Below are 230,686 nucleotides of genomic sequence, written 5' to 3'. Positions count from 1 at the left end.
TTGGCCCGGCCCACCGCCGGGAGCCGAGTCGGCCTCTGCTGCCGGGTCCGGCCCTTCCATCGCACTCGGAACGGGGGACGGGGGATTCGACGGCGCAGCCGGCGCGTCGGGGCGGGCGGGGGTCGGGGCGTATCCCGAGTTGCCGGCGGGGGAGGCGCGGCTAACGCTGCCGACGGCGGTGAGCCCGGCGGGCGTCGGGGTGCCTGCGCAGCGCGCGGCGGCCGTCGACCCGGTGGTGGAGCTGGAGTTGGCCCGGCGGATGGCCGACGAGGCCGACCGGCACGGGCAGCAGGCGGAGTTGCTGGCCCAACGGCCGGCGCTCCTGCCGACGTGGTCACCGCTGGCTCGGGCGGTCGCCGTCTACGCCGGGTGCGGGGCTGCCGCCGGGGTGCTCGTGCTGGCCCTGGTGCTCGCCTCCGGGGTCGGCCTGGTGGACGGGTTCACCCTCGGAGCATGGATCTGTGCGGGGCTGCCGGCGGTGGCGTTCTTCGGTGGGTACCTGGTGCTGGGCCGATGGGGGAGACCCGCCATGGTCGCCGGCACCCCGCCGCGGTATCTGCCGCTCGGGTTCCTGATCTGCTTCCTGCTGGTGCCGATGGCCTACTGCGCCTACCTGCTGCTGGTCCGCGGCCTGCGCTGAGCCACGGTCACGGGCATGATCCACTCGATATCGCTGCAACCGTTCACCGGACGGGTCGGCGGCGGCGATCGTCGCCAGCCAGGCCGTCACGCAGGTCGTCCACGGTGTCGGTGCTCATTCGCCCGCCTCCTGGGAGACACCAATGCCCGCCAAAGCAAAGTGGGCGCTGATCGCCGACGGCATCCGCGCTCAGATCAAGTCCGGCGAACTCGCGCCGGGCGACAAGCTGCCCTCGACCTCGGAGCTGTGTCGTCAGCATGACGTCTCGGCCATCGTCGTTCGCCAGGCCATCAACGCGCTCAAGATCGAGGGCCTGGTCGAGGGGGTCGGTGGCGTCGGCGTGTTTGTCGCCGAGCGCTGAACGCCCAACGAGCCCGATCCCCCCGGGTGCCTCTCTAGTGCCAATGCCGTTCAGTGAGCGGCACGGGGTGGTTGTCAACACAGGTTGGCTCGCCTCCTCGATCAAGGAATTGCGCCAGGTGACAAACCGCCCTCAATAACGCAAAACAGGCACCACCACTCCAGATCAACGAGCCCCCGCCTGCGCGATCTTGCACTTTCTGCCCCGACCTAAGGGGCATGTCACGCAAAACGGCGACCGAATCTGCAAGATCGCTGGACCGACCAGGACTCGAGGGCCCGGGCGAGGGGGCTGGGTCAGGCTTTCGGGGACGGTGGACTGTTCCGACGGCGAGGCTTCGGTCGCGAGGGTCCTCGGAGGGACAGGACTTTGCGCCGAGACCCGCTGTCCTCGTTGACACACCCCGTCATTGTCGCTCTCGTCAGGCATCCACTGCCCGCAAGGTGTCGATTGGGCAAGCCCGGTGGTGGAGCGCAGACCAGACCTGGAAGGTCGAGTGGCGCGCCGGCCCTGACCCACACGAGGTCGCCGCCATGCTGTGGCAGGCCGCAGCGGACCCCGAGCACCCTGCCTCCCGCGCGCTGCGGGCGATGACCTCGCTCGACCGATCGAACGGCAGCCCGCACTACGCGTACCTGGGGTGTTGGTAAGAACCGCGACACCAGGGGCCAATTAGGAGACGTGCAGCCCGGCGGCGAGCCACGCCGCGGCGGCTTCGGCCGCGCCGGGGTGGTGCGGTGCGAGTCTGCCGGGGGCGAGCCGAACGGCCCGCCCCCGCTAACCTGCTGCCTACTTCGCCGCCGGCGAGGCGTAGCCGACAATGCTAGTGTTCGACGGGTACCACTTCACGTGGGTGACGCCATCGGATTGGTTCCCGCCGACAACGTAGTAATAGCCCTTTGCCACTGTGTCTGCATAGTACGAGGTAACGATGGCAACGTGATCCGTCTCGCCGCCGTCATAGTTGAAAACCACAGCGTCGCCCTTGCGGGGGGTGTAGCCGCTGCTCCTGGAGTGCCAGGTGCCATTGTTGTTGCCATAGGTGATGAAACTTGATGAATGCGGCGTGAGCCCCGAGTATTCGGCCGTGCCCCAGTAGAAGGCGTACTTCGCGAAGTCCGCGCACCAGGCCCGGGAACGCCAGCTCACCGGCATTGATTGCTTAACACCACCGCTGTACATGGTGCCTGAGGTGGTTTTGGCGGGGCTGCAGGCGGCCGAACCGTGGCTGGTCCTGCGGTCGTTGTCCGGGTCGGTCCAGAACCCGGTGTAGTAGTTGCAGTCTTCGTTGCCGGCCTCCGATCGGCGGACCGAAACCGTTGTGCTGGTGGAGGTGTACTGCTCCCAGGCGATGTTGCCCACGTCGATGCCGAGCTGGGTGTCACCGGCGGCGTGAGCCGTGCCCGTGCCGATGAACGTGACGGACGTCGCCGCGACTGCGGCAACCAGCGCCGCACGAATTGCTTTTCTCATCGTCGCTCTCATCAGTGCCCTTTCCGGAAGGTTGTTTGTGCGGTCGAGGCTTACCTAGTCGATCACGTCCGGCAATGGGTCGCTCCAGTCCCGGACAGGCGTAGCACTGTCCGGGCTGGCCAGGAGCTTGTCCGGCCTGCCGGTCCGGGCGATGCCGCTAACGCAGTTTGACTTCGGTGGTCACCGAAGGCAGCATAGAGGCCGATGGATGCGGAAAGTGTTCGGCCGGACGCAGCTCGTGATAAGGCCGAGTTCGTGCAGCTCATGCGGCTGATGAAAGACCAGTCCGGGTACACGTTCCGGCAGCTCGAGCACCGGGCGGCGAGCCACGGCGAGGTTCTGGCCCGCAGCACCGTAGCGGACATGCTGGGTCGGCCGGGCCTGCCTCGCGCGGAATTGCTGGCGGCCTTCGTTCGTGCGTGCACGGAGGACGACGCCCAGGTCGCCGCCTGGTTGGCTACCCTCAATAGGTTGGCCCACGAGACCGACGCGGCAAACGGGAAGGAGTCGCCGCCCAGGCGGTCGGCTCATGCCACCGGTCAGGGCGCCCCCGAGAAGCCGCGCGAGGTCATCTGGCGCACTTTGGTTAGGGCCGCCGCAGGTGTGACCGCGGCGGCGCTGCTCGCGGTGGGTGGTTGGCTGCTGGTCCGCGACACCGGAAGGTCGCCGGGCACCCGGGAGGCTGGCCCGGCGCCCAAGAGCCCGCTGGAACTGCCCGCGGGTGGCAGTGTCGTGCGCATCCACCCCGCCCGGACACCGGCGCTCTGCGTGACTGAAGGGCGGGAGCGCACCGGACGATTCGACTCGGCCGTCGCGGTGCAACGATCGTGCGAGGACGCCGAGCTGCCCAGGACGCTGCTCGTGCCGGTCGATGGGGATCGCTTTCAGATCAAGTGGAGCCACCCGCAGCATGGAGTGGGTTGCCTGACTGTGCTGGCCAACGGCCCGGCCAGCGGCTTGCTCGAACCCTGGGACGACTGCGCAGCCGGTGGGCCAGCCCAAGTGTTCCGGGTCGAGCCGGTCGCCGCTCCACTGGAGGGCTACCGGCTCCGCCCCGTGCATAGCGAACTCTGTCTCGGCATTCGTGGCGACGAGACGGTCAGCGGTGTCGAACTCGTGCAGGAGCCGTGCACAGGCGAGGGCGATCAGACGTTCCGCGTTGACGTCGAGGCATCCGCTTCCTGAACCGGCGGGTCTTGATCAGCGCCAAACACTCGGATCAGCATCGTCCACGTCGGTGTCCGCGACCGCGACCAGCGACAGCAGCCGTGCTCGCACATCCGACGACAGCCGGCCGGCGATCTGCTCGGTGAGGATCTTTCCGCCTGATGTAGACCCGACCGGACGATCTTGTCCACCCGGTCCGGCGTCGGCGGCTCGATCGACCGAGCTCGCAGCTCCGCCAGCACCGCGTCCTTGGCCAACTCAAACCGGCGTTCCTTCTGCGCGTAATCGCCCGCAAGCCAATCGGTCAGCTTCTCCGCATCGGCGACCATGCACTCCCGGAACCCCAGATGAGCACGGACCTCCGCGCGGTGCCGCTTGATCGTGCGCCCGGCCCACTCATAGAAGCCCAGCGAGTCCACGTCCACACCCAGCTGCCGCGCGACGAGCTCCACCACGTCGTCGTGCAGCTCCGCCCGGCCGCGCGGGAACCGGCCGAACCGGCCGTAGAACTTCAGCAACAGCGCAAAGCCGAGCTGCGTATCGCGGTGCTTCGCCGCGACCAGGTCCTGCTCAGCACCGACCAACGTCCAGTGCTCAACCAGGTCCCCGAGATTCATCGAAGGACGTTTCACAGCCGGAGATCATTCCGACGCCCAACTCACCCCGACAGCCCTCACACCTAGATCATCTTTTTGGCCCCGGGTGTCGCGGTTCTTACCAACACCCCTACCTGCATGTGCTGGATGTGCCGGTGATGCTGCGCGCACTGGAACCAGCCGCCCCGGGCACAGGGCTGGTCGCCGCGTCCGCGTAGGCCTGGCGGTCCGGGCCTGGACAAGTCAAAACCCCGGCTGCATACCCGCAAGGGGCAGAGGCTGGCCGGGGTCTTCCTGGCAAGGATAGCGCGTTTGCCCAGCTTGTAGGCGGAAGGGGGAATTCGTTGGGCGTGGCTGAGCTGGCAACGTTGGAGCGGCGGTGGTCGCCGGAGCGCCTTGCGCCATACAGGGCGGCGTGTGGCGGGGACCTGGCCGCCGCCATGGCGCTGTACGAGTGGAACGCCGAGATCTCCGCCGCGCTCGGCACGACGCTGGGGCATCTGGAGATCCTGCTGCGCAACGCCCTGCATGAGGAGCTGACGGCATGGTCACGGCGGCGGTACGTCGAGCCCCGCTGGTACCTCGATCCGGGTGCGGCGCTGACCGACGAGGCCCGCCGGGACGTCGCCAAAGCGCGGGGCCGCGCGACCCGGGACGGCCGTTCCGAGGCACCCGGGCGGGTGATTGCCGAGCTGAACCTCGGCTTCTGGCGGTTTCTCCTGGCCACCCGCTACGACGCCACGCTGTGGCGTGGGTGCTTGCACCGGGCGTTCCGGGGACAGCGCCGCCGCACGGTGCACAGCGCGGTGGGTCGGCTCCATGAGGCCCGCAATCGGATGGCTCACCACGAGCCAATGTTCAACCGGCCGGTCACCGACCTACGCGCTACCGCGATCGAGCGCGGCCAGCGCGGTGCTCGCCGCCATCGACCTGGGCTGTCACGTCCTGACCGGTCAGCCCGGGTTGTACGGCGGCATTGCCGGCGGCGGCCCAGTCATCGCGATCTGACTGTCGCAGCCACGCGCCGCTGACCAACGCGTCAGCTCTCGATGCTGGCGAAGGCGAACAGGTCGAGTTGCTCCCCGGGATCGGTCGGCCGGCACGCTGTCCACACGGCCTCTCCGGCTCGGGAGCAGGCGTTGACGACCTCGGTGGTCGCGCTGGGTGCGCGGATCTCGTACGCTCCCATGTGGTCTCCGCCGGTGCGGTGGGTGGAGGCGATGGTCGACCACGGGGAGGTGCGCGTGAGCGCAGCACAGATCATCGCGAGGTTGGCGGCGGCGTCGCAGAAGCTGGACGAGGCGAAGGCCAAGACCGCGGCGGCAGCCCAGGATGCGGCCGAGGCGCGGGCGCTCGTCGCTGGTGCGTTGGAGGGTGTGGCCGCCGGCCCGCTGGTCGGCATGATCGACGCTTACCGTCAGGCGCTCGCGCAGGCGTCCCAGGGCGGCGACCCGGCCAAGCAGCACGTGCAGGAGACGATTGCCAAGGTTCGAGCGCTGGGCGGGTAGCCCCGGCGCAGCAACGCGCCGGGGCCCCCTCAGAACCCAGGTGCCGGCGGCCTGCCTGTCTACTTCCTCGGCCGACTTGTGGAACCGGCCGGCGGGGTTGTGCGCCAATAGTGTGTGATCGTGGTGCGGGAATCGACGCGTGCGCCGGTCGGTACCGGACGGGCCGACCCAGCGGCCACCTTCGAGCGGGTCTACGCGGCGCAGTTCGCTCCGCTGGTGCGTTTGGCGTACGTGACGACCGGGAGCCTGCCCGAGGCCGAGGATGTCGTGCAGGACGTCTTCGCCTCGGTGCATCACCGGTTCGGCGAGATCGACACGCCGGTGGCGTACCTGCGCCGGGCGGTGCTGTCTCGCTGCACATCCTGGGTACGTCGCCGCCGGTTGGAGCGCCGGCACGCGGCCACCACCGCCGGCTACCCTGACGGGGCGGCGATGCCGTTGGGTCCCGAGGCGACGGTGGTCCGCGCCGCGCTGGTCCGGCTGAACCCCCGGCAGCGCGCCGCGGTCTTTCTGCGGTACTACCTTGACCTGCCGGAGATTGAGATCGCGGCGGCGCTGGCGTGCCGTCCGGGCACGGTCAAGTCGCTGTTGAGTCGCGCGCTCGCCGTACTGAGGGAGCACCTGGATGAAGACTGACCTGGAGCGCACGATCCGCACCGGGATACGCGAGTATGCCGACACGGTCCGGGTGGTGCCGCCACCCTTCGTCGCCCCGGCTCCGCGCCAGCGCAGGCTCGGCTGGCTCGCGCCAGCGCTGGTCGCCACGGCCGTGCTGACGATCGTCGCCGCGGTGGCGATGGTCCCGGTACACGGGCCGGTCCCGGCCACCACGGTCCCCGGCTCGGCGGATGGCCCACCGAGCCTGCCGATCCGGTTCGCCGGCTACTCGCGGCTGACCGCGCCGCTGTCGACCGCGCCGCTGGGGCGGGCGATCGCCGCCTACGAATACTCCGTCGTGGATACGCCGATCGACGCCAAGCAGTCGTTGCTGGTGAGCGCCGACCGAGCTGGGTACCGGCAGGCGGACCCGGACTGGACGGGCAGCGGCTCGCCCTGGGGTCCGAGCGGGACGGACCCCGCCCCGGTCCTGCTCGCGCCGGACGGCACCGCACTCGCGTTCGCCGCGGTCAACGGAAAACCCGGGGTGATCGGCATCGTGAACCTGGCGACCGGCGAGGTCGTCCGGCACCCGGTGACGCCCGGCGCGGACGTGACCGCGCTGGCGTGGTCGGCGGATGGACACCGGCTGGCGTACCTGATGCACGGAGCGGTCCCGCCGCCGAGCCACTCGACCGTGCTGGATCTCGATCCGGCCCGCACCGCGGCTCAGCGCTCGACGTCGGGCCGGCTGGCGGTGCTGGACCTCGACTCGGGCCGCTCGACAATTGCCGATCCGGCGATTACTGCTGCGGTGGCCTCGTTCGCACCGGACGGCACGTCGCTGGCCGTCCAGGATGGCCCGGGGCAGCCGATCCGCATCCTCGACCCGGCCACGCTCGCCGTACGCCACGAGGCCCCGGTGTCGAGCGTGCGCTACCTCGCCGGCCCGGCCGCGTGGTCCCCGGACGGCCGACTCCTCGCCCTGGCCCAGGGTGACCCCACCGACCAGGGCCTGCCCGTACGTATCTCCGTCGTCGACCCGGCCACCATGAACCCGTGGCCGAACGCCGTGGACGTGACCGAGTCGGTGATCGGGTTCCTGGGCTGGCGCTCGCCGACGACCCTGCTCTACCAACGCGGCGGACAGCCGAACCTCGTCATCGCGCAGGTCCCAGTCACCGGCGGCAGGTCCGAGGCGATGGCCACGTTTGTCGACGAGGCACGGCACGACCGGCACCTGAGCGACCTCCAGCTCGCCTACGGGCTGTTGCCGGACCTGGTCATCCGGCCCGCTGACAGCGACGCCGACCACGGTCCCTGGCCGACCTGGCTCCGCCTCACGGTGGTCGTCGCCGGTGCAGTCCTCGCCGGTCTGGCCTGGTTGGTGTGGCGATCGATACGCCGGCGGCGGGGCAGCTGTCCGACCACCTCCCGATCCTGATCGACCTCGCTGTGAGAGTGGGGCCGGGGGCAATGTGGCTGTCCTGGCGAGTCGCTGCGTCCGTGCATACAGTTCAACGCGGATGTGTGCCGGTGGGTGTCCGCACCGACCGCCAAGGCGGCTACCCGCCGCACTCGCACCGTTACGCGGAAAGGCTCACTGTCGGTTGCTGTACTCTTTGGAGCGTGACAATCCATGATCGAATAGGTTTTCGATCATGCGAAAACTTCTTGCGGCCGCCGGAGCCGTTGGTCTCTCGGTCGGCCTGATGGGGGCAGGGGCGGGCGCCGCCGCTGCGAAAGAGTCTGATCGCCTGATAGCGGTCTGTGAACACCGGCTCTGCCTGCTTGTCCTGAACGAATCGGCGGACCGGGACGGAGACGGCGTCGCGGACGTCGACGAGGAGAAGCTGGGCACCGACCCGGGGGATCCGATGAGCCTCCCGGAGGCTCACAAGATCTTCGACCTGGCGCTCGCCCGCGAGTTGCCCTCGTTCGAGGAGCACCTCACCGAGTTGGTCTCGCTGCCGCAGTTGACTCCCGACGGCCGCGGCCTGGCCACCGCCTTCGGCAAGATTCCCTTCGTCGGCGACAAGACGCTGGTGCCGTCCGTCGAGGACCTGATGTCCACCCTGAGGACGAACGGGTTCGATCACATCGGCACGAACCTGACCGCGACTCTGAGCGGAAAACCGTCGGTGACCGACATTCAGGGGCTGATGTTCGCCGGGGCCGGCAACAGGGCCATGTACGGGGGTAAGACCGACGGCGGCTTCCACATCGAGGGCCTCCTCGGGGTGACGAGTTTCGGCGTCAACGGCGGCAAGACCCCGACCGGGATCACCGACGGCGGATTCAGCTACGGCGACGGGGGCGGGTTCGTCGGGCACGGGTACTCGGTCGGGTACGGCGACGGCAGCCGGGACGAGGTGTCCAGCTCGAGCAGGCACTCGGTGGGTGGTGTCACCATCACGAAGAACACTGTCACCAGCTACTCCGGGGGACGCGAGACCGGCCGCACGGAGGTCTCCGACGAGTCCAGGTTCACGGCGGAAAGCGGCGGGTTCAAGACCTGGCATACGACGGGCGGCCTGGCGACGGCCGGGTTCGACGACGACGGCAACGTCACGGAGTCCTCGACCACCACCTGGTCCCACACCAAGACGACGTACGGCGACGGGTGGGAAAAGTCGCACAGCAAGGTCACCACCACCACCCGTGACAAGGATGGCAACGTAACCGAGACGACGGTCATCGTCGAAAAGAGCGAGACGTCGGAGGACGGGAAGACGAAGACCGAGACGTCGACAACCACGCGCGACGGCGAGGGCAACGTCACCGACCACAAGGAGACGTGTGAAGGTAACGGTTGCCCGGATTCCGGCGACGAGCCTGGTAAGGACCCCGGCCAGGAATCTCCAGAAGGCTTTTTGCCCTATCCGGACTACGCCAGCCTCGGGGTGCCCACCGGCATCGACCTGGCCCAGGTCCTGGTCCGGCTGAACGGCGACCGCACCCCCAACCGAGACGACAACGGAGAGATCGACCTCAAGGATTTCCGGCCGCCGCGGGGTGACTACGACCCGATTGTCGCCCTGGTCAACTCGGACGGCGTGGGGTCGTTCGCGGTGGGCGTCGAGCCCGACTTCAACACGGCGAAGCCGGAATACGGCCCTTGGTTCGAAGGGGTGAGCCAGGCTGCGGGCGGCACTCCACCCTACGGCCCGTGGAACTGATCGCAGCGCGATTGGTGTAGAGCCCTCGTGGTGAGTGGCGGGGCGGGCCATGCCCGCACCGCCACCATCGCTTCTGGGCCCCCACCGCCACCAAACCAGCACTTCACGCTCAAGCAGAACCCGCTGCGCCGCGAACACCTCCAGGATTTTGTCGACCGTTATCTGCCGGGCAAGGACCGGGCCGAGCGGTCGAGACCGAGCGGTTTCGGCCCTTTTCCTATGAGGAGTTGATCGCCCGCGACAAGGTCAACCTCGACATCACCTGGCTGAGCAGGCCGGAGCGCTCGCAGGACGTCCCCGCGAGCGCTCCGGCGCGCCTGCGTGGGAGGGCGTGGCAGGGGAGATGGTCAGCCAGTGATGCGGATCGTGTCGTTGAATTGCGGGTATTCACATTCGCCCTGGTCGCACAGTTCGACATGACCGTTGGCGATCGCCACGCCCTTGTGGAAGACGAGCCCGCCCGCTTCCACGAACATCCGCCCCGTTGCCGCCTGCGGCTCGCCTGAGCAGGAGATGGGCGCCCAGCCCGACGCGTACGCGACTCTGTTGCCCACTCGCTGTCTGAGGATCAGTTCCGCGTCGCCGGTGGCGCCGGCTGGGCACGTCACGGTGATGGTGAGGTCCACGGCGACCCCTCGCGCGACCAGTGTCGCGGACGTGATCTCGACGGTGCTCGCCGCGCTTGCTGGCGTTGGCGTCAGGAACGCGACCAGGGACAGCGCGAGCAGTGTGAGGGTGGTGATGATGCGGCGCACGGAGGTCTCCTTGCCGGAGTGGGTGCTTACCTGTGGTCACCATAACCGTCGATGTCTGGGCAGGCTCGCAGACGTTTGGTCGTGTCGGCTGGCGGACAGCTCCGAAGCCGCATTTCGCACCCACCGAAATGGCCTCTGACCAGGGGTTTCTTTTCGTCGCCTGCGACGTACGGTTCATCCATCGCTTTTCGTCACTAAGACCGGAAGGCGGGATATTTCGCCGCGCTGCTGCGGCGTCTCCCCTCGATGTTCGGCGCCGGAGGTGCGGCCCGTGACGCTCTACGGATGGGATACCAGTGACTACGACGTCGGCAGGGGGCTGACCCGAGCTCGGGTGGCCGCCGCGTCCGGCCTGGGTATCGACTTTCTCACCAGCAAGGGGACGGAACAATCGCCGTCCAGCATCTTCAAGAGCAAGAGCTGCGGCTGGGTCCTGGCCGCCGGCCGTGACGCTGGCATCCCGTACCTGGGGGCTTACGTCGTGGTCCGCTCCGGCGTGCCGGCGGCGACCCAGGCACAAACCCTCATCGCGTACGCCGACGCCGAGCTGCCCTGGTGGCGTACCTGGCCCGGTTTCTTCTGGCAGATCGACCTGGAGCGGTGGCCCTACGACAGCGTCGCGCCGGCGCTCGGCGTCCAGGTCGGCAACGAGCTGGAGGCGCGCACCACCAAGGCGGTGCTGATGTATGCCTCCAAGGGCCAGTACGGAGCCAGCCAGCTCGGCCACTTTCCACGGTGGAACGCCAACTACCCGCACAACCGCGACGAGGACTTCAAACCCGCCTACACCAGGGCCGGCGGGGACACCGGTCCCGGGTGGCAGGCGTACGGCACTCCGTCCGCCGTGCCGCGGATCTGGCAGTACACGAGCACCGCCCGGATCGGTGCGCAGCACACCTGTGACGCGAACGCGTTCCGGGGCACGGACACCGACTTCGCGGTGATGATCGGCGCTACCTCAGTTGGAGGCACGGACGTGCAGACAGTCTCTATCGTCACCATCTTCCCCGGCTTCACGATCCCGGCGGACGGGGCCTTTCACGCCATCCGCTGGAGCGACGGCAACGCCGCCTACCGGATCACCGCCGCCGGCCTCATCGGTCACCAGTCGAAGATCGACCTGGTGGGTCTGCACGAACACGACCTGGTCCGGCTCAGGGCGGTCTACACCTCCCCGGGCAACCCGACGCCGACGGTCCAGATGTTGAACCAGCAGGTCGTGGCGGTCGACCCGCTTCTCATCGGTGGCGGCTACGTGACGATCAGCGCCAACGAGAACCACCGGGTGTCCGCCGGCACGACGGTCACCTTCGAAGTGGCGGTCACCCCGGTGCTCAACACCGGCGGACGCAGCCTGAGCTTCGGCACCGCCACCCGCAAATCGGTGTTGCTGTTCTCCTAGGAACGACGGTGCGGGCTTTCAGTCGCGCGAGAGCGGCAGGCAGCACTTCTTGTACTTGGCGCCCGATCCGCACCAGCAGGTGTCGTTGCGGCCGGGCGGCCAGGGCCTGAGGTCGGCCCCGGTGAGCGAGTCAGCGTACTCGTCCTGGGTTTCCTCGTCGGTGGGGTCGCGGTCCTCCCGTTCGGCGAAGGCCGCCAGCCCGGCGACGGAGCCGACGACCACGCCCAGGTCGGCGCCGCCCAGCCCGGATGCCTCGACGAGGGCGCGTTCGATCTGGGCGCGGTGCTCGCCCCAGGTGGCGGGGTAGCTGTCGACGAGAGTGGGCCAGCGCATCATCAGCGCGTTGAACTCCGCCTGCGGCCAGAACAGCAGCGTCGCCGGGCCGTCGTCGAGCGCGTCGAGCGCGTGGTCGCTCGCGGCGCGTAGCCGGTCGGCGAGGTTGTCGTACCCGTCGTGCGCCAGGCCCATCTCCTCGCGGAGGTCGTGCCGTCCCTGTGCCAGGCCGTAGATCATGGCCGCAGCCTCGTCCTGCGCGTCCTCGGACTCGTGCTGCTGGGTCCGGGTCCGTTCCAGGATGGCGTCCAGCGCGGCGGTCAGCCACTCCAGCGCAGTCTCGGTGTGGCCGGCCTCCACCAGGTCGTCGATGAGGTATGTGGCCTCGGGGTCGGTCTCCAGCAGCGGGCGCAGGGCGGTCAGTTCGGCCATGCCCTCGTCCTCGCGGCCGAGGCGCAGCAGCAGGCCACCGCGCACCGATCGGGCGTACGCGTCGTCGTCCGGCTGCTCGGCGATGGCACGGGTGGCCAGGGCGAGCGCGTCGGCCAGGTCGCCCGCCTGCGTCAGGATTTCCGCGGCGACCAGCAGGGCGTATCCGGTGTCGTCCGGGTCCGCGACCCGCCCCTCGTCGACGGCGCCCACCAGCTCGGCGACCAACGCCGCAGGGTCCGGGCTCTCGGATCCCAGGGCACCGATCTCTTCGATGCGGTCGGTGGTCAGCAACTCGGACGTGGGCATGTGCTCATCCTGGCGACGAAGAGGAGACGGAAAGCGGCCAGCCTACTCCCGGAGGAGCCGAATACAGCGGAGCCCGAACCGCCCTGGGCGCCGGCCGGGTGTCAGCTGTCGACGAGCAGCAGCCACTCGTCGTCGAGCCGTTCGACCGTGGTGTCCGCCGGCCAGACATGCCCGCCGCCGGCCGCTGCCCGCGCCTGGTCGACCAGCGGTCTTCGGCTGAACTGGGCACCCTCGAAGCTGGCCGCGCTGTGGAAGCGAGCCCGGCCGAAGTTCGCGGAGTCCGTGAAGCGAGCCTGCTCAAAGAGGGCCTCCGCGCCGAACACCGTCCAGCGGAACAGGGCCATCGACGCGAACCGGGCCGAACGAAACTCGGCGAGCCCGCCGAACTCCGTGTGTTCGACGGACAGGCTGCCCTGGAAGATGGCCTCGCGGAACGAGGCGTCGTCCACGAATCGGGTGCCGTCGAAGCTGGTCGGCTGGTCGAAGGTCGTCCGGCCAAACGATGTCGGGCCGGCAAAGCTGGACCGCCGGCAGGACAGGCCACCGAGAAATCCGGCCCGGTCGAAGCTGGCCTGACCGCCGAAGCGAACGTCATCCAACACGACCTCCGCGTCCGCCGTGAGGTCGTCGAAGCGTACGTCGCCAAAGACCGCCGCCCCGAGACCAAGCCGTCCCCGCGCGGTCGCGCCGACGAAGCTGGTGGCCCCGGTGAACACCGCACCGGTGAAGTCCGCGTCGACCAGCGTGCAGCCGGCGGCGTCGAAGTCGACCAGCCGGGCGCCGGTCAGGTCCAGCGTGACCACCAGCCAGTAGGCCGCGTCGTCCGCGTGCAGGTGCCGGGTGAGCACGCGCTGCGCGGTCCGCCGGACCTCCGTCTCGCGCGGCTCGTCGTCCGGCGTCGGCATCCGCAGGTACGCGCAGAGCACCGCCACGATCGTCGGCCGCTGCTCCGGATTGTCCTGACCGAGGCGCTCCAGCGCGTGCAGTCCGCCGAGCCGTACCGCCGCGCTGTCGTTGCCGAGCAACTCGACCGCCCGGGTGTAGAGCTCGGTCAACCGGCGCTCGGCCGCGTCGTGCTCGGCCGCCTCGGACTGCCGGTCCTGCTGGCGCTGCGTGGCGTCGGCCACCGATTCGGCATGCGCCTGCACCCGGTCGCGGTGCGCCTGGTCGCGGGCGGCGACCGTCTCCTGGTGCCGTTGGGACCGCTCGGCGATCCACTGCCGTCGGGCGGCCAGCAGCAGGGCCAGCCCACCGCCGGTGCCGGCGATCACGGTCAGGCCGGTGCGGATCGCGTCGATGCGCAACGTGGCGCGGGTGTCCGGCTGGCTGGCCCGGTCGGCCTCGGTGAGCAGCAGGTCCAGCACCAGCCAACCCAGGGCGGCGGCGAGCAGCAGGCCGACCAGGACCAGCCACCACGGCAGCACCCGTAGCTGGCGCTCGGGGGGTTCGTCGGCGGCCACGGCCACAGCATGCCATTCGCCGTCGCGGCCCCGGGTGCACGCATCCGGTCGAGTGTCCGATGTGGAGTGCGATGGATTTGCCGGTTTGCACCCTCAATGAACAACGGGTTACCGGCGCGTAACAAATCATTGACGTTTCCGAATTGTTACGGGCATGATCGTCGCACGGTCGACCGGACACCCCCACCCACCTGCCCGGTTCGCCGGGTGCCTCCCCCGGAGGTGCAGCCATGCTGCTCCGAAAGACCGTCCTCGTCGTGTCCCTCGCCGCCGCCGCCCTGCTCGCGTCCACCGGCACGGCGACCGCCGCCGCCCCCGCCGCCCCCGCCGATCCCGCCCCGGCCGTCGGCGCCCCCGCCCCCGCAGCCCTCGCCACCGCTGCCGCGGCCAACCCGGTGATCGTGGTCGGTGGGCTCAGCGGTGTCGCCGTCGCCTACGAGCCGATCGCCGCCCGGCTGCGCGTCGACGGCTACCGCACCTTCATCTACCAGCTGCCCGGGCTGGGCCTCGGCGACATCCCCGCGTCGGCCCGCGCGTTCGCCGGCTACGTCGAGCAGGTGCGCGCCAGCACCGGCGCGGCGACCGTGGACGTCGTGGCCCACTCCGAAGGTGGCCTGGTCAGCCGCTACTACCTGAAGCGTCTCGGCGGCACCGCCACCATCGGCCGGTACGTCAGCCTGGGCACCCCGCAGTACGGCACCTACGTCGCCAACATCGTGGCGTTCCTCGGCCTCGGCAGCTGCGCCGGCATCGTGGCCTGCCAACAGATGACCATCGGCTCGGCGTTCCTCGCCGACCTCAACGACGGCGACGACACCCCCGGCGCGGTGCGCTACACCACCATCCGAACCCTCCAGGACGAACTGGTCCGGCCGACCGGGAACGCCGCCGTCAACGACGGTGCGACAAACGTGCTGATCCAGGCGTACTGCCCGCTGCGGGTGGTGGGGCACCTCGGTCTGGTGCTCGACGGCACGGCGTACACCATCGTGCGCGGCGCCCTGGTCGACGGCCCGGTGCGACCCAACTGCCTCGCGCTCTGAGTCGGTCCGTGGGGGTGGTTCCGTCCGGAACCACCCCCACGGGCGCGCGACGGTGAGTGTCGGTTGGGTGACGTTCCAGTGAAACGGTGTGGCAGACATCAGAAGGGCTCGATAGCCTGCTCCGGCTGTCCATTCCCGACAGACGACGCGACCTTCAGAAGGAGCAGCGCGCATGACCGAGCCGCACACCGTGCCGCCGGAGGGCACCCCGCCGACCGTGCCGCAGCTCGACATCCGGGCCGCCGAACCGCCGGCGGGCGATTCACCACCGCCCACGGGAGGGTTCGCGGACCGGCCACCCGGCTACCCCAACGCGCTGGTCTGGCTGCGCGCCGGGATCCTGCGGGACTGGCGGGGCGTGCTCGGCGCGTTCGTCGCCACCTGGTTCTACCTGCCGGTCGCGCTGCTCCTGGCGTTCTGGGGCGGTCTCTCCTTCGCCGCCGCCGGGCTCTTCGCCGGCGGGTTCGGCACCGACGACCAGGTGCCCCAGGTGCTGCGCGACGCCCCGCTGATCGGCTCGCTGCTGGAGGCGTTCCTGACCCGCTCCGGCGGGGTGCTCGGCGGTGTGTTCGGCTTCGTCGTCGGGTTCCTGATCGGCTTCCTCGCCGTGCTGGTGCTGCCCTGGCTGGGCACCACCGGCGAGCCTTTCGCACTCCTCACCGGCCTGGTCGGCACGGTCGTCGCGGCGGCGCTGATCGGTGTTCTCTACACGCTCTACCGGGTGCTGCTGGAACCGCGCCTGCTGGTGGTCTCCGGTGCCCGCCAGCCCAGCCGCCGTGAAAACGCGCGACTGCGCCCCGTGCTGGACGACTGCGCCCGACGACTCGGCCTGCCCGCCGTGCCACGGCTCCTCATGGAGGACGACCCCGTCCTGAGCAACGCCCGGACGTACGCCCGGCACGTGGTGGTCACCACCGCCGTGCTGACCGAACCGGAGGACGAAATCGCCGCGCTACTCAGTCACGAGTTGGTGCACTGGCGTACCGGGGACGAGATCACCAGCGCCTTCGTCCGTGGTGTCGGCCTGCCGCTGACCCTCGCGCACGCTCTGCCGACCTGGCTGATGCGGACGTTCCCGCACCCGGCCACCAACTTCGTGGTCTTCCTGTTCTTCTGGCCGGTGCTGCTCACCATGCGGTACGTGGTGTTGCCGCTGCACGCCCGCGACGTCCGGGCGGCGGAATACCGGGCCGACCTCGGTGCGGTGCTCACCGGGCACGTCGACGGGATGCGGCGCGTCCTGGAGCGGCGGCTGTCGTTCGAGACCGGCCGCAGCGGTTGGGACGAGGCGGTCTGCGCCACCCACCCGCCGCACGAGCTCCGGCTGGACGCGCTGGACCGGGCGTCGGTGGCCGGTGTGCCCGTCGGGGCGGGCGAGCAGGACCCGATCACCGCCGAACGGTTGTTCGGCCACTCCGGCCCGGTCGGCACCCGCCGCACCTGGCTGTTGGTCGGCGCCCTCATGCTGGCAGCCTGCGTCGGCACCGGCGGGCTCAGCGTGGTGCAGTGGGCGTTCTTCCGCCCCCAGGCAGCGGTCGACGGGTATTTTTCCGCGCTCGCCGACCGGGACAGCGACGCCGCGCTCGGCTTCCTGACCGATCAGAGCAGCGTCACTGATCGCAAGCTGCTCGCCCAACTGTTGCGCGGCAAGGGCTACCAACCACCGACCGACGTCGAGATCAGCTCGCTGGAGCGCGACGGCGACAGCGCCACCGCCACGGTGGCGTACCGGCTGGCCGGGGAGCGGCACACCGCCGGTGTCACCCTGCGCCGCGACGAGCGCGCCACCGCCGGACTGTTTCACGGCTGGCAGTTGGGCGGTGGGCTGATCCCGCTCAACGCCCCCGTCGCCGGCCCCGGGGTACGGCTCAACGGGGTGGCGCTGCCGGTCGCCACCGAGGGTCCTCCGCTGGTGCTGCTGCCCGGCAGCTACACCGCGACCGGCCCGTCCAGCGCGCTCAGCGAGACGCCGACCGAGACCGTGGCGGTCGGTCCGGGGCAGAGTGCGGCCACCCTGCAGTTGGTTCCGGTGCTCAAGCCGGCCGCGATCGAGGCCGTCGAGGCCCGGGTGCGCGCCTGGTTGGACGAGTGCGCCAAGCAGACGGTCGCCGCTCCGCCGGGCTGCCCGTTCCGCTACTACGGCAGCACCGCGCAGAAGGTCACCTGGAAGATCCTGGAGTACCCGCGGCTCGCCGTCGAGCTGACCGACCCGGCCACCGCCCAGGTTGCCACGCCGTACGAGACCCAGGGAAAGGTGCAGGTCAGCGGCACCACCACGTACTTCGGCACCAGCTCACCGTTCACAGAGGAGGACGCGCTCACCGTCGCGGGCGTCGCCACCGCCGACGGGGACAGCGTCACCTTCCGACCTGCCGCCAAGTGACCAGGAGAGACCGTGACCGACAGCGACGCCGCAGCCCGGCTGCCCGTCCGGCTGACCATCAACCCCCGGCAGCGGCAGCCGCCGGCGGTCGACCTGCTGGCCTGGATCCACCGCCGCCCGGAGTACCGGCCGGTGGTCCGCCAGGCCGGTGGCGGCGGGGGACGGCCGGGTTTCAGCGACGCGGTGATCATCGCGGTGCTGGCCCAGGGGCTGCTTCCAGGGCTGTTCAACCTGTTGCAGTCCTGGGTCGACCAGCAGCGCACCGAGGCCAGCATCCGGATCCAGGCCGGGGACACCGAGGTGGAAATCCAGGTGAGTGGGCGCACCGACTCCGCTCGCCTGCTGGCCCAGGCGACCGAGGCGCTGCGGGCCGCCCGGGAGCCCAGGTCGGACGCCGCTGACTGAACCGGCGGCGTCCGAACCGGCGGCGTCCGAACCGGCGGCTCAGCTCGCCTTGGCGAGCGCCTCGAACTCGTCGTCGGTGAGCCGCACGTCGGCCGCGCTCACGTTCTCCTCCAGGTGCGCCACCGACGACGTACCGGGGATCGGCAGCAGCACCGGCGAGCGGCGCAGCAGCCAGGCCAGCGCGAGCTGCGCGGGCGACGCGCCGTGCGCGGTGGAGATCGCGTCGAGTGGGCCGCCCGGGCGGGCCAGCTCACCGGTGGCGATCGGGAACCACGGGATGAACGCGAGGTCGTTGCGCTCGCAGTACTCCAGCACGTCCTCGGCGCTGCGGTTGGCGAGGTTGTACAGGTTCTGCACGGACGCGATCGTGGTGATCGCGCGGGACTCCTCGATCTGCGCGACGCTCACCTCGGACAGCCCGATGTGCTGGATCTTGCCCTCCTGCTGCAACAGCGCCAGCTCGCCCAGCTGGTCGGCGAGCGGCACCTGCGGGTCGATCCGGTGCAGCTGGTACAGCGGGATGCTGTCCAGGCCGAGGTGGCGCAGGCTCAGCTCACACTGCTGGCGCAGGTACTCCGGACGGCCCACCACACGCCAGTCGCCCGGCCCGGACCGGGTGAACCCGCCCTTGGTCGCGATGACCAGGTCGTCGGCGTACGGGTGCAGGGCCTCGCGGATCAGCAACTCCGAGACGAACGGCCCGTACGAGTCGGCGGTGTCGATGAACGTGACGCCCAGCTCGACCGCCCGACGCAGCACCCGGACCGCCTCGGCCGGGTCCTTCGGGTCACCCCAGACACCCGGGCCGGTGATCTGCATCGCCCCGTAGCCGAGCCGGTTGACGGTGACGTCGCCACCGATGCGGTACGTGCCGGACGCCTTCGCGGGCTGCTCACTGATGTTGGTCACCATTGATAGATCATCCCCCGGAACTCCCCAGTCGTATCGTTCGTCGGCCGACTGTGTGTCGGACACGCTCGTCGACCTGCTCACCGCGGTGCCCACCCTGCCGCCGTCGGGGCACTGAAGGTGGGCCGCCGCCGGGAGCACCCCGACAGCGCACGCCACAAGAGGCGGTACGATTCCCGGCGCGCGGTCGCTGATGCCCGTCGCCACAACGTTCCCGGTGCGGTTCCGCCCGGCCCGACGCGCACCGCGTGTCGTTGGACACATGTTCCGCTGCCTGCAATGGGTCGGCCCCGAGTCCGACCTGAAGGAGAGACTAGCCTGATGGGCGTGACACGCCGCGTAAAGATCGTTTGCACTCTGGGTCCCGCCACCTCGTCCCCTGAGCGCATCCGGGGTCTGGTCGAGGCCGGCATGAACGTGGCGAGGCTCAACTTCAGCCACGGCAGCCACGCCGACCACGAGGCGGTCTACCGACTGGTCCGGGAGGCGTCCGAGGCGGCAGGCAAGCCGGTGGCTGTCCTCGCCGACCTGCAGGGCCCCAAGATTCGGCTCGGCAGGTTCGCCGACGGCCCCCACGAGTGGCGTACCGGCGACTCGGTCGTGATCACCGGCGACGACATCATCGGCAGCAAGGATCGGGTCTCCTGCACGTACCGCAAGCTGCCGCAGGAGGTGAAGCCCGGCGACCGGCTGCTGATCGACGACGGCCGGGTCGCCGTCGAGGTCACCGACGTCACCGGCAACGACATCCGCTGCCTGGTCACCGAGGGCGGCCCGGTCTCCAACAACAAGGGCGTCTCGCTGCCCAACGTGGCGGTCAGCGTGCCCGCCATGTCAGACAAGGACGCCGAGGATCTGCGCTTCTCCCTGGGCCTCGGTGTCGACCTGGTGGCACTCTCCTTCGTCCGCTCGGCCGAGGACATCAAGCTCGTCCACGGCATCATGGCCGAGGAGGGCGTGTTCCGGCCGGTGCTGGCCAAGGTCGAGAAGCCGGAGGCCGTGGAGAACCTCGAGGCCATCGTGCTGGCCTTCGACGGCGTCATGGTCGCCCGTGGTGACCTCGGTGTCGAGATGCCGCTGGACGAGGTCCCCCTGGTGCAGAAGCGCGCCGTGCAGCTGTGCCGGGAGAACGCCAAGCCGGTCATCGTGGCCACCCAGATGCTCGACTCCATGATCGAGAATTCCCGCCCCACCCGGGCGGAGGCCTCGGACGTCGCCAACGCGGTGCTCGACGGCGCGGACGCGGTGATGCTCTCCGGCGAGACCAGCGTCGGCAAGTACCCGGTGCTGACCGTCAGCACCATGGCCAAGATCGTGACGACCACCGAGGCCGGCTCGATCGGGGTGCCCCGACTGCAGCACGACCCGCGTACCCATGGTGGCGCGCTCACCGTCGCCGCCTCGTCGATCGCCCGGGCCATCAACGCCAAGGCGCTGGTCGCCTTCTCGCAGACCGGCGACACCGTCCGACGGCTCTCCCGACTGCACTGCGACCTGCCGCTGCTGGCCTTCACCCCGGTCCCCGAGGTGCGCGACCAGCTCGCCCTCTCCTGGGGCGTGGAGACCTTCCTGATGCCGTTCGTGCAGCACACCGACGACATGTTCCGCCAGGTCGACCAGGCGCTGCTCGGCCTCAACCGGGCCAACCCCGGCGACTACGTGGTGATCGTGGCCGGTAGCCCGCCCGGCACCCCCGGCTCGACCAACACCCTGCGCGTCCACCAGCTCGGCTCGCTGGTCGACGCCGCGTCGGCGCGGGCGCTGCAGTGAGCGACGGTCGGGCAGCGGTCGGCCAGGCCGCGGTGGACCAGCTGCTGGAAGTGCTGGACCTCGACCCGACCGGGAAGATGACCTTCCGGGGGATGAGCCCCCCGGTCGGTCCACAACGGGTGTACGGCGGCCAGGTCGCAGGCCAGGCCCTGGTCGCCGCCGGCCGGACGGTCGACCCGGAGCGGTTCGTGCACTCGTTGCACGGTTACTTCGTCCGCCCCGGCGACCCGGTCGAGCCGATCGAGTACCAGGTGGAGAACATCCGCGACGGCCGGTCCTTCTCGGTCCGCCGCGCGGTCGCCCTTCAGCACGACAAGCCGATCTTCTTCATGTCGGCGTCGTTCCAGCGCGCCGAGGAGGGTCTGGACCACCAGGCCACGGCCCCGCTGGACGTTCCCCTGCCGCAGGACGTGCCGACGATGACCGACCGGCTCTCCCGCTACCCGGAGCGGCTGGGCATCTGGGGCCAGATTCCGCGTCCGATCGACGTGCGCTACGTCGGCGAGCCCGGCTGGGTCCGTCCCGGCGACCGGCCCGCCGACCCGCACCAGCGCGTCTGGATGCGCATCGACGGCAAACTGCCGGACGATCCGCTGCTGCACGCCTGCGCGCTCACCTACGCCTCGGATCTCACCCTGCTGGACTCGGTGCTCTCCGCACACGGTGAGGTGTGGGGGCCGGGCGGGTTGGTCGGCGCGAGCCTGGACCACGCGCTCTGGTTCCACCGGCCGTTCCGTGCCGACGAGTGGTTCCTCTACGACTGCTTGAGCCCGTCGGCGTCCGGCGCGCGAGGGCTGGCCACCGGCCGGATGTTCACCACGGACGGCCAGCAGATCGCCAGCGCCGTCCAGGAGGGTCTGCTGCGCCGCGTCGGCGCCTGACGTTGTCGGTCATCCCCGCCGCCCGCGCGCCCACGCCGGACGCGTCGTGGCGGGGATGAGCGGTCAGGCCTGGTAGATGGCCTCGCCGGCGATCTCGATCTGCACCGTCTTGCCGACCAGCACCCCGCCGCTTTCGAGGACGACATTCCAGAGCAGACCATAGTCCTCGCGGTCGATACCGGCTGTCGCGCTGAATCCAAAGATGTTCTGCCCGTACGGATCGCGACGAGCGCCACCGAAATTGACTTCCAGGTCGACAGCCCGGGTGATTCCTTTCACTGTCAACTCACCGGTGAGCACGAATCGTCCGGGTGGGCCCTCGGACTGCGGTGGGGGAATGTGACCCCGGCCTCGTCCACCGAATCGATGGTTGCGCAGACGGGCCCACTGGAAGATCGGGTCCTCGTTTCTCTGCCATTTGATTCCGGTGCTTCGATATTCGAGGGTGGGGTAGCGCTCCACGTCGAGGAAGTCGGCACTCTTCAGATGCGTGTCCCGGTCGACGCTCCCGGTGGCGATGCTCGCCGACCTGATGGTCGCCGTCACCGAGGAGAGCAGCGGGTCCTCCGCCACGGAGATCTGTGCCGTGGCCTCGGCGAACTCGCCGCGCACCGGGCTCACCATCATGTGCCGGGACAGGAAGCCGATCCGCTTGTGCGCCTGATCGAGAAGATAGGTGCCGGCGACCGGGATGGTCATGCCATCCCAGGTGCGTGTGGCGATATCGGTCATCGTGTTGCCTTCCCCCCAAGCACACCCGGGTGTTTATCAATACGTTGCTGCAGGCCGCCTAAACGGCCAGACATTCGTACTCCCTCCCAGCATAAGGACGCTCCAGATCGGCTTTTCCGGCCCCCACCGTAGGGCGGATCATGACGCACTTCGCCGGTACTCGACGGCGGCCGGAACGGGCGCGAATAGCGCGGGTTCCCATCGATGCGTGTCCGATCGGCCGAGGGCTGCCCGCCCGGCCGGCTGACCGGGGGCTAGCCTTGCCGATATGCGCCTCTCCGCCCGGGTCGACTACGCCCTCCGCGCGGCCGCCGAGCTTGCCGCGACGGCCAGCGGTCCTGAGCGCGGCCGGCCGGTCACGGCCGACCAGATCGCCCGTGCCCAGGAGATCCCGCCGAAGTTCCTGGAGAGCATCCTGCTTCAGCTGCGCCGGGGCGGCATCGTGCACGCCCAGCGCGGCCCGGAAGGTGGCTACTGGCTGGCCCGCCCCGCCAAGGAGATCTCCCTCGCGGAGGTGATCCGGGTGATCGACGGGCCGCTCGCCCACGTACGCGGGCAGCGCCCGGAGCAGCTCGGCTACCACGGCCCGGCCCACGCGCTCCAGGAGGTCTGGATCGCGTTGCGGGCGAGCGAGCGGGAGATCCTGGAGCTGGTCAGCGTCGCCGACGTGGCCGCGGGCACGCTTCCCGCGCGTGTCACCGAGTTGGCCGCCGACCCCCGCGCCTGGATCTGAGCGCTGATTCAGCCGCGCCGCCCGGCGCTGTCCCATCCACCGATCGGGGGCTTGACCCCGGCAGCCCCGTGCCGCATTGTCGACCAAGTCGATAGGAGATGCCGAAAAGTCAGGGGGCGCTTGTGCGCAAGCTGCTGGTCCTCGCTCTGGTCGGGCTCGTCGCGCAGTTGATCGACGGCTCGCTCGGCATGGCGTACGGGCTGACCTCGTCCACGCTGCTGCTGGTCGCCGGGGTCGCCCCGGCCGCCGCCTCGGCCTCGGTGCACCTGGCCGAGATCGGCACCACGCTCGCCGCCGGGGTCGCGCACTGGCGGTTCGGCAACGTCGACTGGCGAGTGGTGACCCGCATCGCCCTGCCCGGTGCCATCGGCGCCTTCGCCGGCGCCACCCTGCTCAGCTCGATCTCCACCGAGGCGGCCGCGCCGTGGATGGCCGGCATCCTGTTCACGCTCGGCGCGTACCTGCTGGTCCGCTTCGCCCGACCGCTGCGCACCGATCGGGTCGGCGGGCGGCTCCGCGGTCGCTTCCTTGGCCCCCTGGGTCTGGTCGCCGGCTTCGTCGACGCGACCGGCGGCGGCGGGTGGGGCCCGGTGGCCACCCCGGCGCTGCTGGTATCCGGCCGCATGGAGCCACGCAAGGTGATCGGCTCGGTGGACACCGCCGAGTTCGTGGTGGCCGGCTCGGCCAGTGTCGGCTTCCTGATCGGGCTGGGCACCGAGGGGTTCCTGCTCCCCACGGTCGCCGCGCTGCTGATCGGCGGGCTCATCGCCGCCCCGCTGGCCGCCTGGCTGGTGCGTATCGTGCCCGCCCAACTGCTCGGCGCGGCGGTCGGCGGCACGATCGTGCTGACCAACGCCCGCACCCTGATCCGCTCCGCCGAGTTGGACGGCCCGGTCCGCCCCGCCGTGTACGCCCTGCTGGCCGCCGGCTGGGTGGTCGCCCTGGTGCTGGCCGTGCGAGCTCTGCGCCGCACCCGCCGGGCCCGTGTCACCGCCGCCGAGGCCGCAGCGGCTGGCGCTCCCGTCGACGCGATCCCGGCCGAATTGGCCGCAACGGGTACGCCCAACCCCCACTAGCCCTCAGGGCCTCACCTTTATCGTCCCCGGCCCCCATCACCCCGCTCCCCATCACCCTGCTCCTTGTGCCCCCGAGAGCCTCATCGCACCGCAAGATCGCGCACGAACATGGATGTAGTGGCTTGCGGACGCGCGGATGCCACTACTTCATGGATCGAGCACGATCTTGCCGCGGGGGGCGCGGGGCGTGGGGGGCCGCGGGGCCGCGGGGCTTCAGGGGCTTGGCAGGGTGTTGGCCTTGTCGGTTAGCAGCCGCCACGCCTCGTCGACGTGCGCTTCGGTGGTCTGCGGAGAGCCGACGGCCAGCCGCAGCGTGTACCGGCCGGCGACCCGGGTGTGCGTCAGGTGCACCCGCCCGGTGCCGTTCACCCGGGCCAACAGTTCCGCGTTCGCGTCGTCGTCGGCGCGCAGTCGGAAGCAGACCAGGGAGAACGGGTGCGCCGCCGCCACCTCGAACCGGTCGTCGGCGCGGACCCGCTCGGCGAACCGGTCGGCCAGCGCCACCCCGGAGCGGATGTGCGCCCGCAGCCCCTCGGCGCCGTACCAGCGCAGCACGAACCACAGCTTCAGTGCCCGGAACCGCCGGCCCAGCGGCACCTGCCAGTCCCGGTAGTCGATCACCGCGCCGGACTCGGAGGCCGCGTTGCGCAGGAACTCCGGCAGCACGGTCAGCGCTTCGATCAGCTCGGTGCGGTCGGCCACCCAGAACGCGTCGCAGTCAAAGCCGGTGAGCAGCCACTTGTGCGGGTCGAAGCAGTACGAATCGGCGTACTCCAGGCCGACGTGCGACCACCGCAGCTCGGGGCAGACGGCGGCAGCGCCCGCGTACGCGGCGTCCACGTGCAGCCAGATCCCGTACTCGGCGCAGATGGCCCCGATCTCCGGCAGCGGGTCGATGGCGGTGGTGGAGGTGGTGCCGATGGTCGCCACCACGATGGCGGGAACGTCCCCGGCGGCCAGGTCGGCCTCGATCGCCGCGCGGAGGGCGCTCGGCAGCAGTGCCTGGGTGTCCGGGTCCACCTCGATCGGCCGGACCCCGTCGGTGCCCAGCCCGGCGATCCGCACCGCCTTCTCGATGGAGGAGTGCCCGTGGACGGAGGTGTACGCGCGGTAGCGCCGGTCGATGCCGGTGTCGCGCCAACGGCCTCCACTGGCCCGGTGCAGTGCGGCCAGGGTGGCCACCAGCGTCGCCGAGGAGGCCGAGTCCTGGATGACCCCACCGCCGGTGCCGGTCGAGCGGAACCGCTGCGGCAGGTCCAGCAGTTGGGCCAGCCAGTCCATCATCACCGTTTCCACCTCGGTGCAGGCTGGGCTGGCGGCCCAGAGCATGCCCTGGACGCCGAGGCCGGAGCTGACCAGGTCGCCGAGCACGCTCGGGCCGGAGGTGTTGGCCGGGAAGTAGCCGAAGAAGCTCGGGTGCTGCCATTGGGTCAGCCCCGGTACGACGATCGAGTCCAGGTCGGCGAGGACCGCCTCGACCGGTTCGCCGCCGACGGTGGGCGGTGCGGCCGGGAGAGCGGCGGCCACTGTGCCCGGCGGATCGGCCGGGGCGACCGGTCGTTGCTCCATCGTCGCCCAGTAGTCAGCGATCCAGTCGACGACAGCGTGGCCGGCGCGACGAAACTCGGCGTGGTCCATGTGGGGAGCGTTCACCCAAACGAGTTGATCAGGCATCTGTCGTCGAGGCAAGACCGGGCGTGTTCGCCGGCTCGCCGACATCAAAGCTACGGTCTTCGATGTTGCGCCAGGGAAAACGCTTGCCTTACGATGCGCGGTGAGTCGGATCCGTGAGTTCCAGGGCGTTCACCCCCCGATCAGATCGCCGGCCGCCGCCGTCGCGGCGGGGCGGGTCCACTGTGCTTCCCGGGCCGGGCCGGTGGGCCGCGGCGATCACCACCGGATCCCCGGAGGCAGTCCATGCACCCGTCCAGACATCGACTGATCCTGCTCGCAGGTACGACGGTGGCCGCCGTCGTGGCCGGCACCCTCGGCACGGTGGTCGCCTCGGCCGCCGCCGTCGGCTGCCGGGTCGACTATCAGATCACGAACCAGTGGCAGGGCGGCTTCGGCGCCAACGTCACCGTCACCAACCTCGGGGACCCGGTCACCGGATGGGCCCTGACCTGGTCGTACGCCGCGGGCCAACAGGTCACCCAGGCGTGGAACGCCGCCGTGACCCAGTCCGGTGCCGGGGTCACCGCCCGCAACGTCGACCACAACGCCACCATCGCCACCAACGGCACCGCCGCGTTCGGCTTCAACGGTTCGTGGACCGGCAGCAACCCGGTGCCGACCGGCTTCGCGCTCAACGGCACCACCTGCACGGGTGCCCCCACGACCGGCGAGCCGACCACCCCGCCGCCCACCACCCCGCCGCCTACGACCCCGCCGCCCACCACGCCTCCGCCCACCACGCCTCCGCCGTCGGCTGGTGCCGTGCAGATGGAGAACCTGGACCGAGGGCTGATCAGCGTCCGCTCCGGCAGCGGCAACCTGGTCTCCTGGCGGTTGCTGGGCACCGAGACCTCCGGGGTGGCGTTCAACCTCTACCGGGGGTCGACCAGGGTGAACGCCAGCCCGATCACCGGTGCCACCAGCTACCTCGACAGCGGCGCGGTGGCCGGCTCGGCGTACACCGTGCGGGCTGTGGTGGGCGGCGCCGAGCAGGCGGCGTCCGCGCCGGCCCTGCAGTTCGCCAACGGCTACCTGGACGTGCCGTTGCAGGTGCCGGCCGGCGGCACCACCCCCAGCGGCGAGAGCTACACCTACAGCGCCAACGACGCCTCCGTCGGGGACCTCAACGGCGACGGCACCTACGAGATCGTGCTCAAGTGGGATCCGTCGAACGCCAAGGACAACTCCCAGTCCGGCTACACCGGCAACGTCTACGTCGACGCGTACACGCTCACCGGCACCCGGTTGTGGCGGGTCGACCTGGGCCGCAACATCCGGGCCGGCGCTCACTACACCCAGTTCCAGGTGTACGACTACGACGGCGACGGCAAGGCCGAGGTGGCCATGAAGACCGCCGACGGCACCCGCTCCGGCACCGGTCAGCTCATCGGCTCGTCGTCGGCGGACTACCGTAACTCCAGCGGCTACGTGCTGTCCGGCCCGGAATACCTGACCATGTTCAACGGTCAGACCGGCGCCATCGCCTCCACCGTCAACTACGACCCCCCGCGCGGCACCGTCTCCTCCTGGGGCGACTCGTACGGCAACCGGGTGGACCGGTTCCTCGCCGGCACCGCGTACCTGGACGGGCAGCGCCCCTCGCTGATCATGGCCCGGGGTTACTACACCCGGGCGGTCATCGCGGCCTGGGACTTCCGCAACGGCACGCTGACCAAGCGCTGGACGTTCGACTCGAACTCCTCCGGCAACGGCGCTGCCGCCGGTCAGGGCAACCACCAGCTCTCCGTCGCCGACGTCGACGGTGACGGCCGACAGGAGATCGTCTACGGCGCCGCCACCATCGACGACAACGGTCGGCTGCTCTACTCGACGGGCAACGGGCACGGCGACGCCCTGCACGTCGGGGACCTCGACCCGGGCCGCGCCGGCCTGGAGGTGTTCAAGGTCGACGAGGATGCCAGCAAGCCCAGCTCCTGGTTCGCCGACGCCCGTACCGGTCAGATCCTGTGGTCCACGCCGGCCTCCGGCGACAACGGCCGGGGCGTCTCCGCGGACATCTGGGCGGGCAGCCCCGGTGCGGAGTCGTGGTCGTCAGCGGTCGCCGGGCTGGCCAACACCAGAGGGCAGAACATCGGCCGTAAGCCGTCGTCGGCCAACTTCCTCGCCTGGTGGGACGGCGACCCGGTGCGGGAACTGCTCGACGGCACGGCGATCGACAAGTACGGCACCGGTGGCGAGACCCGGCTGCTCACCGGCAGCTCGGTGGCGTCCAACAACGGCACCAAGTCCACACCGGCGCTCTCCGGCGACATCCTGGGCGACTGGCGCGAGGAGGTGATCTGGCGAACCACCGACAGTCGGGCGCTGCGCATCTACAGCACGCCCACACCCACCAGCACCCGGATCCATACCCTGATGCACGACCCGCAGTATCGGGTGGCGATCGCGTGGCAGAACACGGCCTACAACCAGCCGCCACACCCGGGGTTCTTCATCGGCGATCAGATGGCCAACCCACCCACCCCGAACATCTACCTACGTTGATCTGACCCCTGGTGGTCCCGAGTGGGGTCGCCCAGGGTGGCAGGCACCGGGCCGCAGCCGCGGAATCCGCTCAGCTCCGGCCCGGTGCGCCACACCGCGGCATTCCCAACCCGTCCCGACCGGGAATGCCGTACCACCACCGGCACCAACACTAGGCACCGTCAGGGTCGGCAGCATGACGCTGACGTGAAGATCGTGTTTCACGCCCCCCGGCGCAGACCGCCCGCCACCTGCTCGGCGATCAGCTCGTAGGACCGCACCCGGTCCTGCACGTCGTACACCAGCGTGGTCAGCATCAGCTCGTCGGCACCGGTGCGCTCCACCAGATCGGTCAGCTGCCGGCGCACCGTCTCCGGCGAGCCCATCGCCTGACCGTCGCGGCGCTGCACCACGAACTCCCGCTCGAACTCGGAGTACGGGTACGCCGCCGCCTCGTCGGGCGTCGACAGCGGCTCCGGCCGACCGGAGCGCAGCTTCAGGAACGACAACGCGCTCGGCCCCGCCAACCACTCGGCCCGCTCATCGGTGTCCGCGCACACCGCGTTGACCGCCACCATCGCGTACGGCTTGTCCAACCACTGCGACGGCCGGAAATTCTGCCGGTAGAGGGCCAACGCCGGCAGGGTGTTCGCCGAGCTGAAGTGGTGCGCGAAGGAGAACGGCAGGCCGAGCAGACCGGCGAGCTGGGCGCTGAAACCGCTGGAGCCCAGCAGCCACACGGCCGGCTGCTCACCGCGACCCGGCGTGGCGATGATCTGCCCCGGCCGCTCCCCGCTGAAGTAGTTCATCAGGTCTTCCAGCTCGCGCGGGAAGCCCTCCGCCGACAGGCCCTCCATGGTGCGCCGCAACGCCAGCGCGGTCACCTGGTCGGTGCCCGGCGCCCTCCCGATGCCCAGGTCGATCCGACCGGGGTGCAGCGCCTCCAGGGTGCCGAACTGCTCAGCCACCACCAGCGGCGCGTGGTTGGGCAGCATCACCCCGCCCGACCCGAGGCGGATCGTCGACGTGTTCGCGGCCAGGTGCGCCAGCAGCACCGCGGGGGCGGAGCTGGCGATCGCCGGCATGTTGTGGTGCTCGGCCACCCAGAACCGGTGGTAGCCCAGCTCCTCGGTGCGGCGGGCCAGCTCAGTGGTGGCCTCCAGCGCCGCGCCAGCGGTGGTGCCCTTGGCGACCGGGGCAAGATCAAGAACAGACAGCGGTACGGTGATCACACGGTCAGCCAACCCGCCGCAGACCGGTTTTGTTCCGCTTGGCCGGGATCTGTCGGCTGCTTCACCCGCCCCTGCCGCCGCTCAACCCATCCCGCGAGCCTGCTCGAAGATCAGACTGGTCTGGGTGTGTTGCACCACCGGATCAACCGCCAGATGATCCAGCACGAAGTCACGCAACGCGTCACCGGATGCCGCCCGCACGTGCAGCACGTAATCCTCCGCACCGGCCACGTGGAACACCGACACCACCCCCGGCAGCCGCACCGACCGGGCCCGGAACGCGTCCACCGCCGCCCGCTCGTGCGCGGTCAACCGCACCGACACCAACGCCTGCAACGGCAGACCGAGCGCGGCCGGATCCACCTCCGCGTGAAAACCACGGATCGCACCACGCTCGCGTAGCGTCCGCGTCCGGGTCAGGCACGTCGACGGCGCCACCCCCACCCGCTCGGCGAGGGCATTGTTCGGCAGACGACCATCCGCGGCCAGCTCGGTCAGGATCGCGCGGTCCACCTCGTCCAGCGTCGGATACGGCCGTACATCATGCGGCTCAGGAGGCATCCCGCCATCCTCACCCGAATCCACCACCAAAACCAAGCCACTTAACAGAATAATCTGCCGAGCCATTGCTCATCTGCCGGTAGATGTTCGACGCTACCGGCATGACAACGATGGACACCCGGGCCGTACACGCCGGCCGCGACGACCTACGCACCCTCGGCGTGCACGTCCCACCCATCGACCTGTCCACCACCAACCCACTGCCCTCAGTCGACGACGGCGGGGCCGCGTACGAGCAACTCGCCACCGGCGGCACACCCCCCACCGTGGGCAGCGCCGTCTACCAACGGCTCTGGAACCCGACCGTCGCCCGCTTCGAAACCGCCCTCGCCGAGCTCGAAGGCACCGCGCAGGCCGTCGCCTTCGCCAGCGGAATGGCCGCACTCACCGCCACCCTCCTCGCCGCCGCCCGCGACGACCGTCGGCACGTCGTCGCCGTCCGACCCCTGTACGGCGGAACCGACCACGTCCTCGCCACCGGCCTGCTCGGCACCACCGTCACCTGGGCGCGCCCCGACGAGGTCGCCGCCGCCATCCGCCCCGACACCGCCCTGATCATCGTCGAGACACCCGCCAACCCCACCCTCGACCTGGTCGACATCGCCGCTCTCGCTGCCGCAGCCGGCGACATCCCGCTGCTGGTCGACAACACCGTCGCCACCCCCGTGCTGCAACAACCCGCCCGACACGGCGCCACCCTCGTCCTGCACAGCGCCACCAAGAGCATCGGCGGGCACGGCGATGTCCTCGCCGGCGTCGTCGCCTGCGACACCGACTGGGCCGTGCGACTGCGTCAGGTCCGGGCGGTCACCGGCGCGATCCTGCACCCACTCGGCGGCTACCTGCTGCACCGCGGCCTGCAAACCCTGCCGCTGCGGGTCCGCGCCCAGCAGGCCACCGCCGAGAAACTCGCCGGCTGGCTCGCCGACCACCCCGCCGTACACCGGGTGCACCACCCCTCGGTGCACGACCCGGCGGCGCTGGTCGGCCGCCAGATGGCCGGACCCGGCAGCCTGCTCGCCTTCGAGGTACGCGGCGGCGCACCCGCCGCGGCCGCCGTCGCCGACGCCTGCCAACTCATCACCCACGCGGTCTCCCTCGGCGGCGTCGACACCCTGATCCAGCACCCCGCCTCGCTCACCCACCGACCCGTCGAGGGCGAGGCGAAACCCGCCGCCGCGCTCCTGCGCCTCTCAGTCGGCCTGGAGGACCCCGAAGACCTGCGCGTCGACCTCGCCCACGCGCTCGACACACTCGCCTGACCGGACGCCCGGTCAGCGCAGGTCGCGATTGCCCAGCACCCGGCTGGGCGAGCCCTGCCGGGCTACCCGCAACATCGCCCGGCCGACCCCGTCGGTCGCGGTGACCTGATCCGGCAGCAACCGGCGCAACACCGGAAAGAGCGGACGAGTGATCGCGTACCCGATCCGATATCCACGGGTCCGTGACACCGCCCGTGCGTCGGCTGAATGAACCCGGGCCGCGCCGCATAGCCGTTGGGCAGCAGGTCGATGATCGCGTTCTCGGTGCGACCCTTGACCCGCGCCCACATCACCCGTCGACCTCGTCACCGGGCCGCCCTGCCGCGTGTCAGCCAGGCTGCCACGGCCGGCGTGACCACCAATGGCCGGGGAATGCGGCGGTCAGGACTTCGGGCCGACGTGCCGGTCCAGCGCGGCGACAGCTTGTCGCCGCGCCACCGACAACGACCAGGGCAGGTTCATCCGCCAAGGGATGTCGAGCAGATCCAGCGCCCACTGGCATAGCGCCATGATGTCGGTCGACCTGTTCGAGAACATGTAGCGCGGATAGACGTACGCCTTGCCGCGCACGGTCACCCGGTTGGCGCACCGGCAACCGTCCGAGTGGAACAGGCCGCGCAGAAAGTGGCCCGGATGAGCCGTCAGAATCTCCCGTTGCCAGTCGGCCAGGACGATCGGCCGTTCGTGTTTCTTGCCGGGTCCGTGCTGGGGCAGCAGACACGGCCAGTGGGTGCCGTAGCTCTGCACGCCGACGCACCCCTGTTTCTGGACCCGCTGCACCTTCGTCGCGAGCACGGCCCGCATGGCCACGTCACACGCCTCGATCAGCCCTGGCCAGGCGTTGGAGCAGTAGATGCGCAAGACCGGAATGCGCGCCGTCGTCACCAGGTGGCCATCACCGAGGTACAGACCGAGCAGATAGGCGTAGGCGCCGGGATCTGTCGGACTGTCGACAGCGTCGCGGCAGCGGAAGCACCGGAACTGCGTGCCCCGGAGCTTCGCTTCCGGCCGGTCGTTGCACCAGTGCCAGACCGTCCGATAGGGCAGACCGACAGCACGAGCAGTGTCGGCGACGGTGCTGCCCGCGAGAAAGACCTGTCGTGCGCGGGCTCGGATTTCAGGTGGATGCACGAGACCATCCTCGAACACCCGTACGACATGTTGTTGTGCCCTCGGTGGGATTCGAACCCACACTGTATGGAGTTTGAGACCATTGCCTGCTGCCAGTTGGGCTACGAGGGCGCTTCCCTGATTCAGCCCTGACAGGATACCCACTACGCTGAGGGCGGCGACACCCGGCTGGGCGGGTGTCGAGTTCGAACTGGTGGGGGTAGGGCTGGTGGCTGAGATGCCGACGGATACCGAGCGCAGGCGCGTACTGATCGCCGAGGACGAGGCGCTGATCCGGCTGGACCTCGCCGAGATGCTGGTCGAAGAGGGCTACGAGGTGGTGGGGGAGGCCGGTGACGGTGAGACCGCCGTCCGCCTCGCCGAGGAGTTGAAGCCCGACCTGGTCATCCTCGACATCAAGATGCCGATCATGGATGGGCTGGCCGCCGCCGAGCGCATCGCCGGTGCCCGGATCGCCCCGGTGATCATCCTGACCGCGTTCAGCCAGCGTGACCTGGTGGAGCGGGCCCGGGCGGCGGGCGCAATGGCGTACCTGGTGAAGCCTTTCCAGAAGAGCGACCTGGTCCCGGCGGTGGAGATCGCGCTGTCGCGCTACTCCGAGGTCGCGGCACTGGAGGCCGAGGTCGCGAGCCTGACCGACCGTCTGGAGATCCGCAAGGCGGTGGAGCGGGCCAAGGGCGCGCTGATGACCACGTACGGGATGACCGAGCCGCAGGCGTTCAAATGGATCCAGCGCACGGCGATGGACCACCGGATGACCATGAAAGAGGTCGCGGAGCGGATCCTCGCGGAGACCGTTGGCGGGGAGGAGACCCTGCCGGCCCCCTGACCGGCATCGAAACGTGTCGCGACGGATGGGGGCGGTGCTCGGCGTTCTCGCCGTGCTGGTGGCCGCCTGCGGGTCCTCCTCGGCCTGTCCCGACTGTGCGAAGCCGCGACCGGTCCGGCCGGCCTGGCAGTCGGTGGTCCTGCCGGCCACGCCGGGTGCGCCGGGTCGACCGGTGCTGCGCGACGCCACCGCCTGTGCCGGCCGGTGGTACGTGGTCGGCGGCGTGGTCGATCAGGCCGGGGAGACCCGCCCGGCCGCCTGGAGCAGCCCGGACGCCATTTCCTGGGTGCCGCTGCCGACGGCGCCGGTGACGTTCTACGGCCGGCAGCACATGCTCTCCGCGGCGGCCTGCCGGGACGGGCGGCTGGCGGCGGTCGGGGCGAAGAGCGGGGGCGCGCACGGCAATCCCCGCATCGGCACCTGGCGGCAGGCGCCGGACGGCACGCTGCACGAGGTGGACGCGCCCTTCGAGCGGTACGCCGGGCCGCGCGCGGTCAACGTGGCCCGGCTGGCGGCGGGGCCGCAGGGCTGGTTGATCGCCGGTAGTCGGATCGACGGGGCGGCGGTCTGGATCTCCCCGGACGCGGCCGGGTTCGTGCTGGTGGAGGGCGCACCGGAGTTGGCCGGTGACGAGCGGGGGCGAACGGCGGCGTACGACGCGGTCGCCGTGCCGTCGGGCTGGTTGGTGGTGGGTGCGCTGCTGCCGCCCGGGGGTACCGCGCTGGCGCCGCTGGCCTGGTCCTCGGCGGACGGGCGGAGTTGGCGGCGGGCCGCCCTGCCGGTGGTGGACGGGCGGGGGCAGGCGCAACGGGTGGCGGTGCTTGGCGATGTGCCGGTGGCGGTGGGGCCGGTGCGGGCCGGATTCGGCAGTTGGCGGCTGACCACGCAGGGCTGGCGGCCGGCGGGCGGTTTCGGGGCGGCCGGACCGGGTGTGGCGTCGGCGGCCGGGCTGCTGGCCGTCGGGCCGGGGTTGGTGGCGGTGACGAGGGACGGGGACCGTCACGGATTGTGGCTCTCGGTCGATGTGGGCGAGTCGTGGCGGGCGATGGCCATGCCGCAGCCGGTACCCGATAGCGGGGACACCGCGGTCGCGGTGACCTCGACGGGAGATCGACTGCTGCTGGTGGCGGACGACGGGAAAACGTCGCGTGCCTGGTGGGCGGGGGTATCAGACGTCGATCGGTAGTTGGCGGAAGGCCGTTGACCATTGTCGACGAGGCAAAGGTGAAGATTCTTCATAGCTGAAGGTTCTTACAGCGATCGTTTCCAATCAGCCACGGCGTGTAACGGTTCGGTCAACCCGCTTGATTGGGGCTTACGTCACAGCTTCACGGTGGGATAACGTCCGGCCCCAGACCGGCGACGACGGTCTGGTTCGTCCGCCCCCGCAAGGGCCAATAACCAGCGGGTGGTTCGGACCATGGGACGAGGAGGGTTCGGGCCTTGAGGCAGAAGCTCGCGCGTGTGATCGGTGGGGTCGCCATGGTGGCGCTCGTCGCCGGCGGAACCGCATGCTCCAGTGGCGAAGAGAACGCGGCTGGCGGTGACGCCTGCGGCAGCAAGATCGCATTCTTCGGCGCGCTGACCGGCAGCTCCGCCGCGCTCGGCATCAACGAAAACAACGGTGTCAAGCTGGCCGTCGACAAGTACAACAAGGAGAACGCCGACTGCAAGGTCGAGCTGGTTCCCCTGGACTCGCAGGGCAGCCCGGACCAGGCGCCGGGTCTGGCGCAGAAGGCCATCGACGACGCCAAGATCCTGGGCATCGTGGGCCCGGCCTACTCGGGTGAGACGGAGGCTGCCGGTCCGCTGTTCAACGAGGCCGGTCTGGTCGCCGTCACCGCCTCCGCCACCCGCCCGAGCCTGTCGCAGCAGGGTTGGAAGACCTTCTTCCGCGTGGTCGGCAACGACTTCAGCCAGGGTCCGGCGGCCGGTAACTACATCAAGAACGTGATGAAGGCCGACCGGGTCTACGTCATCGACGACCAGTCCGCCTACGGCGCCGGCCTGGCCGACGAGGTCAAGAAGGTGCTCGGCTCGGCGGTCGTCGGCTCGGACAAGGTCCAGGGTGAGGGCAAGCAGACCGACTTCTCCGGGGCGGTCACCAAGGCCAAGGCCGCGAACGTCAAGGCGATCTTCTACGGCGGCTACTACCAGGAGGCTGGCCTGATCCGTAAGCAGCTCACCGCTGCCGGGGTCACCGCTCCGATGATCGCGGGCGACGGCGTCAACGACGGCGCCTACATCACCTCCGCCGGTGCGGCGGCGGCCGAGGGCACCATCCTCACCTGCCCGTGCCAGCCCGCCACCGAGGCGCGTGGCACCTTCGGCCAGGACTACAAGGCGCTCAACGGCACCGACCCGGGCACCTACAGCGACACCGCCTACGATGCCGCGAACATCCTGCTCGCCGGCATCAAGGCGGGCAAGACCACCCGTGAGGGCCTGCTGGAGTTCGTGAAGGGCTACAGCGGCGAGGGCGTCGCGGCGAACTACAAGTTCGTCGAGGGTGGCGAGCTCGACCCGGCGCAGGTGAAGGTCTGGGCCTTCAAGGTCGTCGGCGGTAAGGTCGTCCCGGACCAGGAGATCCCGAAGTCCTGACGCCGGTCGCTGCTACAGCGATTGCGTGGTGATCGCGGGTGCGGCCGGGAGCTCGCTCCCGGCCGCACCCCATTTTTCTCTCCAGACCCTGATGGAGCGTCCCTTCATTGAACTTCGACGACCTCTTCTCCAACTTTGGGACATACACGACGACCGGCCTGACGCAGGGTGCGATCTACGCCCTGGTCGCGCTCGGCTACACGCTGGTCTACGGCGTACTGAGACTCATCAACTTCGCCCACTCCGAGGTCTTCATCGCCGGCGCATTCGCGGCGATCTGGACCTGGAACGGGTTCGGGCTGGACCAGAACTCGCAGGTCAGCGGGATCGGGTCGATCATGTTCTACCTTCTGGTGGCGATGATCGTCGCGGCGATCGCCTCGGCGGGCACCGCGACGGTGATCGAGCGGGTGGCGTACCGGCCGCTGCGTAAGCGCAACGCGCCGCCGCTGGCCTTCCTGATCACCGCGATCGGCGCGTCCATCGCCATCTCGGAGGCGTTCGGCATCTGGACCCGCCGTCGTCCCGAGGGCGCTCCGATCCTGGTCAGCCCGGATCCGCTGTTCCACGTCTTCGGCGTGCCGATCGACGCGGTGCAGTTGCTCACCCTCGGCGCCGCGCTGGCGATGATGATCGCGCTGGACCTGTTCATCAACCGCAGCCGGGTCGGTCGCGGCATCCGGGCGGTGGCCCAGGACGCCAACACCGCCGCGCTGATGGGCGTGAACAAGGACCGGATCATCATGATCGTCTTCGTCGCCGGCGGCAGCATGGCCGGCGTCGCCGGCCTGCTCTACGACGTACGGATCCAGACCCTCACCTACAGCGTCGGCTTCCTGCTCGGTCTCAAGGCGTTCACCGCTGCGGTGCTCGGCGGCATCGGCAACCTGCGTGGGGCGCTCATCGGCGGCCTGCTGCTGGGCCTGATCGAGAACTACGCCTCCGGCCTGTTCGGTAGCCAGTGGAAGGACTTCGCCGCCTTCGCGGTGCTGGTGGTGCTGCTGATGTTCCGGCCGACCGGTCTGCTGGGTGAGTCGCTGGGGAGGGCACGGGCATGACGACTGTCTTGGAGAAGGTGCGCTCCGGCCGCGAGGCGGCCGGACAACGGTGGCGCGGAGCGCCGCGCTGGGTGCGCTGGGCGCTGCTGGCCGCGGTGATCGCGTTCTTCTACGCGCTGCCGAACAGAGAGTTCTACCAGTACCTCGGGCCGATCCCGACCCCCGGTGCGAACTTCACCCAGGTGATGTTCACCGTCTCGATCTACGTGCTGTTGGCCGTCGGTCTGAACATCGTGGTCGGTTTCGCCGGCCTGCTCGACCTGGGCTACTTCGGCTTCTTCGCCGTCGGCGCGTACACCGTGGCGGTGCTGACCTCGCCGAGCAGCGACATCAAGACGCTGTGGCCGTGGCTGCTGGCGGTGCCGGTGGCGATCGCCCTGACGATGGTTTCCGGCGTGATGCTCGGTACGCCGACCCTGCGGCTGCGGGGCGACTACCTGGCGCTGGTGACGCTCGGCTTCGCCGAGATGATCCGGATCAGTGCGGTCAGCTCGGAGTTCCTCAAGGGCCAGCGGGGCTTCAACCAGATCCCGCACCCGCCGGGCCAGTACGCCGACGGCAAGCCGGTCTTCGGCGTGCTCGACGCCCGGCCGTACTACTGGCTGGTGCTGACGGTGATCATCCTGGTGGTGATCGGAGTGCGGAACCTGACCCACAGCCGGGTCGGGCGGGCCTGGATCTCCATCCGCGAGGACGAGGACGCCGCGCAGCTGATGGGCGTGCCGACGTTCAAGTTCAAGCTCTGGGCGTTCGCCTCGGGTGCCGCGATCGCCGGCCTGGCTGGCGCGCTCTTCGCCGGCAAGCAGAACTTCGTCAACTCGCAGAACTTCGAGCTGCTGAACTCGATCATCATCCTGGCGGCGGTCATCTTCGGTGGCTCCGGCAACATCGTCGGCGCTATCGTCGGCGGCGGTCTGGTGGCGTACATGATCGAGCGGTTCCGCGGCATCGAGCTGCTCGGCGTCGAGCTGTACGAGTACCGGTTCCTGTTCTTCGGCCTGGTGCTGGTGGTCATGATGATCTTCCGGCCGGAGGGTCTGATCCCCAACCGACGACGTGCGGCGGAGTTCAAGGATCGTCGCAAGGAGGTGATCGTCGGTGAGTGACACCGAGCAGACGCCGACCGTTCCGGCGCAGGCCGGCGCGCCGGCAGTGGAGACGGTGCCCACCCGGGAGCCGCTGCTGGAGGTCGACAAGGTCACGCTGCGCTTCGGCGGCGTGGTCGCCCTGAACGAGGTGGACTTCACCCTCTACAAGGGGGAGATCCTCGGTCTTATCGGCCCGAACGGCGCCGGCAAGACCACGTGCTTCAACGCCATGACCGGCATCTACCTGCCCACCAATGGGGAGATCCGGTTCCGCGGCCAGAAGATCAGCGGCAAGAAGCGGCACCACATCACCAAGATGGGCATGGCGCGGACGTTCCAGAACATCCGCCTCTTCCCGGAGATGACCGCACTGGAGAACGTCCTGGTCGGCGCCGACGCGCACCACAAGACCAGCGTCGTCTCCGCGCTGTTCCGCCTGCCGCGGTACTGGAAGGAGGAGCGCGAGGGCCGGGAGAAGGCCGAGCGCCTGCTGGAGTTCGTCGGCATCCGCAAGCGGATGCACGAGTTCGCCCGCAACCTCTCCTACGGCGAGCAGCGGCGCCTCGAGATCGCCCGCGCGCTGGCCACCGACCCGGCGCTGCTCTGCCTGGACGAGCCGGCTGCCGGCTTCAACCCTGCGGAGAAGGAGGAACTGCTCCAGCTCATCCGGCAGATCCGGGACACCGGCGTGACCGTGCTGCTCATCGAGCACGACATGCGCCTGGTCATGGGAGTCACCGACCGGATCGTGGTGCTGGAGTTCGGAAAGAAGATCGCCGAAGGGCTGCCCGCCGAGGTGCGGGACAACCCGAGGGTGATCGCGGCGTACCTGGGGGTGCCGGACGATGTTGCTTGAGATCGACGATGTGAGCCTGCTCTACGGGCGGATCCAGGCGTTGCACGGCATCAGCCTGACCGTGGCCGAGGGGGAGATCGTCGCGCTGATCGGCGCCAACGGCGCCGGAAAGTCGACCACCATGCGGGCGGTCTCCGGGATCCGGCCGATCGCCACCGGCAGCATCCGCTTTGAGGGCGAGGACATCTCCAAGCTCCGGGCGGACCTGCGGGTTCGGCGGGGGTTGTGCCAGGCCCCGGAGGGTCGCGGCATCTTCCCCGGCATGAGCGTGCTGGAGAACCTCGACATGGGCGCCTACACCCGGCGCGACAAGGCCGGCATCGCCCAGGACCTCAACCGGGTGCTGGAACTCTTCCCCCGGCTGGCCGAGCGGCGCAAGCAGCACGGCGGCACCCTCTCCGGCGGTGAGCAGCAGATGCTCGCCGTCGGCCGGGCGCTGATGAGCAGACCCAAGCTCTTGCTGCTCGACGAGCCGTCGATGGGTCTGGCTCCGATGCTGATCCAGCAGATCTTCACTATCATCACGGAAATCAACGAGCAGGGCACCACCATCCTGCTGGTGGAGCAGAACGCGCAGCAGGCGCTGGCTCGGGCGCACCGCGCGTACGTGCTGGAGACCGGCCGGATCGTGAAGTCCGGCACCGGCGCCGAACTGCTGCACGACCCGTCGGTCAAAGAGGCGTACCTCGGCGTAGCCTGACCGACCGTCACCCCTATCGCAAGGAGCAGGACATGTTCAACATCAGTGGTGGCCGGCGGGCGGTCGTCGGGGTCACCGGCGCCGCGCTGCTGGCCGTGTCGGTCGCCGGGTGCGGCGCGAAGGAAGCCACCGAGCAGCCCGGCGCAGGCCCGTCCGTGACCGCTGCTGCGGACTCGGCGCTGGCCGCGAAGGTGCCCGACGCGATCAAGGCGGACGGCAAGATCGTGGTCGGCAGCGACACGTCCTACGCCCCGGCCGAGTTCCTCGACACCGACGGCAAGACGGCCATCGGGTTCGACATCGAGCTGTTCACCGCGGTCGCCACGAAGCTGGGGCTGAAGGCGGAGTTCGTCTCCGCGGACTTCGGCGCCATCATCACCGGCGTGTCCTCGGGCAAGTACGAGGTCGGCGTCTCGTCGTTCACCGTCAACGGTGACCGCAAGGCCCAGGCCAACATGGTCAGCTACTACCAGGTCGGCACCCAGTGGGTGACCAAGAAGGGCAACCCGGCCGGCGTCTCGATCGACAACGCCTGCGGCAAGAAGATCGCCGTGCAGAAGGACACCGTCCAGGTCGAGGACATCGAGAAGCGGTCGAAGACCTGCACCGACGCCGGCAAGCCGGCAATCACCGTCGAGCAGTTCCCGGGCCAGGACGCGGCGACCGCCGCCGTGGCCTCCGGCAAGGACGACGCGATGCTCGCCGACTACCCGGTCGGGGTGTACGCGGTGACCAAGTCCGAGGGCGCGCTGGACCTGCTCGACAAGATGTACGAGGCGGCACCGTACGGCTACGTGGTCGCCAAGGACCAGACCGCGTTCGCCGAGGCCGTCCGGGACGCCACGAAGGCGCTGATCGCGGACGGCACGTACCAGACCATCCTGGACAAGTGGAAGGTCGGGGACGGCGCGATCACGGACCCCGCGATCAACCCGTAACGCGCCATGACAACCGAGGAAACGACGACCGTACGGGCACGGCCTGAACCGATCAAGGCCGTGCCCGTGCGGCACCCCGGCCGCTGGGCCGCCATCGCAGTGCTGGCGGTCCTGGCGGCGATGTTCGTGCATCTGCTGGTCACGAACGACAATTTCAATTGGTCGTTCATGGTCGACAACATGTTCCGGCCGCCGATCATCGAGGGAGTGCTGCGCGGCGCCGTGCTGATGACCATCTGCGCGATGCTGCTGGGGGTGTCCCTGGGCATCGTGGTGGCGATCATGCGGCTCTCGACCAACCCGATCCTGCGGGTGGTCGCCTGGCTCTACACCTGGGTCTTCCGGGCGGTGCCCCGGCTGGTGCTGCTGGCCGTCTTCGGCAACCTCGGCATCCTGTGGAGCCGGATCGAGTTCGGCGTGCCCTTCGACACCCAGATCGGCCAACTCTTCGGGATCGACAACCTGCAGCTGCGGGCCTTCGGGTTCACCTCCCGCGACGTGCTGACCGGCTTCGTGGCCGGCCTGCTCGGGCTGGCGCTCTCCGAAGCGGGCTACATGGCGGAGATCGTGCGGGCGGGCATCCAGTCGGTGGACGAGGGGCAGAGTGAGGCGGCCTCGGCGCTCGGCATGAGCCGGGGCCAGATCCTGCGCCGGATCGTGCTTCCCCAGGCGATGCGCGTGATCATCCCGCCGACCGGCAACGAAACCATCGCGATGCTGAAGGACACCTCGCTGCTGATGGCCGTGCCGTACAGCATGGAGCTGTTCTTCCAGCTCGACGCGGTGGGAAAGCGGACATTCCAGATCTTTCCGATGTACGTCGCGGCCGTGCTCTGGTACCTCTTCCTGGCCAGCATCCTGCTGCTCGGGCAGTACTTCCTGGAGCGGCACTTCGCCAAGGGATACGGGCGGACCGAGCGGGCGCGGATCCGGCTCCGTACGCTCGGCGCGGAATACGGCGGCGGCGGAGGAGGTACACATTGACCGGGCAGCTCATTCCCGCCCAGACAGGCACGCCCGCGGTGGAGTCCGGCCTGATGGTCCGGGCCGAGCAGGTACACAAGTCGTTCGGGCCTCTCGAGGTGCTCAAGGGCATCGACCTGGAGGTGCGCGCCGGCGAGGTGTGCTGCCTGCTCGGGCCCTCCGGCTCCGGCAAGTCGACGTTCCTGCGCTGCGTCAACCACCTGGAAAAGATCGACGCCGGACGGATCTGGGTGGACGGCGACCTGATCGGCTACCGGGAGCGCGGCGGCAAGCTGCACGAGCTGCGGGAGAAGGAGGTGGCCGCGCAGCGCCGGGCGATTGGCATGGTGTTCCAGCGGTTCAACCTCTTCCCGCACATGACGGTGATGCAGAACATCGTCGAGGCGCCGGTGTTGCTGCGCCGGGCGAAGAAGGCCGAAGCCCGGGACCGGGCCGCGCAGTTGCTGGAGCGGGTGGGGCTGGGCGACAAGCTCGGGGCGTACCCGGGTCAGCTCTCCGGCGGGCAGCAGCAGCGGGTGGCGATCGCCCGGGCCCTCGCGATGCGGCCGAAGCTGATGCTCTTCGACGAGCCGACCAGCGCCCTGGACCCGGAGTTGGTGGGCGAGGTCCTGGACGTGATGAAGGGCCTGGCCCGCGACGGGATGACCATGATCGTGGTGACCCACGAGATCGGCTTCGCCCGGGAGGTCGGCGACTCGTTGGTCTTCATGGACGACGGCGTGGTGGTGGAGTCCGGCGACCCGCGCGAGGTGATCGCCAACCCCCGGCACGACCGGACGAAGGCGTTCCTGGCCAAGGTGCTCTGAGCCGTACCCGGCGCGGTCGTCCGACGGCCGCGCCGGGTGCCGTGCCGGTGTCCCGGTCTGTCGTAGCGGCGGACTAGAGTCGCTGCCGTGACAGCTACGACGCCGCGCCTGCTCCTCGTCGACGGACATTCCCTGGCATACCGGGCTTTCTTCGCCCTGCCGGTGGAAAACTTCTCCACCACGACAGGTCAGCCGACCAACGCGGTGTACGGCTTCACCTCGATGCTGATCAACGTGCTGCGCGACGAGCAGCCCACCCACATCGTGGTGGCCTTCGACGTCTCCCGCCGTTCCTTCCGCACCGACAGGTACGCGGAGTACAAGGCCGGCCGCAGCGAGACCCCGACCGACTTCAAGGGTCAGGTCAGCCTGGTCAAGGAGGTCCTGGCCGCGCTGCAGATCCCGGTGGTGGAGAAGGAGGGCTTCGAGGCCGACGACGTCATCGCCACGCTCGCCTGCCAGGCCCGCGACCAGGGCATGTCGGTGCTGATCAGCAGCGGTGACCGGGACGCGTTCCAGCTGGTCGGCGACCAGGTCACCGTCCTCTACCCGCGCAAGGGTGTCTCCGACCTGGCCCGGATGGACCCGGCGGCGATCGAGGCGAAGTACGGCGTCGGGCCGCAGCAGTACCGGGACCTGGCCGCGCTGGTCGGCGAGACCAGCGACAACCTGCCCGGCATCCCGGGCGTCGGCCCGAAGACCGCCGCCAAGTGGATCACCACCTACGGCGGCGTGGAGGGCGTGATCGCCCGCGCCGACGAGATCAAGGGCAAGGCCGGCGACAGCCTGCGCGAGCGGCTCGCCGACGTGATCCGCAACTACGAGATCAACCGCCTCATCACCGACCTCGACCTGCCGCTTCGCCCGGAGGACACCCGCTGGACCGGTTGGGACCGGGAAGCGGTGCACCAGGTCTTTGACACCCTCGAGTTCCGCATCCTGCGCGACCGTCTCTACCAGTACCTGGAAGCGGTCGAGCCGGAGGCCGAGTCCGGGTTCGACCTCACCGGCGAAGTGCTGACCGAGCCCGGCGCGCTGGCCGGCTGGCTGACCACGCATGCACCGACCGGCACTCCGGTCGGGTTGGCGGTCAAGCTCGACACCGGCCCCAACCGCCGGCACAGCGCCTCGATCACCGGTCTGGCGCTGGCCACCGCCGGGGGTGCGGCGGCCTGGGTTGACCCGGCCGGGCTCGACCCGACCGACGAGGGCGCCCTGGCCGGCTGGCTGGCCGACGTGCAGCGACCCAAGGTGCTGCACGACAGCAAACCGGCCGTGCTGGCCTGCGCCGCGCACGGCTGGCAACTCGCCGGCATCGTCCGGGACACCCAGATCGCCGCGTACCTGGCCCGCCCCGATCAGCGGTCCTACGACCTGACCGACCTGGCGCTGCGCTATCTGCACCGGGAGCTGCGGGTGGACGTTCCGGAGTCCGGCCAGCTCACCCTCGACGGGCTGGGCGACGAAGGGGTGGTCGAGCAGAACCTGATGCTCCAGGCCCGGGCCACTCTCGACCTGGCTGACGCGATCGACGCTGAGCTGTCCCGTGACGGCGAGCAGTCCGCCCGGCTGATGGCCGGGGTGGAGCTGCCGCTGATGCGGGTGCTCGCCGGCATGGAGAGCACCGGCATCGCCGCCGACACGGATTATCTGTCCGAGTTGGAGGCGCACTTCGCCGCCGAGGTGAAGGCCGCCGCGCAAGGTGCGTACGAGGCGGTGGGCCGGGAGTTCAACCTCGGCTCGCCCAAGCAGTTGCAGGAGATCCTCTTCACCGAGTTGAGCCTGCCGAAGACCAAGAAGATCAAGACGGGTTACACCACCGACGCCGACGCGCTGCAGTGGCTCTACGCGCAGCAGCCGCACCCGGTGTTGGCCCACCTGCTGCGCCACCGGGACGTGGCCAAGCTCAAGTCAACCGTCGATGGTCTGCTCAAGTCGGTCTCCGACGACGGTCGGATCCACACCACCTTCAACCAGACGGTGGCGGCCACCGGTCGGCTCTCCTCCACCGAGCCCAACCTGCAGAACATCCCGATCCGCACCGAGGAGGGCCGGCGGATCCGTCGGGCCTTCGTGGTGGGGGAGGGTTACGAGTGCCTCCTCACCGCCGACTACAGCCAGATCGAGATGCGCATCATGGCGCACCTCTCGTCGGACGACGCGCTGATCGAGGCGTTCAACTCCGGCGCCGACTTCCACGCCGCCACCGCCTCGTCGGTCTTCGGGGTGCCGCTCGACGCGGTCACCCCCGACCAGCGTCGCAAGATCAAGGCCATGAACTACGGCCTGGCGTACGGGCTGAGCGCGTTCGGCCTGTCCCAGCAGCTCAACATCGGCACCGACGAGGCGCGCGGGCTGATGGAAAACTACTTCGCCGGCTTCGGCGGCGTGCGCGACTACCTGCAGCAGGTGGTCGCCCGGGCACGCCAGGACGGCTACACCTCGACCATCCTGGGTCGCCGCCGCTACCTGCCCGACCTGGTCAGTGACAACCGGCAGCGCCGTGACATCGCCGAGCGGATGGCGCTCAACGCGCCGATCCAGGGCTCCGCGGCCGACATCATCAAGGTGGCGATGCTGCACGTCGACACCGCGCTGAGCAAGGCCGGGCTGCGCTCGCGGATGCTGTTGCAGGTGCACGACGAGCTGGTCTTCGAGGTCGCCCCTGGTGAGCGGAAGGCGTTGGAGGCACTGGTCCGGCAGGAGATGGGCGGGGCGTATCCGCTGTCGGTGCCGTTGGAGGTGTCGGTCGGCTTCGGCCGAGACTGGAACAGCGCTGATCACTGATTTTGTCTTGCCCCGGAACCCGACTGGGTCACCCTGGTCGCGGCCGTTGGTGTGGTGAATCAGAGTGGTTGGGCCTGGCCCGGTGGGTTACTTCAGGGGGTCGTGACCCCAGTTCATCAGCGACCAGCGCCATTTGGTGTCGCGGACGTTGCCGGAGGGGCGCTGGGCCATGTGCCGGCGGACATAGCCGACCACCTTGCGCATGTGCTTGTAGTCGCCCTCGGACAGGTCGCCGCGCTTGCGGCGCAACAGGTTGATGATCTTTCGGCCGGATTCGTGCCCAACGGACTCGCCACCGCCAGAGCGACCGCCCTTGTGCCAGCCGACCTGTTTGGACTCGTCGGTTTCCAGCCAGCCGGACAACTCGCCGGGCTTCATGTTCACTGCCTCGGTGAACTCCCGACAGGTGTCCCGCCCGTCGTCACGACCGCTCATGACGCAGCACCTCGGGTCGGTGGGCCACGTCGCGGCCCGAGTCGTCGTTGCGGATGCGGTACTGCGGCTCGTTCTCCGTCGCGTTCACGGCGTGCCCGCGCACGTGCGTCCGATCGGTCAGCTTCTCCTTGACCACGCCGTACGCCCGGCCGCTGTGACTGGCCCAGGAGACGTGGTCGCCATCGCGGAATTCCCTCTGCTCGGCCATAGGCTCCGGCTACCCGGCACCGCAGGGGCGAAACGGCAGCCGGCCGACTACGGCGTGATCTCGGCGATCGGCAGTTTGATCTCGAACGGTTCGGTCAGCTCGATCACGTCGGCACCGGCGGTGACCAGCTCGTACTGCCGCTCACCGCCGGGACCGACCCGGTCGCCGATCCGGTACGCGTAGACGTGCACCGGATCCTGCTCGATCCGCCAGTAGAACGGGATGCCGGCGGCAGCATATTCGCCGGGTTTGGCGAACCGGTCGATCCGTCGGGTGCCCGGCGAAACGATCTCCACAGCGAGGACGACGTCTGCCGATCGCAGGATCGAATGGACGGACGCCACGCCAACGCGGTGCAACAGCACATCCGGCTGTCGGCTGGTGTTGTGGCTGAGCTTGACTCCGATGGCCTGTGCGGCGCCGAGGTGAAGCGGCGCGTGGTTGCGCAGCCAGAGCCAAAGCAGGCTGGAGATGTTCTGATGGCCCAGGGTGGGGGATGGTGTCACCTGGATAACTCCGTCGACGAGTTCGACGCGGGGGGCGTCGTCCGGCAGGGCGAGCAGGTCTTCCAGCGTGTAGTCGGCACGCTGCTGCCGCATCGGGTCCGGACACCAGGGGCCAGGTGGTGTGGGGATGGACTCCGCGCTCATGGGGTCGAGCCTACCGGCGATCGATGGGACAAAGGTCGCACCCAGGGTGCGACGCGCTCAGTCGGCTGGCTTCTCGGTGACGAAGATGGCGGTGCCGGGGAAGAGTCGCCCCCGCAGCGGGCTCCACTGCCCCCAGATCCCCTCGTGTCCCTGCGGCCACTCCGGCTCCACCAGGTCCAGCAGTCGGAACCCGGCGTCGACCAGCTCCCGAACCCGGTCGCCGAGCGTGCGGTGCTGCTCGACGTAGGTGGCCACGCCGGATTCGTCCTGCTCCACGTAGGGGGAGCGGTCGAAGTACGAGTGCGTGGCGGTCAGCCCACCCTCGCCGGGGTCGTCGAGGAAGATCCAGCGCATCGGGTGGGTCACCGAGAACACCCACCGCCCCCCGGGGCGCAGCACCCGATGCACCTCGGCGAGCAGTGCCGCGGAGTCGTCCACGAACGGGATCGCGCCGAAGGCGGTGCAGGCGACGTCGAACGACCGGTCGGCGAACGGCAGGGCGAGCGCGTCGGCCTGCACCAGCGGCACGCGTACCCCGGTGCGGTCGGCTGCCTCGACAGCGTGCCGCAGCATGCCGGCGGACAGGTCGAAGGCGACCGGCCAGGCGCCCTGGGTGGCCAGCCAGCGGGCCGCGGCAGCCGCGCCGGAGCCCACCTCCAGCACCCGCCGCCCGGACAGGTCACCGAGCAGGCGGGCATCGGCCTCGCGCAGCCCCTCCGGGCACCAGACGAAGTCCACCTCGCCGAGGAACGCGCCGTGCTCAGCCTGATAGTCGTCGGCGTCGGTGTCCCACCAGCCGCGGTTGGCCCGCCGAGCCTCGGCGTCACCCACCCGGCGCCGGGTGACCCGGCTGTCGTCATCCACGCGCCCACGCTAGGCCCCGCCGTGGCCGATCCCCCCGCTGGGCCGGCCCGACCCGCCGAGCCCCGAACCAACCCCCGCCCCCGCCCGTCCTCCGGCGCGGCGGGGCGAGGAGAAATCCGTGCAAGGGGTTTGTGGCGGCTGGGGCTGTTGTGACGCAGGCGACAGCAGGGGTCGTTTCTGGGCGATTGTTCGGCTTTCGCAGGTCACCACATGGAGAGAAGCCGGGAGGGCTTGCACGCTGTGGTAATGCGCACGGTAGGCTAGACGATGCGCTCGCGGATCGCGTTGCCTCGGCAGGGAGCAGGTACGCGGTCGTCGGAGCCACATCATGATCTCACTAGGCGATCGTTCGGTGTGCCCGGCGACGGATCCGCTGGCGCGAACAGGTCACTGCGACACCAGCCTGCTGTGACAACCCACCGACCGGAGCAACCGCCCACATGACGAGCAGCATCGAGGCCCCCTCGAGCGCCACCCGGGTCACCCACGACGATCTCGGTTCCGAGGAGGCATTCCTCGCCGCGATCGACGAGACCATCAAGTACTTCAACGACGGCGACATTGTCGAAGGCACCGTCGTCAAGGTCGATCGGGACGAGGTCCTGCTCGACATCGGCTACAAGACCGAGGGTGTCATTCCCTCTCGTGAGTTGTCGATCAAGCACGACGTGGACCCCGCCGAGGTTGTGACGGTTGGTGACCACATCGAGGCCCTTGTCCTCCAGAAGGAGGACAAGGAGGGTCGTCTGATCCTCTCCAAGAAGCGGGCACAGTACGAGCGGGCCTGGGGCACGATCGAGAAGATCAAGGACGAGGACGGCGTCGTCCGCGGTTCGGTCATCGAGGTGGTCAAGGGCGGCCTCATCCTCGACATCGGGCTGCGCGGCTTCCTGCCCGCGTCCCTGGTCGAGATGCGTCGTGTGCGCGACCTGCAGCCGTACGTCGGGCGGGAGCTCGAGGCCAAGATCATCGAGCTGGACAAGAACCGCAACAACGTGGTCCTGTCCCGCCGGGCCTGGCTGGAGCAGACGCAGTCCGAGGTGCGCACCGAGTTCCTCAACAAGCTGCAGAAGGGCCAGGTCCGCAAGGGCGTCGTGTCCTCGATCGTCAACTTCGGCGCATTCGTCGACCTTGGCGGCGTCGACGGTCTGGTGCACGTCTCCGAGCTGTCCTGGAAGCACATCGACCACCCGTCCGAGGTCGTCGAGGTGGGCCAGGAGGTCGAGGTCGAGGTCCTGGACGTCGACCTGGACCGCGAGCGGGTCTCGCTGTCGCTGAAGGCGACCCAGGAGGACCCGTGGCGGCAGTTCGCCCGCACCCACGCGATCCAGCAGATCGTGCCGGGTAAGGTCACCAAGCTGGTCCCGTTCGGCGCGTTCGTCCGCGTGGACGACGGCATCGAGGGCCTGGTCCACATCTCCGAGCTGGCCGAGCGTCACGTGGAGATCCCGGAGCAGGTCGTCCAGGTCGGCTCCGAGGTCATGGTCAAGGTCATCGACATCGACCTGGAGCGTCGCCGGATCTCGCTGTCGCTCAAGCAGGCCAACGAGGGCTTCGTCGAGGGCGAGGAGCACTTCGACCCGACCCTCTACGGCATGGCTGCGACGTACGACACCGAGGGCAACTACATCTACCCGGAGGGCTTCGACCCGGAGACGGGCGAGTGGCTCGAGGGGTACGACAAGCAGCGCGAGACCTGGGAGAACCAGTACGCCGAGGCTCGTGTGCGCTGGGAGGCCCACACCAAGCAGGTGCAGACCTCTCGGGCTGCCGACGCCGAGGCTGCTGCCAACCCGACTCCGGTCGTCCCGGCCGCTGGCGGCGGTGGCGGTGGCACCACCTCTTCGTCCAGCCCGGCCCCGAGCCGGCAGGCCGAGGAGCCGGCCGGCACCCTGGCCACCGACGAGGCGCTCGCCGCACTGCGGGAGAAGCTCGCCGGCGGTAAGTGACCCGCTGAACGACGACGGGCCCCGTCCCCGCGATCTCCGGATCGCTGGGGGCGGGGCCCTCGCCATTCCCCGGGGAGGTGCGCCCAGCGCACCGCGCGGAGGCCGACGCTGACCTACAAGATCGTGCTCGATCCACGATGTAGGGGCCTTCAAGCCCCCCGCACCCCACTACATCCTGGGTCGAGCACGATCTCGCCGGACGGACCGGAGCCCCGACCCGGGGTCGGGGCCCGAGCCGCGTGATCGAGCACGACCTTGCCGGGCGGTCGGTGGGTTTGGCGGTCGGGCTCGTGATCCGGTTGACTGGTCGGGTGCTGAGAGTGGGGTTGACCGGCGGAATCGGGTCCGGCAAGAGCGCGGTGGCCGCGCGGCTCGTCGAGCGGGGCGCGGTGCTCATCGACGCCGACCGGGTGGCCCGGGAGGTCGTCGCACCCGGCACGGAGGGGCTGGCCGAGATCGTTGCCGCCTTCTCCGACGCGGTGCTGGATGCCGATGGCGCACTGGACCGTGCCGCACTGGGCGCGGTGGTGTTCGCCGACGAGACCGCCCGCCGTCGGCTGGAGGCGATCACCCACCCCCGGGTCCGGGCCCGCACCGCTGAGCTGGCCGCCGCGGCGGCACCCGACTCGATTGTCGTCAACGACGTACCGCTGCTGGTCGAGGTGGGTCTCGCGCCCACGTACCACCTCGTGATCGTGGTGCAGACTGCCGTGACGACCCGACTGGAACGGCTGGCGCGCGACCGGGGGATGGATCGCGCGGAGGCCGAGCGGCGGATCGCCGCCCAGGCCGACGACGCCCGCCGCCGGGCGGCTGCGGACGTGGTGCTGACCAACGACGGGAGCCTGGCGGCGCTGCATGACGCCGTCGACGCGCTGTGGCGACAGCGGCTGCTGCCCTACGAGGACAACCTGCGCGAGCGACGGGTGGTCCCGCCGGGCCGGGGCGACGTGGCCGGGGCCGATGCCAGCTGGTCCGGGCAGTACGCGCGGCTGGCCGCCCGGATCCGACACGCGCTCGCCTCGGACGCCCTGCGGATCGACCACGTCGGCGCGACCGCGGTGCCCGGCCAGGCCGCCCAGGACGTCATCGATGTGCAGGTGGTCGTGCCCAACCTCGCCGACGCCGACGGGGCGCTGGCCGACCGGCTGGCGAACGCCGGGTTCCCACGGGTGCCGGGGCAGTGGTGGGACGATCCGCGCCCGGCCGGCAGTGGTCGGTGGGAGAAGCGGCTGCACGGCAGCGCGGACCCGGCGCGCCCGGTTCGCCTGCACGTGCGGGTGGCGGACTCGCCGGGCTGGCGGTACGCGCTGCTGATGCGCGACCACCTGCGTGCCGACCCGGATCAGCGGGCCGCGTACCTGCTGGTCGAGCGGAACCTGGCCGACGCGGCACCGGGAGCCGGCGGCTCCGGCACGGCCCGCGATCCGTGGTTCGACGAGGAGTACCTGCGGGCCGAGCAGTGGGCCGCGCAGACCGACTGGCGGCCCTGAGAGGCACGGGTTCAGTGGGTGCGGGGCGCCCGGGTGGCGGCCGGGCGGGGCACCGGAGGCAGTCGGGGCACCACGGCGGGGTGGAGATCCAGTTGGGCCCACACGCCGGCGCCGGTGTGCAGCTCCAGCCGGCGTAGTGACCCGGTTCGGTCGATCCAGTAACGCAGCCGCGCGTCGGCCGAACCCAACTCGACGACGTCCACGGTCCGCCCGACGACGACGTCCTCGCGTACCCGCACGGCCGCACCGCTCTGCCCGACCGACCCGGCGGCCAGCGCGGTGTCGACCAGCAGACTCAGGTCGTCCCCGCCGGTTCGAAAGACCCGCCACGCCCCGGCCGGGGGCGGCAGCGGTGGCCGACCCGGCGCCTCCGCGGTGCCGCCGCCAGCGGCGACCGCCGGCAGGTCCGCCCGGGCCAGACCGGCGGTGTCGCGCCGCAGCAGGGTCCGGCGATCCGGTAGGCCCAGATCGGCAACCGCGAGGTACGCGGTACGCGCCGTCCAGCTCAACCAGCCGGCGCCCCGCAGGTTCGTGTCCGTGCCCATCGGCGCGGTCAGCGTCACCGTGGCACCACCCTGGGCGCGTAGCCGGGCCGGCAGCCGGTCCAGCCGACCCTGCTCGGCGTCGGTCAGCGCGCGGGGCAGGCCGGGGCGGCCGCCGAGTGCGTCCACCGGCCGCAATGTCGGCCGGTCCGCCCGGTTGAGGATCATCGTGACCGGGCCGACACCGGGCAGTTGGGTCACCAGCTTGTGCAGGCGGGCGTCCTGGTCGAGCCAGTACCGGGCCTGCGTGTCCGGGTCGGTACCCGTCGACCCGGCGATCGGCGCGGGTGCCGCGGTGCCGCCCGATGCGGTGCTGGCCGGTGCGGTGCTGGCGGCGAATGGTGTCCCAGCGGGCAGTGGCGCCTGAAGGACGTCCACCGGGCCGCCCGCCACGGTGTCCCGGGCGAGCCAGCGCGCACCGCCGCCCGGCACCGTCCGGGTCGGGTCCGGGCGGTCGGCGGCGAGGCCCAGGAGCAGATCGAGCACCGGCGCCAGCTTCGCCTCGGGTGCCAGGCGGTGCAGCCGCCAGCGGTCCGTCGGAGGCACCAGCGGGGGTGCGGCGGGGGTGGGCACCGCTGCCGGGTCGGGCCGGATCACCAGCATCGGGCCGGCCCTCTGCAGCAGCCCGCGTTCGGCACCCGCGCCCGGGCCGCCCACGTCGAGGTAGAGCAGTGACCGCGACCAGTCCACCCAGCCCACCAGCTCGATCCGGGCGGCGTCGGTGCCAGCGGTGACGCGGACTCCGGCCCGCAGGTCCCGCAGGTTGGTGACCCGCACGGCGGCCAGTCGCTCGCCCTCGGCGAGGGTCAGCGGCCGGGCCGGCTCGGGCGGGTCGGGGGCCCAGCTCAACAGCCCGAGCACCAACGCCGTCGCGGACGTCACCGCGGTCAGACCGAGCAACAGCAGCACCGTACGCCGGCGGCGGCTGGTCGAGGCCGGGCCGACGGTGTCTGCCGTCTGATCGGCGGGGTCAGCGATGTCGGCGGCGGTGCCGTCGCGGCGGGTGGTCGTCTCCATGTCCTCGGGGCTCCGCCCGGTGGTGGTCCGGCGTGCTGAGGCGTTGCGGCCGGTGGCGGCGCGGCGCGCGCCGGTGGGCCGGCCGGTCGTGGACCTGCTCCCGGTGCTGGTGGTCCGGGTGGCCTCCGATGCGTCGCCGGTCGAGCCGGTGCGGTGCCGCCCGGTGCCGCTGCCGGTGCCCGTGCCGCTACCCCTGCCGTCTGGGCGGGGCGCGTCCCTGGGGGCGGTGTCGGGTGTCGGGGTCGGAGTGGTGTCCACAGAGATGAAACGGGCGGGGAGGCACCGGGGTGACGAGCAGGGGCGCTCGCGGCGGCCGGTCTGCGCCTCGAGCGCGACCACACGGGTGCGCACGCCGGACTAGCCGGGTGCTGCGACCGCAGTGCCGGGGGCGGCCGGCCGTGGTGACGGCCTGGCCACCGGCCCGGTGGGCCGCCGCGAGCGGCCTACACGAAGAGGGTAGTCCGGTGACATGCGCCACACAATGGGAATATTGAAGCTGATCACGTACCTGTCGTGACGGCCGTTCCTGTCGGACCTGCGGCGTACCGTTGCTGGCATGGCGCTCGACATTCCCCGGCTCGACAGCCGCTTCCAGGTCGTCAGTGAGTTTCAGCCAGCCGGCGACCAGCCGGCCGCCATCGACGATCTTGAGCGTAGGGTTCGGCGCGGCGACCGCAACACCGTGCTGCTCGGTGCGACCGGCACCGGCAAGAGCGCCACCACGGCGTGGCTGATCGAGCGACTGCAGCGCCCGACCCTGGTGCTCGCCCCGAACAAGACGCTCTGTGCGCAGCTGGCCAAGGAGTTCAGCGAGCTGCTGCCGCACAACGCGGTCGAATACTTCGTCTCGTACTACGACTACTACCAGCCCGAGGCGTATATCCCGCAGACCGACACCTACATCGAAAAGGACTCCTCGATCAACGAGGAGGTCGAGCGGCTGCGGCACTCGGCGACGATGTCGCTGCTCACCCGCCGCGACGTGATCGTGGTGGCGACCGTCTCGGCGATCTACGGCCTGGGCACCCCGGAGGAATACCTCGACCGGGCGGTCCGGGTGCAGGTCGGTCAGGAGCTCGACCGCGACCAGCTGCTGCGCCGGCTGGTCGACATCCAGTACACCCGCAACGACATGGCCTTCCAGCGAGGCACCTTCCGGGTCCGCGGCGACACGCTGGAGATCATCCCGGCGTACGAGGAGCTGGCGGTCCGCGTCGAGCTGTTCGGTGACGAGGTGGAGAAGCTCTACTACCTCAACCCGTTGACCGGTGACGTGGTCCGCGAGGTCGACCAGCTGGTGATCTTCCCGGCGACCCACTACGCGGCCGGTCCGGAGCGGATGGAACGGGCGATCCGTGACATCGAGGTGGAGCTGGCCGAACGGCTCGCCGAGCTGGAGCGGCAGGGCAAGCTGCTGGAGGCGCAGCGGCTGCGGATGCGCACCACCTACGACATTGAGATGATGCGGCAGGTGGGGTTCTGCTCCGGCATCGAGAACTACTCGATGCACATGGACGGGCGGCTGACCGGCAGCCCGCCGCACTGCCTGCTCGACTATTTCCCGGACGACTTCCTCACCGTGGTCGACGAGTCGCACGTGACGATCCCGCAGATCGGCGGCATGTACGAGGGCGACGCGTCCCGCAAGCGGATGCTCATCGACCACGGTTTCCGGCTGCCCAGCGCGGCCGACAACCGGCCGCTGCGTTTCGACGAGTTCCTGGAGCGGGTCGGCCAGATGGTCTTCCTCTCCGCGACTCCTGGCACGTGGGAGATGGAGCAGGCCCAGGGCGAGTTCGTCGAGCAGGTCATCCGGCCCACCGGTCTGGTCGACCCACAGGTCGTGATCAAGCCGACCAAGGGCCAGATCGACGACCTGATGCACGAGATCAAGCTGCGCACCGATCGGGACGAGCGGGTGCTGGTCACCACGCTGACCAAGAAGATGGCCGAGGATCTGTCCGACTACCTCCTGGAAAACGGCATCCGGGTGCGCTACCTGCACTCGGAGGTCGACACGCTGCGCCGGGTGGAGCTGCTGCGCGAGCTGCGCAAGGGCGACTACGACGTGCTGGTCGGCATCAACCTGCTCCGCGAAGGTCTGGACCTGCCCGAGGTGTCGCTCGTGGCGATCCTCGACGCCGACAAGGAGGGCTTCCTGCGCAGCGGTCGGTCGCTGATCCAGACCATCGGGCGGGCCGCCCGTAACGTCTCCGGTCAGGTGCACATGTACGCCGACAAGATCACCCCGTCGATGGCGGCGGCGATCGACGAGACCGATCGGCGCCGGGCCAAGCAGATCGCGCACAACGAGGCGCACGGGATCAGCCCGGAGCCGCTGCGTAAGAAGATCCACGACATCCTGGACGACATCTACCGCGAGGCGGAGGACACCGAAAACTCCCGGGTCGGCGGCGCGGTGCGTCAGCTTTCCCGGGGCAAGGCGCCGGTCAAGGAGACCCGCAGCCGGAGCCGGGCCTCCGCCACCACCACCTCGCGGGAGGGGATGGCCCGCGCCGACCTCGCCCAGCTCATCCAGGAGCTCAACGACCAGATGCTGGCCGCCGCCCGCGAGTTGCAGTTCGAGCTGGCGGCCCGGATCCGCGACGAGGTCTCCGACCTGAAGAAGGAGCTGCGCGGCATGGACGCCGCCGGCGTGAAGTGACGGCCACCCGGGCGGCCACGACCAGCATTCGCTGGGACGTGGCCGGCCAGGGCGCGCGAAGGGTGGGCGGGGTTGACGGCGGTGGCACCGGTCGACGAGATGGTCCTCGGGCTGCCCGACGTCAGCCTGCGTCCGTTCGTCGACCGGTACGTCGGCTACCGGGAACGGGCCGACGTGCCGCTGGTCCGTCGGGAGTCGGCGGGCGTCTTCGTGGTGCTGATCCTGGGGTGGGGCGCCCCGCTGGACGTGACCGACCCGCGCAGCGCGGAGCGTGGTGCCACGAGAGTCGACTCATTCGTGGCCGGCACCTTTGACGGCTGGTGCGCCACGCGCACGGTGGGTGTGGGGGAGGGCGTCGAGCTGTTGCTCGCCCCGCTGACCGCCCGTCGGCTCCTCGGCCTGCCGCTGAGCGAGCTGACCAACCGGGCCGTGGGCGTCGGACAGCTCCCGGGCCGTTGGCTGGATCGGCTGCGCTGCCGGCTCGCCGAGTCGGCGGGCTGGCCGGAGCGTTTTGCCCTGCTCGACAGGGTGCTCACCGCTCGACTGGCGGCGTCCCCACCGGTGGACGCCCGGCTCGACTGGGCGTGGCGGTGGCTCGTCGCCAGCGGTGGGCAGGGGAGTGTCGGTGTGCTGGCCGACGAGCTGGGCTGGAGCCGGCGGCACCTCGCGTCCCGGTTCCGGCAGGAGGTCGGGCTGCCGCCCAAGATGGCCGCCCGGTTGTTGCGCTTCCAGCAGGCGTACGCGGCGCTGACCGACATCGGGTCGAGCACGCTGGGTGGGCCAGGTGCCGGGCTGGCGGCCGGCGCTGGGCCGTCCGAGGTCGATGGAAGGCCGCCGAGCGCGGGACGGGCCGTCGACTGGGCCGTGGTGGCGGCTGACTGCGGTTACTACGACCAGTCCCACCTGATCCGCGACTTCCACCAGTTCGCGGGAGCAACTCCGGCCGCGCTGCTCGCCGCCCGGTCGACGACGGCCAGCTGACACCGCTCCGGCGACGGGCGACCCGCCGAGGTCACATTCGTCCAATCCGGGACCGGGCCACCGGCAGCAGAATCGGGTCATGCGAACCGTCTATCCGATCCTCCGTTACCCCGATCCCCGCTCCGCGATCGACTGGCTCTGCTCCGCCTTCGGTTTCCAGGTGCACGCCGTGCACGAGGCGCCGGACGGCACGGTCGCGCACGCCGAACTCGTCCTCGACACCGGCATGATCATGCTGGGCGGTCGGGCCGACGCGTCGCCTCGGCCGGCCGACGACGACTGGTCGGTCTACGTGGCGGTGCCGGACGTCGACGCCCACTGCGCTCAGGCCCGCGCGGCCGGCGCCGAGATCACACGTGAGCCGTTCGACACCGACTACGGCTCCCGCGACTACGCCGCCCGCGACCTGGCCGGCATCGTCTGGGCCTTCGGCACCTACCGCCCCTGAATCGGCCCCGGCCGGCACGGGAACTCGGCCAGGGCGGTGCCCGGCCGGCGGCCTGCGGGAGTCGGAGGTGTGTGATTGCCGCCTATGGAGCTGAATCGTTTGTGCTCTCACTGGCCGTGGACGTTGACGCCGCTGTGGCCACTCGTTGCCAGCGCGGCCGACGGCCGAATCGTTTGCGACATCAGCTCCACAGCGGCGCCGGTGGTAGCGCCTCCCTGAGCCGCCATCCCGATTCGGTACGGGAATTCGGCCGGGCCGACACGGGCTCCACGGGACGCCACGGGCCGGCACCCGCCGCCGACGTGCGGAAACGGTAGGCGCGGGCCGGTCCGACCGGTCAACGGCGTCGGATGATCTGGTTGCGGTGCGCGAGCGAGCTATTGCACTGGGTGATCGCCCTGCGTAGTCTCCCTCGATGGGGAGGCCGGGATGCTGCTGCCAACAAGTCCTGTCATTCGACGTGCACGTCTCGGCGCAGAGTTGCGCCAGCTACGTCGGCGCGAGGCGCTGACCCTGGAACAGGTCTGCGACCGGTTGGGCTGGGCCTCGACGTCGAAGCTGTCCCGCATCGAGCTCGGCCAGAGCCGCCCGGACCTCGCCGATGTCCTCGATCTGCTGGACATCTACAAGGTGCCGACGCCGGCCCGGGACGCGCTGATCGTGATCGCCCGGGACGCGGCGACCAGCCGAGGCTGGTGGAAGACGCTGGGCGAGATGAGCGAACGGCAGCGCACCTACGCCGAGTTGGAGGCGGGTGCCGCCGACATCGTCGAGTACCAGCCGGCGGTCGTGCCGGGGCTGCTCCAGACGCCCGCGTACGCCCGGGTGCTGATGGCGGCCAGTGCCCAGCTCACGCCGGAGGTCGATGTGGAGGCCGAGGTGCGCGCCCGGGCGCTGCGGCAGGAGGTGCTGAGGCGGGCCTGTCCGCCGCGCTACACGGCGGTGCTCGCCGAGGCTGTCTGTGACCCGGGCGACCTGCCGGTGGCGGTCTGGCGTGAACAGTTGCGGCACCTGGTCGCCGTGACCGGGCTGTCCCATGTCACGGTGCGGCTGCTGCCACGCGGGGCGGCCGGTGGCGGGCTGCACCCGCTCACGCCGTACTCCTGTTATGCCTTTCCCGACCCCGCGGACCCGCGGACGGTGATGCTCGAGGCGTTGACCACCGACGTCCGGTTGGCCACCGTGCTCGACGTCGACCGCTACGAGCGGATGACCGAGGCGCTGATGGCGGCCGCGCTGTCTCCAGAGGAGACGGTCACCGTGCTGGCCCGCCGCGCCGGCGAGTAGCGCCATGCCGGGCAGTTGACGCCCAGGGTTGCGCGCCGCGCGGCCACCGGGCCCGGCGCCCCCGAGCCCGTCGGGACCGGCGGCCGGCGCGTGCGGAGCGCACGATAACCGCGGGGTACGACAGACTCAGCGGGGTACGACAGCGTCACTCAGGCTGGCACGTCGAGGAAGTGCTCGACCACGGGCGGCCCGGCGAAGTGTGGCCCGATCAACGCCCGCCACTGCTCGAACCGTTCGGTGGCTCGGAAGTTCTGCTCGTGCGCCTCGACCGAGTCCCATTCGACCAGCAGCACAAAGCGGGTCGGGGACTCGATCCCCCGGGTCATCCGCACGGACCGGCAGCCGGTCGCCCCGACGAGCACCGGGTGACCCTCGGCGTACGCGGCGGCGAACGCGTCCTCGTGTCCGGGTAGTACGTCGATCAGCGCGACCTCAAGCACCATGTCGGAAAGCCTCCCATGGTGGGCAGGGTCGGCGGCGGGGCGGGGTCTGTTCCGGTGTCGACGGTGGCCCGACCTGCACTAGCCTCCTAGGACGGCGGAGCGGGTGTGGCGCGTACGCTTGGACGAGGTGGCCGGCGACACCGACGGCCCCAGGTGTGATCACGGGGCGTGGTGGGCAACAATGGTCACCGAGGAGGGGAGTATTCCCCCGCAACGGAGTCGTCAGCACGGTCGATCGCCGGAACCACGGCGGCCCGACCCGGCCCCGTAGGTCGCCGCCCCGTTCACGGGCGGAGGCGGAAGAGACCTCCGACAGTCACCAGAGTGAGCGACAGCGGCACGCCGGCCCTTCCGGGGACGTACGGTGTGCCCGACGCCGCGTGTCTGCCGGAGGAATGAACGTTGGACGTGTCCGGATTGGTGTGGGCGGGGACGCTGGTCGCACTGACTGCGGTCCTGCTCGTCGACCTGTTGATCATCGGTCGGCGCCCGCACGAGCCGAGTGTGCGCGAGTCGAGCCTCTGGGTCACCTTCTATGTCGGTCTTGCCCTGCTCTTCGGAGCCGGTGTCTGGTTGACCTCGGGTGCCAGCGCGGCCGGGCAGTTCTACACCGGTTGGCTCACCGAGTACAGCCTCTCGGTGGACAATCTCTTCGTCTTTGTGATCATCATGGCTCGCTTCGGGGTGCCCCGGCAGTACCAGCAGAAGGTGCTGCTCGTCGGCATCGTGCTGGCACTGGTGATGCGCGGCGGGTTCATCGCCGCCGGTGCGGCGTTGATCACGCAGTTCTCCTGGGTCTTCTACATCTTCGGCGCGTTCCTGATCTACACCGCGGTCAACCTGGTCCGGCAGGGTGAGCCGGACGAGGGCGAGTTCTCCGAGAACGTGCTGATCCGGTGGAGCCGTAAGGCGCTGCCGATCTCCAAGGAGTACGACGGCGCGAAGCTCACCACCCACGTGAGCGGCAAGCGGCTGTTCACCCCGCTGCTGATCGTGATGATCGCGATCGGTACCACCGATTTGATCTTCGCTCTGGACTCGATCCCGGCGATCTTCGGCATCACCCAGGAGCCGTACCTGGTCTTCACCGCGAACGTCTTCGCGCTGATGGGCCTTCGTCAGCTCTACTTCCTGCTGGGTGGCCTGCTCGACCGGCTGATCTACCTGAGCTACGGCCTGGCCGTCGTGCTCGCCTTCATCGGGGTAAAGCTGGTGCTGGAGGCGTTGGCCGACAACAACCTGCCGTTCATCAACGGTGGCGAGCACGTTGGCTGGGCGCCGCACATCCCGATCTGGCTGTCGCTGCTGGTCATCATCGGCACGCTGGGCATCGCCACCGCCGCCAGCCTGATCAAGTCCTCCTGGGACCGGCGCCGCGAGTTGGCCGCCGCCCGACGCTGACCTGTCACCGGCCGGGTGCGGGAACGCGCCCGGCCGGTCAGACCCGGTGCGCGCCCACCAGCGTGGCGGTCCGCTCGGCCGGCAGTGGCTCCTCGATGACCCGCCGTCGCCGGTAACAGGCGTGCAGCATTCGCCGCTGGCCCCCGTCGTCGGGCGTCGCGGTGACGATGCCGATGTGGTGGATCTTGCGGCCGGGTCGGGCGAAGAAGTAGAGATCGCCGGGGCGTTCCGCGCCCAACGCCAGCGGGGTGGTGGCCCCGGCCTGGTCGTCGGCGTCGCGGGGTAGCAGCACCCCGAACCGCCGCCAGGCCAGGTGCACCAGCCCCGAGCAGTCGATGCCGTGCGCGGAGAGACCGCCCCAGATGTAGACCACGTCCAGCAGTCGCTGCGCCACCGCGAGCGCCTGCTCGGCGATCGGCGACGCGGCCGACGCCGGGACCAGGTGGCTGTCGGGCAGCCAGAGCGGCGCGGCCTGGCCCGGGGCGTGCACCGGCCGCCAGCCGTCGCGCGCCGGGCCGGCCGGGGCCAGGCGCGTGCCGACGACCACGCCGGACAGCACCACCGGCCCGTTCGGGGCGGCGTGCAGCCCGGTGACCGTGGCGTCGACCACCATCGGGTCGGTGTCGGTGGCGTCGGCCGGGTCGACGGAGGCCAACTGGTCGGCGGGGAGCCAGCCCGGGTAGCCGCGCGGGTCCAGCTTGGCGGCTGGCTGCTCGACGGCGACGACCCGGGCCCAGCCGTCCGGGCGCAGCTCGCTGACGAGGACCCGCTCGCCGAGCAGGAGCTGGCTCAGCACGCAGTCGCCGACCTGCTGGTCGGTGTCCAGGCCGGAGACCCAGGCCGGGATGTCGGCGCCGACGGTCAGCGCCGGGCGGTCGACCGGGCGCACCGCCTCGGGAGAGGTCCACAGCGTCGCCACCGCGACCCGGACGACGGCCTCACGGCCCGGTTGCAACTCCACGTCAACCCCCAGATCGTGTCGGCTGTCCAGGGGAAACCCTATGAAAGAAACCAACGGTCATCAACCATGGGCCTGCACCTTTGCTTCAGCAAGGCCGGTAATGCCCAGGCCAGGAGCATTCGGCAACACCACGGTCGCCCCGTCGTAGCGTATCCCGCCCTGCACCGGCGACCAGGCCAGCCACCAGGCGGCGTCCAGGTCGGCGACCGCGGTGGTGCCGTACGCGGCGACCAGGCTCGCCGCCGCCCCGATGCCGACCTGGCTCTCCATCATGGAGCCGACCACCGTGCCGAGCCCGTGGGCGGTGGCCAGGTCGAGGAGGGTACGCGCCGGGTGCAGCCCGCCGCACTTCGCCAGCTTGACGTTGACCAGGTCGGCAGCCCGACGGCGGATCACCTCCACCAGGTCACGAACCCCGAAGACCGCCTCGTCGGCCAGGATCGGCACGGACACCCGGTCGCTGACCCAGGCCAGCCCGTCCAGGTCCCAGCGGGCCACCGGCTGCTCGACCAGCTCCACGTCGAGCCCGGCGTCCTCGATGCCACGAATCACCCGGACCGCCTCCCGGGGCGTCCAGCCCTGGTTGGCGTCGAGCCGGATCCGCACCCCGGGGCCGACGGCCGCGCGGACGGCACGCACCCGGTCCAGGTCACTCGTCGCGTCGGTGCCGACCTTCACCTTGAGAACGCCGAAGCCGTCGGCCTGCCGCTGCCGCGCGGCCGCCGCCAGGTCCACCGCGTCGCCCGCCGCCAGCGTGACGTCCGTCGGCACCCGCAGCGTGGTGCCCCCGAGCAACCGCACCAGGGGTACGCCCAGCCTCCGCGCGGCGAGGTCGTGCAGGGCGACGTCCACCGCGGCCTTCGCGGCCTCGTTGCCAACCACGGCGCGCTGCACCTCGGCGCAACGGGTCACCAGGTCGTCCGGGTCACGACCGATCAGCTGTGGACCGAGCAGTTCGCGTACGCACGCCTGTGCGCCGGCGACCGACGCGCCGGTGACCTGCCAGACCTCGGGCGCCTCGCCGAAGCCGGACCGGCCGTCGGCGTCGACGAGTTCGACGACCAGAGTGTCTACTGTGGTGGTACGACGCAGCGCGGTGACGAACGGGGTGTGTAAGGGGGCGGAAACCCGGTGGGTGCGTACCTCCGAGATCGTCATGTGGGGCACCCTATACGCAGGTACACGGTGGGAGGGGAGACCGGATGACCGGGCAGGGCTGGGAGCTGGTGGGCGCACCGAACGCGCGTGATCTGGGCGGGCTCGTCGGTGCCGGCGGGCGGCGGGTGCGTGTCGGGCAGCTGATCCGTACTCCGGCGCTGGGTCGGCTGACCGACGAGGACCTGCCGGTGCTCGCGAAGCTGGGGCCGGCGTGCGTGCTGGATCTGCGCGACTCCTCGGAGGTCGCGGTCGCCCCGGCGGATCGGCTCGCCGGTGAACCACGGGTGGTGTTCCTCCCGGTGTACGACCCGGAGCACCCGGTCTTCACGTACGTCTCGGCGGTGCTGCTCGGTCACGACCTGGACGCGTACGAGGAGCTGGCCCGGCAGGGCACGGCGGAGGCGATGGCGGCGATCTACCGGTGGTTCATCACCGGTGAGTCGGCGCGGGTCGGCTTCGCCGAGGCGGTGCGGCTGGCCGCCCAGCCGGAGAACCTGCCGCTGGTCTACCACTGTTCCGCCGGCAAGGACCGCACCGGTTGGCTCACCGTCATCCTGTTGACGGCGCTCGGGGTGGACGAGGTGGCGATCCGCGCCGACTACCTGCGCAACAACGCGCTGACCGACAGCCTGCGCGCGGTGATCGTCGAGGCGATGCGACGGCGGAATCCCGAGCTGAACGTCGACGCGGTGCTGCCGGTGCTGGAGGTCCGCGCCGAGTACCTCGACGCCGGTTACGACGAGGTACGCCGGGTGCACGGCTCGTTCGACGCGTACCTGCGCGACGGGCTCGGGCTCACCGACGAGAACCTCACGGCACTGCGGGCGCGGCTGTTGGAGTGACCGGGGCGCCGGCCGGTGTCCCGGCGCGGGCGGCCCGGCCGATGACGATCAGCGCCTGACCGGCGGCGTGCGGGTTTAGAGCTGGTGGCGTGCGGCCCAGACCTGCGCCGAGACGTTGGCGATCAGCCGGCAGGCGTCGTCCTCGACCTCGTCGCCGCTCGGGCCGCCGTCGGCCAGGTCGGTGGTGGTGCAGACGGCGATCACGTACGGCGGGGCGTCGTCGGGCAGCACCACCCCGGCGCCGTGCCGGACGCCGCGCACCCAACCGTTCTTGTGCGCGATCCGGGTGCCGTCGGGCAGGCCGGCGGCCAGGTCCTCGCGGTGCTCCTGCGCGAGCAGGACGTCCAGCATGGCCGTGCAGCCGGCCGGCGAGGCGAGCCGGCCAGGGGTGGTGGCCCCGGTGGCCAGCGCGCCGAGCAGGGCGGCCAGGTCCGCGGCCGAGACGGCGTTGGTGATGCCGGCCTCGCGGGCGGCGAAGTCCTCGATGCCCCGACCTGTGACGCTGGTGCGGGCTCCGGCCAGCGCCCACACCTCGGCGATCGCGGGCAGCCCGACGTGCCCGATGACCAGGTTGGTGGCCAGGTTGCTGGAGCGCACGATCATCCGGTCGGCGAGCCAGCGCAGCGACGCCGTGCCGCCCAGCCGGTCCCAGACCGCGTCGTCGTTGTCGTAGTGCTGGGCGCAGGAGAACCGCGGCGCGCCGGACTGGGCGGAGTCGAACTCGTTGACGATCGGGACCGGGGCGTCCAGCTCCAGCGAGCCGGCCTCGGCGGCGCGGTGCAGCGCGGCGAGCACCGCCACCTTCATGGTGCTGGCGGCGTAGTGGGCGGCGTTGGGGTGGCGGGTCCAGGTCGGTGGTGCGTCGAGGCGGCCCACGTACGCCGAGACGGTGCCAGGCACCCGGTCCAGGTGGGCGTCGAGATCATCCCAGGTCATGCCGGTGACCGTAGCCGATCAGCGGCGGCCGGTCGGGCCGGCCCGCGTACCCCTGCCGGAAACGGACGGGCGCGTCGGCCGCAAGCGGCCGACGCGCCCGGTGTCGCGGGTGCTGGTGAGATCAGCCGGCGTGCTTGCGGCGGGCCGCGGCCCGGCCCCGCAGCTGCTGGTCGAGCACCAGCTTGCGGATCCGGACGTTGGTCGGGGTGACCTCGACGCACTCGTCCTCGCGGCAGAACTCCAGTGCCTGCTCCAGCGACAGCTTGCGCGGCGGGATCAGCTTCTCGGTCTCGTCGGAGCTCGACGCCCGCATGTTGGTGAGCTTCTTTTCCTTGGTGATGTTGACGTCCATGTCGTCGGAGCGGGAGTTCTCCCCGACGATCATGCCCTCGTACACCTCGGTGGTCGGCTCGACGAAGAGCTGACCGCGCTCCTGCAGGTTGATCATCGCGAAGGCGGTGACCGCGCCGGCCCGGTCGGCGACCAGCGAGCCGTTGTTGCGGGTACGCAGCTCACCGAACCACGGCTCGTAGGACTCGAAGACGTGGTGCAGGATGCCGGTGCCCCGGGTGTCGGTGAGGAACTCGGTGCGGAAGCCGATCAGGCCACGCGCCGGAACGAGCCACTCCATCCGGATCCAGCCGGTGCCGTGGTTGACCAGCTGCTCCATCCGGCCCTTGCGGGTCGCGAGGAGCTGGGTGATCGCGCCCAGGTATTCCTCGGGGGAGTCGATGGTCAGCCGCTCGACCGGCTCGCAGATCTTGCCGTCGATCTCCCGGGTGACCACCTGCGGCTTGCCGACGGTCAGCTCGTAGCTCTCCCGGCGCATCTGCTCGACCAGGATGGCCAGCGCCAGCTCACCGCGGCCCTGCACCTCCCAGGCGTCCGGCCGCTCGGTGGGCAGCACCCGCAGCGACACGTTACCGATCAGTTCCTTGTCGAGCCGGTCCTTGACCATTCGAGCGGTGACCTTGGAGCCCTTGACCCGGCCGACCAGCGGCGAGGTGTTGGTGCCGATGGTCATCGAGATGGCTGGCTCGTCGACCGTGATCAGCGGCAGCGCGACCGGGTTCTCCGCGTCGGCGAGCGTTTCACCGATCATGATCTCGGGGATGCCGGCGACGGCGATGATGTCGCCCGGGCCGGCGGTCTCGGCCGGCTTGCGCTCCAGGCCCTCGGTCATCAGCATCTCGGAGATGCGGACCCGCTGGGTGCTGCCGTCGGTGCGGCACCAGGCCACGGTCTGGCCCTTGCTGATGGTGCCCTGGCGGACCCGGCACAGCGCCAGCCGGCCGAGGAACGGCGAGGCGTCGAGGTTGGTCACGTGCGCCTGCAGCGGCGCGCCGTCCTCGTACGCGGGCGGCGGGATGGTGTCCAGCAGGGTGCGGAACAGCGGCTCCAGGGAGGTGCTGTCGTCGGGCACCGAGCCGTCGGCGGGCTGGGTCAGCGAGGCGATGCCGTCGCGGGCGCAGGCGTAGACGATCGGGAAGTCGATTTGCTCCTCGTCGGCGTCCAGGTCGAGGAAGAGCTCGTACGCCTCGTCCACGACCTCCTTGATCCGGGCGTCGGGGCGGTCCACTTTGTTGATCACCAGGATGATCGGCATCCGGGCCTTGAGGGCCTTGCGCAGCACGAAGCGGGTCTGCGGCAGGGGGCCCTCGCTCGCGTCGACCAGCAGCACCACGCCGTCAACCATGGTCAGGCCGCGCTCCACCTCGCCACCGAAGTCGGCGTGGCCGGGGGTGTCGATGATGTTGATGGTGACCGGGTCGGAACCGTCCGCCGGTAGGTAGCGCACGCCGGTGTTCTTGGCCAGGATGGTGATGCCCTTTTCCCGTTCCAAGTCACCCGAGTCCATGACCCGCTCGGTGTTCTCGCCCCGGGCGCCGTACGCGCCGGCCTGCCGCAACATGGCGTCGACCAGGGTGGTCTTACCGTGATCGACGTGAGCGATGATGGCGACGTTGCGGAGGTCCGTGCGAAGCTGCATACCCTCTATCCTCCCGCCTGCGCTCGCGCAGGCTGCGTCGGGGTCACCCCCAGGTGCCCCTGATCTATGGTGAAACTGCTGTCCCGGTGGTTCGCCCGGCTGGCATGCTGGCTCCCGTGTCCCGGGGGCCTGAGTGCACGACCTGCTGACCCTGGTGCAGGGTCTGCCCACCCTGTGGATCTACCTGGTCGCCGCGCTGATCGTGGCGGGCGAGACCGCGGTGATCTTCGGCCTGCTCGTGCCGGGTGAGGCTACCCTGCTGCTCGTCGGTTTCCTCACCTACAACGGTACCGTGCGGCTCGGGCCGGCGTTGCTCGCGATGATCGTCGCGGCGGTCCTCGGTGATGGGCTGGCGTTTCGCGCCGGACGACGGTACGGCCCCCGGCTGCGTGCCGGGCTGGGTCACCGGGTCGGGCCCCAGCGGTGGGGCCGGGCCGACGCCATGCTCGCCCGGCTCGGTGGGCGGGGGGTGTTCGCCGCCCGGTGGGTGGCCTTCGCCCGCACCCTGGTGCCCCGCCTGGCCGGTGCGGCCGGCATGCCGTACCGACGTTTCGCGCTGTGGAACCTCGCCGGGGTGGTGACCTGGGTGGGCAGCTCGGTGCTGCTCGGTCACCTCGCCGGTGAGTCGTACGACACCGTGTCCCGGCTGCTCGGCCGGGCCACCGGCGCGGCGGCGGTGCTGCTGGCCGGCCTGTTGGGTGTGGCGCTCGCCGGCCGGTGGCTGGGTCGTAACCCCGACCCGGTACGCGCGCTGCTGTCCCGGGTGGGCGCGCTGCCCCCGATGCGCTGGCTCACCGCCCGCTACGGCGTGCTGTTCTTCCTGGTGGCCATGCGGATCGGGCCGGCCTGGACGCTGCTGCTCAATCTGGCTGCCGGGCTCCTGTTGCTCTTCGCCGCCGGCCTCGCCATCGCCGGTCTGCTCGCTCTGGCGGTCCGCAACAGTGGGCTGGCCGCGCTGGACGGCGCCATCGCGGGCTGGTTCACCGCGCGGCGCACCCCGGACGCCGCCGACGCCACGCTGGTCGTGGTGTCGGTGGCACGAGGGTCGCTGTTGATCGTGTTGGTGGCGCTGGTGGCCGCGGTGCTGGCGTGGCGCAACCGACCCTGGCGGGCGGACCTGCTCAGCGTGGTCGGCACGGTGGGCGCGTTCGTGCCGCTGGTGGTGCTGGCCGTGGTGGCCGAGCTGACCGGGCCGCAAGGCACCACCCCGGGCGGCGGCGACGCGTCGCCGCTCTCGACCCAGAACGCCGTCGTCGCGGCGAGCTTCTGCACCCTGGCCTGGCTGGTGTCGCGCAGTGCCCACTGGCCGGTGGCGGTGGCCGCCTGGACGGCCGCCGCCGCGGGGGTGCTCGGGATCGGCGGCGCGCGGCTCTACCTCGGGTTGGACACCGCGAGCGGGACCGCTGCCGCGGTGCTGCTCGGGGTGCTCTGGACGGTGGTGTTCATCGTGGCCTGGGCCACCCGGGACCGGGCGGTGGGGGATCGCGCGCAGCCGGTGGACCAGGTCCGGCCGCCGTCGCAGGGGCACCCCCGCCCGGTGGAACCTCACTAGGGTGTGACCGGCTCCGGCGACAACGGCGTGTCCGCCAGGCGCTCAGGTGTGATCCGACCGGGCCACCAGAAACGGTCGCCCAGCAGGAACGCCAGCGCCGGCACCAGGACCGTGCGGACCAGCAGGGTGTCCAGCAGGACGCCGATGCAGACGATGATGCCGATCTGGGTCAACGTGATCAGCGGCAGCACGCCGAGCACGGCGAAGACCGCGGCCAGCAGCACTCCGGCGCTCGTGATCACCCCGCCGGTGACCCGCAGGGCGGAGCGCATCCCGTCGCGGGTGCCCGCGCTGCGGGCGTCCTCCCGGGCCCGGGTGACCAGGAAGATGTTGTAGTCCACCCCGAGTGCCACCAGGAAGACGAAGGCGAGCAGCAACACGCCGCTGTCCAGTGCGGGGAAGCCCAGCACATGGTCGAAGAGCAGCCATGCCGCGCCCAGGCTGGCAAAGAACGACGCGATCACGGTGAGCACCAGCAGCACCGGTGCGAGCAGGCCGCGCAGCAGCAGCACGAGCACGGCGCCGACCAGCAGCAGGATGATCGGCAGGATCAGTCGCAGGTCGCGGTCGTTGGCATCGTCGGAGTCGTACGTGGCGGCCACGGAGCCACCGACGATCGCCCCGGACGGCGCGTCCGCGCCCGCGACCGCCGGCGGTGCGGAGCCGGGGACGGCGGCCACCGCGTCGCGCAGCGCCTCGATCGTGCGGTCGGACGCGGTGGTGCCGGGTTCGGCGTCCAGGACCACGTCGACCTGGGCGACGGCCTCGCCGGCGTCGCCGGGGCGCGCCGAGGCGACGCCCGGCACCGCGGTGGCGGCGTCGGTGACCGCCCGCACCGCCGCCGGGGTGGTGATCACGGCCACCGGCTGGGTGCTGCCGGCGGGGAACGCCCGGGCAAGTGTCTGCGCACCGGTCACCGCCTCCGGCTCGGCCCGGAACTGCTCGGTCTCGGACAGGCCGGTGCGGATCCCGAGCCCACCCAGCGCCAGACCACCGAGCAGCAGCGCGGCCAGCGTCGCGACCACCACCGGGCGGCGTTCCACGGCGGTGCCGAGCCGACCCCAGAGCTGGCCCTCGCGGACCGGGCCACCGACTCGGGGTACGAACGGCCAGAACAGGCCGCGACCGAAGAGCACCAGCACGGCAGGAAGCACGAACAGGGCCGAGAGCATGGCGAAGACCACACCGGTGGCGCAGGCCACCGCCAGTGCCCGGTTGGTCTCCTGCTCACTGAGCAGCAGAGTGAGGACGCCGAGCACCACGGTGCCGCCGCTGGCGAGGATGGGCTCGGCGGTACGGCGTAGCGCGGCGCGCATCGCCGCGAACCGGCTCTCCTCGCGGCGCAACTCCTCCCGATAGCGGGCGATGAGCAGCAGCGCGTAGTCGGTGGCGGCGCCGAAGACCAGCACGCTGGCGATGCCGGTGACCTGGCCCTGCTGAAGGTGGATGCCGACGGCGGGCACGATCGTGTCCACCGCGCGCAGGGTGATCTGCTCGGTCGCCGCGACCACCACGAGCGGCACGATCCACAGGAACGGGCTGCGGTAGGTGATCAGCAGCAGCAGCGCGACCACGGCGGCGGTCACCGCGAGCAGGGTGATGTCGGCGCCCTCGAACACCGAGGAGAGGTCGGCGGTGAAGGCCGGGGCACCGGTCACCTCGACGGTCAGTCCGTCGGGCAGGTCCGTCAGGGCGCCGCGCAGCTGGGTCACCGTCTCGGTGACGGCCTCCTGTCCGTCGGCGGTGCTGAGCGGTACGGCGACGAGGGCCACCGTGCCGTCCGGGGCCACCTGGGCGGGGCTGACCTGACCGCCCACCGCGAAGCGGCCCAGGTCACCGGCACGGGCGCCGACGGTGGCGCGGTCGGCCTCGCTCAGCGCGCCACCGTCGCCGCGGCTGACCACCACGATGGCCGGCTGCACGTCGTTGGACGGCAGTTGCTCCTGCAAACGCTGCACCTGCGTCGACTGCCACTGCACCGACAGGCCGGTGGCGGAGACCGGCGCCGGGTTGTCGGGTTGGGGCATTCCGAAGACGGCCGCGCCGACGACGATCGCGGCGGCCACGGTGAGCCAGGCGGCCAACCGGCCGCGAGCGACTCTGGTGAACACAGACATCAGGTGACCTCTAGGTCCTTCGGAAGCCGAGTATCTCGATGATCGAGATTATCGAGGTCTGTTCTATGCTGCAACCCGGGGGAACGACAACGGGAAGAAGCGGCGCAAGGTGGCGACTCACGGCATGTACCGGCGGCGCGACACGCGCCGCGAGCAGCTGGCCGCGGAGATCACCAACAACCTCCGGCGGTACGCGGTGGACGCCCAGCAGGTCGGTCACGCCTTCGCCAACCTGCACGGCCTCAATGCGACCGACCTGCAGGCGTTGATCGCGGTGATGGACGCCGAGCTGCTCGGTGACCCGATCACCCCCGGCCGTCTCGGTGAGCAGCTGAGCCTCTCCTCCGGCTCGGTCACCGCCCTGATCGACCGGCTCGAGCGGGCCGGCCACATCCGGCGGGACCGGGACACCGTCGACCGCCGCAAGGTGCTGCTGCACTACGCCGACCAGGGGGCCGCCCTGGCCATGGAGTTCTTCCGGCCGCTGGGCGCCCGTACCGACACGGTGATGGCCCGCTTCGGCGAGGACGAGCTGGAGGTGGTCCACCGGTTCATGGCAGAGATGAGCGAGTCTCTGCGGGGGCACCGTGACGCGGTACGCGCCGCCCGGCCCGAGCCGCCCCGCCGCCCGACGGGCTGACCGGTGCCGGACCGGCTCGTGACCCGCCCCTCGGTACAGGGACGCGCCTGGTGTCGGAGCAGGGGTGGGCACCCCTGTGAGAGGTCCCTTCTCAGCGCACCAGGGTTGCCAGGCCGACCCCCGCCCTAACGCAACGGCGTTGCCCGGAGTGTCCGTGCGCAGTGGTGCTACCCGTGTCCACTAGGGCTGATCGTCATTTCTGATCCGCAACAACTATTGGGCAACAATCATTGTGCAACAGTTGTTGCGGATGTCATTCTGGTGGCATGGAAAGCCCCGACGTACGCCAGGTCACCGACTCGCGGGTCCTCGCCGCGATGGCCCACCCGCTGCGCCGCCGGCTGATGGACGTGCTCAAGGTGCACGGGCCGTCGACCGTCGGCCTGCTCGCCGAGCGCACCGACCAGGCACCCGCGAACGTCAGCCACCACCTCAAGGTCCTCGCCGCCGCGGACCTGGTCACCGAGGCACCCGAGTTGGCCCGCGACCGACGCGAGCGGTGGTGGCGCCTGGTCACCCGAGGGCTGCGCTGGTCCAACACCGACTTCGACGCCGACCCGGCCTCCCGGGCGGTCGCCGACGCCGCCACCTCGCTCAACCTGGACCGGCACGTCGCCCTGGCCCGGGCATGGCACGCCGCCGACGAGACCGCACAGGCATCCTGGGACAACGCGCCGTTCTCCACCGACCACTGGCTGCGCCTCACGCCCGAGGAACTGGCCGAGCTGAGCCGCGAAATGATCGGCGTCCTCACGCGCTGGGCCAACCGGGACCTGCCCGACGACGACGCTGACCGTCGGCCGGTCTTCGTGTTCGTCCACGGCGTACCGGCCCGACCGTGACCTTCGCCACCCGCAGCGCCCCAACCCCCGTCCGACCGGTCGGCGGGCTGCTGCGACACCGCGACTTCCGGCTCCTCTGGGCCGGCCAGGCGGTCAGCAGCGTCGGCAGCAACGTCACCACGGTCGCGCTGCCCCTGGTCGCGGTCGCCGTTCTCGACGCTGGCACCTTCCAGGTGGCGGTGCTCACCGCCGCGGCCTGGCTGCCCTGGCTGCTGATCGGCCTGCCGGCCGGCGCATGGGTGGACCGTCTGCCCCGTCGACCGGTGATGGTGGTCTGCGACCTGCTCTGCGCGTTGGCGTTCCTCACCGTGCCGCTGGCCGCCGTGCTGGACCGGCTCACCGTCCCGCACCTGCTGGTGGTCGCCCTCAGCGCCGGCGCCGCGCGGGTCTTCTTCGAAACCGCCGACCAGGTGTACCTGCCGGTGCTGCTGCGACCCGAGCAACTGCCGGAGGGCAACGCCAAGCTGCAGGCGACCCAGACCGTGAGTTACGTCGTCGGGCCCGGACTCGCCGGCCTGATCGCCCAGCTCACCGGCGCTGTCGCCGCGCTGCTGCTGGACGCGCTCACGTTCCTGCTCTCCGCGGTCCTGCTGCTGCGGATCCGCACCGTCGAACCGCGCGTGCGCCGAGTGGATCGGTCCCGATCACTGCGCCGGGACATCGCCGAGGGGCTGCGCTTCGTCATCCGGGACCCGTACCTGCGGGTGCTGGCGTTCTTCGGCGCCGCCAGCAACATCGGGCTGACCGGCTACCAGGCCGTCCTGGTGGTCTTCCTGGTCCGTGAGTTGCGCCTCGAGCCGGGCCTGGTGGGCGCGATGGTCGGGGTGATGAGCGCCGGCGGGATCATCGGGGCGCTACTCGCCACCGCGCTGGCCCGGCGCTGTGGCACCGCACGGGCACTGTTGATCGGGGCGGTGCTCACCGGCCCGCCCGCACTGCTCATCCCGCTGGCCGCACCCGGCAACGGGTTGGCCTGGCCGGCCCTCGGCGGTCTGCTGATCGGCCTCGGCGTGGCCATCGGCAACGTCGTCAAGGGAGCCTTCCGGCAGACGTACACGCCGCACCACCTGCTGGGCCGGGTGACGGTGAGCATGCATCTGCTCAACTACGGCACGATCCCGCTGGCAGCCGTGCTGGCCGGTGCTGTCGGCGCGCGCTACGGCGTCAGGACGGCAATCGTCGTGATGACCGCCTGGCTGGCGATCACCCCGTTGATTCTGTTGATCGGGCCAATCCGGAGGCGGCGGGACCTGCCCGCCGCCCCGGCGGCGTCTTGAGTGCGCTGCGACGGCGGCCGGGTCCCCGGCCGCCGTCACCGGCACGAGCTAAATCGGGCGGACGTTGTCCGCCTGCGGACCCTTCTGCCCCTGGGTCACCTCGAACTCGACCTTCTGGCCCTCGTTGAGCTCCCGGTAGCCGCTCGAAGCGATGGCGGAGTAGTGGACGAACACGTCCGGCCCTCCACCGTCCTGCTCGATGAAGCCGAAGCCCTTTTCCGAGTTGAACCACTTAACCGTGCCGGTTGCCATGCATCTCTCCCTGTTCAAAGCGGCTGACCCTCGACCTGTGGCCGATGATCGCCCGTACCTGGTCGACAGTAACGGGCAAAACCCGGATCCGCTGGCCGAAGTGCCGTAGGTCTTCGTGTGAAGTCGGGTGAACTCTGCGCGCCGGCACGTAAAAGCCGCCCCGACCACCCTTCGCTGCGGCATGCTTGCGCCGATGAAAGGTGCCGCAGCCGACGCGCTGACCGAGCTGGAGCGCGAAATCGACGCGCCCGGCGCCGGGCTGGACCGGCTCCGGTTGATGCCCACTCCGTTCGTCCCCGAGGTGCGTCTGTACCTGGCCGAGGACGCGATCGTCTGGTGGGCTCGGATGGAAGCCGCCGCCGGACACCCCCTGCCGGCGCCGTACTGGGCGTCCGCCTGGGCGGGAGGCCAGGCCCTGGCCCGCCACATCCTGGACCACCCGGAGCTCGCCGCCGGTCGCCGGGTGCTCGACCTCGCCGCCGGGTCGGGACTGGTGGCCATCGCCGCCGCGCTGGCCGGCGCCGCGGAGGTGATCGCGAACGACATCGACCCGTACGCCGTTGCCGCCGTCACGCTCAACGCGCGGGCCAACCGGGTCGCCGTCGACGCCTTCGGGGACGACCTGCTCGACCGCACCGACGGGGAGGCCGACCTGGTGGTCGCCGGGGACGTCTTCTACGACCGGGCGATGGCCGACCGGATGCTGCCGTTCCTGCAGAGGGCCGCCGCCGGAGGTGCCGAGGTGCTGGTCGGCGACCCCGGCCGGGGGCACCTACCGGCGGACCGCCTGACCGTGCTGGCCGACTACCCGGTGCCCACCACCGAACCGTCGGTCGACTCTTCGCTACGTTGGGTGCAGGTGCTGCGACCCGCCTGAGGTGGAGCCGCCGCCTCAGGGGCGACCCCGAGGCGGATACCAGGGTTCGCTGGGGGCTACGACCGGATGTCCAGGGTGGTGCGACGGTCATAGCGTACGAGGCATGACGCAATGGCTTGCCCAGATCGGAGAACTGCCCGTCCTGCTGTTGATGGGTGCGCTCGGGCTCGTCATGCTCTTCGACGCCGTACCCCTGCTGGGTGTTTTGATCCCCGGCGACGTGGCGATCCTGGCCGCCGTCGGGGTGGGCCGCCCGGCCACCGGGCTGGCCACCTTCACCGCGGTGCTGGTCGGCTGCCTGGCCGGCTGGTCCCTGAGCTTCCTGATCGGCCGGCGCTACTCCGAGTCGTTGCGACACAGTCGGATCGGTGGCTGGATCGGCGAGACGCGCTGGACGGCGGCGGAGGGAATCCTGCGACGCGGTGGCGGCCGGATGATGGTCGTCGCGCCGTTCCTGCCCGTGTTCAACGCGCTGCTTCCGCTGGCCGCCGGTGGGCTGCGGATGTCGTACCGTCGATTCCTCGGCTGCGCGACGATCGGCGCGGCCGCCTGGGCCGGTCTCTACCTCGCGCTGGGCACCGCGTCCCGGTCGCTGGCCGGGCTGCTGCCGGGGGAGCCCAGCCCGCTGCTGATCACCATGGGGGTCGGGCTGGTGTTGGCCTTCGTCGTGCTGCTGGGAGCTCGGCGGCGGTTGTTCGCGGTGACGGGCTGAGCTGTCGTTGGTTGCGGTGGTGGGGCGGGGGCCTGCCGTGCCCGGCTCCGGGCGGTCAGGCTTGATCCCTGCGCCGGGCACGGCAGGCCCCCGCCCCCGTCGTGGGGGCGGCTCGTCCGTTGGGTGCCGCGTCCGCCGACGGGGGTTGGGATCTTGGTGGTGTTGGTCCGCGTTTGGTGATCCTGGTTCGGTGGGGGTTACCAGCCTCGGGTTCGCCACTGGGGGAGGGCTGGGCGTTCTGCTCCCAGGGTGCTGTCCTTGCCGTGGCCAGGGTAGAACCAGGTGTCGTCGGGTAGCTGGTCGAACAGTTTGTGCTCGACGTCGTCGATCAGCGCGGCGAAGCGCTCCGGGTCCTTGTCGGTGTTACCGACACCACCCGGGAAAAGGCTGTCGCCGGTGAAGAGATGCGGGGTGCCGGCCGGGTCGCGGTAGAGCAGCGCGATCGAGCCCGGGGTGTGCCCCTTGATGTGGATGACCTCCAGCGCGCAGTCGCCGACCGGCACGATGTCGCCGTCGGCCAGGCGCTCCGCCTCGATCGGCAGCCCGGCCGCGTCGTCGGCGTGCACCAGCACCCGGGCCCCGGTCTTGGCGACCACTTCCTCCAGCGCGACCCAGTGATCCATGTGCTGGTGGGTCGTCACCACGGCCGTGAGCCCGCCGTCGCCGATCAGCTCCAGCAGCCGGGGTGCCTCGTTGGCGGCGTCGATCAGCACCTGATCACCGGTGCCCGTGCAGCGCAGCAGGTAGGCGTTGTTGTCCATCGGGCCCACCGACAGCTTGCTGATGGTCAGCCCGTCCAGCACCCGTACCGCCGGCGCGCCGCCCTGGGTGACGTCTCCGCTGTATGTCATGAGGTTTCTATATCCATTCCGGTGGAGTAGGCAGGGGACCGTCGGGGGTGACGGAGAGTGGGTCGCCGTCGGCGCGGCCGATCAGCCAGGCGGCGAGGTCGGAGACAGGACCGGCGACGATCGGGGCGCCGGCGCGGTCCCCGATGACCACCTCGTGCTCGCTGCCGTCGAGGCGGAGCACCATCGACGGCGGTGTCGGTCCGTTCGCGTGATGGGTGGCGGCCTCGCGCAGCAGTCGGTGGGCGAACGCCTCCGACCAGTCGGCGGGTCGGTAGCCGGCCGCCAGGTCGAGGTGGTGCACCTCGATCTCGCGCAGGCGGCCCCAGACGAGCAGGGCGGCCGGCCACGGACCCCGACGTGCCTGCACCGTCGCCGCCCAAGCCTCGGCCGGCATCGCCGCGACCGCCTCGGTGAACAGGTCCGCGGTACGCCGCAGGTCGTCCAGGTGCTCGCCGGGTGGCCGGCCCGAGCCGGCGTCGATGTCCGCCGTGCGGGCCGCCAGCGACGCGTACATCGGCAGCGCCTCCCCGGTGCGGGCAGCGGTGAGCAGGTTGACGAAGCCGTCGGCGTTGCGCGCCAGATGCGCCAGCACGTGGCCGCGCGTCCAACCCGGCAGCAGCGACGCGGCGGCCAGGTCCGCGGCGTCGAAAGAAGCGGCGGTACGCAGGAGCCGGCTGGTGGCCGCGTCCACCTCGCCCATCAGCAACAGCGGATCCGTGGTCACCCGTCGACCCTAGCGGTCCGCCAGCGCGCCGTCGCCGGGGAAATCACTTTCGGCGCGTCGGCCCGCCACCTACCGTCAGCGACAGACGCGGCACCGGGACATCGGACGGAGGTGGTGATCATGCCGGACGTGGCACGCGTGTTCCGCCATCACCAGCTTCGACACCGATGAGGATGCCATGACGATCGATCTGACCGCCCTCGGCTGGGACGCCGAGCGGGCGGCGTACGCCGTGCGACACGGCGAGCACCACCCCGGTCGGGTGGCCCGGGTGGACCGAGGGGTCTGCACGGTGCTCACGGCGGCCGGCCCGGTCCGGGCCAGCCTGGGCGGGGCGGTGCTGGCCGCCGCCGCCCGGGACCCGTCCGCGCTGCCCTGCTCCGGGGACTGGGTGCTGCTCACGCACTGGCCGGACCGCCGCGTCACCGTGGAGGCGGTGCTGCCGCGACGGGCCGCGCTGATCCGGCGTACCGCCGGCAAGGACGCCAGCGGCCAGGTGCTGGCCGCCAACCTCGACGCGGCCGCCGTGGTGGAGCCGGTGCACCCCGAGCCGGATGTGGCCCGGATCGAGCGACTGCTCGCCCTGGCCCACGAGTCCGGCGCCCGGCCGCTGGTCGTGCTCACGAAGGCCGACCTCGCCGCCGACCCGGCCGCGCTGGCCCGCCAGTTGGCCGCGGTCGCCCCCGGGGTGCCGGTGCTGCCGGTCAGCGCCGAGCGTGGCATCGGGCTGGGCCCGCTGCGCGCCGAGGTGGCGCCCGGCCGCACGCTCGGCCTGCTCGGGCCGTCCGGTGCCGGCAAATCGAGCCTGATCAACGCCCTGGTCGGGGCGGTGATGATGCCCACCCAGGCGATCCGACGGGTCGACGGCAAGGGCCGGCACACCACCACCTGGCGGGCCCTCGTACCGATTCCCGGCGGCGGCGCGGTGATCGACACTCCCGGTGTGCGGGCGGTCGGCCTGCTGGACGGCGCGGCCGGGCTCGACCGGGCGTTCGCCGACATCGCCGGGCTGGCCGAGGGCTGCCGGTACGCCGACTGCGGGCACGACGGCGAGCCCGCCTGCGCGGTCCGCGAGGCGCTGCACACCGGCGAGCTCTCCACCCGACGGTGGGAGAACTGGCGGCGGTTGCAGGGGGAGTTGGCCCACGAGAGCCGACGGCGCGAGGCGCGGGTGGCGGCGGAGCGGCGCGGCGGGTGGCGTTCGGCCCGGCGCCGGGCGGCCCGGCCACCGGCGCCCGGGGGCTACTGATCAGACGCGGCCGACCGGGCTGAGCTGGGGGAATGTGCGGGCGGGGAAAACTGTCATACCTCGGGGCTAGAGTTGCCGAGGCGTGTTTCCGCGCCCGCACGACCGCTCCGAATCACCCCAGAGCGGGACAGATCCTTCGCTTCGTCTTCACCCGGGAGTACACGCACCGTGGCCGACCGACTGATTATCCGTGGCGCGCGCGAGCACAACCTGCGTGACGTCAGTCTCGACCTGCCCCGGGATGCGCTCATCGTGTTCACCGGGCTGTCCGGGTCGGGCAAGTCGAGCCTGGCCTTCGACACGATCTTCGCCGAGGGGCAGCGCCGCTACGTCGAGTCGCTCTCGTCGTATGCCCGGCAGTTCCTCGGTCAGATGGACAAGCCAGACGTCGACTTCATCGAGGGCCTCAGCCCCGCCGTCTCGATCGACCAGAAGTCCACCTCGCGCAACCCGCGCTCGACCGTCGGCACCATCACCGAGGTCTACGACTATCTGCGCCTGCTCTACGCCCGCATCGGGGAGCCGCACTGCCCGGTCTGCGGCGAGCGGATCTCCCGGCAGAGCCCCCAGCAGATCGTCGACCGGGTCCTCGCCATGGCCGAGGGCACCAAGTTCATGGTGCTCGCTCCGGTCATCCGTGGCCGCAAGGGCGAGTACGTCGACCTCTTCGCCGAGTTGCAGGCCAAGGGCTACGCCCGGGCCCGGGTCGACGGCGTGGTGCACCCGCTGACCGAGCCGCCGAAGCTCAAGAAGCAGGAGAAGCACACCATCGAGGTGGTGATCGACCGGCTCACCGTCAAGCCGAGCGCCAAGCAGCGGTTGACCGACTCGGTCGAGGCCGCCCTGGGCTTGTCCACTGGTCTGGTGCTGCTCGACTTCGTCGACCTCCCGGAGGACGACCCGGACCGGGAGCGCCGCTACTCCGAGCACCTGGCCTGCCCCAACGACCACCCGCTGGCCATCGAGGATCTCGAGCCCCGGGTCTTCTCCTTCAACGCGCCGTACGGCGCCTGCCCGGAGTGCACCGGCCTGGGCACCAAGAAGGAGGTCGACCCGGAGCTGCTGGTCCCCGACCCGGAGCGCAGCCTGCGCGAGGGCGCCATCCAGCCCTGGGCCACCGGGCACAACCTGGAATACTTCCTGCGCCTGTTGGAGGCCCTCGGCGAGGCCCAGCACTTCGACGTCGACACCCCGTGGCGGGCGTTGCCGGCGCGGGCGCAGAAGACGATCCTGCACGGCTCCGACGATCAGGTGCACGTGCGCTACCGCAACAAGTACGGCCGCGAGCGGTCCTACTACACCGGCTTCGAGGGTGTGGTGCAGTGGATCGAGCGCCGGCACTCCGACACCGAGTCCGAGTCGTCCCGCGACAAGTACGAGGGCTACATGCGCGACGTGCCGTGCGCGGCGTGCGGTGGCGCCCGGCTCAAGCCCGAGGTGCTCGCGGTCACACTGGCCGGCAAGAGCATCGCCGAGGTCTGCAACCTGTCCGTGGGGGACTGCGCCGACCTGCTCGCCGGCATCGAGCTGACCGACCGGCAGAAGATGATCGCCGAGCGGGTCCTCAAGGAAATCAACGCCCGGCTGCGGTTCCTGCTCGACGTGGGCCTGGACTACCTCTCCCTGGACCGCCCGGCTGGCACGCTGTCCGGCGGTGAGGCGCAGCGCATCCGGCTGGCCACCCAGATCGGCTCCGGCCTGGTGGGCGTGCTCTACGTGCTCGACGAGCCGTCGATCGGGCTGCACCAGCGCGACAACCACCGGCTGATCGAGACCCTCATCCGGCTGCGCGGGCTGGGCAACACGCTGATCGTGGTGGAGCACGACGAGGACACCATCCGTACCGCCGACTGGATCGTGGACATCGGGCCCGGCGCGGGTGAGCACGGCGGCAAGATCGTGCACAGCGGGTCCGTGCCGGCGCTGCTGAAGAACAAGGAGTCGATCACCGGGGCATACCTGTCCGGGCGTCGGTCGATCCCGACGCCGACAAAGCGCCGCCCGCAGGATCCGGCTCGGGAACTGGTGGTGCACGGCGCGCGCGAGCACAACCTGCGCAACCTGAGCGTCTCGTTCCCGCTGGGCCAGCTGATCGCGGTCACCGGGGTCAGCGGCTCGGGCAAGTCGACGCTGGTCAACGACATCCTGTACGCGGTGCTGGCCAACCAGATCAACGGCGCCCGGCTGGTGCCCGGACGGCACACCCGGGTCTCCGGTTTGGAGCACGTGGACAAGGTCGTCGGCGTGGACCAGTCGCCGATCGGCCGGACGCCGCGCTCCAACCCAGCCACCTACACCGGGGTCTGGGACCACGTCCGCAAGCTCTTCGCCGAGACCACCGAGGCGAAGGTGCGCGGCTATGGCCCCGGCCGGTTCTCGTTCAACGTCAAGGGTGGGCGCTGCGAGGCGTGCTCCGGTGACGGCACCATCAAGATTGAGATGAACTTCCTGCCCGACGTGTACGTCCCGTGCGAGGTCTGCAAGGGCGCCCGGTACAACCGGGAGACCCTCGAGGTGCACTACAAGGGCAAGACCGTCTCGAACGTGCTGGAGATGCCGATCGAGGAGGCCGCCGAGTTCTTGTCCGCCATCCCGGCCATCCACCGGCACCTCAAGACCCTCGTCGATGTCGGCCTGGGCTACGTCCGCCTCGGCCAGCCCGCGCCGACCCTCTCCGGCGGTGAGGCGCAGCGGGTCAAGCTCGCCTCCGAGTTGCAGAAGCGCTCCACCGGGCGGACGGTCTACGTGCTCGACGAGCCGACCACCGGTCTGCACTTCGAGGACATCCGCAAGCTGCTGATGGTGCTGGAAGGGCTGGTCGACAAGGGCAACACGGTGATCACCATCGAGCACAACCTCGACGTGATCAAGACGGCCGACTGGCTTATCGACATGGGTCCGGAGGGGGGCCACCGGGGCGGCACCGTGCTCGCCACCGGCACCCCCGAGGAAGTCGCCGAGGTGGCTGAGAGCCACACCGGCGAGTTCCTGCGCCAGGTGCTCAAGCTCGACGGCGAGGCCAAGGGCGCGGCCGCCGCCACCACCCGGGCGGCCAAGGCCAACGGTGTGACCAAGGCACGGGCCAGTCGCAAGGTGCCGGCCGGCGCGCGCTGACCGTGGTTCGTCGTTTCGGCCCTCGACGGCGTGGCGATGGTGGGGCGGGTTCGATCGGGTTGGCGCGCGCCCATGGCGGCGTGGCGAGCCGGTCTGGGGCCGCCCCGTCCCATTTCCTGGGTCGGACAGATGCCGCGATGAACCATCCGGCACAGTTGCCCGTGTGGAGAAGTATGGGCCGGCTTTCTGACCGGCACAGCGGGCTACAGAGAGGCGAGGCATGAGTGACGATCAGGCGCTGACCGGTCCGGGTACGCAGACACGTCGCACCCTGCTCACCGGGGTCGGGGCGGTCGGTGCGGCCGTCGTCCTGGCTGCCTGCGGCAGTGACGACGGCAGCGGCAGCGGCGCCCCCACCAGCGGCGGCCCGGCGGTGCCCAGCACCGGCGACGCTGGCGGCGGCGACCGGCAGGGCGCCCAGTCGTTGGCCACCACCGCCGACATCCCGGTCGGTGGCGGCAAGGTCCTCGCCACCGAGGGCGTGGTCATCACGCAGCCCACTGCCGGCCAGTTCAAGGGCTTCAGCCCGATCTGCACCCACCAGAACTGCCCGGTGACGAACGTCGACGGCGGCACCATCAACTGCACCTGCCACGGCAGCAAGTTCTCGATCGAGGACGGCTCGGTGAAGGCTGGCCCGGCCACCAAGCCGCTGCCGCCCAAGAACATCAAGGTCACCGGCGACCAGATCTCGCTGGCCTGACCCGGCCGGGGGAGGCAGCCGGCCCCGGGGCTGACTGATCGACTCGCGTTCCGGCAAGTCGGGGTGTCCGCCGCCCGTCGACACCCCGACTTCCCGAAAACCGAGTGGATCTAGCGCTGGCCGGGGGATGTCGGTGCTGCGGACTAGGCTTGCTGGCGTGGCTGACCCCTCGACCTACCGCCCCGCACCCGGCACCATTCCGGAGTCACCGGGGGTCTACCGCTTCCGCGACGGCACCGGCCGGGTGATCTACGTCGGTAAGGCGAGGAACCTGCGCAGCCGGCTCAACTCCTACTTCGGCGACATCTGGAACCTGCACGAGCGCACCCGACAAATGGTCACCACCGCCGAGTCGGTCGACTGGATCACCGTCGGCACCGAGGTCGAGGCGCTCCAGCAGGAGTTCACCGAGATCAAGCAGTACGATCCCCGGTTCAACGTCCGCTACCGCGACGACAAGTCGTACCCCTACCTGGCCGTCACCCTCGACGAGGACTACCCACGGCTACAGGTGATGCGCGGCGCCAAGCGCAAGGGCGTGCGCTACTTCGGTCCGTATTCGCATGCCTGGGCGATCCGGGAGACCCTCGACCTGTTGCTGCGGGTGTTCCCCGCCCGCACGTGCTCCGCCGGGGTGTTCAAACGGGCCGGCCAGGTTGGCCGCCCCTGCCTGCTCGGCTACATCGGCAAGTGCTCGGCGCCGTGCGTCGGCACCGTCTCCGCCGACGAACACCGCGCCATCGTCGACGGGTTCTGCGACTTCATGGCCGGGCGCACCGACACCATGGTTCGCAAGATCGAGCGCGAGATGACCGAGGCGAGCGAGCAGCTGGAGTTCGAGCGGGCCGCCCGGCTGCGCGACGACGTGGCCGCGCTGCGCCGGGCCATGGAAAAGCAGACCGTGGTGCTGGGCGACGGCACCGACGCCGACGTGGTCGCGTTCGCCGACGACCCGCTGGAGGCGGCCGTCCAGGTCTTCCACGTCCGCGACGGCCGGGTCCGCGGCCAGCGAGGCTGGGTGGTCGAAAAGACCGAGGACCTGACCACCGGCGACCTGGTGCACCACTTCTGCACCCAGGTGTACGGAGGCGAGCACGGCGAAACCGACGTGCCCCGGGAGCTACTGGTGCCCGAGCTGCCGGGGGACGCCGACGCGTTGGCCGAATGGCTCTCCAACCACCGCGGCAGCCGGGTGTCACTGCGGGTGCCGCAGCGCGGCGACAAACGCGCACTGATGGAGACGGTGGAGCGCAACGCCAAGGACGCACTCACGCGGCACAAGCTCAAGCGGTCCGGTGACCTGACCACCCGGGGCAAGGCCCTGGACGAGATCAGCGAGGCCCTGGGCATGCGCACCTCGCCGCTGCGCATCGAGTGTTTCGACATCTCCCAGATCCAGGGCACCGACGTGGTCGCCAGCATGGTGGTCTTCGAGGACGGGTTGCCCCGCAAGAGCGAGTACCGGCGGTTCATCATCCGAGGCGCCACCGACGACCTCTCCGCGATGTCCGAGGTGCTCCGCCGCCGCTTCGCCCGCTACCTGGACGCCAGGGCCGAGACGGGCGAGGTGGGGGTGGAGTCGGCCGACGACCCGGCCGCCCCGGAAGACGCGGTCGAGCCGCAGGTCGGTGTCCTGATCGATCCGACCACCGGCCGGCCGCGGAAGTTCGCGTACCCGCCGCAGCTGGTGGTCGTCGACGGCGGTGCCCCACAGGTCGCCGCGGCCGCGCAGGCCCTCGCCGACCTGGGCATCGACGACGTGGCCCTGTGCGGGTTGGCCAAGCGGCTGGAGGAGGTCTGGCTCCCCGACGACGAGTTCCCGGTCATCCTGCCGCGCACCTCGGAGGGGCTCTATCTGCTGCAACGGGTCCGTGACGAGGCCCACCGGTTCGCCATCACCTTCCACCGGCAGCGCCGCTCCAAGCGCATGACCGAGTCGGCGCTGGACCACGTACCCGGCCTGGGGGAGGTGCGGCGCAAGGCGCTGCTGCGTCATTTCGGCTCGCTCAAGCGGATCTCCGCCGCCACAGTCGAGGAGATCACCGAAGTGCCCGGAGTGGGCCGGCGGACCGCCGAGGCGATCCTGGCAGCCCTCGACAAGGACACGACAGCCGACGACAGCGCAACAGCGGCGCCAAGTCCCTGAGCCTGCCCCCAGCCCGCGTGCTCGCGTGTGCGTGGTCGCCCCCCTTTCTCGCGATCTTGCACTTTCTGCCTCGACTTAGGGGGCATTCCACGCATCTCGGCGACCGGAACTGCAAGATCGGCGCGGCGGGGCGCTGCGGCGGGGCGCTCTGGAGTGGCGAACCTGGGTTCGGGAGTTCACCGTGCCCCGTTGGCCCAGCAACCGAACGCTGAACGCAAACGGTGTTGTCCTGGTTGTAGTTGCTTCGTTCATGGGCTGAGGGCCCTGTTTCCTGGTTCGAGCACGATCTTGGGCCGGTCGAGCAGCGAGGGTCCCGTCGGAGTGAGCGTTTTGGGCGCTTTGTCTGCATTGTGGGTGTCGGGGGTCTTCGGCGGACCATCCAAGCGGTGCTGGGGGAGGTCTCCGGCGGTCCGGTCCACTGTTTCTCGAAGGCCAGTCTGGCGAGCTTTGAAGCGGGCCATGATCGGCGCAGTTTCAGGGTGGTGTTGCCTGCCTGGACCGCGTCGGGAGGCAGCGTTGCCGGTGCCGCAGCTGACCGGGCCGCGGTACGCCTCGTTGACCGCCGTGATCTCGGGTGATGGTGCGGATGTGCCTCGGGGTTGGGTCTGGCCGGGTGGGGTTGGTGTCCGGTTCGGGGGTGTCGCCGGTTGGGGGTGCGGCTGGTTGGGGTGGCTGTCCCGGTTTTGGGGTTGGTGTGCTGTGGTCGGGTCCACTCCGGTGGTGGAATCGGTGGCGGGTCGGGGTCGTTATACCTGGCATGCCGCCGTAGCCCGACGGGCTGTGGTGTGCGGCAGTCGCCGGGAACATCCGGCCGGCGGCCTCGGTTACATCCCCCCGTAACCCGGGACGGACAAGGTCCGCCAGCCGCCGGCAGTCGCCGGGAACATCCGGCCGGCCGCCCCGGTTACATCCCCGGAACCCCGAGCAGGTCCCCCGATCGCCGGGCCGTTCCCGTGAACTTTTCTTCGCACGGTCGCACCCCCGTCGAGTGCCGTGCGGACACCCCCCGATGCAGAGGAGCACGCCATCATGCGTACCGATCTGATCCGTAAGACCGCTCTGACCGCTGCTGGGCTCGCCTTCACCGGCGGCGCCATCATCGGCCCCGTCACCGCCGCCTACGCCGCGTCCGACGCCAAGCCCGCCACGCAGACCCAGTCGGACCGCAAGCCCGCCGGTGAGCGTCAGCTGGGTGTGCGCTACGAGGCGCAGCCGAACTTCTACTACTGCGGCCCCGCCGCCGCCCGTAACGCCCTGAGCGTGCAGGGCAAGGACATCAGCGTCGACGCCATGGCCAAGGAAATGGGCACCACCGAGGCCGGCACCGACTCCATCAACGACATCACCCCGGTCCTGAACAAGGAAACCGGTAAGAACGACGCCTACCGCAGCGTCGAGATCAGCACCCCCGCCGCTGACGCCAAGCAGACCGACACCCTGCGCGCCGACATCGTCAAGACCGTCGACGACGGCCGGGCCATGGTCGCCAACATCGCCGGCACCAGCGTCGACACCAACGGCGGCGTGCACTCCTTCGAAGGCGGGCACTACATCAGCGTCGTCGGCTACCGCGACAACGGCAACGTGGTGAAGATCGCCGACTCCGCCGACCCGAACACCGCCTCCTACGAGATCACCACCGAGCGCCTCGCCGACTGGATCGCCACCCGCGGCTACGCCACCAGCTGACCCACCGCGCACCACAAAACACCACAAGCACCAACCACGAAGGGCCGGACCCCACCAGGGGCCCGGCCCTTCGTCATGCCATCAGTCGGTGGCGAGGACGGCCAGGATCTGCTCGCCGTACTTGGCGAGCTTGTTCTCGCCGACCCCGCTGACGCGGGACAGGTCGGCCAGCGTGCCCGGCGCGTCACTGGCGATCTGCCGCAGCGTGGCGTCGTGGAAGATCACGTACGCCGGGACGCCCTGTTCTTTGGCGGTGGCCGCCCGCCAGGCGCGCAGCCGCTCGAAGAGCGACGTGGCGGCCGGGGTCAGCTCGGTCACGACGGTGGACGAGCCGCGCGGCTTCGATGAGCGGCTCGATGCGGGCTTCTCCGGTTCGCGGCGCATCGTCACTGTGCGGCGGCGACCCAGGACGTCGGTGCTCGCCTCGGTCAGCGCGAGCGTGCCGTAGTCGCCCTCCACGGCGAGCAGCCCTTCGGCGAGCAGTTGTCGGACCACGCCCCGCCACTCTGCCTCACTGAGTTCGGAGCCGATGCCGAAGACGGTCAGCGAGTCGTGACCGTACTGGCTGATCTTGTCGGTCTGCTTGCCGAGCAGGATGTCGATGCAGTGCCCGGCGCCGAAGTGCTGGTTGCGTTCGCGGTCGAGCCGAAAGACGGCGGAGAGTAACTTCTGGGCGGCGACCGTGCCGTCCCAGGACTCCGGCGGGGTGAGGCAGGTGTCGCAGTTGCCGCAGGCGGATGTCGTCGTGTCGCCGAAGTATTCGAGCAGCTGGACCCGGCGGCAGCGCACCGTCTCGCAGAGGGCGAGCATGGCGTCCAGGTGCGCGGCGAGGTTGCGCCGGTGGGCGAGGTCGCCGTCGGACGTCTCGATCATCTTGCGTTGCTGGACCACGTCCTGCAGTCCGTACGCCAGCCAGGCGGTGGACGGCAGGCCGTCCCGCCCGGCGCGGCCGGTCTCCTGGTAGTAACCCTCGACGGACTTGGGCAGGTCGAGGTGGGCGACGAACCTGACGTCGGGCTTGTCGATGCCCATGCCGAAGGCGATGGTGGCCACCATGACCAGGCCGTCCTCACGCAGGAAGCGCTGCTGGTTGGCGGCGCGGGTGGCCGCGTCCAGCCCGGCGTGGTAGGGCAGAGCGGCGACCCCGTTGGCGGTGAGGAACTCCGCCGTCTTGTCGACCGAGGCCCGGGACAGGCAGTAGACGATGCCGGCGTCGCCGGGGTGCTCGTCGCGCAGCAGGGCCAGCAACTGCTTGCGGGGCTCCCGCTTGGGCACGATCCGGTACTGGATGTTGGGCCGGTCGAAGCTGGCCACGAAGTGCCGGGCGTCGTCGAGCTTGAGGCGGGTGGCGATCTCGGTGCGGGTGGCGCTGGTCGCGGTGGCGGTCAGCGCGATCCGGGGGACCTGCGGCCAACGCTCGTGCAGCATCGACAGCGCCAGATAGTCGGGGCGGAAATCGTGCCCCCACTGGGACACGCAGTGCGCCTCGTCGATCGCGAACAGGGAGATGCGCCCCCGGTCCAGCAGGCCGAGGGTGGAGCGGACGCCGAGCGCCTCTGGAGCCAGGTAGAGCAGGTCCAGCTCGCCGGCGAGGAAGGCCGCCTCGACCCGACGCCGGGCGTCGAGGGTCTGGGTCGAGTTGAGGAACCCGGCGCGTACGCCGACCGCGGTGAGCGCGTCCACCTGGTCCTGCATGAGCGCGATCAGCGGGGACACGACGACCGCGACCCCGTCGCGGACCAGGGCCGGGATCTGGTAGCACAGGGACTTGCCGCCACCGGTGGGCATCAACACCAGCGCGTCGCCGCCGGCGACCACATGGTCGATCACGTCCTGCTGGAAACCGCGGAAGGCGTCGTAGCCGAACACCCGGCGCAGCACCGGCAGCGCGTCCTCGGTACGCAGGTCGGTGGGAGAAGCCATCCGCGGAGTCTACGAGCCGACCCCGACAGCACCAGCCCGGCGTACCGAGGTGGGTGCGCCGGGTTGGCTGGCTGGTTCGCTGGGCCGCGGGGCTGGGCCTTTTCCCGACCACAATATTGATCGTTATCCAGGACGGCGGCTGTCCGGTCATCGTCGACCGCCCGGCGACCCGTGGCGGGTGCCCGGCCTCGGCCCGGCGGCGGGATAGAGTCGCTGATTGACAAATCGCGGCCGACGGCGGCCGCGGCGCCACGGCTTGGGGGTACGGGTGAGCGAGGCGCGCACAGCCGGTGACCGGATCGACGACCCGGCTGCCGTTGACGGGCAACTGGCGGCCGAGTCGGAGACCACACTCGTGGTGGTCACCGGTGTCTCCGGGGGTGGCCGCAGCACGGTTGCCCGGGCGTTGGAGAACGTCGGCTACTACGTCGTGGACAACCTGCCGCAGGCACTGATGCTGGACATGGCCGAGCTGGCGTTCAAGGCGGGCGGCGCGGCTCGGCGTACGGCGATGGTGTTGGACGTGCGGTCGCGGGCCTTCTCCACGGACCTGGCCGGGGCGATCCGGGAGCTCAAGGAGCGTGGTTTCTCGCCCCGGGTGGTCTTCGTCGACGCCGACGACGAGGTGTTGATCCGGCGGTTCGAGAGCGTTCGCCGTTCGCACCCGTTGCAGGGCGACGGGCGGCTGGCCGACGGCATCGCCGTGGAGCGCGGGTTGCTGGAGGAGGCGCGCGACCAGGCCGACGTGATCATCGACACCAGCCACCTGAACGTCAACCAGCTCCGTCGGCGCATCGAGGAGCTGTTCGGCGGCGAGGATGCCCGCCGGCTGCGGGTCACCGTGCTGTCGTTCGGCTTCAAGTACGGCCTGCCGCCGGACGCCGACTTCGTGCTGGACGCCCGTTTCCTGCCCAATCCGTACTGGGTTCCGGAGCTGCGCGAGCACACCGGGCGGGAGGAGGCGGTCAGCGCGTACGTGCTGGGCCAGGAGGGCGCGGACGCCTTCGTCTCCGCGTACGCCGACCTGGTCAACGCCACCACGGCCGGCTTCGAGCGGGAGGGCAAGCGGTACCTCACGGTCGCCGTCGGCTGCACCGGCGGCAAGCACCGCAGCGTGGCCATCGCCGAGGAGTTGTCCGGCCGGCTGCGCCACTCCGGGCTGGCGGCCAACGCCCAGCACCGCGACCTGGGGCGGGAATGACGGCCCGTCGGGTGGTGGCGTTCGGAGGCGGGCACGGGCTGTCCGCCTCGTTGCGCGCGCTGCGCCACTGCGCCCCCGAACTCGACCTCGACATCACCGCGGTGGTCACCGTTGGTGACGACGGCGGCTCCAGTGGCCGGCTGCGCGCCGAGCGGGGTGGTCTGCCCCCGGGTGATCTGCGCCAGGCGCTGGTGGCGTTGGCCGGGGACCACCCGGCGACCCGGCGCAGCGCCGGGCTGTTCCAGCACCGCTTCGTCACCGCACTGGCCGGCGTACCCCAGGTCGTCGCGGGTGACCCGGCGGTGCCCGGCGACGCCGACCGGACGGCGACCCGCACCGACGGGCTGGCCGGGCACGCGGTGGGCAACCTGGTGCTCTGCGGCCTCACGGAGCTGCTCGGCGACCCGGTGGCCGCGCTGGAGCACGCCGGCGCGATGCTCGGCGCGGTCGGCCGGGTGTTGCCGATGTCCCGCCAGCCGGTCGACATCGAGGCGCAGGTACGCGGCGCCGACCCGGCCGCCCCCGACGAGGTGCGCACCGTGCGTGGCCAGCACCAGGTGGCCGTCACGACCGGGCGGGTCGAGGCGCTGCGGCTCACGCCCGCCCGCCCGCCGGCCTGCGCCGAGGCCATCGAGGCGATCAGGGCGGCGGACTGGTTGATCTTCGGGCCGGGCAGCTGGTACACCAGCGTGCTTCCGCACCTGCTGGTGCCGCAGCTGGCCGACGCGATCGTGTCCTGCTCGGCCCGGCGGCTGGTCACGCTGAACCTCGCCGCGGAGAAGGAGACCCTTGGGCTCTCCGTCGCCGACCATCTCGCGGCTCTGCACTGGTACCTGCCCGAACTCAAGGTGGATCTTGTGCTCGCTGATGCCAAGGCGGTGGGTGACCCCGAACCGGTCGAACGTGCGGCAGAATCGCTGGGTGCCCGCCTGGTCCTCGCCCCCGTCGCCGTCACCGGCGGCACTCCCCGCCATGATCCGGTTGCCCTGGGCGCCGCGCTGGTGCCTGTCCTGGGCTCCGATCGTTAGACACGTACGTAATCTCCGGCGACACGCCGGAACCGGTCCGTGAGGGGACGCACAATGGCGATGACGGCCGCGGTCAAGGACGAGCTGAGTCGGGTCGACGTGCCCAAGCCCTGCTGTCGGCGGGCGGAGATGGCCGCGCTGCTGCGCTTCGCCGGCGGGCTGCACATCGTCTCCGGCCGCGTGGTGGTGGAGGCTGAGCTGGACACCGGGGCGGTGGCCCGGCGGCTGCGGCGGGAGATCGCCGAGGTCTACGGGTATCCCAGCGAGATCCACGTGCTGGCCTCCGGTGGGCTGCGCAAGGGCAGCCACTTCATCGTGCGCGTGGTCAAGGACGGCGAGGCCCTCGCGCGGCAGACCGGCCTGCTCGACGTGCGGGGCCGCCCGGTGCGCGGGCTGCCCCCACACGTGGTGGCGGCGAACGTGTGCTGCGCGGTCTCCGCGTGGCGGGGCGCGTTCATGGCACACGGTTCGCTCACCGAGCCTGGCCGCTCCAGCGCTCTGGAGATCACCTGCCCCGGGCCGGAGTCGGCCCTCGCGCTGGTCGGCGCGGCCCGCCGCATCGGCATCACCGCCAAGAACCGTGAGGTGCGCGGGGTGGACCGGGTGGTGGTCAAGGACGGCGACGCGATCGCCGCGCTGCTCACCCGGATCGGCGCGCACTCCAGCGTGCTGGCCTGGGAGGAGCGCCGGGTACGCCGCGAGGTGCGGGCCACCGCCAACCGCCTCGCCAACTTCGACGACGCCAACCTGCGCCGCTCGGCGCGTGCCGCGGTCGCCGCCGCCGCCCGGGTCACCCGCGCACTGGAGATACTCGCCGACGAGGCGCCCAACCACCTGACCGACGCCGGGCGGTTGCGCCTGGAGCACCGGCAGGCGTCGCTGGAGGAGTTGGGCGCGCTGGCCGAACCGCCGTTGACCAAGGACGCGATCGCCGGGCGGATCCGCCGGCTGCTGGCGCTGGCCGACAAGCGGGCCCGGGACCTCGGCATCCCGGATACGGAAGCAGCCGTCACGCCCGACATGCTCGTGGTCTGATAGGACGGTAAGGCCGCACGGTGCGTCCGGGACCACGACCCGGCGCAGCGTGGTCTCGCACGCTCGGATAAGGTCGCTGCGTACGGCAAGGGGGCCGACACAGGCACTCCTCGTCGTGCCCACCGCCTCGGGCGGTCAGGTCCTCAGACCGCGGCGGGGTGGCCGAGATGAACCGTCAACGGCCGGCTCCAACGGTCGGCGCACACCACTCCGCCGGCCCGTTGTCTGAAGCCGGCAGACCAAAACGCGAGGAGATGGGACCTGTGACCATCCGGGTTGGCATCAACGGCTTTGGCCGAATCGGCCGTAACTTCTTCCGGGCAGTGCTGGCGTCTGACGCCGACATCGAGATCGTGGCGGTGAACGACCTGACCGACAACGCCACGCTCGCCCACCTGCTCAAGTACGACACCATCCTGGGTCGCCTGCCGTACGAGGTCAAGGCCACCGCCGACGAGATCACCGTCGGTGGCAAGACCATCAAGGCGTACGCCGAGAAGGACCCGTCGAAGCTGCCGTGGGGCGACGTCGGCGCCGACGTCGTCATCGAGTCGACCGGTTTCTTCACCGACGCCACCAAGGCCAAGGCGCACGTCGACGGTGGGGCCAAGAAGGTCATCATCTCCGCCCCGGCGAAGAACGAGGACGTCACCGTCGTCATGGGTGTCAACCACGACACCTACGACCCGGCGAAGCACACCATCATCTCCAACGCTTCGTGCACCACCAACTGCCTCGCCCCGATGGCGAAGGTCCTGCACGACACGTTCGGCATCCAGCACGGTCTGATGACGACGATCCACGCGTACACCCAGGACCAGAACCTCCAGGACGCGCCGCACTCGGATCTGCGTCGGGCCCGGGCTGCCGCGCTGAACATCGTGCCGACCTCCACCGGTGCCGCCAAGGCGATCGGGTTGGTCCTGCCGGACCTCAAGGGCAAGCTCGACGGGTACGCCCTGCGGGTGCCGATCCCGACCGGCTCGGTCACCGACCTCACCGTCAACGTGGCTCGCGAGACCACCGTGGACGAGGTCAACGCCGCGCTGAAGGCCGCCGCGGACGGCCCGCTCAAGGGCATCCTGGTCTACAACGAGGACCCGATCGTCTCCTCCGACATCGTCACCGACCCGGCGTCGTGCATCTTCGACGCGCCGCTGACCAAGGTCGTCGGCAACCAGGTCAAGATCGTCGGCTGGTACGACAACGAGTGGGGCTACTCCAACCGCCTGGTGGACCTGGTCAAGCTGGTCGGTTCCTCGCTGTGAGCGCGAGGAGTGAGCTTGCGAGCCCCGCAGTCGCGAAGGGAAGGCTAGCTCTGTGAGTGCCCTCCGGACCCTCGACGACCTGCTCGCCGAGGGGGTGTCAGGCCGGCGCGTGCTGGTGCGCGCCGACCTGAACGTCCCGCTCGACAAGCAGACCGGTGCGATCACCGATCATAACTCCGCCTCCGCGCCGCAAGGCGGCACTCCGGACGGAGTGAGGATCGCCGACGACGGCCGGATCCGGGCCGTCCTGCCCACCCTGAGCGCGCTCGTGCAGGCCGGCGCGAAGGTTGTCGTCTGCTCGCACCTGGGCCGTCCGAAGGGCGCGCCGGACTCGCAGTTCAGCCTCCGTCCGGTCGCCGGGCGGCTCGGTGAGCTGCTCGGCGCGCCGGTGCACTTCGCCACGGACACCGTCGGCGATTCCGCCCGCTCCACCGTCGCGGACCTGGCCGACGGCCAGGTCGCCCTGTTGGAGAACCTGCGCTTCAACGCGGGTGAGACCAGCAAGGACGAGGCCGAGCGGGGTGCCTTCGCCGACCAGCTCGCCGCGTTCGGCGACGCGTATGTGGACGACGCGTTCGGTGCCGTGCACCGCAAGCACGCCAGCGTCTTCGACGTGCCGGCCCGGCTGCCGCACGTCGCGGGCCGACTGGTGCTGCGTGAGGTCGAGGTGCTCTCCAAGCTCACCGCCAACCCCGAGCGGCCGTATGTGGTGGTGCTCGGTGGGTCGAAGGTGTCCGACAAGCTCGCCGTGATCGAGGCACTGCTGCCCACGGTCGATCGGCTGCTCATCGGCGGCGGGATGTGCTTCACCTTCCTCCGGGCCCAGGGCCTGGAGGTGGGCACCTCGCTGCTCGAGAAGGACATGGTCGAGACCTGCCGCAACCTGCTGGAGCGGTCCGGCGGCAAGATCATGCTCCCGGTCGACGTGGTGGTCGCGGACGCGTTCGCCCCGGACGCCGCGCACGACACGGTACGCGTCGACGGCATCCCGAGCCACCGGCTCGGTCTGGACGTCGGCCCGGAGACGGTGGCCGGCTTCAGCGCCGCACTGTCCCAGGCGAAGACGATCTTCTGGAACGGCCCGATGGGCGTGTTCGAGATGCCGGCCTTCGCGGCGGGCACCCGGGGGATCGCCGAGGCGATCACCAAGGCCGACGCGTTCAGCGTCGTCGGTGGCGGCGACTCGGCGGCGGCGGTCCGTGCCCTGGGGCTGGACGAGTCGTCCTTCGGGCACATCTCCACCGGCGGCGGCGCCTCCCTGGAATACCTGGAGGGCAAGACCCTCCCCGGCATCGCGGCCCTGGAGAACTGAATGTCGAGCACGACCCGTCGGCCGTTGATGGCCGGCAACTGGAAGATGAACCTCAACCACCTCGAGGCCAACCTGCTGGTGCAGAAGCTGGCGGCGAGCCTCACCGAGAAGCAGCTCACCGACGTCGAGATGGTCGTGCTGCCGCCCTTCACCGACCTGCGTACGGTGCAGACCGCGGTGGACGGGGACAAGCTGCTCATCGGCTACGGCGGGCAGGATCTCTCCCCGCACGCGTCCGGCGCGTACACCGGGGAGATCTCCGGCCCACTGCTGGCCAAGCTCGGCTGCACGTACGTGGTGGTCGGGCACTCCGAGCGGCGGGCCTACCACCACGAGGACGACGCGCTGGTCAACGCCAAGGTGAAGGCGGCGCTGACGCACGGCCTGACCCCGATCCTCTGCGTGGGGGAGGGGCTGGACGTGCGCGAGGAGGGCAGGCACGTGGCGCACTGCGCCGACCAGCTCGACGGCGGCCTGGCCGGGCTCACCCCCGAGCAGGTGCGGCAGGTCGTGATCGCGTACGAGCCGATCTGGGCGATCGGCACGGGCAAGACCGCGACGCCGGAGGACGCCCAGGAGGTCTGCGGGGCGGTCCGTCAGCGACTGGCGGAACGCTTCGACCAGGACACCGCCGACCAGGTCCGGGTCCTCTACGGCGGCTCGGTCAAGGCGTCCAACGCCGCCTTGATCATGGCCCAGCCGGACGTGGACGGGGGCCTGGTGGGGGGCGCCAGCCTGGACGCGGAGGAATTCGCTCAGATCTGCAGGTTCCCGGAGCACATCGCCCGCTGATCGCTCGGTATCCTGGACACCGCCCGTCCGCCGGTCGGTGCCGCTGTGCCCGATCACCCCGGGCGAGGATCGCTACGAGAGGACTGACCCCAGCCATGCCGATCTGGTTCGCATACACGTTGATCGTGTTGCTGATCATCACGAGCGTTCTGCTCACCCTGCTTATCCTGCTGCACCGCGGCAAGGGTGGCGGTATGTCGAGCATGTTCGGCGGTGGCGTCAGTTCCAGCCTCGCCGGCTCCTCGGTCGCGGAGAAAAACCTGGACCGATACACCGTTCTGGTGAGCATCGTCTGGTTCGCCGCCATCGTCGGGCTCGGGCTCTGGCTGCGCCTCCAGATGAGCAGCGGCACCTGAGCAGGCTCGTAAAGTCGTACAATCTGCGCGCGGTCCGTCACTCGACGGGCCGCGCGCAGGCTTTTCTCCGCTGCACCGCGTCGCCCGCCGCCCACCCCTTGACGACGGCGGGTCCCCTCCGACGACAGGAGCGAGCAGCCGTGCCGAGTGGCAACGTCATCCGCGGCGCCCGAGTCGGGTCCGCGCCCATGCGCCCCGACGAGCGGCACCAACCCGCCCCCCGACAGGACGTCACCTACTGGTGCCGCAACGACCACCGGATCGACATTCGGATCGCCGCGGACGCTGAGGCGCCGCCGCTGTGGGACTGCCCCCGCTGCGGCCTGCCCGGGGGCCGGGACGCGCAGAACCCGCCAGGCCGCGTCCGCGCCGAGCCATACAAGAGCCACCTGGCGTACGTGAAGGAGCGGCGCACCGCCGAGGAGGGGGAGGCGCTGCTGGCCGAGGCGCTCGCCGCGCTACGTCGCCGCCGAGGCGAGTAGAGGAGCCCCGCGGACGGGGCCCCTCCTCGCCGTCAGCGGAGGCTGCGTAGCCGGGCGGGCACGTCGGCTGCCGCTGCCCGGTCCAGCAGCCAGCGGGTGCGGTCCACGCCGTGCACCCCGGCGGCCGGCAACTGCACCGGCCCGGCACCGGCCAACGCCATGCCCACCGCGCGAGCCTTGTCGGCGCCGCCGGCCACCAGCCAGACCTCCTCGGCGGTGTTGATCGCCGGGAGGGTGAGCGTGGTCCGCATCGGCGGCGGCTTGGGGCTGCCCCGCACCGCGCTGACCGGCCGGGTCTCGTAGTGCACCGGGTGCTCGGGGAAGACCGAGGCCACATGCCCGTCCTCGCCCACGCCCAACATGAGCACGTCGAAGTGCGGCAGCGCGGCGTGCCCGGGCCGGGCGGCGCGCGCCAATTCCTCCGCGTACGCCGCTGCCGCCGCCTCGGGGTCGTTGCCGGTCGGGCCGTCGGAGGCCGGCATCGGGTGCACCCGGGCCGGGTTCAGCGGCACCACATCCAGCAGGGCGGCCCGGGCCTGGGTCTCGTTGCGGTCCGGATCACCGGCGGGCAGGAACCGCTCATCGCCCCACCACACGTCGACCCGGGACCAGTCCACCGCGTCGCGGGCCGGCAGCGTCGCCACCGCCCGGTACACGGCTGCGGCGATCCGCCCACCGGTGAGCACCACCGAGGCCTCGCCCCGGTCGGCCTGGGCGTCGAGCAGCTTCACCAGCAACCGGGCGGCCACGGCCTGCGCCAGCAGGTCGGCGTCCGCGTGGACGGCGACACTCGCCTCACTCATGGGATGCGCCTTCGTCGCCGCTCGTGCCGGCGTGCGCGGCGACCCCGGCCTCGGCGCGCTGCGCAGTGGCCGGATCCTTCCAGACGTGCACCCGCTGCGGGGGACGCTGCTCCAGCCCACGCAGCCCGACCGTTGCGCCCAGCGCCTCCGCGTACACCTGGTCGGCGTCCAGACGGCGCAGTTCCTCGGCCAGTTCGTCACCGAGCGGTCGGCGGACCAGGGGCAGGGGCCGGTCGTCCTGGCCCGTCCGCCGGAACACCGCCATGCTGTCCTCGCGGGTCAGCGTCAGCTGGTCACCGTTGGCGCAGCTCAGCTGCACCTCCCGCATCCGGGGAAACTCGTCGGAGTCCACTCGGTGCGGGGTGATGCCGAGCCGGCTGGCCAGCCAACCGACCATCAACGTCGCCGTCGGGTCGGTGGGCGGCGCGACCACGGTCGCCTCGACAACCTGCGCGCTGGTGGTGTCGAACGCCCCGGCGACGAGGGTCCGCCACGGGGTGATCCGGGTCCACGCCAGGTCCGTGTCGCCCGGGGCGTAGTCCCGGGCTCGCTGCCGCAGCGCCTCCACCGGGTCGGCGGCCTGCGCCGAGTCGGTGATCCTGCGGTCGGCGACAACCCCGAGGAAGTCGGTGGCGATCTCCGCCGGAGGCTCGCCGTGCCACCAGGTGACCACCGGTACGTCCGGAACCAGGAGCGGCATCACGACCGACTCGGCGTGCAGGGCCAGCCGGCCGTACATCCGGGTGACCACCGCCTCGCACGGGCCGAGCCGGCCACCGACCACGATCTCCGCGTCCAGTCGGTTGCGGTCCCGCTCGATATCGGAGCGGACCACCACCAGCAGCCGGCACGGGTGGGCGGCGGCGGCGATCGTCGCTGCCGCCTCCGCCTCACGGACCCGCTTCTCATCCACGACCACGATGAGGGTGAGCGCCATGCCGCTGGCCACCCCGCCGGCGCTGCGCCGCTCGGCGGCGAGCGCCTTGACCACCTCGTTGCCGGTGGTGTCCCACAGCCCGATCACTGGAGCCTCCTGGTCTGCGTCATGCCGCGCCCACTCACGCGCGCCGCCATGCGCGGCCCTCGCGTGCCAGCATCTCGTCGGAGGCCCGCGGCCCCCACTCGCCGGCGCGATACGGCTCCGGTTTGGTGCCCACCCAGGCGTGCTCCAGCGGGTCGATCACCTGCCAGCTCTGCTCGACCTCGGCCGCGTCCGGGAACAGGGTGCGGTCGCCGATCAACACGTCGAGCACCAGCCGCTCGTACGCCTCCGGGCTGGACTCGGTGAACGCCTCGCCGTACTGGAAGTCCATCGCGATGTCGCGGACCTCCATCGTGGTGCCCGGCACCTTCGAGCCGAACTTGAGCACCACGCCCTCGTCCGGCTGCACCCGGATGACCAGTTGGTTGTTGCCCAGCGACTCCATGTCGGCGTCGTTGAACGGCAGGTGCGGCGCCTTCTTGAACATGATGGCGACCTCGGTGACCCGGCGGGGCAGTCGCTTGCCGGCCCGGATGTAGAACGGCACCTCGGCCCACCGGCGGTTCTGGATGCCCAGCCGCACCGCCACGTACGTCTCCGTGGTGGAGTCGGTGGGAACGTCCCGCTCCTCCAGGTAACCGACCGCGCGTTCGCCGCCCACCCAGCCGGGCAGGTACTGGCCGCGTACGGTGCCCCGGCTGACGTCCTTGGGCAGGGTGATGGCCTTGAGCACCTTCAGCTTCTCGGCCCGGATCTCGTCGGCGTCGAAGCTGGTCGGCTCCTCCATCGCCACCAGGGCGAGGAGTTGCAGGAGGTGGTTCTGCAGTACGTCACGGGCGGTGCCGACGGTGTCGTAGAAGCCGGCGCGGGTGCCGATGCCGACATCCTCGGCCATGGTGATCTGCACCGAGTCGACGTACTTGGAGTTCCACAGGGGCTCGAACAGGTTGTTGGCGAACCGCAGGGCGAGGATGTTCTGCACAGTCTCCTTGCCCAGGTAGTGGTCGATCCGGAAGACGTCCTCCCGGGTGAACACGTCGTCGACGAGGTCGTTGAGCGACTTCGCCGAGGGCAGGTCGTTACCGAACGGCTTCTCCACCACGACCCGGCGCCAACCGCCGGACTTCTCGTTGTCGGCCATCCCGGTGCGGGCCAGCTGCTTGAGCACGACGGGGAACGCGGCCGGGGGGATGGAGAAGTAGAACGCCGCGTTGCCGGTGATGCCGTGGGTCTGCCGCAGGTCGTCGAGCGTCGCCGCGAGGTGGTCGAAGGCGGCGTCGTCGTCGAACGACCCACCGACGAACTTGATGTTGCCGGCCAGCCGTGCCCACACCTCCTCCCGCCAGGGCGTACGGGCGTGCTTGCGCGCAGCTTCGCAGGCCAACGTCTCGAAGTCGCCGTCACCCCAGTCGCGACGCGCGAAGCCGAGCACCACGAAGCCGGGCGGCAGCAGCCCCCGGTTGGCCAGGTCGTAGACCGCAGGGAGCAGCTTTTTCCGGGCCAGGTCGCCGGTCACCCCGAAGATCACCAGAGCGCACGGCTCCGGGATCCGGGGCAACCGGCGGTCCTGCGGGTCGCGCAGCGGGTTCACGCCGCCTCCTCGCTCCGCTTCATTCACGTCGTCCATCCTCACGCGGGCAGCTCACCGACCGCGTCGAGCAGTTGGGCGACACCGGCGGCCCGGTCGGTCAGGTGCAGCCGCAGCACGGGCCGCTCCCGGCCGGCGAGGGCCTGCCGGTCGCCGGCGGCCTGCGCCGCCTGCAACTCACCGAAGGTGAACGGCTTGCCCGGCACCTCCAGGTCCTCGGCGACCGCACCGGTCACCTGGAGGTAGCTGCCCACCTGGGGGCCGCCCTTGTGGTACTGGCCCGTCGAGTGCAGGAACCGGGGCCCCCAGCCGAAGGTGACCGGCCGGCCACCCGCCTGGGCCAGCAGCGGCCGCAGCCGGGCCGCGTCGGCGTCGGCGAACCGGTCGAGGTACGCCATCACCGCGAGGTAACCGTCGTCGCCCAGCCCGTCGAGCAGCCAGCGCAGCACCCCGGCCAGGTCGCCGGGAGCGCCCTGCGGGGCGTACACCTCGATCGCGCCCTCGGTGAACGACGGCGTCTCCGCCGGCAGGCCCGAGGCCAGGATCTTGTTGGTGTTCTCCTTGGATTCGGTGACGTTCGGCTGGTTGAACGGGTCGATGCCGAGCACCACGCCGGCCACTGCGGTGGCGTACTCCCAGGCCAGGAAGTGCGCGCCCAGCGGGCCGTTGACGGCCACGTCCGGGTCGACGCCGCCACCCGGTACGTCACCGGGGGCCAGCGCGCCGCCGTAGCTGACGGTCAGCACGTCCGACCCGGTGGCGCCGGGGCTCTGTGGGGACTCCACGACCACCGGGAGGATGCCCACCCCGGCCTTGCCGGTCGACTCGGCGATCAGCTGCTCGGCCCAGTCGCCGAGCCCGTCGATGCCGGTGCCGTCGGAGACCAGGGCGACCTTGTCCCGGGCCAGCGTGGCCGCTGCGCCCAGGGCGACACCCAGCGCCAATGCCGGATTGTCCCGGTCCGCGGCGAGCGACGCGGCCAGCGCGTCGGCCTGGTCGAGCAGTTCGGCCACGTTGACCCCGGCCAGCGCCGAGGGCACCAGGCCGAACGCGGTCAGCGCCGAGTACCGGCCGCCGACGTTGGGGTCGGCGAGCACGGTGAACGCGCCCATCTCGGTCGCGGTGCTCTCCAGCGGCGAGCCCGGGTCGGTGACGATGACGAAGTGCCGTCCGGCCTCCGCCTCGGTCATCCCGGCGTCCAGGAAAGCCTGCCAGTAGGCGCGGCGGTGGCTGTCGGTCTCCACCGTCGAGCCGGACTTGCTGGCCACGACCACCACGGTGCGTTCCAGCCGGTCACCGAGCGCCGCCCGGACCTGGCCCGGGTCGGTGGTGTCCAGCACGGTCAGCGGGCGACCCAACGTCCGGGTGATCACCTCGGGGGCCAGTGACGAGCCGCCCATGCCGGCGAGCACCACGTGGTCCAGATCGGCCAGCTCCGCGGTCAGCTCGGCCAGCTGCACCAGCAGCTCCCGGCTGCGCTGGTGGGTGTCCACCCAGCCCAGCCGGACCTTCGCCTCAGCCTCGGCATCCGGACCCCACAGACTCGCGTCCTTGCCCGCCAACTTGCCCGGGACGCCGGCCTTGACCAGCGCGTCCCGGGTCGAGGCGGGCGCGGACTTGTCGACCGCGTCCGCGCCGTACACAGCAAGTCCCGCGGCTGCCTCCACCGGCCCGGCGAGAAGGTCACTCATGCCGCCACTCCGCTTCGCTGCGTGCCGTCATGAGGCACCATCGCACTGAGCATGCTGATTCGCTCGCTGCGCTCGCTCATGCGTTACCACCGGCCTTCTCGGCGCCCTTGGCGTTGCCCTTGGCGGCCTTGTTCGGCGAACCCTTGCCGGCACCCGCTGCCTCCAGCGACTTGCGGACGCCATCGAGCAGCTCCTGCCAGCTGGTCGCGAACTTCTCCACGCCCTCGCGCTCCAGGGTGACGATCACGTCGTCCATGTCCACCCCGACCGACTCCAGGTCGGCGAAGACCTTGCGCGCCGCGTCGTACGAGCCGGTGATGGTGTCGCCGCCGCGGGTCTCCCCGTGATCGGCGTACGCGTGGATGACCGACTCGGGCATGGTGTTGACCGTGCCGGGAGCGATCAGCTCCTCGACGTAGATGACGTCGCGGTAGTCCGGGTTCTTCGTCGAGGTGGACGCCCACAGCGGCCGCTGCGGGTGCGCGCCGGCGTCGGCCAGCGCCTTCCAGCGGTCCGAGGAGAACACCTTGGTGTAACGCTCGTACGCCAGCTGGGCGTTGGCGACGGCAGCGCGCCCCTTGAGTCCCACCGCGCGCTCTTTGCCTGCGGTGTCGGAAGCCTTGTCTGCCATCCGATCCAATCTCTTGTCGACCTCGGAGTCGACCCGGGAGACAAAGAACGACGCCACCGAGCCGATGGTGGACAGGTCGTGACCGTTGGCCTTGGCCTGCTCCAGACCGGCGAGGAACGCCTCCATCACCGCCGAGTAGCGGTCCAGACCGAAGATCAGCGTCACGTTCACGCTGATCCCCTCGGCCAGGGTGGCGGTGATCGCCGGCAGGCCCGCCTCGGTGGCCGGGATCTTGATGAAGAGGTTGGGCCGGTCGACCAGCCACCACAGCGCCTTGGCCTCAGCCACGGTCTTGTCGCTGTCGTGCGCCAGTCGGGGATCCACCTCGATGGAGACCCGGCCGTCGACGCCCGCCGTTGCGTTGTGCGACGGGCGCATCACGTCACAGGCCCACCGCACGTCGTACGTGGTGAGCATGCGCACCGCCTCCTCGACCTCCACCCCACGGGTGGCGAGATCGCGCAGCTGCCAGTTGTACTCGTCGGCGTCGCTCAGCGCCTTCGCGAAGATCGTCGGGTTGGTGGTCACCCCGACCACGTGCTTCTCCCGGCGGAGCTGGTCCAGCCCACCGGAGCTCAGCCGTACCCGGGAAAGATCGTCGAGCCAGATCGCCACGCCCGCGGCGGTGAGCTCACTCAGCCTGTCCGTCATGTCGTCCACGCTCCCCTCAGTTGCCGGTCGTGAAACCGGTGATGTCGCCCACCCGGGCCAGCGAGGCGTGTGCCGCCGCGACGATCCGGTCGGGGGTGAACCCGAACTGCTCGAAGAGCACGGTGTGCGGGGCGCTCGCCCCGTAGTGCTCCAGGCTGACGCTCTCGCCGAGGTCACCGACGACGCCGCGCCAGGACATGGCGATTCCCGCTTCCACGCTCACCCGTGCCTTTACCCCGCGTGGCAGCACCGACTCCCGGTACGCCTCATCCTGCTCGTAGAACCACTCCTGGCAGGGCATCGAGACCACCCGGGTCGGGGTGCCGTCGGCCTCCAGCCGCTCCCGGGCGGTCAGGCAGAGCTGCACCTCGGAACCGGTGCCGACGATGATCACCTGAGGCTTTCCGTTGGACGCCTCGGCCAGCACGTAGCCGCCCTTGGCCACACCGTCCGCGGCGCCCAGGACCTCCCGGTCCAGGGTCGGCAGCGGCTGGCGGCTCAGCGCCATCGCGGTCGGCCGGTCGGTGTGCTCCAGCGCCAGACGCCAGGCCCAGGCGGTCTCGTTGGCGTCGGCCGGGCGGACCACGTCCAGGCCCGGAATGGCGCGCAGCGCGGTCAGGTGCTCCACCGGCTGGTGGGTCGGGCCGTCCTCGCCGAGGCCGATCGAGTCGTGCGTCCACACGTAGGTCACCGGCAGCTTCATCAGCGCGGCCAGCCGGACCGACGGGCGCATGTAGTCGCTGAACACCAGGAACGTGCCGCCGTACGGGCGGGTGCCGCCGTGCAGCGCGATGCCGTTGAGGATCGCGCCCATGGCGTGCTCACGGATGCCGAAGTGCAGCGTGCGGCCGTACTCGTGACCGGGGAAGTCCTTGGTGGCGTGCACGGCCGGGATGAACGACGGCTCGCCCTTCATGGTGGTGTTGTTGCTCTCGGCCAGGTCGGCCGAACCACCCCACAGCTCCGGCAGCACCGGCGCGAGGGCTTCCAGCACCTTGCCGGAGGCGGCCCGGGTGGCCACGCCCTTGGCGTCGGCGGGGAAGACCGGCAGCGCCTCAATCCAGCCGTCCGGTAGCACGCGACCGGCCATCCGCTCGTAGAGCGCGGTGCGCTCCGGGTTGGCCTTCTTCCAGGCGTCGAACGCGGTGGTCCACTCCTGCTCGGCAGCGGATCCGCGATCCATCACACGCCGGGCGTGGGCAAGCACCTCCTCGTCGACCTCGAAGGTCTGCTCCGGGTCGAAGCCGAGGATCTGCTTGGTGGCCTTCACCTCGTCGGCGCCCAGCGCCGAGCCGTGGATCTTGCCGGTGTTCTGCTTGTTGGGGGCGGGCCAGCCGATGATGGTGCGCAGCGCGATGAAGGAGGGACGGTCGGTCTCCGCCTTGGCGGCCAGCAGCGCCCCGTGCAGGGCCTCGGCGTCCTCGTGGTAGTCGCCCTGGTCGGCGTCGCCGGTGCGCCAGTCGACGGTCTGCACGTGCCAGCCGTACGCCTCGTAGCGGGCGGCCACGTCCTCGCTCTTGGCGATCCGGGTGTCGTCCTCGATGGAGATCTCGTTGTCGTCGTAGATCACGGTGAGGTTGCCCAGCTGCTGGTGCCCGGCGAGGGCGCTGGCCTCGTGGCTGATGCCCTCCTCGATGTCGCCGTCGGAGACGATGCACCAGATGTTGTGATCGAAGACCGACGCGTTCGGCTCGGCCTCGGGGTCGAACAGGCCGCGCTCGCGGCGGGCCGCCATGGCCATGCCGACCGCGTTGCCCAGGCCCTGCCCGAGCGGGCCGGTGGTGGTCTCCACGCCCGGGGTATGCCCGTGCTCGGGGTGACCTGGCGTGAGCGAGCCCCACTGCCGCAACGACTTCAGGTCGGACAGGCTCATCGGGTAACCGGACAGGAACAGCTGGATGTAGAGCGTCAGGCTGGAGTGCCCGGCGGAGAGGACGAACCGGTCCCGGCCGGGCCAGTTCGGGTCGGCCGGGTTGTGCCGCATGACCCGGTTGAAGAGGAGGTACGCCGCGGGCGCGAGGCTCATCGCGGTGCCCGGGTGGCCGTTGCCGGATTTCTCCACGGCATCCATGGCCAGCACGCGGACGGTGTCGACGGCCCGTCGATCGAGGTCGGACCAGTTCAGTGCGGAGTGCTCGGGTCGTTTGGCAGCCACGATGGTTTGTGCTCCTCGGCAGTTGTGCGGAACCCTCAATGATGACCATATCGAGCGTCCCTAAACGCGCGCCCAGAGATCTCTGCATGGTGTGCGTCACGTGACCAACCGAATGCCCGTTTCAACCCGGTGGTGTGACGGCCCGCACCGTTGTCGGGTCGGCCGGGCAGCCAAAACGACGACGCGTAGTGTGTGGGTCGGTGTGCGGCCCCGAGCGGGCCCGGCCGATCCGATCTCCCCGTGCCGATGCCGGAAGGTGGCAATCCGTGAGCATGATCACCGAGCGCCCCGCGAGCAACCCGGGCGGGCAGCACCCGGCTCAGGCCGCCGAGGGCACGGTGGCCCGGCGGGACGTACGCGCGGTTCTCTCGGCGTACGTGACGCTCACCAAGCCGCGGATCGTTGAACTGCTGCTGGTCACCACCATCCCGGTGATGATGCTCGCCGATGGCGGGCTCCCGTCGCTGTGGCTGATGGCCGTCGTGCTGATCGGCGGCTCGCTCGCCGCTGGCGCGGCGAGCGTGCTCAACTGCTATATCGACCGGGACATCGACCAGGTGATGCGGCGTACCAAGCGTCGACCGCTGCCGGCGCACACCGTGTCGCCGCGTAGCGCGCTGATCTTCGGTCTGGTGCTGGCGGCCGTTTCGGTCGCCCTGATGGCGGCGTTCACCAACCTGCTGGCCGCCGGGCTGACTCTCGCGGCGATCGCCTACTACGACCTCGTCTACACCCTGTGGCTCAAGCGGTCCACCTCGGCGAACACCTTCTGGGGTGGCGCCTGCGGGGCGGCCCCGGTGCTGATCGGGTGGGCGGCGGTGACCGGCTCGCTGGCGCCTGCCGCCTGGGGGCTCTTCGCGGTGGTCTTCTTCTGGCAGATGCCGCACTTCTACCCCCTCGCGATGAAGTACAAGGACGACTACGCCCGGGCCGGCATCCCGATGCTGCCGGTGGTCGCCTCCACCCGCCGGGTCAACGCGGAGATCCTGATCTTCGCGTGGCTGACCGTGCTCACCTCCCTGGCTGTCTGGCCGCTGGGGCTCAGCGCGATCTACGGCGTGCCGACCCTGGTGGTGGGTGCCATCTTCGTTGTCGAGGCGCACCGACTCTGCCGGCGCGCGACGCGCGGCGAGGCGATCAAGCCGATGCGGTTGTTCCACTGGTCGACGACGTACCTGACGATCGTGTTCGTGGCCGTCGCGCTCGACGCGCTGATCTGACCATCTCCTGACTAATCATGACCATGGATGAGTTGTCCGGGTTTAAGGTCACATCAGAGTAACTTTCGGCATGAGTTGGATGGGCTCAACCTGCGGCGGTTTGCCGGTGTGCTCTGAGTGCAAAAGTCCGGATATAAACGGACAGCTAACCTGTGGTCATCCTTAAACCTGTAGGTAATTGGCATCACAAAAGGTTCATGGTTCTCGCACGAGGGGGTGGAAGTCTGCTTAGGCTTCGCGTCATGGCAGATGGTTCCGATACGACGCTGACGGCCGAGCAGACCGCCGGCGAGCAGACGCCCCACGGCCTGGTCGTGGGCCTCAAGGCGTTCGCCGCCGGACACGGCGGTGCGAAGGCGGTCATCGAGTACGTCGGCAAGCGTGGCGCGCGAATCGTCCTGGTGGGTTCCGACGGCGAGTGGGGCGACCAGTTCGCCGACGACACCGTCACCGCACGGGAGGCGTGCGCCAAGGCGGGAGTCACCGTCGAGAACGCCTGGGAGCGTGAACTGATGGACCAGATGCGCCCGAGCAACGACCTCTGGCGGTCGATGGCACGGCGCACGATGGCCCGCTGAATAGACAGCTGAATTGACCACCCACAACCAGTCGACCCGGGGGGAACCCCGGGTCGCTCTCGTCACCTGTGCCGACCTGGTCGATCTCGACCCGGACGACCGGCTGGTCCTCGCCCCGCTCGCCGCCCGTGGCGTCGCCGTCGACACCGCGGTCTGGGACGACCCCGACGTCGACTGGTCCTCCTACGACCTGGTCGTGCTCCGCTCACCATGGGACTACGCGCTGCGCCGCGACGAGTTCGTCACCTGGGCGACCACCGTTCCGGCGCTGGTCAACCCGGCCGACGTGGTTCGCTGGAACACCGACAAGCGCTACCTCGCCGAGCTGAGCGCCGCCGGGGTGCCGACCGTGCCGACGTCGTGGGTCGAGCCAGGGGAGACCTGGCAGCCGCCCGCCGAGACCGGCGAGTACGTGCTCAAGCCCGCCGTCAGCGCCGGCAGTCAGGACACCGGCCGGTACGACCTGGCGGATCCGGAGCACCGGGACCTGGCCGCCGCACACGTCCGCCGGCTCTCCGACGCCGGCCGGGTGACCATGGTCCAGCCGTACCTGTCCGCCGTCGACACCGAGGGTGAGACGGCACTGCTCTTCCTGGCCAGCCCGGAAGGGCTCGCATTCAGCCACGCGATCCGCAAGGGTCCGATGCTGTCCGGGCCGGACCTTGGCCCCGACGGGCTCTACAAGGCCGAGGAGATCACCGCCCGCACCGCCCGACCCGAACAGCTGTCGGTGGCCGAGAAGACCCTCGCCGCGGTCCCCGGCGGCGCGCGGCAGCTGCTCTACGCCCGGGTCGATCTGATCCCCGGCCCGGACGGCGAGTCGGTCCTGGTCGAGCTGGAGCTGACCGAGCCGTCGCTGTTCATCGGGTACGCCGACGGCGCCCCCGAGCGCCTCGCCACCGCGATCGCCACCCACCTGGCCCTGCGCACCTGAACCTCCGCGCGTCCCTACCCGCCCGCCCGCCCGCCACCCTGCGGCCGGTGCCTGCCCCGCACGCCCGCCCCGCACGCCTGCCCCTCCGCTGAGGCAGGCAGCGAACCCACGACGGCGGCCCCCGGTGGTGTGTGAGCGCCTCCTTTGCTCTGCTTCAACGACCGCAACACCCGCTGTCCGGATACCGGACGGCGGGCGTTGCGTGGGGTGAAGCAGAGCAAAGGAGGCGAAGGAAGTCCTGGCCGCCCGCCAAGATCGTGCTCAAACCAGGATCGAGTGGCATCGGCGCGTCGGTGAGCCACTATTTCCTGGATCGAGCACGATCTTCGGCGCGGGGCGCGGGGCGCGGGGCGCGGGGCGCGGGGCGCGGGGCGCGGGGCGCGGGGCGCGGGGCGCGGGGCGCGGGGCGCGGGGCGCGGGGCGCGGGGCGCGGGGCGCGGGGCGCGGGGCGCGGGGCGCGGGGCGCGGGGCGCGGGGCGCGGGGCGCGGGGCGCGGGGCGCGGGGCGCGGGGCGCGAGGCGCGAGGCGCGGGTCAGGCGGGAACGGGGACGGCTTCGGTGGGGACGGTCTCGGGTGCCGGGGCGACCGGGCGGCGCTCGCGGGTCGACCATTGCACCGACAGGGTGGCCAGCAGCACCAGGCAGGAGCCGAGCATGTGTGCGCCGACCAGGAGCGCCGGCACATGGGTGAAGTACTGCACGAAGCCGATCACACCCTGACCCAGCTCCACGGCGACCAGGACGATCGCGGCACGGGTGGCCCGCTGCGCGCCGACGGCCCGGAACGCGAAGATCAGCGCCACCGAGAGACCGATCAGCAGGAAGACGCCGTCCGCGTGCACCCGGGAGATTGACTCCGGGTTCAGCCCGTTACGGGCCGCGCCGTGGTCGCCGGCGTGCGGGCCGCTGCCGGTGACCCAGGTGCCGAAGACCAGCACCGCGACGCTGACGCCGGTGGTGACCCGGGCCAGTGCGCGCAGCGGCGTGGGCACCACCGCCACGGTCGGGCCGTCCGGGTCGCCGATGCGCCGCCAGAGGGCGTACGCGGCGGCGATCACCGCCATCGAGGCGAGGAAGTGCAGGCCGACCACCCACGGGTTGAGGTTGGTGAGCACGGTGATGCCACCGATCACCGCCTGCGCGGGAATGCCCAGGAAGACCGCGACGGCCAGCGTCAGGAGGCCGGGCCGGCGCGGCTGGTGTGCCAGCACGGCCAGCAGGGTGGCCAGCGCGATCAGGCCCACCGCGAAGGTCAGCATCCGATTGCTGAACTCGATCACCCCGTACAGGCCCATCTCGGGCGTGGTGACGTACGACTCGTCGGTGCACCGGGGCCAGGTGGGGCAACCGAGGCCCGAGGCGGTCAACCGGACGGCCCCGCCGGTGACGACGATGCCCACGTTCGCGATGATCGAGGCGAGCGCGAGACGGCGTAGCAGGGTGCCGGAGACCGGACGGACGATTCGGTTCACGGCGCAAATCCTACGCACCGTAGTGATCGAGGTTCGTCCGACTCCGCGGGGTCGGTGGTTCGGATCACCGGGACCCGGGTTTGCGACCCTCCGGGTAATTACGTAACGTTGGCGTTGTGAAAAACGCGGCGGCGCTCTCCGGGCACCAGCCGACGGCTGTTCCGGCCGTCGGTGCGTCCGCGTCTGCGCCTGTCGTGACCATGTCGGCCGCCCTCGGCGGGGCCGCTGCGGCCGAGGTCTCCACCCGGGACCGGGTCACCCAGTTGCTGCTGGAGCGGGGGGCCACCACCGCCGCGCAGCTTGGCGTGGCCCTCGGGCTCAGCCCGGCGGCGATCCGCCGACACCTGGACGCGATGCTCGCCGACGGTGACGTGCACGCCCGCGAGCAGACCGTGCAGGGCAGCCGTGGCCGGGGGCGTCCGGCCAAGGTGTTCATGCTGACCGAGGCCGCCCGGGTGCGCTGTGGCACCCACCACTACGACAACATGGCCACCGCCGCGCTGCGCTGGATCGCCCGTAGCGGCGGCTCGGACGCGGTCGAGGCGTTCGCCACCGAGCAGGTGTCCGCCCTCGAGTCCCGCTGTCAGGCGGCCATGGAGGACGCCGGCGACGACCTCCTGGCGCGAGCCGAGGCACTCGCCGCGGCGCTCACCGCCGAGGGTTACGCTGCCAACGCGACCACGATCGCCTCCGGCGGTCAGCTCTGCCAGCACCACTGCCCGGTGGCGCACGTGGCCGCCGAGTTTCCCCAGCTGTGCGAGGCCGAGACCGCGGTGATTTCCCGTCTGGTTGGCACCCACGTGCAGCGCCTGGCCACCATCGCGCACGGCGACGGGGTGTGCACCACGCACATCCCGACCCAGCCGGGCCGTGCTCAATCCGGTAATCCCGTCACCACTGTGAGGACAGATAGATGACCGAGCAGATCGTCCAGCCCCTGACCCAGGAAGAGCAGCTTGCCGCCCTGGGCCGGTACGAGTACGGCTGGTCCGACCCGGACGTCGCCGGGGCGACCGCCCAGCGCGGTATCAACGAGGCGGTGGTGCGGGACATCTCGGCCAAGAAGAGCGAGCCGGCCTGGATGCTCGACCTGCGACTGAAGGGCCTGCGGCTGTTCGGCCGCAAGCCGATGCCGGCCTGGGGCGCGGACCTCAGCGGGATCGACTTCGACAACATCAAGTACTTCGTCCGGTCCACCGAGAAGCAGGCCACCAGCTGGGAGGACCTGCCCGAGGACATCAAGAACACCTACGACCGGCTGGGCATCCCCGAGGCGGAGAAGCAGCGCCTGGTCGCCGGTGTCGCCGCGCAGTACGAGTCCGAGGTCGTCTACCACAAGATTCGTGAGGACCTCGAGGAGCAGGGTGTCCTGTTCCTGGACACCGACACCGCGCTGCGCGAGCACGAGGACGTCTTCAAGGAGTACTTCGGCACGGTGATCCCGGTCGGCGACAACAAGTTCGCCGCGCTGAACACCTCCGTCTGGTCCGGTGGCTCGTTCATCTACGTGCCGAAGGGCGTGCAGGTGGAGATCCCGCTGCAGGCCTACTTCCGGATCAACACGGAGAACATGGGTCAGTTCGAGCGGACGCTGATCATCGTCGACGAGGGTGCGTACGTGCACTACGTCGAGGGCTGCACCGCGCCGATGTACTCCTCCGACTCGCTGCACAGCGCGGTCGTGGAGATCATCGTCAAGAAGAACGCCCGGTGCCGCTACACGACCATCCAGAACTGGTCGAACAACGTCTACAACCTGGTCACCAAGCGCGCCGTCTGCCACGAGGGCGCGACCATGGAGTGGGTCGACGGCAACATCGGCTCCAAGGTCACCATGAAGTACCCGGCGGTCTACATGACCGGCGAGCACGCCAAGGGCGAGGTGCTCTCGGTGGCGATGGCCGGCGAGGGTCAGCACCAGGACGCCGGCGCCAAGATGGTGCACGCCGCGCCGCACACCTCCTCGACCATCGTGTCGAAGTCGATCGCCCGGGGCGGCGGCCGCACCTCGTACCGGGGTCTGGTGCAGGTGCTGGAGGGTTCGCACCACAGCCGGAGCACGGTCAAGTGCGACGCGCTGCTGGTCGACACCATCTCCCGCTCGGACACCTACCCGTACGTCGACATCCGCGAGGACGACGTGTCGATGGGGCACGAGGCGACCGTCTCCAAGATCAGTGACGACCAGCTCTTCTACCTGATGAGCCGGGGCCTGAGCGAGGACGAGGCGATGGCCATGATCGTGCGCGGCTTCATCGAGCCGATCGCCAAGGAACTCCCGATGGAGTACGCCCTGGAGCTCAACCGTCTGATCGAGCTCCAGATGGAGGGCGCGGTCGGCTGACGCCGCCGCTCCCCGCGTGGCGGGCCGGAGACGTCGGCCCGCCCGCACCAAGCCCAACCTCGCCGTCACGGAACAGACAGACCAAGGAAGACATGACTACCCAGGCTTCCGCGCCGCCGCCCAGCACCAAGTCGCAGGCGCTGCGCTCGTACGACGTCGCCGACTTCCCGGCCCTCACCGGCCTGGAGGAGGAGTGGCGTTTCACCCCGCTCAAGCGCCTGCGCGGCCTGCTCGACGGCGCCGTCTCGAACGAGTCGGCGCACTGGCCGGCGCTGGAGTACGGGACGTTGCCCGCTGGCGTCACGGTCGGCACGCTGGCAAAGGACGACCCGCGGCGGGGCAGCGTGCTGACCCCGGTGGACCGGGTCAGCGCGCGTGCCTACGGCGAGTCGGATCTCGGCACGCTGATCGAGGTGGCCCGGGAGGCGGTCGTCGCCGAGCCGGTGATCGTCACCGTGCACGGCGGGCCGTCGGACGTGGTGGCCTTCGCGCACACCTTCGTCGACGTGGGCGTGCTCTCCGAGTCGGTCCTCGTGCTCCAGTACGTGGACAGTGGCACCCTGGCCGACAACGTCGAGGTCTCGGTGGCCGACGGGGCGAAGCTGACCCTGGTCACCGTCGCCGACTGGGCCGACGACGCGGTGCAGGCCCAGCACCTCAAGGTCAAGCTGGGTCGGGACGCCAAGGTCATCCACATCCAGGTCACCCTCGGCGGCGACCTGGTCCGGCAGTTCACCAGCGTGGAGTACACCGGCCGCGGTGGTGAGGCCGAGCTGTACGGCGTCTACTTCGCCGACTCCGGTCAGCACCTGGAGCACCGGCAACTGGTCGACCACACCGTCCCGGACTGCCGCAGCTACGTCGGCTACCGGGGCGCTCTGCAGGGCGCGGACGCCCACACCGTCTGGGTGGGCGACGTGCTCATCCAGGCCGAGGCGACCGGCACCGACACGTACGAGATCAACCGGAACCTGCTGCTCACCGACGGCGCGCGGGCGGACTCCGTACCCAATCTGGAGATCGAGACCGGCGAGATCGCCGGCGCCGGCCACGCCAGCGCGACCGGCCGCTTCGACGACGAGCAGTTGTTCTACCTGATGGCCCGCGGCATCCCGGAGAGCGATGCCCGCCGCCTGGTGGTCCGCGGCTTCTTCGCCGAGCTGATCAACAAGATCCCGGTGGAGTCGCTGCGCGAGCGCCTCGGCGACGCGATCGAGGCTCGGCTCACCAAGGCGGGCGCCTGATGATCCGGATCTGCTCCGCCGAGGACGTGCCGAAGGGCACCGCGATCAGCGCGGACGTCGACGGCACGCCGATCGCGCTGGTGCACGGCGGGGACGGCGAGTTCTACGCCGCCTACGACGAGTGCTCGCACGCCTCGGTCGCCCTCTCCGAGGGTGAGGTCGACGGCTGCACACTCGAGTGCTGGCTGCACGGCTCGCGCTTCGACCTGCGCACCGGGCAGCCCTCCGGGCTCCCGGCCACCGAACCCGTACCCGTCTATCCCGTCGAAGTCCGCGACGGCGACATCTACCTCAGCCTGACGCCGAGTAATGGAGTGACCCGATAATGAGCACCCTGGAGATCCGCGACCTGAAGGTGTCGGTCAAGCTGCCCGAGGGTGAGCTCAAGCCGATCCTGCATGGGGTAGACCTGGAGGTGAAATCCGGTCAAACCCACGCGATCATGGGCCCGAACGGCTCCGGCAAGTCCACCCTGGCATACTCGGTCGCCGGTCACCCCAAGTACGAGATCACCGGCGGCTCGGTGACCCTCGACGGCGAGGACGTGCTCGCCATGACCGTCGACGAGCGGGCCCGCGCCGGCCTCTTCCTGGCCATGCAGTACCCGGTCGAGGTGCCCGGCGTCTCGGTGGCGAACTTCCTGCGGACCGCGAAGACCGCCATCGACGGCGAGGCGCCGAAGCTGCGCACCTGGGGCGGCGAGCTGCGCGGGGCGATGCAGCGGCTCCAGATGGACCCGGCGTTCGCCCAGCGCAACGTCAACGAGGGCTTCTCCGGCGGTGAGAAGAAGCGGCACGAGATCGTCCAGCTGGAGCTGCTCAAGCCGAAGATCGCGATCCTCGACGAGACCGACTCCGGCCTCGACGTCGACGCGCTGCGGGTGGTCAGCGAGGGCGTCAACCGGGTCCGCGACAACGGCGACACCGGCGTGCTGCTGATCACCCACTACACGCGGATCCTGCGCTACATCAAGCCGGACTTCGTGCACGTCTTCGTGGCCGGCCGGATCGTCGAGCAGGGCGGCCCGGAGCTGGCCGACAAGCTCGAAGCCGAGGGCTACGAGCGGTATGCCGCCGGAGCCGGCTCGGCCCGGGCCTGAGCGAGAGGCGCTGCCGAGATGACCAGCATCGCGATCCCGCCGGGGATGCCTCAGTACGACGATGTGCCGCGTTTCGACGTGGCCCGCGTGCGCGCCGACTTCCCGATCCTGGACCGGGAGATCAACGGGCATCCGCTGGTCTACCTCGACAGCGCCAACACCTCGCACAAACCGCGCCAGGTGCTCGACGTGCTGAACGAGCACTACGCGCGCCACAACGCCAACGTGTCGCGCTCGGTGCACACCCTGGGCACCGAGGCCACGGAGGCATACGAGGGGGCACGGGCGAAGATCGCCGCGTTCATCAACGCGCCGAGCCCGGACGAGGTGGTGTTCACCAAGAACTCCACCGAGGCGATCAACATCGTGGCGTACGCGTTCTCCAACGCCTCGCTGCGTCCGGACGCTGACCCCCGGTTCCGGCTGGGCCCGGGCGACGAGGTGGTGATCTCCGAGATGGAGCACCACTCGAACATCGTCCCGTGGCAGCTGCTCTGCGAGCGGACCGGCGCGACCCTGCGCTGGTTCCCGGTCACCGATCAGGGCCGGCTGAACGAGTCGGGCCTGGACGACCTGGTCACCGAACGGACGAAGATCGTCTCGCTGGTGCACACGTCGAACATCCTCGGCACGATCAACGCCACGTCCCGGATCACCGCGCGGGTCCGCGAGGTGGGGGCGCTGCTGCTGCTGGACTGCTCGCAGTCCGTGCCGCATCTACCGATGGACGTGGTCGACCTGGACGCCGACTACATCGTCTTCACCGGGCACAAGATGCTCGCCCCGACCGGTATCGGTGTGCTCTGGGGCCGGGCCGAGCTGCTGGCGGCCATGCCGCCGGTCTTCGGCGGCGGTTCGATGATTGAGACGGTCACCATGGCCCGCTCGACGTTCGCCGCGCCACCGGCCCGATTCGAGGCGGGCACCCCGCCGATCGCCGAGGCGGTCGCGCTCGGCGCGGCGGTCGACTACCTGACCGGCATCGGGATGCAGGCCATCCAGTGGCACGAGAAGGAGCTGACGGCGTACGCGCTGGAGGCCTTCGGTTCGGTGCCCGACCTGCGGATCTTCGGCCCGACCGTGCCGGTGGGCCGGGGCGGCACCATCTCGTTCGCGCTCGGTGACGTACACCCGCACGACGTGGGTCAGGTGCTCGACTCGCTCGGCGTGCAGGTGCGCGTGGGCCACCACTGTGCCAAGCCGGTGTGCAACCGGTTCGGCGTCCCGGCGATGACCCGGGCCTCGTTCTACCTCTACACCACCAATGAGGAGATCGACGCTCTGGTGACCGGTCTGGAACAGGTGCGGAAGGTGTTCAACTGATGCAGCTCGACCAGCTCTACCAGGAGATCATCCTGGACCACTACAAGCGCCCGCACGGGCGTGGCCTGCGCGACGCCGACGACGCGGGCGACCGGGTCGCGGAGGCGCACCACGTCAACCCCACCTGCGGTGACGAGGTCACCGTCCGGGTGGCCACCGACGGCGCCGTGCTGCACGACATTTCGTACGACGGGATGGGCTGCTCGATCAGCCAGGCATCGGCGAGCGTGCTGCACGAGTTGCTGCGTGGTCGGGGCGCCGGGGAAGCTTTCGAGGTGCACGAGGCGTTCGTGGAATTGATGTCCGGACGTGGGCAGGTCACGCCGGACGAGGACGTGCTCGGTGACGGGGTGGCTTTCGCGGGTGTGGCCCGCTACCCCGCCCGGGTCAAGTGCGCGCTGCTGCCGTGGATGGCGTTCAAGGACGCCGCGGCACGCGCCGGTGTGGGCGTGAGCCCGGAGGTGAAGGCATGAGCGAGCGTCAGCGAGCGAATCATTGGTGCAGCGCGGTGGTGCCTCAGGGCGTCACGGAGCGAAGCGGAGGGACGGCATGAGCGAGAACACCGCTACCGCAGCGACGCCGGAGGCCGGTGACGCCACTGCGGCGCCGCAGACCGACGCCGTGACGACCGACGCCGTGACGACCGACGCCGTGACGACCGACGGGGCCGTGACGACCGACGGTGCCGGCGACGCCGCCGCCCCGGCGGGCGGCGTCAGCAAGGCCATGATCGCCGACGTCGAAGAGGCGATGAAGGACGTCGTCGACCCGGAACTCGGCATCAACGTGGTCGACCTGGGCCTGGTGTACGGCGTGCACGTCGACGACGAGAACGTCGCGACCCTGGACATGACGCTCACCTCGGCGGCCTGCCCGTTGACCGACGTCATCGAGGACCAGACCCGTCAGGCGCTGACCACCGGCCCCGGCGGTGGCCTGGTCAACGACATCCGGATCAACTGGGTGTGGCTCCCGCCGTGGGGTCCGGACAAGATCACTGACGAGGGTCGGGACCAGCTCCGTTCCCTCGGCTTCAACGTCTGACCCGACCTGGTCGGTTCTGCCCGTCGAGCGTGACGCCCCAACCCGGGGCGTCACGCTCGACCCTTTCCGGGCCTCGGCAACCGTGCGGCCCGCCGTGCCCGCCGTGCCGTGCCGTGCCCGCCGTGCCGTGCCCGCCCCAAGATCGTGCTCGATCCAGGATCGAGTGGCATCGGCGCGTCGGTGAGCCACTATTTCCTGGATCGAGCACGATCTTCGGCGCGGGGCGCGGGGCGCGGGGCGCGGGGCGCGGGGCGCGGGGCGCGGGGCGCGGGGCGCGGGGCGCGGGGCGCGGGGCGCGGGGCGCGGGGCGCGGGGAAATCCGGTAGCGCGGGTGAGGCTTCGGCGATCAGGATGACGGGGTGACTGAGGCGTACCCGAAGCAGGTTCCTGTTCGTGCGGCCACCGCCGTGCGTCGACAGCGCACCGTGCCCGTGGTCGCTTCGATCCGCCGTCCCTCGTCGTGACCGGGGCGTTCCTCGCCGGTCTCGTCGCTGGCTACGGCGTCGCCATCCCCGTCGGCGCGATCGCGATCCTCATCCTGGGGCTCACTGCCCGTACCTCGTTCCGGGTCGGTGCGGCCGCGGCGCTCGCGGTGGCGACGGCCGACGGGATCTACGCGGCGGTCGCCGTGCTCGGTGGCGCCAGCCTGGCCGGGATGATCGCGCCGGTCGCCGGGCCGCTGCGGGTGGTCGCCGCCGTGGTCCTGCTGGGTCTCGCCGCGCATGGCCTGTGGCGGACCTGGTGCACCCACCGCTCGCGGCGAACGCCGACGGCATCCGCCGGTCGGGGTCTGAGCACTCCGGGGCGGGCCTACGGGGTGTTGCTCGGGCTGACCCTGCTGAACCCGATGACGGTGCTCTACTTCGCCGCGCTGGTGCTCGGTCGCCGAGACACCGCCGATGGGGGCACGGTTACCGCGACGCTCTTCGTGGCCGGTGTGTTCCTGGCGTCGGCGAGCTGGCAGCTGCTCATCGCTGGCGGTGGCACCGTGGTCGGCCGGGCGCTGACCGGGCCGCGCGGCCGGCTGGTCACCGGCCTGGTCTCCAGCGCGCTCATCGCCGCGCTGGCGGTGGCCGCGCTGCTGCCGCGCTGAGTCGTTCCCGCCGGGCGACTGCACGGTCCCCGCCCGGCGGCCCGGTCGGGCCCGGCGTGCCGTACGGTCGGGCGGTGACCAGTCGACCCGCAGCCGGGGGCGGCCGGTGGGTCGAGGTCGACCCGGCCCGCGTCGGCCGCTGGATCGAAGGCTTCGCCGACCGGCACGGCCCGCCCACCACGACCAACCAGGAGTACGGGCTGCTGCTCGCCGCCCCCGACGGATCCACCGCCGAGCTGTACGCCCCACCCGGGGCGCCGGCCAGCGTCGACGTCGCCGGGTTCGTGGCCGACGCCGTCGCACCCCGCCGGATCGGCCTGTTGCTGGCCCGCAAGGGCGCGGTGGCCGTCGGCGTGGCCGAGGGCGCCGACCTCGTCGTGTCCAAGGTGGACCGCCAGTACGTGCAGGGGCGCACCGCTGCGGGGGGATGGTCGCAGCAGAGGTTCGCCCGTCGGCGCGACAACCAGGCCAAGGCGGCGTTGGGTGACGCGGCAGAGTTGGCCGTACGGCTGCTGGTGCCGGAGGCCGCGGCCCTCGCCGCGGTGGTCTGCGGCGGTGATCGGCGGGCGGTGGACACGGTGTTGGCCGACCGGCGGTTGGCTCCGCTCGTGCCGCTGCGTGCTGAGCGGTTGCTCGATGTGCCGGAGCCTCGGCACGCGGTGCTGGTCGGCGCGGTGGGCGCGGCCCGGGCGGTGTGGATCCGGCTGCGCGACCCGGCACAGCCGCCCAGCCGCTCGGCCTGACCGCCGCGTACGACATCCGGGGTTGGGGTTAGAGCTGGTCGGTGGCGAAGGTGTCGCAGGTCTTCGGGTCGCCACTGGCAAAGCCCTGCTGGAACCAGCGCTGCCGCTGCGCGGAGGTGCCGTGGGTGAACGAGTCGGGGTTGACCTGCCCACCGGAGCGTTCCTGGATGCTGTCGTCGCCGATGGCCTCGGCGGCCTTCAGCGCCTCGTTGATGTCGGTCTGGGTGATCGACGTGAACAGCGGCTCCTGACCGGTCTTGTCCTTGCTCTCGGTGGCGTGTTCGGCCCAGGCGCCGGCGTAGCAGTCGGCCTGCAACTCCAACCGCACGGAGGCGGAGCGGGGGCCGCTCTGGTCGCCCTGGCCGGCCTTTTCGTTGGTGCCGAGCAGGTTCTGGATGTGGTGTCCGTACTCGTGGGCGAGCACGTAGGGCTGGGCGAACTCGCCCTTGGCGCCGAACCGGGAGGCCAGCTCGTCGTAGAAGCTCAGGTCGATGTACACCTGCCGGTCGGCCGGGCAGTAGAACGGGCCGACGCCCGAGTCGGCCTGACCACAGCCGGTGTTCACGGCGGCCTGGAAGTAGTTGGTATCGGTCGGCTCGTACTTCCCCTTGCCCAACTCCGGGTACGCCTTCTCCCAGTAGCCCTGGATGCTGTTGACGAACAGCAGGTTGCGGCAGCGTACGTCGTCGAAGCGCTTGGTGTTCTCGCGCGAGCACAGTTGCTCCAGGTCGGTGCCGCCGGCCTGCCCGCCCTCGTCGCCGTTGGTCATCGCGTTCAGGCCGAACCCACCGCCGAGCAGCGCGACCAGCACCGCCACCACGATGCCGATCAGCCCGCCGCGACCACCGCCGCCGGGCAGTGGAATACCCATGCCACCGCCTCCGCCGCCCCGGCCCCGGTCATTGACCTGGGACGTGTCGAGTTCGGCCCGTTCGTTGAGTTCCATGCTGACCCCGATCGCCGTATGCCGTGATTGTCGTCTGGATGTCGTTCTGTCGTTGAAGTGCCGGACGGAGTCCGGACAGCGGTTCCGGTACCCGATGATCTTGATTGGTAATCCGGGCGGGCCGCCCAGCGACGCCCGGTACACTTGTCGGGTGCTGCGCTGCGAAGGCTGAACCGCCCCGCGCCGTCGGGCCCCTTGAGCCCGCCGGCCGTTTCGCGTGCCCCGAGTCAGCCTTCCAGACCCCGAGAGCGAGCCCGAATACATGATCACTGCCACCGGCCTGGAACTGCGTGCCGGTTCCCGGATCCTGCTGTCCGACACCACCCTGCGCGTGCAGCCGGGTGACCGGATCGGCCTGGTCGGTCGCAACGGCGCCGGCAAGACCACCACGCTGAAGGTGCTCGCCGGTGAGGGGCAGCCGTACGGCGGCCAGATCGACCAGCGCAGCGCCATCGGCTACCTCCCACAGGACCCGCGTACCGGCGACCTGGAGGTGACCGGCCGCGATCGGGTGCTCTCGGCGCGCGGCCTGGACGTGCTGATGTCCCAGATGCAGGAGGTCGAGGCCCGCCTCGCCGAGGACGCCAGCGAGAAGCTGGTCCGCCGTTACGGCGCGCTGGAGGACCAGTTCGCAGCCCTGGGCGGGTACGCCGCCGAGGCCGAGGCCGCCCGGATCTGCGCCAACCTCGGCCTACCGGACCGGGCGCTCGCGCAGACCATCGGCACTCTCTCCGGTGGTCAGCGCCGACGCATCGAGCTGGCCCGGATCCTGTTCCGCGACGCGGGGGAGAACGGCGGCGGCATCCTGCTGCTCGACGAGCCGACCAACCACCTCGACGCCGACTCGATCACCTGGCTGCGCAGCTTCCTCGCCAACCACAAGGGCGGCCTGATCGTGATCTCCCACGACGGCGCACTGCTGGAGTCGGTGGTCAACAAGGTCTGGTTCCTCGACGCCACCCGGTCCGTGGTCGACGTCTACAACCTGGGCTGGAAGGCGTACCTGGCGGCGCGCGAGACCGACGAGCGGCGCCGCCGCCGGGAGCGGGCCAACGCGGAGAAGAAGGCTGGCGCGTTGATGGCGCAGGCCGACAAGATGCGGGCCAAGGCCACCAAGACCGTGGCCGCGCAGAACATGGCCCGTCGCGCCGAGAAGCTGATCTCCGGCCTGGATGAGGTCCGGGTCGCCGACCGGGTGGCCAAGGTGCGCTTCCCCAACCCCGCGCCGTGCGGCAAGACCCCGCTCACCGCGACCGGCCTGTCCAAGTCGTACGGCTCGCTGGAGATCTTCACCGACGTCAACGTCGCGGTGGACCGGGGCTCCCGGGTGGCCATCCTCGGGCTCAACGGCGCCGGCAAGACGACTTTGCTGCGCATGCTCGGCGGGCTGCTCACTCCGGACACCGGCGAGGTGCACGCCGGCCACGGCCTGCGGCTGGGCTACTACGCCCAGGAGCACGAGACGCTGGACGTGGAGCGGACCGTGCTGGAAAACATGCGCGCCGCCGCCGTCGAGCAGCCCGACACCGATCTGCGCAAGATCCTCGGCGCGTTTCTCTTCTCCGGTGACGACGTGAACAAGCCGGCGGGGGTGCTCTCCGGTGGCGAGAAGACCCGGCTGGCCCTGTCCACCCTGGTCTGTTCCGGAGCCAACGTGCTGCTGCTCGACGAGCCGACGAACAACCTCGACCCGGTCAGCCGGGAGCAGGTGCTCGACGCCATTGCCAACTACCCGGGCGCGATCGTCCTGGTCACCCACGACCCGGGCGCTGTGCTGGCGCTCAAGCCGGACCGCGCCATCCTGCTGCCCGACGGCGACGAGGACGCCTGGAGCGACGACCTGCTCGAGCTGGTCGAGCTGGCCTGATCGCGTTCGGACGGGCGCTCGGCTCAGCCTCCGCCGAGGCGCGGGGCCCAGCCTCAGCCGAGCAGGTCGACCAGCCGGTTGAGCACGCCGGAGCTGACCAGGATCACCACCCCGATGGCGATGAAGATCGCCGGCACCAGCCAGTGGCCGGCGCGCTCGACCAGCGCGACCACCCGGGGGTGGCCGCCCAACCAGGCTCCGGCGGCGCACCACAGCGCGACGAACAGCACGAAGACCCCGAGGAACACCGCGCTGTCGCCGATGCCGAGGGTCCGGAACACGGGTACGTAGACGGCCACGTTGTCGGCCCCGTTCGCGATCGTCACCCCGGCCACACCAAGCGTTCCGGTGACGACCGTGGGGTTCATGTCGTCGTCGGAGCCGCGCAGCGCGCGGACGCCCAGCGCGATCGGTAGCAGGCCGAGCAACCCCGTCCACGGGTCCGGCACCACCAGTAGCCCGGCCGCGACCGCCGCGCTCGCCAGCGCGAGCGCACCGATGCCCAGGTATTGGCCGGCGACAATTTCCCAGGTGCGGGGTCGGCCGATGGTGCGGGCCGCGACGAAGAACAGGGTCAGGATGACGATGTCGTCGATGTCGGTGGCGGCGAAGACAACGGCAGCTCCGGCTGCGGTGCTCAGCAGGTGGATCACGATCGCAGGCTACGGGTCATCGGCAGGTGCCAGCGCGCCGCGGTGGTACGCAGGGACGCTGCGGCGGGGGCCGATCGCCAGGATCACTCTATCGGGAAGCTGACATTGCATAGCGTGTCGGATGGCGAAGAGTTGATATCTGGCGCATGATCGTTCGAGGCGGTCTAATAGGTGGGACCGTATCCGAACCGCACAGTCTGGGACGTGAGGACACAGCATGGCAGCCACTGGCACAGCCACCAGCACTGAGAAGGGTCGCCGGATCGTCGGAGCCGAGCGTCAGACGCTCGCCAAGGACCTGGTAAAGCGGTATACCTCGGGGGAGAGCATCCGTGCGTTGGCGGCCTCGACCGGCCGTTCGTACGGGTTCATCCACCGAGTGCTCACCGAATCCGGGGTGCAGTTGCGTCAACGCGGCGGTGCCCGGCGCCGCAAGAAGGCGTGACCCGCCACTCAGCGTCGTCGACCAGCGCCGCGCCCCGGGCCGCCCGGTGACCGCCGAGGCGACCGGGGTTCGGCTGACCTGCGACGGGCCGGTTGCCACGGTGACGTTGTGCCGGCCCGACGTGCTCAATGCCCAGACGCCCGCCATGTGGCGAGCGATGAGCGACTTCTCCCGCGACCTGCCCGGCGACGTGCGGGTGGTGGTGGTCCGGGGTGAGGGCCGTGCGTTCTCCGCCGGCCTCGACCTCGCGGTGGCTGGTGCTTCCGGCCCGGGTTCCTTCGCGGAGCTGGCCGCGCTACCCGAGCAGGAGTGCGCCGAGCGCATCGCGGAGTTCCAGGCCGGCTTCACCTGGCTGCACCGGCCGGACGTCATCTCCGTCGCGGCCGTGCAGGGTCACGCGATCGGTGCTGGCTTCCAGCTCGCGCTCGCCTGTGACCTGCGAGTGCTGTCCGCGGACGCGAAGCTGTCGATGGCTGAGGTGACCCTCGGTCTGGTGCCCGACCTGGCCGGCACGAAACGCCTCGTCGAGTTGGTCGGCTACGCGCGGGCGCTGGAGATCTGCGCGACCGGCCGCCGGTTGGACGCCGCCGAGGCGGACCGGATCGGGCTGGCCACCCTGGTCGTGCCACCAGCCGAGCTGGACGGCGCGGTCCAGGACCTGACCGCTGGTCTGCTCTCCGGGGCCCGCGACGCGGTGGTGGAGATCAAGGCGTTGCTCGCCGGTGCGGCGGGGCGGTCGCACGCCGACCAGCAGCGCGCCGAGCGGGAGGCGCAGACCCGCCGGCTGCGCGACCTGGCTGGACAGGGAGAATAGGTAAGGACCGCACGGGAAGATCCGGGTTACGACCGAGGTTGTCACAGTCGTCGGGAGAATTGACCTGACGGTGCGGTCTGCCCGACGACCCGGAGGTGAGCGATGTCCAACCCGATGTCCGGCGGTGGCATGGCCGGGTGGAGCATGCTCCGGTCGATGCGCAACCGCGACGAGGTCTCCACCCACCGGCTGAAGCGCGGGGTGGCCCGGCGCATCGTGGCCTTCGCCCAGCCCTACCGGCGCGACATCGTCGTCTTCCTGGCCACCGTGGTGTTGGCCGCCATCATCGGCGTGGCCACCCCGGTGCTCGCCGGCGACGTGATCAACGCGATCAACCGGGGCGGCACCGAGGCCGGCCGACTCGTGGTGCGGGTCGCCCTGTTCATTGCCGCGCTGGCGGTCGCCGACGCACTGCTCTCGCTGGCCCAACGGTGGTATTCCGCCCGGATCGGCGAGGGCATCATCCTCCACCTGCGCACCCGGGTCTACGATCACGTGCAGCGGATGCCGTTGCAGTTCTTCACCCGTACCCAGACCGGCGCCCTGGTGAGCAGGCTCAACAACGACGTGCTCGGTGCCCAGCGGGCGTTCACCTCGACTCTGTCCGGTGTGGTCAGCAACGTCATCCAGCTGGTGCTCACCGCGGCGGTGATGTTCACCCTCTCCTGGCAGATCACCGCGCTTTCGCTGGTGCTGTTGCCGATCTTCATCATTCCGGCCCGCCGGGTCGGTCGGCGGCTGGCTGACATCACCCGCGAGTCGTACAACCTCGACGCGAAGATGAACGCGACGATGACCGAGCGGTTCGGGGTGGCCGGTGCGCTGCTGGTGAAACTCTTCGGTCAGCCCGAGATCGAGGCCCGTCGGTTCGCCGACCGGGCCGAGCGGGTTCGCGACATCGGCATCCAGTCCGCAATGTATTCCCGCACGTTCTTCGTGGCGATGCTGCTGGTGGCCTCACTGGCGCAGGCGCTCACCTACGGCCTGGGTGGCTGGCTCGCGGTGACCGGCGGCGTCAGCGCGGGCACCGTGGTGACGCTCGCGCTGCTGCTCACCCGCCTGTACGGTCCGCTCACCGCCCTCTCCAACGTTCGGGTGGACGTGATGAGCGCGCTGGTGTCCTTCGACCGGGTCTTCGAGGTGCTCGACCTCAAACCGGGCATCGAGGAGAAGCCCGACGCGGTGCCGGTGCCCCGGGGCGCCGGCCGGGTCGACTTCCGCGACGTCCGATTCCGCTACCCGAGCGCCGCCGAGATCTCCCTCGCCTCCCTGGAGGAGGTCGCCACGCTCGACCGGACCGTCAACGAGCCGGTGCTCAAGGGGGTGTCGTTCAGCGTGCAGCCCGGGCAGATGGTCGCGCTGGTCGGCCCGTCCGGTGCGGGCAAGTCGACACTGTCGATGCTCATCTCCCGGATCTACGACGTCACCGACGGGCAGGTGCTGGTCGGTGGGGTGGACGTCCGCGACGCCACGCTCGCCTCCCTGCGCGACGAGATCGGTGTGGTCACCCAGGATTCGCACCTGTTCCACGAGACGATCGCCGAGAATCTTCGCTACGCCAAGCCGGACGCCACCGACGACGAGATCTGGGCCGCGCTGGCTGGCGCGCAGGTGGCCGATCTGGTCCGGTCGTTGCCCGACGGGCTGGACACCACCGTCGGGGAGCGCGGCTACCGGTTCTCCGGCGGCGAGAAGCAGCGCATCGCGATCGCCCGGGTGCTGCTCAAGGCACCGTCAATCGTGATCCTCGACGAGGCGACCGCACACCTGGACTCGGAGAGCGAGGCGGCGGTGCAGCGGGCGCTGTCGGTGGCGCTGGCCGGGCGAACCGCCCTGGTGATCGCACACCGGCTCTCCACCGTGCGCGACGCCGACCAGATCCTGGTCCTGGACGGCGGGCGGATCGTCGAGCGGGGACGGCACGACGAGTTGGTCGCGGTCGGCGGGCTCTACGCCGAGCTGTACCGCACCCAGTTCGCGGTCGCCGACTCGCCCACCCCGTTCGTCGACGCGACCGGCCCCGAGCCGGTGGTCATGCCGCTGGGCACCTACCGCGCCGACGAGGTGCTGCCGCCCGCCGCCGCCAACTGACGTTTTGGTGACCGGTCGGTCGACACCGCCCGCCCGGGTCGGCCGGGCCTTCCCAAGCATCACCGCACGGGCATCTTCGACCGGGTCGGGCGTCACAGCCCGCGCAGCGCGCCACCGTCGACCGGCAGGGTGATACCGGTCAGGTAGCTCGCGGCGGGGGAGAGCACGAACGCGGCCACCCGGCCGAACTCGGCCGGGTCGCCGATGCGGCGCAGCGGGATGCCGGCCTCCGCCTCGGCGCGGGCCCGCTCCGGGTCGCCGGTCGCTGCGAGGAGCTCCCGATTGCGGTCGGTCAGGATCCGGCCGGGCAGCAGGCCGACCACCCGAACCCCACGCGGGCCGTAGTCGTCGGCGATGTCCTTGGCGGCTCCGACCAGGCCGGGCCGTAGACCGTTGGAGATGCCGAGGCCGGGCACCGGGCCCCGGGCCGAGGTGGAGAGCACCAGCCCGATCGCACCGCCGTCGGGCAATGCGCCGGCGATCGTGCGTAGCGCGCGGATGGTGCCCAGGAAGACGGTCTCGAAGGAGAGCCGCCACTGTTCGTCGGTGACCGCCGCGGCGTTGCCCGGCGGTGGCCCGCCGACCGAGATCAGGGCACCGTCGAGCCGGCCGAAATGCTCCTGGGCGGCGGCGACGAGCTGCCCCGGGGTCTCCGGGTCGCGCAGGTCGGCGGTCAGCCCGACGGCGTGTTCCGGGCCTCCCAGCCGCTGCGCGGCGGCGGCCACGGCGTCCGGGTCCCGGGCCGAGAGCACCACCCGCGCCCCGTCGGCGACGAGGCACTGTGCGGTCGCGTAACCCAGGCCGCGGGAGGCGCCGGTGAGGACGTACACGCGGTCGGTCAGTCCGAGATCCATGAGGCCGATCCTGCCGTATCCGGCACACCCCCGCCGCGCGAGGTGGGCGCTGTCGCTGGACGCGGGGCGGGGCGCAGCAGGCGTACCCGTCCGGCGATCTGCACCGCGACGGCGCCGCCGGCGCGGCCCACCGCCGGTAACCGGCGCGTACGCGGCGCCCGAAGCCCGTCGTAGTGCAGACGCGCCTCCCGGACGGCCAACTCCTCGGCGGCCGCCGGGGCAAGCGCACGCTGTTCGTGCAGCGCACGGGCCAGGTCCCAACCGTCGCGCAGTGACCCGGCGGTCGGTCGCCGGGCGGCCCAGCCGGCGAAGGTCGTCGACCACCTGGCACCGAGGCCGGCGGCGAGCAGTGGCCAGTGCCGGGCCACCTCGCCGGCGCGTTTGCGCAGCAGGGCCGCCCGGGTGGCGGCCAACTGGGCCGGTGCGAACCCGGGCGGCGGCGGCCCTCCGGCGACCAGCGTCGCCACCAGCTCCGCCTGGCGCTCGGCGAGCCCCGCGAGTTCGCCGGAGGGCCGCGTGCCGGCGCCGTCGCGCGCGGCGCTCATGTCACGGCCGGGAAGCCCGCGGCGGCGGCCAGGGCGTCCAGTTCGGCGCGGAACTCGGCTGCCGGTGGGTAGTGGCCGTCTCGTTCCAGCAGCAACGCCGGTGGTCGCTGCCGGGCGCAGAGCGTGCCGACCAGTTCCAGCACCGCCGGCGGCACCGGATCCGTGTGGGTGTCGTGGTAGAAACCGCCGTGCTCCGCGCCGCCGGCCACGTGGGCGTACGCGACCCGCTCCAGTGGCAGACGGTCCAGCAACGCGAACGGGTCGGCGCCCCGGTTGCGGGCGTTGGCGTGCACGTTGGCCACGTCCAGCAGCAACAGTGCCCCGGTCCGGTCGAGGATCTCGGTGAGGAAGTCCGCCTCGTCCAACTCGTCGTCGGGCCAGTCGACCAACGCGGCGATCGGTTCCAGCGCGATCGGCACCGGCAGCTCGGCCTGGGCCCGTGCCACGTTGGCGCAGACCGCGGCGACGGCTTCCCGGCTGCGGGGCAGTGGCAGCAGGTGCCCGGCCTCCAGGCCGCCGGCTCGAACGAACGCGATGTGCTCGCTGACCAGCGGGGCGTCGACGCGTTGCGCCACCGCGGCCAGGTGGGCGACCCGGGCCGGGTCGACCGGCTCGGCGCCGCCCAGGGAGAGCCGCACCCCGTGCGGTACGACGGTCACCGCGCGCTCGCGCAGCTGCGCCAGGCCCGGTGGGAGGGGTCCGGACGCGGGCACCGACTCGGCCACCACCTCGACGAAGCGCAACCCGGGCAGCTCGGCCACGAAGCCGGCGATCTCCGGACGCCAGCCGATGCCGAGCCCGGACGGGCCGGTCATCCGCCGCACCCCCCGCCGCCGCAGCCGCCACCTCCACCGCCGCAGGAACTGCCGCCGTCTCCGCCGGAGCTGTCGCCTCCGCCACCTGACGAGCCGCCGGAGCCACCCGTCCAGCCGCTGCTGGCGGCGGCCTGGCGCTGAATCTCGGCCTGCTCGGCGAAGCCCGGGTCGAGCACCCAGAGTGAGGCGGTGCCGTACAGGGCCACGCCCATCGCCGCGCCGGCCGCTCCGTAGGTGGCGTAGGCCGGCGCGGAGGCCGGGGCGAGGTGGGAGTGCTCCCGGCGGACGCCGTGCAGCGCGGCCCGGCCGGCCCGGGTGCGCAGGGGCGCCCGGCGCAGCACCAGCGTGGCGGTCAGGAGCGGGATCAGGGTCAGCAGCAGGTAACCGAACGGGTGACCGCTGATCAGACCGGAGATCAACCGGAGCACACCGAGACCCAGCAGGGCGAACAGGATCGTGGTCCAGAAGCGGGCACGTCGGCGTTGCATGTCGTTCGTCAGCAGCCCGCGCTGCTCCAGGCCGTTGCGGAGCTGGTGCAGCGCGACGCGTACGCGCTCGTCCTGCGGCAGGTCCCGGACCCGCGAGTGCCGGTGGGCGGCCCAGTGGATGGCCTGATCCAGCGGGGTGAGCCCGACCGGCGTGGCACCGATGGTGGTCAGCCGACGGTCCGGTTTCACGCCGATCGCGCCGCTGCCGCGCAGCCCGCCGAGAGCGGCGTGCACGGCGAGTTGAGGTCCACCATTGAGGTACGCGACCTGTTGCGGCCCGAGCGGGCCAGCCATGGCAACAGCCCCTGATCCGAGTGCGAGACGGACCCGGTGGTACACCGCGATCGCCACCACCACGGCAGCCGCCACGAGGTAGTACCGGAGGAAGGTCGGGCCGGGGATGCCCCAGGTGTCGCCGGACGCGGCGTAGATGTTCATCGACTGCTCCTGTCACCGGAGGGGATCGGCGGCCTCATTGTGGATCAGCCTCGCCAGGTCCGGCGGACCGGTGCCCCACCCCTCAGGGGCGGCGAACTGCCTCCTCGACCAGGTCGAGCACGGGACCCAGGTCACCGGCGGGTCGGCCCATGGCCAAATGCAGCACCAGGCCGTCGTAGGCCAGCTCCAGGAACTGGGCGAGCACGTCGATCGGTACGTCTTCGCGCAGCACCCCGGCGTCGCGCTGGCGGGCCAACCGGTCCCGGGTCGCCTCGGCGATCGCGGCGGACCGCTCGGCCCAGCGCTGGGCGAACGCCGGGTCGGTGCGCAGGCGGCGGGAGACCTCCAGTTGGCTGCCCAGCCAGCCGGTGGTGTCGGGGGAGACGGCGCGGGCGAGCAGGTCGCGCATCACCTGCACCAGACCGTTACGGGCCACCGTCTCGACCATGGCCGCGGCGTCGTCCTCGGCGACGGCCAGGAACAGCGAATCTTTGTCGCGGAAGTGGTGGAAGATGGCGCCTCGGGACAGGCCGGTGGCCTCCTCGAGGCGGCGGACGGTCGCCCCCTCGTAGCCGAGCCGGGCGAAACACGCCCGTGCGGCGGCGAGAATCTCCTGCCGGCGCGCGTCGAGCTGGTCCTGGCTTACTCTGGGCACGCGTCGATCGTTGCAGGTCAGACCGGGGCATGCAAACCGTACGTACGGCTTGGTATGCCGCCGACTACTATCGCCCGGTGACCCTGCCCCGCACCGTGCCCACCGCCCCGCTGACCGTGGCCAGCGTTCAGGCCACGCCGACGCCGGGTGACGTCGCCGGCAACGCGGTCACCGCCGCCGACCTGGTCCGCCAAGCTGGTGAACTGGGCGCCCGGGTGGTCGTCCTACCGGAGCTGTTCCTCTGCGCGTACCACCCGCCGACCCTCGCCGCCGACCCGGCCGGCACGGACGTCGCGGCCGACCCGGTCGGGATGGTCGCGGATCCCCGGCTCGACCCGCTGCGCGCCGCGGCGCGCGAAGCCGGCGTCACCGCGCTGGTCGGCGCCGCCGCCCGGCACCCGGACGGCCGGCGGACGATCGCCGCGCTGGTGATCGATCGGGCCGGTACGGCCCGGGTCGGGTACGACAAGCAGCAACTGTGGGGCGACGAACGTGAGCTGTTCAGCGCCGGCGGTCGAGGTGCCACGCTGCTCGTCGACGACTGGCGGCTCGGGCTCGGCATCTGCTACGACGGCTGTTTCCCGGAGCACGGCCGGGCCGCAGCTCTCGACGGCGCACACGGTTACCTGTGCCCCAGCGGATACCTGGCCGGCTCCGAGCACCGCCGGGACCTGTACTACGCCGCGCGAGCCCTGGACAACACGATGTTCGTGGTCTTCTCCAACGCGGTCGGCGGCGTCGACCCGTGGCGGTTCAACGGCGGCGCGGCGATCTACGACCCGCAGGGACGGGTGCTGACTCGGGGCGCCGACGACGGCACGGCGGTGCTGGTGGCGACGCTGGACCCCGACGCCCTCGCGGCCACCCGGGCGGCCCATTCGATGCTCGCCGATCGGCTCCCGGACCAGGGCAGCCCTCGGGTGTCGATGTCCGGCTGAGCCCGTCCTCAGGTCGATACCCGCCGGATCTGTTGGCGGACACGTCGGTCCCGTAGGGTGCCCGAGTGCCACTGCTCCTGCTGGACCTGGACAACACCCTGCTGGATCGGGCCGGGCCGTTCCGCCGCTGGGGTGAGCGCTTCCTGGACGGCATCGGCGCGCCCCCCACCGACATCGACTGGCTGGTCTCGATCGACGCCGACGGGTTGACCGACCGTTGGGATCTCGCGGACGCCATCCGGGACCGCTACGAGCTGCGCATCCCCTCGATCGACCTGGTGGAGGAGCTGCACGACGGGGTGGTGGCGCAGACCCGGCTCGACCCGCTGATCGCCTGCGCGCTGCGGATCGCCGACGACGTCGGCTGGGTGCCGGTGGTGGTCTGCAACGGCACGGTACGCGTCGAGGACGCCAAGATTCGCAGGACCGGCCTGGACCGCTACGTCGCCGACTGGGTGATCTCCGAAGAGGCCGGAGTCAGCAAGCCCAACCCGCGGATCTTCGCGCTCGCCGCCCAGCGGGTCCGGATGCCGCTGCGCGGCGCCTGGGTGGTCGGCGACAGCCCGGAGGCGGACATCGGCGGTGCCGCCGCCGTCGGGCTGCCCAGCGTCTGGCTGCACCGGGGGCGCACCTGGTCGGACGTCCGATTCGCGCCGAGTCACACCGCGGACGGGCTGATCGCCGCGGTCGCCACCATCCTCGCCCGCTGAGGTTTCGCTCGTTTCTGGCTGTCGCTCGCCAGGTCTCGCCGTTGTTCGGGGCGGTGCGGTAAATCGGTTGACCGGCTGCGGTGCGGCGGCGAGCATTGTCGGCGCATGGTGCATCCCGGGCGTGCCCCGGTCGAGAAGAAGAGGGGGTCGGTCATGGCCGTCTTCGCAGGTCGCTTCCAGCTGCCTTTCTCAGCCTCGACCAAAGGAACCTCGCCACAGTGCGCGATCACGACCTTCCGGCGCCTGAGCGCCGGAGCCGCGGCAAGAGCCGTTTCGACGACGACGAACCGCAGTTTCTGAAGCGCGGGCGGCCCACCGAGCCGCCCGCGGACCCGGACAGCGAACCTGACCCGGACACCGGCGAGCGCTGGTCGTCCTGGGACGACGCCGTGCACGGGCCACAGCCGCACCCGGACTGGCTGGTCACCGAGTTGGCCGCCAAGGACACCGAGCTGGGTGTGCTGAAGACCGGCAAGGAGGCGGACGTCCACCTGGTCCGTCGGGCGGTGCCCGACACCGACCGGTCCTGCCTGCTGGCGGTCAAGCGTTACCGCGACCCCGAGCACCGGCTGTTCCACCGGGACGCCGGCTACCTGGAGGGTCGCCGGGTGCGCCGGTCCCGGGAGAACCGGGCGATGGCCGGCCGGACGGCGTTCGGCCGGCAGATGATCGCCGGGCAGTGGGCCGCGGCCGAGTTCGCCGCCCTGTCCCGGCTCTGGGAGATCGGCGCCGGGCACGACCGGATCGCCGTGCCGTACCCGGTGCAGGTGCGGGGCACCGAGCTGATGCTGGAGTTCGTCGGTGACGCCGAGTCGGGGGAGGCGGCGCCCCGGCTGGCCCAGCTGCGGCCCGGCCCGGCCGAGCTGCGCGACCTGTGGGCGCAACTGGTGGAGGCGCTGCGGGTGCTGGCCCGGGCCGGCTACGCGCACGGCGACCTGTCGCCGTACAACCTGCTCGTGCACCAGGGGCGGCTGGTCGTGATCGACCTGCCGCAGGTGGTCGACGTGGTGGCGAACCCGCAGGGGCCGGAGTTCCTGGCCCGCGACGTGCGGGTGGTCGGCACCTGGTTCGCGGCCCGGGGTCTGCCCGCCGAGCAGGTCGATCCCGGCGCGTTGACCGGAGAGCTGCTACGCGAGGCGGGCATCCGCTGATGGGAGCGGGTCGGGCGGCCGGACCGCCCGACCCGCTCCGCCGTTACTGCAGGTAGCGCTCGACCTCGGGCTTGGGGCGTTCGCCCTGCGCGTCCGGGTCGCCGTGGGTCTCCCGGGCGGCCCGCCGACGGCGCAGCAGGTCCCAGCACTGGTCGAGGGACTCCTCCAGGGCGCGCAGTCGCTCGCTGGGCTCGCCCTCGGTGCCCGACTCGTGGGCCTGGGCGTCCGCACGCAGCTTGTGTTCCTCGTCGACCAGCTCGGAGATCCGGTTCAGGATGGTCTTGTCGTCCATGCCACAGAGCCTGGCACAGGGTGCCCGGCATCGCCCGGATTCGGGGGTACCGGTGCGTCCCCGGTCGCGGTTTGGGGTAGGGCGACCATGGCGGGCGGCAGCATCGACGCCCACGAATTATGTGAGGTGGAAATTCCACTGTCCACAAGTCTGGAGGTGCCTCGCGTTTGGTGAGATGCTGGCCGTCGGCCCAAAAGGTGAACGTTCAACCACCTGCCCGACCGAAGTGGACCGCTGCGGTCGCCGGGACGACGAGGAGACGTGGTTTCGATGTCGCAGGTGTCCCAGGCAGGCCCCGCCGCCAGCACCGAACCCCGGATGATTCCGCTGCGGCGTGCACTGCCCGCACTCGTCCGCAATCCGCTCGGCGCGCTGGTCGACTTCGCGCAGGCCGCCGACGGCGAGGTCATCCGGCTCAATCTGGGCTCGTTCCGCCCCTATCTGGTCAGCCATCCTGAGCACCTGCAACGCGTGCTGCGGGACAACGTTGCCAACTACACCCGCGACGGCGACGGGTTGCTCTGGCGACCGGTGCGTCGGATCGTCGGTGACGCCATCTTGGTCGCCGAGGGTGAAGTCTGGGAGTCCAGCCGAGGCGCGCTGCAACCGTTGTTCACCGCCAAGCGGGCCGAGACGCTCGTCGACAAGATGGCCGAGGCGATCAACGAGGCGGTCGACGAGTGGCTTGAACCGGCCCGCGCCGGCCGCCCGATCGACGGCGGCGCCGAGCTGACCCGGATCGTCCTGCGTACCACCATGCGGGTGCTCTTCGCCGACCGGATCTCGGTCCCCGATGCGCTGCGGATCAGCGGCGCGCTGGACACCCTCACCACCGCGATGCTCCCACGACTGCTGATGCCCGCCGTGCCGTACGCGGTGCCGATGCCCGGCGACCGGCCCTTCCGCGAGGCGGTGCGCACCATCGACGAGGTGGTGCTGCCGATCATCCGGGAGGCCCGGGCCCATCCCAGCGACGGCGACGACATCATCTCCACCCTCTGCCGGCCGCGCGCCGACGGCAGCGAACCCGACGAGTACGCGATCCGCGGCGACGTGGTCGCGATGTTCTCCACCGCCACCGAGACCACCATCGCCCTGCTCTCCTGGCTCTGGCCGGTGCTGGCGTCCCGCCCCGACGTGGCCGAGCGGATGACCGACGAGATCGAGCAGGTGGTCGGCGCCGAACGGGTCGGCCGTGAGCACCTGCCCCAGCTGCGCTACGGCCGGATGGTGCTCGACGAGATGCTGCGGCTCTACCCGGCCGGCTGGATGATCCCGCGCACCGCGGTCGGCGACGACGTGCTGGGCGGGGTGCGGATCAAAGCCGGCGGCACCGTGCTGGTCAGCCCGTACGTGACCCAGCGGATGTCGACGTTCTGGGACGACCCGGCGCTCTTCGACCCGGAGCGGTTCGCGCCGGAGCTGCCCCGACGGCGCTACCGCTACTCCTACTTTCCGTTCGGCGGCGGCCCGCACCAGTGCCTCGGGCAGTACCTGTTCCTGCTGGAGGCCCAGCTCATCGTCAGCACCGTGCTGAGCCGCTACCGCTTCCGGCTGCGCGAACCGGTGGACCTCACCCCGCGGATGGGTGCCTCGCTGCAACCCAAGCAGCGGGCCGAGCTCATCCTCAGCCCGGTCGAGCGCCCGGGCGCATCGTGACGGGGGCGCCGCGACCGGCGCAGGCCGGTCAGGACGCTGTCGCCGAGCAGGGCCGGGTGTGCGCAGTCGCCGTGCAGGGCGTACGCGACCTACAGGTTGTCACCGCCGCCCATCCCGAGCTGTTCGACGCCGCGCCGTTCGACCCGGCGCTGCTCAGCTCGGTGGCCACCACGGTCGCCTTCATCGCGCCCTGGCACACCGCTGCCGAACTGCGGATCACCACGCGTACCGTGCTCTGGGTCTTCGCCGCCGACTGGCAGGTCGACTACCTCGCCCGGTCCGCCGACGACGTCCGGCAGATGGTGACCGACTGCCTGGCGGTGGCCGACGGCGCCGCCGCGCCACCGGGGCGCCACCTGGCACGACTGCTGGCCGACCTGCGTGACGAGCTGGCCACTGTGCCGGCGTTCGCCCGGCTGCGCCCGATCTGGCGCGACGAGCTGGCCCGGATGCTCGCCGCCGTGGCGCGGGAGTGGGACTGGAAGAACCTGCCGACCGACCCGATTACCGGGCGACGCCTGCCGGACCTGGACCGCTACCTGGACAACGCCGACAACTCCGCCGCCTGCTTCGTCAACGTCACCCACTGGATCGCCACCGGGGACGAGAAGACCCTCGCCCAGTTGACCGACCTGCTGGACGCCGGACGTGGCGTGCAGCGGGTGCTGCGGCTGGTCAACGACCTCGCCACCCAGGGGCGCGACGACGAGTGGGGTGACCTGAACGCCCTTTCGCTGGTGGACGACCCGGCGCAGGTGCACGACCGGCTGGCCGAGCTGACCGCCCGGTCCCGGGGCGACCTGGCCGCCCTCGCCGAGCGGTGCCCCCGCCAGGCGGACTACCTCAACCGGCAGATCTCGTTCACCGGCGGCTTCTACCAACTGTCGGACTTCTGGGGGGCGCGCGATGAGTGACGGTGCCACCCGGGTGTTCGTCGACGCGGGGACCGCCGCCGACCCGGTCGCCGACGCCGCCCGCGAGCTGATCGCCGGCCTGGCGCTGCGTCCGTGGGGGCAGGTCGCCCCCTCGGTGTACGAAAGCGGCCGGCTCGTCGCCGGTGCGGCCTGGCTGCCGGGACATCACCAGCGGATCGGGTTCCTGCTGCGCGAGCAGCGCCCGGACGGCGCGTGGGGCCCACCCGAGGGGTACGCCCTGGTGCCCACGCTCAGCGCCACCGACGCTCTGCTCGCGGCGCTGGCCGACGGATGGACCGGTGTGGACCTGCTCGCTCCGGTGGCACGCGGACTGGACGCGCTCACCGGCCAGCTGCTCGCCACGCACGCGCGGGCGTTGCCGGACACCCCGGCGCTGGACCTCATCGTCCCCGCGCTGGTCGAGTCGATCAACGGCCGGTTGACCCGGTTGGACCGGGCGACCGCCGAGCGGTTGCCCCGCCCGCCGCTGGCGCTGCCCGCGGGGCTCGGGTCCGACCGGCTGCGCGCGGTACGCGCTGCGGTGGCCGCCGGTGCGGCGCTGCCGACGAAGCTGGCCCACTTCTACGAGGTGCTGGACGCGACACCGGCCGACGCCGGACCGACCCTGACCGCCGTCGGCGCGTCGCCCGCAGCGACCGCCGCTTGGCTGACCGCGGCCGGCCCGGCCGCCGGCCCCGCCGCGCACGCCTTCCTGCGGGCGTTGATCCGTGACGGAGGCGGCCCGGTGCCCTGCCCGACCCCGACCACCGTGTTCGAGCGGGCCTGGGTGCTCAGCGGGCTGCGCCGCGCCGGTGTCCCGGTCAATCCGCCGGAGACCGTGCTGCGCACCCTGGCCGCCGCCACCGGCGCCGACGGCGTCGCCACCGGCGAGGGACTGCCGACCGACGCCGACACCACCTCGGTCACGCTGGACGCGCTGGCCCGGCTCGGCCGTCCGGCCGACCCGGCCAGCCTGTGGGCGTACGAGACGGCGGACGGCTTCTGCACCTGGCCGGGGAGCGAGGACGGCTTCTCGGTCACCACCAACGCGCACGTGCTGGACGCGTTCGGCCAGCACGTGGCCGCACACCCCGGCGCGGACGCCCGGTACCACCGGACGGTCGAGCGGCTCAGCGCCGTGCTGCCGGCACACCAACTCGCCGACGGCCCCTGGCAGGACCGGTGGCACGCATCGCCGTACTACGCCACCGCCTGCTGCGTGCTGGCGCTGGCCGAGTTCGGCCGGGGCGCGGCCGCCGCCGAGGCGGTGGATCGGGCGGCCGGCTGGGTGCTGAACACCCAGCGCGCGGACGGCTCGTGGGGGCGGTGGGACGGCACCGCCGAGGAGACCGCGTACGCCCTCCAGGTGCTGCTGGCGGTGCCGACGACGGTGCCCCGGGTCGACGACGCGGTGGCCCGTGGGCACGCCTACCTCCACGAATCCGGCACCCGGGACCACCGTCCACTGTGGTACGGCAAGGAGCTGTACTGTCCGACCGTCATCGTTCGCGCCGCGGTGCTCGCCGCCTGCCGGTTGGCCGGCCTTCGTGCCTCCGGGGTGGACCGATCGATGGTGGATTGCGGTTACCAGGCAACAAAAACAACAACTTGAGGGGTTGTGTGGACACTGCTAGCGTACGCAGAGCCTCAGCCCCGGATGCCCCGCTGCGGTGGGACGTCGCCCCCTCTGATCATTCGTTGATGAGCTGAGTCAACGCCCAGCCTGGGACGGTTCAATGCGTTCTCGCGGTACGAGTATCCGCACCAAGGTTGTTGCCCTGCTGCTCTCCCTGATCGCGCTCTGGATGTTCGCGGCATGGGTGACCCTGCGCGACGGCTTCAACCTGCTCGGTGTCCAGGTGATCAACAGCAAGGTCTACACGCCGACCGAGCCGCTGTTGCAGAAGCTCCAGGTGGAGCGGCGTTTGACCCAGGCGTACCTGAGTAACCCCGAGGCCGCGCAGCGGACGGCGCTCGAGGCCGAGCAGCGCAAGGCCGCGGAGCTGGCCGCCGACTTCGCCGCCTCGGTCCGCCACTGGCAGGTCGACATCGCCGGCAGCTCCGCGTTGGACACCCAGCTCGGTATGACGATCGCCCAGGTCAACGCGTTGCAGCAGACCCGCGCGGAGGTGCTGGACCGCAAGATCGACCGGATCGCCGCCGCCGAGGCGTACACCGACGCGATCGAGTCGATCTTCCAGATCTACGACGTGACGGGCAGCCTGGACGACAAGCAGATCGCCGGCGAGGCCGCGGCCCTGATCCAGCTCAACCGGATGAAGGAGCTGATCTCCCAGGAGGACGCGCTGCTCAGCGGCCTCTTCGGCAACGGCCGGATGAGTGGCCCCGAGTACGCCCGGTACGTCGCCCTGGTCGGCGCCGAGCGGTTCGCCGGCGAGGAAGCCCGCGTCCGGCTCGCCGACGCCGACCAGCGCCGCTACCGGGAGCTCGTCGAGGGCGAGGAGTTCACCCGACTGCGCGCCGTGCAGGACAGCATCATCCGTGAGGGCCGGCCGTCGACCCAGTTGCCGATCGACTCCGAGCAGTGGCGCGGCACGGTCGAGCCGGCGCTGGCCGAGGTGAACGACGCCGTGACCGCCGGCGGCGAGGGCATCGTGGATCGCGCCACCGGCGTGGCCGTGATGGTCGTCGTCCGACTGGTGCTCGCCACCGGTCTGGGCCTGCTCGCCGTCATCGCCTCCGTCGTCGTCTCGATCACCACCGCGCGGAACCTGCTGCGCCAGCTGGACCGGTTGCGGGAGGCCGCCTGGCAGCTCGCCGACGAGCGGCTGCCGCGGGTGGTGGAGCGGCTCGGACGCGGCGAGGAGGTCGACGTGGCCACCGAGGCGCCCCCGCTGGAGTTCGGCACCGACGAGATCGGCCAGGTCGGCAAGGCGTTCAACGCCGTTCAGGAAACCGCCGTGCGTACGGCCATCGAGCAGGCCGACCTGCGCCGCAACGTCCGCGACGTCTTCCTCAGCCTGGCCCGACGCACGCAGGCGCTCGTCCATCGCCAGCTCACCCTGCTGGACGCGATGGAGCGCCGCGAACACGACGCGGAGGAGCTGGAGGACCTGTTCCGGGTCGACCACCTGGCCACCCGGATGCGGCGCAACGCGGAAAACCTGATCGTGCTCTCCGGCTCCACTCCCGGTCGGGCCTGGCGGCGCAACGTCCCCATGGTCGACGTGGTGCGCGGTGCCGTGGCCGAGGTGGAGGATTACACCCGGGTCAACGTGCTGCCGCTCGGGCCGGTCTCGCTCGCCGGACGCGCGGTCGGTGACATCATCCACCTGCTCGCCGAGCTGATCGAGAACGGCCTGTCGTTCTCCCCGCCACACACGACGGTCGAGGTCCGCGGCCAGTTGGTGGCCAACGGGTTCGCCATCGAGATCGAGGACCGGGGCCTCGGCATGAGCGAGGAGGACCTGGCCGCGGCAAACCACCGGATCGTCGATCAGTCCGAGCTGAACCTCGCCAACGCCGCCCGCCTCGGGCTCTACGTGGTGAGCCGGCTGACCGAGCGGCACGGCGTGCGGGTACGGCTGAAGGAGTCCGCGTACGGCGGCACCACCGCGGTCGTGCTGATCCCGCTGGAGCTGGTCACCGAGAGGGGCGCTGGCCCGGAGGACTCCGGCGCGTTCCGGGCCGGTTCGGCCATCCCGATGCCGTCGGCGCACTCCGCAGACACCGGCCGTCCGGCCGTCCTCGCACCGGTCGCGCTGGCCGCACCGACGAGCACGGTGCCGGACGGACCGGCGCCGGTCGCTCCGGCGCCGATGTCGGCTGACTTCGCCACCTCGGCCGACGAGGCTGAGACCGTCCTGCCCACCCGACAGCGGACGACACCGACCACCGGTACGCCCGAGCTACCCACCCGTGCCCGGCGTGGCCCGGGCCAGCCGGCCCTGGAAGGCCCGACGGTGCCCGCCGGCCTGCCCGCGGTCGAACGCACCCGACCGGCGGACCCCACCGACGCGCCGGTCGAATCCGGCGACGGCGGTCCGGCGCCCGCCCGCGCCGAGGCGAACCGAACCGACTCGGGCCTGCCCGTCCGGGTCCGACAGGCGAACATCGTCCCCGAGCTGCTGGACGACCCAGCGGTGGCGGAGACCGACGACGAGGATGTGGTGCGCCCCCCGGAGCAGGTACGCCGGATGATGAGCTCCTACCAGACCGGCACCCGGCGTGGTCGGACCGACGCGGCTCGGCTGCTCGGCGGCGCTTCCGGCGCCCCGGCGGCGGCGCCTCCCGAGCCGACCGACGAGGACCCACAAGCGACCTGACCGAGCACTGACGACGCGGGTTCCCGCGCGGTGTGACGGTCAAGCCCCAGACGAACACGGCGCACAGCCGGGCGAGAAGAGGACGACGAAGTGACCCAGAAGACGGCTTCGAGTGCCGACCTGACGTGGTTGCTGGATGACCTGGTGGGCCGGGTGAAGCAGGCCGAGCACGCGGTCGCGCTCTCCACCGACGGCCTGATGATGGCCTCCTCCCAGGGGTTGAGCCGGGACGACGGTGAGCACCTCGCCGCGATGGCGGCCGGCATCCAGAGCCTCGCCCGAGGCGCCGGTAAGCGCTTCGGCGGCGGGCAGGTGCAGCAGACCATCATCGAGATGCAGTCGTCGTTCCTGTTCGTCACCGCAGCCGGCCGCAACGCCTGCCTGGCGGTGCTGGCTTCTGAGGACGCCGACGTCGGTCTGATCGCCTACGAGATGGCGATGCTGGTCACCCGCGTCGGCAAGTACGTCGCATCCCCGTCCCGTGGCACCGAACAGCCGGCCGGCGAGAGGTAACGGCGATGACGGTCCAGGGGGAGTCCGCAGACCATCAATGGGTGGATGACCATGCGGGTCCGGTGGTGCGTCCGTACGCGATGACGCGCGGTCGTGCCCGCCCGGTCACCGGCACGTTCGATCTGATCTCCCTGGTCACCGCGACCCGAGCCGAGGTCACGCCGGAGGTCGGTATCGGTCCGGAGCACCTGGCGATCGTCGGGCTGTGTCAGCGCATACAGTCCGTCGCCGAGATCGCCGCTCATCTCGACCTGCCGGTGGGCACCATCCGGGTGCTCCTAGGTGATTTGGCGGCCCGCAGCCTGGTGCAGGTCCGCGAGCCGCAGACCACGGCCGGTCTTCCCGACAACAGCATCTTCGAGGCGGTAATCAATGGACTACGGGCACTCTGACCGGCCGGCGGGAGCGACCCCACTGCCCACCGCGATCAAGATCCTGGTCGCTGGCGGTTTCGGTGTGGGCAAGACGACGATGGTCGGCGCGGTCAGCGAGACCCGGCCGTTACGCACCGAGGAGGTGCTGACGGAATCGGGGGTCGGCATCGACGACCTGTCCGGGGTGGAGGGTAAGACCACCACCACCGTGGCCATGGACTTCGGCCGGATCACCATCAGTGATGACCTGGTGCTGTACCTGTTCGGTACGCCGGGGCAGGACCGGTTCTGGTTCGTCTGGGACGAGCTGGCGTTGGGCGCCATCGGCGCGGTGGTGCTGGCCGACACCCGCCGGCTCGCCGACTGCTTCCCGTCGATCGACTACTTCGAGGGCCGGGGCACGCCCTTTGTGGTCGCGGTGAACTGCTTCGAGGGCGCCCGGAACTACCGGCTCGACGAGGTGCAGGCCGCGCTGAACCTGGACCCGGGGGTGCCGGTGCTGCTCTGCGACGCCCGGCAGCGGGAGTCCAGCAAGGAGGTGCTCGTCACGCTGATGGAGCACGCCATGAAGACCCGCGAGGCCCGCCGCCGCGCCGCAGAGGCGAACTGACCGATGATCGACGAGGTTTTCCGGTGGCGGCTGTCCGGAATGGCCTCGGCCGATCGTCATGCTGGCGATACCCGAAAACACCAGGGAGCGACCAGATGAAGTACCTGATGTTCGTCTGCACCGACAGCGAGCCGGACACCGACCCGACCGCCGAAGCCGACATCGACAAGTGGGTGGTCGAGAACGACGCCCGTGGTCGCCGCGTCGCCGGCAACGAGCTGGCGCCGACCACCGCGGCCACCACCGTCCGGGTCCGCGACGGCGAGCTGCTCGTCTCCGAGGGGCCGTTCGCGGAAACCACGGAGGTGATCGTGGGCTTCGACCTGCTCGACTGCGCTGATCTGGACGAGGCGATCGAGGTGGCGCGGGCACACCCGATGGCCCGAAACGGGCGGTTGGAACTGCGCCCGTTCGCGGACCTGCCCGCCTGACGGGTTGTCCACATCGCAGCGCCGGCCGTTGCGCACGCAGGCACCGGCCGGCGCCGTGGCAGCGGAGGCCGTCGCGGCCGCTGGCGTCGAGGCGTACCCCAGGATCGTCGCGACCCTGATCCGGGTGACCGGGGACTGGGCGCTGGCCGAGGACTGCGCCCAGGAGGCGCTGGCCGTCGCCCTGGAACGCTGGCCCGCGGACGGTGTGCCGAGCAACCCTGGTGGCTGGCTCATGACGGTGGCCCGCAACCGGGCGCTCGACGTGCTGCGTCGGGCCACCGTGGAGCGCCGCAAGCTGCACGACCTGGCGCTACTCACGCCGACGGACGCGCAGCCCGAGCCTGAGGTGGGGGAGGACGTGGCGGACGACCGATTACGCCTGATCTTCACCTGCTGCCACCCGGCGCTCGCGATCGAGGCCCGGGTGGCGCTGACACTGCGGACCGTCTGCGGTGTGCCGGCCGCCGACATCGCCCGGCTCCTGCTGGTCAGTGAGTCGACAATGACCCGACGGCTGACCCGGGCCCGGACCCGCATCACGCAGACCGGCATCCCCTACCGGGTGCCGAGCGGGCCGGCGCTGACCGAGCGGCTGCCCGGCGTCCTCGCCGTGCTGTACCTGCTGTTCACCCGAGGCTACGTCGCCGACGGCGAGCCGGCCTTCGCCGACGAGGCGCTCCGGCTGGCCCGGCTGCTCGACCTGCTGATGCCCGAGCAGTCCGAGGTCGCCGCGCTGCTGGCCCTGTTCCTGTTCCAGCACTCCCGCCGGGGCGCCCGCCGCGACGCCGAGGGCAACCTGCTCACCCTGGAGCGACAGGACCGACGCCGGTGGGACCGCACCGCCATCGCCGAGGGCCTGGCCGCGCTCGACCGGGTACGCCACGACGGGCCGTACGCGTGGCAGGCCCGGATCGCCGCCTGCCACGCCACCGCGGCGACCGTCGACGCCACCGACTGGCCGGCGATCGCACGGGCCTACGACGCGCTGATCGGCATTCGGGCCTCACCGGTGATCGCGCTCAACCGCGCGGTCGCGCACGGCTACGCGTACGGCCCGGCCGCCGGGTTGGGCCTGCTCGAAGCGGCGCACGCCGGGGGAGGGTTGGACAGCAACCCGCTCGCCGTGGCGGTGGAGGCCGATCTGGTGGCCCGCCAGGGTGACCGACTGCGCGCCGCCGCACTGTTCCGCCAGGCGGCGGCAACTGTCGCCGCTGCCGCCGAGCGCCGCGCGCTGCTGGACCGGGCGGACGAACTCGCCCGCTGAGGCGGGACGCTGGACGGCGGAAAGAGGTCAGCCGCGCTTGGCCATCACCAGGAATCGGGTCCAGGCCACCGGGTCGAAGACGAGCGCCGGACCGGCCGGGTCCTTGGAGTCACGTACGCCGATGACGCTTGCAAGGTTGTCGGCCACCTCGACGCAGTCGCCGCCATTGTTTCCACTCTTGCTGCTCTTGCGCCACCGAGCGCCGGTCAGATCCATGATGCTGCCGCTTCTGTGATGAGGTTGAGGGACTGCGCACGCGACAGGGCTCCGTCGCGAATGCGCTCCCACCGTCGATCCAGCGTAGCAACGTCGGCCGCCCGGTCGATGAGCTGCGCTTGCGCCTGGCTGTCCACGTGGGCGACCCGCGCCCCGTCCGGCATTTCGGCTACGGTGAACGGCCCACCGAGGCCCGGATACATGCCGATGTCGGCGGGCACGACGAACAGCGACACGTTCGGCAGCGCGGCCTGCTCGACAAGCCGCTCACACTGCTCACGCATCAGGGTCCGGTCGCCGTCGACGGTGCGCCGGAGGATTCCTTCGTCGAGGACCGCGACGAGCAGGGGCGGGCGCTCCCGTCGCAGGACGGCTTGCCGGCTCAGCCGCGCCTCCGCGAGATTGTTGGCCTCGGCCGGCGTCAACGCCTCGCCGACCAGCGTTGCCAGCGCGTACGCCTTCGTTTGAAGAAGGCCAGGTATCCACGCGAGCTGAAACGACCGCAGCGATACTGCTTCACGCTCGATCTCGGCCCAGGGCCGGAACCAGGCCGGCGTGCGGCGCTTCAGCGCATCCGGCCACAACTCGTCGACGTTCCGGCCCAGCAGTTCGGCGACCCGCGCGCGATGTCGAGTCTGCGGGATTCGGTCCCTGCTCGCCCACTTCGCCGCCGTTTTCGGATCGACACCAATCTGAGCAGCGAGACTGTCCGCTGTGTAGCCCTTCTCGACCATCGCCGCCTGTACGGCTCGATTCATCTCCAGACCCTCCAGAACGTTCCAGACGTCAGAAGACAATACTTCTACGCGGTGTGATTGCTTGGCAACTCTCGGCAGGGTGCGGTGTAGACAGCGTCGAGGAGGAGCGCAGCATGTGCGAGGACAAGCCCCGGAAACACCAGAAGCCCACCATCGGCCGGCCCCCGGTCAGGCCGAACCTGCCGCGTCCAAGCGCGCGCCGCCCGAACGAGCTGCTCGGTCCTGCACACAACGGGCCCGGTCGTGCCGCGAATGTCGTACCCGAAACACGCTGCCGACCCCGCTGCGGCCCGCCGGTCCCGCACACCGCCGACGGCCCTCTGTGGACGTGCGACGCCTGCGGTCGGGACTGGCCCTGCCCGGCGCTGCGGGCGACCCCGACGGACGCCGCCCGCCGGGCGACCCTGATCCCCGAGTTCTCCCGGATCACCCGGCGGGCGATCCGCGACCTGCGCGGTCAGCCGGGCGGACCCGACCCGGTCGCCATCGTCCGCCGTTTCCTCTGGTTCCTGCCGCTCACCGACGAGGAGGCCCGCGCGGTCGCGCTGCGGCTGCGCTGAGCGTTCACCCCGGCGCAGCGCCGGCAGAGACGTGAGAGGGCCGCTCCCCGCAAGCGCGGGTAGCGGCCCTCTCAGGTGTACGACGTCAGTTGGCGATCATGCGGCGCAGCACGTACTGCAGGATGCCGCCGTGCCGGTAGTAGTCCGCCTCACCCGGGGTGTCGATCCGGACCACCGCGTCGAACTCGACGCCGGTGTCGGTGGTGACCGTCACGGTGCGCGGGGTCTCACCCTCGTTGAGGGCGGTCACCCCGGTGATGGTGAACGCCTCCGTGCCGGTGAGGCCGAGCGACTCGGCGTTGGTGTCCACCGGGAACTGCAGCGGCAGCACACCCATACCGATCAGGTTCGAGCGGTGGATCCGCTCGTACGACTCGGCGATGACCGCCCGGACGCCCAGCAGCATCGTGCCCTTGGCCGCCCAGTCCCGCGACGAGCCCGAGCCGTACTCCTTGCCGGCCAGCACGACCAGCGGGATGCCGGCCTCCTGGTAGGCCACGGAGGCGTCGTAGATCGAGGTCTGCTCGCCGGTGAGGTGGTTGACGGTGAAGCCACCCTCCACCCCGGGCACCAGCTGGTTGCGCAGCCGGATGTTGGCGAAGGTGCCCCGGATCATCACCTCGTGGTTGCCCCGGCGGGAGCCGTACGAGTTGAACTCGTGCCGCGGCACACCGCGCTCGGCGAGGTACGTGCCGGCCGGGGAGTCGACCTTGATCGAGCCGGCCGGCGAGATGTGGTCGGTGGTCACCGAGTCACCCAGCTTGGCCAGCACCCGAGCGTCGGCGATGTCGACGACCGGGCTCGGCTCCTGCCGCATGCCCTCGAAGTACGGGGGCTTGCGCACGTAGGTGGAGTCGTTCTCCCAGGCGAAGGTGTCGCCGGTCGGGGTGGGCAGCGACTGCCACCGCTCGTCGCCGGCGAAGACATCGGCGTACGCGGCGCTGAACCCGGTGGCGCCGATCGCCTGGGCGATGACGTCCTGGATCTCGGCGCTGTTCGGCCAGATTTCGCGCAGGTAGACCGGGTTGCCCTCGGTGTCCTCACCGATCGGCTCGTTGGCCAGGTCGATGTCCATCGTGCCGGCGAGGGCGTAGGCGACCACCAGCGGCGGGGACGCCAGGTAGTTCATCTTGACGTCCGGGTTGATCCGGCCCTCGAAGTTCCGGTTGCCCGAGAGCACCGAGACCACCGACAGGTCGTGCTCGTTGACCGCGGCGGACACCTCCTCGGGCAGCGGGCCCGAGTTGCCGATGCAGGTGGTGCAGCCGTACCCGACCAGGTTGAAGCCGAGCTTGTCGAGGTAGGGCGTGAGGCCGGCCCGCTCGTAGTAGTCCATGACGACCTTGGAGCCGGGCGCCAGGGTGGTCTTCACCCACGGCTTGCGGGTCAGGCCCTTGTCGACCGCGTTGCGAGCCAGCAGCGCGGCGCCGATCATCACCTGCGGGTTGGAGGTGTTGGTGCAGGAGGTGATCGCGGCGATCACCACGGCGCCGTGGTCCAGCTCGTACTCGACGCCGTCCGGGCTGGTGACCCGGACCGGGTTGGTGGCCCGGCCGCCGGAGCCGACCGCCGCCGTCTCCAGGTCGCGCGGCTCGTCGGCCGGGTCGCTGAACTCGTTGGCCGGCGGGTCGCTGGCCGGGAACGACTCGGCGCTGGCCTCGTCGGCCGGGCCGTTGGCGCCACGCGGCAGCTCCTCGCGGGGCACGCCCGGCTTGAGGTCACGCTCACCGACGAAGCCGTCGGCGACGTAGTCGGTCAGCGCGGACCGGAACAGCGTCTTGGCGGCGCCCAGCGGCACCCGGTCCTGCGGGCGCTTCGGGCCGGCGAGCGACGGCTCGATGGTGCCCAGATCCAGCTCCAGGCGCTCCGAGTAGGCCGGCTCGGCCGCCGGGTCGTGCCAGAGGCCCTGCTCCTTGGCGTACGCCTCGACGAGCGCGACCTGCGCGGCGTCGCGGCCGGTCAGCTCCAGGTAGCGGATCGTCTCCGCGTCGATCGGGAAGATCGCCACGGTGGAGCCGTACTCCGGGGACATGTTGCCGATGGTGGCCCGGTTGGCCAGCGGCACGGCGCTCACGCCGGGGCCGTAGAACTCGACGAACTTGCCGACCACACCGTGCTTGCGCAGCATCTCGGTGATGGTCAGGACCAGGTCGGTGGCGGTGGTGCCGGCGGGCATCTCGCCGGAGAGCTTGAAGCCGACGACCCGGGGGATCAGCATGCTGACCGGCTGGCCGAGCATCGCGGCCTCGGCCTCGATGCCGCCGACGCCCCAGCCCAGCACGCCCAGGCCGTTGACCATGGTGGTGTGCGAGTCGGTGCCGACCACGGTGTCCGGGTAGGCCTGGCCGTTGCGCTCCATGATGGTGCGAGCCAGGTACTCGATGTTGACCTGGTGCACGATGCCGGTGCCCGGCGGGACGACCTTGAACTCGTTGAACGCGGTCTGACCCCAGCGCAGGAACTGGTAGCGCTCCTTGTTGCGCTCGTACTCCAGCTCGACGTTGCGGGCGAACGCGTCCTCGCGGCCGAACAGGTCGGCGATCACCGAGTGGTCGATGACCAGCTCGGCCGGTGCGAGGGGGTTGACCTTGCTGGCGTCGCCGCCCAGGTCACGCACGGCCTCGCGCATGGTGGCCAGGTCGACCACGCAGGGCACGCCGGTGAAGTCCTGCATGAGCACCCGCGCCGGGGTGAACTGGATCTCGACGCTCGGGGCGGCGGTGGGGTCCCACCCGCCGAGCTGGCGGATGTGGTCGGCGGTGATGTTCGCGCCGTCCTCGGTCCGCAGCAGGTTCTCCAGCAGGATCTTCAGGCTGTACGGCAGCCGGGCCTGACCGTCCACCTTGTCGATCTTGAAAATCTCGTAGCTCGCGTCTCCGACGCGTAGCTGGGTCTTCGCACCGAAGGTGTCGAGGCTCGCCACGTCGTACTCCTTCACACCAGCGACCGTGAGTAGTCCTGAGCAGTCTGTCGCACCAGCCGGGGTGCCGCCGAGGTTAGGCGACACTTACCGCCGATTCCGTTCTCAACAAAACCGTACGTCCGTCTTGCTAGTTGCGCAACCCGAGTATCAGCTCCCGGATCCATCTCCACCCCTAGGCTCCTACGATGGCCTGCGGGGCGTGCGGGTGCCCACGCGTGCTACAGCGGCACCTGCGTTCGGCCCGCCGCAGGTAGGGTTGAGCCGGCCAGCAAAGGAGTCAATTCTTGTTCGACGTCCAGCACTGGCTCGTGTCGCTGCCGCCGATCGCGGTTTACCTGCTCGTCGGCGGGGTGATCGGCGTGGAGAGCATGGGCATCCCGCTCCCCGGCGAGATCGTCCTGGTCAGCTCCGCCCTGCTCGCCGCCACGGGAGTAGTGGAACCGGAGTGGGTGGCCACGGCCGCCGCCACCGGCGCGATCGTCGGCGACTCCATCGGTTACGCGGTCGGCCGCCGCGGCGGGCGCCCACTGCTGGCCCGACTGGGTCGGCGCTTCCCCCGCCACCTCGGCCCCGCCCAGCTCGCCCGGGCAGAGCAGAGCTTCGCCCGGTACGGCGTCTGGGCAGTCTTCTTCGGTCGGTTCGTGGCACTGCTGCGGATCCTGGCCGGTCCGCTCGCCGGGGCGCTGCGCGTGCCGTACCGGCGGTTCCTGCTGGCGAACGCGGCAGGCGGGCTGGTCTGGGCGTTCGGCACCACCTACCTGCTGTTTTTCGTCGGCCGGGCGGCCGAGCACTGGCTCAAGGACATCTCCTGGGCCGGTCTCGTCCTCGCGGTGCTCGCCGGTCTGGCCAGCACCTGGTGGCTGCGCCGACGGGCCCACCGGTTCGAGGCGACGACCCCGGATGCCGAGCCGGTCCGGGCGAGCAGCGAAACCTGACATTGGTCGAGGGACGACGACGAAGGGCCGGGCCCCTGGTGGGGTCCGGCCCTTCGTGGTGTGGTGCTTGTGGTGTTTTGTGGTGCGCGGTGGGTCAGCTGGTGGCGTAGCCGCGGGTGGCGATCCAGTCGGCGAGGCGCTCGGTGGTGATTTCGTAGGAGGCGGTGTTGGGGTCGGCGGAGTCGGCGATCTTCACTACGTTGCCGTTGTCGCGGTAGCCGACGACGCTGATGTAGTGCCCGCCTTCGAAGGAGTGCACGTCGCCGTTGGTGTCGACGCTGGTGCCGGCGATGTTGGCGACCATGGCGCGGCCGTCGTCGACTGTCTTGACGATGTCGGCGCGCAGGGTGTCGGTCTGCTTGGCGTCAGCGGCGGGGGTGCTGATCTCGACGCTGCGGTAGGCGTCGTTCTTACCGGTTTCCTTGTTCAGGACCGGGGTGATGTCGTTGATGGAGTCGGTGCCGGCCTCGGTGGTGCCCATTTCCTTGGCCATGGCGTCGACGCTGATGTCCTTGCCCTGCACGCTCAGGGCGTTACGGGCGGCGGCGGGGCCGCAGTAGTAGAAGTTCGGCTGCGCCTCGTAGCGCACACCCAGCTGACGCTCACCGGCGGGCTTGCGGTCCGACTGGGTCTGCGTGGCGGGCTTGGCGTCGGACGCGGCGTAGGCGGCGGTGACGGGGCCGATGATGGCGCCGCCGGTGAAGGCGAGCCCAGCAGCGGTCAGAGCGGTCTTACGGATCAGATCGGTACGCATGGTGGCGTGCTCCTCTGCATCGGGGGGTGTCCGCACGGCACTCGACGGGGGTGCGACCGTGCGAAGAAAAGTTCACGGGAACGGCCCGGCGATCGGGGGATCTGCTCGGGGTTCCGGGGATGTAACCGGGGCGGCCGGCCGGATGTTCCCGGCGACTGCCGCACACCACAGCCCGTCGGGCTACGGCGGCATGCCAGGTATAACGACCTGAGCCCACCCCCGATTCCACCACCGGAGTGGACCCGACCACAGCACACCAACCCCGAATCGGGGCAACCACCCAACTGCGGGCACACCGCGATCCGGACACCAACCCCAGGCCCGAACAAACCCCACCCGACGCAAAATCCACACACTTTCCCCGAAACTGCCGCCTCGCGACCCGCTGAGGCAGCAACATCCCTGTAACTGCGCGGATCATGACCACCCCAAGAGACGGAAGGCCCTGGAGCCCCGAGGGCACCCATCAAGGCCGAAGGTCACTGACCGGCGAAACCAGACAGGTCGCCCGAGCCGAAACCAGACAGACCGCCCGAACAGAAACTGGACAGGTCGCCCGAACAGAACAGCCAACGTGGCGGCCATCCTCATGCCACAACGTGACTAACCACTTCATAACGCCCGGGCGGACGCGCGGGCGGACGCGCGGCCCAACGCGCCAGCCCACCGGCGCATGACGCGCTGCCCGCGCTGCCCCGCTGCCAGCGCTGCCCCGCTGCCAGCGCTGCCCCCGTTGCCCCCGTTGCCCGCGCTGTTCGCGCTGTTCGCGCTGTTCGCGCTGTTCGTGCTGCCCGCGCTGCCCGCGCTGTCCGCGTCAAGATCGTGCTCGATCCAGGAAACAGGGCCCTCCACCGAGAACGAGACAACTACAACCAGGATCGAGCACGATCATGCGACAGGCGCACCGCCCGCCCGGCAGAACCGGACGACAGCCGGCCGCCAACGTCAACGGAATGGCGGACGGGGGACGCGAACGGCGAACGGCGGACGGGGGACGCAAACGTGGGACGGGAACGGCGGACGCGGGAGGGCGGACGCGGGACCGGTCAGGTTGGGTCGAGCAGGTCGAGGACCGTGTCGCGGGCGGTCAGGACGGCCGTTTCCGACTGGGGAGTGTGGTTGACGGTCTCGATGGAGTGCTGCCTGTCCGGCACCTCGATCACCCGCACCGGCCGGCCCTGCGCGGACGCCGCCGGGAGGAACGCGTCGATGCCGGCCAGGACCGGGGGTCCTGTCCAGCCCGGGCCAGCACCAGTGGAACGTCCCCACCGGAGGCGAGCGCTTCGACGGGCAGGAAGCGCGTGTCGACCTCCCATCCGGGAAATGGGAGGAGCAGCGGGTAGGCCAGCGCGATCCCGCGTAGCCATGGCGGCGCGCTGCGGAGCCAGTCGGCCGCGAAGAGGCCCCCGCCGGAGAAGAACCACAGCACCACCCGCTCGGCGTCGACTCGGGGGTCGGCGCGGACCTGCTCGACCATTGCGGCGATGTCGTCGGCTGCGGCGGGCAGCGCCGACAGGGTCGGCTACCTGGTAGCTGACCAGCGCGGTGACCACGCCGCTGTCGGCGAGCAGCGCGCGTAGCCGTGGTGGAGCAGCCAGTCCCGGGGGTCGGGCACAGCGGGTGGCAGTGGGGCGCCGTGCACCACCACGACGGCGGGTGCCGGATCGGTACGGGTGGGAAGGTGCAGGTCGACACTGCCGTGCCGTCGATCGGCGCGGCGGGGGCGGACAGGACGAAGGGCCGTTGCGCGACGGGCGTCGTCATGCCTCGATCGTCAGCCTGCCCAGTCGCCCCGTTAATCGTCCAGCAGCGAGAGTGCCGCAGCAGGGAGAGTGTCGCAGCGGGAAGTGTCGGGGCGAGTGGTCAGGCCTGGTCGGCGGGCTTCGCGGCGTCGCCGGCCTGGGCGTGCCGCTCCAGTAGCCGCTGCCGGATTTCCTCCGGGCTGTACGCGCGTCGACGTCGTTCGGCCCGCGCGATGACCACGCCGGAGGCCGCGACGCCAGCGAGGCCGGCCAGCCCGAGGACCTTCCACCACCGCATTCGTTGCCGCATCGGCCTAGGCTAGACCCTCATGAGCATCAGCCTGGATGAGGCCGTCGAGTTGACCCGCACCGGTGACGTGTGGGTGTTCCGGGGTCGCAGCGTGCCGGACCGGGCGATCCAGTTCACCACCAACAGTCCGGTCAACCACGTCGGGATGGCGGTGGTGCTGGACGACATGCCACCGTTGATGTGGCACGCGGAGCTGGGCCGGTCGTTGCCGGATCTGTGGTCGGGCACGCACCAGCGCGGCGTCCAGCTGCACGACCTGCGGGACGCGGTTGGTGTCTGGGCCAACCGGTACGGCCAACGGGCCTGGCTGCGGCAGCTCGATCCGCCGGCCGACGGGGAGATGGAGCGGGCGGTGCTGCGTACGATCGCGCGGTTGGATGGCACGCCGTTCCCGTCGACGGCCCAGTTGGCGTGGCGGTGGGTGCGTGGTCGGGTGCCGGCGCTGCCACGCCCTGGCCGGGCGGTGCTGCCACGTCCCGGCCGGGCGGTGCCTCGGTCGACCCCGGCCACCTCTGCGGGGGAGCGGGATCGGGCGTTGGAGACGGCGTACTGCGCTGAGGTGGTGGCGGTGACCTATGAGGCGATGGGATTGCTGCCGGCGGGCCGGCGTCCGAACTGGTATGACCCGGGGCGGTTCTGGAGCGGGGACGACCTGGGTCTGGCGGCGGACGCCCGCCTGGGTTCGGAGATCGAGGTGCGGGTGCCGCCGCGCTGAGGTTTGACCTGGGCGGCGACCGGCAATTGCCGACTTCTTCGATCGGTACGGCGGGGCGTTGACCTCCGGCGACCTGCCGGCCTTCGCTGGCTGTTAGGCCGCACCTCGGATGATGGGCCGGCGATCTGCACGGTCGTCCGGACGGCCTGACCGACCGGGATCGCCCGCAGGCCGAGCCGTTTTCCGGAGCGGGTCGGCCGGTCGGTCGGATCCGTACCCGCGTGGTTTCCGGTCTGTTCGGTGCTGGCTACGCTGTCGCGTCGGTGGGGACGAGGGGAGACCTGATGGCGGTGCGGCCGGATGGTGCGGCAGGGGCGCGGGCGGCCCGGGTGTTGGCATCGATGCCGTGGATCGTGGTGCTGCTCGGTGTGTGCGCGCTGGTGGTGCTTCTGGTGGTCGCGCTGCTGTCGTTCCGGACCAGGGAGCGGGATGCCGCGCCGCAGGCCGCGCCTCCGGTGTTTCTGCCGACCGTGGCGGCCGCCGCGTCGGTCACGGGTGGGCCGGCTCCGGCCGGTGTGGAGCGGCGCTCGGTGGCGCCGGGGCCGTCGCGCAGCAGTCGGGCGCCGTCGCCGAGGGCCACCGTGGCCGGTTCGGCGACTCCGGGGCGGACGAGCGCCCCGCCGGTGTCGGCGGTGCCGGCGGACGACACGGTCAGCGCCCGGTACCAGGTCGGTACGAACGGTTGGGACGGGGACGCGGCGGTGCTGTCGATCGCCAACGATTCGAGTCGGTCGGTGGACTGGCTGGTGGAGTTGGCGTTCGACGACGACATGTGGGCTCTGCGCGTCGCTGACAACTCGGGAGTTTCGGTGCGGGGGCGCGGGAACGGCGAGTTCGTGTTGCGCGGCACCCGTTCGCTGGATCCGGGTGACTCTCGGACGTTGCGGCTGCGCCTCGGCTGGGGTGAGTCGGCGGCGAAGCCGCTCCGGTGCACGATCAACGGGGTCGACTGTCGGCTCGGCTGAGTCGGAGGCGGGTTGGTGGCGCGGCGCGGATGCGCCGTCGGCGCTTCCCGGCCCGTCCGCCGGTCGATACGCTGCCCGGACGGTTCGCTGAGGGAGGTACATGTCCGGCATGCGTCGCGCCCCGCGACTGTCGAACGGTCCGGTCGCGATCGTGTCGTCGCCCTGGATCGTGGTGGGCGCTGGTGTCGTCGTGATGGTGGTCCTGCTCTTCGTGGCGTTGGGCGCGTACCGGGGGCGTAGTCCTGTGCCGGGTGGTGCGTCGTTGCCGCCGGCGTTGCCGCTGCCGTCGGTGGTGGCCGCGTCGAGCGCTCCGGGCCTGGCGTCGTCGTCGGCGCCGGTGCGGCCGGGGTTGTCCGTGCAGGCGAGCGGGCTGCCGCCGAGTGCGACGGCCGGTTCGGTGTCGCCGCCGGCCGGCCGGACGGGCGCGCCGACGGTGACGCGGTCGCCGAGCCGGGCTCCGCAGGGGCAGCCGCCGGTGAGTGGGCGGTACCGGGTGGTGCAGAGCTTCGACGGGGGTTTCATCGGCGAGGTGTTGATAATCAACTCGTCTGCCCAGAGCCGTGGTTGGACGGTGTGGTTGGAGTTTTCCGGTGGGCGGTTGGTGACCGCCTGGGTGGAGGGCGTGCCACAGGGGACGCTCCGGCAGACCGACGGTGGCTTCTCGTACGTCAGTGGGGTGGACGTGCAGCCCGGTGGTTCCGTGTCGTTGCGGTTCCACCTGGAACAGACCAGCGGTACGCCACGGGAGTGCACTGTCGACGGGGTGCGCTGCAGCGGGTTCTGAGCGGGACGACCACGGCGCTTCCGCAAGGAAGCTGCTTTGTTGCGACCAGGTTTGCAAGGTATTGCAGAATTTTTCGGCAACGGTTAGCGTGCGGCCAATCAGCGACCAGAGGAAGGCGTCGATGAAACCCCCGCCGATACCGCGCACCGCCCTGCTGGCCCTCGTCTCCCTGCTCACTCTCACGCTCGTCGGCACCCCGGTCGCCGTGCCGCCCGCCGCCGCCGCGGCCGCCCAGCCGTCCGGCAGTGCCTTCCTCGCCGTTGGCGGTGCGGCCCAGTGGCGCGCTGAGCCCACGGCCGAGGCGCTGCTGAAGGCGGGCGGCAACTCGGCGCGGGCCGAGCAGTTCTACTTCGTCCTCCCGGACCGGTTCGCCAACGGTGACCCCCGCAACGACCGTGGTGGCCTCGCCGGTGACCGGCTGGCCACCGGGCTCGACCCGACCGACAAGGGCTTCTACCACGGCGGCGACCTCAAGGGCGTCATCGACAAGTTGGACTACATCCAGGGGATGGGGACCACGGCCATCTGGCTCGCCCCGATCTTCAAGAATCGGCCGGTGCAGGGTGCCGGCAACGACATCTCGGCGGGCTACCACGGCTACTGGATCACCGACTTCACGCAGGTGGACCCGCACTTCGGCACGAACGAAGAGATGAAGAGGCTGGTCAAGCTCGCCCACCAGCGCGGCATCAAGATCTACCTCGATGTGATCGTCAACCACACCGCTGACGTCATCAAGTACGCCGAGAACACATATGCGTACGTGGACAAGGCGACCTCGCCGTACACCGACGCGCAGGGACGGGCCTTCGAGGACCGCAACTACGCCGACGGCAGCCGCGCCTTCCCGGCGGTGAATCAGGCGTCGGCGCCGTACACTCCGGTCTTTCCCGACCAGGGTGATGCCACTGTCAAGGTCCCGGCCTGGCTGAACGACGCCACCATGTACCACAACCGGGGCGACTCCACCTTCGCTGGCGAAAACAGCGAGTACGGCGACTTCTTCGGCCTCGACGACCTGTGGACCGAGCGCCCCGAGGTGGTCCAGGGGCTGACCAAAGCGTACGGGGACTGGATCGGCGCGATCGGCGTCGACGGTTTCCGGTTGGACACCGTGAAGCACGTCAACATGGACTTCTGGCCGCAGTTCAGCCAGGGGATCGAGCGGGCCGCCGAGAAGGCCGGCAAGAAGGACTTCTTCATGTTCGGCGAGGTGTACAGCGCCGACCCGGAAATCAGCTCCAGCTATGTCCGGCAGGGTGGCCTGCCGGCGACCCTCGACTTCGCCTTCCAGGAGGCCGCGCGCGGGTACACCGCCGGCGCCGGCTCGGCGAAGGCGCTCGCCGACGTGTACGCCCGCGACGACCTCTACGCCGCCCGGGACACCGACGCCGGCCGGCTGACCACCTTCCTCGGCAACCACGACATGGGCCGGATCGGTTCGTTCGTCGCCGGGGGTGGCACCGACCCGGCCAGCCATCTGCGCCGCGACCAGCTCGCGCACCAGCTGATGTTCCTGACTCGCGGCCAGCCGGTGATCTACTCCGGCGACGAGCAGGGCTTCACCGGCCCCGGCGGGGACAAGGACGCCCGGCAGGACATGTTCGCCTCGTCGGTCGCCGACTACCTCGACGACGACCTGCTCGGCACCGACCGCACCCACGCCAGCGACCAGTTCGACACCGGCCACCCGCTGTACCGGACCATCGCCGAGCTGGGCCGGCTGCGCCAGGCGCACCCGGCGCTGCGCGACGGCGTGCAGGTCACCCGGTACGCCGCCGACGGTCCGGGCGTCTTCGCCGCCTCCCGGATCGCCCCCGGCGACCGGACCGAATACGTGGTGGCGGTGAACAACGCCGACACGGCGCAGACTGTCACCGTGGACACCTGGTCTGCCGGCGCCACCTTCACCGGCATCTACGGGGGTGCGAGCACCGGACAGGCCGGTGCCGACGGCACGCTGACCCTGACCGTGCCGCCGCTGTCGGCGGTGGTGCACCGGGCCGGCACTCCCGTCGCACGCCCGACCGCCGCGCCGCGCATCACCATCACCGCCCCAGCGCCGGACGTGCCGGTCGCCACCAGGGCGGCGGTCACCGCCCAGGTGACCGGTGACCCGCTGGCCACCGTCACCGTCGCCGCCCGGGTCGCGGGTGGCCGGTGGACGTTGCTGGGCAGCGCCGACCACGCGCCGTACACCGTGCAGCACGACCTGACCGGCCTGGCCGGCGGCACCCGGGTCGAGTACAAGGCGGTGGTCCGCGACGGCCGGGGGCGTACCGCCACCGCCCGGTCCACCGCCATCGTGGGCACGCCGGCGCAGGGCACGTCGCGGGAGTGGGCGGTCGTGCACTACCAGCGCCCCGCCGGTGGGTACGACGACTGGGGGTTGTACGCCTGGGGTGACATCGACCCGGCGTACGTCACCGAGTGGCCCAAGGGGCAGCCGTTCGCCGGAGAGGACTCCTACGGCCGGTTCGCCTGGGTGAGACTCAAGCCCGGCGCGACGTCGGTGAGCTTCCTCGTGGTCGACTCCGACGGCAACAAGGACGTCGCCCAGGACCGCAGCATCGACATCACGTCCACCGGCGAGATCTGGCTCAAGCAGGGCGACCCGGCGATCCACCCGAGCAGGCAGGCGGCCACCGGTGAGCCGGCCCCGCCGGTCGAGGAGGGCACCGCCGTGATCCACTACCGGCGGGCCGACGGCAACTACGACCGCTGGGGCCTGCACCTGTGGGACGGCGCAGCCAACCCGACCGAGTGGTCCGCGCCGTTGCGGCCGACGTCCGTCGACGCGTTCGGGGCGGTGTTCCGGGTGCCGCTGGCGGCCGGCGCGACCGGGCTGAACTACATCATTCACCAGGGCGACACCAAGGACCTGCCCGACGACCAGCGGCTCGACTTTGCCAGCGCGGGCCGCGAGGTGTGGCTGCTCGCCGCCACACCGGGCCGGTTACTGCCGTCGACAGCCACCAGCGCCAGCGGGGACACCGACATCAGCAAGCAGAAGGCGCACTGGATCGACCGGTCCACCGTGGCGTGGCAGACCCCACCGACCGACGGCAGGACGTACGCGCTGGTCGCCGCACCCACCGGCGGCGTCAGCGTGGTCGACGGGGAGCTGACCGGCACGTACACCACGTTGCCGCTGCGGGCGCAGCGCAACGGGCTCACCGAGGCCCAGCGCATCGCGTTCCCGCACCTGTGGTCGTACCGTAGCTTCGCCCTGGACCGGGCGGATCTCGCCAAGGTCCCGGCGGCGCTGCGGGGGCAGGTGCTGGTCACCGAGCGCGACGCGGCGGGCGCCCTGCTCGCGGCGACCGGCGTGCAGATCCCCGGCGTGCTCGACGACGTGTACGCGCGGGCCGCCGACGCCACCCTCGGGCCGACGTTCGCGGGCCGGACGCCGAGCGTCGCGCTGTGGGCGCCGACCGCCCGGACGGTGACGCTGCAACTGTTCGACTCGCCCACCGCCCCGCCGAGGGCGGTGCCGATGCGTCGCGACGAGCACACCGGCATCTGGTCGGCGCGCGGCAACCACACCTGGACCGGGAAGTACTACCGGTACGAGGTGCAGGCATGGCAGCCGGCGGCGCAGAAGATGGTCACCGCGTCGGTGACCGACCCGTACTCGGTGGCCCTCGCCGCGGACTCCACGCACAGCCAGTTGGTCGACCTGGACGACGCGGCGCTGGCCCCGGCGGGTTGGCGGACGCTGCGCAAACCGGCGCCGGTGCCGGCGGCGAAGGCGCAGATCTCCGAACTGTCGGTGCGGGACTTCTCCATCGCCGACGACACCGTGCCGGCCGAGCGGCGGGGCACGTTCCTCGCCTTCAGCGACCCGAAGTCCGCCGGCATGACCCACCTCGCGGCGCTCGGCGACGCCGGTGTCACCCACCTGCACCTACTGCCGGCGTTCGACTTCGCGACGATCCCGGAGAAGCGCGCCGACCAGCGTCAGCCGGCCTGCGACCTGGCGGCGCTCCCGCCGGACTCGCCGGAGCAGCAGAAGTGCGTGGCCGCCGTCGCCGAGAACGACGGCTACAACTGGGGGTACGACCCGTTGCACTACACCGTGCCGGAGGGCGGCTACGCCGTCGACCCGGTGGGCGCGGCGCGGACCACCGAATTCCGGCGGATGGTCGCCGGGGTGAACGACGCCGGCCTGCGGGTGGTCATGGACGTGGTCTACAACCACACGTCGGCGGCCGGCACCGACGCTAAGTCGGTGCTCGACCAGGTGGTGCCCGGCTACTACCAACGGCTGCTGGAGGATGGCACGGTCGCTAACTCCACCTGCTGCGCCAACACCGCGCCGGAGCACGCCATGATGGGCAAACTTGTCGTGGACTCGCTGGTCACCTGGGCCAAGCAGTACAAGGTGGACGGCTTCCGGTTCGACCTGATGGGTCACCACCCGAAGGCGAACATCCTGGCCGTGCGGAAGGCACTGGACCGGCTGACCGTCGCCCGCGACGGCGTGGACGGCAAGGCGATCATGCTCTACGGCGAGGGCTGGAACTTCGGCGAGGTCGCCAACGACGCCCGGTTCGTGCAGGCCACCCAGGCCAACATGGCGGGCACCGGCATCGGCACGTTCAACGACCGGCTCCGTGACGCGGTACGCGGCGGTGGACCGTTCGACACGAACCCGCGGATGCAGGGTTTCGCCTCCGGGCTCTACACCGACCCCAACGGCGACGCCGTCAACGGGTCACCGGCCGAGCAGAAGGCTCGGCTGTTGCACGCCCACGACCTGATCAAGGTGGGTCTGACCGGCAACCTGCGCGGATACCGGTTCACCGACACCGCCGGACGGCAGGTCACCGGGGCGCAGGTGGACTACAACGGCTCCCCGGCCGGCTACACCGCCGCGCCGGGGGAGGCCGTCACCTACGCCGACGCGCACGACAACGAGATCCTGTACGACGCGCTGGCGTACAAACTGCCGCAGGCCACCACAACGGCGGACCGTTCCCGGATGCAGGTGCTGGCGCTGGGCACGGTGGTGCTGGGACAGGGCACCGGGTTCGTCACCGCCGGCACCGAACGGCTGCGGTCGAAGTCGCTGGACCGCAACTCGTACAACTCCGGTGACTGGTTCAACCAGATCCGCTGGGACTGCGCGCAGGGCAACGGGTTCGGCGCCGGGCTGCCGCCGGCGCAGGACAACGAGGACAAGTGGTCGTACGCGAAGCCGCTGCTGGCCGATCCGAAGTTGGTGCCGGACTGCGCCGCGATCAACCTGGCCGACGCCCGGTACGCGGAGCTGCTGCGGATCCGGGAGTCCTCGCCGGTGTTCGGGCTGGCCACCGCCGGCCAGGTGCAGCAGCGGGTCGCCTTCCCGCTCTCCGGCGAGAACGAGACGCCGGGCGTGCTCACCATGACCCTGGACGGCCGGGGGCTGGACGGGAAGTGGAAGTCGGTGACCGTCGTCTTCAACGCCACCCCTGAGGCCGCGAAGCAGACGGTGACCGGCCTGCGCGGGGCGAACGTGGCGCTGCACCCGGTGCTGCGGGAGTCCGCCGACCCGGTGCTGCGGACGGCCTCGTTCGACCAGGCGAGCGGCACGTTCACCGTGCCGGCGCGCAGCGTGGCGGTCTTCGTCCAGAGCTGATCCCACGACAATCCGGCCCTCTGCCACCTCGGTGGCAGAGGGCCGGACGCTGCGCGGATCCGTTCGCTGACCGTCGGTCAGTTGAAGCAGTCCTTGACGGTGCCGGCGCAGTTGGTGGGGTCGTTGTTGGTGATGGTCGACTTTTCGTCGAGGCGGACTTTGCCGTCGTTGTTGAGGATGCCGCCGGCGACTCGGTGGGTCTTGGAGGAGTCGGTGGCGGTGTTCTTGGTGACTCGGGTCTTGGTCAGGGTGACTGTGCCCTTGTTGTTGAAGATGCCGCCGCCGTTGAGGGCGGTGTTGGCCTTGATCTCGGTGTCTCGCAGGGTGAGGCGGGCGTTGTCGTCCTTGTTGTCCTTGTCGTCGTGCTCCTCGAAGCCTTCCTTGAGCTTGACGTCGGGGTCGCCGTTGAAGATGCCGCCGCCGAAGCGTCCGGCGGTGTTCTCGACGATCTCGCTGTCGGCGATGGTGGCGGTGGCCTCCTGCTCCTTCTGTTCGTTCTTGTCGCCGCTGTAGGACGGGGCTTCCTTCTTCTTTTCTTCACCGCCGGTGTTGACGATGCCGCCGCCGTCCTTGCTGGCGTGGTTCTTGGCGACGGTGACCTTCTCGAGGTCGAGGTTGGTGTTGCGGGAGTAGATGCCGCCGCCGCTTTCGCAGGCGGTGTTCTCCTTGATGGTCGACAGGACGATCTTGACGAAGCCGCTGGAGCTGAACACGCCGCCGCCGTTGCCGTTGGCGGTGTTGCCCTCGATGGAGGTCTTGAGGATCTCCACGCTGCCGGCCTCGTCGCGGCCCTCCACGCCTGGCCAGTAGTCCTTGTTCTTTTCCATGTCCTTGCCGTGTTCGGTGTTCTTGCCACGGCCGTTGGCGATGCCGCCGCCGTTGTCGCCGGCGGTGTTGTTGGTGATACGGGACTCGCGATCCCGCTCGTGGGAGGACTCGTTCTTGCCGTCGGAGTACCCGCCCTGGCCGTGGGAGGACCAGTCCTTGCCGTCGGAGGACCCCTTGACCTTGAGTACGCCGACGTTGAAGATGCCGCCGCCGTTCTCCCGGGCGTGGTTGTTCTCGACCTCGCTGTCGTCGAGGTCGACCCGGCCGAAGTTGGCGATGGCGCCGCCGTTGCCTTCGGCGTTGTTGCGGGTCAGTTCGACCTTCTGCAGGTGGGCGCTGCCGCCGCGCTCGACCAGCAGCGCACCGCCGTCCGCGTCGCCGTCCTTCTTCTTCGGCGGCGTGGGCTTCTCCGGGGCCGCCTGAGGAGCGTCGGCAGCCTGCGGACCGCCGGGAACGGGAACCTGCGGACCGCCGGGAACCTGCGGACCGCCGGGAACCTGCGGACCGCCAGGAACCTGCGGACCGCCGGGGCCCTGTGGACCACCGGGGCCCTGCGGCGCGCCGTACTTGAACTCGGCGGCGTTGCCGTCCTTGACGGTGAGGTCCTTCAGGGTCAGGTCGCCGCCGTCGGCGACCCGGAAGATCCGGAACGCGTCCTCGGAGTCCCGCCTGATCGTCGCGTCGTTGCCCTTGATCGTGATCTCCTGCCGGATCGTCGGCAGACCCGTGCCGGACTTCTTGTCGGCGAAGCTCAACTCGTAGGTGCAGTGCGGGGCCAGCTTCAACGTGCCGCCCTGATCCCGGTTGGCCAGATCGATCGCCTCGATCAGCTTCTCATCGTCACAAGGCACCTCCCGCACCCGCCCGTGCTCATCCCGGTCCTCGCCACGCTCATCCCGATCCTTGCCACGCTCGTCCCGGTCCTTGCCACGCTCGTCCCGGTCCTTACCGTCGTCCTTTGTGAGCTGCTGAGCCGTGGACCACTTCAGGTCGGTCAACCGGTGGGCACCGGTGGCCCCGGTGGTCGCATAGGCGACCCCTGCGAGGCTGACCGCTCCTGTGAGGCCCACAACCCCGGTGGCGAGCCAGAGCCGGCGACGACGGATCGGGGAGGTCGTCTTACGGTTGGCGTCATCGTTATTGCGAAGGTAGTTGGACATCGGAGCTCTCTGCCCTCTCCTTGTACCCGACAAGGTCGCTTCGCCACGGCGAGGCGGCCTTCGCTACAAATCGGTTGTAGCTGCTGAAGAACACCATATGAGAACCTTCTTCGCCTCGTGGGCGTATACGAAAAAAGCCCACATTAGGTATGTGGGCGGTGCAGCCGACAACACGGCGGACGGCCGTGCAACAGAGGCGTCAGGTGTGGCGAAGAGCGTCGCGGAGGGCGGAAAGTGCCCGGTCACTTCCTACGGCCGCCCGGCCCCTCCGGCGGCACGCATTCCTGACTCGCGACGCACCACAACCCGGTGGGCGACGGGGGGAGGGGAGTCCCTTTCCGCCGCGCGGCGGCGGAAAGGGACTCCCACGGTCATGCGCTGGTTCAGTTGAAGCAGTAGTCCTTGACGGTGCCGGCGCAGTTGGTGGGGTCGTTGTTGGTGATGGTCGACTTTTCGTCGAGGCGGACTTTGCCGTCGTTGTTGAGGATGCCGCCGGCGACTCGGTGGGTCTTGGAGGAGTCGGTGGCGGTGTTCTTGGTGACTCGGGTCTTGGTCAGGGTGACTGTGCCCTTGTTGTTGAAGATGCCGCCGCCGTTGAGGGCGGTGTTGGCCTTGATCTCGGTGTCTCGCAGGGTGAGGCGGGCGTTGTCGTCCTTGTTGTCCTTGTCGTCGTGCTCCTCGAAGCCTTCCTTGAGCTTGACGTCGGGGTCGCCGTTGAAGATGCCGCCGCCGAAGCGTCCGGCGGTGTTCTCGACGATCTCGCTGTCGGCGATGGTGGCGGTGGCCTCCTGCTCCTTCTGTTCGTTCTTGTCGCCGCTGTAGGACGGGGCTTCCTTCTTCTTTTCTTCACCGCCGGTGTTGACGATGCCGCCGCCGTCCTTGCTGGCGTGGTTCTTGGCGACGGTGACCTTCTCGAGGTCGAGGTTGGTGTTGCGGGAGTAGATGCCGCCGCCGCTTTCGCAGGCGGTGTTCTCCTTGATGGTCGACAGGACGATCTTGACGAAGCCGCTGGAGCTGAACACGCCGCCGCCGTTGCCGTTGGCGGTGTTGCCCTCGATGGAGGTCTTGAGGATCTCCACGCTGCCGGCCTCGTCGCGGCCCTCCACGCCTGGCCAGTAGTCCTTGTTCTTTTCCATGTCCTTGCCGTGTTCGGTGTTCTTGCCACGGCCGTTGGCGATGCCGCCGCCGTTGTCGCCGGCGGTGTTGTTGGTGATACGGGACTCGCGATCCCGCTCGTGGGAGGACTCGTTCTTGCCGTCGGAGTACCCGCCCTGGCCGTGGGAGGACCAGTCCTTGCCGTCGGAGGACCCCTTGACCTTGAGTACGCCGACGTTGAAGATGCCGCCGCCGTTCTCCCGGGCGTGGTTGTTCTCGACCTCGCTGTCGTCGAGGTCGACCCGGCCGAAGTTGGCGATGGCGCCGCCGTTGCCTTCGGCGTTGTTGCGGGTCAGTTCGACCTTCTGCAGGTGGGCGCTGCCGCCGCGCTCGACCAGCAGCGCACCGCCGTCCGCGTCGCCGTCCTTCTTCTTCGGCGGCGTGGGCTTCTCCGGGGCCGCCTGAGGAGCGTCGGCAGCCTGCGGACCGCCGGGAACGGGAACCTGCGGACCGCCGGGAACCTGCGGACCGCCGGGAACCTGCGGACCGCCAGGAACCTGCGGACCGCCGGGGCCCTGTGGACCACCGGGGCCCTGCGGCGCGCCGTACTTGAACTCGGCGGCGTTGCCGTCCTTGACGGTGAGGTCCTTCAGGGTCAGGTCGCCGCCGTCGGCGACCCGGAAGATCCGGAACGCGTCCTCGGAGTCCCGCCTGATCGTCGCGTCGTTGCCCTTGATCGTGATCTCCTGCCGGATCGTCGGCAGACCCGTGCCGGACTTCTTGTCGGCGAAGCTCAACTCGTAGGTGCAGTGCGGGGCCAGCTTCAACGTGCCGCCCTGATCCCGGTTGGCCAGATCGATCGCCTCGATCAGCTTCTCATCGTCACAAGGCACCTCCCGCACCCGCCCGTGCTCATCCCGGTCCTCGCCACGCTCATCCCGATCCTTGCCACGCTCGTCCCGGTCCTTGCCACGCTCGTCCCGGTCCCTGCCACGCTCATCCCGGTCCTTACCGTCGTCCTGGCCTTCGGCCGGGCCGGCATCGCTGACGTTCTGCTTCGGCGCCGCCTGCGAGTCGCTGGCCCGCTGTGCGTCGTCGGACTTGTTGTCACGGGCAGCCAGCCCGCCCAGTGCCGCCAGACCGACGACGCCGGTCAGGCCGGCCACGCCGGTGGCGACCCACAGCTTGCGTCGCCTAGTCGACGGCGCGGCCGCTGGGGCCCCGCCGTCGGGAGTCGTTACGTCGTTGGACATCAGAGCCTTCCGCCCTTTCCTGCTACCAGACGGGCTCGTACCACCTGAGCGGCACGAGCAGCTACAAATGGGTTGCAGCCTGTTATCCACACCGTATGAGAAGGATCCTCGCGAGGCGGACGTATCCGAAAAAAGCCCGCATTCACCTCACGTTGGTCGGGTGGGTGCACCGGGGCGCAGGCGTGAAGAAAGGCCCTGGGCAGCGCAAACAGCGGCGGGCCCCGCCACCGGTGTCAGGACGACGGAAAACGTCGCCGGCACCGGGGGCGGGGCCCGCCGGGGTCGTACCGGGTTAGCCGGGCAGGCGCGGACCCGCCTCGCGCTGCTCGGCCAGCCAGGTCTCCACCTCGTCGGAGCGGCGCGGCAGGCCGGCCGAGAGGTTCACCGCGCCGGCCGCGGTGACCAGGATGTCGTCCTCGATCCGCACGCCGGTGCCGCGCAGCTCCTCGGGGACCAGCTCGTCCTCCGGCTGGAAGTACAGCCCCGGCTCGACGGTCAGCACATAGCCCTCGCCGAGCGCGCCGTCGCGGTAGTGCTCCTTGCGGGCGTTGGCGCAGTCGTGCACGTCGATGCCGAGCATGTGGCTGGTGCCGTGCAGCGTCCACCGGCGGTAGACCGTCGAGGCCGGGTCCATCGCCTCGTCCACGCTCACCGGAAGCAGCCCGAGGTCCTTGAGCGCCTCGGCGAGGACCCGCATGGCGGTCAGGTGGACGTCCTTGAACGCCACGCCGGGCTTGATGATGTCGATGCCGGCCTGCTGCGCGGCGTACACGGCGTCGTAGACCTGGCGCTGCAATGGGGTGAACCGGCCGTCGACCGGCAGCACCCGGGTGACGTCGGCGGTGTAGAGGTTGCGGTTCTCCACGCCCATGTCCATCAGCAGCAGCTCACCCGGGCGGGTTGCGCCGTGGTTGTGCACCCAGTGCAGGATCGTGGCGTGCTCGCCGCCGCCGACGATCGAGCCGTACCCGACGTCGTTGCCATCGTGCCGGGCGCGCAGCGCGAAGATCCCCTCCAGCAGCCGCTCGGAGACCCCGCGGTCGGCCGGCAGCGCGCGGGCCACGTCCTCGAAACCGCGCACGGTCGCGTCCACGGCATCCTGGAGCTGGGCGATCTCCCACTCGTCCTTGACCAGCTTCAGCTCGGAGATCGCGATGGCCAGCTCACGGTCGCGGGCTGGCTGGCCGTCGGCGCGGGGACCGTCCCAGGGCCGCACGGCCGCGTCCACCTGGGCGTCGAAACCGCGCAACACCCGGGTACGCCCCGGCGCCAGCCCAGCGAGGGCCGCGTCCAGTTCGGTGAGGTCCGCGGTCGGCAGGCCCAGCTCGGTCGACTTCTCGGCCAGGGTGTGCCGCCGGCCCACCCACAGCTCCCCGTTCCGGCTGCGGAAGAACTCGTCCGTCTCGCGGGACGACCGGGGCCGCATGTACAGCGTGGCGTCGTGCCCGGAGCCGTTCGGGCGCAGCACGAGCACGCTGTCCGGGTCGTGGTCGCCGGTCAGGTACGCGAAGTCGCTGCCCGGGCGGAACGGGTGGTCGGTGTCGTTGGCGCGTACCTTCTCGGTGCCGGTCGGGACGACCAGCGTCTCGCCCGGGAAGGCCGCCGAGAGCGCGGCCCGGCGCTTGGCGTGGTTGGGCACCTCCGGGCGCGGGCCGACCGGCAGGGCGGTGTTCCGCCAGCCCTGGCGCATGAACTCCAGGAACGCCGGTGGGAAGTCCGGGTCGTGCGATTCGGTGCCGTCCCCCGGCATTCCGTTCGTCCGGTCCTCGGTCATGGTCCGCTCCCTCCGCCTCGTTGCTGGTCCAGACGCTACCCGCCGGGTCGTCGGCGGGAGAGCCTGCGGTGCCGCGACGGCCGCCCTGCGCGCGTGGAAAGATGACCACCATGTGCGGACTTCTGGCCTTCTTCAGCGCGAACGGTAACGCCGCCGCGCACCGCGACCACATCGCCGGAGCGTTGGAATGCCTGCACCATCGCGGCCCCGACGAGACCGGGGTCGAGGTGGTCGGCGACGCCTCCGGCCGGTACGCGGACGGCGTGTTCGCCCACAAGCGGCTGGCCATCATCGACGTCGCGTCGAGCCACGAGCCGCTGCCCTACGCGAACGGCCGTTACCTGCTCACCTTCAACGGTGAGATCTACAACTACATCGAGCTGCGCGAGGAGTTGATCAGAAACTTCGGCGCCCAGTTCGCCACCGCCGGTGACGGTGAGGTGATCGTCGCGGGCTACCACTTCTGGGGCGAGCAGGTGCTCACCCGGCTGCGGGGCATGTTCGCCTTTGTCATCTGGGACCGGCAGGAGCGGCGCGCGTTCGGTGCCCGCGACTACTTCGGCATCAAGCCGTTGCACTACCTGGAGACCGCCGACGGGCTCTACCTGGCGTCGGAGAAGAAGGCGCTGCTGCCGTTCGCGCACAGCAACTACCAGGGCGACGCGGGCGTCGACACGGCCAACCTCAGCCACTACCTGACCCTGCAGTACGTCCCCGAGCCCGGCACCCTGCACAAGGGCATCAGCCGGATCGGCTCCGGGGAGTACCTGAACTGGACCCCGGGCGGGCGGATCGACGTGCGTCGGTGGTACCGGCCGGTGTTCCGGCCGGCGCCGGTCGACGACGAGCAGAAGCTCTACCACGAGATCCGGGAGACGCTGCGGGAGAGCGTGCGCATGCACATGCGCTCCGACGTGCCGGTCGGTTCGTTCCTGTCCAGCGGCATCGACTCCACGGCCGTGGTCGCGCTGGCCCGGGAGTTCAACCCGAACATCCTCACCTTCACCGTCGGCTATGACGTACCGGGGTACTCGGAGATCGACGTCGCCCAGGAGTCGGCCCGGCACCTGGACGTCACCACCATCCCGACCAAGATCGGTCCGCAGGACATGATCGACGCGCTGCCCAAGATCGTCTGGCACCTGGACGACCCGGTGGCCGACCCGGCGCTGGTGCCGCTCTACTTCGTGGCCAAGAAGGCCGCCGAGCACGTCACGGTGGTGCTGTCCGGTGAGGGCGCCGACGAGTTCTTCGGCGGCTACACCATCTACCGGGAGCCGCTGTCGCTGGGCACCGTCAACGGCCTGCCCGGCGGGGTGCAGAAGGGGCTGCGCGCGGTTTCCAAGGCGATCCCGCAGGGGGTCAAGGGCAAGAGCTTCCTGGAGCGCGGCACCACCCCGATCGAGGAGCGTTACTACGGCAACGCCCGGATGTTCACCGAGGAGGAGAAGCAGCAGCTGATGCGCCGCTACGACCCCTCGGTGCGCTACACGGACGTCACCGCCCCGATCTACGCCGAGTGCACGGAGCTGGACGACGTCACCAAGATGCAGTACGTCGACCTCTACACCTGGCTGCGCGGCGACATCCTGGTCAAGGCCGACCGGATCTCGATGTCGCACTCGTTGGAGGTGCGGGTGCCGTTCCTCGACCGTGAGGTCTTCGACGTCGCGGCGAAGATCCCGGTCGACCTGAAGCTGCCGCCGCGCTCCGACGCCACCAAGTACGCGATGCGCCAGGCGTTGCAGGGCGTCGTGCCGCCGGCCATCGTCAACCGCAAGAAGCTGGGCTTCCCGACCCCCACCCGGGTCTGGCTGCGCGGCGAGATGTACGAGTGGGCCCGGCACGTGCTGAGCACCTCGGGTGCGGGTGACCTGCTCGACCTGTCGTACGCGCTGCGGCTGCTCGACGAGCACAAGCGGGAGGAGGCCGACCACTCCCGCAAGGTGTGGACGGTGCTGATCTTCTGCATCTGGCACGCCATCTTCGTGGCCAAGACCCTCGACCCGGGCATCCAGCGCAACCAGTCCGCTCTGCTCACGAAGCCGGTTGTCGGCTCCATGGTCCGCTGACCGCGGCCCCACCCTGTTGATCAAGAGGTTTGCGTCATCCGGAGCGGTTCCGGTGACGCAAACCTCTTGATCATTTCAGGGGCCTAGCGGCGGGCGCAGGTCACCGTGGGGATGCCGTTGGTTCCTGTGGTGCTTGCCAGGAAGCCGAAGGTCGTGGTGCCTTCTGGTGCGACCGTGCCGTTGTAGGAGACGTTGGTCGCCGTCACCGACGAGCCGGACGACGTCTGTGTGGCGCTCCAGATCTGACTGATCGACTGCCCGCTGGGCCACGTCCAGCTCGCGGTCCAGCCGGAGAAGGGCGTACTGCCGTGGTTCATGATCGTGATCTCGCCCTGGAAGCCACCCTGCCAGGCGTTGGTCACCTTGTAGACCGCCATGCAGTCGCCGTTGGCCGGCGGCGGCGTGGTCGCCGGCGGGGTGGTGGGGGGCGGGGTGGTCGGCGGCGGAGTGGTCGGCGGCGGAGTGGTGGGGGGCGGAGTGGTGGGGGGCGGGGTGGTCGGCGGCGGCGTGCCACCCGGACCCACTCCGGTCACCTGGCCGTTGCCGCCGTCGAAGGTCACGTCGGAACAGCCGAAGAAGTTCTCCTGCGAATCCGAGCGCACCCAGCGGGAGTAGATGATGTGCTGGCCGCTCTTGCCCGACGGCAGGTTGCCGCTGAAGTAGTAGTGCCCATCGTTGGTGCCGACGCTACCGCGCTGCGGCGGGTTGGTCACCGTGAGGAACGGCTGCTCCTCCAGGTCACCCCAGGCCAGCGCCCGGTTCGGGCTCCAGCTGTTCTTCGTCACATAGAAGTAGAAGGTGCCTGGGTGGTGCGCCCAGTTGCTGTACCGGAAGTCCAACCGCGCCCCGGCCGTCAGGTGGGTCAACGGCCAGTCGGTGCGGGGCAGGTCGTAGCCGCGGTAACCGGGGTTGCCGCCACTGCACAACTGCCCGTCCGGGATGAAGCCAGTGGTCCGGCCGCCGGCGTCGGAGCGCAGCACGCTGAACCAGTTGTAGAGCGAGTTCGCCCCACTCTGCGCCACGGCGGCGGAGCACGCCGGGTTGTTCGGCCTGATCTCACCGGTCTGGCTGAGACCGTCCTGCCAGCACAGGTAGGTACGGCTGCCCGGGGTCATCGCCGCGCCGTGCGCGGCGGCTGGCTGCGGATTGGGCGTCAGGGCGACAGCGCCCAGCGCGAGGGTCACGGCGGCGATGAGCAACGCCGCCGTACGGGAACGGTTCACGGGTTCTCCTGACGTGTGCGAGGCGCGCTGCCCGAGCCGCCCCGCCGCAAGCGGATGGGATGTGGCCTGATCGCCCCGCTGTCGTGAGCGGTGCGACGATCACGGCGACGTGCCCCCGGAGGAAAACCGGCCGGTGGACGTGCGCCATCGACGGTCCTGTCCTGGACCGGTGCCCTCGCGCCCAACGAACCCGGCAACCAGCGGCGCGGCAGCCCTCGCACCACCTGGTACGCGTCATCCCACCACGCCGCGCGGTCATACCGCAATAGTCGTTTTTCGATGAATGAGATGACCCGCCGATCGCCGTGAGACGCCATATCCTGCGTACGGGGACGACGTGACGGAGAGGCTGCACCCGGTGCCGGACGTGTTCGACGAGCTGCACCGCCGTTGCCGCGCCGGCGAGCCGGTCGCTCTGGCCACCGTCGTGGCCACCTGGCACTCCGCGCCGCAGCCGCCCGGCGCCACCATGGTGGTCGCGGCCGACGGCACCGTCACCGGCAGCGTCTCCGGCGGCTGCGTCGAGGCGGATCTCTACGAACGGGCCCGCCGCGTGCTCGACACCGGCGCACCCGAGCTGACCCGCTACGGGATCAGCGACGACGAGGCGTACACCGTGGGCCTGACCTGCGGCGGGATCCTCGACGTGTTCGTGGAGCGCGTCGACGCCAGCGCCCTGCCGGAGCTGGACGCGGTCGCCGCCGCGCGCCGGGGCGGCCAACCGGCGGCAGTGGTCACCTGCGTGGCGGCCGATGCCGACGACCCACCGGGCGCGGCGCCGAGCGACCCGGCCCGGCGGCTGGGTCGGCGGCTGGTGCTGACCGGCGACCGGCCGATCGGCTCGCTCGGCGACGACCGACTCGACGACGCCGCCTGCGCCGACGCCCTCGGGCTGCTCGCCGCCGGGCACAGCGGCGTGCTGCGGTACGGCTACCACGGGCAGCGCCGAGGCGGCGGCATCAGCCTCTTCGTGACCGCGTACGCCACGCCACCCCGGATGATCGTGTTCGGCGCGATCGATTTCGCCGCCGCGGTGGCCCGCATCGGCGCGTTCCTCGGCTACCGGGTCACGGTCTGCGACGCCCGGCCGGTCTTCGCCACCGCGCGTCGCTTTCCCGAGGCGGACGAGGTGGTGGTGCGGTGGCCGCACCGCTACCTGCGTACGGAGCTGGACGCCGATCGGGTCGACGGACGGACGGTGGTGTGCGTGCTCACCCACGACCCGAAGTTCGACGTGCCGTTGCTGGAGCTGGCGCTGCGCCACCCGCTGGCGTATATCGGTGCGATGGGCTCGCGGCGCACCCACGACGAGCGGCACAAGCTGTTGCGCGAGGCGGGGCTGAGCCCGGCGCAGCTTGCCCGGCTCGCCTCCCCGATCGGGTTGGACCTCGGCGGGCGTACCCCGGAGGAGACCGCGGTGAGTGTGGCCGCGCAGATCGTCGCGGCCCGCTGGGGCGGCACCGGCCGCCCGCTGGCGGCGCTCGACGGGCCGATCCACCAGCCGGGGTAGCGCGCACCGTTGCACCGCCTTCGGCGCCCACCGGGCCGCGCACTGTGCCAGCCTGATGCCACGGCGATCGGCTCGGCGTGCGGCGGCCGGTGGCGGTTGGCGACGACGGGAGGATCGGCATGGGATACGCGGTGGTGCTCGGCGAGGCGCTGGTCGACCTGCTCGACAGCGAGTGCGACGGCGAGCGGGTCTACCGGCAGACGATCGGCGGCGGGCCGCTCAACGTCGCCGTCGGGGTGGCCCGCCTCGGCGGTGCGGCACAGTTCGTCGGGTCGCTCGGCGACGACGTGCTGGGCGGCCGGATTCGTGCCTTCCTGACCGCGGCCGACGTCGGGGTGGCCGGTGCGGTCACGGTGCCGGCGCCGACCACGCTCGCGGTGGTCACGTACGCCGGGCCGGAACCCGACTTCCGCTTCTACGGCGAGCCGGCCTCCTACGGCCTGCTCGGCCCCGACGACCTGGATCTCGCGCTGCTGGAGGGCGCCGACGTGGTCTACTGCGGCTCGATCGTGCTGCTCCAACCCGGCACGCTGGCCGCCGCCCGACGTGCCTGGTCGCTCGCCACCGGCCTGCGGGTCTTCGATCCCAACGTGCGTCCCCGGCTGCTGAACGGGCCGGCCGCGCTGGACGGGCTGCGTGGGGTGGTGGCCGAGTTCGCCGCCGGCGCGCACGTGGTCAAGCTGAGCGCCGTCGACGCCGGGCTGCTCTACCCGGGTGAACCGGTCGAGGGGGTGGCGGCGTACCTGCGTGAGTTGGGGGCCGCCACGGTGGTGGTGACGCTCGGCGCCGCCGGTGCGGTGCTGGCCGCCGCCGACGCCGACCCGGTCCGGGTGCCGGCCCCCAAGGTCAACGCCATCGACGCCACCGGTGCCGGCGACGCGGTGCTGGCCGCGTTGATCGCCGACCTGCTGCAGGGCGGCGAGCCGGGCTCTCCGGACGGCTGGGTCGAGCGGGTGGCGTTCGCGCTGCGGGTGGCGGGCCTGGTCTGCGAGTCCCGAGGCGGCGCCACCGCCATGCCCGCCCGCGCCGACGTCCAACGCCGTTTCGGGGCTTGACTGGTGCCGCGCCTCCCGCGTTGATCTTGCACTTTCGGTCGGCATTTCGCCCGCCTTTGCCGCCTTTGCCGCGACAGTAAGTGCAGATCGGCGCGGCGAGGGCGAGGTTAGGGGTTGCCGTTTAGCTCTTTGTAGCCGCGGCGGGCAGCGATCAGGGCGGCGCGAGCACCGAAGGGGGCCTCGGCGGCCACCCTCTCGGGCGGCGCGCTGCCGGTGTGCGCGGCCCGAATCAGCCAGGCCAGCTGCGCCAGCTCGGCGTGCTGGGCGCGGACGAAATCGACGTCCACCGGGTCACCGTGGCCCGGCACCACCACCGTGCGCGCGGTCGTCAACCGGAGCAGGTCCGCGACGGCGTCCGGCCACTGCAGGGGGTACGAGTCCTCGAAGGCGGGCGGACCACTCTGCTCCACCAGATCCCCGGCGACCAACACGTCGGCGTCCGGCACGTGCACCACCAGGTCAGCCTCGGTGTGCCCCCGCCCCGGATGGCGCAGCAGCACCCGCCGGCCGCCCAGGTCGAGCGCCGTCTCGGTGTGCACGGTGTGCGTCGGGGCGAGCAGCGGGGTGTCGGCCAGCTCGGCGGCGAGCGCCGGGTGCTCCGTGCGCACCTCCTCGTACGCCTCCCGGCGCAGCCGCTCCGGCTCGTCGCGCAGGGCCGCGGCGGCCAGCTCGTGCGCGTACACCGGGCGGGGTGGGTCGCCCGCCAGAACGGCGTTGCCGAAGCAGTGGTCGTAGTGGTGGTGGGTGTTGACCAGCGTCAACGGACGGTCGGTGACCGTCCGGACGGCCGCGGCCAGTTCGGTGGCCTGAGCGGCCGACGAGAGCGTGTCCACCAGGAGCGCCTCGTCGTCGCCGACGACCAGGGTGACGTTGACCCGCAGCAGCGGCTCGCGCCTCACGTGCACCCGGTCGGCGACCTCGACAAAACCGGCGTTCACGACGCCCGCCCGGCACGCTCGACGAAGCGTTGCCGGTTCACCAGGATCCGGTCCACCCGGCCCCGGGCCACCGTCTGGTCGCCGTCGCTGACCGTGACCTCGAACGACAGCCGGCGACCGTCGACGGTCGCCAGCAGGGCCTGCGCCCGGACCGTCCGGCCGACCACGGTCGGCGCCAGGTGCTCCAGCTCGACCCGGGTCCCGACGGTCGTCGACCCGGACGGCATCCCGGTCGCCGTCGCCGCGACGGTGGCCGCCTCGGCCAGCGCGAGCACCCGAGGAGTGCCCAGCACCGGTACGTCCCCGGAACCGACCGCCTGGGCGGTGTCCTCGTCGGTGACGGTCAACTCGACCTGGGCGGTCAGACCCGGCGCGAAGGCCGGCTCGGGCTGCTCCTGCATGGTCGTCAGCCTAGGTGCTTGCCGAGCCCGCCGAGCACGCGCCCGAGGATCCCGGCACCGGCCCCCTCCGACCTGTGCACGGCGTCGCCGGGTGGTCCCCGTCGGTCGATGCCGTACCCGTCGTTAACCTTGACCCGATGGCCGTCGTGACTGACCCCCAGCCCCCCGCCCGCACCGACCCGCCCGCGTCCCCGGACGGGGGTCGTCGGCGCGTCGTCGCCATGACCCTCTGGGCGGTCGCGTTCGTCGCCGCGTGGCTGGCCATCGGGCTGCCGACCGACCCCATGTACGCCTTCGTCTGGATCTGGGCCGCGACCATCGCCTGGAACAGCGACCGGCCCTGGCGCAGTCACCTGCGCTTCGTCCGGGACTGGGTACCGGTGGTGCTGCTGTTCGTCCTCTACAACCTGTCACGCGGGTTCGCCGACAACGGGGCCACCCCGCACGCGATGGAGTTGATCGTCGCCGACCGGTTCATGTTCGGCTGGGCCACCGGTGGTGAGGTGCCCACCGTCTGGTTGCAGCAGCACCTCTACCACCCGCAGGTGCACTGGTGGGACGTCGCGGCGAGCTGGGTGTACTTCTCGCATTTCGTGGTGGCACTGGCCGCCGCCGCAGTGCTCTGGATACGCGACCGGCACCGTTGGGCCGCGTACATGCGGCGCTGGGGTTTCCTCTGCGCCGCCGGCCTGGTCACCTACTTCATCTACCCGGCCGCCCCGCCCTGGTGGGCAGCGCAGAACGGGCTGCTCACCGAGGTCGCCCGGATCTCCACTCGGGGCTGGAAGGCGTTCGGCATGCACGGCGCCGGCAACGTGCTCAACGCCGGCCAGATCGCCTCCAACCCGGTCGCCGCGATGCCGTCGCTGCACACCGCGTGGGCGCTGTTCGTGGTTCTGTTCTTCCTGACCAGCACCCGCCGCCGCTGGTGGCCGCTGCTGCTCGCGTACCCGCTGGCGATGACCTTCACTTTGGTCTACTCGGGTGAGCACTACGTGATCGACGTGCTGGTCGGCTGGGCGTACGTGGGGCTGACCTTCCTGGCGGTCGGCCTGGCCGAGCGCGGCTGGGCCGCGGTGAAGGCCCGCCGTGCGGCGTCCGCCGGAAAACCACCGGGGCAGATCACCGCCGCCGTCAGCACCGCCGAACCATCGGCCGCTGAGCGGCCGGCACCACGCGGACCAAGCTCCATCGACCAGCCAGCAATGCCCGCCGACCGCTAACCCCCCCACCCCACCCCCCGCGCGTTGATCATGAAGTTATTGCCCCGACACGCCGGTCGGGAGGGCAATAACTTCATGATCAACGCGGGGGTGCGCGGGGGCGCGGGGGTGCGGGGGTGCGCGGGGCCGGGTGGGGGTGGGTTAGGGGGTGCGGCGGGCGGCGTGCGCTCGGGTGTTCAGCTCGGCCGCCAACGCCCACGCCTCGGCCAGGTCCCGGTCCTGGGCCGTGGCACCGGACCCGCCCGCGGTGTCCGCGTGCACGGAGGCCAGCCCGAGGCGGCGCTGGACCGGCCCCTGAACCACCCGCACACTCTGAATGCGGGCGTACGGCACGATCACCAACTGCCGGGTGAGCCGCCCGGACCGGGTGGCGAACACCCGCTCGAACAGCCCCGCACCGAACGCGCCACGGCCCAGCGGATGCAGCCAACGGGTCCGGTGCGGCGGTGGGCTCAGCGCGAGCGCGTCGAGGCGTACCCCCGAAAGCACCTCGGCGACGATCATCGTCGCTGTCGGCAGGTCACCGACCGGCAGTAGGCGGTCGGGGCGGTTGCGGTCGTCGGCCTCCGCGACGGAGTACCCGGCCACCTCCAGGCGCAGCCGCAGCCAGCCGTTCACCCGCCAGAGCAGCGGCCAGGTGGCCCGCACGGTCTGCACCCGCTCCAGCGGCACGGTCTGCGCCCGCGTCTCCAGCAGGCCGTTGTGCACCCGCAGCGTGCCGCCGTCGCGGGCCAGCCGGAAGTTCCAGTCGTCGAGGACCCGGCGGATCGGTTGCAGCAGCACACCGGCCATCGCGGTCACCGTGCTCGCCACCGCGACGAACGACCACGACTCCGCGGTGAGGAACTGCACCACGACGAAGGCCAGACCGAACGGGAGCAGGAACGCCTGCGGTGTGAGCAGTTGGCTGATCAGCAGGCTCTGATTGCGTACCGCGTGCAGTGGTCGACCGGCCCCAGCCGTTGGCGCCGCCGCCCCCGGGACTGCCGCCGGCGCCGCGCCGCCCGGTGTGGGCGCCTGCGCCACCCGCCCGGCCAGCGCCAGCAGACGCCCGCGCAGCAGGGCCGCGTCGGCCACCCCGAGGTACGCCAGTGGCGCCTCGGTCTTGCCCCCGCCGACGACCTCCAGGCGCAGCTCGGCCAGGCCGGTGAGCTGGGCGAGCAGCGGCCGGACCACCTCCACGGCCTGCAATCGCTCCAACGGAATGGCCCGGGTACGCCGCCAGAGCAGCCCCTCGTAGACCCGCAGTTCGCGGCCGACCACGTGGTAGCCGGTGTTGTACCAACTGATCACCGACAGCACGGTCGCGCCGAGCGCCAGCACCGCAACCATGGCCGCGAACCAGCCGAAGCCCACCCGGGACAACGTGGACCAGGACAACCCGGCGATCACCACGACCAGTGACTTGGCGCCGTGCAGCACCGGGCTGAGCGGATGCAGTCGCTGCCGGGGCTCGCCCTCGCCACCGTTCGACGGTGCCGGCCACGGAGCGGGCGCCCCCGGCGGCCCCGGAGCGTGGGGCCCCGAAGCGTGGGGCACCGGAGCGTGGGGCACCGGGCCGGCGGCTGGCACCGGCTCGTCGGGCGTCGGGCCGAGTGGCACGGTGCCCGGCTCGGCGGGGCTGTCGCTCATCGGGCCGGCCCCTGGCACGGTCGGCGGTCGCCCGCCCGGGTGGTCACAGCCCCTCCGCCCGGTCCTCGCCGAGCGCGGTGAGGCGGTCGCGGAGCCGGGACGCCTCCGCCGGGCGCAGCCCGGGCACCCGGGCGTCGCTCGCGGCAGCCGCCGTGTGCAACTGCACGGTGGCCAGGTCGAAGGCACGCTCCAACGGCCCGGCGCTGACGTCGACGAACTGCATCCGCGAATACGGAACGATGGAGAGCCGGCGGACCAGCAGCCCGTGCCGGACCAGCAGGTCGTTCTCCCTCTCGGCGTAACCCCAGGCCCGGACCGCGCGGACGATCGCGGCGGCCCGCCACACGCCGAGCACCAGAACGAAGGCGAGGGCGAGCCCGAACAGCCAGTGGCCGCTCAACGCCCAGACGACCGCCGTCACCGCCAGCCCGATGGCGACCACGACCGCCAGCCGGATCAGCTCCACCCAGATCAGGTCGGAGGAGATCGGCTGCCAGTGGACGCTGTCCGGCCAGGGCTCCAGCGGCCCCCGGCCCATCGGTGCAGCCGCCGAGATGGCATCGGGTCCGGGAGGCGGTGGGACGCCGGGGGTGCTCACGTGTCGAGCGTAGGCGATCCGGGCACCGGAGTGACGGCACGCAGGAAGCCGCGAGCGCTCAGGAAGTCACCGAGGCTGCTCCGGTGCTCGGCGCAGGCCAGCCAGGTCTTGCGCCGATCGGCGTCGTGCAGACGCGGATTGTTCCACTCCAGCGCCCAGACGGCGGCGGCCCGGCAACTCCGGGCCGAACAGACCAGGGCCTCGTCGGCGGGGGAGGGGATGCTCATCCCGGCCAGTGTAGGGCGGCGGGACGGAGAGGTTGAGCGCCGGGCGACCACGGGGGGAGTCGCCCGGCGACGGGGTGAATCGTACACGCGACGGGCCGGTCCGTGCACACCCGCGATGCGCAATTCGGCTGCTCCGGACGGCGCGGCGAAAATCGGCTTCTCCCCACCTCGGCACTCAGCAAGGCGTGCGAGTCTTGATACCGCACGAGCCGCGACGACCGACCAACGCTGTGGAGGACCGGTGGCCCAGCCGACCATGCCCGACGCCCCGACGCCGAACGGGGCGGCACCGCAGACACCTGCGCCGGTGACCACGCCCGCGCAGGACGCCACCCTGCTGGAGCGGGCGCTGTTCGAGATCAAACGTGTGATCGTCGGGCAGGACCGGATGGTGGAGCGGATGTTCGTCGCGCTGCTCGCCCGCGGTCACTGCCTGCTCGAAGGGGTGCCCGGGGTCGCCAAGACCCTGGCGGTGGAGACTCTCGCGAAGGTCGTCGGCGGATCCTTCGCCCGGGTGCAGTTCACCCCGGACCTGGTGCCGTCCGACATCATGGGCACCCGGATCTACCGGCAGTCGAGCGAAAAGTTCGATGTCGAGTTGGGCCCCGTCTTCGTCAACTTCCTGCTCGCGGACGAGATCAACCGGGCTCCGGCGAAGGTGCAGTCCGCGCTGCTGGAGGTGATGAGCGAGCGGCAGGTGTCCATCGGCGGGGAGAGCCACCGGGTGCCCGAGCCGTTCCTGGTGATGGCCACCCAGAACCCGATCGAGCAGGAGGGCGTCTATCCGCTGCCGGAGGCGCAGCGGGACCGGTTCCTCATGAAGATCGTGGTGGGCTACCCGACCGATGTCGAGGAACGGGAGATCGTCTACCGGATGGGCGTGGCCGCGCCCGAGCCGACCGCGGTGTTCGACACACCCGAGCTGATCGCCCTGCAACGCAAGGCCGACCAGGTCTTCGTACACAATGCCCTGGTCGACTACGCGGTCCGGCTGGTGCTGGCCACCCGCGCCCCGGCCGAGCACGGCATGCCCGACGTCGCGCAACTGATCCAGTACGGGGCCAGCCCGCGCGCCTCGCTCGGTCTGGTCCGGGCGACCCGCGCGCTGGCGCTGCTGCGTGGGCGTGACTACGCCCTGCCGCAGGACGTGCAGGACATCGCCCCGGACATCCTGCGGCACCGGTTGGTGCTCAGCTACGACGCGCTCGCCGACGACGTGCCGGCCGACCACATCGTGCACCGGGTGATGTCGACCATCCCGCTTCCGGCGGTCTCTCCCCGGCAGCAGGCCACCCCGTCGTCGACCGTGCCCCCGCCGGGCGCTGGCTGGCCCGGGCAGCGCCCGTGACCTCACCCACCCCTCGCCCCGCCCCCGACCGCAGCGAGGCCGTGCTGTCCCGGTTGCAGCTTCTCGTCACCCGCAAGCTCGACGGTCTGCTCCAGGGCGACTACGCCGGTCTGCTGCCCGGACCGGGCAGCGAGGCGGGTGAGTCGCGGGAGTACCGCGCGGGCGACGACGTGCGCCGGATGGACTGGCCGGTCACCGCGCGGACCACGACACCGCACGTGCGGCGTACGGTCGCCGACCGGGAGCTGGAGACCTGGCTCGCGCTGGATCTCTCCGCCAGCCTGGACTTCGGCACCGGGCAATGGCTGAAGCGGGAGGTGGTGGTGGCCGCCACGGCCGCCATCACCCATCTGACCGTGCGCGGTGGCAACCGGATCGGTGCCGTGATCGGCACCGGCGGCGGTGCGTCCGCGCCGGCCCGGCGCTGGCGAGGTGGACCGCCGCCGACCGGGCCCGGGGTGCTCACCCGGCTGCCGGCCCGTGCCGGCCGCAAGGAGGCGCAGGGCCTGCTGCGTGCCGTCGCCGGCACCACCATCCAGCCTGGCCGTGGTGACCTCGGTGCCCTGATCGAGATGCTCAACCGTCCGCCCCGCCGGCGCGGGGTGGCCGTGGTGGTCTCAGACTTCCTCGCACCAATCGAGCAGTGGGCCCGGCCGATGCGCAAGCTGCGGGTCCGCCACGACGTGCTGGCGATCGAGGTGATCGACCCGCGAGAGCTGGAGCTGCCCGACGTTGGCGTGTTGCCGGTGGTCGACCCGGAAAGCGGTGAGCTGCACGAGGTGCAGACCGCCGACCCGCGGCTGCGGCAGCGCTACGCCGATGCCGCCACCGCCCAACGGGCCGCGATCGCCGCCGCCCTGCGTGGCGCCGGCGCGGCCCACCTGCGTCTGCGTACCGACCGAGACTGGCTGCTGGACATGGTGCGATTCGTTGCCGCGCAGCGGCACGCGCGCACCCGGGGGACGACACGATGATCCGTTTCATGCAACCGTGGTGGCTGCTGGCTGTGCTGCCGGTGCTCGCCCTCGCCGCGTTCTACGTCTGGCGGCAGTTGCACCGCCGGGCGTACGCGATCCGGTTCACCAATGTGGACCTGCTGCGTACGGTGGCGCCGAAGGGGCTCGGCTGGCGTCGGCACGTCCCAGCGACCGCGTTCCTGCTCTGCCTGCTGGTGCTGGCCACCGCACTGGCCCGGCCCGCAGTGGACACCAAGGAGCCGCTGGAGCGGGCCACCGTGATGCTCGCCATCGACGTGTCGTTGTCGATGCAGGCCGACGACGTGGCACCGAACCGACTGGAAGCGGCGCAGGAGGCGGCCAAGCAGTTCGTCAGTGAGCTGCCGGCGAGCTACAACCTGGGGCTCGTGTCGTTCGCCAAGGCGGCCAACGTGCTGGTGCCGCCGGGCAAGGACCGGGGCGCGGTGACCAGTGCCATCGACGGGCTGGTGCTGGCCGAGGCGACCGCGACCGGCGAGGCGGTGTTCACCTGCCTGGAGGCGATCCGGTCGGTGCCGGCCGACGGCGCGGCGGGCATCCCGCCGGCGCGGATCGTGCTGCTCTCCGACGGGTTCCGCACGTCCGGCCGGTCGGTGGAGGAGGCGGCGGCGGCAGCGCAGGCGGCCAACGTCCCGGTCTCCACCATCGCCTTCGGCACCGACACCGGCCAGGTCGACATCGGCGGGCAGTTGCAGCGGGTGCCGGTGGACCGGCTGGCGCTGGCCGAGCTTGCCGAGACCACCGAGGGCTACTTCTACGAGGCGGCCTCGGTGAGCGAGTTGAAGCAGGTCTATCAGGACATGGGCAGCTCGATCGGATTCCGCACCGAGCCGCGTGAGGTGACCCAGTGGTACGCGGGGGTGGCGCTGCTGCTGGCGCTCTGTGCCGGTGCGCTCAGCCTGCTCTGGTCGTCGCGGATGCTCTGAGCGGGGGGCCGGCGGTGGTCAACCGCCGCCGGCCAGCAGGACTCAGTGACCGCCGTCGGCTGGCCTGACTCAGTGACCGCCGCCGGCCAGCACGAAGACGATGGCCACCCAGACGGCGGCGAGGGTGAAGCCCAGCGGGGCGACGTAGCGGCTCATGGACGGCTCCGGGTGGCGGCTGGACGGTCCGTTTGCGGGGGCGGACCGCAGGGGGTGGGGACGCGCACACGAAGTCGTGACCGGGCGGCTCCCGACGACCGCCCGGGATCGGGCGGCGCGGCACACGCACCTCGGCCTGGACCGAAGCGGTGGGGAGCGGAGCGGGGTCAGCTCACCAGACTGAGTCGTGACTCAGCGGGGCTGACCATCGGCCCGGCCACGACTGGGAGGATCGCTATCTCGCACAGCGATCACCTCCTGCAAGTCGGGCGGGCCGGAACGTTGATGATCGTACACCTGCGGTGCCGACGGGACGCACTCGGCCGAGCGGCCGGCGACCCCTCCACCGCCCGGTTGGCGCCGACTCCTCAGATGACCGGCCGGCTGGGCCGTTCGCACCACGGTGACCAGCACCGCGGCGAGCAGTGGCAGCCAGCAGCAGCGCGCCAGCACCCAGTCCGGGTCGTCCGGCACGGTGTGCAACCCGGGCAGGGTCAGCCCGCTGCGGGCGGTGAGTGCGGTCACCGCCACCAGTATCGGCTGGTGCCACAGATAGATCCGGACTGCGGAACGGTTCACCTCGGTCACCGCTCGGCCCGGCAGCGGCCGGGCCACCAGCCGTTCCAGCGCCGGCCGAGCGAGCAGCCCCAACCCGACCTGGGTGACCGCCAGCGCCACTGCCAGCAGCGACGGCGGATTCAGGTTGGACACCCCGTCCCCGGGCACTCCGACGGCGCTCACCGGGTAGCCCAGCGCCAGCAGCGCCGCCAGCGCGGCGGCCCCGCAGCCCGCGAGCGTGCCCGCCGCCCGCCGGCCGTCCAACCGCCCATCGGCGTGCGCGACGCCCAGCAGGTACGGCACCGACCAGGCCACCACCACGGTGACCGGTGGCAGGTCGGTGCCGGCCGGCAGCAGGCGGACGGCCAGGTCGGCCGCCGCGACCACCGCCACCACCGGTGCGACGCATCGCGCGACCCCCCATCGGCGTACGGCGGCGCGCAGCGGGCCGCTCACCGCGACCAGGAACAGCAGCGGAACCAGGAACCACAACGGACTGACCGCAAGCCGCAGCGCGACGGTGAGCGTGTCATCCGGGGTGCCGACGACGGTGGCGGCGAGCAGCACGGCGGCGCCCATCCCCAGCAGCGCCACCGTGGGCAGCAGCAGCCGGCGCAGTCGACGGGCCAGCCAACCGCCGGGGCCGCCCCCGTGGCGGGCCAGCGACCGGGTCGAGCCGAACCCGGCGGTGAAGAAGAACAACCCGAGCGTCTGCAACACCCAGGTCACCGGGGCCAGACCGGGCACCGCGGTCAGCGGGCTGGCCTGGTGCAGCCCACCGTCACCGGTCAGCACCAGCCCGGTGACCAGCCAGTGTCCCAGCACCACCCCGCCGATGGCGTACGCCCGCAGCGCGTCGACGGTGCGGTCGCGGCTCATCGGGCGTCCCCGACCCGGTCGGCGTCGGCGGCGCCCAGGACGACTGCCGCCACCGCGACCAGCGTGGCGCTGCCCGACGCGAGGTAGCTGTCGTGCCCGGCCACGCCACCCACCGGCAGGGGCCGGGCACCGAACGCCGGGTCGCCGGGGCGACGGCCGAAGCCGAGGCCGGGCAGTCGCACCGGCGGCACCCGACGGATCCAGTCGGTGGGCGCCTCGGCCGCCCAGAACCGCCGCCCGTGCAGATCGTCGGCGCGCTGCACCCCGGCACCGACACCGCCCAGACTGACCACATCGGTGACCTGGGCCGGGGCGTCCGTGGCCGCCAGCGACACCACCAGCGCCCCGTAGCTGTGCCCGACCAGCGTGATCGTCGCCGCCGGGTTGCGTGTCGCGAGTTCCCGCAGCAGCATGGCCAGCCCGGCCGCGCCCCGCTGGGCGCCGACACCGCCGGCGGCGGTCAACACCCCGTCGGGCGGGTCGTAGCCGAGCCAGGCCAGCACCGCGACCCGCGCCGCCGGGTCGCCCGCCCGCAGCTCCTGGTAGAGCTGCCCGGCCTGCACGGCCGGTGCCCGGTGGGCCACCCCGCCCAACCCCCGGTCGAAGTCCGCGAGGGTGCTGCCCACGCCGGGCACCAGCACCGCGATCCGGTCCGCGCCGGCCAGGTCGCCGAGCACCTCGACGGCGCGGCCGTCGCCGCGCGGGTCGAACAGCAGAAACCGACGCCCGTCGGCGACCCAGTCCGCGTACGGGGGGCCGGCCGCGCGCATCGCCGCCGCCATGACCGGGTACGCCTCGACGAACCCCGCCGCCGCGACCGGCTCGGGTCGGGTCGGTAGGACCAGGTTCACGCCGAGCAGCGCGGCCAGAGCCACCCGGCTGGCACCTCGTCGTCGCATCACGTTCTCCCTCCGGAATGTCGTCCGGAGGGAGAGTGCGCGGGAGGGCGGTGCCCGGTCGTCGTTCCGGGGAGCCATCTGCGGGCTGGCTCCACGGAGCTACTCGCCGGCGGCCACCAGACCCGTCTCGTACGCCAGCACCACGGCCTGGGCCCGGTCGCGCAGCCCCAGCTTCGTCAGGATCCGCCCGACATGCGTCTTCACGGTCTGCTCGGCCACCACCAGGTCACCCGCGATCTCCGCGTTGTTGCGGCCCCGGGCGATCAACCGCAGCACCTCGGTCTCTCGTGGGGTGAGCCCGGCCAGGTCGGTGGGGCGCGGCCGGCGGCGGTCCGGACGGGCCGCGAACTCAGCGATCAGCCGGCGGGTGACCGCCGGAGCGAGCAGCGCGTCCCCGGCCGCCACCACCCGCACCGCCTGCACCAGATCGGCCGCCGGGGCGTCCTTGAGCAGAAAGCCGCTCGCCCCGGCGCGCAGCGCCTCGTACACGTAGTCGTCCAGATCGAAGGTGGTGAGGATGAGCACCCGGGGTCGCTGCGCCGACCGGTCACCGAGCAGCTTGCGGGTCGCGGCCAGCCCGTCCAGCACCGGCATCCGCACGTCCATCAGCACCACGTCCGGGTCGAGCCGGCGGGCGGCGGCGACGGCCTGCGCGCCGTCGGCGGCGTCACCCACCACCAGCAGATCCGGTTGGGCGGCGAGCAGCGCACCGAAGCCCTGCCGGACCATCGCCTGGTCGTCGGCGATCAGCACCCGGATCATCGGTTTCCGCCCTCCGCGTCGTACGGCAGCTCGGCCGCCACCGCGTAACCCCCGTCGGGCAGCGGCCCGGCGGTGAACGTACCGCCCAACGAGGTGGCCCGCTCCCGCATGCCGGTCACCCCGTGCCCGGCGCCCACCTCGGTCTCCGGCCGGGCGTGCCCGTCGTCGGGCGGCGCGTTCTGCACGCGTACCCCCAGGGTGGACCGATCGGCGCGGACGGTGACCCGCACCGTGGCCCCGGCCGCGTGCCGGGCCGCGTTGGCCAGGCCCTCCTGCACGATGCGGTACGCGGCCAGCCCGACCGGCGCGGGCACCTGTCCGTCGTGCACCGGCCCGGCGTCCAGGGTCACCGGCATGCCGGCGCGGCACGCCGCGTCCACCATCGCGCCCAGGTCGGCCAGGTCCGGCTGCGGGGCGGTCTGCGGCCCGGCCGACTCGCTGCGCAGCACTCCCAACAGCCGCCGCATGTCGTTCAGCGCGTCGCGGGCCGAGGCGGCGATGGCGACGAATTCCGCGGCTGCCGGCGCCGGCACGTTGGTCAGCCGGTACGGGGCGGTCTCCGCCTGCACCGCGATCAGCGACATGTGGTGGGCCACCACGTCGTGCATCTCCCGGGCGATCCGGGTGCGTTCCTCCAGCACCGCGCGGCGCTCCTGCTCCCGTTCGCTCAGCTCGGTCTGCGCGGCCAGCGCGTGCCGGGACAGCCGGTTACGCCGGATCAGGTCGCCGACGATCGCCAGCGCGCCGAGTAGCGCCAGGACGGCGGCCCGGTTCTCGGCGTGAACCAGGGTGAGCACCGGCACCATGGTGATCGTTACCAGCCAGGCCAGCACCGGCCGGTCGACCCGCGCGACGACCACCGCGACCACCGCGATCGACCCGAGCGCCAGCGGCGGGGTCCACGGGCCGGGCAAGTCGGTCGGCGCGTTGAACGTGCACACCAGCAGGGCCAGCACGGTCAGCCGCCAGGCCAGCAGCGGACGTCGGGGCAGCGCCAGCAGCGGCGCCACGGTCATCGCCGCGAACAGCACCGCGATCGGCGTCGGCAGGCCCCAGTCGCTCTCCACGCTGAGCGTGATCCAGAAGAGGCCGAGCGCGGCGAGCAGCCCGACCGGGGTGGCGTATCGGGCCAGCCGGGGCCAGCGGGCCGCCAGCGGTCGACCGGGCGGGGCGTCCGGGCCCAGCAGGGTCTGCTGTAGCGCCCGCAGGGCCACGACGATCGGTTGCCAATTCACCACCGGGAGGCTACGGGCCGACCCCGCCGCGAGGCGTGCCACCAGGGGTTGATTCCGGTGTCGTACCCCAGTGTGACGCGATGCCCGTTAGCGCTTACCTGCCGGTAACGCCTAGGCTCCGACGCGTCCGTGCTGACCATTCGCAAGGGGGAACAGTGGCCCGTACCGTGCTGGTGACCGGGGGCAACCGGGGGATCGGCCTGGCCATCGCGCAGGCCTTCGCCAAGCAGGGCGACCGGGTGGCGGTCACCCACCGCAGCGGCGAGGCTCCGGAAGGGCTGTTCGGCGTACGCGCCGACGTCACCGACGCGGCCTCGATCGACGCCGCGTTCACCGCCGTCGAGGCCGAGCTGGGGCCGGTCGAGGTGCTGGTCGCGAACGCCGGCATGACCGCCGACACGCTACTGCTGCGGATGACCGAGGAGCAGTTCACCGGTGTGCTGGACACCAACCTCACCGGTGCGTTCCGGGTCGCCAAGCGGGCCTCCGGCAAAATGCTCCGCGCCAAGTGGGGCCGCATGATCTTCATTTCCTCGGTGGTCGGCCTCGCCGGCGGCGCCGGGCAGGTCAACTACGCCGCCAGCAAGGCCGGTCTGGTCGGCGTGGCCCGCTCGATCACCCGCGAGCTGGGCAGCCGCAACATCACCGCGAACGTGGTCGCGCCCGGCTTCATCGACACGGACATGACCGCCGGCCTGCCCGAGGACCGCAAGGCGGAGATCCGCAAGTCGATCCCGGCCGGCCGGATGGCCAGCCCGGACGAGGTCGCCGGAGTGGTCACCTGGCTGGCCTCCGACAGCGCCGGGTACGTCTCCGGCGCCGTTATCCCGGTCGACGGCGGCCTCGGCATGGGCCACTGATCAGCGCTTCTCGACAACGTACGGAGGAACCCCCGGATGTCCGGACTGCTCGCCGGTAAGCGGCTGCTCGTCACCGGTGTCATCACCGACGCCTCGATCGCCTTCTCGGTGGCGAAGCTCGCTCAGGAGAACGGCGCGCAGGTCGTGCTCACCGGCTACGGCCGGCTCTCCCTGGTCGAGCGGATCGCCAGGCGGCTGCCCGAGCCGGCGCCGGTGATCGAGGTGGACGTGACCAACACCGACCACCTGGCCAGCCTCGCCGACCGGGTGCGCGAGCACGTCGACGGGCTCGACGGCGTCGTGCACTCGATCGGCTTCGCCCCGCAGAGCTGCCTCGGCGGCGGCTTCCTCGACGCCCCCTGGGAGGACGTGGCGACCGCCCTGCACGTCTCCACCTTCTCGTACAAGTCGCTGGCCATGGCGGCACTGCCGCTGATGTCGCCCGGCGGCGCGGTGGTCGGCCTGACCTTCGACGCGACGAAGGCGTGGCCGGTCTACGACTGGATGGGCGTGGCCAAGGCCGGCCTGGAGTCGGCGTCCCGCTACCTGGCGCTGCACCTGGGCAAGCAGGGCATCCGCAGCAACCTGGTCGCCGCCGGGCCGCTGCGCACCATCGCCGCGAAGTCGATCCCCGGCTTCGACCAGTTCGAGGACGCCTGGGCCGAGCGGGCCCCGCTGGGCTGGAGCCTCACCGACCAGGAGCCCGCCGCGCGGGCCTGCCTGGCGCTGCTCTCCGACTGGTTCCCGGCCACCACCGGCGAGATCGTCCACGTCGACGGCGGCTACCACGCCATCGGCTCCTGACGCTCCTCCGACGACGCCCCCGACCGCCGGACGCGTGACCCACGGGTCCGGTCCAGGGGGCGTCGCCCGGTGGTCCCGGCCGACCGGCAAGAATGACCCCATGTCGTACGACGCGGTGGTGCTGGTGTCCTTCGGCGGGCCGGAGCGGCCCGAGGACGTGATGCCGTTCCTGCAGAACGTGACCCGGGGCCGGGGTGTGCCGCCCGAGCGGCTGGCCGAGGTCGCCGAGCACTACCAGCACTTCGGTGGGGTGTCCCCGATCAACCAGCAGTGCCGAGACCTGCTGGCCGCCGTCCGCGCCGACTTCGCCGCACACGGTGTCGACCTGCCCGTCTACTGGGGCAACCGCAACTGGGACCCGATGCTTGCGGACACCGTGACGCAGATGCGCGACGACGGGGTCACCCGGGCGCTGGCCTTCGTCACCAGCGCGTACGGCGGCTACTCGTCCTGCCGGCAGTACCAGGAGGACATCGCCGCCGCGCGGGCCGCCGTCGGCCCGGACGCCCCGGTGATCGAGAAGCTGCGTCAGTTCTGGGACCATCCCGGCTTCGTCGAGCCGCACGCCGACGCGGTCCGGGCGGCCCTGGGCCAGCTCGACCCGGCGAAGCGGGACACCACCCGGCTGGTCTTCACCGCCCACTCCATCCCCACCTCCATGGCGGCCAACGCCGGCCCGCACGGCGGCCGGTACGAGGCGCAACTGCACGAGAGCGCCCGGCTGGTGGCCGCGGCCGCCGCACCCGACCTGGCGTACGACCTGGTCTGGCAGAGCCGCTCCGGCCCGCCGCAGATGCCGTGGCTGGAACCGGACATCAACGATCACCTGACCGCCCTCGCGCAGGGCGGTACCACCGGGGTGGTGGTCAGCCCGATCGGATTCGTCTCCGACCACCTGGAGGTCGTGTGGGACCTGGACACCGAGGCGCTGGACACGGCCAAGCAGCGCGGCCTGGACTTCGTCCGGGCCGCCACCCCGGGCACCGACCCGCGTTTCGTGGCAATGGTGCGTGAGCTGGTCACCGAGCGGACCGACCCGGACGGTGTGCAGCTGCGCCGCCGCCTGGGCGAGCTGCCGATGTGGGACACCTGCGCGACCGTCTGTTGCGTGCCGACCCGTCGCCCCTGACCCCTGAGGATCATCATGCATGACCGCAAGCCCGTGCAGAGTTGGCTGACCGACATGGACGGCGTGCTGGTGCACGAGGGCCAGCCGGTGCCCGGCGCACCCGAGTTCATCAAACGGATGCGTGCCTCCGGCAAGCCGTTCCTGGTGCTGACCAACAACTCGATCTACACCCCGCGTGACCTGACGGCCCGGCTCACCCGGATGGGGCTGGACGTGCCGGAGGAGGCGATCTGGTCGTCCGCGCTGGCCACCGGCCAGTTCCTTGCCGATCAACGGCCGGGCGGCACCGCGTACGTGATCGGTGAGGCCGGGCTGACCACGGCGCTGCACGCGGTCGGCTACGTGCTCACCGACTTCGCCCCGGACTACGTGGTGCTCGGCGAGACGCGCACCTACAGCTTCGAGGCGATCACCAAGGCCGTCCGTCTGATCAACGATGGAGCCCGGTTCATCTGCACCAACCCCGACGTGACCGGCCCGTCCGTGGAAGGCGCTCTGCCCGCCGCCGGGTCGGTCGCCGCGATGATCTCCAAGGCGACCGGGGTGGAGCCGTACTTCGTCGGCAAGCCGAATCCGATGATGATGCGCTCGGCGCTCAACACGATCAACGCGCACTCGGAGAGCACCGCGATGATCGGTGACCGCATGGACACCGACATCCTGTGCGGCCTGGAGGCTGGGCTGGAGACCATCCTGGTGCTCACCGGAATCAGCAGCCGCACCGAGGCGGAGCGTTACCCGTACCGCCCGTCCCGGATCATCAACTCGGTCGCGGACCTGCTCGACGAGATCTGATCATCGCGCTGTCGGCTTTCGTGCCGGTTGCTGGTTCGGTGATGATCGCGCTGCAACCAGGAAGTAGTGCTCACCCTCCCCCCGGAGGCCACTACATCCCGGATCGAGCACGATCATGCCTAGGCCGGGCCGGCTTTGCCGCGGTGGGGGTGCGGTGGGGGTGCGGTGGGGGTGCGGTGGTGCGGTGGTGCGGCTGGCGCGTCAGGGGCGCAGTGGGGCGTTGCAGGCGGCCACCAGGGCCTGGCGGCAGGCCGTGGTGAGCGGACGAAGAGCCGCGTCCCGTTGCTGCGCCTCGTAGTTGTTGATCGCGCCACCCGGCGCGGCGTGCCCGGCCAACGCGAGCACCCGGTCGAGCACCGCGGCCCGGGCGAAGAGTCGGCGGGCACGCGGGTCGAAGCCCGGTGGCAGGTCGGTGGCGCCGTCCGAGCGGCGTAGCGCCGCCAGCGCACCGGCCAACTCGGGCCGCCACTGGGCAACGTCGAGACGGGTCAGCGCGGCGGTCGTCTCGGCCAGTGCGGCGGCCAGTTCGGCCTCCGCCTCGGCGGCACCAGGCAGTGCGAGTGAGGCGGCCGGCGCGTTGGCCGGCAACGGGTACACCCGCCAGAGCACCGTCTCGAAACAGTCCCCCGAGCCGGAGGTGTGCATCCGCACCTGAGGAATCAACCCGAGCCCACCGGCGACCACCGCCTCGCCCGTCACCAGTGCCGCACCGGCGAAGTCGCCAGGGCCGGGCAGCCCTCGGGGATCGCCCGGCGCGGGCAGCACCAGGCGGATGTCGTCCGGGGAGAGCTTGGCCAGGGTGGGCAGCGCGGCGCCCAGCGGGACGTCGGTCCAGGTGCCGGGGGCGTCCGCGACGAGATGCTCCTCGTCGCCAGCGATGGCGTCGGCGACCTCGTCGTACGGCACCAACCCGGCGCGCCACGCGCGCACCCAGGCAACGAACCGGCTCGACCGGCGCGGCGCGAGTGTGGCCGCGCCCGTTGCGGGGGTGGACATGCCGAAAGGGTACGTGGTCATGACCGGCCCTGTCTCGACTGCCGCTCCCGCCGCCCGGCCCGCCCCGAACTGCCCCCTTCGCCCCGATCCCCGCCCCTCGCGCATCCCCGCCCACCCCCTCGCCCGCCCCGCCGTTCGCGTCCCCACCCCCCACTTCGTCGATCATGCCCTCGTGGTGGGCGACAGCTGCCGGTTACGAGCGTTCCGTGAGGCACCACAACTCCATGATCGACGGAGTGGGGGGCGGTGTGGGGCGGTGTGTCGGGAGGCGGGGCCGGTGGCGCGGGAGTTAGCGTGATCGACATGGCGGGGCGATACGGCGAGGACGTGTTGGCGGGGGACTGGCGGCGGCGGAAGGTCACCCCCGAGGTGGACGCCGAAGCGGATCTCGTAGTGGAGGATGCCGACTCCGGATTCTGCGGAGCGGTGGTGGGCTTCGAGGCCGGCGCGGTGGTGCTGGAGGACCGACATGGCCGACGGCGCAACTTCCCGCTGCTACCGGCGGCGTTCCTGCTCGACGGTCGACCGGTGACGCTGCGCCGCCCGACCCGCGCATCGGTGCCGGCGGCGCGTCGGCGGACCGCGTCCGGTTCAGTGGCGGTGGAGAACGTTCGGGCGCAGGTGGCCAAGGCCAGCCGGATCTGGGTCGAGGGCATCCACGACGCCGCGCTGGTCGAGCGGATCTGGGGTGACGACCTGCGGATCGAGGGCGTGGTCGTGGAGCCGTTGGACGGAATCGACGCCCTCGACACCGAGGTACGCGACTTCGGCCCCGGCCCGACCCGACGACTCGGCGTGCTCGTCGACCACCTGGTGCCGGGCAGCAAGGAGAGCCGGATCGTGGCCCGCGTGAATTCGCCGTACGTGCTGGTGACCGGACACCCGTACGTGGATGTCTGGCAGGCGGTCAAGCCAGCGGCGCTGGGCATCGCGGCGTGGCCGGTGGTGCCGCCGGGACGGCCATGGAAGGAGGGCGTCTGCGCGGCACTCGGGGTAGCGCAGCCGGCCGACATGTGGCGGCACATCCTGTCCCGGGTGCACAGCTTTGCCGACGTGGAGACTCCCCTGATCAACGCCATGGAACGCCTGATCGACTTCGTCACCGAGCCAGCCTGAGCGCCCGCAGCAGCGGCACGCCCCACGCCAGATGCGCCGCCCGCCCCGGCAGCTGCGCCGCCCGAACGCCCCTCGCACTAGCCGGGCCGGGGCAGGGGCGGGCCGGGGCGGGACGGGTCCGGCACCGGATGGGGGCAGCGCGTGACTCAGGGCTGCTGGTCGGGGGTGCGGGTGTAGACGAAGGTGGCGATGTCAAGAGCGACCGCCTGGCCCTGCTCGTCGCGGCGCACCGTGAGGATCTCGCCGTCCTGCCCGCCGGCCCGACCTCGCCAGCGGTCCGGGCCTTCGGCGACGAAGTGGAGGTCCGGCATGCCGACCGGGCCGGCGCGCAGCTCGCCGGCTGCGTCCGCGTACACCTCGATGTCGGTGCCCATCCACCACCAGCGGCCGGTCAGCTCAGCCAGCTCGGCGGGCGGCGCGGCGGCGGCTGGCCGCCATGGGGTGACCGGCGTGGGTTCGGTGTCCAGCACGAGGGTGAGTAGCTGCCGGCCGAGCGCGCCGATGTGTCCGGAGCGCAGGCCGTACGAGTTGGCGAAGCCGACCACGGCGGTGCGGGTGGGTCGGTGCACGGCCAGCGAGGCGACGTAGCCGGGCATCGAGCCGCCGTGCCCGACGTACACCCGGTTGCCTTCCCGGAAGAGCTCCAGCCCGAGACCGTGCCCGTGGGTCCAGGCTTCCAGGTCACTGATCACCACCGGGGAGCACATCTCGGTCAGCGTCGAGGCGGCCAGCACCGACGGGTCGGGGTCGGCGAGGAATGCCGCCCACCGGCCCAGGTCCTCGATCGTCGCCCAGAGTTGCCCGGCGGGGGCCATCGCCCCGGTGTCGGTGCGGGGTTCCTCGCGCAGCGTGTCGTGCCAGGGGTGTACGACGTAGCCGCGGGCGAACGGCTCGGTGGCCGCGTACGTGGTGCGGCGCATTCCCAGCGGGGTGAGGAGCCGCTCGGTGAGGAGGTCGGCCCAGGGCTTTCCGCTGAGCCGTTCGAGCAACCCGCCGAGCAGCCCGTACGCCAGATTGGAGTAGTGGTAGGTGCGGTGCGGCGGGTAGGCGATCTTGTCGACGGTGAGCCCGGCGAGCAGGGTGGGCAGGTCGACGCCCGCGGTCCGCTCCCACCAGTCGCCGTCGGGTTCGCGCTGCATGCCGCTGGCGTGCGCGAGCAGTTGGCGCAGGGTGAGCGCGCCCACGCCGGTGCCCGGGAGGTGTCGTTCCAGCGGGTCGTCCACGGCGAGCCGGCCGGAGTCGCGCATCTGCATGATCAGGGTGGCGGTCATCGTCTTGCTGATCGAGCCCAGCCGGTACTGCAGGTCGACGTCCGGGTGGGGGTGCTCGCCGGCGGCGGCCAGGTGGACCAGTGCGCCGTCGCGGACCACGCCCAGCACCAGCGACGGGGCGTGACCGTCGGCCTGTGCCTGGGCGACCCGGGTGTCGATCTGTCGGACGGTCTCGGGCAGCAGGGTCAACGGGATCTCCTTAGGTATGGCCCGATTTGTGGCGTTTTGGCGGGCCGGAAAGAGCCTCGCCGAGCCTACTGATCTTCGCGGGGAGGTCGCTCGTGCTTTTGCGTGTCACGATCGGGGGGTGGACGCCGTGGTTTGGATCGTATTGGGTGTGGTGCTGACGGTCGCCGAGATCTTCACGACGACGTTATTTCTGATCATGTTCGGGGTCGGTGCGTTCGCCGCTGCCGGTGCGGCCGCCCTGGGCGCGCCGGTGGCGGTGCAGGCGCTGGTCTTCGCTTTGGTGTCGGCACTGAGTCTGGTGGTGGCCCGGCCGGCCCTCCGGCGGCACCAGCGCTCGGCGCTGGAAAGCGGCGAACAGCCGTTCGGCGTGGAGGCGATCGAGGGCTCCACGGCGCTGGTGTTGGAGCGGGTGGACGCTGACCGTGGCCTCGTCAAGATCGACGGTGAGCTGTGGAGCGCCCGGTCGTACGACACGACGCAGACGTTCGACCCTGGTCAACGGGTTCGAGTGATAAAGGTCCGGGGCGCGACCGCCCTGGTCTGGCAGGACGATGTTTCTTCCGCCGGCGAGCTGCCGGAAGCGAGAGGGTGAACGGGATGACGACTTTTGGAGTGCTGGTGCTCGCCGTGGCGTTTATCGCCGTGGTGACACTGGCCAAGGCGGTGCGGATCGTGCCGCAGCAACGCCAGGACGTGGTGGAACGGCTCGGCAAGTACAAGCGCACCCTCAGCCCCGGTCTCAACCTGCTGGTGCCGTTCGTCGACGCAGTTCGTACCAAGGTCGACATGCGGGAGCAGGTGGTCAGCTTCCCGCCGCAGCCGGTGATCACCTCGGACAACCTGGTGGTCTCGATCGACACGGTGCTCTACTTCAAGGTGGTCGACTCGGTCCGGGCGACCTACGAGATCTCCAGCTTCCTCCAGGCCATCGAGCAGCTCACCGTCACCACGCTGCGTAACGTGATCGGTTCGCTGGACCTGGAGCGGGCGCTGACCAGCCGGGACGAGATCAACCGGCACCTCTCCGGCGTGCTGGACGAGACGACGGGCCGCTGGGGCATCAAGGTGACCCGGGTGGAGATCAAGGCGATCGAGCCGCCGGCCAGCATCCGCGACTCGATGGAGAAGCAGATGCGCGCCGAGCGGGACCGCCGCGCGGCGATCCTCACCGCCGAGGGCCACAAGCAGTCGCAGATCCTCACCGCCGAGGGTGACAAGCAGTCCGTGGTGCTGCGGGCCGACGGTGACCGGCAGGCCCGGATCCTGCAGGCCGAGGGTCAGGCGAAGGCGATCCGGACGGTGTTCGACGCGATCCACCAGGCGAACCCGAGCCAGAAGGTCCTCGCCTACCAGTACCTGCAAGCCCTGCCGCAGATCGCCCAGGGCAGCGCCAACAAGGTCTGGATCATCCCGGCCGAGCTGACCAAGGCGCTGGAGGGGATGGGTGGCGCGTTGGGTGGTTTGAGCCAGATGGTGGGGGACCTTCCCACACCGGAGGCGGCCGACTACGCGAGCCAGGTCGAGCGCGAGGCCGCTGAGGCCGCTGAGGCCGCGGCCGCCGCGGCCCGGCAGGTCCACGACGAGGTACGCGTCGCCGAGGCGCAGGCCACCGGTGGCAAGGGCCCGCAGGGGCTCCCCGCGCCGGAGCCGGTCTCCCCGGAAAACCTGGTCAACGACCCGAGCGACCAGCGCGAGCGCGGCTGATCCAGTACACCGGCCGCCCGGCCGGGTAAATGCGAGAAAGACTCATGGGGCGCTCCGACGCCTGCCACGATCGGTCCTAGGACGGGTGGTGACCAGGCAATCGGGGCGCCCCGGCGCGTCCCGCACCGCTCGTGGACGAGCGAGGTGACGCATGAAGGATCCAGCGAATCGGATATGGTCCTCGGCCCCGGTGCCCGGCGCGCACGACCCGGCCGGCCCGCTGGGCTCCCGCGCTAGCGGCGGCGGGTTCGGCGTACTGCCCTTCGTCGGCGAGCCGACCCCGGCCGGGCCGGCAACGAACGCCAGTTGGGCCTGGTCGGTACGTCGGTTCGCGCGGGCGGCGGTGTGGCTGCTGCCGGCGTACGCCATTCTCTATGGTGCGGTGGCGATGGCCAGTGACGGAGGGGTGGGCAACGACCCCTATCCGGCTGACGGCCAGGCGGTGTATCTGATTGGTTGGGTGGCCGCGGTCTGGCTCGGGCTGCTCGCGCTGCTGGCCCTCACCGGGCTGCTGGCCGCGACTCGTAGCCGTCGGGTGGCCGCCGCCGGGCTGCTGGTCAGCATCGCCGGCACCGTGCTGATGCTGCCCTTCGCCGGGCTCGCCGAGCAGACGCCGGTCTTCGGCACCACCGCGCGCTCACTGGTCCTGCTCGGGGCGACGTTCTACAGCGTGGGCTGGTTCCTGACCGGGTGGGCGGTGGCCCGCTCGGGCACCTTCAGCCTCGGCGACGGCATCATGCTGATCATCGCCGCGCCGCTTCTCGGTCTCGGGGGTGCCCTGATCGGCTCGCTGCAGACGTTCGGGGCGATCTTCGTACTGATCGCCGGCATCGGCATCGGCTACCGATCCGGCCGCCTGATGCCCCGCGAAACCGCCCGCGACGCAGCCAGCGCCAGCCTCTCCACCCCAACCCCTTAACCCACCCCACCCCACCACCCGGCCCCGCGCCGGCCGCCCCGCCAGCGTTCGGCCCGTGCTCGGCCCGCGCTCGGCCCGTTGATCATGAAGTTATTGCCCTCGGCCTCGGCGTGTCGCGGCAATAACTTCATGCTCAACGCCGCAGAGGGGTGGGGGTGGGAGTGGGGGGTGGGGGGGCGTGAAGTTGCTGACAACTGGCCTGCGGGGGTGGTTGGTTGGCGGCTTTTGTGGCAATCCTGGGAAGCATGGCCGCTCCTCGCTCGCCGCTGTCGCGGCTGTTCATCGTGCTGCTCGCCGGCCTGTTGGCCGGGCTTGTCCTGGCAGTCGCCGCACTGCCGGGCAACCTGCTGCTCGGGTTCACCGCCCGCTCCGCGCTCAAGTCGTATGCCGCGTTGCCCGCGGCGCTGCGCACCCCGCTCACTCCGCAGCGCTCGTACCTCTACGCCAACGACGGCAAGACCCTGATCACGACGTTCTACGAGGTGAACCGCACAGACGTTCCGTTGGCGGACATCGCACCGACGATGCGGCAGGCGATCGTGGCAGCCGAGGACCGGCGCTTCTACGACCACGGGGGCGCGGACCTGCGCGGTCTGGTCCGGGCGGTGGTGGCGAATGTCAAGGGCGGCGGCAATGAGCAGGGCGGCTCGACGCTGACCATGCAGTACGTCCGTAACGTCCTCAAGACCGACCCCACCCGCACCGCCGAGGAGCGCACCGCCGCCACCGACCCCACCGTCGGGCGCAAGATCCAGGAAATCCGGTACGCGAGTGCGCTGGACAAGAGCCTCGGTAAGGACGAGATCCTCGAACGGTATTTGAACATCGCCTACTTCGGCTCCGGCGCGTACGGGATCGCGGCGGCCAGCCAGCGGTATTTCGGCAAGCCTCCGGCGCAGCTGACCCTCGCCGAGTCGGCCCTGCTCGCCGGCCTGGTGCAGTCCCCGGACGCGTACAGCCCGATCGACGGAGACAAGGACGGCGCACTGGGCCGCCGCTCGTACGTGCTGGACTCGATGGTCGCCACCGGCGCGATCACCGCCGCGCAGGCGGTCCAGGCCAAGGCGGAGCCGCTGACCCTGCGCCCCACCGCCCAGCCCAACGGCTGCACCGCCGTCTCCCAGGGCCACGACGACTGGGGCTACTTCTGTGACTACCTGCGCCGCTGGTGGCTGACCCAGCCGGCGTTCGGGGCCACGGTCGCGGAGCGCGAGCAGGCCCTGCGCTCGGGTGGCTACACCGTGGTCACCTCGCTGGACCCGAAGATCCAGGCCACCGCGCAGCAGCAGGCCACCAAGGTCTACGGGTACGACAACAAGCGCGCTTTGCCGATCGCGGCGGTCCAGCCGGGCACCGGGCAGGTGCTGGCGATGGCGGTCAACCGGCACTACAGCCTGGCGGACAACCCGGCCGGGCAGGCCAACTACCCGAACACCGTCAACCCGCTGATCTCCGGCGGGGCCAGCGTCGACGGGTACCAGGCGGGTTCGACCTTCAAGCTGTTCACCATGCTCGCCGCACTGGAGGCGGGCCGTACCCTCTCCACCGGCTTCGACGCGCCCGCCAAGCTACCCACCCGGTACGCCGCCGAGGGCCCGGGCAGTTGTGCCGGCCACTGGTGCCCGGTGAACGCCAACCCGGACTGGATGGACGGGTACCGGATGATGTGGGACGGCTTCGGCCGCTCGGTGAACACCTACTTCGTCTGGCTGGCCGAGCAGGTCGGCCAGGACAAGGTGGTGGAGATGGCGCAGCGGCTCGGCATCACCTTCCGCGCCGACTCGGACGCCGCCTTCGCCAGGGACGACGCCGCGAACTGGGGTTCGTTCACCCTCGGCGTGGCCGCCACCACCCCGCTGGACCTGGCCAACGCGTACGCCACGGTGGCCGCCGACGGCACCTACTGCACGCCGGTGCCGGTGGTCTCGGTGACCGCCGCGAACGGCGAGAAGGTGCCGGTCGGGCAGCCGTCCTGCAAGCGGGTCCTCGACGCCGACGTCGCCCGCGCCGCGACCGATGCCGCGCGCTGCCCGGTGGGCCAGCAGTCGGCGTACGGGCAGTGCAACGGCGGCACCGCCACCCGTGTGAACAGCATGCTCGACGGCCGTCCGGTGGCCGGTAAGACGGGTAGCTCGGAGCAGAACTCCACCGAGACGTTCGTCGGCTTCACCCCGCAGGTCGCGGTGGCCGGCATCGCCGCCAACCCGGACGACCCGACCGACTCGGTGGGTTCTGCGGTGCAGGCGAAGGTGATCGACGCGGTCGCCCGGGTCATCGCCACGGCCGTGAAGGGGCAGCCGGAGAAGGCGTTCGTCGCACCCACCCGTGAACTGGCCGGCGACCCCCGCCGCCCGGTCGAGCGCCCCGCCGAACAGCGCACCGAGGACCCGCGTTCCCTCCCGCAACGCTGGCTGGACCGCCGCGGCTGACCCCTCCCACCCCCGCGATCTTGCACTTTCGGTCGGCAACTCGCCCGATTTGCCCCCTTCGCCGGGGCAGGAAGCGCAAGATCGCGGGGGTGAGTAGTCCGCGGCGGACTATTCCGGCCCAGCCGGTATCGCCGCGTAGGAGAGGGCGAGCAGATCGATCTCCTGGTAGTAGCCGCAGCCCTCGGCGGTGACCGCGGTGTGCCCGACCAGGGCGACCACCGGCTGGTGGTCGAGCTTGGCGTCGTACAGGCCGTTGAGCAGGTGGATGGCGCCGGTCCCGCTGGTCACCAGGGCGCAGCCCAGCGGCCCGCCGCCGTACTTGACGTGCGCGGAGGCCGCGAAACCGGCGGTCTCCTCGTGCCGTACCTGGATGAACAGGGCCCGCTCGTTGGTGCGTTGCAGCGCTGAGGTGAGGCCGTTGATGCCGTCGCCGGGATAGCCGAAGTAGTGGTGCACGCCCCAGCTGAACAGTCGCGACACGATGTGGTCTGCGGACAAAACGCCTGTGCCGGGAGATCGCCGGACCGGCCCCGGAAGGACCGGACCGTCGTCCGGCAGAATCGTCGGGTGCCCGTCCACGAGATCACCGACCCCGACGACGACCGGATCGCCGACTACCGAGCGCTCACCGACGTCGAGCTGCGCACCCGCTGGGAGCCGCCACACGGCCTGTTCATCGCCGAGGGGGAGCTGGTGCTGCGCCGGGCGCTGCGCGCGGGCTACCCGGCCCGGTCGTACCTGGTCGACGCCAAGCGGATCGACCAACTCGCCGACCTGGACACCGGCGACGCGCCGGTCTATGCGGCCACGCAGGACGTGCTGCAACGGGCCACCGGTTTCCACGTACACCGGGGGGTGCTGGCGTCGTTCCACCGCCGACCCCTGCCGACGGCGGCCGAGGTGCTCGCCGCCGCGCGGCGGGTGGTGATCCTGGAGGACGTCAACAACCACACCAATCTGGGTGCGGTGTTCCGGGGTGCGGCCGCACTCGGAGTGGACGCCGTCCTGCTGTCGCCCTCCTGCGCCGATCCCCTCTATCGCCGGAGCGTGCGGGTCAGCATGGGCGAGGTCTTCGCCGTGCCGTACGCCAAAATCGAGCCGTGGCCGGACGGGCTGGCCGAGATCCAGGCGGCGGGTTTCACCGTGCTCGCCATGACGCCGGCTCCGGACGCCGTACCGATCCAGCGACTGACCGAAGAGCAGCGCGAGCGTGCCGCGCTGCTTCTCGGCGCCGAAGGGGCGGGGCTCACCTCGGCCGCTCAGGAGGCGAGTGACGTACGGGTGGTGATTCCGATGCGCCGAGGCGTCGATTCACTCAATGTCGCCGCGGCGGCGGCGGTCGCCTTCTGGGAACTGGGCCGGGAGGACCCGGTCTGACGCGGACGCCGCTCCATCTCGCCGTCGGCTTGGCTTGCATGGCCATGCGTTCTATTGCATAATCTTCCCTGTGTCTAAGGTTCTCACCTCCCTGCCCATCGGCGAACGTGTCGGCATCGCCTTCTCCGGCGGCCTCGACACCTCTGTCGCCGTCGCGTGGATGCGCGACAAGGGCGCGGTGCCCTGCGCCTACACCGCCGACATCGGCCAGTACGACGAGCCCGACATCGCCTCGGTGCCCGGTCGCGCGCTCAGCTACGGCGCGGAGGTCGCCCGCCTCGTCGACTGCCGCGCCGCCCTGGTCGAGGAGGGCCTGGCGGCGTTGACCTGCGGTGCCTTCCACATCCGCTCGGGCGGGCGGGCATACTTCAACACCACCCCGCTGGGCCGGGCGGTGACCGGGACCCTGCTGGTGCGGGCGATGATCTCCGACGACGTCCAGATCTGGGGCGACGGCTCGACCTTCAAGGGCAACGACATCGAGCGGTTCTACCGGTACGGGCTGCTGGCCAACCCGCTGCTGCGCATCTACAAGCCGTGGCTCGACACCGCCTTCGTCACCGAACTGGGTGGGCGTAAGGAAATGTCGGAGTGGTTGCTTGAACGTGGCCTGCCGTACCGGGACAGCACCGAGAAGGCATACTCCACCGACGCCAACATCTGGGGTGCCACGCACGAGGCGAAGACTCTGGAGCACCTCGACACCGGCATCGAGACGGTCAACCCGATCATGGGAGTCCGGTTCTGGGACCAGTCGGTGGAGATCCCGACCGAGGACGTCACGATCGGCTTCGACCAGGGGCGCCCGGTGACGATCAACGGCAAGGAGTTCGGCAGCGCCGTCGACCTGGTGCTGGAGGCCAACGCCATCGGCGGCCGGCACGGCCTGGGCATGTCGGACCAGATCGAAAACCGGATCATCGAGGCCAAGAGCCGGGGCATCTACGAGGCGCCCGGCATGGCGCTGCTGCACGCCGCGTACGAGCGGCTGGTCAACGCCATCCACAACGAGGACACCCTGGCGAACTACCACAGCGAGGGCCGCCGCCTCGGTCGGCTGATGTACGAGGGCCGCTGGCTGGACCCGCAGGCGCTGATGCTGCGCGAGTCGTTGCAGCGCTGGGTGGGCACGGCGGTCACCGGTGAGGTGACGTTGCGGCTGCGCCGGGGCGAGGACTACTCGATCCTGGACACCACCGGCCCGGCGTTCAGCTATCACCCCGACAAACTGTCGATGGAGCGTACCGAGGACTCGGCGTTCGGCCCGTCGGACCGGATCGGCCAGCTCACCATGCGCAACCTGGACATCGCCGACTCGCGGGCGAAGCTGGAGCAGTACGCCTCCATCGGCATGGTCGGCGGCGGCAATCCCCAGCGGATGATCGGCGCCGCGCAGGCAGCCTCGACCGGGCTGATCGGCGCGATGCCACAGGGCGGCGCGGAAGCCATCGCCTCCCGGGGCGTCGCCTCCGCCGCCGACGAGGCACTCGACCGTGCCGCGATGGAGTTCGGCGTCGACTGAGCGACAACCCGGCGACCTCTGGTCATGGTCGTACCGCAAATGTCGAGATCCGGCGTCACGGACGGTAGCGTATCGGCCGTGTTTCCTACCGTCCGTGAAGTCCTCGCCCTCGACCCGGTCCGCCACGGCGCGCCGCGCGTGGTCGCCGGGGACGCCGGGCTGGACCGGCCGGTCCGTTGGGTGCACGTCGCCGAGGTGCCGGACATCGCCACCCTGCTCGGCGGCGGCGAACTGGTCCTCACCACCGGCATCGGCCTGCCCGGGGACGACGCTGGGCTGCGCGCGTTCATCGGGGACCTGGCCGACGTCGGCGTCTCCGGGCTCGTCGTCGAGCTGGGCCGCCGCTACGTCAGCGGGGTGCCCCGGGTGATGGTCGCCACCGCCGAGCGGCGCGGGCTGCCCCTGGTGGAGCTGCGCCGGGCCACCCCGTTCGTGCGGATCACCGAGGCGGTGCACGCGCTGATCGTCGACGCGCAGCTCACCGAGTTGCGCGCCACCGAGGAGATCCACCAGCGCTTCAACGACCTGTCCGTCGAGGGCGCCGACGCCGCCGAGGTGATCCGGCAGGCCGCCGAGCTGTCCGGTTGCCCGGTGGTGCTGGAGAACCTGTCCCGGCAGGTGCTGGGGTACGACCCGGCGGGGGAGAGCGCCGAACTGTTGCTCGACGGCTGGGAGCAGCACTCCCGGCGGATCCGACCGGCCGGGCGGACCGCGTACGACCTGGACAGCGGTTGGCTGGTGACGGTCGTCGGCGCCCGGGGGCAGGACTGGGGGCGGCTGCTGATGCGCTGGCCAGCCAGCGGGGCGGTGGCCAACCGCCGGGCCGGTGAGTCGACCCCGCCGAACGCCGGACCACCCACCCGGCTCACCATCCTGATCGAGCGGGCCGCGTCCACCCTCGCGCTGGGCCGGTTGATCCGCCGCGACGCCGAAGGGCTGGAGCGACAGATCCACCGCACCCTGCTCACCGCGCTCCTGGACCACTCCCGGCCGGTGGACGAAGTCGCGCTGCGGGCCAAGGCGCTCGGCGTGGTGCTCGACCGCCGGCACCTGGTCGGCGTGATGGTCCGACACCGGGCTGAGGACCTGGTCGGGGAGAGCGGCCCGGAGGCGGGTCAGGCCCGGCTGCGGGACCTGTCCGAGGCGGTCGGGCAGGCGCTGCGGGAGGCGAAGCTGACCGCGCTGACCAGCGCGGTCGACGACAACTCGGTGGGCGCGCTGCTGGCCCTGACCGACCCGGCCGCCGAGGACCGCGCGCTGTCCGCGTTCGCCAGCGCACTACGTCGGGTACGCCTCGACGCCGGCACCGGTCGAGCAACGTCCGGCGCCGAGGCGTCGCGGGCTGCTTCGGGCACGGACGTAAGCCGTGCGGCGTTCGGTGCGGAGGCGTCCCGTGCGGCGTTCGGTGCGGAGGCCGGTCGGGTGACGGGCGGTGCTGATCCCTCCCGGGGTGTCGGCAGTGCTCCGGGAGGGGTCATCGTGGCCGCCGGCTCCGGCGTGGGCAGCCTGCGGGAGGCGCGACGGTCGCTCGTCGAGGCGCGGCAGATCGCCGAGGCGGCCCGACGGGACCGACGGGACCTGCCGATCTTCCGGCTGCCGCACGTCGGCCTTGCCGGGCTGCTGCACCTGCTGCGCGACGAACCCCGGTTGCAGACCTTCGTGGAACGCGAGCTCGGCGCCCTGCTGGACTACGACGCCCGACACCCCCGGGAGCAATTGCTCGACACCCTGCGTGTGTACCTGGAGCAGGGGCGCAACAAGACCGCCGGCGCTGCCGCCGCCCACCTGTCCCGGCCCGCGTTCTACGAGCGCCTGGCCCGCATCGCCCGCATCCTCGACGTCGACCTTGAATCGGTAGAGGCCTCCCTCTCCCTACACGTGGCCCTCCTGGCCCTAGAAGCAGTCCGAACCCGTTGCTGATTCCGTAGTCGGATGTCAGCAATCCCAGCCTTTCGGCTGGAAAGGTCCGTAACGGTGTCACCGGAGCGCGGGTTGCGTTTCGGTGTCCTGATGACGGTCTCGCGTTTCCTGCTGCCGTTGGTGTGGCAGGGTTTCGCCACCTGCCCGCCCACCCGCGGCCTTGCGGCTGCGGGTGGTGGTGCGGGTCTTCTGGTCGGCTCCACGCGGTTTCGGCGCTTGCACGCCCGGGTCTCCGGCCACTCCGGTACCCGTTGTCTCTGCCGCGGCGAGGGCGGCGAGGTTGCGGGCTGCGTTGGCGTCCCGGTCGATAACCAGGTCGCAGGCATCGCAGGTGAACACTCGGACGTGCAGCGGCAGCTTGGCTTTCACGGCGCCGCAAGCCGAGCAGGTCTTGCTGGAGGGATACCAGCGGTCGGCTACTAACCGCCGACCGCCGTTCCATGCGGTTTTGTACTCCACCTGCCGGCGGATCTCCGCGAAGCCAGCGTCGGCGATCTTGCGGGCGAGGCGTCGGTTGCGGAGCATGCCGGCCACGTTGAGGTCTTCGACCACGACGGTGCCGTACTCGGCGGTGATGTCGGTGGTGAGCTTGTGTAGGGCGTCGGCGCGTAGATTCGCCACCCGATGGTGCACGCGGTTGCGTTCGGTGTTCGCGGCGAGCCACCGCCTGGACGGCCGCTGCCCGGTGCGCCGGTCCGGCCCCTGACGGCGGGAGACCCGCCGGGACAGCCGTTTGAGTTGCTTGAGCGCGCCGTCGTAGTGCGCCGGGTTCGGCACGAACCGCACCTCGCCCTGGCTCTCGGCGATCACCGCAAGGCACGTCACGCCCAGGTCCACACCCGCGACCACATCCGGGCGCGCCGCAGCGCGGCCGGTGGCACGCTGGATCTCGACCTGGAAGGAGACGAACCACCGGCCCCGCTCGAACCTGACCGTGGCGGACAAGATGCGGGCGGTGCCGTTGCCGATGCGGCGGTGCAGCTTGCGGGTGGACTCGTGGGTGCGGATCGTCCCCAGCCGCGGCAACGTGACATGCCGCCGGTCCGGCTCCACACGGATGGCGCCGGTAGTGAACCGGCAAGCCAGCCGGGCGGTGTGCTTGGACTTGGGCCGGGGCATGCCCACCCGCTTGCCCTCACGCTGCCCGCGCTTGGACGTGACGTAGTTGTCGAACGCCGCCGCCGCGTTCGCCAGGCCCGTGCTGTACGCCTCCTTGGAGTTCTCCTGCCACCAGCCGGCGAAACGCGGGTCGGTCTTCTTGACCTCGTTGAACACCTTCCGCAACGCCAGCAACGACCACGGCCGCCACGGCGTCAACTCCTCCTCGGCGATGCCGTACGACCCTTCCGCCTTCCGCTGCCACCACGACGCCATCACCCACCAGACAGCCCAGTTGTACGCGGCGCGAGCCGCACCACAGTGCGACCGCAGCCGCTGCTCCTGCGTGACGTTCGGATCCAACGCGAAACGGAACGCCTGGACCACGAAACCGGGCCGCGGCTCGAACTTCTTCACACCAACGATTCCTCGCCGGTCGCGGCGACCAGAGCGCGAGCGGCACGGTTCTTCGCCGCCCGCTGCCCATACAGCCGGGCACACATCAACGTCAACACGTCGGCCATATCCTTGACCAGGTCGTTCGTGGATTCCTCCGCGTCCAGAACCACCAGGCGACGCCCGGTCGCAGCGAGCGCGGCTTGCAGGTACTCCACACCGAACCGGGCCAGCCGGTCCTTGTGCTCGACCACGATCACCGCCGCAGTCGGGTCGGCGAGGAGGCGATGCAGCTCGCGGCGCTTGCCGTTCAGGCCAGAGCCGATCTCAGTCACGATCTCCGCCACGGCGAGGCCCTGCGCGTTTGCCCCCTCCACAACCCGCACGGTCTGGCGGTCCAGGTCACCCTTCTGATCACTGGAGGACACGCGGCAGTAAGCGACCACGCGACCGGCTGCGCACCGCGCCTCTTCCACGATCCACGTACCCGACGGCGCCTGACGGACAGGGACGGGCATCTTGCCGTCCTTCACCCACCGCCAGGCGGTCTGATAGGTCACGCCCTGCTCGCGTGCCCAGTCTGAGAGCTTCACACCTCTACAATACATGTAAATGTTCGATTATGATTGCCCATAAAATCCGGAGCTGTTGCTAACCCCTAACCCACCCCCACCCCCACCCCGGCCCACCCCCACCAACCCGGTTGATCATGAAGTTATTGTCCCGACACGCCGGCCGGGGTGGCAATAACTTCATGATCAACGGGGCCGGGGTGGGGGTGGGCCGGGGTGGGGCGGGCCGGGGTAGGCCGGGCCGGGGTGGGGTGGGGCGGGTGGGGGTTAGTCCTTGCTGCTTCGCTTCGCGAAGCGGCCCTAATCGGGAGGAAGTAGGTCTACTTCCGAGTTAGGTGAGGGTGGTTAGGGCTTTGGCGTAGGTCGGGGGGATGTGGTTGGGGCCGCCGGGGGTGAAGACGTCCGACTGGGCCACCGCGGACCAGGCGGTGGGCGGGACGGCGTCCACCAGGGCTTGGATCACCGGGGCGTCGCGCCACTGGTCCTGCTCGGCGAGCAGGCCGAGGGCCACCACCGACTCCTCGACCTCGCCCACGCACTCGAACGGCTTGTGCCCGTCCACGCCCAGCAGCTCCCGGTAGCCGGGGATCTGCTCGGGGTCGGCGAGCAGGTCGCCGCCGAAGATGTGGGTGACCCTCTCACGCGGCATGAACGGCGCCATGGCCAGGAAGACGAACCGGCACTTCGGGCAGTTACGGCACCAGCGCTCGCTCGCGTCGCGCAGCTTGAACGCGGCGTTGCAACTGGTCACCACGTCGTCGTAGCGGGTGAACTCGGCGAACAGCCGGGCGATGTGCAGCTCGGACAGCGAGCGCAGCAGGGAGAAGTACGGTTCGGTCAGGCCGGCGTGCTCGGCCAACGCCGCCCGCAGCAGCCCTTCCGCCTCGACACCCTTGGACCACTGGTGGTTGATCTCGTGGCCGTCCCAGACCAGGTTCGGGTCGGACGCCGAGCGCTCGTTGGACATCACCACCGGACCCAGCCCGTGCAGCACCGCGGTGGCCACCGCGATCAGCGAGTTGATGGCGGTGACCGGGATGTGTCCGTTCAGCGCGCCGGCCGCGTTCAGGTCGAACAGCACCGGATCGATGCGCCGACGGGCAGCCAGCGGGGTCAGCCCGGACGCCTCGTTGACCGAGACGATCACGTGGTTCGGGTTGACCGAGAACGGCACCGGGTCAAGCTCGGCGCGGCGCAGTGCCTCCAGGCTGACGATGGAGTCCTTGCCGCCACCCACTGCGGAGAGGGGACGACGGTCGGAGTCGTCGTACACCCGTGGCGACTCCGGCGAGCCCGCCGGCACCTCCGGGCGCAGTTGGAGCACGTGCGGCAGCTGGTTGCGGTACGCGTACTCCGCGAGGCCCTTGGTGTAGACGGCCGTGACGTAGTCGACGGTGGCCGCGCCCAGCGGCGCCGGCAGCACGAGCCGGGGCGGTGCGGCAGCCTTGTAGTAACTGACGCCGGCGACGAGGTGCAGCAGCTCCAGCACCCGGTTGAGGGTCGCCACCGTCTCGTCCGAGGGCGGCTCCGCCGGCAGCGGGAGAGTGATCACCTCGGTGAACCGCTGCTCGCCGGCCGGGCCGGTCAGCGCGTAGTCGAACAACACCTCGCCGGTGGCGAAGTCGATCGAGTAGGACGGGAAGGTGAAGGCGTCCATCCGCCGGAGCTGCTCGTTGGGCACACGCCATACTAGGCCCTGGTTCGTCCGGCCGTGTCCGGACCGGGACCGCCCTGCCGCCGCCGCGACCCACGAGGAGAGCCCAGTGCGCCTGTCTGACCTGCGCGGACGTTCCGTCGCCGTCTGGGGCACCGGCCGGGAGGGCCGGGCTGCTGTGACCGCGATCGCCGCGCACGGCCCGGCCGAGCTGGTCGCCGTCGACGACAGCGCGAACTTCCTCTCGCTGCCCTGGGACGGCCCGCTGGCCGAGGCGGCGCCGCTGGTCACCGGTGAGGCGGGCTTCGATCGGTTGGCCGCCGCCGACCTGGTGGTCCGCTCCCCGGGCGTGCCGCAGACCCACCCGTGGCTGGTCGAGCTGCGCCGACGCGGGGTCATGGTGACCCAGGGCACCGCGCTGTGGATGGCCGACCACGCCGCGCGCACCGTCGGGGTCACCGGCAGTAAGGGAAAGAGCACCACCTCCAGCCTGATCAGTCACCTGCTCACCGCGATGGGTCGGCCGAACGTCTTCGGCGGCAACATCGGGGTGCCGACGCTGGACCTGCCGGACGCGGAGCTGTACGTGCTGGAGCTGTCCAGCTACCAGTGCAGCGACCTCACCGACTCGCCCCGGGTGGCGGTGGTCACCGCGCTCTTCCCCGAGCACCTGGACGCCCACGGCGGGGAGCGGGAGTACTACCGGGACAAACTCAACCTGCTCGCCCACGACCCGCAGACGATCGTGGTGAACGGCGGAGACCCCCGGCTCGCCGCCGAGCTGGGGGAGCTGCCGGCGGTGCGGACCGGCCGCCCCGACACCACCCACGTCGCCGAGGGCGCGGACGGCACGCCCTGGTTCCACCTCGGTGACCGGCCGCTCTTCCCGCGGGCCGTGTTGCCGCTGGTGGGCCGGCACAACGAGGGCAACCTGTGCGTGGCGCTCGCCGTGCTCGACGCGCTCGGCATCGACGTGGTGGCCGGCAAGGACCACCTTGCCATCGTGGTCGCCGAGTTCAAGGGGCTGGCCCACCGGCTCACCGAGATCACCGACCCGTCCGGGTTGACCTTCGTCGACGACACCCTGGCCACCAGCCCGTACGCGGCCATGCACGCCATCGACGCGTACGACGGGCGGCCGTTGACCGTGATCGTCGGGGGCAACGACCGGGGTCTGGACTACACGCCGCTGGCCGAGCACCTGGCGGAGCGGGAGATCACGGTTATCGGCATCCCGGACAGCGGCCCCCGGATCGTCGAGGCGCTCGCTGGGCTGCCGGCGGTGCGCACCGAGCTCGCCGAGGACCTGGTCGCCGCGGTGGGGTTGGCTCGCAAGCTCACTCCGGCGGGCGGGGTGGTGCTGCTCTCGCCGGCCGCCCCGAGCTACGGGCGGTTCCGCAACTTCGAGCACCGCTCCGAGGTGTTCGCGCAGGCGGTCGTCGACACCGCCCGCTGAATCAGCCCCGGTCGACCGGGGCCGGGGCCGGGGCCGGGTCCGCCGTGCGCCGGCCTTCGACGGTGCGCCGGTCAGCCGGCGGCCAGCGCCGCGTGCAGGGCGCGCATCGACCGGATGGCCGAGCGGATCTCCTGCAGGTAGCGGCCGGGGCTGAGCGTCGGCTCCGGCAGTCGGTCCAGGTCGACCAGACCGGGGTCCACCCCGACGGTGTCGATCCCGCAGCCGTACGGCACGGCCAGGGTGCGCAGTGCGTCGCAGTGCTGGAACGGCACGTAGATCGGCGCGGTCACCAGCAGCACCGCGTCGTCGGGGGCGAGCCGGACGTGCCCGGCCCAGAACCGCTGGGTGTCCGCGGTGTGGGCCCGCCGCCGCTGCGGCTCGCTCGACGGTGCCGCCAACACCCGCACCGGCGGTAGACCGGCCGGCAGATAGGTGCGCGACGACCAGCAATGGTGCGGGTGACCCGCGTCGAGCCCGTCCTCCTGGGCCGGTGCGCTCACCGCGAACGCCAGCCGGACCGCCGCGTCCAGGGCGGCCACCTCGGTCGCGCAGCCGGGCACCCCCGCCTCGGCCAACGTCCGGTGTTCCAGGTCGGAGAGCGGGCGGAAGCTGCCCAGCACGGCCACCTCGCCGGTCACCCGCAGCCCACCGTGCAGCAGGTGCGCGGCGTACGCGACGCGGCGCAGGCAGGCGTGCGCCAAACCGCCCAGCACCACCAGGTGGGCGTACGCGGGCCGGGCTGGTGGCACGGGTCGGACGAGCCCGAGCGCGGCGGCTGTGGCGCGTACCAGCTCGATGGTGCCCGAATCGAGATCCGGCTCCCGGGCGTCGGGCCTCTCCCGGCCACCCCGGAAGTCCCAGTGCGCGGCGGAGAAGTCGTCGAGGAACCGGAGCGTGTCGGCGAGGTCGCCGGCCGGCCACCTGCCGCCGAAGCGGTCGACGAGCCGGCGCACCGGGTCGGCACCGATCCACCCGGCGATCCCGTCGATCATCGCCGACGCATCCGGGGTCCCGGCGGGCAGCGGCACGCCCGGTCCGACGAGCGCCGGCCCGGCGCGTACCGGCCTTGACCGTGGCGGGTCGGGGAGTTCGGGCACCGCCGGATCGTACCGATCGGAGCGCACGGCCCGAGCCGGTGTGACCCGGTCTATTCCGGGTCAGCCTGGCCAAAACCGTCCCGGTCCTGCTCGGCGCGCTCGGTTCCGCCGGCTTACGCACTGTCAGGAGCAAGCGCGCCCCGCGCTACACAGTGGCAGTTGTCCCTGTCGGCCGACGGTGGGAGCGTGCGGTATCCACGAACGCCGCTGAAGGGTTGCCCCGATGACCGACGACCTGCTGGCCCGGCACCGGGCCGTGCTTCCGTCCTGGATGCCGTTGTACTACGCCGAGCCGATTGAGCTGGTGTCGGGCTCGGGCCGCCGAGTCACCGACGCGCAGGGGCGCAGCTACCTCGACTTCTTCGGCGGCGTGCTGACCAACATGATCGGGTACGACATCCCGGAGATCCGGGAGGCCGTCGAGCGGCAGCTCGCCACCGGCATCGTGCACACCTCGACGCTCTACCTGATCCGCCAGCAGGTGGAGTTGGCCGAGAAGATCGCGCAGCGCTCCGGCATCCCGGACGCCCGGGTGTTCTTCACCAACTCCGGCACCGAGGCGAACGAGGCGGCGCTGCTGGTCGCCACGAACTACCGCCGCTCGCACCAGATCCTGGCCGTGCGTAACAGCTATCACGGCCGGTCGTACGCGGCGATGGGCGTCACCGGTAACCGCAACTGGTCGGCCAGCGGGCTCAACCCGCTCCAGGTGGCCTGGCTGCACTCGGGCGACCGGGTGCGTGGTCTGCTGGCGCGGCTGAGCGCCGAGGAGCAGGTCGACGCGGCGGTGGAGGACCTGCGCGAGGTGCTGGCCACCCAGACCGCCGGTGACGTGGCCGCGCTGATCGCCGAGCCGATCCAGGGTGTCGGTGGCTTCGTGCACCCGCCGGACGGGCTCTTCGCAGGCTGGAAGAAGGTCCTCGACGAGCACGGCATCCTGTTCATCGCCGACGAGGTGCAGACCGGTTGGGGGCGCACCGGGGAGCACTTCTGGGGTTACCAGGCGCACGGCGTCACCCCGGACCTGCTCACCTTCGCCAAGGGCGTCGGCAACGGGTTCGCGCTGGCCGGGGTGGTCGGCCGGGCCGAGGTGCTGGAGTCGGTGCGGACGATCAGCTTCTCCACCTTTGGCGGCAACCCCATCTCCACGGCGGCCGGCAACGCGGTGCTCGACTACCTGATCGAGCACGACCTCCAGGCGAACGCGGCCCGCGTCGGCGCGATCCTCGCCGACGGCCTGCGGTCCGCGGTGGGCGGGCTCGACTGCGTCGCTGAGGTACGCGGGAAGGGGCTGATGCTCGGCGTCGAGTTCGTCCGGCCCGGCACCAGTGAGCCGGACCCGGGCCTGACCAACCGGGTCTTCGAAGCCGCTCGGGAAGGCGGCCTGCTCGCCGGCAAGGGCGGGTTGTACGGCAACGTGCTGCGGATGGGTCCACCGTTGACACTGACCGAGGACGAGGCCCGCGAGGGCCTGGCGATCCTCGTCGACGCGATCCGTTCGGCGACGGGGGTGGCGGCATGAGCATCGGCCACTTCATCGACGGTAAGCGCGTCGGGGGCACGTCCGAACGTCGCGGTGACGTGTTCGATCCGGCGACGGGTCGGCGTACCGCCGAGGTGGAGCTGGCCTCGACCACGGACGTCGACGTCGCGGTGCAGGCCGCCGCCCGCGCGGCGCGGTCCTGGCGGGACGCTTCGCTCGCGAAGCGGTCCGCGGTGCTGTTCGCCTTTCGGGAGTTGGTGCACACCCGCCGGGACCGGCTCGCCGAGGTGATCACCGCCGAGCACGGCAAGGTCCTCGCCGACGCCGCCGGTGAGGTGCAGCGCGGCCTGGAGGTCATCGAGTACGCGTGCGGCCTGCCGTCGGCGCTGCGCGGCGCCTTCAGCGAGAACGTGTCCACCGAGGTCGATTCATACACCATCCGGCAGCCGCTCGGGGTGGTCGCGGTGATCTCCCCGTTCAACTTCCCGGTGATGGTGCCGCTGTGGTTCGTGCCGGTGGCGGTGGCCTGCGGCAACGCGGTGGTGCTCAAGCCGAGCGAGAAGGACCCGAGCGCGGCGCTGCTGCTGGCCGAATGGTTCGCCGAGGCGGGCCTGCCCGACGGGGTGCTCAACGTGGTCAACGGCGACAAGGAGGCGGTCGACGCGCTGCTGGAGCACCCGGAGGTGCGGGCCGTGTCGTTCGTCGGCTCCACCCCGATCGCCCGGTACGTCTACCAGCGTGGAACCGGCGCCGGCAAACGGGTGCAGGCGCTCGGCGGCGCGAAGAACCACATGGTGGTGCTCCCGGACGCCGACCTGGACCTGGCCGCCGACGCGGCGGTCAACGCCGGCTTCGGCTCGGCGGGGGAGCGGTGCATGGCGATCTCGGTGCTCGTGGCGGTGGAGCCGGTCGCGGACGCGTTGGTCGAGCGGATCGCCGAGCGGATGGCCGGGCTGCGTACCGGCGACGGCCGGCGGGGCTGCGACATGGGTCCGTTGGTCACCGCCGCGCACGCGGCGAAGGTGCGGTCCTACGTGGCCGCCGGGGTGGCCGCCGGCGCGGTGCCGGTCGTGGACGGCCGGGACGTGACGCCGGACGGCGACGCGGAGGGCTTCTGGCTCGGTCCGACGTTGTTCGATCGGGTGACCCCGCACATGTCGATCTACACCGACGAGATCTTCGGGCCGGTGCTCAGCGTCGTCCGGGTCGGCTCGTACGACGAGGCGGTGGACCTGGTCAACGCCAGCCCGTACGGCAACGGCACGGCGATCTTCACCAACGACGGCGGCGCGGCCCGGCGCTACCAGCACGAGGTTGAGGTCGGCATGGTCGGGATCAACGTGCCGATCCCGGTGCCGATGGCGTACCACTCGTTCGGCGGTTGGAAATCGTCGCTCTTCGGCGACCTGCACGCGCACGGCGAGGACGGGGTGCGTTTCTTCACCCGGGGCAAGGTGGTCACCAGTCGGTGGCTGGACCCGCGCCACGGTGGGGTCAACCTCGGGTTCCCCACCCAGACCTGAGCAGCCGCAGCACGCCCGCCCCGGCCAGGTAGGCCAACAGCGCCGGGACGGGCGTGCCGAGCGGCTCCGGCGCCCGCTCCGGGGTCACGCTGTTGATCAGCAGCGCGACCACCACGGCGATGTACCCGGCCGCGGTCAGCGCCGCGCCCGCCGTGGTGCCCCGGCCCGTCCGGTGCCCGGTGCGGTGCCGGGCGCTGCGCGCCTCGACCGGCCCGAAGATCGCGACGAGCACCGCCAGGACGGCCGCGAGCAGCAGCAGCCAGGGGACTCGCCACGCCCACCAGGCGCCCGAACCGACCGCCGGGGTGGGCAGCGTCCCGGTCGCGTCGAGCAGCCCGATGAGCAGGATCGCGGCGGTCAGGTGCCAGAGGAAGATGGTCAGCACCACCAGGTTGACCCCGATCACCAGCTGCCACGGGCCGGTGCGGCGCAGCAGGCGTTCCGCCGGGCCGCGCAGCAGCAGGATCAGGCCGAGTTGGCCGGAGGCGACGGCCAGCAGCGCGAGGCTGGGCGGGCTGGTGTTGTCCAAGCGCTCGCCGGGCACGTGCAGCATGGACACCGGCCAGGGGCCGGGCCCGGTGAGCAGCAGCAGAGCGGCCAGCCCGCCGGCCAGGAACACCAGCCCGGCCCGTCGTGAGGTGGGCAGCCGCCGGCGTACCCCCGGGTGGTGGTCGGGAGCAGACGGCCCGCCCGTGTCGACGGCGGCCGGCGGCGGCGCGGTTTCGGGTGGCGGCGAGGCTGCCGGCGCGGTCTCGGTGGCGGTCGTCCAGGTAGTGCGGCTGTCGTGCCAGGCGAAGCCGAGCTGATGTACGGCCAGCCAGCCGAACAGGTAGCTGCCGTAGCTCAGCTCCTCCGATCCGTTCAGCCGGGCCAGGTCGCCGAGGCCCACCAGGGCGACCAGCACCAGCGGGACGGCCAGGCCGAAACGGCGGTGCAGCGCGTACATGCCGGGGGTGAGCGCGACGACCGCCAGGTAGGCGACCAGGAACCACAGGGGGATGGTGGCGAACCAGACCACCTCGCGGACCTGGGTCGGGTCGACGCCGCGCAGCCGGGCCACCGCCGCCGCGGCGGTGAGCACGAGCAGCAGCGTGCTGGTGGGGCGGACCAGTCGGGCACTGCGGTCGAGCAGCCAACCGGCCGCGTCGCCGCCCCGGGCCCGCAGCCGGGTCAGCGAGGCCGCGTTGGCGTAGCCGCCGACCAGGAAGAAGACGGGCATCACCTGGGCCACCCAGGTCAGCGGGTACGCCCAGCGCAGGTCACCGAGCGCGGAGTGCCCGGTGGGCCGGCCGGCGGCGTCCCGCCCGATCACCGTGACACCCCAGTGTCCGATAACGACCATGGTGATGGCGAGCGCGCGGAGTAGGTCGACGTACCGCTCCCGTCCGGCCGGCGTGTGCTCGGCGAGGTCGCGCAGACGGCGCATCGCCTCAGGCTAGGCGACCCGAAGATGGCCGGTGGTGATAACGGTTCGAACGTCAGGACTTGAAGTCCGGGCCCCGCTATCGTAGAAATTCTTCAGCAACAGAGCATGAACTGAAGAGAATCAACGCGCCTCGCGCGGCGGACGCCTTCCCCGCACACCGGCGATCCGCCCGACCCGACCCGAGGAGAACCGATGAACAGACGTGACATCCTGCGGCGCAGTGCCACCGCCGGTCTACTGGTCACCCCCGCCGCCGGCCTGCTGGCCGGATGCGCCACCGGCGGCGGTGGTGAGAAGGACGATGCCGAGACCTACAAGGGCACCAAGAGCGCGCAGAACCCGCTCGGCGTCAAGGAGGACGCCCCGCTCGAGGTGGTGATCTTCGGCGGCGGGTTCGGCGAGGAGTACGCCAAGGCCCATGAGGCCATGTACACCGAGAAGTACCCAAAGGCGAAGATCAAGCACTCCGCCACCCAGGAGATCAGCAAGACCCTCCAGCCGCGCTTCGTCGACGGCACCCCACCGGACGTGGTCAACAACTCCGGCGCCGGCCAAATCGACTTCAACGGCCTGGTCAGCCAGAACGCCATCGCCGACCTGGGCGAGCTGCTCGCCGCCCCGAGCCTCGACGTGCCCGGCAAGACGGTCAAGGACACCCTGCTGCCCGGCGCGGTCGAAGTCGGGTCGTACGACGGCACGTTCCTGGTGCTGAACTACACCTACACCGCGTACGGCATCTGGTACTCCAACAAGCTGTTCACCGAGCGCAAGTGGGAGTACGCCAAGACCTGGGACGACCACATCGCGCTCTGCAAGAAGATCAAGGCCGCGGGCGTCGCCCCCTGGACGTACGCGGGCCTGCACCCGCGCTACATGAGCTGGCCGCTGATCGCCACCGCGATCAAGCTCGGTGGCCCGTCGGTGGCGACCGCGATCGACAACCTGGAGCCGAACGCCTGGAAGTCCGAGTCGATGAGGACCGCCGCCGACGCGTGGCACCAGATCGTCAAGGACAAGTTCATCCTGGAGGGTTCGCCCGGCCTGGACCACAAGCAGTCGCAGACCGCCTGGTGCCAGGGCAAGGCTGCCTTCATCTCCTGCGGCTCCTGGCTGGAGAGCGAGCAGAAGGACGTCACCCCGGCCGGGTTCAACATGACCATCGCGCCCACGCCGAGCCTGGGCAGCGGCGACAAGCTGCCGTTCGAGGCGATCCGGGGCACCGCCGGTGAGCCGTTCATGGTGCCGGCCAAGGCCCGCAACGTCGCCGGTGGCCTGGAGTACTTCCGGACGATGCTCTCGCGCAAGGGTGCGCAAGACTTCACCAGGAAGGTTGCCAGCCTCACCGTGGTCGCCGGCGCCACCGAGGGCGTCGAGCTGCCGTACGGGCTGACCACCGTGGTCAAGGCGCTCGACGCGTCCGGCGCCAACGGCTTCAACTGGGTCTACAACAACTACTACCGCAAGTTGGAGCGCAACCTCGTCGACGCCGCGTGCGGCGAGTTCTTCAGTGGCCGGATCGGCCCCGCGGAGTTCCTCGACCAGTGTCAGAAGGGCGCCGACTCGATCGCCCAGGACAGCTCGATCAAGAAATACAAGCGAGCGGCCTGACAGCCCGGCCGGTGGGGGTGGGTCCACCCCCACCGGCCGCATCCCGGGGAAAGGTCCTCTCTGTGAGACATGGCAAGTGGCCACTGATCGTCACCTTCCTGGTGCCGCCGGTGCTGCTCTACGTCGTCTTCGTCGTCTCGCCGTACCTGCAGGCGTTCCAGATCTCCACCACCGACTGGCTCGGCTACTCCGCCGACGCCAACCAGGTCGGCCTGGCGAACTTCAAGACCCTCTGGCACGACGACTACGTGTGGAACGCGCTGAAGAACAACGCGATCCTGCTGGGCCTGGTGCCGGTGCTGACCATCGTGCTCGGGCTCTTCTTCGCCACCATGCTCGCCATGGGTGGGCGCAAGGGCCGCGCCGGTGTGACCGGGGTACGCGGCGGCGCGCTCTACCGCACGGTGTACTTCTTCCCGCAGGTGCTCTCCGTGGTGATCATCGCGCTGCTCTGGAAAGAGGTCTACCACCCGAACCAGGGGCTGCTCACCGCCGCTCTGCACGGGATCGGCCTGTCCGCGCCGACCTGGCTCGGCGACCCGGCCACGGCCTTCTGGTGCGTGCTGGCGGTGATGGTCTGGAGCAACGTCGGCTTCTACGTGGTGCTGTTCGGCGCCGCGATGTCGGCCGTGCCGAAGGAAATCTACGAGGCGGTGCTGCTCGACGGCGCGTCCCGGTTCACCACGCTACGGCGGGTCACCCTGCCGCTGCTCTGGGACACCGTCCAGGTCGCCTGGGTCTACCTGGCCATCTTCGCCCTGGACGGGTTCATCCTCGTGCAGCTCATGACCAACGGCGGCCCGAACTTCTCCACCGACGTGATCGGCGTACGAATGTACGACACCGCCTTCGGTAGCGAGACCAAGTTCGGCTACGCCTCGGCGATCGGCGTGGTGATGTTCTTCCTGACCCTCTCGGTGGCGGTGCTGTCGCTGCGGGTCGGCCGGCGCGAACGGATCGAATACTCGTGACCACTTTGGATCAGCCAACCCGACCCGTCGCGGCGCCGGCGTCGCCCGCCGGTCGGGACCGCCCGGTGCGCCGGGAACTCGGCGTTGCCAACACCCTCTCGCACGGCTTCCTGCTGCTCTGGGGCCTGCTCACCGTGCTGCCGCTGCTGTGGATGTTCATCAGCTCGTTCAAGACCAACAGCGAGATCCTGGCCGACCCCTGGGGGCTCCCGGGGGCGCTGCACCTGGACAACTGGGCGCGGGCCTGGACCGGCGCGCACATCGGCCGGTACTTCCTCAACAGCCTGGTAGTGGTCGCCGGCTCGGTCAGCCTCACCATGCTGATGGGTGCCACGGCCGCGTACGTCTTCGCCCGGTACGAGTTCCGCGGCCGTCAGGTCGTCTACTACCTGTTCGTCGGCGGCTTGATGTTCCCGGTGTTCCTCGCCCTGGTGCCGCTCTTCTTCGTGGTCCGCAACGCCGGCCTCTTCGGCACCTGGCGCGGGCTGATCCTGGTGTACGCGGCCTACTCGCTGCCGTTCACGGTGTTCTTCCTGACCGCGTTCTTCCGGACCCTGCCGACCTCGGTGGCGGAGGCCGCCATGGTCGACGGCTGCGGTCACTTCCGACTGTTCTTCCGGGTGATGCTGCCGATGGCGCGTCCGGGACTGATCAGTGTCGCGATCTTCAACTTCCTCAGCCACTGGAACCAGTTCCTGCTACCGCAGGTGTTGATGCAGGGCGACGACTCCAAGTGGATGCTGGCGCAGGGGTTGTTCGCGCTCTCGGTGAGCCAGGGCTACGCAGGCGACTATGCGCGGCTCTTCGCCGGGCTGAGCATCGCGGTGCTGCCGGTGCTTGCCGTCTACGTGGGCTTCCAGCGACAGGTGCAGGCCGGCCTCACCGCGGGCCAGCTCAAGTAGCACGACCCGCTGGTCCAGTCGTGACGCTGACCGATCCTGATCGCCGATGCTGCCGAGCCTCCACGTCCCCCTCCCGCGTTCCCATCCCGCGTCCCCATCCCACGGCCAAGATCCGCGCAACTTCCGTGAAACTGCTGCCTCAGCGCGCCGCGAGGCAGCAACTTCACCGAAAGTGCGCGGATCTTGGCCGTGGGCGGCGTGCGTGGGCGGCGTGCGCGGCGTGATCGTGCTCGATCCAGGATGTAGTGGCCTCGTGGCGCGAGGTGGGGACTATTTCCGGGATCGAACACGATCATGGCCTGGCCCGGCGCGGGCGCGGGGTGGCGCGGGCGCGGGCGGGCGCGGGGTGGGGTGGGCGGTCAGGGGGTCGGGAAGAGGCGGGCGTGCAGGGCGGCCGGGTCGGTGACCTCGGGTAGGTCGCGGGCGGCGAGCCAGGCTGCGGCGGCGGCCCCGTCACCGGCGGTCCGCAGCGGCGCGTCCGGCCAGTGTCGGGCGATCTCGGTGCGGACCGCGGTGGCCAGCGGGGTGTCTGCGGTGAGTAGCCCGCCGCCGAGCACGACGGGTGTCGCCGCCCGGGCGGGGCGGATTCGGCTCACGCTCTCGGCCAGGTGGGCGGCTGCCTCGGCGATCAGTGCGACGGCGACGGGCTCGCCGTCGTGGGCGGCGGTCACGACAAGTGGCGCCAGCCGGGCCAGCTCGACTGGGGATCGTCGGGTCACGGCCTGGATCGTGGCGTCCACGGTGGTCCGAGGGTTGTCGGCGATCTCGGCGCTGCCCAGCAGTTCGGTGAGCACGGCCGTGGCCAGCGCGCCGGGGGTGCGGCCGGCGTCCAGGTCGGCGAGCAGCCGGCGCACGGATTCGCGGCCGAGCCAGAAGCCCGAGCCGGCGTCGCCGAGGAGCCAGCCGTGGCCGTCGGCGATCCGGTCGAGCCGCAGATTGTGGACCTGCGCGGTGATCGCCCCGGTGCCGGCGATGAGCACGGTTCCATCCGGTGTGGCGGTGCCGGAGGCGTAGGCGACCAGGGCGTCGCCGTGCACCGCGTACGGGCAGCGCAGGCCGGCGTCGTGCCAGGCCCGGTCGAAGGCGGTCCGCCCGGCGGGGTCGGCGAGCAGTCGGCCCGCCCCGGCCAATCCGATGGTGCCGGCGACCACCCGCGTCGGGTCGAGGTCAGCGAGCGCCTCGCGGAGCGCCGTCAACAGTTCCACGGCGGCGCGCTCCGCGCCGTGACTGGTGGGGTTGCCACCGCCGGCGCGGCCGGTGCCGACGCGTTGCCCGGTGAGGGTCAGTGCGGTTGCCCGGGTGGACGTGCCGCCGACGTCGAGGCCAATCACGACGGTGTCGGGCATCGGCACGAACCTCCTTGGGCTGCGCGACGAACGGGCCTGTTCATGCTGGTCGGAGACGTCGCGCGGGGCAAGTTCTGGCCGGCGCGGCAGGCTGTGCGCCAGGTAACAGTTTGAAAACTTCGCCCACGGTCTTGACATAGACGGTCGTTCAGTAAGAAATTTTACCACTAACAGTTAACAGTCTTTTCGGAAAGGCGAGGCGACCCATGGTTGATCACGAGGTGGACACCGCCGCGGGGACCGCGGTGGTCGACGCCGACGCGATCGACCGGCGAAACGCCCTCGGATCAGCCTCCGACGGGGTGCTGGCCCGCGTCCGCAATGGGCTGGGTGAGTTGACCGGCGCCCTGCGCCGGGTCGCCGAGCACGTGCTGAGCGACCCGGAGGCCGCCGCCCGATCCACCATCGTCGAGTTGGCCGAGCGAAGCGGCACCTCACCGGCGACCATCACCCGCTTCTGCCGGGCGATGGGCTTCGAGGGGTACGCGGACCTGCGGCTGGGCATCGCCTCCGAGACCGGTCGGGCGCGCTCAGCCGGCTGGACCGTCGACATCGGACGCGAGATTCAGCCGAGCGACCCGCTCGCCCGGGTGCTCAACCAGATCATGGCCGCCGACACCCGGGCCATGCACGACACCGCCACCCTGCTCGATCTCGCTGAGGTGGAGCGGGCCGCCGTGGCGATCGCGGGCGCCAGCAGGGTGAACATCTTCGGTGCCAGCGGCAGCGCGCTGGTCGGTGAGGAGATGCAGTTCAGCCTGCACCGCATCGGCGTGGCCGCGTGGGCGTGGAACGACGTACACGAGGGGCTGGCCAGCGCCGCGTTGCTGCGCGCCGGCGACGTGGCGCTCGGCATTTCGCACACCGGACAGACCCGGGAGACGATCGAGATGCTCGCCGAGGCGGGCAGCCGGGGCGCCACCACGCTCGCGCTCACCGGCTTCCCCCGCTCACCGTTGGCCGAACTGGCCGACATCGTGCTGCTCACGGCAAGCCAGGCGACCACCTTCCGGCCGGACGCGCTCTCCGCCCGGCACCCCCAGCTGGTGGTGCTCGATCTGCTCTACATCGCCGTCGCCCAACGCACGCACGACCGCGCGCACGCGGCCTTCCGGCGTACCGCGCAGGCCGTCGACGGGCACAAGGCCGCGAAGGGAGCCCTCTCATGATCAGTGCCCAGGGGTACGCGGACGCGGTCCGCCCGGTGCTGGACCGGCTGCTCGACTCGGAGGCCGACGGGATCACCCGGGCCGCCGACCTGATCGCCGACAGCCTGCGCGCCGGCGGCGTGCTCCAGGCGTTCGGCGCCGGGCACTCCGAGGCGTTCGCCGCCGAGCTGGTCGCCCGGGCCGGTGGGCTCGTCCCCACCAACCGGCTCTCGGTGCGGGACCTGGTGATGCACGGTGACGCCCCGCGTGACGTGCTCGCCGACCCCAAACTGGAACGCGACCCCTCCATCGCCCACCAGATCTACGCGCTCGCGGCGCCCCAGCCGCGCGACGTGTTCGTGGTGGCGTCCCAATCCGGCATCAACGGCTCGGTGGTCGAGCTGGCGGCGCTGGTCACCGAGCGCGGTCACCCGTTGATCGCGGTCACCTCGGTCGAGCACACCGCACGGGTGGCCCCTCGGCACCCGTCCGGGTATCGGCTCGCCGACCTCGCCGACGTCGTGCTGGACAACGGCGCGCCGTACGGCGATGCACTGCTGCCGCTCGAGGGCGGCGGCGCGGTCTGTGCGGTCTCCTCGGTCACCACGGCGCTGCTCGCGCAGCTCCTGACCGCGGAGGTCGTACGACGGTTCCACCAGGCCGGAGAGGTGCCCCCTATCTACCTTTCCGCCAACGTCCCCGGTGGGGACGAGCACAACCTCGCCCTCGAGTCGCGGTACGCCGGGCGCCTCCGGCGTACCGCCTGACCCGATACCACAAGGAGAGTCAGAGATGTCGGATTCCCCCGAGAACATCGGTGACCTGAGCCGCCGGATCTTGTTGCAACGCGCCGCGGCGGCCGGCCTGCTCGCCGTTCCGGCCGCAGGCATGCTCAGTGCCTGTGCCGGCAGCGAGCCGACCAAGTCCGCGGACAATGGCGCCGCGAAGAGCAAGGACAACCCGTTCGGCGTCAAGGACGGCAGCGCCGTCAAGGTGGTGATCTTCAACGGCGGCCTCGGTGACCAGTGGGCCAAGGAAGACAAGGTCATCTTCAACGCCAAGCACGCCAACATCACGGTCAACATGAGCTCCACCCAGAAAATCAAGACCGAAGAACAGCCGAAGATGGCGACCCAGCCGAGCGACCTGGTGATGAACTCGGGCGCCGACATCATGGACCGCAGCACGCTGATCAACGAGGGTGCGATCGAGCCGCTCGACGACCTGCTCACCGCTCCGGCCTGGGACGGCGAGGGCACGGTGGCCGACACGCTGCTGCCGGGCACGGTCACCGACGGCACCCAGAACGGCAAGTTCTACGTCGTGAACGTGGCCTTCACGGTCTGGGGCAACTGGTACAACAACGCTCTGTTCAAGCGGGAGGGCTGGCAGGCGCCGTCCACGTGGGACGACTTCTTCGCCCTCGCACCGAAGATCAAGGCCAAGGGCATCGCGCCGTACGTGCACGACGCCGCGCACGGCTACTACCCGCGCTGGGCGCTGATGGCCAGCATCTGGAAGGCCGTGGGCAAGCAGCCGATCATCGACATCGACAACCTGAAGGACAACGCCTGGAAGGCCGACGGCATCGTCGCGGCGCTGGAGCCGTGGGAGAAGTTGGTCAAGGACAAGCTGCTCCTGCCGGGCAAGCTCGACCACACCCAGTCGCAGCAGGCCTGGCTCGACGGCAAGGCCGCCTTCATCCAGGTCGGCACCTGGCTCAAGAACGAGATGGCGGCGACCATCCCGCCGGGCTTCGAGATGACCCTCTCGGACTACTGGACCAAGCCGGGTGACAAGGCGGCCAAGGACGTTTTCGCCGGCGCCGGTGAGGGCTTCGTGGTGCCGAGCAAGGCGCCGAACAAGGAGGCCGCGAAGGAGTTCCTGCGGGCCATCCTCTCGAAGGCGGGCTCGGCGAAGTTCGCGGAGCTGACCAAGTCGCTCGCTTCGACCAAGGGCTCCGGCGACAACGTGCAGGACTCCGCGCTGGCCTCGGCGAACACGTTGATGAAGAACGCGTCGTCGGACCTCATCTCGGTCAAGATCTGGGACTTCTACGCCGACCTGGACAAGGAGAGCCAGAACCTGTCCGAGGAACTGATGGCGGGGCGACTCACCGCGCAGCAGTTTGTCGACAAGATGCAGGCGGCCGCGGACAAGGTCGCCAAGGACTCCTCGGTCAAGAAGCAGACCCGTACCGCCTGACAGGCCCTGATCAGTTAGAGAAGTGAGTGACCATGCGGCACGGTGTTGCGCGTTTCGTCACGGGTTTCCTGGCTTTGCCGCTTGCGCTGTACCTCTTCTACGTGGTGTGGCCCTTCGTGCAGGCGGCGGGATACTCGCTGACCGACTGGGGTGGTTATTCGGACACCCAGAACTTCGTCGGTCTGGACAACTACGTCCGGCTGTTGTCGGACGAGTTGATCAGGAAGGCGTTCTGGCACAACGTCTTCTTCCTGATCACCGTGCCGCTGTTCACCATCGCGCTGGCCCTGTTCCTCGCGTTTTTGCTCAATGTGGGCGGACGCGAGGACAGGGCCGGCATCCGGGGAGTGTTCGGCTCCGGGCTCTACAAGATTATTTTCTTCTTCCCGCAGGTGCTGTCGCTGGTGGTCATCGCCGTGATGTGGCAGCAGATCTACCGCAGCGACGGTCAGGGCCTGATCAACGGTCTGATGATCAAGATGGGTCTGATCGACGCGGATAATCCGGTCGCCTTCACCTCCGACCCGGAGCCCTTCCTCGGCGTGCCGGCGGTGCTGTGGTGGCTGTTGCTGATCGCGGTCTGGAGTGGCGCCGGCTTCTACATGGTGCTCTTCTCCGCGGCGATGCAGTCCATCCCGAAGGACATCTACGAGGCGGCGCTCCTGGACGGGGCCAGCCGCTTCCACACCTTCTTCCGGATCACGCTGCCCCTGCTGCGGGACACCGTCTCGGTTGCCTGGGTGTACCTGGGCTTCATCGCACTGGACATGTACGCCCTGGTCTTCGTCATGACGCCCAGCCAGGGCGGTCCGAACCACGCCAGTGAGATCTTCGCGTCGGTGCTCAACTTCACCGCGTTCCAGAAGGGCCAGTTCGGTTACGCCTGCGCGATGGGTGTCGCCCTGGCGATCTTCACGATCCTGCTCGCGGCGGCGCAGCTCAGGATCACCCGTCGTGAGCGTATCGAGTACTGAGGAGGCTGGACGATGAGCACCGCAACGCACGATGGTCTGACCCGGCCCGAGCAGAGCCCGGAGACCCCACACGGCAAGGGCGGCGGGCCCACCTCGGGCGGGATCGGCGGCCGGTTCTTCAACGGCTTCTCCCACATCTTCCTGCTGGTCTGGGCCGTGATGGTGATCTACCCGCTGCTGTGGGTGGTGATGTCGGCACTGAAGACCGACTCGGAAGTCATCCGCCAGCCGCTGTCCCTGATCCCCGCCAAGCTGAACTGGGACAACTTCGCCCGAGCCTGGGGCGCGGGCCACCTCGGGTCGTTCTTCCTCAACACCGTGCTGGTGCTGGCCGGCAGCGTCACCCTCACCATGCTGCTGGGCTCGATGGCCGCGTACGCGTTGGCCCGCTACGAGTTCCGGGGCAACCGGCTGATCTACTACGTGTTCCTCTCCGGGCTGACCCTGCCGATCTACCTCGCTGCGGTGCCGCTGTTCAAGGGCGTCTACAACACGAGCGTCCACCTTCCGTTGCTCGGCCCGAACAAGCACCTCATGCTGATCCTGGTGTACGTCGCCTGGTCGCTGTCGTTCACGGTTTTCTTCATGCACTCGTTCTTCCGGACGCTGCCCACCACGATCGCCGAGGCGGCGATGGTCGACGGGGCATCGCACAGCCGGCTCTTCTTCAGCGTCATGCTGCCGATGTCCAAGCCCGGTCTGATCAGCATCGGCATCTTCAACGTGCTGGGCCAGTGGAACCAGTGGTATCTGCCGACCCTGCTCATGCAGTCGGTGTCGGGGGAGCCGAAGAACCAGGTGATCGCCCAGGGCCTGATCGAACTCTCGGTCAACCAGGGCTACAAGTCCGACTGGTCCGGCCTCTTCGCCGGGGTCACCATGGCGATGCTCCCGGTGCTCGTGGTCTACATCATCTTCCAGCGGCAGGTGCAGTCTGGCCTCACCGCGGGAGTCGGCAAGTAAACAGTCGAAAGAAGGGGCACCTCGGTCACGAGGTGCCCCTTCTTCAGCTCAGGTGGTCGTCGGCGCGGGTGTGCCAGGAGCGCCACAGAGCGGCGTACGCCCCGCCGGAGGCGACCAGCTCGTGGTGGCTGCCGATCTCGGTGATCCGGCCGTCCGCCAGTACGGCGACCCGGTCGGCGTCGTGGGCGGTGTTGAGCCGGTGCGCGATCGCGATGACGGTCCGCCCGATCAGCACGGCGGCCAGCGCCCGCTCGGTACGACGGGCGGTCGTCGGATCGAGCGCGGCGGTCGCCTCGTCGAGGATCAGCGTGTGCGGGTCGGCGAGCACCAGCCGGGCCAGTGCGAGCTGCTGGGCCTCGGCCGCGCCGAGTTGCCGGGCCCCGTCGCCGAGCTGGGTGTCCAGATCGTCGGGCAACTCGGCGTGCCAGTCGGCGCCCACGGTGACCAGCGCGGCGCGCATCTGCTCGTCGGAGGCGTCGGGCGCGGCGAAGGACAGGTTGTCGCGGACCGAGCCGATGAAGACGTGGTGCTCCTGCGTGACCAGGGCGATCCGGCGGCGCCGCTCGGTGGGGTCGAGGTCGGTGACCGGGCAACCGCCGATGCTGACGACGCCCTGCCGTGGCGCGTCGATCCCGGCCAGCAGTCGGGCCAGGGTCGACTTGCCGGCACCCGACGGACCGACGACGGCCAGCCGTTCACCGGGCTGCACCTCCAGGTCGATGCCGTGCAGCACGTCCGGCCCGCCGGTGTAGGAGAACCGCGCCCCACGCACCACGAGCCGCTCTCCCCGCGACTCGGCCGTCGTGCCGGGCGGCTCCGGTGGAACCATGCCGACGCCGAGCACCCGGGCGTACGACGCGAAGCCGCGCTGCGCCTGCTCCGTCCACTGCAGCAACCGGTCCATCGGGGCGATCGCCTGTTGCAGGTAGAGCGCGGCGGCGACCACCGAGCCGAGCGAGACCATGTCCCTGGAGAGCAGGTATCCGCCGATGAGCAGGACCAGGGCGACCGGCAGCGGATAGCTGGCCTCGACGACCGAGAAGAACACCGTACGCAGCGCCAGGGTCGCCCGTCGGGCCCGCCAGACCCGGGTGATGCGGGTGGTGCCGTGCCGGATCCGGTCGTCGGCCAGCCGCAGCGCCTCCACCGTGCGGGAGCCCTCGGCGGTGGTGGTCAGCGTCTCGGTCAGCTCGGCCGCCGCCGCGCCCTCGGTGAGGTACGCCGAGCTGGCCCGCCGCAGGTACCAGCGCGTCACCGCAATGATCGACGGCAGCCCGGCCAGCGCTACCAGCCCGAGCAGCGGATGTAACAGGAAGACCGCCCCGAACAGTAACGTCAACTGCACCGAGGCGATGACGATGGTGGGCACCACGTCCCGGACGGTGGTCCCGACCGTCGCCACGTCGACCGAACTGCGGGTGGCGAGGTCGCCGGAGCCGGCGCGCTCGACGACCGAGACCGGCAGGCCGAGAGTCCGGGAGACGAACTCCTCGCGCAGCTCGGCGACGGCCCGCTCACCGAAGCGGTGGCCAGCGTACTGGGCGTATCGGGAGAGCACCGCGCTCACCAGGACGCAGCCGGCGATGGCCAGTGCCAGCCGGTCCACCGTGGCCACGCCCGCGCCCGCGGTGACCCGGTCGACGATGGTGCCCAGCAGCCACGGCGGGGCGAGCCCGGCGACCGCGGCGGCGGCGTGCAGCGCCAGGACCATCCCGACCGCGCGGCGGTGTCGGCTGATCATGTCCCGCAACGCCCGGCGTACGGTGCCGCGGTCGGCCACCGGTAGCCGGCTCACCGGTATGCCCCCTCGGTGTCGGTGGGCTGCTCGATGTCGGGATCCTCGCTGCCACGGGCCACCAGGTGCCGGTAGTCGGCGTCCTGGTCGAGCAGGTCGGCGTGGCTGCCGGTGGCGGTGATCCGGCCGGCACCGAGGTGCGCGACCAGGTCGGCCCGGCCGAGCAGCAGCGGCGACGTGGCGATCACCACCGTGGTCCGTCCGGCCCGCGCGGCACGCAGCCGTTCGGCGATCCGCGCCTCGGTGTGCGCGTCGACCGCCGACGTCGGGTCGACGAGGATCAGCACCTCCGGCTCGGTGCGGAGCGCCCGGGCGAGGCGTAGCCGTTGGCGTTGACCGCCGGAGAGTGTTCGGGCTCGGGCGTCGATCGGGGTGTCCAGCCCGGCCGGCAGGGCGTCGACGACGTCCTCGGCCGAGGCGACCCGCAGGGCCGCGTCGAGCCGGTCGTCGTCGGTCTCGGCGGCTTCGGACGCGTGCAGGATGTCCCGCAGAGTTCCGGCGAAGAGATACGAGTCGTGGTCGGCCACCAGGATCCGGGAGCGGACCTCGTCCAGGGCGATCCCGCTCAGCGGCACACCGCCCCAGGTGGTCTCGCTGGCGACGTACCGGCCGAGCCGGTCGGCCAGGGCCACGGCCGCTGCCGGGTCGTCCGCTGCCACCCCGGTCAGCCGGCCGGCGCGCACGGTCAGCCCGGTCGCCGGGTCGTGCAGGTCGGCGGGGCCAGCCGGCGCGGCCAGGGCGCCCGGCCGGCGTGCGTCGGGCACGGAGCCGGGCCACCGACGACCCGGGCCGCCGACATCGTCGGGGGCCACGTTGAGCAGGTCGGCGATCCGTCGGGCGGCAACCCGACCCGGGATCAGCTCGTAACTGCTCTCCATCAGAAACCAGACCGGCACGATCAGGGTCGCCACGTAGCCGTAGACGGCGACCAGCTCACCGACCGTGACGTCACCGCTCACCGCCATCCGAGCCGTCAGCCACACCACCGCAGCCAGGAACAACCCGGGGATGGCGACGGTGGCCGCGTCGATCCAACTGTTGACCGCGCCGACCCGGTAGCCCTCGGCGCGCAGGTCCTGGGACCTGGCCGCGTACCGCCGCGCGAACAGGTCCCGGCCGCCCACCCCGGCAAGCACCCGCAGCCCGGCCACGATGTCGCCGGATCGGGCGGTGAGCGCGCCCTGCTGCTTGCGGTAGACCGACTCCGCCCGTTCGAGGCGGCGCAGCAGCGGCCCGACGACCAGCCCGACCACCGGCACGCCCACCAGCACGCAGAGCGCGAGCATCGGGGAGATCGACCAGAGCACCACGGCGATGACCCCGTACGCGACGACCGCGCCGACGCCCGGCCCGGTCAGCGTCAGCACCTGCGCCGACCAGTCGATGTCGGAGCCGCCGATGGTGGACACCTCGCCGGTGGCGACCCGGCGCGGCAGCACCGCGCCGATCCGGGACAGGTGGCGCAGCAGGACCTCCGCCGAGCGGGCCTTGGCGTCTTCCCGGAGGAAGGTCATCGTGCGGTGCCGCATGATGCCCAGGTATGACAATGCCACTCCCGCGACGATGATCGCCGCGACCCAGAGCGCCAGGGCCCGGGTGTCGTGGGCGCGCAGCCCGTCGTCGACGGCGCGGGCGATCAGGTAGGGCCGCGCCGACAGCCCGACCATCCAGGCCGTCCCGAGCAGGCTGCCGCGCAGCACCCGCCAGGGTTGGCAACGGACCAGCCACCACAGGTATCGCATCGGACCGCGAGTGTCCGGAGTGCCAGGATCGGAATGCGGGATCTGCGGAGGCACCCGATCACGCTACCGGCCGACTCCGACACCCACCGACCCGACAGAGGTAAGGTGCGCCTCCTTTCCTGTCGGAGGGGAGAGGCAGAATCGCGTTCGTGCTGGTGGCGGTGGTGTCCGACGAGCGGGGTGGGGGTGTGCTGTGCCCGCTGGACGCCGCCGGCCGCTCAGCCGGCCCGGCGGAGGCCGTCGTCGACCTGGTCGCCGCGGTCGCCGCGCGCGAGGCCGCCGAGCACCCGCGCTGGGTCTGGTCGACCGCCGCGTCCGTCTACCCGGCGCTGCTGCGCGCCGGCGTCCGGGTCGACCGGTGCCACGACGTGGAGCTGACCGAGGCGTTGCTGCTCGGGCACGTCGGCCGCTGGGGCGAGCCCCGCTCGCTGGCCGCCGCCTGGGCCCGGATGACCGGCACCGCGGTGCCGCCCGACCCACCGCCGCGCGCCGCCGCACCGCCCGGGCACGGCCAGGGTGCGCTCTTCGACACGCTGCCCGGCCCGCCGGGCCCGGGCATCGAGGCACTGACCCAGGTGTACGCCGACCAGCTCGCCCGCATCGCCGCGACCGAGCACCCGGGCCGGTTCCGGTTGCTGGTGGCCGCCGAGTCGGCCGGCGCGCTGATCGCGGTGGAGATGGGTGTCGCCGGGCTGCCCTGGCGTGGCGACGTGCACGACGCGATCCTCAACGAGCTGCTGGGCGAGGCGTCCCCGGTCGGCGGCCCGCCGCGCCGACTCGCCGAGCTGGCCGCCCGGATCGCCGACGCGTTCGGCGTACGCCGGCTGCACGCCGACTCCCCGGCGGAGCTGTTGAAGGCGTTCGCCCGGGTCGGGGTGGAGCTACCCAACACCCGGGCCTGGGTGTTGCGCGGGGTGGACCATCCGGCGGTGCCGCTGGTCCTGGAATACAAGGAGCTCTACCGGATCTGGACGGCGCACGCCTGGTCCTGGCGCGAGCAGTGGGTGCGCGACGGCCGGTTTCAGCCGGAGTACGTGCCGGGTGGGGTCGTCTCCGGCCGGTGGGCCACCCGGGGTGGCGGCGCCCTGCAGATCCCGAAGGTGATCCGGCGTGCGGTGGTGGCCGATCCGGGCTGGCGGTTGGTGGTCGCCGACGCCGGCCAGTTGGAGCCTCGGGTGCTCGCCGCGGTCTCCGGCGACGCGCGGCTGGCGGCTGCGGGTGGTGCCGGCGACCTCTACGCCGCCCTGGCCCGTGACTCGTTCGGCGGCGACCGGGACCGGGCCAAGGTGGCCCTGCTCGGCGCGATGTACGGGCAGACCGGCGGGGCTGCGGTGCCCGCGTTGGCGGTGCTGAAGCGCAGCTACCCGACGGCGTTCAACTTCGTCGAGGCGGCGGCGCGCACCGGCGAGGCGGGTGGGCTGGTGCGGTCGTGGCTGGGGCGGACGTGTCCGCCCGGTTCGGCCGGGTTCGGTGATCCCGACGACGCGCCTTCCGATCCGGATGGGGCGGCCGACCCGCGCAGTCCCCGGGCTCGTGCCGCTCGGTCCCGGGGGCGCTTCACCCGTAACTTCGTCATCCAGGCCACCGCAGCGGAGTGGGCCTCCACGTTGCTGGCCACGCTGCGTACGGAGCTGTCCGGCACTGACGCCGAGCTGGTCTTCTTCCAGCACGACGAGGTGATCGTGCATGCGCCCGCTGCTCAGGCGGCCGTGGTCGCGGAGGCTGTCACCCGTTGCGGCGAGCGGGCCTCCACGCTGCTCTTCGGTGCGACGCCGGTCCGGTTTCCGCTGGATCTGTCCATCGTCGACTGCTATGCCGACGCAGCCTGACCGGCGGTCCGTCCATACCGGGGAGATGCCGGGCGTGTAACGGTTGGGCTATTTCTCCTTTTCGCCCCGCCACCCTCGGCCGGCCGTCCTCGTTGCAGTGTCCGTAGGAAGGGACGGATCGGTCACGGTCGGTCCCGTGCTGGAGGGGGCGCAGCTGAACCGGATCGCAGGAATGATCATCGCCGCGGGCGGGGGACGACGCATCGGCGGTCCCGAGGCCATGCTGCACCGGGGGGAGAAGCCCCTGGTCAATCAGATGATCGACACGATGACCGAGGCGGGCTGCGAGCAGATCGTGGTCGTGCTGGGTGCCGCCGCCGATCAGGTTCGGGAGACCGCCGACCTCGAAAAGGCCACCGTTGTGATCAACAAGGCGTGGGGCACCGGGGTCGGCTCGTCCATCCGGGCCGGCCTGGCCGCCATGGACGACGAGGGGATCGAGGCGGTGGTGGTGGTCCCGGTCGACATGCCGGGCCTGACCGCCGCAGCGGTACGCCGGGTGGCCGCGCTGCCGTACCCGGATGTGCTGGTCTGCGCCACCTACGACGGGCTGCGCGGCTACCCGATGCTCTTCGGCCGCCGGCACTGGCCCGGCATCGCCACCCTGGCCAGCGCCGACGTGGGCGCCCGGCCGTACCTGTTGGCGCACAAGGACCAGATCGTCGACATCGCCTGCGACTCGGTGGCCGACGGCAGCAGGGTCGACACCCCGGAGCTGATGGAGCTGTACGGCCTGACCGTCCCGCCGCAGCGGGTCGGGGTCTGAGGCGGACTGAATATCCGTACGGATGCGCCGGGTCGTCCACTGGCGATACTCGTTGCATGCGTCGACTCAGCACCGCCCTGCTGTGCCTGGCCGTGCTCGTCGGCTGCGCCAGGCCGGGCGACGCGCCCGTGCAGGTCGGCCCGGCCGCAGACACCGGTTGGACCACCTACCAGACTGATGTCACGGCCGTCCGGGCCGGCGCGGACCCGCGCTCGCTCGTGCTGACCGTGGCGCTGCTGGGTGACGCGGATGGTTGCTCCCGGAATCCCCGAATCACCTACTTCACCGAGGAGAACAACCGCATCTACGCCAACGTGGTGCAGGATTCGCGTCTGTCCGGGGTGGTCGGGGCCTGCCCCACCCACACGCCGGGCGAGGTGACGTTGACAGCGCCAGGGCCGATTGCCGGCCGGACCGTCGTGCTCAACGAGCAGCCGTGGAAGCCCGACGGTGCGAAGTACCAGCGCTGCGACCCGACGTTCGGTTGTGGTCCGATGCCGAAGGACCACTGTGACCAGGCGTGGGTCGGCGTCGTGGTCCGCGGCATGGACGTGTCCCGGCCCTCGACCGGATCGGTCGAGGGCTGCGACGGCACCTGGCTGGTCATGACGGTGCCGTTCGATCCGGTGCCCTGCGGCGCCGAGCCGCGGCCCGGCTGCGACGCGTCGGTCAACGTGCGCCGCTACTTTCTGCGGTGGGCCGGCCAGGGCGGCTGGGAAACGATCGCCAACTCGACGGAGGCCGGCTGCGGACGTGTCCGCGCCATCGAGCCGGCCTTCCCGAGCAGGCTCTGCGCCCACCTGCCCAGGCCGTGATCGGCGAAAGCGCCTTCCCGACGGTTCCGGGTCGAGCCGACGGTCCAGGAGGCGTTGCGTCGCGCTTCCCGGAATGCGTGATGCCTGTGAGTCATCAAGATGACTCACAGGCATCACGCTCGTCAGGACATGGCCGCAAGCTCGGTGCGGGCGTGGCGGGGTACTTCAGTCCTGCGCCGAGTCCAGCTTTCCGGTGGCGGCCAGGCGCTGGTACCAGTGGGCGCTGTCCTTCCAGGTGCGGACCTGGGTGTCGTAGTCGACCCGGATGATCCCGAAGCGGCGGTCGTAGCCGTAGCCCCACTCGAAGTTGTCCAGGAGCGACCAGACGAAGTAGCCGCGCACGTCCGCACCCTGGGCGCGGGCGTCGGCCGTCGCGCCGATATGCCGGCGCAGGTAGTCGATCCGCCGGTCGTCGTGGATCCCGCCGTCGGCCGACACCACGTCGTCGAACGCCGCACCGTTCTCGGTGATCATCATCGGCTGGCTCGGGTACGCGTGGTGCAGGCGCAGCAGCAGCTCGGTCAGGGCCGGCGGGTCGATGTTCCAACCCATCGCCGTGTACGGGCCGGGCTGCGGCAGGAAGTCGACGTTGTCGGCGGCGACCCACGGCGTCGAGGTCGAGGCACCGTGCCCGTCGGCGTCGGAGCGGGCCGACACCCCGTCCCACGCCTGGACCAGGGTGCTTGAGTAGTAGTTGACCCCGAGCACGTCCAGCGGCACCGCGATCTGCTTCTCGTCGCCCTCGCGGACGAACGACCAGTCGGTGACGGATGCGGTGTCGGCCAGCAGGTCGGCCGGGTACGCCCCGTCCAACATCGGGCCCAGGAACGCCCGGTTGGCCAACGCGTCGATCCGCCGTACCGCGTCCTGGTCCGCGTCCGAGTCGGACGCCCCCCGGATGACGTGCAGGTTCAGCGTCACCGACAGCTCGGCGGCCGGGGCCAGCTCCCGGACCACCCGGCCGGCCAGGCCGTGCGCGAGGTTGAGGTGGTGCACCGCGGCCAGCGCCGCCGCCGGCTCGGTCCGACCCGGCGCGTGCACACCGGAGGCATAGCCCAGGTACGCCGAGCACCACGGCTCGTTGAGCGTCGTCCAGGTGTGCACCCGGTCGCCCAGCGCACCGACGATGCCCGCCGCGTACTCCTGGAAGCGCAGCGCGGTCTCCCGCGCCGCCCAGCCGCCGGCGTTCTCCAACTCCTGCGGCAGGTCCCAGTGGTACATGGTGGCCACCGGGCGAACGCCCCGCTCCAACAGCCCGTCCACCAGCCGGGAGTAGAAGTCGATGCCAGCCTGGTTGAACCGGCCCGAGCCGCCGGGCTGCACCCGCGGCCACGAGATGGAGAATCGGTACGCGCTGAGCCCGAGGTCAGCGATGTGCCCGAGGTCGTCGGCCCACCGGTGGTAGTGGTCGGCGGCCACGTCACCGGTGTCGCCGTTCAGCGTCCGACCGGGCGTGTGGCTGTAGGTGTCCCAGATGGACGGGCCGCGCCCGTCTTCGGTGACCGCCCCCTCGATCTGGTACGAGGCCGTCGCCGATCCCCAGACGAAGGTCTCCGGGAAGTGGTGTTGCGTCATCGTTCAGTCCCCTGGATCTCGCAGATGTAGCCCGTCGAGGTGCCGGCGACCAGCTTGGCACTGGCCGTCCCACCCTCGTAGCGCACGTCGAACTCGGCGCCCGGCCCGTCCCCGGGTGACGGTACCCGTACCCGGGTCCGCTGCCCCTCGGCCGGTGCGTACAGCCGCAGCCGCACATCGTCGGCCCACTCGTAGTCCGGTCGGTCGTTGCGGGAGCCGAACGGGATGACCGCGCCGGGCCGTGCCAGCACCGGCAGGCTGTCGAATCCGTGCTTCTCGGTGATCCACGCCGGGCCGGTGACGTGCGCGCCGGTGATCAGGTGCGTCCAGGTGCCGGCGGGTACGTAGTAGGTGACGTCGCCGTCGGCGCTGAACACCGGAGCGACCAGCACGTCGGGGCCGAGCATGTACTGCCGGTCCAGGTGCGCCGCGGCCGGGTCGTCCGGGAACTCCACGATCATCGGCCGCATCATCGGCGTCCCGTCGCGGTGCGCCTCCTGCGCGGCGGCCGCCAGGTACGGCATCAGTCCGAGTTTGAGCTGGGTGAACTGCCGCAGCACGTCGACGGACTCCTCGTCGTACGCCCACGGCACCCGGTACGAGCCGGAACCGTGCAGCCGGGAGTGCGACGAGAGCAGCCCGAAGGCGATCCACCGCTTGAACACCGCCGGGTCGGGGGTGCCCTCGAAGCCGCCGATGTCGTGGCTCCAGTAGCCGAAGCCGGATGCGGCCAGGGACAACCCGCCGCGCAGTGACTCGGCCATCGCGACGAACGTCGACTCGCAGTCGCCACCCCAGTGCACCGGGAACTGCTGCCCGCCGGTGGTGGCCGAGCGGGCGAACAGCACCGCCTCGCCCTGCCCGCGCTCGGTCTCGAGCAGCTCGAAGACCGCCTTGTTGTAGAGGTAGGAGTAGTAGTTGTGCATCCGCTGCGGGTCCGAACCGTCGTGCCACACCACGTCGGTCGGAATGCGCTCACCGAAGTCGGTCTTGAAGCAGTCGACGCCCATGTCCAGCAGCGCCTTGAGCTTGCTGGTGAACCAGCGGGCCGCGTCCGGGTTGGTGAAGTCGACCAGCGCCATGCCGGCCTGCCACTTGTCCCACTGCCAGACCGACCCGTCGGGGTTGCGCACCAGGTAACCGGCCTGGCGGCCCTCCTCGAAGAGGTACGAGCGCTGCGCGATGTACGGGTTGATCCAGACGCACACCTTCAGGTCCCGCTCGTGCAGCCGGCGCAGCATCCCCTCGGGATCGGGGAAGGTCTCCGGGTCCCAGACGAAGTCGACCCAGTGGAATTGGCGCATCCAGAAGCAGTCGAAGTGGAAGACCGACAGCGGCAGCCCGCGCTCGGCCATCCCGTCGACGAACTCGGTCACGGTCTTCTCGTCGTACGAGGTGGTGAACGAGGTGGACAGCCACAGCCCGTACGACCAGGCGGGGATCCGGGCCGGCCGGCCGGTGAGCGCGGTGTAGCGGCGCAGCACGTCCTTCGGGGTAGGCCCGTCGATGACGTAGTAGGTGAGCGACTGCCCCTCGACGCTGAACTGGGTCTGCGTGACGACCTCGGAGCCGACCTCGAACGACACGTGCTCCGGGTGGTCCACGAACACCCCGTAGCCCGCGCTGCTCAGGTAGAACGGCACGTTCTTGTACGCCTGCTCGCTGGCGGTGCCGCCGTCGGCGTTCCAGATGTCGACGGTCTGTCCGTTCTTGACGAACGGGCCGAAGCGCTCGCCCAACCCGTACACCGTCTCACCGACGCCGAGAGCGAGCCGCTCGTGCACGTGCCGGCGACCCTCGGCGTCGGTGACGACGCCGACGCTGCGAGCGGTGGACGCGGTGACCAGCCGGTCGCCGTGCATGAATTCGACCCGCCACCCGTCGACGAGCGCGACCCGCGCGGTCAGCTCACCGCTGGTCAGCGTCGCGCTGATCCCGGTGATGTCGACGGTGACCGGGCGCGTCTCGTCGGTGCTCAGCCCGAAGTGCGGCTCGCGGGGCAGCCCGCCGGTGTGGTGGGCGATGGTCACCCCGATGATGCCGGGGGCGGGGGAGAAGTACCGGGCGGTGACCAGGGGCCGGTTGAGGGTGTCGCCGCGTCCGCTGATCGGACCGGTCGGGGCGAAGACGGTGAAGCCGCGCTCGTCCGGCTCGACCGACTCGACGGTGGCGGGGCGTAGGACACTGACACCGGGGCGCATCTGCCAGTACCCGTCGGTGAACTTCACTTCTCGGCTCCTGCCGTGATGCCGCGCGCCAGAGTGCGCTGGAAGATGAGGAAGAAGAGGATGGCCGGCACCAGGCTGATCAGAGACCCGGCGTTGGTGGTCGGAGCGTCCATCAGCCGGTCGCCCTGCAGCGATGCGAGCGCCACCGGGATGGTCTGCGTCTGGTTGTCGATCAGCATGACCAGCGGGATGAGGAACTCGTTCCACGTCCAGATGAAGAAGAAGATGAGCAGCACCGCGAGGGTGGGCCGCAGGTTGGGGAAGACCACCCGCCACAGCACCGTCCACTTGCCGGCGCCGTCCAGCGCCGCGGCCTCGAGCAGCGAGCGCGGGAACGTGCCCAGCACCGAGGCGAGCAGGTAGGTGCCGAACGCGCTCTGGATCACGGTGAAGATGATGATCACCGAGAGCTGGGTGTTGTAGAGACCGACCTGCTTCGCGACGTAGTACAGCGGGTAGATCAGCGCCTCCTGCGGCAGCATGTTGGCCAGCAGGAAGAGACCGACGATCCAGAGCCGGCCACGGACCCGGCCGATGCCCAGGGCGTACGCGTTGAGCAGTGACACGGCGACGCCGAGCACCGCCACGGAGCCGGCGATGAGAGTCGAGTTCCAGAGCTTGAGCGGGAAGTTCACCTCGGTCCAGTACGTCCGCAGACCCTTGGCATAGAACTCCGTCGGCCAGCTCAGCGGGCCAGCTGACGAGTAGTCACCGGGCGACTTGAACGCGTTGAGCAGCATGAACGCGAACGGCACCAGCATGACCAGCGCGCCGAGGACGACCAGGGTGAGCACGACCCAGCGGCTGACGCCCCGGTGGTGCCGATCGCGTACGTGTCGGCGGGCCGGCGCGGGGGCCGGAGTCATCGTGACCACCATGTCAGAACCCCTGGTCCCGGCGCTCGCTGCGGGCCTGCATCCAGATGAAGACCACGGCCACCACAACGATGATCAGTGTCAGCACGGTGGAGATCGCGGAGCCGTAGCCGACCTGGAGCTTCTTGAAGAACGTGTAGTACGCGAAGTAGGACGGCACGTTGGTGGCGTTCTCCGGGCCGCCCCGGGTCAGGGCGAAGATCGGCCCGAACACCTTCAGCGCGGCGATGGTGCAGGTCAGGGCCACCACGAAGGTTTCCGGCCGGATCTGCGCAAGGGTGATCGCCCGGAACCGGTGGACCCAGTTCGCGCCGTCGACCTCGGCCGCCTCGTACAACTCGGGGTCGACCCGCTGTAGCGCCGCCATGAAGACGACCACGGGGTAGCCGATCTGTACCCAGATCATCACCGCCATCACGGCCGGCAGGGCAGTGTCCGGGTCGCCGAGCCAGTCGTGGCGCAGCGCGCCGAGACCGACCGCGTCGAGCAGGCTGTTGAACGCCCCGTCGGGGCGCAGGATCCAGCCCCAGACGATGCCGGCCACCACGACCGGCAGCACCTGCGGGAGGTAGAACGCGGCCCGCAGCGCGGCGGCGGTGCGGGGCTTGAACCGGCGACCGATGACGTCGAAGAGCACCGCGGCGAGCAACAGCCCGAGCAGGGTGGGCGCCACCACCATCGCGACGAGCATCGCGACGGTGTTGCGGAACGACGCCCAGAACACGTCGTCGTGCAGCAGGTGCTGGTAGTTGTCCAGGCCGACCCAGGTGGGGTCGCCGATGCCGGACCACTTGGTCAGCGACAGGTAGAGGGTGCCGACCAGCGGTGCGCCGATGACCAGGACGAAGAGCACTGCTCCGGGAAGCAGGTAGAGCCAGTACGCCGCGTTGCGGCCGCGACCTCTGCGGCTGGGCGTCGGCAGGGTCGGGGTCGCCGCCGGCTGTGCGGTGGCGAGGGTCTCGGAGACTGCCATGGAAGATCCTTCCCGGCGGGGCGGACGGGCGCGCCGGTCGCGCCCGCCGCTCGCCGTGTCACTTGCCGGTGATCTCCTTGACGCCTTCGGCGTACGGTTTGGCGATCGAGTCGAGGACCTGGTCGGGCGACTTGGACCCATTGATCAGGCCCTGGAAGCCGCCGACCAGCACGTCGTAGTAGCCGGGCACCGGCCAGTCCGGGTAGAAGGCCAGCCCGTCCTGCTTGCTGACCGTGTTGAAGTCCTCGATCAGCTTGCGGTCCTTCGGGTCGCTGATCTTCGCCGGGTCACCGGCGACCGGGATCCCGCCGCTGTTGCCGATCAGGTCCTGGATCTCCGGACGCAGGGTGATGTCGATGAAGTCGTACGCCAGGC

Annotated in this window: 201 protein-coding genes, 1 tRNA gene and 2 pseudogenes (2 of these 204 cut by a window edge); 125 read left to right on the top strand and 79 right to left on the bottom strand. The window is 70.9% G+C overall.

Annotated features, from left to right (window positions below; all coding sequences use genetic code 11):
* The 3 genes from OG811_RS01750 to OG811_RS01740 all read left to right on the top strand — a co-directional run.
* A protein-coding gene (locus OG811_RS01750; RefSeq protein WP_406071615.1) for a hypothetical protein crosses the window boundary here: on the top strand, positions 1-640 show its 3' portion. 245 nt of this gene lie to the left of the window's left edge; only the last 640 of its 885 coding nucleotides appear in the window; its start codon lies off the left edge, out of view; the stop codon is at positions 638-640.
* Positions 641-782: 142 nt separating this feature from the next.
* Positions 783-1,001 (top strand): winged helix-turn-helix domain-containing protein, encoded by a 219-nt coding sequence (locus tag OG811_RS01745; protein WP_354994783.1) that lies wholly within the window; start codon positions 783-785, stop codon positions 999-1,001.
* A gap of 443 nt (positions 1,002-1,444) precedes the next feature.
* Entirely contained in the window at positions 1,445-1,651 is a 207-nt protein-coding gene (locus tag OG811_RS01740; RefSeq protein WP_406071613.1) for a hypothetical protein, read from the top strand.
* A 139-nt stretch (positions 1,652-1,790) separates the two neighbouring features.
* On the opposite strand, the gene OG811_RS01735 is transcribed toward OG811_RS01740, so the two are convergent.
* Entirely contained in the window at positions 1,791-2,474 is a 684-nt protein-coding gene (locus OG811_RS01735) for a CHAP domain-containing protein (protein WP_406071611.1), read from the bottom strand.
* A gap of 204 nt (positions 2,475-2,678) precedes the next feature.
* Between OG811_RS01735 and OG811_RS01730 the strand changes: the two genes are divergently transcribed.
* The gene (locus tag OG811_RS01730; protein WP_406071610.1) at positions 2,679-3,659 is read left to right on the top strand and encodes an RICIN domain-containing protein; all 981 of its coding nucleotides are present in this window, start codon (positions 2,679-2,681) and stop codon (positions 3,657-3,659) included.
* Here the strand turns inward: OG811_RS01730 and OG811_RS01725 are convergent.
* Positions 3,620-4,258, bottom strand: coding sequence for a DUF4158 domain-containing protein (locus OG811_RS01725; protein WP_406071609.1), 639 nt, complete (start codon positions 4,256-4,258; stop codon positions 3,620-3,622). The two genes, OG811_RS01730 and OG811_RS01725, sit on opposite strands and share 40 nt — an antisense overlap.
* Positions 4,259-4,587: 329 nt before the next feature.
* Here OG811_RS01725 and OG811_RS01720 point away from each other — a divergent pair, with 329 nt between their 5' ends.
* Positions 4,588-5,268, top strand: coding sequence for a hypothetical protein (locus OG811_RS01720; protein ID WP_406071607.1), 681 nt, complete (start codon positions 4,588-4,590; stop codon positions 5,266-5,268).
* Positions 5,269-5,276: 8 nt separating this feature from the next.
* Here OG811_RS01720 and OG811_RS01715 read toward each other — a convergent pair whose 3' ends face one another.
* The gene (locus OG811_RS01715; protein WP_406071605.1) at positions 5,277-5,426 is read right to left on the bottom strand and encodes a hypothetical protein; all 150 of its coding nucleotides are present in this window, start codon (positions 5,424-5,426) and stop codon (positions 5,277-5,279) included.
* A gap of 55 nt (positions 5,427-5,481) precedes the next feature.
* Between OG811_RS01715 and OG811_RS01710 the strand changes: the two genes are divergently transcribed.
* The 4 genes from OG811_RS01710 to OG811_RS01695 all read left to right on the top strand — a co-directional run bounded on the left by OG811_RS01710 (position 5,482) and on the right by OG811_RS01695 (position 9,521).
* Positions 5,482-5,745, top strand: coding sequence for a DUF6244 family protein (locus OG811_RS01710; protein ID WP_406071603.1), 264 nt, complete (start codon positions 5,482-5,484; stop codon positions 5,743-5,745).
* Between the two features lie 120 nt (positions 5,746-5,865).
* Positions 5,866-6,381: a sigma-70 family RNA polymerase sigma factor gene (locus tag OG811_RS01705; RefSeq protein ID WP_406071602.1), complete on the top strand. Its 516-nt coding sequence runs from the start codon at positions 5,866-5,868 to the stop codon at positions 6,379-6,381.
* The gene (locus OG811_RS01700) at positions 6,371-7,786 is read left to right on the top strand and encodes a WD40 repeat domain-containing protein (protein WP_406071601.1); all 1,416 of its coding nucleotides are present in this window, start codon (positions 6,371-6,373) and stop codon (positions 7,784-7,786) included. Before OG811_RS01705 ends, OG811_RS01700 begins: the two co-directional genes overlap by 11 nt.
* Before the next feature lie 217 nt (positions 7,787-8,003).
* Positions 8,004-9,521 carry a hypothetical protein gene (locus OG811_RS01695; protein WP_406071599.1) on the top strand — a complete coding sequence of 506 codons (1,518 nt, stop codon included), beginning with the start codon at positions 8,004-8,006 and terminating at the stop codon, positions 9,519-9,521.
* Between the two features lie 347 nt (positions 9,522-9,868).
* Here OG811_RS01695 and OG811_RS01690 read toward each other — a convergent pair whose 3' ends face one another.
* On the bottom strand, positions 9,869-10,276 hold the full coding sequence (locus OG811_RS01690; RefSeq protein ID WP_406071597.1) for a hypothetical protein: 408 nt from the start codon (positions 10,274-10,276) through the stop codon (positions 9,869-9,871).
* A gap of 271 nt (positions 10,277-10,547) precedes the next feature.
* On the opposite strand from OG811_RS01690, the gene OG811_RS01685 reads away from it, so the two are divergent.
* The gene (locus tag OG811_RS01685; protein ID WP_406071596.1) at positions 10,548-11,678 is read left to right on the top strand and encodes a hypothetical protein; all 1,131 of its coding nucleotides are present in this window, start codon (positions 10,548-10,550) and stop codon (positions 11,676-11,678) included.
* An 18-nt stretch (positions 11,679-11,696) separates the two neighbouring features.
* Here OG811_RS01685 and OG811_RS01680 read toward each other — a convergent pair whose 3' ends face one another.
* Both OG811_RS01680 and OG811_RS01675 read right to left on the bottom strand, forming a co-directional pair.
* The gene (locus OG811_RS01680) at positions 11,697-12,689 is read right to left on the bottom strand and encodes an SEC-C domain-containing protein (protein ID WP_406071595.1); all 993 of its coding nucleotides are present in this window, start codon (positions 12,687-12,689) and stop codon (positions 11,697-11,699) included.
* A 101-nt stretch (positions 12,690-12,790) separates the two neighbouring features.
* The gene (locus OG811_RS01675; protein ID WP_406071593.1) at positions 12,791-14,149 is read right to left on the bottom strand and encodes a pentapeptide repeat-containing protein; all 1,359 of its coding nucleotides are present in this window, start codon (positions 14,147-14,149) and stop codon (positions 12,791-12,793) included.
* A 230-nt stretch (positions 14,150-14,379) separates the two neighbouring features.
* Between OG811_RS01675 and OG811_RS01670 the strand changes: the two genes are divergently transcribed.
* The 3 genes from OG811_RS01670 (at position 14,380) to OG811_RS01660 (ending at position 17,980) form a co-directional block, all read left to right on the top strand.
* The gene (locus tag OG811_RS01670; protein WP_406071591.1) at positions 14,380-15,192 is read left to right on the top strand and encodes an esterase/lipase family protein; all 813 of its coding nucleotides are present in this window, start codon (positions 14,380-14,382) and stop codon (positions 15,190-15,192) included.
* Between the two features lie 172 nt (positions 15,193-15,364).
* A complete protein-coding gene (locus OG811_RS01665; protein WP_406071589.1) occupies positions 15,365-17,575 on the top strand; it encodes a M48 family metalloprotease in 2,211 nt (736 codons plus the stop codon).
* Positions 17,576-17,587: 12 nt separating this feature from the next.
* Complete coding sequence (locus tag OG811_RS01660) at positions 17,588-17,980, top strand: hypothetical protein (protein WP_406071587.1); 393 nt, start codon at positions 17,588-17,590, stop codon at positions 17,978-17,980.
* Positions 17,981-18,019: 39 nt separating this feature from the next.
* Here the strand turns inward: OG811_RS01660 and OG811_RS01655 are convergent, their stop codons facing one another.
* Positions 18,020-18,892, bottom strand: coding sequence for an aldo/keto reductase (locus OG811_RS01655; RefSeq protein ID WP_406071585.1), 873 nt, complete (start codon positions 18,890-18,892; stop codon positions 18,020-18,022).
* 318 nt (positions 18,893-19,210) lie between these two features.
* On the opposite strand from OG811_RS01655, the gene pyk reads away from it, so the two are divergent.
* Both pyk and OG811_RS01645 read left to right on the top strand, forming a co-directional pair.
* Positions 19,211-20,659 carry a pyruvate kinase gene (pyk, locus tag OG811_RS01650; RefSeq protein ID WP_406071584.1) on the top strand — a complete coding sequence of 483 codons (1,449 nt, stop codon included), beginning with the start codon at positions 19,211-19,213 and terminating at the stop codon, positions 20,657-20,659.
* The gene (locus OG811_RS01645; protein ID WP_406071582.1) at positions 20,656-21,540 is read left to right on the top strand and encodes an acyl-CoA thioesterase; all 885 of its coding nucleotides are present in this window, start codon (positions 20,656-20,658) and stop codon (positions 21,538-21,540) included. Before pyk ends, OG811_RS01645 begins: the two co-directional genes overlap by 4 nt.
* Positions 21,541-21,603: 63 nt before the next feature.
* On the opposite strand, the gene OG811_RS01640 is transcribed toward OG811_RS01645, so the two are convergent.
* Complete coding sequence (locus tag OG811_RS01640; RefSeq protein ID WP_406071581.1) at positions 21,604-22,272, bottom strand: YceI family protein; 669 nt, start codon at positions 22,270-22,272, stop codon at positions 21,604-21,606.
* A 268-nt stretch (positions 22,273-22,540) separates the two neighbouring features.
* Between OG811_RS01640 and OG811_RS01635 the strand changes: the two genes are divergently transcribed.
* Both OG811_RS01635 and OG811_RS01630 read left to right on the top strand, forming a co-directional pair.
* Positions 22,541-23,005: an RrF2 family transcriptional regulator gene (locus OG811_RS01635; protein ID WP_406071580.1), complete on the top strand. Its 465-nt coding sequence runs from the start codon at positions 22,541-22,543 to the stop codon at positions 23,003-23,005.
* Positions 23,006-23,127: 122 nt separating this feature from the next.
* A complete protein-coding gene (locus tag OG811_RS01630; RefSeq protein WP_406071579.1) occupies positions 23,128-24,081 on the top strand; it encodes a sulfite exporter TauE/SafE family protein in 954 nt (317 codons plus the stop codon).
* Positions 24,082-24,294: 213 nt separating this feature from the next.
* Here the strand turns inward: OG811_RS01630 and OG811_RS01625 are convergent, their stop codons facing one another.
* On the bottom strand, positions 24,295-25,734 hold the full coding sequence (locus OG811_RS01625) for a pyridoxal-dependent decarboxylase (protein WP_406071577.1): 1,440 nt from the start codon (positions 25,732-25,734) through the stop codon (positions 24,295-24,297).
* Positions 25,735-25,998: 264 nt separating this feature from the next.
* Between OG811_RS01625 and OG811_RS01620 the strand changes: the two genes are divergently transcribed.
* On the top strand, positions 25,999-28,260 hold the full coding sequence (locus OG811_RS01620; protein WP_406071576.1) for a cellulose binding domain-containing protein: 2,262 nt from the start codon (positions 25,999-26,001) through the stop codon (positions 28,258-28,260).
* A gap of 200 nt (positions 28,261-28,460) precedes the next feature.
* Here OG811_RS01620 and OG811_RS01615 read toward each other — a convergent pair whose 3' ends face one another.
* Both OG811_RS01615 and OG811_RS01610 read right to left on the bottom strand, forming a co-directional pair.
* The gene (locus tag OG811_RS01615; protein WP_406071575.1) at positions 28,461-29,471 is read right to left on the bottom strand and encodes an LLM class flavin-dependent oxidoreductase; all 1,011 of its coding nucleotides are present in this window, start codon (positions 29,469-29,471) and stop codon (positions 28,461-28,463) included.
* A gap of 81 nt (positions 29,472-29,552) precedes the next feature.
* On the bottom strand, positions 29,553-30,032 hold the full coding sequence (locus tag OG811_RS01610) for an Lrp/AsnC family transcriptional regulator (RefSeq protein WP_406071574.1): 480 nt from the start codon (positions 30,030-30,032) through the stop codon (positions 29,553-29,555).
* An 83-nt stretch (positions 30,033-30,115) separates the two neighbouring features.
* On the opposite strand from OG811_RS01610, the gene OG811_RS01605 reads away from it, so the two are divergent.
* Positions 30,116-31,294 (top strand): trans-sulfuration enzyme family protein, encoded by a 1,179-nt coding sequence (locus OG811_RS01605; protein ID WP_406071573.1) that lies wholly within the window; start codon positions 30,116-30,118, stop codon positions 31,292-31,294.
* A 12-nt stretch (positions 31,295-31,306) separates the two neighbouring features.
* Here OG811_RS01605 and OG811_RS01600 read toward each other — a convergent pair whose 3' ends face one another.
* From OG811_RS01600 to OG811_RS01590, 3 genes are all read right to left on the bottom strand, one after another.
* Positions 31,307-31,483 carry a hypothetical protein gene (locus OG811_RS01600; protein ID WP_406071571.1) on the bottom strand — a complete coding sequence of 59 codons (177 nt, stop codon included), beginning with the start codon at positions 31,481-31,483 and terminating at the stop codon, positions 31,307-31,309.
* Between the two features lie 192 nt (positions 31,484-31,675).
* Positions 31,676-32,425: a transcriptional regulator gene (locus OG811_RS01595; protein ID WP_406071569.1), complete on the bottom strand. Its 750-nt coding sequence runs from the start codon at positions 32,423-32,425 to the stop codon at positions 31,676-31,678.
* A 36-nt stretch (positions 32,426-32,461) separates the two neighbouring features.
* Positions 32,462-32,536 (bottom strand) — tRNA-Leu (locus OG811_RS01590).
* 97 nt (positions 32,537-32,633) lie between these two features.
* On the opposite strand from OG811_RS01590, the gene OG811_RS01585 reads away from it, so the two are divergent.
* The 11 genes from OG811_RS01585 to polA all read left to right on the top strand — a co-directional run bounded on the left by OG811_RS01585 (position 32,634) and on the right by polA (position 45,072).
* Positions 32,634-33,254 carry an ANTAR domain-containing response regulator gene (locus OG811_RS01585; protein WP_406071567.1) on the top strand — a complete coding sequence of 207 codons (621 nt, stop codon included), beginning with the start codon at positions 32,634-32,636 and terminating at the stop codon, positions 33,252-33,254.
* A gap of 13 nt (positions 33,255-33,267) precedes the next feature.
* Positions 33,268-34,440 (top strand): hypothetical protein, encoded by a 1,173-nt coding sequence (locus tag OG811_RS01580; RefSeq protein ID WP_406071566.1) that lies wholly within the window; start codon positions 33,268-33,270, stop codon positions 34,438-34,440.
* 257 nt (positions 34,441-34,697) lie between these two features.
* Positions 34,698-35,855 (top strand): branched-chain amino acid ABC transporter substrate-binding protein, encoded by a 1,158-nt coding sequence (locus OG811_RS01575; protein WP_406071564.1) that lies wholly within the window; start codon positions 34,698-34,700, stop codon positions 35,853-35,855.
* Between the two features lie 107 nt (positions 35,856-35,962).
* A complete protein-coding gene (locus OG811_RS01570; RefSeq protein ID WP_406071563.1) occupies positions 35,963-36,913 on the top strand; it encodes a branched-chain amino acid ABC transporter permease in 951 nt (316 codons plus the stop codon).
* Entirely contained in the window at positions 36,910-38,019 is a 1,110-nt protein-coding gene (locus OG811_RS01565; protein ID WP_406071561.1) for a branched-chain amino acid ABC transporter permease, read from the top strand. The genes OG811_RS01570 and OG811_RS01565 overlap by 4 nt, the downstream gene beginning before the upstream one ends.
* Positions 38,012-38,857: an ABC transporter ATP-binding protein gene (locus OG811_RS01560; protein ID WP_406071560.1), complete on the top strand. Its 846-nt coding sequence runs from the start codon at positions 38,012-38,014 to the stop codon at positions 38,855-38,857. Before OG811_RS01565 ends, OG811_RS01560 begins: the two co-directional genes overlap by 8 nt.
* The gene (locus OG811_RS01555) at positions 38,847-39,557 is read left to right on the top strand and encodes an ABC transporter ATP-binding protein (RefSeq protein ID WP_406071558.1); all 711 of its coding nucleotides are present in this window, start codon (positions 38,847-38,849) and stop codon (positions 39,555-39,557) included. The genes OG811_RS01560 and OG811_RS01555 overlap by 11 nt, the downstream gene beginning before the upstream one ends.
* 32 nt (positions 39,558-39,589) lie before the next feature.
* Positions 39,590-40,495, top strand: a complete 906-nt coding sequence (locus OG811_RS01550; protein ID WP_406071557.1) for an ABC transporter substrate-binding protein — start codon at positions 39,590-39,592, stop codon at positions 40,493-40,495.
* 6 nt (positions 40,496-40,501) lie between these two features.
* Positions 40,502-41,479, top strand: a complete 978-nt coding sequence (locus OG811_RS01545) for an amino acid ABC transporter permease (protein ID WP_406071556.1) — start codon at positions 40,502-40,504, stop codon at positions 41,477-41,479.
* 53 nt (positions 41,480-41,532) lie between these two features.
* Positions 41,533-42,285, top strand: a complete 753-nt coding sequence (locus OG811_RS01540) for an amino acid ABC transporter ATP-binding protein (protein ID WP_406075447.1) — start codon at positions 41,533-41,535, stop codon at positions 42,283-42,285.
* Between the two features lie 87 nt (positions 42,286-42,372).
* The gene (polA, locus tag OG811_RS01535; RefSeq protein WP_406071554.1) at positions 42,373-45,072 is read left to right on the top strand and encodes a DNA polymerase I; all 2,700 of its coding nucleotides are present in this window, start codon (positions 42,373-42,375) and stop codon (positions 45,070-45,072) included.
* Between the two features lie 90 nt (positions 45,073-45,162).
* Here polA and OG811_RS01530 read toward each other — a convergent pair.
* From OG811_RS01530 to OG811_RS01515, 4 genes and pseudogenes are all read right to left on the bottom strand, one after another.
* Positions 45,163-45,507 (bottom strand): annotated as a pseudogene (locus tag OG811_RS01530) (DUF3140 domain-containing protein); the annotation flags it as partial.
* Positions 45,494-45,715 (bottom strand): DUF2945 domain-containing protein, encoded by a 222-nt coding sequence (locus tag OG811_RS01525; protein WP_406071552.1) that lies wholly within the window; start codon positions 45,713-45,715, stop codon positions 45,494-45,496. The gene OG811_RS01525 and the pseudogene OG811_RS01530, both read right to left, overlap by 14 nt.
* 47 nt (positions 45,716-45,762) lie before the next feature.
* Positions 45,763-46,365, bottom strand: coding sequence for a Uma2 family endonuclease (locus OG811_RS01520; RefSeq protein WP_406071550.1), 603 nt, complete (start codon positions 46,363-46,365; stop codon positions 45,763-45,765).
* A gap of 57 nt (positions 46,366-46,422) precedes the next feature.
* Entirely contained in the window at positions 46,423-47,229 is an 807-nt protein-coding gene (locus OG811_RS01515) for a class I SAM-dependent methyltransferase (RefSeq protein ID WP_406071549.1), read from the bottom strand.
* A gap of 440 nt (positions 47,230-47,669) precedes the next feature.
* Here OG811_RS01515 and rpsA point away from each other — a divergent pair, with 440 nt between their 5' ends.
* The gene (gene rpsA / locus OG811_RS01510) at positions 47,670-49,178 is read left to right on the top strand and encodes a 30S ribosomal protein S1 (protein WP_406071547.1); all 1,509 of its coding nucleotides are present in this window, start codon (positions 47,670-47,672) and stop codon (positions 49,176-49,178) included.
* A gap of 311 nt (positions 49,179-49,489) precedes the next feature.
* Positions 49,490-50,671: a dephospho-CoA kinase gene (gene coaE / locus OG811_RS01505; protein WP_406071545.1), complete on the top strand. Its 1,182-nt coding sequence runs from the start codon at positions 49,490-49,492 to the stop codon at positions 50,669-50,671.
* Between the two features lie 11 nt (positions 50,672-50,682).
* Here the strand turns inward: coaE and OG811_RS01500 are convergent, their stop codons facing one another.
* Positions 50,683-52,488, bottom strand: a complete 1,806-nt coding sequence (locus OG811_RS01500) for a hypothetical protein (RefSeq protein WP_406071543.1) — start codon at positions 52,486-52,488, stop codon at positions 50,683-50,685.
* Between the two features lie 298 nt (positions 52,489-52,786).
* Between OG811_RS01500 and uvrB the strand changes: the two genes are divergently transcribed.
* The 4 genes from uvrB (at position 52,787) to OG811_RS01480 (ending at position 57,611) form a co-directional block, all read left to right on the top strand.
* A complete protein-coding gene (gene uvrB / locus OG811_RS01495) occupies positions 52,787-54,895 on the top strand; it encodes an excinuclease ABC subunit UvrB (protein ID WP_406071541.1) in 2,109 nt (702 codons plus the stop codon).
* A gap of 81 nt (positions 54,896-54,976) precedes the next feature.
* The gene (locus tag OG811_RS01490) at positions 54,977-55,876 is read left to right on the top strand and encodes a helix-turn-helix domain-containing protein (protein ID WP_406075446.1); all 900 of its coding nucleotides are present in this window, start codon (positions 54,977-54,979) and stop codon (positions 55,874-55,876) included.
* A gap of 79 nt (positions 55,877-55,955) precedes the next feature.
* Positions 55,956-56,324, top strand: coding sequence for a VOC family protein (locus OG811_RS01485; protein ID WP_406071540.1), 369 nt, complete (start codon positions 55,956-55,958; stop codon positions 56,322-56,324).
* 429 nt (positions 56,325-56,753) lie between these two features.
* On the top strand, positions 56,754-57,611 hold the full coding sequence (locus tag OG811_RS01480) for a helix-turn-helix domain-containing protein (RefSeq protein ID WP_406071538.1): 858 nt from the start codon (positions 56,754-56,756) through the stop codon (positions 57,609-57,611).
* Between the two features lie 149 nt (positions 57,612-57,760).
* Here the strand turns inward: OG811_RS01480 and OG811_RS01475 are convergent, their stop codons facing one another.
* Positions 57,761-58,054 (bottom strand): antibiotic biosynthesis monooxygenase family protein, encoded by a 294-nt coding sequence (locus tag OG811_RS01475; RefSeq protein WP_406071536.1) that lies wholly within the window; start codon positions 58,052-58,054, stop codon positions 57,761-57,763.
* A 402-nt stretch (positions 58,055-58,456) separates the two neighbouring features.
* On the opposite strand from OG811_RS01475, the gene OG811_RS01470 reads away from it, so the two are divergent.
* Positions 58,457-59,455, top strand: a complete 999-nt coding sequence (locus tag OG811_RS01470; protein WP_406071534.1) for a TerC family protein — start codon at positions 58,457-58,459, stop codon at positions 59,453-59,455.
* A 37-nt stretch (positions 59,456-59,492) separates the two neighbouring features.
* Here OG811_RS01470 and OG811_RS01465 read toward each other — a convergent pair whose 3' ends face one another.
* Together OG811_RS01465 and OG811_RS01460 are read right to left on the bottom strand one after the other, a co-directional pair.
* Positions 59,493-60,416, bottom strand: a complete 924-nt coding sequence (locus tag OG811_RS01465) for an NlpC/P60 family protein (protein WP_406071533.1) — start codon at positions 60,414-60,416, stop codon at positions 59,493-59,495.
* A gap of 60 nt (positions 60,417-60,476) precedes the next feature.
* Positions 60,477-61,574 carry a mandelate racemase/muconate lactonizing enzyme family protein gene (locus OG811_RS01460; RefSeq protein WP_406071531.1) on the bottom strand — a complete coding sequence of 366 codons (1,098 nt, stop codon included), beginning with the start codon at positions 61,572-61,574 and terminating at the stop codon, positions 60,477-60,479.
* A 44-nt stretch (positions 61,575-61,618) separates the two neighbouring features.
* Here OG811_RS01460 and OG811_RS01455 point away from each other — a divergent pair, with 44 nt between their 5' ends.
* On the top strand, positions 61,619-62,416 hold the full coding sequence (locus OG811_RS01455) for a tyrosine-protein phosphatase (RefSeq protein ID WP_406071530.1): 798 nt from the start codon (positions 61,619-61,621) through the stop codon (positions 62,414-62,416).
* 75 nt (positions 62,417-62,491) lie between these two features.
* On the opposite strand, the gene OG811_RS01450 is transcribed toward OG811_RS01455, so the two are convergent.
* Together OG811_RS01450 and typA are read right to left on the bottom strand one after the other, a co-directional pair.
* On the bottom strand, positions 62,492-63,352 hold the full coding sequence (locus tag OG811_RS01450; RefSeq protein WP_406071529.1) for a serine hydrolase: 861 nt from the start codon (positions 63,350-63,352) through the stop codon (positions 62,492-62,494).
* 121 nt (positions 63,353-63,473) lie between these two features.
* Positions 63,474-65,342, bottom strand: coding sequence for a translational GTPase TypA (gene typA, locus OG811_RS01445; RefSeq protein WP_406071528.1), 1,869 nt, complete (start codon positions 65,340-65,342; stop codon positions 63,474-63,476).
* 133 nt (positions 65,343-65,475) lie between these two features.
* Here typA and OG811_RS01440 point away from each other — a divergent pair, with 133 nt between their 5' ends.
* A complete protein-coding gene (locus OG811_RS01440) occupies positions 65,476-66,894 on the top strand; it encodes a DedA family protein (protein ID WP_406071526.1) in 1,419 nt (472 codons plus the stop codon).
* Here OG811_RS01440 and OG811_RS01435 read toward each other — a convergent pair.
* Positions 66,891-69,011, bottom strand: coding sequence for an MMPL family transporter (locus tag OG811_RS01435; protein ID WP_406071524.1), 2,121 nt, complete (start codon positions 69,009-69,011; stop codon positions 66,891-66,893). The two genes, OG811_RS01440 and OG811_RS01435, sit on opposite strands and share 4 nt — an antisense overlap.
* A 124-nt stretch (positions 69,012-69,135) precedes the next feature.
* On the opposite strand from OG811_RS01435, the gene OG811_RS01430 reads away from it, so the two are divergent.
* From OG811_RS01430 to OG811_RS01420, 3 genes are all read left to right on the top strand, one after another.
* Positions 69,136-69,651, top strand: a complete 516-nt coding sequence (locus OG811_RS01430; protein WP_406075445.1) for a MarR family winged helix-turn-helix transcriptional regulator — start codon at positions 69,136-69,138, stop codon at positions 69,649-69,651.
* 266 nt (positions 69,652-69,917) lie between these two features.
* Positions 69,918-70,493 carry an ArsR/SmtB family transcription factor gene (locus tag OG811_RS01425; protein ID WP_406071522.1) on the top strand — a complete coding sequence of 192 codons (576 nt, stop codon included), beginning with the start codon at positions 69,918-69,920 and terminating at the stop codon, positions 70,491-70,493.
* Entirely contained in the window at positions 70,490-71,770 is a 1,281-nt protein-coding gene (locus OG811_RS01420; protein ID WP_406071520.1) for an MFS transporter, read from the top strand. The genes OG811_RS01425 and OG811_RS01420 overlap by 4 nt, the downstream gene beginning before the upstream one ends.
* 48 nt (positions 71,771-71,818) lie before the next feature.
* Here OG811_RS01420 and OG811_RS01415 read toward each other — a convergent pair whose 3' ends face one another.
* Entirely contained in the window at positions 71,819-72,022 is a 204-nt protein-coding gene (locus tag OG811_RS01415; protein ID WP_229400095.1) for a cold-shock protein, read from the bottom strand.
* 193 nt (positions 72,023-72,215) lie between these two features.
* Between OG811_RS01415 and OG811_RS01410 the strand changes: the two genes are divergently transcribed.
* Complete coding sequence (locus tag OG811_RS01410) at positions 72,216-72,899, top strand: class I SAM-dependent methyltransferase (protein ID WP_406071519.1); 684 nt, start codon at positions 72,216-72,218, stop codon at positions 72,897-72,899.
* Between the two features lie 103 nt (positions 72,900-73,002).
* Positions 73,003-73,611 (top strand): DedA family protein, encoded by a 609-nt coding sequence (locus OG811_RS01405; protein WP_406071517.1) that lies wholly within the window; start codon positions 73,003-73,005, stop codon positions 73,609-73,611.
* A 197-nt stretch (positions 73,612-73,808) separates the two neighbouring features.
* Here the strand turns inward: OG811_RS01405 and OG811_RS01400 are convergent, their stop codons facing one another.
* Together OG811_RS01400 and OG811_RS01395 are read right to left on the bottom strand one after the other, a co-directional pair.
* Positions 73,809-74,462 carry an MBL fold metallo-hydrolase gene (locus OG811_RS01400; protein ID WP_406071515.1) on the bottom strand — a complete coding sequence of 218 codons (654 nt, stop codon included), beginning with the start codon at positions 74,460-74,462 and terminating at the stop codon, positions 73,809-73,811.
* 7 nt (positions 74,463-74,469) lie between these two features.
* Positions 74,470-75,186, bottom strand: a complete 717-nt coding sequence (locus OG811_RS01395) for a maleylpyruvate isomerase family mycothiol-dependent enzyme (RefSeq protein WP_406071513.1) — start codon at positions 75,184-75,186, stop codon at positions 74,470-74,472.
* 178 nt (positions 75,187-75,364) lie between these two features.
* Here OG811_RS01395 and rsgA point away from each other — a divergent pair, with 178 nt between their 5' ends.
* The 5 genes from rsgA to OG811_RS01370 all read left to right on the top strand — a co-directional run bounded on the left by rsgA (position 75,365) and on the right by OG811_RS01370 (position 84,087).
* A complete protein-coding gene (gene rsgA, locus OG811_RS01390) occupies positions 75,365-76,435 on the top strand; it encodes a ribosome small subunit-dependent GTPase A (RefSeq protein WP_406071511.1) in 1,071 nt (356 codons plus the stop codon).
* A gap of 168 nt (positions 76,436-76,603) precedes the next feature.
* Positions 76,604-79,549 carry an excinuclease ABC subunit UvrA gene (gene uvrA / locus OG811_RS01385; RefSeq protein WP_406071509.1) on the top strand — a complete coding sequence of 982 codons (2,946 nt, stop codon included), beginning with the start codon at positions 76,604-76,606 and terminating at the stop codon, positions 79,547-79,549.
* A gap of 220 nt (positions 79,550-79,769) precedes the next feature.
* Positions 79,770-80,252: a Rieske (2Fe-2S) protein gene (locus tag OG811_RS01380; RefSeq protein WP_406071507.1), complete on the top strand. Its 483-nt coding sequence runs from the start codon at positions 79,770-79,772 to the stop codon at positions 80,250-80,252.
* Between the two features lie 157 nt (positions 80,253-80,409).
* Entirely contained in the window at positions 80,410-82,398 is a 1,989-nt protein-coding gene (uvrC, locus tag OG811_RS01375; protein ID WP_406071505.1) for an excinuclease ABC subunit UvrC, read from the top strand.
* A gap of 1,029 nt (positions 82,399-83,427) precedes the next feature.
* On the top strand, positions 83,428-84,087 hold the full coding sequence (locus OG811_RS01370; protein ID WP_406071504.1) for a C39 family peptidase: 660 nt from the start codon (positions 83,428-83,430) through the stop codon (positions 84,085-84,087).
* An 81-nt stretch (positions 84,088-84,168) separates the two neighbouring features.
* On the opposite strand, the gene recQ is transcribed toward OG811_RS01370, so the two are convergent.
* Positions 84,169-86,010, bottom strand: coding sequence for a DNA helicase RecQ (gene recQ / locus OG811_RS01365; RefSeq protein WP_406071502.1), 1,842 nt, complete (start codon positions 86,008-86,010; stop codon positions 84,169-84,171).
* A 268-nt stretch (positions 86,011-86,278) separates the two neighbouring features.
* On the opposite strand from recQ, the gene rapZ reads away from it, so the two are divergent.
* The 8 genes from rapZ to OG811_RS01325 all read left to right on the top strand — a co-directional run bounded on the left by rapZ (position 86,279) and on the right by OG811_RS01325 (position 93,484).
* Positions 86,279-87,211 carry an RNase adapter RapZ gene (rapZ, locus tag OG811_RS01360; protein ID WP_406071500.1) on the top strand — a complete coding sequence of 311 codons (933 nt, stop codon included), beginning with the start codon at positions 86,279-86,281 and terminating at the stop codon, positions 87,209-87,211.
* Positions 87,208-88,239 (top strand): 2-phospho-L-lactate transferase CofD family protein, encoded by a 1,032-nt coding sequence (locus tag OG811_RS01355; protein ID WP_406071499.1) that lies wholly within the window; start codon positions 87,208-87,210, stop codon positions 88,237-88,239. Before rapZ ends, OG811_RS01355 begins: the two co-directional genes overlap by 4 nt.
* A 54-nt stretch (positions 88,240-88,293) precedes the next feature.
* A complete protein-coding gene (whiA, locus tag OG811_RS01350; protein WP_074312802.1) occupies positions 88,294-89,274 on the top strand; it encodes a DNA-binding protein WhiA in 981 nt (326 codons plus the stop codon).
* A 263-nt stretch (positions 89,275-89,537) separates the two neighbouring features.
* Positions 89,538-90,542 carry a type I glyceraldehyde-3-phosphate dehydrogenase gene (gene gap, locus OG811_RS01345; protein WP_406071497.1) on the top strand — a complete coding sequence of 335 codons (1,005 nt, stop codon included), beginning with the start codon at positions 89,538-89,540 and terminating at the stop codon, positions 90,540-90,542.
* Positions 90,543-90,594: 52 nt separating this feature from the next.
* On the top strand, positions 90,595-91,854 hold the full coding sequence (locus tag OG811_RS01340) for a phosphoglycerate kinase (protein ID WP_406071495.1): 1,260 nt from the start codon (positions 90,595-90,597) through the stop codon (positions 91,852-91,854).
* Positions 91,855-92,646 (top strand): triose-phosphate isomerase, encoded by a 792-nt coding sequence (tpiA, locus tag OG811_RS01335; protein ID WP_406071493.1) that lies wholly within the window; start codon positions 91,855-91,857, stop codon positions 92,644-92,646. It abuts the gene before it with no gap.
* A gap of 95 nt (positions 92,647-92,741) precedes the next feature.
* Positions 92,742-93,002, top strand: coding sequence for a preprotein translocase subunit SecG (secG, locus tag OG811_RS01330; protein ID WP_406071492.1), 261 nt, complete (start codon positions 92,742-92,744; stop codon positions 93,000-93,002).
* A 140-nt stretch (positions 93,003-93,142) separates the two neighbouring features.
* Complete coding sequence (locus OG811_RS01325; RefSeq protein WP_272612564.1) at positions 93,143-93,484, top strand: RNA polymerase-binding protein RbpA; 342 nt, start codon at positions 93,143-93,145, stop codon at positions 93,482-93,484.
* A gap of 32 nt (positions 93,485-93,516) precedes the next feature.
* Here OG811_RS01325 and pgl read toward each other — a convergent pair whose 3' ends face one another.
* From pgl to tkt, 6 genes are all read right to left on the bottom strand, one after another.
* On the bottom strand, positions 93,517-94,287 hold the full coding sequence (pgl, locus tag OG811_RS01320) for a 6-phosphogluconolactonase (RefSeq protein ID WP_406071490.1): 771 nt from the start codon (positions 94,285-94,287) through the stop codon (positions 93,517-93,519).
* Positions 94,280-95,311: a glucose-6-phosphate dehydrogenase assembly protein OpcA gene (locus tag OG811_RS01315; RefSeq protein WP_406071488.1), complete on the bottom strand. Its 1,032-nt coding sequence runs from the start codon at positions 95,309-95,311 to the stop codon at positions 94,280-94,282. The genes pgl and OG811_RS01315 overlap by 8 nt, the downstream gene beginning before the upstream one ends.
* Before the next feature lie 34 nt (positions 95,312-95,345).
* Positions 95,346-96,896, bottom strand: a complete 1,551-nt coding sequence (gene zwf, locus OG811_RS01310; RefSeq protein ID WP_406071486.1) for a glucose-6-phosphate dehydrogenase — start codon at positions 96,894-96,896, stop codon at positions 95,346-95,348.
* Positions 96,897-96,898: 2 nt separating this feature from the next.
* Entirely contained in the window at positions 96,899-98,548 is a 1,650-nt protein-coding gene (locus OG811_RS01305) for a glucose-6-phosphate isomerase (RefSeq protein WP_406071485.1), read from the bottom strand.
* A 76-nt stretch (positions 98,549-98,624) separates the two neighbouring features.
* Complete coding sequence (gene tal / locus OG811_RS01300) at positions 98,625-99,830, bottom strand: transaldolase (RefSeq protein ID WP_406071483.1); 1,206 nt, start codon at positions 99,828-99,830, stop codon at positions 98,625-98,627.
* A 16-nt stretch (positions 99,831-99,846) separates the two neighbouring features.
* On the bottom strand, positions 99,847-101,985 hold the full coding sequence (tkt, locus tag OG811_RS01295; RefSeq protein WP_406071481.1) for a transketolase: 2,139 nt from the start codon (positions 101,983-101,985) through the stop codon (positions 99,847-99,849).
* Positions 101,986-102,251: 266 nt separating this feature from the next.
* On the opposite strand from tkt, the gene OG811_RS01290 reads away from it, so the two are divergent.
* The 3 genes from OG811_RS01290 to OG811_RS01280 all read left to right on the top strand — a co-directional run bounded on the left by OG811_RS01290 (position 102,252) and on the right by OG811_RS01280 (position 104,717).
* The gene (locus OG811_RS01290) at positions 102,252-103,205 is read left to right on the top strand and encodes a heme o synthase (protein WP_406071479.1); all 954 of its coding nucleotides are present in this window, start codon (positions 102,252-102,254) and stop codon (positions 103,203-103,205) included.
* Positions 103,206-103,447: 242 nt separating this feature from the next.
* A complete protein-coding gene (locus tag OG811_RS01285; RefSeq protein ID WP_406071478.1) occupies positions 103,448-103,783 on the top strand; it encodes a hypothetical protein in 336 nt (111 codons plus the stop codon).
* Positions 103,784-103,796: 13 nt separating this feature from the next.
* Positions 103,797-104,717, top strand: a complete 921-nt coding sequence (locus OG811_RS01280; protein ID WP_406071477.1) for a RimK family alpha-L-glutamate ligase — start codon at positions 103,797-103,799, stop codon at positions 104,715-104,717.
* A 532-nt stretch (positions 104,718-105,249) separates the two neighbouring features.
* Here OG811_RS01280 and OG811_RS01275 read toward each other — a convergent pair.
* Complete coding sequence (locus tag OG811_RS01275) at positions 105,250-106,206, bottom strand: COX15/CtaA family protein (RefSeq protein ID WP_406071475.1); 957 nt, start codon at positions 106,204-106,206, stop codon at positions 105,250-105,252.
* A 98-nt stretch (positions 106,207-106,304) separates the two neighbouring features.
* Between OG811_RS01275 and OG811_RS01270 the strand changes: the two genes are divergently transcribed.
* From OG811_RS01270 to OG811_RS01225, 10 genes are all read left to right on the top strand, one after another.
* Positions 106,305-107,105: a helix-turn-helix transcriptional regulator gene (locus OG811_RS01270; protein WP_406071474.1), complete on the top strand. Its 801-nt coding sequence runs from the start codon at positions 106,305-106,307 to the stop codon at positions 107,103-107,105.
* Positions 107,102-108,532, top strand: a complete 1,431-nt coding sequence (gene sufB / locus OG811_RS01265; RefSeq protein ID WP_406071473.1) for a Fe-S cluster assembly protein SufB — start codon at positions 107,102-107,104, stop codon at positions 108,530-108,532. The genes OG811_RS01270 and sufB overlap by 4 nt, the downstream gene beginning before the upstream one ends.
* A gap of 92 nt (positions 108,533-108,624) precedes the next feature.
* A complete protein-coding gene (gene sufD / locus OG811_RS01260) occupies positions 108,625-109,776 on the top strand; it encodes a Fe-S cluster assembly protein SufD (protein WP_406071471.1) in 1,152 nt (383 codons plus the stop codon).
* Positions 109,776-110,102 carry a non-heme iron oxygenase ferredoxin subunit gene (locus tag OG811_RS01255; RefSeq protein WP_406071470.1) on the top strand — a complete coding sequence of 109 codons (327 nt, stop codon included), beginning with the start codon at positions 109,776-109,778 and terminating at the stop codon, positions 110,100-110,102. Before sufD ends, OG811_RS01255 begins: the two co-directional genes overlap by 1 nt.
* Entirely contained in the window at positions 110,102-110,875 is a 774-nt protein-coding gene (gene sufC / locus OG811_RS01250) for a Fe-S cluster assembly ATPase SufC (RefSeq protein ID WP_406071468.1), read from the top strand. Before OG811_RS01255 ends, sufC begins: the two co-directional genes overlap by 1 nt.
* Before the next feature lie 18 nt (positions 110,876-110,893).
* Positions 110,894-112,198 (top strand): cysteine desulfurase, encoded by a 1,305-nt coding sequence (locus OG811_RS01245; protein ID WP_406071467.1) that lies wholly within the window; start codon positions 110,894-110,896, stop codon positions 112,196-112,198.
* Entirely contained in the window at positions 112,198-112,671 is a 474-nt protein-coding gene (gene sufU / locus OG811_RS01240) for a Fe-S cluster assembly sulfur transfer protein SufU (protein ID WP_272612550.1), read from the top strand. Before OG811_RS01245 ends, sufU begins: the two co-directional genes overlap by 1 nt.
* Positions 112,672-112,747: 76 nt before the next feature.
* Entirely contained in the window at positions 112,748-113,242 is a 495-nt protein-coding gene (locus OG811_RS01235) for a metal-sulfur cluster assembly factor (RefSeq protein ID WP_406071464.1), read from the top strand.
* Positions 113,243-113,702: 460 nt separating this feature from the next.
* Positions 113,703-114,335, top strand: a complete 633-nt coding sequence (locus OG811_RS01230; RefSeq protein WP_406071462.1) for a LysE family transporter — start codon at positions 113,703-113,705, stop codon at positions 114,333-114,335.
* Between the two features lie 74 nt (positions 114,336-114,409).
* On the top strand, positions 114,410-115,078 hold the full coding sequence (locus OG811_RS01225) for an acVLRF1 family peptidyl-tRNA hydrolase (protein WP_406071461.1): 669 nt from the start codon (positions 114,410-114,412) through the stop codon (positions 115,076-115,078).
* A 28-nt stretch (positions 115,079-115,106) separates the two neighbouring features.
* Here the strand turns inward: OG811_RS01225 and OG811_RS01220 are convergent, their stop codons facing one another.
* Entirely contained in the window at positions 115,107-116,024 is a 918-nt protein-coding gene (locus tag OG811_RS01220) for a neutral zinc metallopeptidase (RefSeq protein WP_406071459.1), read from the bottom strand.
* Between the two features lie 262 nt (positions 116,025-116,286).
* Between OG811_RS01220 and OG811_RS01215 the strand changes: the two genes are divergently transcribed.
* Positions 116,287-117,891 (top strand): ABC-F family ATP-binding cassette domain-containing protein, encoded by a 1,605-nt coding sequence (locus OG811_RS01215; RefSeq protein WP_406071457.1) that lies wholly within the window; start codon positions 116,287-116,289, stop codon positions 117,889-117,891.
* Between the two features lie 53 nt (positions 117,892-117,944).
* Here the strand turns inward: OG811_RS01215 and OG811_RS01210 are convergent, their stop codons facing one another.
* Positions 117,945-118,544 (bottom strand): cadmium resistance transporter, encoded by a 600-nt coding sequence (locus OG811_RS01210; protein WP_406071456.1) that lies wholly within the window; start codon positions 118,542-118,544, stop codon positions 117,945-117,947.
* Positions 118,545-118,761: 217 nt separating this feature from the next.
* Between OG811_RS01210 and OG811_RS01205 the strand changes: the two genes are divergently transcribed.
* The 3 genes from OG811_RS01205 to OG811_RS01195 all read left to right on the top strand — a co-directional run bounded on the left by OG811_RS01205 (position 118,762) and on the right by OG811_RS01195 (position 121,894).
* Entirely contained in the window at positions 118,762-118,989 is a 228-nt protein-coding gene (locus OG811_RS01205; protein WP_007462679.1) for a helix-turn-helix domain-containing protein, read from the top strand.
* Between the two features lie 46 nt (positions 118,990-119,035).
* Complete coding sequence (locus OG811_RS01200; protein WP_406071454.1) at positions 119,036-119,803, top strand: enoyl-CoA hydratase/isomerase family protein; 768 nt, start codon at positions 119,036-119,038, stop codon at positions 119,801-119,803.
* A 114-nt stretch (positions 119,804-119,917) separates the two neighbouring features.
* Positions 119,918-121,894 (top strand): ABC transporter ATP-binding protein, encoded by a 1,977-nt coding sequence (locus OG811_RS01195; RefSeq protein WP_406075444.1) that lies wholly within the window; start codon positions 119,918-119,920, stop codon positions 121,892-121,894.
* Positions 121,895-121,986: 92 nt separating this feature from the next.
* On the opposite strand, the gene OG811_RS01190 is transcribed toward OG811_RS01195, so the two are convergent.
* From OG811_RS01190 to OG811_RS01170, 5 genes are all read right to left on the bottom strand, one after another.
* Positions 121,987-122,748 (bottom strand): SDR family oxidoreductase, encoded by a 762-nt coding sequence (locus tag OG811_RS01190; RefSeq protein ID WP_406071452.1) that lies wholly within the window; start codon positions 122,746-122,748, stop codon positions 121,987-121,989.
* Positions 122,733-123,293, bottom strand: a complete 561-nt coding sequence (locus OG811_RS01185) for a hypothetical protein (protein ID WP_406071450.1) — start codon at positions 123,291-123,293, stop codon at positions 122,733-122,735. The genes OG811_RS01190 and OG811_RS01185 overlap by 16 nt, the downstream gene beginning before the upstream one ends.
* Positions 123,290-124,108 carry a DUF692 domain-containing protein gene (locus OG811_RS01180; RefSeq protein ID WP_406071449.1) on the bottom strand — a complete coding sequence of 273 codons (819 nt, stop codon included), beginning with the start codon at positions 124,106-124,108 and terminating at the stop codon, positions 123,290-123,292. The genes OG811_RS01185 and OG811_RS01180 overlap by 4 nt, the downstream gene beginning before the upstream one ends.
* On the bottom strand, positions 124,105-125,034 hold the full coding sequence (locus tag OG811_RS01175) for a TIGR04222 domain-containing membrane protein (RefSeq protein ID WP_406071447.1): 930 nt from the start codon (positions 125,032-125,034) through the stop codon (positions 124,105-124,107). Before OG811_RS01175 ends, OG811_RS01180 begins: the two co-directional genes overlap by 4 nt.
* Before the next feature lie 82 nt (positions 125,035-125,116).
* The gene (locus tag OG811_RS01170) at positions 125,117-125,689 is read right to left on the bottom strand and encodes a TetR/AcrR family transcriptional regulator (protein WP_406071446.1); all 573 of its coding nucleotides are present in this window, start codon (positions 125,687-125,689) and stop codon (positions 125,117-125,119) included.
* 77 nt (positions 125,690-125,766) lie between these two features.
* On the opposite strand from OG811_RS01170, the gene OG811_RS01165 reads away from it, so the two are divergent.
* The 3 genes from OG811_RS01165 to OG811_RS01155 all read left to right on the top strand — a co-directional run bounded on the left by OG811_RS01165 (position 125,767) and on the right by OG811_RS01155 (position 128,488).
* On the top strand, positions 125,767-126,627 hold the full coding sequence (locus OG811_RS01165; RefSeq protein WP_406071444.1) for a carbon-nitrogen hydrolase family protein: 861 nt from the start codon (positions 125,767-125,769) through the stop codon (positions 126,625-126,627).
* A 65-nt stretch (positions 126,628-126,692) separates the two neighbouring features.
* Complete coding sequence (locus OG811_RS01160; RefSeq protein ID WP_406071443.1) at positions 126,693-127,337, top strand: HAD family hydrolase; 645 nt, start codon at positions 126,693-126,695, stop codon at positions 127,335-127,337.
* A 218-nt stretch (positions 127,338-127,555) separates the two neighbouring features.
* The gene (locus OG811_RS01155; protein ID WP_406071441.1) at positions 127,556-128,488 is read left to right on the top strand and encodes a serine protein kinase RIO; all 933 of its coding nucleotides are present in this window, start codon (positions 127,556-127,558) and stop codon (positions 128,486-128,488) included.
* 43 nt (positions 128,489-128,531) lie between these two features.
* On the opposite strand, the gene OG811_RS01150 is transcribed toward OG811_RS01155, so the two are convergent.
* Positions 128,532-128,780 (bottom strand): DUF2630 family protein, encoded by a 249-nt coding sequence (locus tag OG811_RS01150; RefSeq protein WP_272612535.1) that lies wholly within the window; start codon positions 128,778-128,780, stop codon positions 128,532-128,534.
* 321 nt (positions 128,781-129,101) lie between these two features.
* Here OG811_RS01150 and OG811_RS01145 point away from each other — a divergent pair, with 321 nt between their 5' ends.
* The 9 genes from OG811_RS01145 to OG811_RS01105 all read left to right on the top strand — a co-directional run bounded on the left by OG811_RS01145 (position 129,102) and on the right by OG811_RS01105 (position 138,831).
* Entirely contained in the window at positions 129,102-130,439 is a 1,338-nt protein-coding gene (locus OG811_RS01145; RefSeq protein WP_406075443.1) for a cytochrome P450, read from the top strand.
* Complete coding sequence (locus OG811_RS01140) at positions 130,436-131,353, top strand: terpene synthase family protein (protein ID WP_406071439.1); 918 nt, start codon at positions 130,436-130,438, stop codon at positions 131,351-131,353. Before OG811_RS01145 ends, OG811_RS01140 begins: the two co-directional genes overlap by 4 nt.
* On the top strand, positions 131,346-132,965 hold the full coding sequence (locus tag OG811_RS01135) for a prenyltransferase/squalene oxidase repeat-containing protein (RefSeq protein WP_406071437.1): 1,620 nt from the start codon (positions 131,346-131,348) through the stop codon (positions 132,963-132,965). Before OG811_RS01140 ends, OG811_RS01135 begins: the two co-directional genes overlap by 8 nt.
* Before the next feature lie 124 nt (positions 132,966-133,089).
* The gene (locus OG811_RS01130; protein ID WP_406071436.1) at positions 133,090-135,639 is read left to right on the top strand and encodes a nitrate- and nitrite sensing domain-containing protein; all 2,550 of its coding nucleotides are present in this window, start codon (positions 133,090-133,092) and stop codon (positions 135,637-135,639) included.
* Between the two features lie 90 nt (positions 135,640-135,729).
* Complete coding sequence (locus OG811_RS01125; RefSeq protein ID WP_406071434.1) at positions 135,730-136,152, top strand: roadblock/LC7 domain-containing protein; 423 nt, start codon at positions 135,730-135,732, stop codon at positions 136,150-136,152.
* Between the two features lie 5 nt (positions 136,153-136,157).
* Positions 136,158-136,544, top strand: coding sequence for a DUF742 domain-containing protein (locus tag OG811_RS01120; protein ID WP_272612530.1), 387 nt, complete (start codon positions 136,158-136,160; stop codon positions 136,542-136,544).
* The gene (locus OG811_RS01115) at positions 136,525-137,136 is read left to right on the top strand and encodes a GTP-binding protein (RefSeq protein ID WP_406071432.1); all 612 of its coding nucleotides are present in this window, start codon (positions 136,525-136,527) and stop codon (positions 137,134-137,136) included. Before OG811_RS01120 ends, OG811_RS01115 begins: the two co-directional genes overlap by 20 nt.
* Before the next feature lie 95 nt (positions 137,137-137,231).
* Entirely contained in the window at positions 137,232-137,567 is a 336-nt protein-coding gene (locus OG811_RS01110; protein WP_406071430.1) for a YciI family protein, read from the top strand.
* 28 nt (positions 137,568-137,595) lie between these two features.
* Positions 137,596-138,831: an RNA polymerase sigma factor gene (locus OG811_RS01105; protein WP_406071429.1), complete on the top strand. Its 1,236-nt coding sequence runs from the start codon at positions 137,596-137,598 to the stop codon at positions 138,829-138,831.
* Between the two features lie 27 nt (positions 138,832-138,858).
* Here OG811_RS01105 and OG811_RS01100 read toward each other — a convergent pair whose 3' ends face one another.
* Positions 138,859-139,047, bottom strand: coding sequence for a DUF397 domain-containing protein (locus OG811_RS01100; RefSeq protein WP_406071427.1), 189 nt, complete (start codon positions 139,045-139,047; stop codon positions 138,859-138,861).
* A complete protein-coding gene (locus OG811_RS01095; RefSeq protein WP_406075441.1) occupies positions 139,038-139,805 on the bottom strand; it encodes a Scr1 family TA system antitoxin-like transcriptional regulator in 768 nt (255 codons plus the stop codon). The genes OG811_RS01100 and OG811_RS01095 overlap by 10 nt, the downstream gene beginning before the upstream one ends.
* A gap of 113 nt (positions 139,806-139,918) precedes the next feature.
* Here OG811_RS01095 and OG811_RS01090 point away from each other — a divergent pair, with 113 nt between their 5' ends.
* Complete coding sequence (locus tag OG811_RS01090) at positions 139,919-140,365, top strand: hypothetical protein (RefSeq protein ID WP_406071425.1); 447 nt, start codon at positions 139,919-139,921, stop codon at positions 140,363-140,365.
* An 85-nt stretch (positions 140,366-140,450) separates the two neighbouring features.
* Here the strand turns inward: OG811_RS01090 and OG811_RS01085 are convergent, their stop codons facing one another.
* Positions 140,451-143,303: an aconitate hydratase gene (locus OG811_RS01085; protein ID WP_406071423.1), complete on the bottom strand. Its 2,853-nt coding sequence runs from the start codon at positions 143,301-143,303 to the stop codon at positions 140,451-140,453.
* Between the two features lie 269 nt (positions 143,304-143,572).
* Here OG811_RS01085 and OG811_RS01080 point away from each other — a divergent pair, with 269 nt between their 5' ends.
* Positions 143,573-144,223, top strand: coding sequence for a DedA family protein (locus OG811_RS01080; RefSeq protein WP_406071421.1), 651 nt, complete (start codon positions 143,573-143,575; stop codon positions 144,221-144,223).
* A gap of 94 nt (positions 144,224-144,317) precedes the next feature.
* On the opposite strand, the gene OG811_RS01075 is transcribed toward OG811_RS01080, so the two are convergent.
* The 3 genes from OG811_RS01075 to OG811_RS01065 form a co-directional block, all read right to left on the bottom strand.
* The gene (locus OG811_RS01075; RefSeq protein ID WP_406071420.1) at positions 144,318-144,977 is read right to left on the bottom strand and encodes a C39 family peptidase; all 660 of its coding nucleotides are present in this window, start codon (positions 144,975-144,977) and stop codon (positions 144,318-144,320) included.
* Positions 144,978-146,136: 1,159 nt separating this feature from the next.
* On the bottom strand, positions 146,137-146,454 hold the full coding sequence (locus tag OG811_RS01070; protein WP_406071418.1) for a hypothetical protein: 318 nt from the start codon (positions 146,452-146,454) through the stop codon (positions 146,137-146,139).
* Positions 146,455-146,840: 386 nt separating this feature from the next.
* Entirely contained in the window at positions 146,841-147,029 is a 189-nt protein-coding gene (locus tag OG811_RS01065) for a hypothetical protein (protein WP_406071416.1), read from the bottom strand.
* 19 nt (positions 147,030-147,048) lie between these two features.
* Between OG811_RS01065 and OG811_RS01060 the strand changes: the two genes are divergently transcribed.
* From OG811_RS01060 to pulA, 4 genes are all read left to right on the top strand, one after another.
* Complete coding sequence (locus OG811_RS01060) at positions 147,049-147,744, top strand: hypothetical protein (protein WP_406071414.1); 696 nt, start codon at positions 147,049-147,051, stop codon at positions 147,742-147,744.
* Positions 147,745-148,028: 284 nt separating this feature from the next.
* Complete coding sequence (locus tag OG811_RS01055) at positions 148,029-148,709, top strand: hypothetical protein (RefSeq protein ID WP_406071413.1); 681 nt, start codon at positions 148,029-148,031, stop codon at positions 148,707-148,709.
* A 100-nt stretch (positions 148,710-148,809) separates the two neighbouring features.
* Positions 148,810-149,493, top strand: a complete 684-nt coding sequence (locus OG811_RS01050) for a cellulose binding domain-containing protein (RefSeq protein ID WP_406071411.1) — start codon at positions 148,810-148,812, stop codon at positions 149,491-149,493.
* A 121-nt stretch (positions 149,494-149,614) separates the two neighbouring features.
* On the top strand, positions 149,615-155,113 hold the full coding sequence (gene pulA, locus OG811_RS01045) for a pullulanase-type alpha-1,6-glucosidase (protein WP_406071409.1): 5,499 nt from the start codon (positions 149,615-149,617) through the stop codon (positions 155,111-155,113).
* 77 nt (positions 155,114-155,190) lie between these two features.
* Here the strand turns inward: pulA and OG811_RS01040 are convergent, their stop codons facing one another.
* The 3 genes from OG811_RS01040 to OG811_RS01030 form a co-directional block, all read right to left on the bottom strand.
* Positions 155,191-157,101: a hypothetical protein gene (locus OG811_RS01040; RefSeq protein WP_406071408.1), complete on the bottom strand. Its 1,911-nt coding sequence runs from the start codon at positions 157,099-157,101 to the stop codon at positions 155,191-155,193.
* Positions 157,102-157,484: 383 nt separating this feature from the next.
* Complete coding sequence (locus OG811_RS01035; RefSeq protein ID WP_406071407.1) at positions 157,485-159,449, bottom strand: hypothetical protein; 1,965 nt, start codon at positions 159,447-159,449, stop codon at positions 157,485-157,487.
* Between the two features lie 292 nt (positions 159,450-159,741).
* Entirely contained in the window at positions 159,742-161,223 is a 1,482-nt protein-coding gene (locus OG811_RS01030) for an aminopeptidase P family protein (protein ID WP_406071406.1), read from the bottom strand.
* 110 nt (positions 161,224-161,333) lie between these two features.
* On the opposite strand from OG811_RS01030, the gene asnB reads away from it, so the two are divergent.
* Complete coding sequence (gene asnB, locus OG811_RS01025; RefSeq protein ID WP_406071405.1) at positions 161,334-163,295, top strand: asparagine synthase (glutamine-hydrolyzing); 1,962 nt, start codon at positions 161,334-161,336, stop codon at positions 163,293-163,295.
* An 83-nt stretch (positions 163,296-163,378) separates the two neighbouring features.
* Here the strand turns inward: asnB and OG811_RS01020 are convergent, their stop codons facing one another.
* Positions 163,379-164,518, bottom strand: a complete 1,140-nt coding sequence (locus OG811_RS01020; protein ID WP_406071404.1) for a lytic polysaccharide monooxygenase — start codon at positions 164,516-164,518, stop codon at positions 163,379-163,381.
* A gap of 337 nt (positions 164,519-164,855) precedes the next feature.
* On the opposite strand from OG811_RS01020, the gene OG811_RS01015 reads away from it, so the two are divergent.
* The gene (locus OG811_RS01015; protein ID WP_406071403.1) at positions 164,856-166,028 is read left to right on the top strand and encodes an XdhC family protein; all 1,173 of its coding nucleotides are present in this window, start codon (positions 164,856-164,858) and stop codon (positions 166,026-166,028) included.
* A gap of 119 nt (positions 166,029-166,147) precedes the next feature.
* Positions 166,148-167,083 carry a PfkB family carbohydrate kinase gene (locus OG811_RS01010; protein WP_406071402.1) on the top strand — a complete coding sequence of 312 codons (936 nt, stop codon included), beginning with the start codon at positions 166,148-166,150 and terminating at the stop codon, positions 167,081-167,083.
* 107 nt (positions 167,084-167,190) lie between these two features.
* Here the strand turns inward: OG811_RS01010 and OG811_RS01005 are convergent, their stop codons facing one another.
* On the bottom strand, positions 167,191-168,021 hold the full coding sequence (locus tag OG811_RS01005) for an MBL fold metallo-hydrolase (protein ID WP_406071400.1): 831 nt from the start codon (positions 168,019-168,021) through the stop codon (positions 167,191-167,193).
* Positions 168,018-168,422: a thioesterase family protein gene (locus OG811_RS01000; RefSeq protein ID WP_406071399.1), complete on the bottom strand. Its 405-nt coding sequence runs from the start codon at positions 168,420-168,422 to the stop codon at positions 168,018-168,020. Before OG811_RS01000 ends, OG811_RS01005 begins: the two co-directional genes overlap by 4 nt.
* Positions 168,423-168,559: 137 nt before the next feature.
* Here OG811_RS01000 and OG811_RS00995 point away from each other — a divergent pair, with 137 nt between their 5' ends.
* On the top strand, positions 168,560-169,645 hold the full coding sequence (locus tag OG811_RS00995) for a phosphatase PAP2 family protein (RefSeq protein WP_406071398.1): 1,086 nt from the start codon (positions 168,560-168,562) through the stop codon (positions 169,643-169,645).
* Positions 169,646-169,786: 141 nt separating this feature from the next.
* On the opposite strand, the gene OG811_RS00990 is transcribed toward OG811_RS00995, so the two are convergent.
* Genes OG811_RS00990 through OG811_RS00980 form a run of 3 tightly spaced genes read right to left on the bottom strand, consistent with a single transcriptional unit; the run spans position 169,787 to position 172,102 of the window.
* Positions 169,787-171,277 carry a PH domain-containing protein gene (locus OG811_RS00990; protein ID WP_406071396.1) on the bottom strand — a complete coding sequence of 497 codons (1,491 nt, stop codon included), beginning with the start codon at positions 171,275-171,277 and terminating at the stop codon, positions 169,787-169,789.
* 43 nt (positions 171,278-171,320) lie between these two features.
* Entirely contained in the window at positions 171,321-171,815 is a 495-nt protein-coding gene (locus tag OG811_RS00985) for a PH domain-containing protein (protein WP_406075439.1), read from the bottom strand.
* A 56-nt stretch (positions 171,816-171,871) separates the two neighbouring features.
* A complete protein-coding gene (locus OG811_RS00980; RefSeq protein WP_406071394.1) occupies positions 171,872-172,102 on the bottom strand; it encodes a hypothetical protein in 231 nt (76 codons plus the stop codon).
* A gap of 241 nt (positions 172,103-172,343) precedes the next feature.
* Between OG811_RS00980 and OG811_RS00975 the strand changes: the two genes are divergently transcribed.
* Genes OG811_RS00975 through OG811_RS00965 form a run of 3 tightly spaced genes read left to right on the top strand, consistent with a single transcriptional unit; the run spans position 172,344 to position 175,371 of the window.
* Positions 172,344-173,450, top strand: a complete 1,107-nt coding sequence (locus tag OG811_RS00975) for an AAA family ATPase (protein ID WP_406071392.1) — start codon at positions 172,344-172,346, stop codon at positions 173,448-173,450.
* A complete protein-coding gene (locus OG811_RS00970; RefSeq protein WP_406075437.1) occupies positions 173,429-174,424 on the top strand; it encodes a DUF58 domain-containing protein in 996 nt (331 codons plus the stop codon). Before OG811_RS00975 ends, OG811_RS00970 begins: the two co-directional genes overlap by 22 nt.
* Positions 174,421-175,371 carry a VWA domain-containing protein gene (locus OG811_RS00965; RefSeq protein WP_406071391.1) on the top strand — a complete coding sequence of 317 codons (951 nt, stop codon included), beginning with the start codon at positions 174,421-174,423 and terminating at the stop codon, positions 175,369-175,371. Before OG811_RS00970 ends, OG811_RS00965 begins: the two co-directional genes overlap by 4 nt.
* A gap of 348 nt (positions 175,372-175,719) precedes the next feature.
* Here the strand turns inward: OG811_RS00965 and OG811_RS00960 are convergent, their stop codons facing one another.
* The 4 genes from OG811_RS00960 to OG811_RS00945 form a co-directional block, all read right to left on the bottom strand.
* Positions 175,720-176,964 (bottom strand): acyltransferase, encoded by a 1,245-nt coding sequence (locus tag OG811_RS00960; RefSeq protein WP_406071389.1) that lies wholly within the window; start codon positions 176,962-176,964, stop codon positions 175,720-175,722.
* Positions 176,961-177,863 (bottom strand): alpha/beta hydrolase, encoded by a 903-nt coding sequence (locus OG811_RS00955; RefSeq protein ID WP_406071388.1) that lies wholly within the window; start codon positions 177,861-177,863, stop codon positions 176,961-176,963. The genes OG811_RS00960 and OG811_RS00955 overlap by 4 nt, the downstream gene beginning before the upstream one ends.
* Before the next feature lie 99 nt (positions 177,864-177,962).
* Complete coding sequence (locus tag OG811_RS00950; protein ID WP_406071387.1) at positions 177,963-178,625, bottom strand: response regulator; 663 nt, start codon at positions 178,623-178,625, stop codon at positions 177,963-177,965.
* Entirely contained in the window at positions 178,622-179,860 is a 1,239-nt protein-coding gene (locus OG811_RS00945) for a sensor histidine kinase (protein WP_406071386.1), read from the bottom strand. Before OG811_RS00945 ends, OG811_RS00950 begins: the two co-directional genes overlap by 4 nt.
* Positions 179,861-180,015: 155 nt before the next feature.
* Here OG811_RS00945 and fabG point away from each other — a divergent pair, with 155 nt between their 5' ends.
* The 4 genes from fabG to OG811_RS00925 all read left to right on the top strand — a co-directional run bounded on the left by fabG (position 180,016) and on the right by OG811_RS00925 (position 183,448).
* Complete coding sequence (gene fabG, locus OG811_RS00940) at positions 180,016-180,720, top strand: 3-oxoacyl-ACP reductase FabG (RefSeq protein WP_406071384.1); 705 nt, start codon at positions 180,016-180,018, stop codon at positions 180,718-180,720.
* Positions 180,721-180,756: 36 nt separating this feature from the next.
* Positions 180,757-181,524 (top strand): enoyl-ACP reductase FabI, encoded by a 768-nt coding sequence (gene fabI, locus OG811_RS00935; RefSeq protein WP_406071382.1) that lies wholly within the window; start codon positions 180,757-180,759, stop codon positions 181,522-181,524.
* A 100-nt stretch (positions 181,525-181,624) separates the two neighbouring features.
* Positions 181,625-182,653 carry a ferrochelatase gene (locus tag OG811_RS00930; protein ID WP_406071380.1) on the top strand — a complete coding sequence of 343 codons (1,029 nt, stop codon included), beginning with the start codon at positions 181,625-181,627 and terminating at the stop codon, positions 182,651-182,653.
* Between the two features lie 15 nt (positions 182,654-182,668).
* Positions 182,669-183,448, top strand: a complete 780-nt coding sequence (locus OG811_RS00925) for an HAD-IIA family hydrolase (RefSeq protein ID WP_406071379.1) — start codon at positions 182,669-182,671, stop codon at positions 183,446-183,448.
* Between the two features lie 201 nt (positions 183,449-183,649).
* On the opposite strand, the gene OG811_RS00920 is transcribed toward OG811_RS00925, so the two are convergent.
* On the bottom strand, positions 183,650-184,444 hold the full coding sequence (locus OG811_RS00920; RefSeq protein ID WP_406071377.1) for a hypothetical protein: 795 nt from the start codon (positions 184,442-184,444) through the stop codon (positions 183,650-183,652).
* Between the two features lie 303 nt (positions 184,445-184,747).
* On the opposite strand from OG811_RS00920, the gene OG811_RS00915 reads away from it, so the two are divergent.
* The gene (locus OG811_RS00915) at positions 184,748-185,560 is read left to right on the top strand and encodes a DUF3097 domain-containing protein (RefSeq protein WP_406071376.1); all 813 of its coding nucleotides are present in this window, start codon (positions 184,748-184,750) and stop codon (positions 185,558-185,560) included.
* 146 nt (positions 185,561-185,706) lie between these two features.
* On the opposite strand, the gene OG811_RS00910 is transcribed toward OG811_RS00915, so the two are convergent.
* Positions 185,707-187,020, bottom strand: coding sequence for a serine hydrolase domain-containing protein (locus tag OG811_RS00910; RefSeq protein ID WP_406071375.1), 1,314 nt, complete (start codon positions 187,018-187,020; stop codon positions 185,707-185,709).
* A gap of 118 nt (positions 187,021-187,138) precedes the next feature.
* On the opposite strand from OG811_RS00910, the gene OG811_RS00905 reads away from it, so the two are divergent.
* The 4 genes from OG811_RS00905 to OG811_RS00890 all read left to right on the top strand — a co-directional run bounded on the left by OG811_RS00905 (position 187,139) and on the right by OG811_RS00890 (position 192,072).
* A complete protein-coding gene (locus OG811_RS00905; protein ID WP_406071374.1) occupies positions 187,139-187,612 on the top strand; it encodes an NfeD family protein in 474 nt (157 codons plus the stop codon).
* Positions 187,613-187,617: 5 nt separating this feature from the next.
* A complete protein-coding gene (locus OG811_RS00900) occupies positions 187,618-188,724 on the top strand; it encodes an SPFH domain-containing protein (RefSeq protein WP_406071373.1) in 1,107 nt (368 codons plus the stop codon).
* 151 nt (positions 188,725-188,875) lie between these two features.
* Positions 188,876-189,643 carry a hypothetical protein gene (locus OG811_RS00895; RefSeq protein WP_406071371.1) on the top strand — a complete coding sequence of 256 codons (768 nt, stop codon included), beginning with the start codon at positions 188,876-188,878 and terminating at the stop codon, positions 189,641-189,643.
* 245 nt (positions 189,644-189,888) lie between these two features.
* Entirely contained in the window at positions 189,889-192,072 is a 2,184-nt protein-coding gene (locus tag OG811_RS00890; RefSeq protein ID WP_406071370.1) for a transglycosylase domain-containing protein, read from the top strand.
* A gap of 141 nt (positions 192,073-192,213) precedes the next feature.
* Here OG811_RS00890 and OG811_RS00885 read toward each other — a convergent pair.
* Positions 192,214-192,570, bottom strand: a pseudogene (locus OG811_RS00885) (thiamine pyrophosphate-binding protein); the annotation flags it as partial.
* A 69-nt stretch (positions 192,571-192,639) separates the two neighbouring features.
* Here OG811_RS00885 and OG811_RS00880 point away from each other — a divergent pair.
* The 3 genes from OG811_RS00880 (at position 192,640) to OG811_RS00870 (ending at position 196,891) form a co-directional block, all read left to right on the top strand.
* Complete coding sequence (locus OG811_RS00880) at positions 192,640-193,449, top strand: TrmH family RNA methyltransferase (protein ID WP_406071368.1); 810 nt, start codon at positions 192,640-192,642, stop codon at positions 193,447-193,449.
* 70 nt (positions 193,450-193,519) lie between these two features.
* The gene (gene argG, locus OG811_RS00875; RefSeq protein ID WP_406071366.1) at positions 193,520-194,971 is read left to right on the top strand and encodes an argininosuccinate synthase; all 1,452 of its coding nucleotides are present in this window, start codon (positions 193,520-193,522) and stop codon (positions 194,969-194,971) included.
* 39 nt (positions 194,972-195,010) lie between these two features.
* Positions 195,011-196,891, top strand: coding sequence for a PucR family transcriptional regulator (locus tag OG811_RS00870; RefSeq protein WP_406071365.1), 1,881 nt, complete (start codon positions 195,011-195,013; stop codon positions 196,889-196,891).
* Between the two features lie 57 nt (positions 196,892-196,948).
* Here OG811_RS00870 and tnpB read toward each other — a convergent pair whose 3' ends face one another.
* The 3 genes from tnpB to OG811_RS00855 all read right to left on the bottom strand — a co-directional run bounded on the left by tnpB (position 196,949) and on the right by OG811_RS00855 (position 200,638).
* On the bottom strand, positions 196,949-198,406 hold the full coding sequence (tnpB, locus tag OG811_RS00865) for an IS607 family element RNA-guided endonuclease TnpB (protein WP_406071363.1): 1,458 nt from the start codon (positions 198,404-198,406) through the stop codon (positions 196,949-196,951).
* The gene (locus OG811_RS00860) at positions 198,403-198,978 is read right to left on the bottom strand and encodes an IS607 family transposase (protein WP_406071361.1); all 576 of its coding nucleotides are present in this window, start codon (positions 198,976-198,978) and stop codon (positions 198,403-198,405) included. Before OG811_RS00860 ends, tnpB begins: the two co-directional genes overlap by 4 nt.
* A gap of 310 nt (positions 198,979-199,288) precedes the next feature.
* A complete protein-coding gene (locus tag OG811_RS00855; protein WP_406071360.1) occupies positions 199,289-200,638 on the bottom strand; it encodes a hypothetical protein in 1,350 nt (449 codons plus the stop codon).
* Positions 200,639-200,720: 82 nt separating this feature from the next.
* On the opposite strand from OG811_RS00855, the gene murD reads away from it, so the two are divergent.
* A complete protein-coding gene (gene murD, locus OG811_RS00850) occupies positions 200,721-202,067 on the top strand; it encodes a UDP-N-acetylmuramoyl-L-alanine--D-glutamate ligase (protein WP_406071359.1) in 1,347 nt (448 codons plus the stop codon).
* A gap of 71 nt (positions 202,068-202,138) precedes the next feature.
* Here murD and OG811_RS00845 read toward each other — a convergent pair whose 3' ends face one another.
* Entirely contained in the window at positions 202,139-203,164 is a 1,026-nt protein-coding gene (locus OG811_RS00845) for a hypothetical protein (protein ID WP_406071358.1), read from the bottom strand.
* A gap of 223 nt (positions 203,165-203,387) precedes the next feature.
* On the opposite strand from OG811_RS00845, the gene OG811_RS00840 reads away from it, so the two are divergent.
* Positions 203,388-204,686: an aspartate aminotransferase family protein gene (locus OG811_RS00840; RefSeq protein ID WP_406071357.1), complete on the top strand. Its 1,299-nt coding sequence runs from the start codon at positions 203,388-203,390 to the stop codon at positions 204,684-204,686.
* Positions 204,683-206,170, top strand: a complete 1,488-nt coding sequence (locus OG811_RS00835; RefSeq protein ID WP_406071355.1) for a CoA-acylating methylmalonate-semialdehyde dehydrogenase — start codon at positions 204,683-204,685, stop codon at positions 206,168-206,170. Before OG811_RS00840 ends, OG811_RS00835 begins: the two co-directional genes overlap by 4 nt.
* Here OG811_RS00835 and OG811_RS00830 read toward each other — a convergent pair.
* Positions 206,142-207,596 carry an acyltransferase gene (locus tag OG811_RS00830; RefSeq protein WP_406071354.1) on the bottom strand — a complete coding sequence of 485 codons (1,455 nt, stop codon included), beginning with the start codon at positions 207,594-207,596 and terminating at the stop codon, positions 206,142-206,144. The genes OG811_RS00835 and OG811_RS00830 overlap by 29 nt on opposite strands.
* A gap of 192 nt (positions 207,597-207,788) precedes the next feature.
* Here OG811_RS00830 and ngcE (OG811_RS00825) point away from each other — a divergent pair, with 192 nt between their 5' ends.
* The 3 genes from ngcE (OG811_RS00825) to OG811_RS00815 all read left to right on the top strand — a co-directional run bounded on the left by ngcE (OG811_RS00825) (position 207,789) and on the right by OG811_RS00815 (position 211,077).
* Positions 207,789-209,204 (top strand): N-acetylglucosamine/diacetylchitobiose ABC transporter substrate-binding protein, encoded by a 1,416-nt coding sequence (gene ngcE / locus OG811_RS00825; RefSeq protein ID WP_406071352.1) that lies wholly within the window; start codon positions 207,789-207,791, stop codon positions 209,202-209,204.
* A 62-nt stretch (positions 209,205-209,266) separates the two neighbouring features.
* Positions 209,267-210,175, top strand: coding sequence for a carbohydrate ABC transporter permease (locus tag OG811_RS00820; protein ID WP_406071350.1), 909 nt, complete (start codon positions 209,267-209,269; stop codon positions 210,173-210,175).
* Positions 210,172-211,077: a carbohydrate ABC transporter permease gene (locus tag OG811_RS00815; RefSeq protein ID WP_406071348.1), complete on the top strand. Its 906-nt coding sequence runs from the start codon at positions 210,172-210,174 to the stop codon at positions 211,075-211,077. Before OG811_RS00820 ends, OG811_RS00815 begins: the two co-directional genes overlap by 4 nt.
* A 359-nt stretch (positions 211,078-211,436) precedes the next feature.
* On the opposite strand, the gene OG811_RS00810 is transcribed toward OG811_RS00815, so the two are convergent.
* The gene (locus OG811_RS00810; RefSeq protein ID WP_406071346.1) at positions 211,437-212,423 is read right to left on the bottom strand and encodes an N-acetylglucosamine kinase; all 987 of its coding nucleotides are present in this window, start codon (positions 212,421-212,423) and stop codon (positions 211,437-211,439) included.
* A gap of 206 nt (positions 212,424-212,629) precedes the next feature.
* Here OG811_RS00810 and OG811_RS00805 point away from each other — a divergent pair, with 206 nt between their 5' ends.
* The 5 genes from OG811_RS00805 (at position 212,630) to OG811_RS00785 (ending at position 217,713) form a co-directional block, all read left to right on the top strand.
* Positions 212,630-213,592: a MurR/RpiR family transcriptional regulator gene (locus OG811_RS00805; protein WP_406071344.1), complete on the top strand. Its 963-nt coding sequence runs from the start codon at positions 212,630-212,632 to the stop codon at positions 213,590-213,592.
* Positions 213,589-214,338, top strand: a complete 750-nt coding sequence (locus tag OG811_RS00800) for a sugar isomerase domain-containing protein (protein WP_406071342.1) — start codon at positions 213,589-213,591, stop codon at positions 214,336-214,338. Before OG811_RS00805 ends, OG811_RS00800 begins: the two co-directional genes overlap by 4 nt.
* Before the next feature lie 25 nt (positions 214,339-214,363).
* Positions 214,364-215,776, top strand: a complete 1,413-nt coding sequence (gene ngcE / locus OG811_RS00795; protein ID WP_406071340.1) for an N-acetylglucosamine/diacetylchitobiose ABC transporter substrate-binding protein — start codon at positions 214,364-214,366, stop codon at positions 215,774-215,776.
* A gap of 32 nt (positions 215,777-215,808) precedes the next feature.
* The gene (locus OG811_RS00790) at positions 215,809-216,750 is read left to right on the top strand and encodes a carbohydrate ABC transporter permease (RefSeq protein ID WP_406071338.1); all 942 of its coding nucleotides are present in this window, start codon (positions 215,809-215,811) and stop codon (positions 216,748-216,750) included.
* A gap of 159 nt (positions 216,751-216,909) precedes the next feature.
* Positions 216,910-217,713, top strand: coding sequence for a carbohydrate ABC transporter permease (locus tag OG811_RS00785; RefSeq protein ID WP_406075436.1), 804 nt, complete (start codon positions 216,910-216,912; stop codon positions 217,711-217,713).
* A gap of 43 nt (positions 217,714-217,756) precedes the next feature.
* On the opposite strand, the gene OG811_RS00780 is transcribed toward OG811_RS00785, so the two are convergent.
* Together OG811_RS00780 and OG811_RS00775 are read right to left on the bottom strand one after the other, a co-directional pair.
* Positions 217,757-219,454: an ABC transporter ATP-binding protein gene (locus tag OG811_RS00780; RefSeq protein ID WP_406075435.1), complete on the bottom strand. Its 1,698-nt coding sequence runs from the start codon at positions 219,452-219,454 to the stop codon at positions 217,757-217,759.
* A 50-nt stretch (positions 219,455-219,504) separates the two neighbouring features.
* Positions 219,505-221,250 (bottom strand): ABC transporter ATP-binding protein, encoded by a 1,746-nt coding sequence (locus tag OG811_RS00775; protein ID WP_406071336.1) that lies wholly within the window; start codon positions 221,248-221,250, stop codon positions 219,505-219,507.
* A gap of 119 nt (positions 221,251-221,369) precedes the next feature.
* On the opposite strand from OG811_RS00775, the gene OG811_RS00770 reads away from it, so the two are divergent.
* The 3 genes from OG811_RS00770 to OG811_RS00760 all read left to right on the top strand — a co-directional run bounded on the left by OG811_RS00770 (position 221,370) and on the right by OG811_RS00760 (position 224,660).
* Complete coding sequence (locus OG811_RS00770; RefSeq protein ID WP_406075434.1) at positions 221,370-223,079, top strand: bifunctional 3'-5' exonuclease/DNA polymerase; 1,710 nt, start codon at positions 221,370-221,372, stop codon at positions 223,077-223,079.
* 172 nt (positions 223,080-223,251) lie between these two features.
* The gene (locus tag OG811_RS00765; RefSeq protein WP_406075432.1) at positions 223,252-223,845 is read left to right on the top strand and encodes an NTP transferase domain-containing protein; all 594 of its coding nucleotides are present in this window, start codon (positions 223,252-223,254) and stop codon (positions 223,843-223,845) included.
* A gap of 56 nt (positions 223,846-223,901) precedes the next feature.
* A complete protein-coding gene (locus tag OG811_RS00760; protein ID WP_406071334.1) occupies positions 223,902-224,660 on the top strand; it encodes a hypothetical protein in 759 nt (252 codons plus the stop codon).
* 165 nt (positions 224,661-224,825) lie between these two features.
* Here OG811_RS00760 and OG811_RS00755 read toward each other — a convergent pair whose 3' ends face one another.
* The 5 genes in view from OG811_RS00755 to OG811_RS00735 are tightly spaced (at most 58 nt apart) and all read right to left on the bottom strand, a layout consistent with a single transcriptional unit that may run on beyond the window.
* The gene (locus tag OG811_RS00755; RefSeq protein WP_406071333.1) at positions 224,826-226,235 is read right to left on the bottom strand and encodes a GH1 family beta-glucosidase; all 1,410 of its coding nucleotides are present in this window, start codon (positions 226,233-226,235) and stop codon (positions 224,826-224,828) included.
* Positions 226,232-228,463 carry an alpha-xylosidase gene (gene yicI / locus OG811_RS00750; protein WP_406071332.1) on the bottom strand — a complete coding sequence of 744 codons (2,232 nt, stop codon included), beginning with the start codon at positions 228,461-228,463 and terminating at the stop codon, positions 226,232-226,234. The genes OG811_RS00755 and yicI overlap by 4 nt, the downstream gene beginning before the upstream one ends.
* Entirely contained in the window at positions 228,460-229,329 is an 870-nt protein-coding gene (locus OG811_RS00745; RefSeq protein ID WP_406071330.1) for a carbohydrate ABC transporter permease, read from the bottom strand. Before OG811_RS00745 ends, yicI begins: the two co-directional genes overlap by 4 nt.
* A 13-nt stretch (positions 229,330-229,342) precedes the next feature.
* A complete protein-coding gene (locus OG811_RS00740) occupies positions 229,343-230,311 on the bottom strand; it encodes a carbohydrate ABC transporter permease (RefSeq protein WP_406071329.1) in 969 nt (322 codons plus the stop codon).
* A 58-nt stretch (positions 230,312-230,369) separates the two neighbouring features.
* Positions 230,370-230,686, bottom strand: partial view of an ABC transporter substrate-binding protein gene (locus tag OG811_RS00735; protein WP_406071328.1) — the 3' end only. Its footprint extends 988 nt past the window's final position; 317 of the gene's 1,305 nt are visible here — the last part of the coding sequence; the start codon falls outside the window, past its right edge — the gene reads right to left on this strand; its stop codon occupies positions 230,370-230,372.

Source organism: Micromonospora sp. NBC_01638 (assembly GCF_045209745.1).
Lineage (GTDB): Bacteria > Actinomycetota > Actinomycetes > Mycobacteriales > Micromonosporaceae > Micromonospora.
Note: the sequence above shows the minus strand (reverse complement) of the source record. Positions and strands in the feature narration are given on the sequence as shown.

Excerpts from the sequence above, each read along its gene's own strand:
- OG811_RS01745 (WP_354994783.1), top strand. The coding sequence starts at position 783 with ATGCCCGCCAAAGCAAAGTGGGCGCTGATCGCCGACGGCATCCGCGCT.
- OG811_RS01735 (WP_406071611.1), bottom strand. The coding sequence starts at position 2,474 with ATGAGAAAAGCAATTCGTGCGGCGCTGGTTGCCGCAGTCGCGGCGACG.
- OG811_RS01730 (WP_406071610.1), top strand. The coding sequence starts at position 2,679 with ATGGATGCGGAAAGTGTTCGGCCGGACGCAGCTCGTGATAAGGCCGAG.
- OG811_RS01725 (WP_406071609.1), bottom strand. The coding sequence starts at position 4,258 with ATGAATCTCGGGGACCTGGTTGAGCACTGGACGTTGGTCGGTGCTGAG.
- OG811_RS01715 (WP_406071605.1), bottom strand. The coding sequence starts at position 5,426 with ATGGGAGCGTACGAGATCCGCGCACCCAGCGCGACCACCGAGGTCGTC.
- OG811_RS01700 (WP_406071601.1), top strand. The coding sequence starts at position 6,371 with ATGAAGACTGACCTGGAGCGCACGATCCGCACCGGGATACGCGAGTAT.
- OG811_RS01695 (WP_406071599.1), top strand. The coding sequence starts at position 8,004 with ATGCGAAAACTTCTTGCGGCCGCCGGAGCCGTTGGTCTCTCGGTCGGC.
- OG811_RS01680 (WP_406071595.1), bottom strand. The coding sequence starts at position 12,689 with ATGCCCACGTCCGAGTTGCTGACCACCGACCGCATCGAAGAGATCGGT.
- OG811_RS01670 (WP_406071591.1), top strand. The coding sequence starts at position 14,380 with ATGCTGCTCCGAAAGACCGTCCTCGTCGTGTCCCTCGCCGCCGCCGCC.
- OG811_RS01665 (WP_406071589.1), top strand. The coding sequence starts at position 15,365 with ATGACCGAGCCGCACACCGTGCCGCCGGAGGGCACCCCGCCGACCGTG.
- OG811_RS01655 (WP_406071585.1), bottom strand. The coding sequence starts at position 18,892 with ATGGTGACCAACATCAGTGAGCAGCCCGCGAAGGCGTCCGGCACGTAC.
- pyk (WP_406071584.1), top strand. The coding sequence starts at position 19,211 with ATGGGCGTGACACGCCGCGTAAAGATCGTTTGCACTCTGGGTCCCGCC.
- OG811_RS01640 (WP_406071581.1), bottom strand. The coding sequence starts at position 22,272 with ATGACCGATATCGCCACACGCACCTGGGATGGCATGACCATCCCGGTC.
- OG811_RS01635 (WP_406071580.1), top strand. The coding sequence starts at position 22,541 with ATGCGCCTCTCCGCCCGGGTCGACTACGCCCTCCGCGCGGCCGCCGAG.
- OG811_RS01620 (WP_406071576.1), top strand. The coding sequence starts at position 25,999 with ATGCACCCGTCCAGACATCGACTGATCCTGCTCGCAGGTACGACGGTG.
- OG811_RS01610 (WP_406071574.1), bottom strand. The coding sequence starts at position 30,032 with ATGCCTCCTGAGCCGCATGATGTACGGCCGTATCCGACGCTGGACGAG.
- OG811_RS01605 (WP_406071573.1), top strand. The coding sequence starts at position 30,116 with ATGTTCGACGCTACCGGCATGACAACGATGGACACCCGGGCCGTACAC.
- OG811_RS01565 (WP_406071561.1), top strand. The coding sequence starts at position 36,910 with ATGACGACTGTCTTGGAGAAGGTGCGCTCCGGCCGCGAGGCGGCCGGA.
- OG811_RS01555 (WP_406071558.1), top strand. The coding sequence starts at position 38,847 with ATGTTGCTTGAGATCGACGATGTGAGCCTGCTCTACGGGCGGATCCAG.
- OG811_RS01550 (WP_406071557.1), top strand. The coding sequence starts at position 39,590 with ATGTTCAACATCAGTGGTGGCCGGCGGGCGGTCGTCGGGGTCACCGGC.
- OG811_RS01545 (WP_406071556.1), top strand. The coding sequence starts at position 40,502 with ATGACAACCGAGGAAACGACGACCGTACGGGCACGGCCTGAACCGATC.
- OG811_RS01540 (WP_406075447.1), top strand. The coding sequence starts at position 41,533 with ATGGTCCGGGCCGAGCAGGTACACAAGTCGTTCGGGCCTCTCGAGGTG.
- OG811_RS01525 (WP_406071552.1), bottom strand. The coding sequence starts at position 45,715 with ATGGCCGAGCAGAGGGAATTCCGCGATGGCGACCACGTCTCCTGGGCC.
- OG811_RS01520 (WP_406071550.1), bottom strand. The coding sequence starts at position 46,365 with ATGAGCGCGGAGTCCATCCCCACACCACCTGGCCCCTGGTGTCCGGAC.
- rpsA (WP_406071547.1), top strand. The coding sequence starts at position 47,670 with ATGACGAGCAGCATCGAGGCCCCCTCGAGCGCCACCCGGGTCACCCAC.
- uvrB (WP_406071541.1), top strand. The coding sequence starts at position 52,787 with ATGGCGCTCGACATTCCCCGGCTCGACAGCCGCTTCCAGGTCGTCAGT.
- OG811_RS01485 (WP_406071540.1), top strand. The coding sequence starts at position 55,956 with ATGCGAACCGTCTATCCGATCCTCCGTTACCCCGATCCCCGCTCCGCG.
- OG811_RS01480 (WP_406071538.1), top strand. The coding sequence starts at position 56,754 with ATGCTGCTGCCAACAAGTCCTGTCATTCGACGTGCACGTCTCGGCGCA.
- OG811_RS01475 (WP_406071536.1), bottom strand. The coding sequence starts at position 58,054 with ATGGTGCTTGAGGTCGCGCTGATCGACGTACTACCCGGACACGAGGAC.
- OG811_RS01460 (WP_406071531.1), bottom strand. The coding sequence starts at position 61,574 with ATGACGATCTCGGAGGTACGCACCCACCGGGTTTCCGCCCCCTTACAC.
- OG811_RS01455 (WP_406071530.1), top strand. The coding sequence starts at position 61,619 with ATGACCGGGCAGGGCTGGGAGCTGGTGGGCGCACCGAACGCGCGTGAT.
- OG811_RS01450 (WP_406071529.1), bottom strand. The coding sequence starts at position 63,352 with ATGACCTGGGATGATCTCGACGCCCACCTGGACCGGGTGCCTGGCACC.
- typA (WP_406071528.1), bottom strand. The coding sequence starts at position 65,342 with ATGCAGCTTCGCACGGACCTCCGCAACGTCGCCATCATCGCTCACGTC.
- OG811_RS01435 (WP_406071524.1), bottom strand. The coding sequence starts at position 69,011 with ATGTCTGTGTTCACCAGAGTCGCTCGCGGCCGGTTGGCCGCCTGGCTC.
- OG811_RS01430 (WP_406075445.1), top strand. The coding sequence starts at position 69,136 with ATGTACCGGCGGCGCGACACGCGCCGCGAGCAGCTGGCCGCGGAGATC.
- OG811_RS01425 (WP_406071522.1), top strand. The coding sequence starts at position 69,918 with ATGGAAAGCCCCGACGTACGCCAGGTCACCGACTCGCGGGTCCTCGCC.
- OG811_RS01415 (WP_229400095.1), bottom strand. The coding sequence starts at position 72,022 with ATGGCAACCGGCACGGTTAAGTGGTTCAACTCGGAAAAGGGCTTCGGC.
- OG811_RS01410 (WP_406071519.1), top strand. The coding sequence starts at position 72,216 with ATGAAAGGTGCCGCAGCCGACGCGCTGACCGAGCTGGAGCGCGAAATC.
- OG811_RS01405 (WP_406071517.1), top strand. The coding sequence starts at position 73,003 with ATGACGCAATGGCTTGCCCAGATCGGAGAACTGCCCGTCCTGCTGTTG.
- OG811_RS01400 (WP_406071515.1), bottom strand. The coding sequence starts at position 74,462 with ATGACATACAGCGGAGACGTCACCCAGGGCGGCGCGCCGGCGGTACGG.
- rsgA (WP_406071511.1), top strand. The coding sequence starts at position 75,365 with ATGACGATCGATCTGACCGCCCTCGGCTGGGACGCCGAGCGGGCGGCG.
- OG811_RS01380 (WP_406071507.1), top strand. The coding sequence starts at position 79,770 with ATGAGTGACGATCAGGCGCTGACCGGTCCGGGTACGCAGACACGTCGC.
- OG811_RS01370 (WP_406071504.1), top strand. The coding sequence starts at position 83,428 with ATGCGTACCGATCTGATCCGTAAGACCGCTCTGACCGCTGCTGGGCTC.
- recQ (WP_406071502.1), bottom strand. The coding sequence starts at position 86,010 with ATGGCTTCTCCCACCGACCTGCGTACCGAGGACGCGCTGCCGGTGCTG.
- OG811_RS01355 (WP_406071499.1), top strand. The coding sequence starts at position 87,208 with ATGACGGCCCGTCGGGTGGTGGCGTTCGGAGGCGGGCACGGGCTGTCC.
- whiA (WP_074312802.1), top strand. The coding sequence starts at position 88,294 with ATGGCGATGACGGCCGCGGTCAAGGACGAGCTGAGTCGGGTCGACGTG.
- tpiA (WP_406071493.1), top strand. The coding sequence starts at position 91,855 with ATGTCGAGCACGACCCGTCGGCCGTTGATGGCCGGCAACTGGAAGATG.
- secG (WP_406071492.1), top strand. The coding sequence starts at position 92,742 with ATGCCGATCTGGTTCGCATACACGTTGATCGTGTTGCTGATCATCACG.
- pgl (WP_406071490.1), bottom strand. The coding sequence starts at position 94,287 with ATGAGTGAGGCGAGTGTCGCCGTCCACGCGGACGCCGACCTGCTGGCG.
- zwf (WP_406071486.1), bottom strand. The coding sequence starts at position 96,896 with ATGGACGACGTGAATGAAGCGGAGCGAGGAGGCGGCGTGAACCCGCTG.
- OG811_RS01305 (WP_406071485.1), bottom strand. The coding sequence starts at position 98,548 with ATGAGTGACCTTCTCGCCGGGCCGGTGGAGGCAGCCGCGGGACTTGCT.
- tal (WP_406071483.1), bottom strand. The coding sequence starts at position 99,830 with ATGACGGACAGGCTGAGTGAGCTCACCGCCGCGGGCGTGGCGATCTGG.
- OG811_RS01285 (WP_406071478.1), top strand. The coding sequence starts at position 103,448 with ATGGCAGATGGTTCCGATACGACGCTGACGGCCGAGCAGACCGCCGGC.
- sufB (WP_406071473.1), top strand. The coding sequence starts at position 107,102 with ATGACCGAGCAGATCGTCCAGCCCCTGACCCAGGAAGAGCAGCTTGCC.
- sufD (WP_406071471.1), top strand. The coding sequence starts at position 108,625 with ATGACTACCCAGGCTTCCGCGCCGCCGCCCAGCACCAAGTCGCAGGCG.
- OG811_RS01255 (WP_406071470.1), top strand. The coding sequence starts at position 109,776 with ATGATCCGGATCTGCTCCGCCGAGGACGTGCCGAAGGGCACCGCGATC.
- sufC (WP_406071468.1), top strand. The coding sequence starts at position 110,102 with ATGAGCACCCTGGAGATCCGCGACCTGAAGGTGTCGGTCAAGCTGCCC.
- OG811_RS01245 (WP_406071467.1), top strand. The coding sequence starts at position 110,894 with ATGACCAGCATCGCGATCCCGCCGGGGATGCCTCAGTACGACGATGTG.
- sufU (WP_272612550.1), top strand. The coding sequence starts at position 112,198 with ATGCAGCTCGACCAGCTCTACCAGGAGATCATCCTGGACCACTACAAG.
- OG811_RS01235 (WP_406071464.1), top strand. The coding sequence starts at position 112,748 with ATGAGCGAGAACACCGCTACCGCAGCGACGCCGGAGGCCGGTGACGCC.
- OG811_RS01220 (WP_406071459.1), bottom strand. The coding sequence starts at position 116,024 with ATGGAACTCAACGAACGGGCCGAACTCGACACGTCCCAGGTCAATGAC.
- OG811_RS01215 (WP_406071457.1), top strand. The coding sequence starts at position 116,287 with ATGATCACTGCCACCGGCCTGGAACTGCGTGCCGGTTCCCGGATCCTG.
- OG811_RS01205 (WP_007462679.1), top strand. The coding sequence starts at position 118,762 with ATGGCAGCCACTGGCACAGCCACCAGCACTGAGAAGGGTCGCCGGATC.
- OG811_RS01195 (WP_406075444.1), top strand. The coding sequence starts at position 119,918 with ATGTCCGGCGGTGGCATGGCCGGGTGGAGCATGCTCCGGTCGATGCGC.
- OG811_RS01190 (WP_406071452.1), bottom strand. The coding sequence starts at position 122,748 with ATGGATCTCGGACTGACCGACCGCGTGTACGTCCTCACCGGCGCCTCC.
- OG811_RS01185 (WP_406071450.1), bottom strand. The coding sequence starts at position 123,293 with ATGAGCGCCGCGCGCGACGGCGCCGGCACGCGGCCCTCCGGCGAACTC.
- OG811_RS01180 (WP_406071449.1), bottom strand. The coding sequence starts at position 124,108 with ATGACCGGCCCGTCCGGGCTCGGCATCGGCTGGCGTCCGGAGATCGCC.
- OG811_RS01175 (WP_406071447.1), bottom strand. The coding sequence starts at position 125,034 with ATGAACATCTACGCCGCGTCCGGCGACACCTGGGGCATCCCCGGCCCG.
- OG811_RS01150 (WP_272612535.1), bottom strand. The coding sequence starts at position 128,780 with ATGGACGACAAGACCATCCTGAACCGGATCTCCGAGCTGGTCGACGAG.
- OG811_RS01135 (WP_406071437.1), top strand. The coding sequence starts at position 131,346 with ATGAGTGACGGTGCCACCCGGGTGTTCGTCGACGCGGGGACCGCCGCC.
- OG811_RS01130 (WP_406071436.1), top strand. The coding sequence starts at position 133,090 with ATGCGTTCTCGCGGTACGAGTATCCGCACCAAGGTTGTTGCCCTGCTG.
- OG811_RS01120 (WP_272612530.1), top strand. The coding sequence starts at position 136,158 with ATGACGGTCCAGGGGGAGTCCGCAGACCATCAATGGGTGGATGACCAT.
- OG811_RS01115 (WP_406071432.1), top strand. The coding sequence starts at position 136,525 with ATGGACTACGGGCACTCTGACCGGCCGGCGGGAGCGACCCCACTGCCC.
- OG811_RS01110 (WP_406071430.1), top strand. The coding sequence starts at position 137,232 with ATGAAGTACCTGATGTTCGTCTGCACCGACAGCGAGCCGGACACCGAC.
- OG811_RS01100 (WP_406071427.1), bottom strand. The coding sequence starts at position 139,047 with ATGGATCTGACCGGCGCTCGGTGGCGCAAGAGCAGCAAGAGTGGAAAC.
- OG811_RS01095 (WP_406075441.1), bottom strand. The coding sequence starts at position 139,805 with ATGAATCGAGCCGTACAGGCGGCGATGGTCGAGAAGGGCTACACAGCG.
- OG811_RS01090 (WP_406071425.1), top strand. The coding sequence starts at position 139,919 with ATGTGCGAGGACAAGCCCCGGAAACACCAGAAGCCCACCATCGGCCGG.
- OG811_RS01075 (WP_406071420.1), bottom strand. The coding sequence starts at position 144,977 with ATGCGTACCGATCTGATCCGTAAGACCGCTCTGACCGCTGCTGGGCTC.
- OG811_RS01070 (WP_406071418.1), bottom strand. The coding sequence starts at position 146,454 with ATGGTCGAGCAGGTCCGCGCCGACCCCCGAGTCGACGCCGAGCGGGTG.
- OG811_RS01065 (WP_406071416.1), bottom strand. The coding sequence starts at position 147,029 with ATGCGGCAACGAATGCGGTGGTGGAAGGTCCTCGGGCTGGCCGGCCTC.
- OG811_RS01060 (WP_406071414.1), top strand. The coding sequence starts at position 147,049 with ATGAGCATCAGCCTGGATGAGGCCGTCGAGTTGACCCGCACCGGTGAC.
- OG811_RS01055 (WP_406071413.1), top strand. The coding sequence starts at position 148,029 with ATGGCGGTGCGGCCGGATGGTGCGGCAGGGGCGCGGGCGGCCCGGGTG.
- OG811_RS01050 (WP_406071411.1), top strand. The coding sequence starts at position 148,810 with ATGTCCGGCATGCGTCGCGCCCCGCGACTGTCGAACGGTCCGGTCGCG.
- pulA (WP_406071409.1), top strand. The coding sequence starts at position 149,615 with ATGAAACCCCCGCCGATACCGCGCACCGCCCTGCTGGCCCTCGTCTCC.
- OG811_RS01040 (WP_406071408.1), bottom strand. The coding sequence starts at position 157,101 with ATGTCCAACTACCTTCGCAATAACGATGACGCCAACCGTAAGACGACC.
- OG811_RS01035 (WP_406071407.1), bottom strand. The coding sequence starts at position 159,449 with ATGTCCAACGACGTAACGACTCCCGACGGCGGGGCCCCAGCGGCCGCG.
- OG811_RS01030 (WP_406071406.1), bottom strand. The coding sequence starts at position 161,223 with ATGACCGAGGACCGGACGAACGGAATGCCGGGGGACGGCACCGAATCG.
- asnB (WP_406071405.1), top strand. The coding sequence starts at position 161,334 with ATGTGCGGACTTCTGGCCTTCTTCAGCGCGAACGGTAACGCCGCCGCG.
- OG811_RS01010 (WP_406071402.1), top strand. The coding sequence starts at position 166,148 with ATGGGATACGCGGTGGTGCTCGGCGAGGCGCTGGTCGACCTGCTCGAC.
- OG811_RS01000 (WP_406071399.1), bottom strand. The coding sequence starts at position 168,422 with ATGCAGGAGCAGCCCGAGCCGGCCTTCGCGCCGGGTCTGACCGCCCAG.
- OG811_RS00995 (WP_406071398.1), top strand. The coding sequence starts at position 168,560 with ATGGCCGTCGTGACTGACCCCCAGCCCCCCGCCCGCACCGACCCGCCC.
- OG811_RS00990 (WP_406071396.1), bottom strand. The coding sequence starts at position 171,277 with ATGAGCGACAGCCCCGCCGAGCCGGGCACCGTGCCACTCGGCCCGACG.
- OG811_RS00985 (WP_406075439.1), bottom strand. The coding sequence starts at position 171,815 with ATGGGCCGGGGGCCGCTGGAGCCCTGGCCGGACAGCGTCCACTGGCAG.
- OG811_RS00980 (WP_406071394.1), bottom strand. The coding sequence starts at position 172,102 with ATGAGCATCCCCTCCCCCGCCGACGAGGCCCTGGTCTGTTCGGCCCGG.
- OG811_RS00965 (WP_406071391.1), top strand. The coding sequence starts at position 174,421 with ATGATCCGTTTCATGCAACCGTGGTGGCTGCTGGCTGTGCTGCCGGTG.
- OG811_RS00960 (WP_406071389.1), bottom strand. The coding sequence starts at position 176,964 with ATGAGCCGCGACCGCACCGTCGACGCGCTGCGGGCGTACGCCATCGGC.
- OG811_RS00955 (WP_406071388.1), bottom strand. The coding sequence starts at position 177,863 with ATGCGACGACGAGGTGCCAGCCGGGTGGCTCTGGCCGCGCTGCTCGGC.
- OG811_RS00950 (WP_406071387.1), bottom strand. The coding sequence starts at position 178,625 with ATGATCCGGGTGCTGATCGCCGACGACCAGGCGATGGTCCGGCAGGGC.
- fabI (WP_406071382.1), top strand. The coding sequence starts at position 180,757 with ATGTCCGGACTGCTCGCCGGTAAGCGGCTGCTCGTCACCGGTGTCATC.
- OG811_RS00930 (WP_406071380.1), top strand. The coding sequence starts at position 181,625 with ATGTCGTACGACGCGGTGGTGCTGGTGTCCTTCGGCGGGCCGGAGCGG.
- OG811_RS00925 (WP_406071379.1), top strand. The coding sequence starts at position 182,669 with ATGCATGACCGCAAGCCCGTGCAGAGTTGGCTGACCGACATGGACGGC.
- OG811_RS00920 (WP_406071377.1), bottom strand. The coding sequence starts at position 184,444 with ATGTCCACCCCCGCAACGGGCGCGGCCACACTCGCGCCGCGCCGGTCG.
- OG811_RS00915 (WP_406071376.1), top strand. The coding sequence starts at position 184,748 with ATGGCGGGGCGATACGGCGAGGACGTGTTGGCGGGGGACTGGCGGCGG.
- OG811_RS00900 (WP_406071373.1), top strand. The coding sequence starts at position 187,618 with ATGACGACTTTTGGAGTGCTGGTGCTCGCCGTGGCGTTTATCGCCGTG.
- OG811_RS00895 (WP_406071371.1), top strand. The coding sequence starts at position 188,876 with ATGAAGGATCCAGCGAATCGGATATGGTCCTCGGCCCCGGTGCCCGGC.
- OG811_RS00890 (WP_406071370.1), top strand. The coding sequence starts at position 189,889 with ATGGCCGCTCCTCGCTCGCCGCTGTCGCGGCTGTTCATCGTGCTGCTC.
- OG811_RS00870 (WP_406071365.1), top strand. The coding sequence starts at position 195,011 with ATGTCGAGATCCGGCGTCACGGACGGTAGCGTATCGGCCGTGTTTCCT.
- OG811_RS00840 (WP_406071357.1), top strand. The coding sequence starts at position 203,388 with ATGACCGACGACCTGCTGGCCCGGCACCGGGCCGTGCTTCCGTCCTGG.
- OG811_RS00835 (WP_406071355.1), top strand. The coding sequence starts at position 204,683 with ATGAGCATCGGCCACTTCATCGACGGTAAGCGCGTCGGGGGCACGTCC.
- OG811_RS00830 (WP_406071354.1), bottom strand. The coding sequence starts at position 207,596 with ATGCGCCGTCTGCGCGACCTCGCCGAGCACACGCCGGCCGGACGGGAG.
- ngcE (WP_406071352.1), top strand. The coding sequence starts at position 207,789 with ATGAACAGACGTGACATCCTGCGGCGCAGTGCCACCGCCGGTCTACTG.
- OG811_RS00810 (WP_406071346.1), bottom strand. The coding sequence starts at position 212,423 with ATGCCCGACACCGTCGTGATTGGCCTCGACGTCGGCGGCACGTCCACC.
- OG811_RS00805 (WP_406071344.1), top strand. The coding sequence starts at position 212,630 with ATGGTTGATCACGAGGTGGACACCGCCGCGGGGACCGCGGTGGTCGAC.
- OG811_RS00800 (WP_406071342.1), top strand. The coding sequence starts at position 213,589 with ATGATCAGTGCCCAGGGGTACGCGGACGCGGTCCGCCCGGTGCTGGAC.
- ngcE (WP_406071340.1), top strand. The coding sequence starts at position 214,364 with ATGTCGGATTCCCCCGAGAACATCGGTGACCTGAGCCGCCGGATCTTG.
- OG811_RS00790 (WP_406071338.1), top strand. The coding sequence starts at position 215,809 with ATGCGGCACGGTGTTGCGCGTTTCGTCACGGGTTTCCTGGCTTTGCCG.
- OG811_RS00785 (WP_406075436.1), top strand. The coding sequence starts at position 216,910 with ATGGTGATCTACCCGCTGCTGTGGGTGGTGATGTCGGCACTGAAGACC.
- OG811_RS00780 (WP_406075435.1), bottom strand. The coding sequence starts at position 219,454 with ATGATCAGCCGACACCGCCGCGCGGTCGGGATGGTCCTGGCGCTGCAC.
- OG811_RS00775 (WP_406071336.1), bottom strand. The coding sequence starts at position 221,250 with ATGCGATACCTGTGGTGGCTGGTCCGTTGCCAACCCTGGCGGGTGCTG.
- OG811_RS00765 (WP_406075432.1), top strand. The coding sequence starts at position 223,252 with ATGATCATCGCCGCGGGCGGGGGACGACGCATCGGCGGTCCCGAGGCC.
- OG811_RS00760 (WP_406071334.1), top strand. The coding sequence starts at position 223,902 with ATGCGTCGACTCAGCACCGCCCTGCTGTGCCTGGCCGTGCTCGTCGGC.
- OG811_RS00755 (WP_406071333.1), bottom strand. The coding sequence starts at position 226,235 with ATGACGCAACACCACTTCCCGGAGACCTTCGTCTGGGGATCGGCGACG.
- OG811_RS00745 (WP_406071330.1), bottom strand. The coding sequence starts at position 229,329 with ATGACTCCGGCCCCCGCGCCGGCCCGCCGACACGTACGCGATCGGCAC.
- OG811_RS00740 (WP_406071329.1), bottom strand. The coding sequence starts at position 230,311 with ATGGCAGTCTCCGAGACCCTCGCCACCGCACAGCCGGCGGCGACCCCG.